The following is a 230,686-nucleotide window of genomic DNA, read 5'->3' as shown; positions in this document are numbered from 1 at the left end:
CGCCGACCCTGTGGATGGGCGGCCGACTGCTCCGGTCGGCGGAGGAGCACAAGGACATCCCGGCCCAGCGCGCCGCGGGCGTCGTTCTGACCGCCGTCGGCGTGACGGGCACCGCGGCCATGCCGAAGAGCGGTTTCCCTACCCTGGTGGGGATCGGCGGCCTCCTGCTGCGCAGGTCGCTGCGCGGCTAAGCCGTTGTGTTTCAGATGCACCCACTGCGATCCAGTCTGAAACTTCCAGGCGATCGCATCGATCACCCTGGTCACGCCACCGGCCACCCCGCTTCGGCATCCGGCCCGGCAATAACGGCTCGATCCGCGCCCACTGAGCATCAGTCAAAGGCACAACCAGCCCAGCGATCAGGTAATCCACACGAGATGGCCTAGTGACGGTTGATCGGGATCTCGTAGACGATCTCGCAGTGAGCGGCGGGCACCACGATGTCCGCCGTTTCCACGGGCCGCCCGTCGTTGCTGTAGTACGTCCGCCGGATGTGCGTCACGAGCGCGGCCTTCTGGATGCCGAGAAGTGACGCCTCCTCGGCGGTCGCCTGCCTCGGCTCCGGCTGCTCCACGGCGTGGCTGACGCTGACGCCGATCGCGGCCATCCGATTCACGACGCCCGCCCCGGCATGCGGCCCTCCCTCGGGGAGGACGACGAGCGTGCCGGCGGTGAGGTCGTACGGCTCCCAACTCGTCGACAGCTGCACCGGCCTGCCGTCGGCCAGGAACTCGTACGTCGTCCGGACGCACAGGTCACCCTCGGCGATGCCGAGCCGCGCCGCGATGTCCGCCGGAGCGGGCACCTTGGCCTCGGTCCGGCTCTCCCAATCCCCTTGCCTGTCCACGGCTTTCATGTCCGCCCGGAACGGTGACACGTCGGGCCGCTCTCGCGCCGACGACCGGACGACCCGGACCCGTTGCCCGGGCTCGGCGACGTCAGTGCCAACCCCAGCGCGTACAGTGCGTCGGGGCGCCTGTTCGTGTTGAACGCCCACTCGCGCAGAGCGGTGCGCACGGCCGCAGGTGCGAACTGGGTGGGCTTGGCCCGCAACAGAGCGATGGTGGTCGCCGTCAGGTCTTGGCACGTGCGGCGGTCGCAGAGGCCGCGCTGCGACAGCGCCGCCCTGTGGTCATGTTGACCTCCGATATTGACGACATGGTCAAGCTCTACGGCGATCGGGTCCGGCTCGTAGGGGTGTGATTTCCGCGGTCGAGGCGACCTCTCTGGCCGGATCGCCGGATCGCCGGATCCGGCTGAGCGGCGGGTTCGCTCGCCGTACGGCCTGCACGCCTGACGCCCACGGCATCCCACGCAGCTCCGAACGCCTGGGCGCAGACGGTGCGAACGTCCTCTCAGTGGCTCTTGGCAGCCTCGCGTTCCTGGTATTCGCGTGGCGAGAGTCCGTGGAAGCGGGAGAAGGCGGCGCTGAACGTGGGGAGGTGGGCGTACCCGATCCGGCGTGCGACGGCGCTGGGCGAGGCGCCCCCGGCGAGCAGGTCGCGGGCGATGCGCATGCGGGCGGCATAGCGCCAGCGGCCGAGTGTCATACCTGTCTCGTCGCGGAAGGCGCGGTGGATCTCGGCACGGACATCCACGTCATGCGTTCCGCCGGGCTCGCCGATACGACGCAAGCACTCCATCGCGACAGCCCGCGCCCGCGGATCGGTGGGCATCGGCACCGACAGCGCTCGCTGCGCGGCGACCTGTTCCGCGAACAGGTCGAGGATGTGGCGGGGGTTGTGGTCGTCGGGACGCAGCCCGGACCGGGCGCTGATCGAGCAGAACATCAAGTAGTCGTCCCACGCGGGCGAGAACCGCACCTGCAGCGGCTCGGTCAGATGGAGGTCGGCGGTACTCGCGTTGCCCAGCGGCAGGGAGACGGAGTTCTCGCGGAGGCCGGTGACATGTTCCATCTCTGCCGGGATCCAGGTCGCCACGCCTCGCTCCCGCTCGTAGCGCCGGCCGCCGATGTCCAGGTACCCGCTGCCTCGATACATCCAGCTGAGGACGTGGATGTCGTTGGTGTGTGACGGTGTGCTGGCCGCGGGCAGCATCTCAGGCGCGGTGGGAGTGTTCACCTCGCGCGTCATCCGGATCAGGTCGTCGGTCTGCCGTGCCGCCGCCGCCCGTTGGGTCAGTCCACCGGCGCCAGGTCGGGCGAAAAGCGCCCGTCCGAACTCGTGGGGGGTCAGCCCGAATCGTCCCTTGAAGGCCCGCGTGAGGCCGTTGCGGCTGGCGAAGCCCACCAGACCAGCCACCTGGTCCACGTCGTAGCCGGCGGCGAGGAACTCCACGGCGGCGCCGAGTCGGCAGTGCAGCCGCCACCGCTCGAACGTGAGCCCGGTGTCGGCGAGGAAGTCACGGCGAAGCGTGCGCGCGCTGGAGAGCACGCGCGATGCCCATTGCTCGACCGTGAGGTCGAGCGCGGGGTCGCGCATCAGTTCGTCGGCGACCGCTCTGGCGCCGCGGGCCCGCGGCATCGCCGGCGAGGCGAACCCCTCCGGGCTCGGATCTCGCCCGGCCACGGCGGGCGCCGGCGAACGCGAGCCGGGACGCCGAAGGAGCTCCGCGATCGCCTCGGGGGAGTACCCGCGGCCGCTGAACGGAGTGACCTGCAGGTTGAAGAGCTGGATCAACCAGTCCTGCCAGCCGCTGGGAACATCGAACCGCGTCAGTTCCGACAACCCCCGAGCCCCGACGCCGGCATGGGGACACAGCGGGAAGGCGACAGTGCCCGGCTCGGTGGTGATCGCCCGCTCCGCCCGCCCGTCCGCGGGAATCCAGGCGCCTTCGCCGGCCCTGAGGCGGAGCACCGGCCCGCTGCCGAGACGCACGTGCGCCGTACCGGTGCGCACCCACAGCAGCAGCGGTCGCACGGGCGCGTCCGCCGGACTCCACCGCGCGCCCGGAATCGGCGGAGGGCAGCCGGAACCCGTGACGAGCGATGAGGGCGAAACCATGTCCTAACCGTACGGCAGTCTGCGCACACCATCCAAGGTAAGGTTCCCCTAACCTTACCGATACGCGCCCTCCCGATGCCGGCGCGCGGCTCCTTCCCTCGAAGCGATGAGAAAGCTCGGTTCCCCGCATGCCCAGAACCTCGCGCCGGCTCACCGTGTACCCGCCGACCCTGCGTGAGGTCGAGGTGGTCCGGACCGTCGACCACACCCCGGGAATGCGGCGGGTCACGCTGAGCGGCGAACAGTTGCGTGCGTTCACCACCGCGGACGGCTTCGTGCGGCCGGCCTTCGAGTCCAAGGGCTTCGACGACGACCTCGCGTTCTACTTCCCGCACCCGGGTCAGCGCGATCCGGTGCTCCCGGTCCAGGGCGAGGCCCAGTTGATCGTGCCCAAGGATCCTCGACCGCTGTCGAGGGCCTACACGGTCCGCCGGTGGGACCCGGAGGCGGGCGAGCTGGACGTGGACTTCGTCAAGCACGGGGTGGGCGTGGGAACGGCGTGGGCCTGTCGCACCCGGCCGGGTGACCGGATCCACGTCAGCGGCCCGCGCACGTCGAAGGAGCTCCCGGTCGGCGCCGACTGGTGGCTCGTGGCAGGCGACGACACCGCACTCCCCGCGATCGGCCGCCTGCTCGACGAACTCCCGTCCGACGCCCGGGCGCAGGTGTTCATCGAGATCGCCGAGGACGCCCACCGCCAGGAGCTGCGCGAGCTGCCCGGGGTGGACGTGACGTGGCTGGTCCGCTCCGGCAGGGCGGCCGGGACCGTGTCGCTGCTCACCGAGGCCGTGCGCGGTACGCAGTGGTGGCCGGGCCAGACGTTCGTGTGGCTGGCCGGCGAGCACACGGCCGTCCGGGACATCCGCCGGCACCTGGTCGAGGACCGTGGCGTGCCCAAGGAGGACATCGACTTCGCCGGCTACTGGCGTCGCTCCGCGGTCGTCGCCCTGGAGACCGACGGGGCGGTACCCGACCCGGAGAGGACGGTCACCCCGTTCCAGAAGCTCCACGACCTGACCGGGCTCGTCGCGCCGATCGCGATCCGCGCCGCCGTCGAGCTGGGCGTTCCCGACCTGATCTCCCGCGGCGTGACCGGCGTGACCGAGCTTGCCGCCAAGGCCGGCGCCGACGAGCGCGCTCTGGGCAAGCTGCTGCGTTACCTGCACACCCTGGACGTGGTGACCGAGACGGAACCATGTCACTACGCCCTGACGCCCGTCGGCGATGTCCTCACTCTCGAGTTCATCGCCGATCGGCTCCACTCCGCCGGGGTGGTCGGCCGCGAGATGCTCGGGATCCACGGACTCACGGAGTCGGTCCGCACCGGTCGGCCCGCCTACGTCTCGGTCACCGGCCGGACCTTCGCCGAGGTGCGGGCCGAGCAGGACTACGAGGACCGCCACCTGGAGCGCCTGGCGAAGTTCCAGCCCGCACTGGCCGGACCGATCGCCACGTCCGACCTGCTCGCCGGAGTCCGGCACCTGGTGATCCACTCCGGTGGTGCCGGCGCTCACGCCCGTGAGTACGTCGCGGCCCACGAGAGCCTTCGCGTGACGATCTGCGCCCTGCCCGCCCAGGCCGACTGGCTGCGCCGCGACCTGCCCGCCACGATTCCCGACGAGCGGCAACGCACGCGGGTCGGCGTGCTGGAGCAGTCCGTCTTCGAGGCCGGCCCGGCAGCCGACGCCGTGCTCATCAGCCGCGCCTTCAAGACCCTGCCCGACGCCGACGCCGCTCACGCACTGCGCCGGGCAGCCGAGAACCTCACCCTCGGTGGACGAGTGCTGCTGATCGAGGAGGTCTTCGACACCGACGACCTCGACGAGCACGACGGCGAGGAAGACCTGATCGGCCTGGTCTGCCACGGCTCCGGCCTCCGTACCGCAGCGGAGCTGGACGCCGTCATCGCCCGGGCCGGCCTCACGCGCAGGTCGGCGCGCACCGTCGGCCTGGGCGTCACCGTCCACGAACTCGTCCGCGCCACCGCTGACTGATCCCCGCCACCCGAGCTCACGCCTCCACCCGGGCAAGAAGAGAAAGAAAAACCACCATGAGCAGCACGCCTGTAACGAGACGCGGCACGGCCCTCGCCGCCGCCCTGTTGAGTACGTCGCTCGTCCTCACCGCCTGCGGCGGTGACGGTGACGACACCGGCGACAAGGCCGCCGCCGAGACCCACAGCGTCAAGGCCGAGAACGGCACCGTCAAGATTCCCGCCGACCCCCGGCGGATCGTCACGATCGGCAACACGAACCTCCCCTTCATCGATCTGGGTGGCAAGCCGGTGGGCGTCACCGAGGTGTCGGACTCCGAACTCGACGTGCTGCCGCAGGAACAGAAGACCGCGTACGAGGCAGCCGAGGTGGTCGGCAGCGACGGGGGCGAGGTGGACCTCGAGAAGCTCGCCGCCCTCAAGCCGGACCTCATCCTGGTCCAGTTCCACTCGAACGACTGGGGCAAGGTCGGCAAGCGACTCGAGTCGATCGCCCCGACCGTGTACTGGGGGCTCGACACCGAGTGGAAGGCTTTCGCCGACGAGATCGGCAAGGCCGGCAACGTCACGGACGAACTCGGCCGGCAGAAGGCGGAGTTCAAGGAGAAGGTCGGCAAGATCAAGGAGACCTACCGCAAGACCATCGCCGACACCTCGTTCGTCGATGTCTCCCGGGGAGACTGGAGCGATCCCGGAACGTTCTACATCGCGGACATCGGCTGCTCCGAGATCGCCCGGGACGACATCGGCCTCGACCTGCCCGAGGCGGCCGAGGGCAAGGAACCCCTGGCCTACGAGTCCCTGCCGTTCGAGCAGATCGGTGAGCTGTCCGAGTACGGCGTGATCACCTACCCCGTCGACGCCGAGGGCCGGCCGACCGAGCCCTTCGTGCCGGTGACCAAGACCAACACGTGGAAGGCGCTGCCCGCCGTGAGCTCCGGTCGCGCGCTCGGACTCTTCTGCCCCGGCAACAACTCCTACGGGCCCGTCCTGCGGTACCTGGACTCGCTCGACCGTGCTCTGGCGACGCTCCCTCCGCAGTAGAACACCCCCGACCATGAAGGAAAACAGAGCAAGGTCCCCGGTCTCGCATCGACGCCGCCGCGTCATCGGGCTGGTCGCAGCCCTCGCCGCGTTGATCGTGCTGATGGTGCTCAGCGTGATGGTCGGCTCCCAAGCGATACCGGTCTCGGTGATCTGGGACGCACTGTCCAACCCGCCTTCCAACCCTGATCAGTTCGCGATCCGCGACTTCCGGCTGCCGCGCACGATCGTGGGTCTGGTGGTCGGCGTCGCACTCGGTCTGTCGGGCGCGCTGATCCAGGCGCTCATCCGCAATCCCCTGGCCGATCCGGGTGTCCTCGGCGTCCATGCCGGTGCGTCCTTCGCGGTGACGGTCGCCGTGGGCCTGCTCGGCGTCCGCACATCGCAGGGCTACATGTGGTTCGCGTTCGCGGGGGCGTTGATCGTCACGCTCCTGGTGCTCGCTCTCGGGTCGACCCGGAAGGGCTCCTCACCGGTGGTCCTGGTGCTCGCCGGGGTCTGCGTCGGCGCCGTGCTCGGCGGCGCCAGGGAGGCGCTCCAGCTGACCGACCCGGACGCCTTCGACGCGATGCGGTACTGGAACGCCGGGTCGATCGCGGGTCGCCCGCTCGAGGTCGTATGGCCGGTCCTGCCGTTCTTCGCGGTGGCACTCGTCCTGGCCTTCGCCGTGTCGGGCCCGCTCAACGCTCTGGCTCTGGGTGACGAGCTGGCGGTCACCCAAGGGGTCCGGTTGGCACGCACCCGTGTGCTCGCGGTGATCGCGCTCACCCTCCTCGCCGGTGGTGCCACCGCGATCACCGGACCCATCGGATTCGTCGGACTCATGGTGCCGCACGTGGCCCGCTGGATCGTCGGCCCGGACCAACGCTGGATCTTCGGGTACAGCGTCCTCCTCGCCCCGAGCCTGCTGCTGGCCTCCGACATCCTCGGACGCGTCGTGATGAGACCCGGTGAGCTCCCCGTGGGGATCGTCACCGCCTTCGTCGGCGCTCCCGTCCTTGTCGCGCTGGCGCGGCGGAAGAAGGCGAGCGGACTGTGAACACGCCCATTCCGCAGGTGGACTTCGGGCGGCGGGTGCTGGTGCTGCGGCGCGGGCGGATCGCGGTGCGGCTCCAATGGCGCCCGGTCGTCGTCTGCACGGTGCTCGCGGTCGCGGTCGCCGGTACGGCGGTGCTCGCGCTGATGACCGGTTCGTACGCGCTGAGTCCCGGGCAGGTGCTCTCCGCACTGACCGGCCGGGAGACCGGCATGGTCCGCGACATCGTGGTCGAGTGGCGGCTGCCCCGGGTGTCCGCGGCGCTGGTGTTCGGCGCTGCTCTGGGAGTGAGCGGGGCCGTCTTCCAGTCACTGTTGCGCAACCCTCTCGCCGACCCCGGCCTCATCGGGTTCTCCCAGGGCTCCTACACCGGGGCGCTGGTCGTGATCCTGGTCGTCAACGGCACCTACGCGCAGCTGGTCGGCGGTGCGTTGCTGGGCGGTACGGCCACCGCCGTGGGCGTGTACGTGCTCGCCCACCGACGAGGAGTGCAGGGGTTCCGGCTGATCGTCGTCGGCATCGGCGTCGCGGCGATGCTCGAGTCGCTCAACACCTGGCTCATCCTCAAGGCCGACCTGGACCAGGCGATGTCCGCGGCCGCGTGGGGTGCCGGGTCGCTCAACGGCGTCTCCTGGGACCGGGTCGTCATCGGCGGCGCCTGCATCGCCGTACTCCTGCTGCTGGCCGGGATGTTGAGCCGGCCGCTGCGGCAGATGCAGCTGGGTGACGACGTGGCCGCCTCGCAAGGGGTACGGGTCTCGCCCGCACGCCTGGGCCTGATCCTGGTGGCAGTGGCGCTGACGGCGACGGTCACGGCAGCGTCGGGGCCGATCGCGTTCATCTCCCTGGTCGCCCCGCAGATCGGACGCCGACTCGCCCGCACCGCGGGGATCACCCTCGCTCCCGCCGCCTTCGTCGGGGCGCTGCTGTGCCTGGCGTCGGACTACCTCGCCCAGCACGCCGCCCCCACCCCGCTGCCGGTCGGCATCATCACCGTCGTGCTCGGCGGCGGCTACCTCGGATACCTGCTGTTCACCGAAGCAAGGAGACGCCTGTGAGCGCAATCCCGCCCGACACCGCGCGCCTGAGTGTGGAGTCGGCGACGATCGGCTACGACAAGCGGATCATCTCCGAGCACCTCTCGGTGGCGATCCCCGACGAGTCGTTCACGGTCGTCGTCGGCCCGAACGCGTGCGGCAAGTCCACCCTGCTGCGCGGCCTGTCCCGACTGCTGAAGCCGTCGGCCGGGCAGATCGTCCTCGACGGTGCCGACATCGGCTCCTACCGGACCAAAGAGGTGGCGCGGCGGGTCGGACTGCTGCCGCAGAGCTCGATCGCCCCGGACGGGATCACCGTCGCCGACCTGGTGGCCCGGGGACGGTACCCCCACCAGGGGTTCATCCGGCAGTGGACCGAGGACGACGAGCGGGCCGTGCTCAGGGCGATGCGCCAGACCTCGGTCACCGACCTGTCCGGGCGCCTGGTGGACGAGCTGTCGGGCGGGCAGCGCCAGCGCGTGTGGGTGGCGATGGCGCTGGCGCAGCACACCGACATCATGCTGCTCGACGAGCCGACCACCTTCCTCGACATCACCCACCAGATCGAGCTGCTCGAGCTGTTCACCGACCTGCACCACGCCGGCCACACCCTGGTCGCCGTACTGCACGACCTCAACCACGCTGCCCGCTACGGCACCCACCTGATCGCCATGAAGGACGGTGCCGTGGTCGTCGAGGGAACTCCGGACGAGGTCGTCACGGCCGAGCTGGTCGAGGAGGTGTTCGGTCTGCGCTGCCTGGTGATGCGTGATCCGGTGTCCGGCAGCCCCCAGGTGGTGCCGCTCGGCCGCGAACGAACCCGGCACAGGTCCGCTGACCACACCGATGCGGAAAGCGCGATACATGTCTGATCCGTCTGTCGAAAAGCTGTCGACCGGTGAGTGGAGCCCGGAGAGGTTCAGACGACATCTCGAGCAGTCGGGTACACCGCTTGTCGAGCGGGTCTGCGCGGACGAGGTGGAGGTGACGTTCGTCGACGAGCCCGGGGACGACACGACGGTCACCCTCTCGGTGGTGATCGGCCCCAGAATCGGCTTCAACCCGATCGGCACGGAGTTCACCTCGGTGGCGGGGACGCCGTTTCGCGTGCTCACCCTGCGGATGCGTTCCGACCTGCGCTTCTCGTACGTGTTCACACGAGGTGGGCCGGCGCGTGAGGGCGAACAGGTCCCGGACCCGTTCAACCCGCCGCCGAGGTTCTCGGAGTGCTCGGTGGAGCGGTTCTCCGGGGCCTCGGTGGCGGTGCTGCCCGACGCGGCGCCGTTGCCCTGGCTCGACCAGGCCGAAGCGCGGCCGGCCCCGGCCATGGATTCCGCCGTGCTGGCGAGTGAGTCGCTGGGAAACGAACGCCGCGTCTGGATCTCGATGCCCCCTGGCGACCTCCCGGACGGGAGCGCACTGCCCTTCGTGATCCACCTGGACGGGACACCGGGTCACAGCGCGCCGAGCGTTCGTGACGCCCTTGTCGAGGCGGGACTGATCCGGCCCTGTGCCGTGATCCTCGTCGAACAGCCCGGATCGCAGCGCGACAAAGAGCTGCTCTGCGATCCGGCCTTCTCCCGGATGCTGGTCGAAGAACTGCTGCCGTGGCTCCACCACCGGTATCCGCTCTCGCGCGACCCCGCCGATGTGGCGCTGGCCGGTGAGAGCTTCGGCGGCTTGTGTGCCGGCTGGACAGCGCTCCACCACCCGACGGCGTTCGGCAACGCCATCCTCCAGTCCCCGTCGTGCGGATACCACCCTGACCTCACGTGGGGCACCGGGGCGGGCGAGCTGCTGCGGCGCGCCCCCGTACCGACGCTGATCGCCGACCACCTCGCCGCGGAAGCGGCACCGGTCCGCATCTTCCACGACGTCGGAGAGCTGGAGGGCTCGAACACCCACAGCCGCTGGCTGGACCACGTGCTCACCGCGAAGGGCTACGACACCCGCTACCGGGAGTTCGCCGGCGGACACGACTACGCGTGGTGGCGGGGACTCTTCGCCGATGCCCTGCTCTGGTGCTTCCCGCTCGGGAACAGCGACCGGAGCCACGCGTGAGCGACTCCTCGCGTTTCTCGGGCGCCGACACCGCGGGACTGGGGCGAGGACCTCTGACCCGCCGGCTGCCCACGCTGCTGCAGTCGCCCCCCGAACCGGACGAGGCTCCGCCGTTCGAAGCCGGAGCGGGTATGACTCCGGGTCGGTTCCTGCTGCGTGTGATCTTCTCGGTGAAGCGGGTCACCGTTCCGGCGATGCTGCTCGCGGTCGTGTGGCAGGTGGGCGAGTCGGCGGTACCTGTGGTGATGGGTGTCGCCATCGACCGGGCGCTGGCGACCGGGAACGCGGGGCAGCTGGTGCTGTGGCTCGGCGTGCTGATGGCCCTGTACGCCGTGTTGACGGTGGCGGCGAAGTTGGCGAATCGGCTGACCTCGTATGCGGTACAGCTGCTGCAGCACCGGCTCCGGAGCACCCTCTCGACCGCCGTGCTGCATCCGGCCGGCGGTGCGGCGCGGGCGCCGGACGGCAGCGTCGTCTCGGTGATGACCAGCGACGTCGCCCGCCTGGCCAACGCGGTGATCCTGCTGATCCTGCCGGTGTCGAGGATCGCGGCCATCGGGTTCATCGCCGTATCGCTGCTGGCGACGCACTGGCTGCTCGGGCTCGTGGTGCTGCTGGGAGCGCCTGCCGCGGTGTGGCTGATGGGCGTGCTCAGCGAGCGGCTCTCCCGGGACACCCGCGCGTACCAGGAGCTCTTGGCCTCCACCGTCGGACGGGCCACGGATCTGGTCGCCGGCTACCGGGTGGTCAAGGGCATACACGCCGAGGCCGAGGCGACAAGGAGGTACCGGCAGGCGAGCCAGGAGACCCTCGTCGGGGCCCAGCGCAACGCGGGACTGCTGGGGAGGTTCCTCGCGGGCTCGGGTGCGGTCAGCAGCGCGTTCGTCGCCGCGGTGATGGGGCTGGCGGGCTGGTTCGCCGTGGACGGGCGGCTGAGCATCGGCGAGCTGATCGCCGCCGTCGGCCTCACCCAGGCACTGCTGCCGCAGATCCAGTCGATCGCGAGCGCCTCCGTCCCCAACCTCGCCGGAGCCCGCGCCGCGTCCGCGCGCGTCGTCGACGTGCTGCACGGCACCGGCAGCGGGAGCCCCGGACAGGACGACGCGCTACGGGCAGAGGTCGCGCCGCTGCCCGTACTGGAGGTGTCCGCGCAGGCTGCGACGATCCGGGTGGACCCCGGAGAGTTCGTGGGAGTGCGCGCCGACGACCGGACCGCCGCCCGCATCGCCCGGGCGCTGCTGGACCCGCGCACCGGCGGCGAGGTGGAGGCGCGCCTCGACGGACTCCCGGCACGGGAGCTGAGCGCGCAGGAGTACCGCTCCCGGGTCACGGTCGCCCCGCACCGGGCCACACTGTTCAGCGGAACGATCCGCGACAACCTCACCGCCGGCGCCGGCGCCGGCGCGCCAGAGCTGATCGATGTCGCGGTGCGAGCTGCGGCCTGCGACGACTTCGCCGCCGATCTCGATCTCCCGGTCGGCGAGGACGGCAACCGCCTCTCCGGCGGCCAGCGCCAGCGGATCGCGCTCGCCCGCGCACTGGCGAGCGATGCGCCGGTGCTCGTGCTGCACGACCCGACCACGGCGGTGGACCCGGTCACCGAGCACGCGATCGCGGTGCGTCTGCGCGGCGTCCGCGCGGGCCGCTCCACGCTGCTGATCGCCTCGTCCCCGGCACTGCTCGGGCGGTGCGACCGCGTCGTCGACCTGTTCGTGGACGCCGGGGACGCACCCCTGCACGGAAGGACGGTGGGATGAGCGTGGCATCCGCTACGACCGGACAGGCGCTGCCCGTCGCGGGCGGCCGGGCGACGGCCGCGGAGGTCCGGCGGCTCAGCCGCGGACACCGGCTCCGGCTCGCCGCCGTCGGCGTGGTCGGGATCGTCAGCACCGCTGTCGACCTGATTCCGCCGGTGGCGATCGGGTACCTCGTCGACCGGGTGCGGGCGGGCACCGCGGATCTCGGCACCGTGCTGACGGTCACGGCCGTCATGGCGCTCTCCGGCGTCCTCGGCGCCGCCGGCACCGCGGTGGCGATCGTGCACGCCACCCGCGTCTACCACGCCGTCCTCGCCGCGCTGCGCGAGCGGCTCGTCAGCCGCGCCATGCTGCTCCCGCAGCACCTCGTAGAGCGCGCCGGTACCGGGGACCTGATATCCCGGTCCAGCGACGACGTCACCGCCGTGGCCGATGCCGCCCCCGCGGTGATCCCCGCGCTCACCGTCAGCGCGTTCACCATCGTCGTGTCGCTGGGCGGGCTCGCGGCGCTGGAATGGCCCTACGCGGCCGCGTTCGCCGTCGTGCTGCCGGTATACGCACTCGCCATGCGGTGGTACCTGCGCACCGGGCCCCGGGTGTACCGAGCCGAGCGTGCGGCGATGAGTGCGCGTGCCCAGCAGATCCTCGAGTCCCAGCGCGGCTACGCCACCGTGCTCGGCTTCGGGCTCGCCGAGCGACGTCATCGCACCGTGCTGACGGATTCCTGGGGCGTCGCGGTGCAGTCGCTGCGGGCACGCACCGTGCTGAGCATGCTCAACGCCCGGCTCAACCTCGGCGAATGCCTGAGCCTGGCCGCCGTGCTCGTCGTCGGATTCGTCCTCGTCGACCACGGATCCTCAACCGTCGGCGGTGCCACCACCGCCATGCTGCTCGTGCTGCGCCTGCTGGGGCCGGTCAACCAGCTGCTGTTCGTCGTCGACACCCTTCAGTCGGCCCTCGCCTCGCTGAGCCGCGTGATCGGAGTCGTCACGATCCCGACGGTGGACGCGGCCGACGCGACGACGACTCCGACAGACCCGATGGACGAGGTGGACCCGACACACGAGGTGGACCCGATGGACCCGGCAGACACAGCCACCGCCGTTCGGCTCCGCGAGGTCGCGTTCCGCTACGCCGACGGTCCACCCGTACTCGATGGCATCGACCTCGATATCCCGGATGGTCAGCACCTCGCGATCGTCGGCCCGTCCGGGGCGGGGAAGACCACGCTCGCCGCAGTGATCGCGGGCGTTCGCCGACCTGACGACGGGACCGTGACCCGTCCCCGCCGCACCGCGGTGATCACCCAGGAAGTACACGTGTTCGCCGGGGCGCTGCGAGAGAACCTCACGCTCGCCGCCCCCGACGCCACCGACCGCGACATCCGCGCCGCGCTCGAAACCACCGGTGCGGCCGATCTGCTGGACCTGTCGGCGGATGCCCTCGACACGGTGGTCGGCACCGGCGGACATCCGCTCACCGATGCACAGGCGCAACAGCTCGCCCTCGCCCGCCTGTTCCTTGCCGACCCCGAGCTGGCGATCCTCGACGAAGCCACCGCCGAGGCCGGTTCCGCCCACGCCGAGCGGCTCGACCGCGCCTCGGAAGCGGTCCTCGCCGGCCGGACCGGCATCGTGATCGCTCACCGGCTCTCCCAAGCGGCTACGTGCGACCGGATCGTGGTCATGGACGCCGGCCGCGTCATCGAGACCGGCACCCATGACGAACTCCTCACCGCCGGCGGCACATACGCCCGGCTGTGGGCGGTGTGGCAAGCCGGGCAGCACATCAGCGCGAACAGATGAGGGTGGAATCGGCCCGCGGTCATTCTCAGCGCCGTGTCGCGAACAGCTCCCGCCTAGACGTCGTGAAGCGGGCGAGGGCGTCCGGCAGCGGGGTGACGCCGATGCCGGGTGACGTGGGGACGGGGAGGTGGCCGTCCTGGAGGACGAACGGTTCCGTGATGTCCTCCGCGAAGTAGCGGCGGGAGGCCGAGGTGTCGCCGGGGAGCGTGCAGCCCGGGAGGGCGGCCAGCGCCAGGTTGGGGGCGCGGCCGATGCCCGTCTCCAGCATGCCGCCGCACCACACCGGCACACCGTGGGCGGCGCACACGTCGTGGATGCGACGCGCTTCGAGGTAGCCGCCGACGCGGGCCGGCTTGACGTTGACGACCCGGCAGGCGTCCATCGCGATCGCGGACGCGGCGTCACGCGCCGAGTGGATCGACTCGTCGAGGCACACCGGGGTGCGCAGGCGCTGCTGGAGCCGGGCGTGGGCATGGAGGTTGTTCTCCTCCAGCGGCTCCTCGATCAGCAGCAGCCCGAAGTCGTCGAGCCGGCGCAGCTGGTCGGCGTCGGCGAGCGTGTAGGCGGTGTTGGCGTCGACCTGGAGCGGCAGCGCGTCGCCGAAGCGGTCGCGTACCGCGCGCACCGGCTCCACGTCCCAGCCCGGCTCTATCTTCAGCTTGATGCGGAGGTAGCCCTCGTCGAGGTAGCGCTCGACGTCGTCCAGCAGTTCGGGCACGGAATTCTTGATGCCGACCGAGACACCCGCAGGTACCCGTTCGTGCACCGAGCCGAGGAACGTCGCCAACGACATCCCGTAGGCGCGCAGTTCCGCGTCCAGGAGGGCGGTCTCCAGGGCCGCCTTGGCCAGCTCGTGGCCCTTGACGGAGGCCATGGCGGGGGCGACGGCCGCCGTCGTCGGCTCGGGGAGGGCGGCCACCCTCGGCAGCAGGAAGTCGCGGATCACCATCTCGGCGCCGGCGACGAACTCCGAGCAGTACAGGGGCTCGGGGTCGGCGGCGAATTCCGACCAGCCCTCGGCCGCGTCGGTCACCACGCGCAGCAGGAAGGTGTCCTTGCTGGTCATCGTCCCGAACGACGTGCGGAACGGGGTGACGAGGGGGATGGCGACGTGGAGCAGTTCCACGCGTTCGAGCTTCATCGCTGCCTTTCGTGAGGCGTCTTGAAGGGCGTCCGGGTCAGCAGGTACCAGCCGTCGCGTGACATGGCCGTCGCGCGCAGGCCCTCGGCGTACGCCTCCGTGAACACCCCGCGTACGGCGTGCCGCCACGCGAGCGCGAGGGCCGGGTCGGCGGCGCGCAGCGCGACGATGTCCTCGGGTACGCGGCACCACAGCCGGTCCGCGTCGCGCAGGGCGAGCGGCCCGTCGTCGGGTGCCCGGGTCACGACGTCGGCCGCGGCGCGGCCCGCGGTGGGCTCGTCCGTACGTGTGGTCCCCGTCGCCAGGTCCCAGGTGATGGTCAGCCGGTCGCTCTCGTCGCCGCCGTTCACACCGTCGTTCATCGGCCCGTAGAAGTCGACCAGGTACTCGCTGCCGACCGCACCCAGTTTGACCAGGTTGAAGCGGGCGTTGCGGCGCACCAGCGGGTCGAACGTCCAGCGCATCGTGGTGGCGCCCCGCTCCAGCGCCCACACCCGCTGCGCCTGCTTGACCGCGAACCCCACCCCCCGGCCCGCCGCGGTCGCCGCCGCGACGAACGAGTACACGTCCCGCTCGGCGGGGGCACCGAACACCGCCACCGCCGCCCCGGCGAGCCGCTCGCCCGACGGTCCGGCCGCGTACGCGGCGTGCACCGCCCCGCCGGCGTGCACCAGGCTGTGCAGCACCTCGGCCGGATACGGCGGGGTGGCCCTGGGCGTCTGCCACACATCGGCGAAGAAACCGGCCACGGCGTGGATACCGGCCACGTCGTGCACGGTACGGACCGTGACCCCGGCGGTGCGGGCCGCGGCGTCGGCGATACCCGCCCAGGCACCGGGCGCTGTCCCCCCGGCCGTGCGGGGTGCTTCCGCCGGCCCGGGCCCGGCGGCGGAGATCGTCACAGGTGTCATGCGGTGAGTCTGCGTCGCCGGAGCCCGGGCGGCCGTTGTCGGCAGGCACAATGAAGGCATCCGCCTCTGTTGCGATCGGCCAAGGCCGGCCGGGATCACCGCCCGATAGAAACCCGCAGACCCCTGCGAACACCACCGTCTGCACACCACCGCCCCAGGAGCCCGACCACCCATGGACGCCCGCACCCTCGAGGAACTGATCGGCACCCTCGGCGAGCCCCTGCTCCGGGTGCTCACCGCCCCGGCGGACGGCCTCGCCAGCCCCGTCTCCGAGATCCTGCTCCACGGCCAAGGGGATCCCTTCCCGCGCGGCGCGCCCGGTGCCCTGGTGCTGACCGTCGGGCTGCCGCCGGGCGGGATCGAGCCGCTGGCGCGCGACGCCGCCGCGGCCGGGGTGGCCGGACTCGTCGTACGGGGCGGGGCCTCGCAGCCCGAGACGGTGGCCGCGGCGAAGGCCCACGGCCTCACACTGCTCGCCGTCGACGAGGACGCCGCCTGGCATCACGTCCATCTGCTGCTGGCCTCGGCGATCGGGTCCCGGCCGGGACCCGGGGACAGCGAAGCGGCGTTCGGGGACCTGTTCTCGCTGGCCAACGCGGTGGCCGCGGCGGTGGGCGGCGCGACCGTCATCGAGGACGCCCGGCAGCGGATCCTGGCGTACTCCACCCTGCCCCGGCAGGCCGTCGACGAGGCCCGGCGACAGGGCATTCTGGGCCGTCAGGTGCCCAGCAGCCCCGAGAACAGCGAGCAGTACCGCGTCCTGTTCGCCGCCCCCGGTCCCGTACGCCTCGCCGCGCTGGACGGCGAGGAGCTGCCGCGGCTCGCCGTGGCGATCCGGGCGGGCGGCGAGACGCTGGGGTCGGTGTGGGTCGTCGACGACGGACAGCTCGGCCCCGACGCCGAGGAGGCGCTCGCCCGGGGCGCGTCCACGGCCGCCCTGCTCCTGCTGCGGGCGCGGGCCGGCGAGGAGCTGTCCCGGCAGCTCACGAGCGACCTGCTGCGCCGTCTCCTCGACGGCAGCGCCGATCCGGCGGGCGCCGCGCACCGCCTCGGCCTCGCCGAGGGAACCCCGGTCCGGGTCGTTTCCTTCGCCCTCGACGGCGCCGGGTCCACGCCCGACGAGGAACAGACCGCGCTGCGGCTGCTCGACCTCGTACGGCTGCACTGCGAGGCGCGCTACGGGCGGCACACATGCGCGCTGGCCGACGGGCGGGTGTACGCGCTGCTGCCGGTGACCGGTGCGGAGCCGAGCGGCTCGGCCGGGCGCGAGGAGCGGCACCGGCGCCTGGCCGAGGACATCGTGCGGCGCGCGGCCCAGGCGCTGCGGACGCGGGTGCGGGCCGGGCTGGGCGAGGCGGTGGCGGAGCCGGCGGCGGTACGCGGCTCACGGGACGACGCCGACCTGGTGCTGCGGGTGCTCGGCCCGGGGGAGGACGTCGCCGTCGTGACGGAGGTACGGGCCCGGGTCACCCTGCTGCGGCTGCGGGAACTCATGGACGGGCAGCGGGCGTTGACGGCCGGGGCCTGGCGGGACGTCCTGGCGTACGACACCGGGCACGGCACCGACTACGCCAGGACCCTGGTGTGCTGGCTGGACGCCGGGGGCGACGTCGCGCGGGCGGCCGGGCTGCTCGCCGTCCACCCCAACACCTGCCGGTACCGCCTCCGTCAGGCGCAGCAGCACCTCGGTGTCGATCTGGACGACCCGGACGAGCGGCTGGTGCTGTGGCTGCAGTTGCGCACACTCGGGGGTCTGCGCGGCACCGGCCCGGTCTGACACCCGGGCAGGGGTGGTCAGCCGCTCAGCCAGGCGGTGAGCCGCCGCTCGCACTCCCGCAGTTGCCCGACGGTCACGTACTCCCCGGCGGTGTGCGCCAGCGTCGGGTCGCCGGGGCCGTAGTTGAGCGCGGGCGTGCCGAGCGCGGTGAAGCGGGCCACGTCCGTCCAGCCCAGCTTGGGGCGGGGAACCGAGCCCAGCGCCTCGACCAGCGAGGCCACCGGCCCCTGGCCGAGCCCGGGCAGGGCCCCCGGCACCACCTCGGTGACCTCCACCTCGTACTCGGGGAACAGCGCGCGCAGATACGCCTCGGCCTGCTCGGGCGAACGGCTCGGCGCGAAACGCAGGTTGACGCTGATCACGCAGGTGTCGGGGACGACGTTGTCGGCGATGCCCGCGCGGACGGCGACCGCGTTCAGCCCCTCGCGGTACTCCAGTCCGTCGATGACGATCCGCTCGGCGCTGTGGTCGTCCAGGCGCCGGAGCACGGCGGCCGCTCGGTGCGCGGCGTTGACGCCCCTCCAGGAGCGGGCGGTGTGGGCGCGCTCGCCGCGCACCGTGACGTCCGCGTTCAGGACGCCCTGGCAGCCCGCCTCGACGCCCGCGTCGGACGGTTCCATGAGGATGGCGAGGTCCGCTTCGAGCAGATCGGGGCGGTCGGCGGCGACGCGCTGCAGGCCGTTGCGGTCACCGGCGACCTCTTCGCACTCGTAGAAGACGTACGTCACGTCACGCACCGGCGCGGCGAGGCCGGACGCGAGCCGCAGGGCGACGGCGACGCCGCCCTTCATGTCGCACGCCCCGAGCCCGTACAGCCGCTCGCCCTCCAGCCGGGAGGGCAGGTTCCCGGCGGCCGGGACGGTGTCCAGATGGCCGGCGATGATCACGCGCTCGGCACGGCCCGCATCGGTGCGGGCCACGACGGAGTTGCCGAGGCGTACGACGGTGAGGTGGGGGTGCGTGCGCAGCGCGGACTCCACGGCGTCGGCGAGGCCGGCCTCCTCGCCGCTCTCGGAAGGGACGTCCACCAGGGCTCTCGTGAGATCCACCAGGTCCACCGGGTTCGTGGCCGGGTCGAGCGGGATCATTCCGTGCTCTCCTTCTCGGGTGCGGGCCGGCCGAGCCGGGAGTGCCGGATGCCGTAGAGCAGGTAGACGGCCAGTCCGACGGCCATCCACAGGCCGAACGCGGTCCAGGTGTCCGCGCCGAGTCCCCACATCACATAGCCGCAGCACAGCGTGCCCAGCGCGCAGGTCAGGGGCGCGAGCGGCACCCGGAAACTGCGCGGCGCGCCGGGGCTGCGCCGGCGCAGGATCAGGACGGCTGCGTTGACCAGCGCGAAGGCGAACAGGGTGCCGATGCTGGTGGCGTCGGCGAGCGCGCCCAGCGGTACCAGGGCGGCGAGCACCATGACGAACGCGGAGACGATGACGATGTTGGCGCGGGGCACGCCGGACCGGGCGTGGACCTTGGCGAACAGCGGTGGGACGAGCCCGTCGCGCGCCATCGAGAACAGGATGCGGGTCTGCCCGTACTGCACGGCGAGCACGACGCTCGTGGTGGCGACGACCGCCCCGACGGACAGCAGGACGGGCCAGAGGGTGCCACCGCCGACCGCGTGGACCAGCACCTCGCTGAGGGTGGCCTCGGTGCCCGCGAACCGCTGCCACGGCATCGCGCCGACCGCGGCGATCGCCACCGCGCAGTACAGCGCGGTGATCAGCCCGAGGGAGAGCAGGATGGCGCGCGGCAGATCGCGCTGCGGGTTCTTCGCCTCCTCACCGGCGGTCGAGGCGGCGTCGAAGCCGATGTACGAGAAGAACAGCGAGGCGGCGCCCGCGCTCACCCCGGCCATGCCGAGCGGGAACAGCGGCCGGAAGTTGCCGGCGCGGAACGCGGTGAACGCGACGGCGCAGAACAGCACGAGGGCCGCCACCTTCACCGCCACCATGACCGCGTTCACCACAGCGCTCTCCCGGGAACCGCGCAGCAGCACCACCATGGAGAGCACGACGATCGCGGCGGCCGGGACGTTCAGCACGCCGCCCGCGCCGGGCGGGGCGGCCAGCGACGCGGGCAGCGTCCACCCGACGGTGAGCTCCAGCAGCTCGTTCACGTACTGGCCCCAGCCGACCGCGACGGCGGCCACCGAGACGCCGTACTCCAGCACCAGACACCAGCCGCAGACCCAGGCGACCAGCTCGCCGAGCGTGGCGTAGGTGTAGCTGTACGAGGACCCGGCACCGGGGATCATGCCGGCCAGCTCGGCGTAGGACAGGGCGGAGAACAGCGCGGTGAGCCCGGCGAGCACGAAGGAGAACACCACGGCCGGGCCCGCCTCGGGCACCGCCTGGCCGAGCACCACGAAGATCCCGGTGCCCAGGGTGGCTCCCACGCTGAGCAGCGTGAGCTGGGTGAGCCCCATGGTCCGGCGGAGCTGACCGCCGTCGGCCTCGGCCACCAGATCGGCGACGTCCCGCCGCCGCGTCAGCCTGCCGCGGACACCGGCCTCGCCCACGGATCTCCGCGGCCCGGTTCGCACACTGTCCACGCGTTCACTCCTCTCACGACTCCCGTTGTGGCCCTTGATGATGCGTAGCGGGGGCGTGGGGAGGGGTGTGCGCGTCGGCCAAGACGGCGGGTGCCGCTTTGGCCTTCCGGCCAATGCCTCGCCCCAGTGACATAGGCCACCCCTGTGCGCGCACATCGGGTGTGTTTGCCGTGGCGGCGGCTGGAAAGGCGCTCTGTGATCACCGGATGCGACAATCCGGTGGACAGTGACCAAAAGGCAAGAAAGAGGAGGCTCGATGTCCTCGAAGCGACGTCGCAAGAAGAAGGCCCGCCGCAAGAACGGCGCGAACCACGGCAGCCGTCCGCAGTCCTGACGCGGTCCTGCGGGCACGCCGACGCAATCGGGTGGGTGGCACATGCCACCCACCCGATTGCGTTCGCGGGCACCGTGCGAGCAGGTTCGCTCAGATCAGCAGCGCCTGAGGCACTCCGTTTCTGCGCACCCACTCCGTCCGGTGCTCCGCCGCCAGGGCCTGCCCCCGGCGCCGGGCCTCGGCCGGGACCGGGAGGCGGCACAGACCGTCGAGGGTGTCCAGCATCGTCCGGGCGAAGCGCTGTCCCAGGGGCGTGAGGCGGCCGGAGGTCAGCAGCACCTCCGTGGCCTCCCGGGCGCCCGTACGCCAGCGGACGAACTGGGCCTCGGCCCGGGCGAGTTCCTCCGGACCCCGCTCCACGGCCCGGCGGCGGTTCCAGAAGTCCGTCACGCCCAGATGCGCGTACGCCCCGTGGAAGAGCCCGAGCAGGGGCCGCGGGTCGGGGCGCCACGGCGCGTAGTAGCGCTCCTCGCCGCCGGACTCGAACAGGTCGAACAGGTGCAGGAGGGCGGCGAACTTGCTGTGCTGCAACTCGTGGGCCATGGACAGGGCGAGACCCCGCCCGGTGCGCGGCCGGGACAGCGCCATGGAGCCGAACGCCTCCGCGCTGCTGCCGCTGAAGCTGCCCGTGCTGTCGAGGGGGACCAGGGTGCGGGGGCCGGCGGCGAGTTCGGCGTAGGTCACCGGGTGGTGGGACCGGAGTGTGTCGCAGGCCTCCCTGGTCGTGGCCTCCCACCAGCGCAGATCGTCGGTCGTCAGGCCCAGGGGCCGCTCCGGGACGCCCGGGAAGCGCAAGGGGTCGATGTCGTCCAGGAGCAGCGGTGCTCCGGTGTCGGGCACCAGGATCCGGTGCGCCGCCCGCCATCGTCCGGCGGGCGCGAACGGCTCCGGTGGCACCTCGACCGGGCCGGGCACCGAACTCCGCCCCGCCACCCCGACGCGCGCCGCACCGTCGGCACCGACCACCACCTCGGCCATGTCACCCGGGCGGGCACCGGGGAAGTCCGCACCACCGAGCGAGGGCAGGAAGACGAGGTCCGCGGTCAGACGCCACCGCACCCGGGCGGGCACACGCGCGCGGACCGCCGCGGCCGCGGCGAGGGCGCTGAAGCGCTGGACCGGCAGCTCACCGGCCGCACCGGCCTCGCCCTCGACGACGCGGTCCAGCCGGGCCAGCAGTCCGATCAGGGCGGTACCCGCCGACGGGTGCGTCAGCACCGCCGACACCGCCCGGGGATCGGCCCGGTGGGCGGCGGCCAAGAGCTCCCAGGCCTGCCCGGCCGTCTCGGCCACACCGCCGCCGATGTCACGGGCGGCCTCGGCGACCGCGTGGGCGCAGGCCAGACGGCGGCTGTACTCGGCGCGGGCGAGCAGCTCCAGGGCCTCGGCCCCGCCGCCGCCCGTCGCGATCGCGGTGAAGAGCCTGCCGGGCATACGGAGCGGCACGGGCCTCATGCGGCTTCCGCCGGGGTGCCGCGCAGCCGGTCCAGGTCTCCGGCCAGCCGCTCCCTGACCCGGTCGATCAGGGCGGTCAGATCGGCGCAGTAGACACTGGGGTTGGCGAACCCGGTGGCCGGCCGGTAGCGGTTGGCGTAGTGGCCGCCCCCGCACACCCGCAGCAGCCGGCAGTCGCGGCACTGCGCGGACAGTCCGTCGGCGCCCCACTGGCGGGCCGCCACACCCGGATGGCGCAGCAGCGCGTCGAAGGAGTCCCGCCCCACGTGCAGGCCCGTCCGCGCGGCGCCGTGATAGGCGGTGCGCAGCGTGTCGTCCTGGGCGAGGGAGCCGTCCGTCTCCACCACGGCGTACCGCACCGGGGCCAGCCCCAGCGCCTCCGTCTCCGGGGCGCCGCCCAGCAGCAGCGCCATCATGTCCTCGAGCAGCCGCACCCGGGTCTCCCGCCGACTGGCCCCGTACCACCGTTCGAACACCCGCCACAGCCAGTCCGCGTACGGCGTGCCGGGCAGGCCGGGCCGCAGTCCCGGCGGGGGAGTGTGCCAGTTGCCCTGCGGCAGCAGGAAGTCCACCGCGGGCGGCCGGTACGTCAGCAGATGCTCGTAGCAGCGCACCGGATCGTTGCGCAGGTCGATGGTGCACAACAGGCCCGCGAACAGCTCGCGGTGCGGCCCGTCGGCCAGCCGGTGCAGGGCGGCGGCGACCCGGGCGTGGCTGCCGCGCCCGTCGGCGCCGCGCCGGTGCCGGTCATGAGCCGCGCGGTCGCCGTCCAGACTGACCGAGACCCGGATGCCGTGCGCCGCGCACAGGTCGAGCCAGCGCTCGGTCAGCCGTACGCCGTTGGTCTGCAGCGCGAGGTGCAGCCGCACCCCGGGGCCGACGGCGGAACGCAGGACCGAGGCGGCGCGGCCGAGCGCGGCCTCCCCGGCGAGCAGGGGCTCGCCCCCGTGCAGCACCACCCCGGCCTCGCGCACGCGGTGCGCCGCCAGATGCCCGGCGATGCGCTCGGCCGTACGGTCGAGGACGTCCGGCGCCATGACCCGCGGCTGCTCGCGCCAACTCGTGTCGTGCGAGCGGTACATGTAGCAGTAGCGGCAGGCGAGGTCGCAGCGGCTGTGCATCTTCAGTACGAAGGAGTGGAACGGGGCGGGCACCCATCCGGCGGCTTCCCTCGCCACGACGTCGTCCGCGACCGGCCACGGCGGCTCCGCATGGCGCAGTCGATTCATACGTACCCCCCGGTTCGCATGCCAGCCGGCCCGGGTGTTCACCTGGCCGGCCACGCCATTTGGCCCAGTATTCGGTGCCGGTGACAGACCGTCAACATCGCAATTCCGTCGTCCCCGCGGCCCCCGCCCGAAAGTAGCCGGTTTCGCGAGCCACCCCGTGGGGACGTCAACACTGGACACGAGCCGCGGAGGATGAGCCATGGCAGAGCTCGAGGAAGCGGGCGCCGAGCGGGGCGAGGACACCCTGGAGTCCGTCGTGCTGGACCTCACCGACGTGCCGCTGGACGACCTCGCCGCACTGCCGCCCTCCGTGCTCGGGGAGACCCTGCGCCGGCTGCGCACCGGGCGCACGGCGGGAGATCCCTTCGTCACCGGGTTCAGCGAGAGCCAGTGACCGGCGCCGCGTGGCGACGCCGCCGTCGCGCGAAACCACCTGATCAGGGGCAACCCGCCCTATAATGACCGTCCCTGACTGTCGTGCACCACCGTCCAGCACCTGCCGTCCGAAGCGGAGTGGCCATGCCCGACACCCACGCAGCCGACCGCTCGGGACGGTTCGCCCTCTTCTGCTCCACCGCGGAGAACCTCGGCGTCAGCACGACCGTACGCAACGTCGCCGACCTGCTGGCGGCGGGCAATCGCAGCGTGCTCATCGTGGACGGCAGGGCCACCGGCGCCCCGGCGGGAGCGCCCGTGCCCGAGCCGGTGCCCGGCCGGATCGCCTCCGTCGCCCGCCCGGACGCGGCGTCCCTCCTCGCCCTCGCCTCGGACCCCGAGGCCCTGCGCCACGACCACGTCCTCGTCGAGGCCCCGCTGCCCGACTCGCCCGGCGCGCCGCCCGAGGGCAGGCTCGGCTCCCTGGCCGACTCGCTGGTCCTCTGCTTCGCCATGACCGCCTGGTCCATCGACGGCGCCGCCGCCCTCGCCGAGCAGCTCAGCGGCGGCCGCGCCGACCGGCCCGTACGGCTGATGGCCCTCGGCCTGAAGAGCAACGTCGAGTCGCACGACCGGCTGCGCGGCGCCCGCGAACGCGTCCGTGGCAAGTTCGGCCCCCTCTCGCGCGGCTCCCGCACCTCCGAGGTCGCCTTCCTGGAGATCCCGTACCACCCGCTCTACCTGGACACCCGGCAACTCGCCGTCGAGAGCGAGCCCGAGGGCTCCGTGACCGGGCTGCGCCCCTACTACGAACGGCTCGCCGACTGGCTCCGCAACCGGCGGCCGGTGCCGCTCGGCCGGGTCACCCTCGTCCACTCCCAGCGCCACGCCCCCTGGGCGGCCTGGCTGGAGGACCAGTTCCGGCGCGGCGGCATCCGCACCGAACTGCGCGCCCAGGACGCCTACTCCGGCGACCGTCCGGCCCCCGGCACGGCGCTGCTGTTCCTCTCCCCGGCGGACATGGACCACGCGGCACTGGCCCAGCTCGCCGCGCTGTCCCACCCCGACGTGCGGATCGTCCTCGCCGACGAGCCCTTCCCGGACGCGGGCGCCGCCCACCACGAGCGCATCGACCTGCGCGGAACCGACGAGGACGAGGCCGTGCGGCGGCTGTACGCCGGCCTCGGTCTCGGCGCCCCGCCCCCGGCGGACGGCCCGCCCGGCGCGCGCTTCCCGCGACTGCCCGCCGTCACCAACGTGGCCCCCCGCTACAGCGGCTTCGTCGGCAGGGACGACGTCCTCGGGAACCTCCTGGAGGAACTGCACACCGCCGGCCGGGACCACACCCCGCTGGTCGTGCACGGCGCGAGCGGCTGGGGCAAGAGCGAGACCGTACGGGAGCTGTGCCACCGCTTCGGCTCCGCCTACGACGTGGTGTGGTGGGTGCGCTCCTGGGAGATCCCCCGCGCCCGCCGCGGACTGAACCGGCTCGCCGGCCGGCTGGACCTGGTCACCACCGGGGACGGCGCCTCCCCGGCGCTCCTCGACCACCTCGCCCGCGCCGACACACAGAGCTGGCTGCTCGTCTACGACGGGGCCGAGTCCCCCGACGGACTGCGGGAGCTGCTGCCCACGCCCCACACCCGCGGGCACGTCCTCATCACCAGCCGCACCGCCCCCGCCGCGGGGGACATGGCGGCCTTCGCGCTGCCGTCCATGTCGCCGGCCGAATGCCGGGCCGTCCTCGGCGAAAGCCTCGCGGAGATCGACGAGGAGCAGGCCCAGCGGGTCGGGCAGGTCCTCGGCTTCGTCCCGCTCGCCGTGCGTATCGCCGCCCTCTGCCTCGCCGAGCGCGCCGCGGCTCACCGGCGCGACGACAGCATGGGCGACCGGACCGCGGCCCGCGCCGCCGTCGCCCACCTCCTCGCCGAGTACCGCACGGCCCAGGCCGCCCTCCTCGAACGGGACGGCGCGGCCCCGCCCGTGACGGTCATGGTGCGCGTCGCCCGGCAGACCGTGCTGCACACCCCGGGCGCCGCCGCCTGGCGCGCCGAGAGCCGCACCAGCGACGCCCTCGGCTGGCTGCTGAACGCGGCCTCGCTGCTCACCGGCCGGGGCATGGGGCTCGAACTGCTCAGGTCGCGACACATCCTCGCCGAACTGGCCCGCGACGACGCGACGGCCCCGGACCCTGGCGCGCACCGCACGCCGGCCGACGCCCGGCTGCCCGACGAGCACATGGTGAGCGTCGCCCTGTGGGCACTGTCCCGGGTCGGCCTGCTGGAGGTCGACTTCGACCGGCCCGACCAGCCCCTCGGACAGCACCACGCCGTACGGGACGCCGTCCGCGACGACATGGAACCGGCCGAGCGCGCCCGCATCGAGCAGGTGCTGCGCGGCACCCTCGCCGAGTTCACCCCGGACGAGAACCGCGGCCTGTCCGCCGACTGGGCACGCGAGGTGTACTCGCTGCGCCTGTGGGAGGACGACCGCCCCCGCGTCCGGCGGTCCATGCTGCGCCATCTCAACGCCCTGAGCCAGCGCGGGGAGACCGCCGACCTGGCCCGGCTGCTCGACATCTCCGAGCGCGCGCGGGAGGCCTGGAGCCCGCAGGGCGACGACCCGTCACCCGAATATCTGCGCCTGCTCAACCTCACCGCCCGCGCCCACCGCCTCGACGGTGCCTACGAACAGGCCCGCCAGCTCTCCGAACAGGCCCTGCGCGGCCACCGCAGACTGCTCGGCCCCCTGCACCCGAGGACACTGCTGTCGGCCGACTCCTACGGCGCCGTGCTGCGCTCCCTCGGCCGGTTCTCCGACGCGCTCTTCCAGGCCCGGCCGGTGCTGGAGGGCCTCACGCTGCTGCTCGGACCGCGGCACCGCGCGACCGTGCAGGCCGAGCACAACCTCGCGTTCACGGAGGCGCTGAGCGGCCGGGCCCCCGACTCGCTGGCCCGGCTCCTCGCCCGGTTCCGCTACCGCCAGGCCATCGGCGGCGAGGACGACCCGGCCGTCTGGCGCTCCGCCGACCTGCTCGCCTGGGTCTACCGCACACTGGGCCGCGACGCGGAGTCCCAGGACCTGCTGCGGCAATGGCTCCACCGGCACGGCGACATCGCGACCGGCACCCGGCTGAGCATCGAACTCGGCCTGGCCGTCAGCGAACGCCGCATCACCTACAACTCCGCCCGCCCGCACGAGCGGGTCTACGGCTACGAGAAGGCCCTGGAGCGCGACCGGCGGGTGCTCGCCGAAGCCACCGGCCGGTTCGGCGCCGACCACCTGGACACCCTGCGCTGCCGCTTCAGCCTGGCCGCCGACCTGCACGCGCTCGGCAAGCACGACGAGGCCGAACACGAGGCCCGCCAGTGCGGCCACGCCCTGGAGAACACCCTCGGCGCCTGGCACCCCTACGCCGGACTGGCCGGGGTCCGGCACGCCGTGTATCTACGGGCCACCGGCGCCGTCGACGAGTCCGAGACCACCGGCAGGGCCGCTCTGCACCTCCTGGAGGACCGGCTCGGCGACAGCCACCCCTGGGTTTCCGCCGCGGAGAACTCCCTCGCCGCCACCCTGGCCGCGGCCGGGCGCCCGTCCGAGGCGGCCGGACTCGCCGAGGGCGCCCTGCGCCGTTTGCGGGACCTGGACATGGGGCATCGCCCCGATGGCCGAAGGGTGAGCGCGCACTTGGCCTGGCTCACCTCCCGCGCCACCGCCCGCACGGCACCCGCCAGGGACTTCGACATCGATCTGGAACTGCCCGGAATCTAGGGAAAGGTGAGCGTACGTGGCAGCAGCCCCGCACCCGGAGACCGAGCTCTTCACCGAGTCCCACTGGTTCCCGGAGGGCCACGGCCGAATAACAGAGCTGTGCCAAGGGGCCTTCGTCGGCGTTCCCGCTCTGCGGTCGGTGGCCCACTACAGCAACGGAATCATCGACTTCCTCGTCCGCAGAACCGACTGCGCCCCGCTGGCCGGCCTGGTCACCGTCGCCGGCGAGGACATCGCCAACGAGGCTTTGCCCGGCAGTCGGCTCCTGCTGTGCACCCAGGACCTGGGCGCGCTGATGCGGCCCCTGGGCACCGGCGAGCTGATGCGCGTCGTGGTCGCAGGCGCGCGCGGCGGACTGTGGGGCGGTCGCGTCAAACCGGGGGAGTACCTGGCAGCGCTCACCGACACGCCCGGCGGGATGCCCGCCGCCGATGAGGCCATGAACACCCTCGTCTCCACCATCCGCACCCAGGTGCACCATCTGCCCGACGAACTGCCCGGCGGCCTGACGGACCCCCCGGACCCCCTGCCGGAACACAAGGGGAAACTGCGCATCGACTTCGGGACGGCGGCCGCCGCCTACGAGAACCTGACCGAGATGCGGCTGCGGGCCCTGTGGGGCGGCCACGTCAACACCCTCGACCTGCACTACGCCGCCTTCTACCAGGACTGGAAACTCGTCTGCGCGGGCGACGTCTTCGAGAACGCCGAACTCGGCCCGCGCTTCCTGGAGACCAGCGTGCGCTCACGCCGCACCGGGTACCGCGACCTCGCCCAGAGCCTGCGCGGCCATCTCGCCCGGCTCACCGACGCGCTGCGGCTGGTGGTGCAGCCGCCCGCCGACCGCCTCGTCCTGGACGTCCAGGAGGGCGCCGTGTACGTGATCTGGCTGTCGCCGCGGGACTACGTCCTCGGGGTGACGCTGGACCAGCGGCAGGTCGCCCACGCGGAGAGCCGGCTCCATCGACTGGCGGACGTCCTGCGCGAGATCACGGAGCCCGCACCGCGCTGACCAGCCCGCCCCAGACCTCGTCGGCGAGCGCCTCCACCGCGCGCGCCGCGGTCGGCCGATGGACCGGGCCGGAAACGCCGAGGGACTGCACGGGCAGCACCTCGACCGCCGTCTCGTACTCCCGGCAGACCCGGCGCAGCCCCGCCCACTGCTCCTCGGACCGCACTCCGGACGAGGCGGCGCGGAACCAGGCGTCGGCGCCCGCGCGGAACCTCTCCGTGAGCTGCCGGACCAAGGTGGCGCAGCCCAGCGCCGCCAGATCGGCCCGACCCGCCCGCAGGGACGGGCTCCCGTCCGGACCGGCCCCGGACGAACCGCCGGCCAGCCGTTCCACGGCCGCGTCGAGGAGGGAGAACACCTCCTCGAACCGGCCCTCGACCGGGTCCGGCAGCGCCGTGCGCGCCGGGCCGGGCGCCGCCGCGACCAGATCACGCCGGGCCAGATCGCTCACCGTCCGGCGCAGCAAGCCCAGTTGGGAACTGTGCTCGCCGAGCGCGCCGCGCAACTCGCTGGTCAGCTCCGCGAGATCGGCCTCCTTGCGGAGTTCCGTGAGCCGGGCGCGCAGCCGGTCCAAGGCCTCGTTCACGGCCTGCTCGAAGTCACCCGGGCGGTACAGCAGGGGCTGCGATCCGAGCGAGCGCGCCAGCCGGTCCCGCATGGTCCGCGACACATGGCCGTTGACCACCAGCAGCACCTCGGCCCGGGCCGGATGGAGTGTGCCGCGCAGCGCCCGGACGCGCGCGGTGATGCGCTCCTGGTCGTCCGCGACCAGCACCGACGAGGTGACCACGATGGCGATGTAGGCGTTCGGGAAGGGCTCCAGCCAGTACGCCACCACCAGCGGCCCGTCGGCGGCGGGCCCCCGCGCCGGGACCGGGTCGACCGAGGCGATGCGCCACTGTCCCACGGCCACCGCGTCGTGGATCGTGGAGAGCACCTGTTCCTCGGAGACGTTGCCGTGCAGAGCGCGCACGGCCCGCAGTACGGTCGCGGGGGTCACCTCCCGGACCGTGCCGCCGCCGTCCCCGCTCAACTGCCAGGCCCGGTGGCAGGTCTTGAGGATCTCCCGGGGCACCCCGCCGGTGAGTTCCTGGAGGATCGCGACCGACTCGGAACCGAAGGGCGCGGGCCACCGCTCGATCGAGCCCGTTCCCTGGACGGCGTCCGGACGGGCACCCGAACCGACGTACTCGGCGACCAGATCCGCCGTCAGCTCCGAGGTGAAGCGGGTCGGCCACAGCTGCACCACCCGCTCGTGCAGGCTCGGGCGGAACGCGTTGAGCCCGCTGGGCGACGTGCAGAACACCAGCAGGCCCCCCTGGCTCACATACACGTTGACCAGGCGCTCGAAGGCATCGACGAACGTACGCCGGGAGTCCTCCGGCCAGTCCAGCACCTTCTCCAGCGAGTCGATCAGCAGAACGTACGGCTTGTCGAACCGGCCGTGCAGGAAGCCCTGGACGGCCAGCGCGTCGAAGACCGGGTCGATGCCGGTGACGGCGTCCTTGATGCCGCGTTCCCTCAGCTGCGGGGCGGGCTCGTCACCGGTCAGCCACGCCCAGACCATCGAACTGAACCGGGGGTCCTGCAGCAGGGCGAACGCGGTGGCGAACCTCCTGTGCTCCGTGACCTCGCTGAGGGTGACCCGCAGATCGGCGTGCATCACCTCGGGGTCGTAGCGCAGGGCGGAGACGACCTTGTCCGGGTCCAGGACGCGGTCGCGCAGCCCGGTGGCGATGTCGTCGAGGGCGATGTCGCCGAGCGGGATGTCGTCCGGCCGGCCCGGCCGTGTATCGGAACTCCGCTCGCCGACCCGGGCCGCCGTCACGTGCGCGTAGTAGTCCCGGACGAGTTCCTCGAACGCGGCCTTGCCCTCCGGGGTGTCCGCCGGGCCGCGCAGCCGGTCGCGGTACATGCGGCCGAAGTCCTGCACGGGTTCGTCGACGATCCACATCGCCGGGCCGTCCGGGCGGGCGAGCGCGTTGCAGACCTCGCGCGCCGCGTGGCTCTTGCCCAGGCCGAACTCTCCCACCACGGCGATCGCCCGGCCGCGCCGGCGGCCTCGGGGCCGGTCCCGGAGGTAGTCGCGCACCAGGTACTCGAGATCCTCGAGGAACGGCGTGGAGACATGGGCGTTGCCCGAGTCGGCGGCCTCGACCGGTGCCTCACCCAGGTCTGCCGACGGGCCGAGCCGCACGACCGGCACCAGCGGGAAGGGGTTGCTGTACCAGGTGTCTGCGCTGTTTGCGGCCACGATGGCACTCCTTGCGGGTCCGGAGAGGCGCGGTCGGGGTGGCGGTGGGCATCAGCCGCCGGGGCGGGGCAGGATCGGCTCACGGAGCAGGGCGTCGCGGCGCGCCCGCCGGCTCTCCCAGTGGGGTCTGAGCGCGTCGGCGTCGATCGCCCAGGGGTGCGGCGCGCTGCGCAGGGCGTTTGCGGCCGAGTGGAAGACCTTGCGCAGTTCGCGCACGTCGGAGGGTTTCCATTCGTCGTGTGCTGCCATCAGGGAACTCCTGTCGGGTTCGACCAGGCTGTGCGGTCCGCCGCCGGCGGCGCGGGCGCTGTGGCTGAACCTCCAGATGTCCTCGGAGTCCAGCTCGCGCAGCGCGAGATGGGTGACGGCCGCCGATCCGGCGAGGGCGGCGGTCACGTCCCTCGGGGTCTCCGCGGCGCCGTGGCTCACTTCGACGAAAAGTACGATCCTGGGGTGCGCGGGGCTCAGACAGGTGCGCAGAAAAGCCGCCCGGAGATGGGCGTCGTTCCACCGGATGTGCGGGATCACGACGAAGAGCAGCGCGTTGTGCTGGATCAGCAGATCGCTCATCTCGCTGTAGGCCTGGAACGGGTCCTCCTCCGAGATGATCGCCTGCACCCGGGGCTCGGGGAACTCGTGCAGCAGCAGCCTCTTGGCGATCTCGCGGCGTATGCGGGCGTTGATCAGCCGGGTCGGCGCGAACGACCGGCCGTCCGGGTCGACACTGATCCGGCGGCCGTCGTTGTCGAGGCCCGCGGTCGGGGCGAACAGCACGAGCGGGTTCCCGGCCGCGGGCGCCGCCGCCGATATCCGCCGGCGTGCCTCGTGGATGCACCGGTGGATGAGCGATGTCTTGCCCATGCCGGGCTGTCCGCTGACGACCACCACCCGGCCGTGCCCGGAGCTCGAGTCGAGGAGTTCGTCGAGGTGGGGCCAGTCCTCCTCGAAGCGGTCCAGTTCGTCACGGGAGTGGTCGACGTCGACCCACTGGTGCATGTGGTCCGGCTGCTTCCACGGCACCAGGGGGTGGTCGGCGCTCAGCGTGGCGGAACCGTTCGCGCCGCTGTCACGGCCGTCGCCGTTGCCCGCGCCGTTCGATCCGTACGGTTTGCGCACTCCGTAGGGGTTCGCCCAGTCGGAGTTGGTCATCCGTGTTGCCCTCCGGAGCTTGTGGGACGGCCGTCGTGCCGTGGCCCGCGCAGCCACCACACGGGGGCGGGGCGCAGCAGATCGCCCACCTCCCGGGTCTGCCGGTCCAGGATGGTGCGCACGGCGTCCGCCTCGTTCTTTCTGTCGTTCGGTCGCAGGAGTTCCCCGTCCCGGCTGCGCGGCAGTCTGTCCGCCAGGGGCAGGGAGTCGGCCAGCAGCCGGGCCGCCGCACGGCGCGGGGCCGGGCCGGGCACCAGGGCGAGGAGGCCGCTGAGCGCCTCCCGGGCCCGTGACACCTCGGCGTGGTCCGTCTCGGCCACCTGTTCGTACTCCGCGAGATACAGCCATGCGATCCTCCGGAATTCCAGCACGGCCGCCGAGAGTTGCCGGCCGTGCGTGCGCCGCTCCGCCGAGATCCGTTCCGTCTTCTGCCCGAGCACGGTGAGCACGGCGCCGGTCGCCAGCAGCAGAGCCCCGTCGGCGAACCCGCCCAGCCCACCGCCGCCCTGGTCCGCGGACGCCCCCGCCGGTTCGCCCGCTGCGGCCATGACCGCCTCGCAGACCCGTGCGAAGTCGCCCGGCCGCTTGTCGGCCCAGTCGTCGAGCGACATCACGCCACCCTTGCCGCCGGGCACCCGTACGGCGTCCGTACCGCCGACCGGACCCGGAACACGCCCCACCACACCGAGCCGCACCGCCGCGTCCCGGAGGTCGCCACGGTGCTCGTCGGCGAGGCAGTACACCAGCCGGACATCGCTCCTGCCCGTGTCGGCGGCGGCCTGTCCGGCGGTCGCGGGGAGCAGCGGCAGCGTGCCGAGCAGCAGGACGGGGCGCCAGCGCGCTCTCCTGCGGGGACGCCTGACACGGCTCCCTCTCCGCTCACCCATCCGGCCTCCCCGTTCCCCTGGCCGCGCCCCGTCCGGGCCGCCGCGCATCATCCGGCTACGCGGAGGACCGCAGTCCGTCGGTCGCCGTCGGTGTCTCGCCCGTCCTGCCCTCGTCGGCCGCCGGATGCCGGGGGAGACGCCGCCGTTCACCCGTGGGTTGCCGGTTCTTCCCGGCCCGGTGGCGGGACCAGCAGCCGAACGCCATGCGCGCCCCGTAGTGCAGCAGATTGACGGTCACCACGGCCGGGGCGACGATGCCGACCGTCTTCGGGAAGTCGCGTTCGAGGGTGAGGGCGAGCAGCACGGCCGTCAGACCGTTCTGCTGGCCGATCCCCAGCAGGATCCGGTCCCTTCGGGACAGGCCGCGCACGAAGAGGGGCATCAGCAGCACGGCCACCACCGCCTGTGCGCCGAACGCCGAGACGCCCAGCAGCACTCCCGGGCCCAGCGACACCCCCTGGGCGGCGAACAGGCCCAGCAGGGCGGTCGCGAGCAGAAAGGCGCTGGTGACCGCCCGCGCGAGCGGACGGGCGAAGGCCCGCGCGCGCAGGAACAGTCCAGCCACGGCCACGGCGAGCATCAGCATGTTCGCCGCCGCGAGCACGAGCACGGCCACGACCAGCAGCGCGCCGAGCGGTGTCACCGGTCGCCGGGGGCGGTCGAGTTCGCCGGGCTCCGCGGACTCCTCACGGGCCCGCCGTGCCGGCCACAGCCTGCCGCCCGCCCACCACAGCGCGAGGGCACCGGCCAGGAGCAGCGCGTTGAACGCCAGTCCGAGGGCGTAGCCGCGGGCCCCGCCGCCCACCACCGACGGTGTGCCCGGGTGCCCCGCGGCCGTGTAGGCGTATCCGGCGACGTACAGCGTCAGCAGGACCGTCATCGGGTCGTCGAAGGAGGCCCACGCCGTGAGCAGCGACCGGGCGCGCCGCGACATGTGCGCGTCCCTGCCGAGGGCGGTCACCGACAGCGGGTCGATCTGCGCGACGACGATGCCGAGGATCAGATACTCCGGGTGCCCCGACGCCCAGACCATGACGCCCGAGACGATCGCCGCCTTGAGGAGGACTCCCAGCGTGACCGCCGCCACCACACCGCGCAGATCACGCCGCAGATCGGCGAGATCGATGCCGTACGTGCTGCCGTACAAGCCCACGGCCAGCAGCAGTCCGGTGGCGAAGACGTACCCGGTGGTGCCGACCAGACGCGACGGATCCGCCGCCAGACCGATCAGAACGCCCAGGACCAGCGCGCCCAGCGCCCACAGCAGGACGGCCGGAACCGCCGCCCGCGGCCTCGGCCGCCGGTCACGGTCGCGTCGGGACGTCTCCACCCGCTCTCCCCCCCCCATCCCCCGGTGTTACGCCGCGAGCGTAGTCGGGCCGCCGGCACCTCGTGCGTCTTCCGGTACGGACGTGCAGCCGCGAGAGCAATCAAGCGTAGGCATCAATACTCGGACGGCGTAACGCCATTGCCAGCCGTTCCCTTGCACGATGCCCCATGTCGGCCGCCGGTGAACGCTCTTCACCCCTGGGGTGGATCCACGACGCCGGGGCCGGTGCGCCCCGCGTCCGCCCCGCCGCCCTCGGCGAGGCCCTCGACGGCACCGCGTCCGTCGGCCGTGCGCCCCCGCCCCGGGCGTGAACCAGGACATGGCGTGGGCGGGGACACGGGGTGGTCGCGGGCACGGGTGGTCCAGGACATGGCGTGGTCGAGGACGTCACCCACCCCCATGGGCGACGTCCTCGACCGCTCCCCCGGTGCCGGACTGTGGCTCAGGTGTCCGCGCGGCGCGTCGGTGCTGTCACCAGCACATCACCGCCGTCTCGCCGGAACCCCACGCGGAGTACAGGCGTACACGGACGTGGTAGCGGCGGCCCTTGACGAGCCGGGCGCTGATCGTGGCGTTGCGCGCCGTCCCTCCGTCGTCCTGCCCGGCGAGGTAACGGGGCTCCCCGTCCCGCTCCTCGAAGGCCACGACGACGGTGTCGCCGTCGCCGAAGGTGCCCAGCGTGTAGGTGCGGGTCTCCGGCGGGTCGATGACGAAGTCGGCCTGCTCGCCCGGGCCGAGACCGAGCGGCGCCGAGCGGAACGGCACCAGTTCGGACGGTCCCGCCGGATGAGCCGGCGGATACCAGCGGAGCACGAACTCCTTGTCGGCGGCGGACAGGGTGCCGGGCGGGTTCAGACCCGCGCGGTACTGCTCCGGCTCCAGCACCAGCCCCGACGAGAACGGGAACTCCATGATCGACTGCGGGTCCCAGACGGAACCGTTGGCCTCGTCCGGGTCGAGCTTGCGCAGAATGTTGTAGTGCGTTTTCTCCCGGCTCCAGTGGTGGGGCGGGCCGGCCAGTTCGGCGTACACCGCCTCGTCGTCGAAGTGGAGACCGGCGAACGGGCTCTGGTGCTCGTGCAGCATGCCGAGCGCGTGCCCGATCTGGTGCAGGGCCGTCCCGCGCTCCCCGGGCGCGGTCAGGTCCCAGCCGAGGTTCATGGTGCGCTCGTGCCGTCCGGCCAGCAGCGCGTCGCGGCCCACGGCCGACCAGGAGCCGTCGCCGAGCTGGAACCCGATGCGCAGTTCGGCCTCCGAGCGGTCGTCGACCTCGGCGAAGGAGATCCCGGTGCCGAGGTCCTGCCACTCCCGGAAGCAGGAGCGCACCACGTCCCGCTGCTCCTCGGCGCCGGCCCACGACACCCGTCGCGTCATCCCCGTCCCCGGCACGGGGATGACGGACGCGTCGCTGTCGCCGTCGAAGAACCAGTAGTGCAGCACTGTGCCGTTGACCCACATACGCCGCCCGCTCGCGAGCGCGCTCAGCCGCTCGGCCGCCGGCCCCGGTGCGGGGGCGGGCGCCGGCGTCTGAGCCAGCGAGCAGTAGCGTGCGGTCATGGCCACAGCCTGCCCCGGGGGCCGTTCCGGGCGCCTGAGTCGGGGGCTACTCAAGTCGCCCTGTATCAGAAGTGAGTAGCCGCGCTCATGCTTGTGTGACGACTTACGAGCGGGACGCGACGCCCCTGGAGCTGCCCTGGCCCTTCGCCGGGCGGGAGGACGAACTGGAGCTGGTCCGCAGGTCCCTGACCGGCGGACGCCGCGGCATCGTGGTGACGGGCCCGGCGGGCTGCGGCAAGACCCGCCTCGTCACCGAGGCGGTCCGCGGCACCGACTGCGCCCGGGCGGCCGGTACGCCCGAGAGCCGCGCCCTCCCCTTCGCCGCGTTCGCCCCTCTGCTGCCCGAGACGGTCACCCTGCACCGCGCGGTCCAGCTCCTGTCCGGCGTACGGACGCTGGTCGTGGACGACGCGCACCTCCTCGACGACGCCTCCGCCGCCCTGGTCCACCAACTCGCCGTGCACGGCCGCACCCGGCTGCTGGTCGTCGCCACGGACGGCACCCCGGTGCCCGGCGCGATCTCCCGGCTGTGGACCGGAGAACTGCTGCCGCGCCTCACTCTGGAGCCGCCCGCGCAGGAGGAGACCGCACAGCTCCTCACGGCCGGCGCCGGCCCCCTCGACCCGCTCACCGTCGGCCGGCTGCACCGCCTGAGCCGGGGCGATCTGCGGCTGCTGCGCGATCTGCTGGGCGCGGTGCGCGGGCGGCTCACCGACGTCCCGGGCACCGAGGAACGCGCGTGGCGGGGCCCGGTGCCGCTGACCACGGCCGTACGGGAGCGCACCGCCCCCGTCCTCGGCCGCACCTGCCCTCGCGAGCGCGAGACCCTGGACCGTCTCGCCTTCGCCGAACCCCTGCCGCTGCGCCCGGACGACGCGGACCTCGGGGCCCTGGAAGCCCTGGAGTCCGACGGCCTGATCCATGTCGACGACGCGGGCACCGTCCGCCTCGCCCACCCCCTGCACGGACCGGTGCTCCGGGCGGCGGCCGGCCGGCTGCGGGCGCGCCGGCTGTCCCGCACACCGGATGAGTACGCCGCCGCCCTCGACGCCGAGTCGGCCGCACTGGCCCACCGCATCGACCGGGACGACGTACGGGCCATGCCCACGCCGGTGGGGGAGTGGCTGGTCGCCGAGGGCGGCACGCTGCCGTGCGGGTACGCCGCCGTACGCGCCCGGTTCGCCCGGCTGCGCGGGGAGTTGCGGGAAGCGGCGGCCTGGGCGAGGGAGGGGCTGCGCGGTACGCCCTCGGACATGTCGTGCCAGGACGAACTCGACCGTGCCGCAGCCCAGTCGGGAGATCCCGCCGCCGACCTTCGGGGCGACCTCGACACCGTCCTCGCGGACCTCGCCGACCCCTACGACGCCGTCCGGCTCGGCGCCCCCGAGAAGGTCATCGACCGGCTCACCGGTGTGTTCGCCCGGCACGCCGACGCCCTGACCCGCGCCGACGGCCCGGCCCTGGACGAGGTCGCCGAGGAGCTGGAGCGGCGCGGCTTCACCCTGTTCGCCGCCGAGGCGCACGCCCAGGCCGTGGGGGCACACCGCGAGCCGCGTGCCGCCCGGCACTCCCGCACCCGGGCCGTGGCACTGGCCCGGCGCTGCCAGGGCGCGCGTACGCCGGCGCTGTCCGGGCTGGTCCTCGGCGAACTCACCGCCCGGCAGCGGCAGATCGTCACCCTCGCGGCGGCGGGCCTGAGCAACCGGCAGATCGCCGAACGCCTCACCTTGTCGATCCGCACCGTCGGCAACCACCTCTACAGCGCCTACGCCCGGCTCGGCGCGAGCGACCGCGGCGCCCTGCCGTGGCTGACCGAGGTACCGGAGGCCCAGCCCGCCTGAGCCGCACCCGAGACCGGCGGCCTGACCCGCACAGGGGACGGGTCAGGCCGCCTTCTTCAGCCCGCCCGCGAGCCCCGGCCCGCGAGCCCCGGCCCGCGAGCCCCGGCCCGCGAGCCCTGGCCCGTGAGCCCTGGCCCGTGAGCCTTGGCCCGTGAGCCTTGGCCCGTGAGCCTTGGCCCGTGAGCCTTGGCCCGTGAGCCTTGGCCCGTGAGCCTTGGCCCGTGAGCCTTGGCCCGTGAGCCTTGGCCCGTGAGCCTTGGCCCGTGAGCCTTGGCCCGTGAGCCTTGGCCCGTGAGCCCCGGCCCGCCAGCGCCGCCCCGGAGCCCCGCCCCGGAGCCCTGCCCCCGAGCCCCGCCCCAAGCCCCGCGCCCTCAGGCCGCCCCGAACGCCGAGAACGCCCACCCCGTCGCCTGGTGCAGCGCGTCGCCCGGCAGGGCGGCCCGGGCGTCGCGCAGCGCCTCCGCCAGGGACAGGCCGGCGTCGAGGCCCTTGTGCAGCGCCAGCATCAGCGGCACCACCGCGGCATCGTTGACGGGCGCGCTGCACGCCACCACCCCGGCCGTGCCCAGCGGCAGCAACGCGGTGACCAGGCCCAGCAGTTCGTCGGCCCCGACGGACGCGAGGCGGGCGGTGTCGCAGCAGGACAGGATGATCCGGTACGGGCTGCGGTCCAGCCGCTCGAAGTCGTGCACGACGATCGGCCCGTCGGCCATCCGCAGGGACGAGAACAGCGGGCTGTCCGCGCGGAACGTGCCGTGCGCGGCGATATGGGCCAGCGCGGCCCCGTCCAGCTCCTCCAGCACCCGAGGCACCCGCGCCTCGCCCTCCTCCAGGACCGTCGCACAGCCGTACCGGCCGGCCAGCTCGGGCACCTCGGCGCCGCCGGTCGCCAGTCCCGGGCCGCGTACCAGCACATGGCAGCCGTCCGGCGGCGGCGCGGTCTCCTTGGCCCGCAGCCAACTGCCCGCCGACGGCGACACGCTGAGCACCCGCTCCCGCAGCGACGGCAGCAGCGCCCACGGCACCCGGTGCAGCCGCCCCGGCGGCACGATCACCACCGGTCCGCCGCCCAGGTGCGCCGCCGCCGGGCCGAGCAGCAGCTCCTCCAGCCGGCGCCCGGCCGCCTCCACCACCGGAAGGCGCGCCTCCGCCCCGGGATGGGCCAGCCGCCGCAGCCCGGCCTGGACGTGCTCGGCCTCCGTCTCCGCCTCGGCCAGCAGCCCGGCCTCGAACCGGCGCACCCGCCCCTGCCCGCACAGCAGCACCTGCACCCGCCCGTCGAGCACGGCGAGTTCCACCAGCCGCACCTCGTCGCCCAGCCGCTCCAGCAGCGTGCCGACCTCGAAGCGGTCCCCGGCCCCGGGCGCCTCGCCCCGCATGTGCAGGGTCCGGGAGCGGATCTCCCGCTCCAGGCGGCGCTGTTCACGCTCCAGCGCCAGGACCGGCCGGCCCTCCATCCGGGCGGCCTCCGCACGGGAGGCGATCTCACGGAACGCCGTCATGCCGCTGAGCAGTTCCGGATCGGCGGGCGGCCGGGTCGGCGCCGTGGACAGCACGGTGGCCCGCCAGCGCTCGCTCCACACCAGCAGCCGCCGCGGCCCGCCCGACACGAGAGACGCCCGCTGGGCGAGCGCGGCCAGCTCCGCGCCCTGCTCGGTGGCGCGCGCCCTGAGCTCCGAGGCGCCCAGCGTCATCCGGTGGTCGTCCAGCACGTCCAGACCCCGCCGGCAGGCCTCCAGCACACCCCGGGCCGACCCGGCGGCCCGGGCCCGCAGCGCCTGCGCCGCCCAGCCCGTCATCCGCGCCAGCGGCGGACCGCCGTGCCTGCTGCGGGCGGCGACGGCCAGATGCCGCTCCGCGTCCGCCGTCCAGCCCAGGCCCAGCGCGATCCGGCCCGCCAGCAGCGACGCCTCCGGCGCGGCCGGAGCCCCGAACGAGGCCAGCTTCTCCGCCACCGCGGCGGCGTCGGCGACCAGCCGTCCCGAACCCCGCCCGGCCGCGTGCCGCGCCTCGATCAGCACCAGCCGGGCGTGCGTCTCCCACCAGGTGCGCCGCTGCCCGGCGAACAGCCGTACCGCGAGGGCGGCACGGGCGATCGCGGTGTGCGGATCCCCGGCCAGCCGGGCGGCCCGCGCGGCGGCGAGCAGCAGCTCCGCCTTGCGTGTGGACTGCCCGCCTATCCCGTCGAGCTTTCTGATCGCCGCGTCCGCCTCGGCCAGCGCCTCGGGCGCGAGCCCGGCCGCCATCAGCACCTCGCAGCGCCGGATGTTCAGCATGAACGTCGGCGTGCCGAGCCGGGCGTACCGCTCCTCCGCCTCGTCGAGCAGTCGCAGCGCCACCGGCACGTCACCGGAGCGGAACGCGGCGAGCCCCCGGCTCTCCACCGCGTCGGCCTTGTCGTGCTCCTGGCCGGTGGTGTCCCACAGCGCCTCGGCCGCGGTGAAGTCCGCCTCGGCCCGCTCCACCGACCCCAGCGCCAGATGCACGGTCGCCCGCAGGGTCAGTGCCCGCGCCGTCCAGATCACGTCCTCCGCCTGCCGCAGCACGGGAACCGCCCGGCGTACGTCCTCCAGCGCCTCGCGATGCCGGCCGAGCACCCACCACACGTACGCCCGCCGGTACAGCACCCGCGCCCGGGTGTGCCCGCCGCCCCGCGCGACCCCCCGCTCGAACGCCGCCAGGCCCTCCCGGGTCCGGCCCGCGTGCACCAGCGCCACGCCCAGCGTGGCCAGCACGTCCGCCTCCCGGTCGGCCGAGTCCGCGCGCGCCGCGAAGTCCCGGGCCCGGCGCAGATGGTTCAGCGCGAGCCGCAGATCGCCGAAGTCCCGCTGCCAGATGCCGATCACCTGATGGGCGACGGAGGCGTGCGACGGGTCGGGATCGGCGTCGAGCAGCGCCCGGGCCCGCGTCAGAGCCTCGCCCGGATCGGCGAACACCATCGGCAGCAGTGCCGCCACCGAGTCGTTTCCCGCTGTCACTCCTCGGATGGTAGTGGCCCCCGACCACACCCCACAGGTCCGGCGCTGTATCAAATGACCGTCCCGCGGCTCATGTCGAGGAGGATCGGCGCGTACCGACGACCGCTCCGCCGCACCGACCGACGCCGTCGCCCAGTGGGAGGACCCGCCATGGCACCTCAGCGATTCCACGAGCAGTTCGAACAGATCCAGCGCTCGATGCCGGACGTCCCCCTCGCGATGGGCCCGGACGACTCGGCCGAGTTCATGTACGAGAAGGGCGTCGTCCTCGTCCGCGACGGCGAGGAGGCCGGCATTGTCGAGGACACCGTACGGGCCCACTTCACGGCGGCCCCCGACCTCGACCAGGACCAGATCCGCCGGGCCGGCCCGCGCACCAACCGCAGCGGCATCACCCGCATCCGCGTCGGCGACCCCGATGAGGGCGGCCGGGAAGCCGACCGCGCCGTCGCCCAGGCGCTGCGCTCCGTGCGCGAACGGGAGGACCGGGCCGGGCACCGGATGGCCGCCCGCAACCATGTCGTCCACATCGCGGTCAACGCCTGCCCCGGCGACGAACCGGTCCCCGTCCCGCTCAGCGAACCGCTCAACCCGGCCGCCGCCGACACGGCGTACGACCCGGACACCGCCGTCGGTGTCCTCGTCGTCGACACCGGGCTGATGAAGGACTACCGCTCCTGCGACCTGCTCTCCCACACCGACGGCGACGCCCAGGTTCAGGAGTGCGACGAGCAGGGCATCCTCCAGCAGTACGTCGGCCACGGCACGTTCATCGCCGGGCTCGTCGCCGCCGTCGCGCCCAACACCGACATCACCGTGCGCGGCAGCCTCAACGACGCGGGCGCCATCCTGGAGTCGGAGTTCGGCGAGAAGCTCTTCGAGGCCGTCGACGCCGGCGGCTGGCCCGACGTCCTCAGCCTCTCCGCCGGCACCTCCAACGGCCGCACCGACGGCCTGCTCGGCGTGGAGAACTTCATGCGGGAACTGCGCGAGCAGCGCACCCTGCTGGTCGCCGCGGCCGGGAACAACGGCAGCGCCACGCCCTTCTGGCCCGCCGCCTACGCCGACCTCCCCGGCTGGGAGGACTCGGTGCTGTCCGTCGGCGCCCTGCGCAGCGACGGCGAGTTCGGCGCCTGCTTCACCAACCACGGCCCCTGGGTGCGGGTCTACGCCCCCGGCGAGCGCCTCACCAGCGCCCTCACCGGCTTCGAGACACCCGTCCCGTACGTGTACCAGCACTCCACGTACGACTCCTGCCGCTACGGCTTCCGCTACGGCTGCACCTGCCGTCACCCCCGCCACACCGGAGTGCTGAGCGACGGGAACGACAAGAACGCGGCCGCGAAGCCGGACCAGGTGATGTTCGAGGGGTACGCGCAGTGGAGCGGCACCTCCTTCGCCACGCCCATGACCGCGGGCATGGTCGCCGCCCATATGACGGCGCACAAGGAGACCGACCCGCGCGCGGCCCGGCAGCAGCTGCTCGCCGCCAACACCGGGCTCGCCGAAGTGCGCGGGGCGCACGTCCCCGCGCTGCGTCCGCCCACGTGGCGCCCGGTCCCGGTCGTGCGCCTGGTCCCCGGCCCGTGAGGGCCGAAGCCGCCCCCTCCACGGCGTACCATGACCTGCCGTACTCGAGGGGTGGGGCTGCTGTGGACCGTACTGATGCCGGCGCGCTCGTCCAGGCGGCCGCCGACGGCGACGCGGCGGCCTGGAAGGCGCTCGTGGAGGGGCTGAGCCCGCTGGTGTGGTCCGTGGTGCGCGCCCACCGGCTCTCCGACGCGGACGCCCACGAGGTGTACCAGACGGCGTGGTTCCGCTTCGCCCAGCACCTCGGGCGCATTCGTGAACCCGGCAAGGCGGGCGCGTGGCTGGCGAGCACGGCGCGCCACGAGTGCCTGAAGGTCATCCGCAGCTCGCAACGGCTGACCCTGACGGACGATCCACAGATCCTGGACCGGGTCAGCGAGGAGGGCACGCCCGAACAGTCGCTGCTCGACTCCGAGGAGGCCGCCGCCCAGAGCGAACGCGTACGGCGGCTGTGGCAGGAGTTCGAGGAACTGGGCGAGCGGTGCAGGCAGTTGCTGCGTGTGCTGATGGCCACGCCGCCGCCCAGCTATCAGGACGTGTCCGCCGCGCTCGGTATCGCGGTGGGCAGCATCGGACCGCTGCGCCAGCGCTGTCTGCGGCGTCTGCGGGCCCGGCTCGAGGCACGGGGGGCGATATGAGCGACATGAACGACGACGGCCTGATCAGCGAAGAGGACTGGACGGACGACGAGTTCGACGCCGGACTGCTGGAGGAGGAACTGCGGCAGGCCGCCGCCGTCCTCGACCCGGTGCCCGCGCAGCTCCAGCAGATCGCCGTCGACGCGTACGCGCTGCACGACCTCGACGCCCGGGTCGCCGAGCTGACCTTCGACTCGCTGGTCGACGCCCTCCCGGTGCGGGGCGACACCGACGCGCCCAGGATGCTGACCTTCCGGGCGGGCGAGGTCACCGTCGACGTCGAGGTCACCCCACAGGGGCTCATGGGACAGGTGCTGCCCCCGCAACCGGCCCGGATCGAGGTCCTGGGCGGCCCCCGCCCCGGCTCCCCGCTCACGGCCGACGACCTGGGCCGCTTCACCGGCGACGCACCGCTCTCCGGCCCGTTCGCGCTACGGCTGCGGACCGGCGGGGATGTCGTGGTGACGGAGTGGCTGCGGGCCTAGCCACCTGGTCGCGGGCGCTCCCGGGTCACCAGGTGCACGGCAGCGTCCGCGGCCCCCGGATCATCGTCCTGCGCCGCCACTCGACCTGGTCGGCCGGGACCGCGAGCCGCAGGTCCGGGAGCCGGTCCAGCAGGGTTGCGAGCAGCAGTTCGGTCTGGAGGCGGGCCAGGACGGCGCCGGTGCAGTAGTGCGGGCCGTTGCCGAGGGCCAGGTGCGGGTTGGGGGCGCGGCCGGGGTCGATCCGGTCCGGCTCGGGGAAGACGTCCGGGTCGCGGTTGGCGGCGAGGTAGGAGACGTACACCGCCTCGCCCGCGCGGATGCGGTGTCCGTGCAGGTCGACGTCCTCCAGGGCGATCCGCGCCAGGCCCACGGAGCTGCGGTGGGGGATGAAGCGCAGCAACTCGTCCAGCAGCGCGTCACGGGCCTCGGGCCGCTCCAGCCACCACTGCCGCAACTCGGGCCGGGTGAGCAGCAGACAGAGCATCTGCCCGCAGTTGTGGGTGACGGCCTCGCCGCCGATCTGCAGCGGACCGGCGAGGCCGATCGCCTCCGGCTCGCTGAGGTCGCCACGCGCCACGGCGGCGCCCAGCAGGGAGTACACGTCCTCGCCGGTGCTGTCGGCGCGGGAGCGGATCGTCTGTGTGATCCATCCGTACAGACCGCTCTTGGCCCGGTCGGCGGCCTCGGCCCCGCCCGAGGTGGAGATGATCTGCCGGGTCCAGGTGTGCACCTGCTCCCGGTCGGCGGCCGGCACCCCCATCACCTCGCTGACCAGGGCGATCGGGAACGGTTCGAGCACCCGCTCGATCAGCTCGGCCGGCGGCCCGTCCCGTACGACCCCGTCCACCAGCTCGTCGAGCATCTCCTGCGCGCGGGGCCGCAACCGCTTCATCGCGCTGACGGTGAAGGCCCCGGCGACCGCCTTGCGCAGCCGGTTGTGGTCGGGCTGGTCGGCGAAGGCCAGTGAACCCGGCCGCGGTTTGAAGTGCGGTGCCATCCGCGTCACTTGACGTGTTGTCACCTCCGCGCGGCTGAACCGCGGATCGTTGGTGATCAGCTTCACGTCGTCGTGGCGGGTGGCCAGCCATGCCCATCCCTCGCCGAACGGCAGCCGGATCCGCGTCAGCGGCCCCTCGCGCATCAGCTCCGCGAGGACCGGGTCGAAGTCCGTCCCGTCCAGGTCGAGGGCGGGCCAGTCCCGTACCGGGGGCGGTTCCTGGCCGGTCAGCGTAGTGGTCTCCTCCGTCATGCACCCACCCTCACCGTGCCCCCGGCCGCTTGTCGCGCGGGAGTGCTCCAGCCGGTGGCGTCCGGCCCCTCAGCGGGACACGGCGTCGACGAGCCGGGCCAGCGCGCCGGCCAGCCGCTCCAGTCCGGCCCCGGCGGGACCGCCCGGCTCGGTCATATAGGTGTCGCGGCGGATCTCCACCATGAGCGCGCCGACCTCGGGCCGCTTCCCGTAGAACTCCAGGGGGACGTAGGCCCCACTGAACGGGCTGTCGAGCCCTGTCTCCCCGAACGCCTCGCGGGCGGCGTCCAGCAGGCCGGGGGAGGTGTGGAACGGGTCGGTGCCGAGACAGACCGCCGGCCGGGGACCGTCCCCGTGCAGTTCGTAGGGCAGCCTCCGGCTCGGGTAGGAGTGCACGTCGATGATCACGGCCCGCCCGGTGGCCGCCAGCCGGTCCGCCACGGCCTGTGTCATCGCCCGCGCGTACGGCCGGAAGTACCGCTCCACGAGCGGCTCGGGGTCGATGCCCTCGGGCCGCAGCGCCTCGCCGTGCGTGGTCCGCGTGTACACCGCCCCCATACCGACGGCCCGCATCTCCTCCCGCTCGTCCGGAAACCGCTCGGGGTCAACGACCAGCCGCGACAGCCGGTTGACGAACCGCCAGGGCGCCACCCCCGCGAGCCCGGCGGCCACCTCGGCGATCTCCGCCGTGTGCCCGTCGGTGATGTGGTCCAGCTCCCGCTCCAGCTCCTCGTCACCCAGCACGATCCCCGCGCGTACGTCTTCGGGTATCTCCCGCGCGGAGTGCGGGACATGCAGGATCACCGGGGAGTCGGAGGCCCCGGCCAGCGGCTCGAAGGAGTGCGGGGCGTCGGTCATGGGGCGGCTCCAGGGGCGTTGTCAGTGGCGTGCGGCAGGATCAAGGTGCCATATCGCCGGATCATCGAGGCCGAGGACGTCATGCCGATCAGCAACCAGCAGGTGAGCGCCCATCCGTTTCTCGGGGGTCTGTACGCGGACGACTACTTCCCCGACCACGTGCTGGACCGGGGCCGCGCGATCCTGCTCGCCCTGTGCGAGCGCATCGAGACGGAGCGCCCGGCCGACCTCGACGCGCTGTACGTCCTGACCCACGCGGCCACGGAGGAGTTCAACGACCTGGAGGCCGAGTTCGAGGCGGCGGACAGCGAGATCGAGACGGTGGCCCGCGAGGAGATAGCCGAGGACTTCGCCCACATCGCACAGGCCTACGGCTTCACCGACGCGGACGTGGAGGAACTGATCGCCCCGCGGGAATGGTGAGAACTCCGCCCCGGCCGGGCAGTGTGCCGGCCGGGGCGGAGTCGGTGGATCTCTGTGAGTCCTGACGTCAGGCGAGGGACGCCAGGGTCTCGTTCCACGTGGTGGACGGGCGCATGGCCGCAGCGGCCTTCGCCGGGTCGGGCTGGTAGTAGCCGCCGATCTCGACCGGCTTGCCCTGGGCGGCGATCAGCTCGTCGACGATCTTCTGCTCGCCCGCCGTGAGAGTCTCGGCGAGCGGGGCGAAGGCCTTCGCCAGGTCCGCGTCGTCGGTCTGCTTGGCCAGCTCCTGCGCCCAGTACAGGGACAGGAAGAAGTGGCTGCCGCGGTTGTCGATGCCGCCGACGCGCCGGGTCGGGGACTTGTCCTCGTTGAGGAAGGTCGCCGTGGCGCGGTCGAGGGTGTCGGCCAGGACCTGGGCGCGGGCGTTGCCCGTGACCTTCGCCAGCTGCTCGAAGGACGGCACCAGGGCGAAGAACTCACCCAGGCTGTCCCAGCGCAGGTAGTTCTCCCGGACCAGCTGCTGGACGTGCTTCGGGGCGGAGCCGCCGGCGCCCGTCTCGAAGAGACCGCCGCCCGCCATCAGCGGGACGACCGACAGCATCTTGGCGCTGGTGCCCAGCTCCAGGATCGGGAACAGGTCGGTGAGGTAGTCGCGCAGGACGTTGCCCGTCACCGAGATGGTGTTCTCGCCGCGGCGGATGCGCTCCACCGACAGCTTCGTCGCCTCGACGGGGGAGAGGATCCGGATGTCCAGGCCCTCGGTGTCGTGCTCCGCGAGGTAGGCGTTGACCTTGGCGATCAGGTTGGCGTCGTGCGCACGGGTCTCGTCCAGCCAGAACACCGCCGGGTCACCGGTGGCGCGGGCGCGCGTGACGGCCAGCTTCACCCAGTCCTTGATCGGCGCGTCCTTGGTCTGGCAGGCGCGGAAGATGTCGCCGGCCGAGACGGTCTGCTCGATGAGCGCGGTGCCGTTCTGGTCGACCAGGCGGACCGTGCCCGTGACCGGGACCTCGAAGGTCTTGTCGTGGCTGCCGTACTCCTCGGCCTTCTGCGCCATCAGACCGACGTTCGGCACCGAGCCCATGGTGGAGGGGTCGTAGGCGCCGTTGGCGCGGCAGTCCTCGAGCACGGCCTGGTAGACGCCCGCGTAGGAGGAGTCCGGCAGGACCGCGAGGGTGTCGGCCTCCTCGCCGTCAGGGCCCCACATGTGGCCGGACGTGCGGATCATGGCCGGCATGGAGGCGTCGACGATGACGTCCGAGGGGACGTGCAGGTTCGAGATGCCCTTGTCGGAGTCGACCATGGCCAGCTCCGGGCCCTCGGCGAGCTCGGCGTCGAAGGAGGCCTTGATCTCGGCGCCCTCGGGCAGGCCCTCCAGGCCCTTGTAGATGCCGCCCAGACCGTCGTTCGGGGTCAGACCGGCCGCGGCGAGCTTGTCGCCGTACTGGGCGAAGGTCTTCGGGAAGAAGGCGCGCACCACGTGGCCGAAGACGATCGGGTCGGAGACCTTCATCATCGTGGCCTTCAGGTGCACCGAGAACAGCACGCCCTGGGCCTTGGCCTCGGCGACCTGCGCGGTCAGGAACTCGCGCAGCGCGGCGACCCGCATCACGGAGGCGTCGACGACCTCACCGGCGAGCACCGGTACGGACTCGCGCAGCACGGTGGTGGAGCCGTCGTCGCCGACGAGCTCGATGCGCAGCGCGCCGTCCTCGGCGATCACCACGGACTTCTCGGTGGAGCGGAAGTCGTTCTGGCCCATCGTCGCCACGTTCGTCTTGGACTCGGAGGTCCAGGCGCCCATGCGGTGCGGGTGCGACTTGGCGTAGTTCTTCACCGAGGCGGGGGCGCGCCGGTCGGAGTTGCCCTCACGCAGGACCGGGTTCACGGCGGAGCCCTTGACCTTGTCGTAGCGGGCGCCGATCTCGCGCTCCTCGTCGGTCTTCGGGTCGTCCGGGTAGTCCGGCAGCGCGTAGCCCTGGCCCTGCAGCTCGGCGATCGCGGCCTTGAGCTGCGGGATGGACGCCGAGATGTTCGGCAGCTTGATGATGTTGGCGGCGGGCGTCTTGGCCAGCTCGCCGAGCTCCGCGAGGGCGTCCGGGATGCGCTGGTCCTCGGTGAGGTACTCCGGGAACACGGCGATGATGCGCCCGGCCAGCGAGATGTCGCGGGTCTCCACGGCGACACCCGCCTGCGCGGCGTACGCCCGGACCACCGGCAGGAAGGAATACGTCGCCAGGGCGGGGGCCTCGTCAGTGTGCGTATAGATGATGGTCGAGTCAGTCACCGGGTGCTCCGCTCCACGTCTGCAACATTGCTCGACATCAAGATATCTCGTGAGCGATCGATCATCGACAGGGGTCCGCCGCCAGTTTCGGGCAACCGATCGGCCCGCTCCTTTGTCAAGGAGAGAGATCACTCACTCCCTGACACGGCCGGACCTGACCACCCGGCCGTCCGAGCGAAAGCGGACCATGAGATATCGCACCAGAGTGACGGCCCCGGCGGCCGCCCTGATCGGCACGGCGGCGGCTCTGACCACGGGGATCCCGGCCCAGGCGACCCCCCGCACCGACCCCTCCCCGGGCCCGGAGACCCTCGGTGACCCCGTCTACCCCGACCTCGGCAACGACGGCTACCGCGTCTCCGCCTACCACCTCGACTTCGCCTACGACGCCACGACCCGGCTCGTCGAGGCCACCGCGACCCTGAGGATCCGCACCACCCAGCCGCTGAGCCGCCTCTCCCTCGACGTGCTCGGCCTGGACATACGCTCCGTCCGCGTGGGCGGCCGCCCCGCCGCCTTCGAGCAGGTGGCCGAAAAGCTGCGGATCACCCCCGCGCGTACGCTCCCGGCGAAAGCCCGGGTCACCGTGTGCGTCGACTACACCGCCGACCCGCGCCGCACGCTGCCGCACACCGGCTGGGTCGCCACCCCGGACGGCTTCGCCGTGTGCTGCCAGCCGAATTCCGCGCACACCGTCTTCCCCTGCAACGACCACCCCTCGGACAAGGCCGACTTCACCTTCCGCCTGACCGTGCCCGGGGGACTGCGGGGCGTCGCGAGCGGCCGGCTCGTGCGCACCGAGCAGCTGGACGGCGACCGGACGGCGTACACGTACCGCTCCCGCTCGCCCATCGCCACCGAGGTGGTGCAGATCACCGTCGGCGACTATGTGATCAAGGACCGGCAGGGCCCGCACGGCCTGCCGCTGCGGGACGTCGTCCCCACCGCCCGCGCCGCCGCCCTGGAACCCGCGCTGGCGCTCACCCCGGCCCTGGTGCAGTGGGTCGAGCAGCGGCTCGGGGCGTACCCCTTCGAGACGTACGGCCTGCTGCCGTGCAACTCGGACGACCCCCAGGCCTTCGACTTCACGGGCCTGGAGACGCAGACCCTCACGATCTACAAGCCGAACTACCTCCTCCAGGAGGAGAGCAAGATCGGCTCGCACATGATGCACGAGCTGGTCCACTCCTACTTCGGCAACAGTGTCAGCCCCGCCACCTGGGCCGACCTGTGGCTGAACGAGGGCCACGCCGACTTCTACGGGCTGCTGTACCGCTACGAGCGCGGCTGGCCCGACTCCAAGGGCATGACCACCATGGAAGCCCGGATGAAGGACACCTACGCCCTCGGCGACCAGTGGCGCCACACCTCGGGGCCGGTCGCCGCCCCGAACGCGGTCAACCTCTTCGACAGCCAGCGCTACCTCGGCGGCGTGCTCGTCCTGTACGCGCTGCGGCAGCAGATCGGCGAGGCGGCCTTCAGCGCCGTCGAGCACGCGTTCCTGGAGCGGTACCGCGACGCCACGGCGTCCACGGAGGACTACATCGCGGTCGCCTCCGAGGTCTCCGGACAGGACCTCACCGGCTTCCTGCGCGACTGGCTGTACGGGACGAAGACGCCCCGGATGCCGGGTCACCCGGACTGGACCGTGACGCCCGTGCAGCCGTCCCTCGCGGCACCGCGCAGCCGGAGGGACAGCCACCACCACGACAACTCCGCGACGCTGTAACGCCTCGGAGAGGCGGCTTCAGTCGAGCCGGGCGATCGTCATGTCGCCCGGCTCGAACTCGCCGGTCCGCTGCTGCGGGATGACGGCCGCGCCCTGCTGGAGCGCCACCGTGCGGGCCGGGGCGGGGATGCGGATGCCCTCCGCGCGGTAGCGCTTGTGCAGGCGCTTGATGAACTCGTGCTTGATCCGGTACTGGTCGCTGAACTCGCCGACCCCCAGGATCACGGTGAAACCGATGCGGGAGTCGCCGAAGGTGTGGAACCGGATGATCGGCTCGTGGTCCGGGACGGCGCCGTCGACCTCCCGCATCGTCTCGCCGATGACCTCGTTGGTCACGCGCTCCACGTGGTCCAGATCGCTGTCGTAGGCCACCCCGACCTGCACCAGGATCGTCAGCTGCTCCTCGGGGCGCATGAAGTTGGTCATGTTCGCCTGCGCGAGCTGGCCGTTGGGGAGCACGATGAGGTTGTTGGACAGGTTGCGGATCGTCGTCTGCCGCCAGTTGATGTCCTCGACGTAGCCCTCCTCGCCGCTGCTCAGCTTGATGTAGTCACCGGGCTGGACGGTCTTGGAGGCGAGGATGTGGATGCCCGCGAAGAGGTTGGCGAGCGTGTCCTGCAGCGCCAGCGCGACCGCCAGACCGCCGACGCCCAGGGCCGTGAGCATCGGGGCTATGGAGATGCCCAGGGTCTGGAGCACCACCAGGAAGCCGATCGCGAGGACCAGGATCCGGGTGATGTTGACGAAGATCGTGGCCGATCCGGCGACACCGGAACGGGACTGGGTGAGGGTGCGCACCAGTCCGGCCACCACCCGGGCCGCCGACACCGTCGCCACGAAGATGAGCAGCACCGTCAGCACCTGGTTGGTGTGGTGCTGCACCGTCCGGGTCAGCGGCAGCACCGCCGCCGCGCCCGCCACGCCGCCCACGACCGCGGCCCACGGCACCACGGCCCGCAGCGCGTGCACGATGACGTCGTCCCCGCTCCAGCGGGTGCGGTCGGCGTGCCCGCCCAGCCAGCGCAGCAGGATGCGCAGCGCGAAGGCCGCCAGCAGGCCCGAGGCCAGGGCGATGCCCGCGAAGACCAGGTCGTCCACCGTGAGGGCCCGGTTCACCGGCCACCTCCGGGGGCGAGAACCGCGGCGAACGCCGTCGTCGACGGCCGGATGTGAAGTCTCGTCACGTAGTCACCTGCTCGTTTTCGGGGATGTCCGATCGCGCCGGACCACCCTGACCCGGGGTCGGCGCAATCGTTCATCCTGCCGCATCCCGTAAGGGGTTTCGTACCGGAGACGGGGGTGAGCGGGTGGTGAGTTACTGCACATGACGCGCCGTCGCGCGCGCCGGATCCGCCTGGCTCGCGGCCACCTCGTTCACAAGTCTGTGAAGGACCCGTGCCGGCCCGCGCCGGAGGCGAAGCGGGCGGCTCCCTCGACGCTCTCGGCCAGCACCCCGGCGCCGTGCCCGAACTCGGCGCGCAGCGCGGACGGCTCGTCCAGGCCCTCCTGGTCGAGGACGGAGGCGCGGTCGGCGCGCAGGCACGCCTGCGGGAACCCGGCGATCACGGCGGCCAGTTCCTCGGCCTCGGCGCGGGCGCGGCCGGCCGGGACGACACGGTTGACGAGTCCGATGTCGTGGGCCTCGGCGGCCGGGACGGCCCGTCCCGTGAGGATCAGGTCCAGGGCGCGGCCGGTGCCGATCAGCCGGGGGAGCCGTACGGTGCCACCGTCGATCAGCGGCACGCCCCAGCGGCGGCAGAACACACCGAACACGGCGTCCTCCTCGGCGACCCGCAGATCGCACCAGAGGGCCAGTTCCAGTCCTCCGGCCACGGCATGCCCGGCGACCGCGGCGATCACCGGCTTGGACAGCCGCATCCGGGTCGGCCCCATCGGGCCGTCGCCGTCCGGCTCGGCCCGGTTGCCGCGGTCGGTGCCCAGCGCCTTGAGGTCGGCGCCCGCGCAGAACGTGCCGCCCTCGCCCCAGAGCACCGCCACCCGCGCTTCCTCGTCGGCCTCGAACTCCCGGAACGCGGCGGCGAGTTCGACGGCGGTCGGGCCGTCCACGGCGTTGCGCGCCTCCGGACGGGAGAGGACGACCGTGCTCACATGTCCCTGACGCTCGATCCGCACCGGCATGGTGAAGTCCCTTCTGCGTGACGGAATCGGCACGCTACCCGGGTCAGATCACCTTCAGCCGCACCAGCGCCCCCAGCGTCACCGCGCCCGGCAGCAGCGGCAGCCAGACGGTGATGACCCGGAAGGCCAGGACCACGGCCGTGGCCACCGCGGCCGGGCCGCCCGCCGCCACCAGCGCCACGACCAGCGCCGCCTCCACCGAGCCGATCCCGCCCGGGGTGGGCACCAGGGCGACGGCGACCGTGGCCGCCAGATAGGCCACCGCCATGTGCGCGGCCGGCACGTCAAGACCGAGCGACTGCCCCACCAGCACCAGCACCGAGGCCTGCAGCGCCGGGAAGGCGAAGGACCCGCCCCACAGGGCCAGGGCCCGGGCCGGACGGGTGTGCACCGAGCGCGCCTCGCCGAGTGCCGTACGCAGGAAGGAGACCAGCGTCGAGCGCACCCGCCCGACGAGGGCGACCACGGCCGCCGCGATCACGAGCACCACCGCGGCGCCCGCGAGCAGCGGGCCGAACGCCGTCTCCGGAACCAGGGTGCTCAGCCGCAGCGCGTCGGGGAACGCGAGGAACAGGGCGCCCAGCAGGGCCACCCGGCCGATGCTCTCCGCCAGCAGATACAGCGCCAGGGCGGCCGAGGAGCGGGCGAGCGGCAGACCGCACACCGTCATGAACCGCAGATTGACCGCGCTCGCGCCGAGCCCGGTCGGCAGCAGATGGTTGGCCGCGCCCGCGGCGAACTGGGTCGCGAGCAGGCGCCGTTTGGGCAGCGGTTCGACGACCGCGCCCTGTCGGGTGCAGGAGGCGGCGACCCAGGTCAGACAGGTCGCGCCGACCGCGGCCAGCAGCCACGGCCACTCGGCGGTGCCCAGATGCGCGAAGCCCTCGGCCAGCACCGACCGGTGCCGCACCGCGACCACGGTGACGAGCAGGAGCGGCAGCAGACACAGGATCTGACGCAGGCGGCGGACCGGGACGCGACGGGGGAGTCGTCCCGGGCGGATGTCGGGGAGTTGTACCGCTGTCACATCAGCAGAGGCTTCCCATGCCGTGCCAACGGCGGGTTGCGGAAGCGGGGACTGCGGATTGCGTGCGGGGAGCGGCTCGGAGGAGATCGTCATAGGGGCCTTCGCGCGGGGAGCGTGCGGGGGACGGGAAGAGGGGGATCGGGCTGATTGTGCGGGATGTCGGGGGCGATGCGCGAGCGCCTTGACCTCAACAAAACTTGAGGTTCTACGTTTCGTGCCATGAGCATGGAGACCACAGCGTGGACACAGCTGCACAGCGTCCTGACCGCTGAACAGGAACGCCGCCCCTTCGCCCTGGCGACCCTGCGCCGCATCGGCGCGTTCGCCCGCCCGCACCGGCGCCGCATCGCCCTCTTCGTCCTGCTCGGCGTGGGGAGCGCCCTGCTCGCCGTGGCGACCCCCGTCCTGGCCGGGAGGGTCGTGGACGTGATCGTCTCGTCCGGCGACGAGGGCACCGTCGTACGCCTGGCGCTGCTCATCGCGCTGATCGCGGTGGCGGAGGCGGCGCTGGGCATCCTCGGCCGGAGGCTGTCGGCGAGGCTCGGCGAGCACCTCATCCTCGATCTGCGCACCGCCGTCTTCGACCATGTGCAGCGGATGCCGGTGGCGTTCTTCACACGCACTCGTACGGGCGCCCTCGTCTCCCGGCTCAACAACGACGTCATCGGCGCCCAGCGCGCCTTCAGCAACACCCTGTCGGGCGTGGTCGGCAACCTCGTCACGCTCGTGCTCACCCTCGCCGTGATGCTGACCCTGTCCTGGCGGATCACCCTGCTGGCGCTGGTGCTGCTGCCGGTGTTCGTGCTCCCGGCCCGGCGCATGGGCAGCCGTATGGCGCGGATGCAGCGGGAGGCGGCGACACTGAACGCGGCGATGGGCACGCGTATGACCGAGCGCTTCTCCGCGCCCGGCGCCACCCTGGTCAAGCTCTTCGGCAGGCCCGAGGAGGAGTCGGAGGAGTTCGCCGAACGCGCCCGCCGTGTCGCGGACATCGGCGTCCGCACGGCCACCGCCCAGGCCGCCTTCATCACCGCCCTCACCCTGGTCTCCGCCCTCGCCCTGGCCCTCGTCTACGGCCTCGGCGGCTGGTTCGCCCTGCGCGGCGCCCTGGAACCGGGCGCGGTCGTCTCGCTGGCGCTGCTCCTGACCCGGCTGTACGCGCCGCTGACCGCGCTGGCCGGGGCCCGCGTCGAGGTGATGAGCGCGCTGGTCAGCTTCGAGCGGGTCTTCGAAGTGCTCGACCTGCGGCCGCTCATCGAGGAGAAGCCGGACGCGCGCGGGGTGCCCGAGGGGCCCGTGGCGGTCGAGTTCGAGCAGGTCCGCTTCGGCTACCCCGCCGCCGACAAGGTCTCCCTCGCCTCCCTGGAGGAGGTCGCGACCCTGGACCGACGCGGCGGCGACGAGGTCCTGCACGGCATCTCCTTCCGCGCCGAACCGGGCCAGACCGTGGCGCTCGTCGGATCCTCCGGCGCCGGCAAGTCGACCGTCGCTCAGCTGCTGCCCCGCCTGTACGACGCCGACGAGGGCGCCGTACGCGTCGGCGGCGTCGACGTCCGCGATCTGAGCGCCCGGGCCCTGCGGGAGACCCTCGGCATGGTCACCCAGGACGGGCACCTCTTCCACGACACCGTCCGCGCCAACCTCCTGCTGGCCCGCCCCGCGGCGACGGAGGAGGAGGTGTGGGACGCCCTGCGCCGGGCCCGCCTCGACGACCTCGTACGGTCCCTGCCCGACGGCCTCGACACCGTGGTCGGCGAACGCGGCTACCGGCTCTCCGGCGGCGAACGCCAGCGCATGACCATCGCCCGGCTGCTGCTGGCCCGCCAGCGCGTCGTCATCCTCGACGAGGCCACCGCCCACCTCGACAACACCTCCGAGGCCGCCGTCCAGGAGGCACTCACCGAAGCCCTCGACGGCCGGACGGCGGTCGTGATCGCCCACCGGCTGTCCACCGTCCGCTCGGCGGACCAGATCCTGGTCGTCGAGGCAGGCCGGATCGTGGAACGGGGCACCCACGAGGAACTGCTGGCGGCGGGCGAACGCTACGCGGAGCTGTACCGCACCCAGTTCGGCGAGACGGAGCGCACGGTCTGCGTGTGAACGCCCCCGGGCGCGCATCCGTACCCCCTCTTCGAGTACTCCCTCCTGCCCACCAGGGCAGAACAGCGCGCATCCGGAGAGGCGACGTGTCCCAGCAGCAACCGCACGCACCGAACAATCGCCGGACCCCGTCCCCCGCCCACCGGCTGCGCGCCGCCGCGGCGGTGGGCGCCCTGGTCGTGCTCCCCCTGGTCAGCGCCTGCGGCGGCGGCGACGACAAGGAGCCGGCCGGCAGCGACAAGGCGGCGACGCCCACCGGGGCGGCCGCTCCCGCCGCCGGTGTCGTCGCCCCGGCGAAGGTCGAGGTCATCGCCGGGCTGGCCGGCTGCAAGGCGAAGATCCGCACCGAGGCGGACGAGCTGCGCGAGGGCGTGTGCCACACCGAGAAGGGCGACTTCCTCATCACCACCTTCCCCGAGGAGAAACTCAAGGAGACCTGGCTGGACTCGGCCCGCGTGTACGGCGGCAAGTACCTCGTCGGCATGCGCTGGGTGGTCAGCGCCAAACCCGGCATGTACGAGCACCTGCGCGCCAAACTCGGCGGCACCGTCCAGGAGATGCAAGGCATCGGCCCCTCCGCGAACCCCAACTGACGTCACCCCGCAGCCGCAAGAGGGCGGCACGGTGGGTGGCGGCCCGCTTACCATTCGTACAGGCATGGGTGGCAGTGGCAGTGGCAGTGGCTCGTGGCGAGGGGGAGCGCGTTGGGGGTTCGCGATCACTTGGTCGTCGTCCTGCCGGGACTGGGGGGAACGGTCCTCGCCGTCCCCGGCCGACGCGGGCGCCCGAGCGGGGAGTCGGTCTGGGGCACCCTCCGGAAGGACCTCGATCTGCTGCGGGACCCGGAGCGGCTGAGTGTCGACAGGTACCCGAGGCTCGCCCCCGCGGGACTCGTCCGGGCCACCAGGGCGTTCGGGCTGTGGACCGTGGTTCCCGGCTACGACCGGCTCCTCGCCCGGCTGGGGAAGCGAGCCGGGGCCGTCGTCGACGACGGGACCGCGCCGGAACCCGACCTCGACGCCGGCGTCGTCGCCGTCGGCTACGACTTCCGCCTCGGAGTCGCCGATGCCGCGCGGACACTGGACGCCCAACTGCTGCCTCGGCTGGAGCACCTCTGGCCGGACGAGGCGGACCGCGAGGCCCGAGTCGTCATCGTCGCCCACTCCATGGGCGGCCTGGTGGCCCGCTATTGGGCCGCCGTACTCGGCGGTGCCCGCTGGTGCCGCGGCATCATCACCCTCGGCACTCCCCACAGGGGCGCACCCAAGGCCCTGGAGGTGATGGCGCACGGACTGCCCGTCGGCCCCTTCCGCATCACACGGCCCGTCGAGGTCGTGCGCGGCTGGCAGGGACTCGCGGACCTGCTGCCGCGCTACCCCGCCGTCGACGACCGAAGCGCCCCCGACGCCCCGCGCCCCTCCGGTGGCGACGGTCCTCCGCATCCGCCGCGCCTGCTCCGGCCGCACCAACTGCCCGTGCCCTGGCTGCGCGAGCCCGCCGAACGGGCCCACACCATGCACCGGGAGATCGAACAGGGCTGGCAGAACCTCCTCGTCCCGCCGGCGGTCATGCCCCGCATCGGATTCGGCCACGCCACCCTGCGCTCCTGCTCCTGGGACGGCAGCGAGGTGACCGTCACCAAGGACGTCCCGCCGGGCCCCGGGCTCGGCGGCTGGAGCGCGGGGCTCGGCGACGGCACCGTCCCCGCGTACTGCGGGCTGCCCGTGGAGATGGACAACTACCCCCGTACCCACCTGCACGTACACCGACGGCACGGCCCCATCGCGGACCTGGGGGAGACCGCGGACCTGCTCGACGCCTTCCGCAGCGACGCGGCTCTCTCCGCGTACCGGGCCCGGCAGGACAGCCCGGTCACCCTCGGCATGGACCTGGACGAACTCCACCTGCGCGACCGGCCGATCACCCTCGCCGTCACCCCCCTGACCCTCGCCGGAGAACGGGTCGACGCCGCACGGGCCACGGTGTGGGCCGGAGCGGAACCGGTGACGGAGGACGGCCGGCCGCCCTGGCCCCGCGTCGACGTCCGGCTTGAGTGGGACGCCGGTCGGTGCGCCTTCCTCGGCCGGCTGCCCGGACTGCCGCCCGGCCTGGTGAAGATGAGGGTCGTCGCCCGGGATCTGACCGACGCGACCGCCGTACAGACGGTGCAGGTGCTCGATGACACCGGCCTCGAGTGACGACCGGACCGCGTGGCCGCCCTGGTCGGCCGACGCGGCCCCCGCCGACCTGGCCCGCTACGTCGTGCCCCACGCCGTACGCATGCACGCGCGGATCCCCGGGCCCTCGGACGCCCCGGTCCTGCAACGGGTGCGGGTCGTCTGGGACCGGCTGCGGCAGGCCGGGATCGGCTACGCCCACGAGCCGCTCGACAGCGGGCCGGACGGCCAGTGGATCAGACCCCCGGCCGAGATGCTCGTGGCGCCCCGCAACGGCACCTGTCTCGACCTCGCCGTCCTGCTCGCCGGTGCCTTCCGGCACGCGGGGCTGCGCACGGCGGTCGTGGTCCTGGACGCGGCCGAACCGGGCCGGCCCGGACACGCCCTGGTCGCGGTCGCCCTGACCCGCACCTGGCCCGCCGGCCTGCCGAACGACGGCGTATGGCCCGATCCTCCGCTGGAGTTGCCTGACGAGGTACAGGCCGGACTGGACGGCCCGCCGCGCGGCATGCTGGTGCTGGACCCGAACGGGATCTCCCACCCCCTGGGCGTGGCCGGACCCGGGACGGACACCGACCTCGCCACCGCCGCCGCGACGGGACACGCCCAGCTCACCTCGACCGCGTACCGCTGGCGGGTCGGTGTGCCGGCGGACCCGGACGTGACCCCCTACACCCCCGCTGAGTTGCCCGCGGTGCTGCCGCTGCGCGACCCCTACCGCGAACCGGGCACGGCCGAGTCGGCACTGCGCCTGCTGAGGGCCGAGTTCCAGGTCACGCCCTTCCAGAGCCGGGACGAACTGACCGTGCTGTCGGCGCTGTGCGAGGACGGTGCCCGCGCACCGCACACCACGCTCGCCGTCATCACCGGCCGCGGCGGCTCCGGGAAGACCCGGCTCGGTCTGGAACTGGTCGACCGGATGGCCCGAGCCGGCTGGTACACGGGCGTCCTGCGGGAGCGGGCCGGGACCGACCGGTCGTGGGAGTGGCTGGCCGAGGTCACCGCACCCCTGCTCGTCCTCGTCGACTACGCCGACGCCCGGGCAGGCTCCACGATCGACCTGCTGCGCGTGGTGGCGCGCCGACCCCGCCCGGCCGTCGTCGTGCTCACCGCGAGGGAACGCGAAGGGGAGTGGCTGACCCGGATCACCGACGCGCTCGAGTCCGACGCCCACCCCCACCGGCTGGAGCACATCGAACTGCCGGACGCCCACCCCCGGCCCGAGGATCTCTTCCTGCGGACGTGCGCCGCGGTCCGCCAAGGCCCCCACGACAGCCCGCCCCGTCTGCCGGACCCGGACCCAGGGACCCGCTGGACCAGTCTGGACCTGGTGCTGCTCGGCTGGCTCGCGGCCCGCGGCAGGGATCCGCTCCCGGTCACCTCCGCCGCCCTGTACGACGAGGTACTGCGCCACGAACGCCGCTACTGGAACACCACCTTCGAGCACCGCACCGGTACGCCCCTGCGGTACACCGGCCTCATCGCCGAGGCCGCGGCATGCCTGACCCTTCTCACCCCCGCCCCGCACCGGGCCGCCGAAGCCCTCACGGCCGTGGCCCGGCTCGCCGAGGCCCACGACCTCCGGGAGCAGATCGCCGACACCCTCGTCACCTGCATGGACCCCGGGCCGGGGGAGTACGTCGCGATCCGGCCCGATCCCGTGGGCGACCACCATCTGCTGACCACCCTCGAACACCGTCCGGACCTCCTGGAGCGCTGCCTCCACATCGGCACCCTGCTCGACGAGAACGACCTGGGAGAGGGGCTGCGCGGCGCCCTCACCGTGCTGACCCGCGCCGGACGCAACGACGAACCGGCCGCCGCCGCCCACATCGAGGCGCTCCTGCGGTCCGAGCCGGGGCGCTGGCCACTGGCCGCCGCCGTGGCCGCCGCGCTGGGAGGCGCCGCGCGGAACGTCCTCGAAGAACTAGCCGCCGCCTCCGACACCCCTCTCCCTCTGGACGACATCTCAGCGGCCCTTCCGTTCGGGGCCGCCAGCCTGTGGCGCCTCGCCCTGATCGTCGACGAACGCAGGCTGGAGGAGGGCCGGGCCGGCGGCGCGGAGCCGGACGAGCTGGGTGAACTGCTGTTCCTGGCGAGCAGACGCCGTGACGACGCCGGGGACCGGTCGGGTGCGCTGGAGGCGATCGAGGAGGCCGTCCCCCTCTACAGCGACCTCGCTCTCTCTGACCCCGGCCTCCATCTCCCCAACCTCGCGGGCGCGTTCAACGACCTGGCGACCCACCGGGGTGCCACGGGCGATCGGTACGGTGCCGTGGACGCGGCCGAGAGTGCCGTGCGGTTGCAGCGGAGGCTCGTGGCCGAACCGGGACCGGAACACCAGGAGTCCCTGGCGAGGTCGCTGAACACCCTGGCGACCAGCAGGGCCGCGACCGACGACCGGGCCGGTGCGCTGTCCGCCGCCGACGAGGCCGTGCGGATCCACCGGGACCTCGTGCGCGCTGCCTCCTCGAACGACCTGCGCGACGCGTACGTGTCCGATCTGGCCGTGTCCCTCGGCAACCTCTCCCATTGCCGGTCGGCGATGGAGGACCGGGAGGGAGCACGCGCCGCGGGGGAGGAGGCGGTCGCCCTGCGGCGCCGGCTGCTGTCCGGAGAGACCGACGACACCGCCGCCGACCTGGCGCACGCGTTGAACAATGTGAGCGGCCACCGTTCCGGCGCCGGTGACGACGACGCCGCACTGGAGGCGGCCTTCGAGTCCACCGCCCTGTACCGGCACCTCGTGGTCGTCAACCGCGCGGTCTTCACCGAGGAGTTGGCGGCGTCCCTGAACAACCTGTCGGTGTGCCGCTCCCGCACAGGCGATTTCCCAGCTGCCCTGTCCGACGCCGAGGAATCCACCGCGCTGTACCGCGCCCTGGCCGCGGACGACACGGACGTGTTCGCCGCCGACCTGGCGATGTCGCTGAACACACTGGGCAACCGGCGTGCCGAGACCGGCGACCGCCGGGGTGCGGTGGCGGCGGCCGGCGAGGCGGTGGACCTGTACCGGGGCCTGTTCGACGAGGACCAGGACGTGTACGTCCTCGACCTCGCCGGGGCGCTCGGCAACCTGTCCGCCGGCCGCGCGGCCGACGGAGACGTCGGTGGTGCGCTGGAGGCGGCGGAGGAGGCCGCCCGGCTGTGCCGGCACGCGTCGGACACAAAAGGCGGCGCGTACGCCGCCGAAACGGCCCGGGCGCTGAACACGCTGTCCCTCCGGCGCTCGGACGCGGGCGATCGGACCGGTGCGCTCGCCGTCGCCCGGGAAGCGGTGGCCCTGCGACGCCGGCTGGCATCGGCCGAACCCGCCGCCTTCACCCGAGAACTGGCGATCTCGCTCAACAACCTCGCCCACCGCCTCTGGCTGGTGGGCGATCGCCCCGGGGCGGCCAAGGCGGGAGAGGAGGCTCTCGCGCTGTACCGCCGTCTGGCGGCGGTCAACAGGGCGGCCGTGCTGCCGGATCTGGCCGCCGCGGTGAACAACCTCTCGGTTCTGGTCGGTGACGTGGGCGGTCGCGAGCGTGCCCTGCTCCTCGACGAGGAGGCGGTCGGTCTCTTCCGCGAGCTGGCCGGTATCAACGGGGACGCCTGGAATCCCCAGCTCGCCGGTGCGCTCAACAACCGGTCCGTGAAGCTGACCGAGACCGGTGACCACGAACGGGCGTCGGAGGCCGCCGAGGCGAGCGTCGCCCTCTACCGCGCACTCGCCACGGCCGACCGCGAGGGATTCCTCCCCGACCTCGCCATGGCGGTGAACAACCTGGCCCGGTGCCGCTACGAGTCGGAGAACCTCCCCGATGCCCTGTCCGCGGCTCAGGAGGCGGTCGGTCTGTACCGGGAGGCCGTGACGGAGAGAGGCGACGCGTTCACCGCCGATCTGGCCAGGGCGTTGAACAACCTGTCCGCTGTCCGGTCGGACACCGAGGACCACCAGGGGGCGCTCGACTCGGCGGAGGAAGCGGTGCTTCTGTATCGCGCGTCGATGGCGGCCCACCCGACGGCCGTCGTGCCGGACCTGTGCAAGGCGCTGAACAACGTCTCCTCCGCCCGGCTGGCCCTGCGGGACCGACGCGGGGCGCTGGAGGCGGTCCGGGAGGCGGCGGACCTGCTGCGCGCACTGGTGCTGGCCGAACCCGCCTTCACCTCCGACCTGGCCGGCACCCTGAACGCCCTCGCCTCGGCCCTCTACCTCACCCAGGACTTCGAGGGAGCGCTGGCGGCCGGCCAGGAGGGCGTGGAGCTTCTTCGCGACCTCGCGGGCGACGACCCGGCGGCGTTCACTCCGGAACTGGCCGTGTCCACCTGGGCCTTGGCCGACCTGCTCACGATCCGCTCGCCTGCCGAGGCGTCCGCCGCCTGGGAGGCCTCGGCGGACGCCCTCCCCGAGGGCCACGGACGCGCGGAAGTCCGGGCGGGCGCGGCCGACTGGTACGCGAGCCGGGGCGACGGGCCCGCGGCCGCCGACGCCCTGGTCCGGGCCGCGAACGCCGCCCAGGGCGATGACGCGCGCTCCCCCGCGTATCTGACCCGCCGGGTCCGGCAGCGGATCCGCGCCGTCGCGCTGTCGCTGGATCCTCCACCGTCGGGACTGCCCGAGTGGGCGGTGAGCCCGGTCCCCGAGGCCGACCTCGAACTGATCCGCTCGTGGCGGGCCGCCGGGAACTGGCCCGACGCGGAAGCCGTGCTGCGCGCCCGGGCCGATGCGGTCACCGGCTCCACCCTCGCCGCAGGGGTGGACCTGCACATCATGCTGCGCCCGGACGACGACAGCCTGACGCAGCTCCGGCAGCTCCTGTCCGCCGTCGAACGCCGCGGCCTCGAAGCCGTACTCGCCGAACGCCGCGAGCGGTACGCCGTCGAGGAACTCGTACGCGCCTGGATGGACCAGCCCACCCGGGAGCAGTGGCTCGCCTACCTCGAAACGCACCGCGAGGAACTGTGCGCCGACGCGGCGGCCGAGGTCCTCGCCGCCTCGAGCGCCCCGGCCGCGGGAGAACACGCGGCGGTGGTCGCGCTGGCCAGGACGGTGCCCATGGAGACGGTGGCCAGGCTCGTCACCCATGCGGCGACCGCCGCGGACCATGCCCTGGAGGCGCTGGAGCGGGCGGATACGACGCGGCTGAGGCTGCTCACCGACGCCAACCCGGCCGCCCTGGACGAGCCGGGCGCCGGCTTCGTGCTGCGGGCGGTCCTGGATCTGGAGCGAGGGGAGAACGAGCAGGCCCTGCGGGGGATGCGGGCCGGTGCCGCCGTGGCCACGCCGATCCAGCGACGCGCGCGGGCCGTGAACCTGGCCCGTTGGGCGGCGCGGGCGGACCCGGACCGCGCGCCCGCGATCAGGGCCCTCATCGACGTGCTGGACGACCCGTCCGGCCAGGAGTGAACGCACCCACCGACGCCACGGCGCCCAGCCGGTCAGCCAAGGAGTGGAGTTGTCCGACCGTCTGCACGTTCTCACCGCCATCTACCAGTCGGACCGCTCCGACCGCTCCACCGCTCTCACCGTGAGCCTCGCCACCGTCGCCGCCGCCGTCACCTACCTCATCGGCACCATCGCGTTCTACGACAAACTCGATCTCCTGGGGTGGATCATCTGCCTCCTGCCGTCCCCGCTCTTCTGCGTCGCCGCCTTCCAGGCCCACCTGGTCAATCTCGCCGCCGTCCGGGCCCGTTCCATCCTCGTCCTCGAACGGACCCTCCTCGACGCGGTCGAACCGCCCGGCAGCACGCTGGACCGTGACGTCATCGGTGTCGCGGCGAGTGAACGAGCCTCCAACCTCCACACCGCCACGACCCCGCAGCGCGCGGTGATCCTCCTGGCCTACGCGGGCGTGGGCCTCATATACCTCGCCTACACGGCCCTGCTGCTCGTCAAGGCGACCCGGCACATGGACGCATGGATCACCGTCCCCGCCGTCTGCTACGCCGCGCTGCTGGTGTTGCTCGTCCTGGCGTGGCGCGACTGCGTAAGGAGCCTCGCCCTCTGACCCGTGACCCGTGGGAAGGGGGGAACACGCGATCGCCGCCGCACGGACCGGAGTCCGCGCGGCGGCGATGTGCGGCCGGCCCCGGGACTGTACCGGGGCCGACACGTCAGGGGCGGTTGGTGAGGTAGCCGCCCATGGAGGTGAAGTACTCGGCGGCGGGCAGTTCCCGGCCGTCCTCGGTGCGTACGCGGGTGATGGCGAGGCCCTGGTTGCGGCCGTTGCGGGCGTCGGCACCGGCGACGATCACCACACCGTCGCCCTCGCGGTAGAAGATGCGGCCGGGGGTGCCGCCGTAGCGGCCCTCGGACACGAACGCGGCCAGGATGTCGAGCCGCTTGCCGCGGTGGAAGGTGTAGGCGCTGGGGTACGGCTCGGACTGGGCGCGGACCAGGCGCTCCAGGTCCGCCGCAGGCCAGGTCCAGTCGATGCGGCTGTCCTCGTCGGCGCGCTTGTGGAAGAAGGACGCCTGGGAGCGGTCCTGCTTGGTGAACTCGGTCTGCCCGGAGGCGATGAGGCCGAGCGCGCCGATGGTGACCGGGGCGATGAGATCGACGGTCTTGTGGAAGAGGTCGGTGGCGGTGTCCGTGGGTCCGACCGCGACCGCCTCCTGCCGGACGATGTCACCGGCGTCGAGCTCGTCGTTCATCATGTGCGCCGTGACGCCCACCTCGGGCTCGCCGTTGATGAGCGCCCAGATCAGCGGGGAGAATCCGGCGTACTTCGGCAGCAGCGAGTCGTGAACGTTCAGCGTGCCGTGGCGCGGGAGGTCGAAGATGCGCGGGGGGATCCACGTGCGCCAGTTGTTGGCGACGATGATGTCCGCGTCGGCCTCCTTGAGCCGGTCGAACAGCTCGTCGTCGTCCGGGCGGTTGCGGATCAGCACGGGCACACCGTGCTCCTCGGCGAGGTCGGCGACCGAGTCGCTCCAGATTTTCTCGTAGGCGTGCTCGCTCTTGGGGTGGGTCACGACCAGCACGACGTCGTGCTCGGACTCCAGGAGGGCTTGCAGGGTGCGATGCCCCCAGGTCTGGTAACCGAACATGACGACCCGCATGGGGGTTCCTCCTCAGAGCAAGGGCTTGGCCGAGGTAAGTAAAGCAAGGCTTACCTTAGTCCGCAACGGGGGCCCATGATGCCCCAGTTGTGGAGCCCCGTCCGGCGGGCGTCCGTTTTGTCCTGTCGACACCTTCGTCGGTTTAGCTTAGGCTCACCTAAGTTCCGTGGCGTGCCGCTCCGTTGGCATGCCCGCCTTTCGTTCCTTCCACACCTGAAACGCGGCTGCCCCGCACGATGGGAGTGACATGTCGCAGGTTCTTCCTGGTGACGCCCAACCGGTCCACGACCTCATTGGCATCGGCTTCGGACCGTCCAATGTGGCCATGGCTATCGCGCTTCGCGAGCACAACGCGCGCGTCGGCAGGCAGGAGGCAGTGACCGCTCACTTCTTCGAGCAGCAGCCCCGCTTCGGCTGGCACCGCGGGATGCTCATCGACGACGCCACCATGCAGGTCTCCTTCCTCAAAGACCTGGTGACGCTGCGCAACCCGTCGAGCGAGTACAGCTTCCTCTGCTACCTGCAGAGCAAGGGCCGGCTGATCGACTTCATCAACCACAAGAACCTCTTCCCGCTGCGCGTGGAGTTCCACGACTACTTCGAGTGGGCCGCCTCCCAGGTCGACGACATGGTCTCCTACGGCCACGAGGTCGTCGGCGTCGCGCCCGTGACCCGCGACGGCGTCGTGGAGTACCTCGACGTGACCGTCCGCTCGGGCGAGGGGCTCGAGGTCCACCGGGCCCGCAACCTCGTCATCGGCACCGGGCTGCGCCCCCTCATGCCCGAGGGCGTGGAGCGCGGCGACCGGGTCTGGCACAACTCCGAACTGCTGGCCAAGGTCGACGAGCTGGAGGGCACGTCGCCCTCCCGGTTCGTCGTCGTGGGCGCCGGACAGAGCGCCGCCGAGAACGTCGCCTATCTGCACCGGCGCTTCCCCGAGGCCGAGGTCTGCGCGGTCTTCTCCCGCTACGGCTACAGCCCCGCCGACGACAGCGCCTTCGCCAACCGGATCTTCGACCCCCAGGCGGTCGACGAGTACTTCTCGGCCCCCGAGGACGTCAAGCGCCGGCTGATGGACTACCACGGCAACACCAACTACTCCGTGGTGGACATCGACCTCATCGACGACCTCTACCGGCAGTCCTACCAGGAGAAAGTCCTCGGCACCGAGCGCCTGCGCTTCCTCAACATCTCCCGGCTCACCGGCGTCAAGGAGACGGAGGCCGGCGCCCGGGCCACCGTGACCTCCCTCGTCACCGGCGAGGAGACCGATCTGGACGCCGACGTCGTGGTCTTCGCCACCGGCTACAGCCAGGCCGACCCCACCGGCCTGCTCGGCGAGGTCGCGGATCGCTGCGCCCGCGACGACCAGGGCCGTGTGCGCGTCGAGCGCGACTACCGCATCGCGACCGACCCGGACCTGCGCTGCGGCATCTACCTCCAGGGCGGCACCGAGCACACGCACGGCATCACATCGTCCCTGCTCTCCAACACGGCCATCAGGGTGGGCGAGATACTCGATTCGCTCCTCGGCCGGGGCGCCGGACCCGCCGCCGAGGACGCCCGGACGCTCGCCGACGACAAGGGCAGCGCGGCCCGTTAGCGAGCGGATGGTTCCACTTCCTGCCGTTGTGCGCCGCCCGGGGTTCGCCCCGGGCGGCGCACGACGGTCCGGGTCAAGTCCCCCACCGCACAAGGGATAACGTACGTCGACATGGGCCAGACTGCTGTGGTTGAGCGCCCCGCGCCCAGGGGCTCGTCGAAGGCCCGTCGGCGGCGGGTCGTGGGTTTGGGCACCCTGCTGGCGCTCCTGGTGATCGCCACGGTGCTGTCGTTGGCCGTCGGCGCACGCGCGTTGAGCCCCACCGAGGTGTGGCACGGGCTGTTCGCGGCACCGGAGTCCGACCAGCGGCTCACCGAGATCCGGCTCATCGTGCGGACCGTGCGGGTGCCCCGGACGGTCCTCGGCATCGTGGCGGGCATCGCCCTGGGCGTAGGCGGGGCCTTGATCCAGGGCTACACGCGCAACCCGATCGCCGACACGGGCCTGCTGGGCGTGAACTCCGGAGCCTCGTTCGCCGTCGTGGTGGCGATCTCCGTGTTCGGGTTCGGCAACCCCTTCCAGTACGTCTGGTTCGCCTTCCTGGGGGCGGGCATCGCCGGTGTCGTGGTGTTCGGGCTGGCGAGCATCGGCCGGGGGGCGGGCAACCCGCTGACGCTCGCCCTGGCCGGACAAGGGGTCACGGTGTTCCTGGCGGCGATGACCACGGCGGTCGCGCTCTCGGACCAGCAGGCCCTGAACGCCCTGCGGTTCTGGAACTCGGGCTCCCTGAACGGGGTCGGATTCGACGTCATCTGGCCGGTCAGCGCCTTCATCGCGGCCGGTCTCGTGCTGGCCCTGACCACGCTGCCCTCCCTCAATCTGCTGAACCTGGGTGACGACGTGGCGCGCGGTCTGGGCGTGAACATCGCGCTGAGCCGGACCGTCGGCATCGCGTCCATCACCCTGCTGGCCGGCGCGGCGACGGCCGCCTGCGGACCCATCGCGTTCCTCGGGCTCATGGTCGCCCACGTGGCCCGGTATCTGACCGGGCCGGACTACCGCTGGCTGGTGCCCTACGCCGGTCTGCTCGGGGCCGTCGTCCTGCTGGTCTGCGACATCGTCGGCCGACTGGTCGTGCGGCCGGGCGAGTTGGACGCGGGTGTCCTGGTGGCGCTCCTCGGCGCCCCGTTCTTCGCGGTGCTGGTCTGGCGCGGAAAGTTCAGGAAAGCATGAACGTGACAGATGTGAAGCCGTCGGTGCTGCCGGGCGTACGGCTCGGCCGTATGTCGTTCTTCTGGCGGCCCTGGGTCCTGTGCGTGACGCTGCTGCTGGCGGTGGCGACCTTCCTGGTGTTCTGTCTGTCCATCGGCGTCGGGGACTTCCCCATCAGCCTGTCGCGGGTGATCGCGACGATCCTCGGGCGGGGCGAGCAGGTCGACCAGTTCGTGATCATGGACCTGCGGATGCCGCGTGCCCTGGCCGGACTGGTCGTGGGCATCGCGCTGGGGGTGTCCGGGGCGCTCACCCAGTCCATCGCCCGCAATCCCCTGGCCAGCCCGGACGTTCTCGGCATCACCTCGGGCGCCAGCGCGGTCGCGGTGTTCCTGGTGACCGTGTCGGGCGGCACCGCCGCCGCGATCGTCGACTCCGTGGGCCTGTCGGCGGCGGCGCTCGCGGGCGGGCTCGGCACGGGCCTGCTGGTGTACTTCCTGGCCTGGCGGCGCGGGATCGACGGCTTCCGGCTCATCCTCATCGGCATCTCCGTGAGCGCCGTGATGCAGGCGATCACGACCTGGCTGCTCGTCACGGCCGACATCAGGGACGTGGCCAAGGCCCAGGCGTGGCTCGTCGGTTCGCTGGAGGACCGCGCGTGGAGCGAGGTCTGGATCGCGCTCTGGTGCTCGCTCGCCCTCCTTGTCGTGGTGTCCTTCGTCGCGTTCCAGTTCAAGCCGATGCACTTCGGCGACGAGGTCGCCGCCGGCCTGGGCGTCCGGTACGCGGCGGTACGGGCGGTCCTGCTGCTGTGCGCCGTACTGCTGGCCGGTGTGGCGGTGAGCGCGGCCGGCCCGGTCCCCTTCGTCGCGCTGGTGGCACCGCAGGTGGCGATGCGTCTGGCGAGGTGCCCGACACCGCCGCTGGTGGCCTCGGGTCTGGCGGGCGCGTTGCTGCTGATCGGCTCGGACCTGCTCGCGCGTACGGCGCTGCCGGTCTCGCTCCCGGTCGGTGTGGTCACCGCCGCGATCGGCGGCCCCTTCCTCGTCTATCTGCTGGTGCGGGCGAACCTCAGATAGGTGTACAAGAGTCAGGCATACCTAAGTAAGGGGGGCTTGTGGTCGCACAGTCCATCAACCGGACGAAGGCCGGGGTCGACGACGCCTCGCGGCTCGCAGCCAAGGGCGTCACGGTCGGGTACGGCGGCCGGGTCGTCATCGACGAACTCGACGTCGCGATACCGCCCGGGGTGGTCACCACGATCATCGGCCCCAACGGCTGCGGCAAGTCGACCCTGTTGAAGACGCTGTCCCGGCTACTCAAGCCGACCGGGGGAAGCGTCGTCCTGGACGGCGAGGACATCGGCAGGCTCCGGACCCGGGACGTGGCGAAGAAGCTCGGCCTGCTGCCGCAGGCGCCGGTCGCGCCGGAGGGGCTGACGGTGGCCGACCTGGTCGCCAGGGGCCGCCATCCGCACCAGAGCTGGCTGCGGCAGTGGTCCTCGGACGACGCCGAGGTGGTGGAACGTGCACTCGCCATGACCGGCGTGTCCGACCTGGCGGACCGCCCGGTCGACGCGCTGTCCGGCGGGCAGCGCCAGCGCGTCTGGATCTCCATGACGCTGGCCCAGGGCACCGATCTGCTGCTGCTGGACGAGCCGACGACCTATCTCGACCTGGCGCACGCGATCGACGTCCTGGACCTGGTGGACGACCTGCACGAGTCGGGCTGCACCGTCGTCATGGTGCTGCACGACCTCAACCTGGCCACGCGCTACAGCGACAACCTCGTGGTGATGAGGGAGGGGGCGATCCTGGCGCAGGGCCACCCGCGCGACGTGATCACCGCCGAGCTGCTGCACGAGGCGTTCGGGCTGCGTGCTCAGGTCATCGACGACCCGGTGGGGGACCGGCCGCTCATCGTCCCGATCGGTCGCACACACGTCCAGTTGGACACATCCTGATAAAGACGGAGAAGTAAGGCTAGGCTAACCTCACTCACTCACGGTAAGGTTTGCCTGCCCTTAGGCGAGGGTGCAGCGAACTAGCGCGAAAGCAAGGGGTTTTGGATGCTCCTCCATCGAACGACGCTCAGAAGGCCCTGGCGGCGCATGGCGGCGATACTGACCGCCGCCACCCTCGGCGTCGGTCTCCTCGCGGGATGCGGTTCCGACTCGGCGGACAAGACGGACCAGCAGAACGACGGTACGCAGGCCGCGTCCGCCGGCGCCTTCCCGGTGACCGTGGAGCACGCCTTCGGATCCACGACGGTCGACAAGGCGCCCAAGCGGGTCGTCTCCGTCGGCTACACCGACGACCAGACCATCCTGGCCTTCGGCATCAAGCCCGTCGGCATGGTCGACCAGTACCCCAACCCCCCGGGCAAGAGCCCTGACATCAACACCCAGTGGCCCTGGGTGAAGGACAAGTGGGGCGACACCAAGCCCGAGGTCGTCATGAAGAACGGCGACTCCGGCCCCAACTACGAGAAGATCGCCGCCCTGCGCCCGGACCTGATCGTCGCGGTCTACTCCGAGATCGACAAGGCCGCGTACGACAAGCTGTCCAAGATCGCCCCGACGGTGGCGCGCACCAAGGCCGAGAAGGAGCCCTTCAGCGCTCCCTGGCAGGACAACGCGCTCCACATCGCCAAGGCCCTCGGCAAGGCCAAGGAGGGCGAGAAGATGGTCCAGGACATCCAGGGCCAGCTCGACGCCGCCAAGAAGGCCCACCCCGAGCTCGGCAAGGAAAAGGCCGTCGCGCTGTCCTGGTACAAGAACTCGGTGGCGCCGTTCACCTCCACCGACGTGCGCGGACGCCTCGTCACCGGCATCGGCTACAAGTATCAGACCGAGATCGACAAGATCGCCGGCGGCAGCTTCTACACCACGCTCTCGCCGGAGCGCGTCGACCTCGTCGACGTCGACCACATCTTCGTCATCAACGACAAGGCCGACACCGAGGCGCTGAAGAAGTTCAAGCTCTTCGCCAACCTGGACGCCGTGAAGAAGGGCAACGTGTCGTATCTGCTCGACAGTGAGGGACCCGCGGTCGGCGCGGCCATCTCCCAGGGCACCCTGCTGTCCATGCCGTACGCGATCGACGAGCTCGTCAAGTCGGTCGATCAGTAAGTGAGCACCACCGAAACGCATGCCGCCCCGGCGACCCTGCGCACGACGACCGGCCGCGAAGCCACCCGATGGGTCACGGCGCACTGCCGTGAGATGCCCTGGCTGACGGCCGCCACCGTGCTCACCACGGTCGCGGGGGCGGCGCTTCAGGTGCTCCCGGTGCTCCTGCTCGGCCGTGTGGTCGACGGGGTCGTCGGGGGCGAGGAACCATCGATCCTGGTCACGATCGGGGTGCTGATCGCCGCCGCCGCGCTGCTCGGCGCGGCGGCCACCGCGGTCTCGACCTATCTCATCGGACGGCTGGGCGCGGATCTGCTCGCCCGGCTGCGCGAAGGCGCCGTCCGGGCCGTGCTCGGAATGCCGAGCGCCCGGATCGAGCAAGTGGGCCGGGGAGACGTGCTCTCCCGGGTCGGTGACGATGTGGCCGTGCTGTCCAAGGGCATCCGCACGGCCGTGCCCACCGTGTTCTCGGCGGGCGTGCTGGTCGTCATCGCCACCCTCGGCATGTTCGGTCTCGACTGGCGGCTCGGCCTCGCCGGCGCCGGCGCGCTGCCCGCGTACGCCCTGGCCCTGCGCTGGTACCTGCCCCGCTCCGCCCCGCTCTACCGGAAGCAGCGGGTGGCGCAGGCCGACCGGGCGCAGGCGTTCATCAGCGGTCTGAACGGCATCGACACGGTCCGCGCGTACCGCCTCGAGGGCGACTTTCGCGAGAAGGTCACCAGCGAGTCGTGGCGGGTGCGCGACCTCGGCATCGAGGTGTTCCGGTTCTTCGGCCGGTTCGTCGGCCGGGAGAACCGCGCCGAGTTCATCGGTCTCGTCCTGATCCTCGTCGTGGGGTACGCCCTGCTGGAGGCCGACGCGGCGAGTATCGGCGAGGTGTCGGCGGCTCCGCTGCTGTTCCACCGGCTGTTCACCCCGCTGGGCGCCATCATGTTCACCTTCGACGAGGCGCAGAAGTCGGGCGCGAGCCTGACCCGTCTGGTCGGAGTGCTGGGGGAGGCCGCCGAGGAGCGCCTGGTGGGCGACGAGTCCGTCCCGGCGGCCGAGGCCGGTGCGTACCCGGTGGTGGTGCGGGGGCTGACGTTCCGTTATCCCGGCTCCGAGGATCCGGTGCTGCGGGACGTCGACCTGACCATTCCCGCCGGTGGTTCGCTCGCCCTGGTGGGGGCGACGGGCGCGGGCAAGACGACCCTGGCCGCGCTGATCGCCGGCATAGGGACCCCGGAAGCCGGTTCCGTGCGGGTCGGGCCGACCGATCTCGCCGACCTGGACGAGGCCGGGGCGCGGGCCCTGGTGAGCATCCTGACGCAGGAGACGCATGTGTTCTCCGGTCCGCTCGCCGAGGATCTGCGGCTGGCCGCGCCGGAGGCGACCGACGCCGAACTGACGGACGCCCTGCGCACCGTCGGCGCCGACGGCTGGGTCGACGCGCTGCCCGAGGGGCTGAACACCCCGGTCGGCGAGGGCGGTGAGCGCCTGGACGTCACCAAGGTCGCCCAGATCGCGCTGGCCCGGCTGGTGCTGGGCCGGGCGCCGGTGGTGGTGCTCGACGAGTCGACCGCGGAGGCCGGCAGCGAGGGCGCCGCCGAGCTGGAGCGGGCCGTACTGGCCGCCTGCGCGGGCCGGACGACGCTGTTCGTGGCGCACCGGCTGACCCAGGCGATGGCCGCCGACCGGATCGCCGTGCTGGACGCGGGACGCGTCGTGGAACAGGGCACGCACGAGGAGCTCGTGGCTCTGGGCGGCAGGTACGCGCGACTGTGGCGGGCCTGGCGAGAGGGTAGTTAGGCAACCCTTATTTAGGTTAGCCTAACTCCACATTCTGGAAGGGACGCTGAGTCTTCGATGATGGAACCGCGCGCTCGTGTCGCACTGCTTTCTCCCACCCGCCTGGCAGATGTCCGCCGGCGCACAGGTGACTACCCGGACAGGACCATCGCCGAAGCGTGCGCCATCGGTCTGTCGTACTGGGCGACGGGGCAGAGCCCCGACGGGATCGACCTCGCGCCCGGCACACTCTTCGCCGACGTCCTCGGCTGGGTCGACAACGGCGGGACGGCGCCCGCCGGCTGGGACGTCGGCGCGGACGGCCTGAGCATCACCGTCCCGGAAGTCGTCACGCCGGCCGACGCGCAGCTCGCGCTGGACGACCTGGCCGACTTCCCGGACCGGCCGCTCGGCACCGTCGGCCCGTCCAGCGTTGCCGCCCGGCTGCGGACCCTGGCCGAGTGGAACGACAACCAGGCCGACCGGGTCCGCCCGACCGTCGTCGAGATGTTCCGGGAGCAGGCGCGGACCAGACCGGACGCCGTCGCCATCGTCGACGAGCACCGCTCGCTGACCTACCGCCAGGCGGCCGAGCTCTCCAGTCAGCTCGCCCACCACCTCATCGCCCGCGGACTGGGCCACGAGCAGGTCGTCGGCATCTCCCTGGCCCGCTCCGCCGACATGGTGATCGGGCTGCTCGCCGCGCTCCAGGCCGGATGCGCGTTCGTGCCGCTCGACCCGCAGTGGCCCGCCGCGCGCCGGGCCGTCGTCATCGAGGACGCCCGGGTCGTCCTCCAGCTCAACGCCTCGGGCGAGCACGACCCGGCCGAACCGGAGGCCGTGGCCGTCGACCTCGGCGACTGGGGTTACGCCTCCCACCCTGCCGAGGGCACCGGCGTCACCGTCCTCGGCGACGCCCTGGCCTATGTCATCTTCACGTCCGGTTCCACCGGGCGGCCCAAGGGCGCGATGATCCGGCACGAGGCGATCAGCGAGCGCCTGCTGTGGCAGGTCAACGAGATCCTGGGCTTCGGACACGACGACGCCTCGCTCTTCAAAGCCCCGCTGTCCTTCGACATATCCATCAACGAGATCTTCCTGCCCCTGGTCTCCGGCGGCAGGCTGGTGGTCCTGCGCACCGGCGGCGAACGCGACCCGCACCATCTGCTGAGCGTCATCGCCGAACAGCGCGTCACCTTCACCTACCTGGTGTCGTCCATGCTGGACGTGCTGCTGGAGATGGCGGGCGACACCGGCCGCCTGGACAGCCTGCGCCACGTGTGGTGCGGCGGCGAGGTGCTCACCCCCGAGCTGTACGAGCGGTTCCGCACCAAGCTCGACATCCCCATGTACCACGGCTACGGCCCCGCCGAGACGACCATCGGCGTCTCCCACGTCATCTACCGGGGCGCCGCCGAACGCCTGTCGACGTCCATCGGCAAGGCCAACCCCAACACCCAGCTGTACGTCCTGGACGAAGAACTGCGCCCCGTCCCGGTCGGCGTCGGCGGCGAACTCTACGTGGGCGGCTTCCTCCTGGGCCGCGGCTACGTCAACGCCCCCGGCCTGACCGCCTCCCGGTTCGTGGCCAACCCCTTCGCCGCCGACGGCTCCCGCCTCTACCGCACCGGCGACCTCGCGCGCTTCGCCCCCGACGGATCCCTGGACTTCCTCGGCCGCGCCGACAACCAGATCAAGATCCGCGGCATGCGGCTGGAGATAGAGGACGTCGAGGCCGGCCTCGCCGAACACCCCCGGGTCCGGCACACCTGCGTCGTCGCCAAGAAGAACTCGGCGGGCGGCACCTACCTCGTCGGCTACGTCATCCCGGCCGCCGGCGGCGAGGACCTCCGGGCGGACGAGGTCAAGGCCTGGGCGACCGAGCACATGGTCGAGTACATGGTGCCGACCCACCTCGTCGTGATGGACGCGTTCCCGCTCACCGCCAACGGCAAGCTCGACCGCAACGCCCTGCCCGAGCCCACGATCGACACGGGCTCCCTCGTCCGCCCCACCACCGACGACGAGCGCGCCGTGTGCGCCGCGGTCGCGCAGGTGCTGCGGCTCGACGAGGTCGGCGTCGACCAGGACTTCTTCCAGCTCGGCGGCGACAGCATCCTGGCCATCTCCCTGCTGAGCGCCCTGCGCGACGAGGGCCTGCACGTCACCGCACGACAGATCTTCACCCACAGCACCGTGGGCGCCCTGGCCGCGGTCGCGAGCCGCGAGGACGTCTCCGCCACGGACCACGCCGACGTCGCCACCGGAACCGTCGTGGGATCGCCCATCGTGCAGTGGCTCGGCGAGACCACCGACGCCGTCGACGGCTTCGTCCAGTCCGTCGTGCTCAACACCCCGGCGGACCTGACCGCAGACGCCCTCGACGCGACCCTCTCGGCCCTCGTCCGGCACCACGACATGCTGCGCGCCAAGCTGGTGCGCGGCGAGGACTGGAGCTTCTACATCCCGGAGGCGGACGGGGCGTCCGTGACCTGGCAGGAGAGCGATCTGCCGGTCGAGGAGTGCGCCGCGCTCGCCACCGAGGGACTGGACCCGGACGCCGGCGCGATGCTGCGTGCCGTCTGGCGCCGTGAGGCACGGCAACTGGTCCTGGTCGCCCACCACGTGGTGATCGACGGCGTGTCCTGGCGCGTCCTGATGGAGGACCTGGCCACCGCCTGGCGGCAGTTCACCTCGGGCACGCCGATCGAGCTGCCCCCGGTCGGCACGTCCTTCCGGCGCTGGACCCAGCTGCTGGAGCGCGCCGCGTTCGACGCGGACAGCGCCTCCTACCGGCGCCCCCTGCCCGGCGAGGACCAGCCGATCGGCAGGCGCGCCCTGTCCGAGACCGACACCGTCGCGCACGAGCGGCTGCGGACCGTCTCGGTCGGCCCCGAGATCACGGCCGCCCTGCTGGGCGAGATCCCGGCGAAGTTCCACGCGGGCGTCAACGACGTCCTGCTGACCGCGCTCTCCGTCGCCCTCGCCCGCCGGCGCCGCGACCTCGGCCAGGACCAGACGTTCGCCCACATCGAACTCGAAGGCCACGGCCGCGAAGGACAGTTCGTCGCGGGCTCCGCCGGCTTCGAACCGGAACTGTCCCGGACCGTCGGCTGGTTCACCACCCTCTTCCCGGTGACCGTCGACCCCGGCACGGCGGCCGACCTCACCACCCCCGCGTATCTGACCGCCGCCCTCAAGGCCGTCAAGGAAGACCTCGCCCGGGTCCCGGACAACGGCGTCTCCTACGGCGCCCTGCGCTACCTCACCGGCAGCGAGTTCGACGCCCCCGCACCCCAGGTCCTCTTCAACTACCTGGGCCGCTTCGCCGCGGGCGCCCCCGGCGACTGGCAACTCGCGGGCACCACCGGCCAGCTGGGCGAGAAGCGCGACCCGGAGATGCGCCTGCCGCGCGCCCTGGAGTTCAACGCGATCGCCGAACCCGCCGCCTCCACCGGCGACTACGAGCTGGTCACCACCATCTCCTGGCCCGACGGCATGTTCACCGACGCGGACATCACCGCCATCGGCGACTACTACCGGCTGGCCCTGGCCGGACTCGCCGCCCTCGACCAAGGCGGCCACACACCCAGCGACTTCCCCCTGGTGCCCCTCACCCAGACCGATGTCGACGCCCTCGACGGCCCCGCCCTGCGGGACATCCTGCCGCTCACCCCGCTGCAGGAGGGCCTGTACTTCCACTCCGTGTTCGACGACGACTCCGCGGGCGCCTACGTCGAACAGCAACTCCTCACCCTCGACGGTGAGGTGGACGCGGACCGGCTGGCGACGGCGGCCTCCCGCCTGCTCACCCTCTTCCCGAACCTGGCCGCCCGGTTCACGGCCCTCGCCGACGGCCGCGTGGTCTCCGTACTGGAAGGCGGCGTCGAAGCACCCTTCACCACACTCGACCGGCCCGGCATCACCGACGAGGAGATACGCGACCTCGCCGAGCGGGACCGCCGCGAAGGCTTCGACCTGGCCACCGGCCCGCTGATGCGGTACTCCCTCGTCCGCGCGGGCTCCGGCCGGAACGTCCTGGTCCAGACGGTGCACCACATCATCGCCGACGGCTGGTCGGTGCCGCCGATGCTCCGTGCGCTGCTCGCCGAGTACCACGCCCCGGGGACCGTCTACCCGATCGGCGGCTTCGCCGACTACGTGCACTGGCTCGCCGGACGCGACGACGACGAGAGCGACCGCGTCTGGCACGCCGAACTCGCCGACCTGCCCGGCCCCTCACTGGTCGCCGAGGACCACACACACTCCGACCGCTTCGCCGACACCGCCGTGGAGCCCGAGGGCGACCTCGACGCCGCCGTCCGCGAGGCCGGTGTGCCGCTGAGCGTGGCCGTGCACAGCGCCTGGGCCGTGACGCTCGGCGGCATCCTGCACGGCAGCGACGTGGTGTTCGGCTCCACCGTCTCCGGCCGCGACGCCGACGTGCCCGGCATCGGGGACATGGTGGGTCTCTTCATCAACACCATCCCCGTACGCGCCCGTTGGTCCGATGACACCACCTCCGGAGACCTGCTCGCCTCGGTCCGGGAGCACCAGAGCGCGGTCCTGCCGCACCAGCACGTCTCCCTGGCGAGGATCGGCCGCCAGGCCGGCGCCGGTTCCCTGTTCGACACCCTCGTGGTCTTCGACGTGGCGACCGATGTCGCCGCCCTGCGCCGACCCGACGACACGCTGGTCGTCTCCGACCTCGTCAACGAGGGCGCCCCGCACTACCCGCTCACGCTGGTGGTCGAGCGCGCACTCGACGGACGCCCGCGCTTCAACCTGATCTACGACGGCGAACTGCTGCGGGAGACGACCGCCCAGTCGATCCTGCACACGTTCACCCACACCCTCACGGGCCTGCTCACCCGCCCGGACGCCCTGGTCACCGACCTGGCCCCCGGGAGCGAGCGCCGTCCCGCCCCCATCACCCCGACGACGCTGGGCGATCTGTTCGACACCGCCGCGCGCCGCGACCCCGCCGCCACCGCCGTCACCCAGTGCGGCCTCGACGGCGGCACCCGCTCCCTGACCTACGGCGAACTGGCCGACACCAAGGACGAGTTGGCCTCCGCCCTGCGCGCGGCCGGGGTCGGCCCCGGCAAGCGCGTCGCGGTCGCCGTCCCGCGCTCCCTGGAGCAGGTCGTGGCCCTGGTCGCGATCGTCAGCGCCGGCGGCGCGTACGTCCCGCTCGACCTCGCCTACCCGGACGACCGGCTGGAGTACATCCTCGCCGACGCCGCACCCCAGGTCGTCCTGGTGGACCGCGAGCAGCGCGACCGCTTCACCCAGCTCCTGGCCAGGGCGGACGTACCGGCCCGGGTACTCGTCCAGGGCGACGAACTGCCGGTCGGGGACGCCGCAGCCACCGAGCCCGAGGTGAGCTGGCACAACCCCGCCTACGTCATCTACACGTCCGGCTCGACCGGCAGGCCCAAGGGCGTCGCCGTCCCGCACTCCAGCGTGGTCACGCTCCTCGCCAACACCCAGCCCGACATGGACTTCGGCCCCCGGGACGTGTGGGTCCAGTTCCACTCCTTCTCCTTCGACTTCGCGGTCTGGGAGCTGTGGGGCGCGCTGGCGTACGGCGGTGAGCTGCTGGTGCCCGAGTACGGCCTGACGCGCTCCCCGGTCGACTTCCACCGCCTCGTCCGCGAGCGCGGAGTCACTGTTCTCAACCAGACCCCGTCGGCGTTCTACCAGTTCATCGAGGCCGACCGGCTCGCCGCCGAACCTCTCCCCGCACTGCGCCGGATCATCTTCGGCGGCGAGGCCCTGGACCTCGGACGCCTGCGCGGCTGGACCGAACGGCACGGCACGGACACGCCCGAGCTGGTCAACATGTACGGCATCACCGAGACGACCGTCCATGTCACCCACCGGGTCCTCACGGACGCGGACTTCGGCCCGGACGACTCCGTCAGCCCGATCGGCGGCCCCATCCCCGGTCTGACCACCTACCTCCTCGACGACCGGCTCCGCCCGGTGCCGCCCGGCAAGGTCGGTGCCATCTACGTCGCCGGCGACCAGGTGTCGCTCGGCTACCTCGGCAGGCCCGGCCTCACCGCCGGCCGCTTCGTCGCGAACCCCTTCGCGGACGACGGCTCCCGCATGTACCACACGGGCGACCTGGCCATCCGCACCCTCGACGGCGAACTGCAGTTCACCGGCCGCGCCGACGACCAGGTACAGCTCAAGGGCTTCCGCATCGAACTGGGCGAGGTGGAGTCCGCCGTACGCGATCTAGACGGTGTGGTGGATGTGGCCGTCACGGTCGCGGACAGTGGTGACTACCTGGTCGCGCATGTGGTGGGCAGTGTGCCCGCCGACTTCCACACCTTGCTGTCCGAGAAGCTGCCCGCGCACATGGTCCCGGGCCAAGTCCTCACGCTCGACGCACTACCGCTCACGGTAAACGGCAAGCTGGATCGAAAGGCCTTGGCTGAACGTACCTCTAGGGGCGCGGGGAACTGCGCGACCAGCCCCCACACACCAGCAGACAAAAACTCAGCAGTCACCACCTTCATCGAGATCTTCACCCAGACCCTGCCCGGCTCGGACATAGCCGCCGACACCGACTTCTTCCACGCCGGAGGCGACAGCATCGTCGCCATCACGCTCGTGAACCGGGCCCGAACCCTCGGCCTGCAGATCTCCCCCCGGGACGTCTTCCTCCTCAAGACCCCCCGCGCACTCGCCGACAACCTGGCGACGAGCACACCGCAGACAACGGCTCCCACCCTCACCCCCACCCGCCGTGAGGACGGCCCCCTCACCCCCACCCCGATCATCCTGCGCCAACGCGAACTCGGCGGCTCCCTCACCCGATTCGCCCAGGCCAGGACAGTCCAGGCCCCCGAGGGCACAGGGCTCGCCGACGTCCGGCGCGCCGCGAACGCCCTGGTCGCCGCCCACCCCACCCTGCGACTGCACCTCCGCACCGACCACGGCGTATGGGCCCTGCGCACCGAACCGGCCCATGAGGTCACCGTCGTACGCCCGGACACCACCGACGCCACGGCCGTGGCGAACGAGGCCGCCGCACGGCTCGACCCCGAGTCCGGCAACGTCATCGCCTTCGCCTGGCTGGAAGCCACCCGCACCCTCGTCGTCACGGTGCACCACCTCGCCGTCGACGCGGTGTCCTGGCTGATCCTGCTGGAGGACCTGACCACAGCGCTGCGCGGCGAGCCCCTGGCCCCGCCGACCACGTCGTACGCCGAGTACGCCGAGGCCCTGACGCTCCACTCCACCCACGCACACGACGACCTCGGCCACTGGATCACCACGCTCCAGGCGCCCGAACTGCTGCCCACCATCGGCGAACTGCGCGAGACCACCGTCGTGCTCGACCCCGACGTGAGCGACCGCCTCACCCGCACCGCACCCGCCGCCCTCGGCGTCGGTCTCACCGAACTGCTGTGCGGCGCGCTGCGCACCGCGCTGACCCGCGTCCAGCCCTCGCCCACCGATCTCGCGATCGAACTGGAGCGGCACGGCCGGGTCCCGGTCCTCGAACAGCACGACTACACCCGTACGGTCGGCTGGTTCACCGCCATCGCACCCGTACGGCTCACCGCGCACACCGACCCGGTCGCCGCGGCCCGCGAGGTCGCCGAACGCCAGCCGGACGAGCGCGCCCATGTCGGCTACGGGCAGCTCAGGTACCTCGACCCGCAGACGGCCCCGCTGCTCACCGCCCGCCCGCAGGTGCTGTTCAACTACCTCGGCCGGGGCAGCGAGTCCCAGGCGCTGCACCTCACCGCCGGCGACCAGGGCAGCCCGTACGCCGTCGAGGTCAACGCCTGGACCGACGAGGCGACCGGCAGCCTGCTCGCCGAGTTCACCCTCGCCGAGGGCATACCCGACGAGATCACCGAGCACTGGCGCCGCTCGCTGGAGCACATCGCCGACGCCGCCACCACGGCCGAGCGCACCGCACCGGTCACCCCGCTCCAGCGCGGCCTGTTCTTCCAGGCCCAGATGGCGGGCACGGCCGGACACTACGTCGCGCAGAGCTGGTTCACCTTCGACCGGCGCCTGGACACCGACGCGCTGGCCGAGGCGATGGCGTACGTGATCGCACGGCACCCGGTCGTGGGCGCAGGCTTCAGTACGGACGACGACGGAAACCCCGTCCAGGTCCTCAAGGCCGGCCGGCGGGTCGACGTCCGTACGGTCGCCCTCGCGACGGACGCGGAGGTCGACGCCCTGCGCGCCCGGGACCGCGACACCGGGTTCGACCCGGGTGAGCCGCCGCTGATCCGGCTGACCGTCGTACGACTGCCCGACGACCGCGACGGCCTGCTGCTGAGCTACCACCTGCTGCTGTGGGACGGCTGGTCGCGCGAGATCGTCCTGCGGGACCTGTTCGACGCCTACCGGGCCGTCCTCGCGGGCGAGCCGCTCGACCCGACGCCGGCCACGCCGAGCTTCGAGGAGTACGCCCGGGCGCTCGACGCCAAGGACCCCGCCGTATCGGAGCGCTTCTGGGCGGAGCACCTGGCGGCCCTGCCCGGCCCGACGCTGCTCGCCGGACCGGCGCCGACGCTCTCGGACGACCTGCCGAGCGCACTCGTGCACACGCTGTCCGCCGAGCAGTCGGACCTGCTGCGGGACGCGGCCAGGGAGCACGGCGTCACCCTGAACTCGGTGCTGACCGGCGCCTTCGGCCTGCTGCTCGGCGCACACACCGGCCGCAGCGACGCCGTGTTCGGCGTGACCGTCTCCGGCCGCGACGGCGAAGGCCTGGACGACATCGTCGGCGTGCTGCTCAACACCGTGCCCACCTGGACGCGGGCCCGGCCGGAGCAGTCCGTCCGGGAGTACCTGTCGGCCGTACAGACGGCACGGGTCGAGGCGATGGAGCACGAGCACCTCGGACTCGGCGAGATCCAGCGGGCCAGCGGGCACGACACCCTGTTCGACAACCTGTTCGTGCTGCAGAACTTCCTGGACATGGACGCGTTCGCCGAGATGAACGCCCGGCACGGCATCACCTCGGTCAAGGCGGACGACTCCACGCACTACCCGTTCACCTGGGTCGTCACCCCCGGCGACCGGCTCACGGTCAAGCTGGAGTACCGCGACGGCGACACCGCGGGCGCCCGCGGGCTGCTCGACGACTACCTGAGCGTGCTCGAAGACCTGGCCCGCTCGACCGGGCCCGTGGGCGCGCTGCGGGGGCTCGGTCCCGAGCCCGTGCGGGAGGAGCGTACGGACGTCGGCACGGACACCGTCGTCGACCGCTTCGACCAGGCCGCCGACCGCGACCCGCAGCGGGTGGCGCTCGTCGCCCACGGCGCGACGATGACGTTCGCCGAACTCCAAGGCCGCAGCCGCGCGGTCGCGGGAGTGCTCGCGGCGCGCGGCATCGGCCCCGAGACGACCGTGGGTCTCGCGATCCCGCGCTCCCTCGACTGGATCGCGGCCCTGTTCGCCGTGCTGCGGGTCGGCGCCGCGTACGTACCGCTGGAGCTGGACCACCCGGACGAGCGGATCGCCGCGATCGTCGACGACGCCCGCCCGGACGTGATCCTCACCGTGAGTGCCGTCGCGCCCCGGCTCACCGGCGACCTCATCGAACTGGACCGGCCCCTCCCCGAGGCCGAGCCGTACGTGACGTTCGCGCCGGACGACCCGGACCGGCTGCGGCACCCCGCGTACACGATCTACACCTCCGGTTCGACCGGAAAGCCCAAGGGCGTGGTGACCGAGTACGCCGGGCTCACCAACATGCTGATCAACCATCAGCGCCGGATCTTCGAGCCGGTGCTGGCGGAACACGGCCACCGGATCTTCCGGATCGCGCACACCGTGTCGTTCGCGTTCGACATGTCGTGGGAGGAGCTGCTGTGGCTCGCCGACGGCCATGAGGTGCACATCTGCGACGAGGAGCTGCGCCGCGACGCGCCCGCCCTGGTGGAGTACTGCCTGGAGCACGGGATCGACGTCATCAACGTGACCCCGACCTACGCGCAGCAGCTGGTGGCCGAGGGCCTGCTGGACAACCCGGACCGCCGGCCCGCGCTGGTGCTGCTGGGCGGCGAGGCCGTCACCCCGACCCTGTGGCAGCGGCTCGCGGAGACCGAGGGCACGGTCGGCTACAACCTGTACGGACCCACCGAGTACACCATCAACACCCTGGGCGTCGGCACCTTCGAGTGCGAGGATCCGGTGGTGGGCGTCGCGATCGACAACACCGACGTGTACGTGCTCGACCCCTGGCTGCGGCCCCTGCCCGACGGCGTTCCCGGCGAGCTGTACGTGTCCGGCATCGGCATCGCGCGCGGCTATCTCGGACAGCCCGCCCAGAGCGCGCACCGCTTCGTCGCCTGCCCGTTCGGCGAGCCCGGGGAGCGCATGTACCGCACCGGTGACCTGGTCGTCCGCCGGCCCGACGGCAACCTGATGTACCTGGGCCGCACCGACCAGCAGGTCAAGATCCGGGGCCACCGCGTCGAACTCGGCGAGGTCGAGGCCGTGTTCGCCGCGCACCCCGCGGTCCGGTTCGTCGCCGCCGTCGCCCAGCCCGACCCACAGGTCGACGGCGCCTACCGGCTGGCCGCCTACCTCGTGCTGGACGGCGCCGACCTGGCCGCTGTCGCCGCCGACGTCGGCGCCGGGCTGCCGGACTTCCTGCGCCCGACGCACTACGCCCAGGTCGACAGCATCCCGCTGACGGTGAACGGGAAGGCTGACACCAAGGCGCTCCCCGAGGCCAAGCCACTGGGCGCGCTGACCACGGTGGGGGAGCGGGGCCCGCAGACCGAGACCGAGACCGTGGTCTGCGAGTACTTCGCCGAGGCACTGGACCTGGACGACGACGAGGTGAGCGCGGTGAGCGATTTCGTGTCCCTCGGCGGACACTCCATGCTGGCGGTACGCCTGGTCGGGCTGCTCCGCCGCGAGTTCGGCCCAGTGATCACCATCCGAGACCTGTTCACCCTGCGAACCCCCGAAGCGATTGCCCGCCACCTCGATGACAACTGACACGCAGCGGCCCCGCCCCGGGGCCGCCATCCTCCGCACGGCCCTGCGCCGCAACATCGGCGCCATGGCCGCCGGCACCTTCCTCATGGGGCTCTACCAGGCCGGTGAGACGGCCTTCCCCATCGCGCTCGGCATGATCGTCGAGCACACGATGCAGGGGGAGCGGAGCCTCGGCGCGCTCGCCCTGTCGATCGCGGCCCTGGCCGTGATCATCACGACCGTGTCGCTGTCCTGGCGGTTCGGCATGCGGATCCTGCAGAAGGCCAACACGACCGAGGCGCACCGCTGGCGCGTGAAGGTCGCCGCCTGCGGCCTGCAACCGGTGGCCAGGGACGTCGACCTCAAGTCCGGCGAGGTCCTGACCATCGCCACCGAGGACGCCGACCAGACCGCCGACATCGTCGAAGTGGTACCGATGCTGATCAGCTCGATGGTCGCGGTGGTCGTCGCGGCCGTCGCGCTGGGCATGGCCGACATCCGGCTCGGCCTGCTGGTGATCGTCGGCACTGTCGCGATCCTGTCGATCCTCAGCGTGATGTCCCGGCGGATCGGCAGCAGCACCCAGGAACAGCAGGCCCGGGTGGCGCGGGCCGGTGCGAAGGTCGCCGACCTGATCACCGGCCTGCGCCCGCTGCACGGATTCGGCGGCAACCACGCGGCCTTCGGCTCCTACCGCAAGGTCAGCACCGAGGCGAGGCACCAGTCGATCGTCGTCGCCAAGGTGAACGGCGTGTACGCCGGCACCGCGCTGGCCCTCAACGCGGTCCTGGCCGGAGCCGTGACCCTGACGGCGGGCTGGCTGGCGTTCGACGGCCGGATCACCATCGGGGAACTCGTCATGGCCGTGGGCCTGGCGCAGTTCATCATGGAACCGCTCCGGCTGTTCTCGGAGATGCCGAAGTACGTGATGATCGCGCGGGCCTCGGCCGAGCGGATGGCGCTGGTCCTGTCGGCGCCGCCGGTCACCACGCCGGGGTCCGGGCGACCGGCCCCGGGCGCGGACCTGGAGATCGACTGCGTCCGCCATGGCTCCCTGAACAAGGTGCGCTTCCAGGTGGCGGCCGGCGAGTTCGTCGCCATCGCCGCCTACCAGCCGCGCGCCGCCGCCGACCTGGCGGCCGTCCTGGCCGTGAACGTCCCGCCCGACGCGTACGAGGGAGTCGTCCGGGTCGGCGGGCAGGAGCTGGCGGACCTGTCGGTCGAGGCGGTCCGCGAGCACCTCCTCGTGAACCCCTACGACGGGGAGATCTTCGCGGGCACCCTGCGCACCAACATCGACCCCTCGGGCACCAGCGGTTCGGTCCCCGAGGCCGTCGAGGCGTCCATGCTGACCGACGTGGTCGCCCTGCACCGCGACGGCCTCGACTACGGCGTCCGCGACCGCGGCGCGAACCTCTCCGGAGGCCAGCGCCAACGCCTCTCCCTGGCCCGCGCCCTGGCGGCCGACACCGAGGTCCTCGTCCTGCACGACCCGACGACGGCGGTCGACGCGGTCACCGAACAACTGGTCGCCCGCAACGTGGCGAAACTACGCCGAGGCCGCACGACCATCGTCATCACCAGCAGCCCGGCCTTCCTGGACGCGGCCGACCGGGTGCTGGTCCTGGACGAGGGCGTGGTCACGGCGGAGGACACCCACCGGAACCTCTTGGCCAACGACAAGGCGTACTGCCTGGCGGTCGCACGGTGACTCTCTGAGGGGCCCGGGGGGGCCTGGCTTTTAGGGGCGCGGGGAACTGCGCGACCAGCCCCCACCGCCCCGCGGACAACTACTCACCGAGGGCCCAGCCCACATCCCGAAGCAGGGCATGACGCCACCCGGCCCGGTCATGCCCGGAAGCCGCCCGCGAAACCCGCACACTCGCACCACCCTGCTCAACCAAGGCCTCGACCAGCTCACAGTGCGGCAGCATCCGCTCCTCATGCTCCCCGACATCGAACGCCACCCGCAGCCCCGACAGATCACCACCCGCCCGCAACCGCTCGGCGATCACACCCCCCACCGGCCCTCCCAACGGATCAGCCGCCCCCATCGCACCCGGCTGCCACCAGAACGACCCCGACTGACAGGCAACCCGCGACACAAGACCGGGAAACTCCAGCGCCGCATACACCGCGCTCAGCCCGCTGAGGCTCTGCCCGGCAACCACCAGCCGGTCAAGATCGGCCGGCACACCCGACTCCGCCACCAGCGGCAGCAGTTCGTCCCGCACCGCCTCCCACAACCCGGCCCGGCACGTGAACTCCTCGGCCCGGTCCTTGGCCGGCAGAAAGACCAGCGTCACCGGCGGCAGCTCACCCGCGGCCACGGCCGATTCGAACGCGGTCGTGGCCGGATGCAGATACAGCCAGTCGTCCCCGTCGAGCAGCAGGACCACGGGCCCACCGCCCCCCACCGGATGGACCCGCACGGTCCGCCGCCCCCCGAGCCGTTCACTGGCCCAGCGGATCCGCGTACGCGGCAGGGGCAGCACCTCGTCGGCACCGACGACCGGCCAGTGCGGCTGCTCCGGCGCGTCCGGCGTCGCCACGATGGACCGCTCACCGCCCGCACCGGCCGGGTTGAGCGGGTCGGCGTACGCCGCGTCGTCCACCAGGAACTGATACGTCACCCGCAGCCGCTCGGGCATGCGCACCTCGGCGTACCAGCAGTCCGAGTCGGCCCAGCGGCGCAGGGGCACCGGATCCGACCAGCTCTCGAAACCGACCCGCGCCTGAGCCCCACGCCACAGGAAGAGGGTCACCCAGCCACCGTCCTCGGCCGGTTTCACGGCGGGCGCCCCCGCCGCGGCCCAGAACTCGTCGGTGCCGGGGACGCCGGGCAGCCCGAATCCGGTGAAGGCGTCGGCTTCCTCCATGTCGGCCGCGACCAGGCGCATGAGTGTCTCCTTGTGAGAGGGAAGGGACAAAGGCTAAGCTCCAATCAATTAGGCGAGCCTAACCTAATCTTGGCCTTCCAAGGAGGCATCGAGCATGAGCACCAACCCCTTCGACGACAACGAGGGCCGCTTCCTGGTCCTGGTGAACGACGAGGGCCAGCACTCACTCTGGCCGTCGTTCGCCGAGGTACCCGGGGGCTGGACGATCGCCTTCGAGGAGAACACCCGGGAAGCGTGCCTGGAGTACGTCGAGACCCACTGGACGGACCTGCGCCCGAGGTCCCTCGCCGCGACGATGGACGTCTGACCTCACCGATGCTGTGCACCAGGCTGACCAACGCCCGTTTCCTCACCATGGACCCGGACCATCCGGTCGCCCATGACGTGGGCATCTGGCAGGGCCGGATCGCGGGCCTCGACGCGGCCGTGACCTCCCTGCCCGCCCGTGAGGTGATCGACCTCCAGGGGGCCACCGTGCTCCCCGGGTTCATCGACGCCCATGTGCACCTCGCCTGGACCGGGTTCAAACAGAACACCCCGAGCATCGCCGGCCGCACCCGGATCGACGACGTCCTCGCGCTCGTCGCGGAAGCCGTCGCCCGCACCCGCGCGCCCGGCGACTGGGTGAGCATCGCCGGCTACGACCAGCGGGCCCTGGGCCGCCATCTGACCGCCGCCGAGCTCGACAAGGTCAGCGACGGACGCAAGATCTTCCTGCTGCACGACTCCGGCCACGGCTGCGTCGTCAACACGGCGGTTCTGGATCTGCTGCCCGCCGACATCCCGCACGAGAACGGCTTCCTCGCCGAGCAGGCCATGGGCGCCGCCCGCGCCCTGCGTCTGCCGCACTCCCAGCAGGACCTGGCCGAGGCGATCGGCCGGGCCGCCCGCACCTGCCTCACCGAGGGCATCACCGCCTGCGCCGAAGCGGGCATCGGCGGCAAGCTCTTCGGCCACAGCCCCGTCGAACTCGGCGCCTACCAGCTAGCCCAGGACAACGGCCTGCTGCCCCTGCGCGTGCAGCTCATGGTGTCCGGGGACCGGCTGAGCCCGGTCTCCGCACACGAGACCGACGGCATCCCCAGGGCCCTCGATCTCGGCCTGCGCACCGGGTTCGGCGACGACCGGCTCTCCGTGGGCGCGCTGAAGATCTACACCGACGGCGGCATGATGGCCCGTACGGCCGCGCTGACCAGCCCGTACGAAGGGCTCGACCACACCGGGCAGTTGCAGGACGACCCGGAGGCGCTCACGGACCTCATCGTGGACGGCCACCTCGCCGGCTGGCAGCTCGCCGTGCACGCGATCGGCGACCGCGCGGCCGACATCGCCCTGGACGCCCTCGACCGCGCCCAGCGCCTGCGGCCCCGGCCCGAGGCCCGCCACCGCATCGAACACGCCGGGCTGATCCGGCCCGACCAGCTCCCGCGCTTCGCGCGCCTCGGCGTCAGCGCGGTGATCCAGCCCAACTTCCTCAGGTACTTCGGCGACGACTACGCGTCGATCATGGGCGAGGAACGTGCGCCGTGGATGTACCGGGGCCGGGCGTTCCTGGACCACGGCATCCCGCTGGTGGGCAGCTCGGACCGCCCCGTCGCCGACGGATCGCCCCTGCGCGCCGTCCAGTTCATGGTCGAGCGCGCCTCCACCTCGGGACAGCTCATCGGCCCGGACGAGGCCGTCACGGTCGACGAGGCCCTGCACGCGTACACCGTCGCCGGCGCCCATGCCTGCCACTGGGAGAACAGCCTGGGGAGCCTGACCCCCGGCAAACGCGCCGACCTGGTCGTCCTCGGCGACGACCCTCGACGCGTCGACCCCTCCCGCATAGGCGACATCGAGGTCGTCGAGACGTACGTCGACGGCCGCCCGAGCCGTCCGCGCGTTTGATCCGGGCCCCCGCCCGGTACCGAGGAAGGAATCCCTTGACCACGGCTACGCCGCGCCCCGCCGCGCCGCCGCACGCTCTTCTCACGCCCTCGTTCTCGGTGCGCACCGCCCGCCCCGACGAGGCCACCGCGCTCGCCGCCCTGTCCCTCCCCTTCGTGGCCTCGGGTGCGCTGCGCGAACGCCCCGTCTCCCTCTACGCCGACCGTGCCGCGGACTTCCTGGTACTGGAGGCATCGGACGGCACCCTGGAAGGCTGCGTGGGCATGCGGGCGTATCGCGACGGGGATCCCGACGGGGGAGCAGACGCCGGACTCGCAGGCGTCGTCTACAACTTCTGCGTGGCGGAGCACCAGCAGGGGAGCGGAGCGGGAGCAGGGCTGCTGCGCGCGGTCCTGACCATGGCCCGAGCCCGATCACTCGACGCCCTGTTCACGGCGACCACCGGCAGCGGCGGACTGTTCCTGCGCTACGGCTTCACACCCACGACCGCCGACCTGGCGCCGCGGGCCTGGGCGGAGTCCCTGGACCCACGGCGCAACGCCCGTGTCCTGGTCAGGACTTGGTGACCACGCCGGAAACCGCGCCGGAAACCGAGCCGGAAACCGAGCCGGAGACCGCGCCGGAATCGGCGTCGGGAACCACGGTCGTGCCCGGGCTGGTCTCGGCGAGCACGCCGCGCAGCACCGCGTGCGGCACACGCCCGTCCAGCACATGCGCCTTGCGCACGCCGCCCTGGACGGCACGCAGACAGCCCTCCATCTTCGGCAGCATCCCGCTCGCCAGCCCGGGCAGCAGCCCCTCCAGCGCACCGGCCGTCAGGCGTCCGATCACCTCGGTGCTGTGCGGCCAGTCCGCGTACAGCCCCTCGACATCGGTGAGCATCACCAGCCGCTCGGCGTCGAGGGCGACGGCGAGGGCCGACGCCGCGAGATCGGCGTTGACGTTGTAGACCTGCCCGTCCGCACCGCGCGCCACGGGGGAGACGACGGGGATGTGCCCCTGCTCCAGCAGCCCGCGCACCATCGCCGGGTTCACGTCCACGACATCGCCGACGAGACCGATGTCCACCGTCCTGCCGTCCACCCGGGCCGGCCGCCGCACCGCCGTCATCGTGTGCGCGTCCTCGCCGGTCAGGCCGACCGCGAAGGGCCCATGGGCGTTGATGTGGCCGACCAGCTCCCGCTGGACGCGGCCGGTGAGCACCATGCGCACCACGTCCATGGTCTCCGGGGTGGTGACCCTGAGGCCCGCCTCGAAACGGGTCTCCAGGCCCAGACGGTCGAGCATCGAGCTGATCTGCGGCCCGCCGCCGTGCACGACGACCGGGCGCAGCCCCGCGTGCCACAGCTCCACCATGTCCTGGGCGAAGGCCCGTTGCAGACTCGCGTCCACCATGGCGTTGCCGCCGAACTTGACGACGACCGCGCTGCCCAGCAGCTCACCCGGCGGCTGGGCAAGGGACGGGAGGCGGGTCGCGACCGGGTCGGCCTGGGTCACGCTCACGGAGTCACTCCAATTCGAGGATGTGTCGTCGAGGAAGGCACCGGTGCTCCGCGCCGAGAGCGTCACGCGTTTCTCCGCTCCCGGTGCAGGAGCAGGGCGCGCAGCAGACCGTCCGTCGTACAGACCACTCCGGTACGCGCGGCCCACCGGAGCGCCAGGCTGTGCTCCTCGGCGGAGAAGTCGGCGACCGCGTCGGCGACGACGAACGGCTGGATGTCGTTCATGAAGGCGTCCGCGGCGGTCAGCAGGACACCGAGATGCGCGTGCACCCCGCAGATGATCAGCTGGTCCCGGTTCTGGGAGCGCAGCAGCCTGCCGAGATGGCTGCGCAGAAAGGCGTTGTGGCGCACGTTCGCCAGCAGATGCTCGCCCGGCCGGGGAGTGAGCGGCGCGATGATCGCCGCGGCGTCAGGCTCGTCCCCGATGCCGGGCCCCCACATGTCACCGACCAACCCCCGCTGCGCGGGCGGCTGCCCGGCCGGCTCCGCACTGAACACCACCGGCATGTCCAGGGTGTCGGCGAGCTCCCTGAGCGCCGCGATGTTGTCCACGAGCTCCACCACGGGGGCACGCCCGGCGGGAAAGGCCCGCACGAAGTGGTTCTGCATGTCATGAACCAGGAGCGCGGCCCGTGCCGGATCGATCCGCCAGGAGACCTGCGACCGGGGGATCGCCGAGCGCTCCGGCATGGGATAGGAGCCGATGGCCGGCAAGCCCATGGTGATTCTCTCCCCCCCGATCACGCGACGCGGTCCGGACCCAACGAGAAATTTAGCTTAGCCTAACCTAAATTGAGCTCCGTGGGGCTGGAGTTGACACAGCACAACCCGCCCTTCCGGATGTGGCGATGGTCACGCACCTCACCGAACTCCCTTGCGTAGGCTGACGTCGGCCCTTCGCAAGGCGACCAGTAGCCCTTGACCTGCGAGAGCGCGGGCAGGGAGCGTCATAGTGGGAGTGCACCGATGTTGCGAACCATGTTCAAATCAAAGATCCACCGAGCCACCGTCACCCAGGCCGACCTGCACTACGTGGGATCGGTGACCATCGACGCCGATCTGCTCGACGCCGCCGATCTGCTGCCCGGCGAGCTCGTGCACATCGTGGACGTCACCAACGGCGCCCGGCTGGAGACGTATGTCATCGAGGGCGAGCGCGGATCCGGGGTGATCGGGATCAACGGGGCCGCCGCGCACCTCGTGCAGCCCGGGGACCTAGTGATCATCATCAGCTACGCACAGGTGACGGACGCCGAGGCGCGGGCACTCACCCCCAGGGTCGTGCACGTGGACCGCGACAACCGGATCGTGGCCCTGGGCGCCGACCCGTCCGAGCCGGTGCCGGGCTCGGACCAGCAGCGCAGCCCGCAGGCCGTCGGGGCCTGACCGGGACCGCAGGGGAACAGGAGCAAGTCCATATGAAGGACCTGGAGATCCGCGACGACCGGGAGGCCGGCCGTCTGGAGGCGCTGACCGGCGGTGAAGTCGTCGGCCGCATCGAGTACTTCGTCCTCGAGAGCCCCGAGCGCGCGCTCGTGCCCGTGCACACGATCGTCGAACCGGCCCACGAGGGCCAGGGCATCGCCGGTTCGCTCGCGCGTGAGCTGTACGCCATCGCCGGACGCGAGCACAGCCCGGTCGCCTCGCTGTGTCCCTACGTCACCCGATGGGCCGAGCGCCATCCCGACGAGGCCCGCCCGGCCGATCCGGACCTGCTGACGGCGGCCAAGGACTGGCTGTCCGCCCACCCCGGCCGTTTCTGACCCACCTGGACCCTTCCCCGTCCCGCGCCGGAGTGACTGGGGAAGCGGGTGCCGGGTAGGCGGGGGATAGTCCAGAGCCGGAGTCGATCCACTGGCTGGAGGGCCTCATGACGAATCCGTTTCCCGACCCCGTGCATCCGGGGCCGACACCGGGCCCGGATCCCCAGCACCCGGAGCCGCGCCCCGACCCGGTGCCCGATCCGCAGCCACCGCCGGGCCCGGAGCCGACTCCGCCGCCCCCGTCCCCGACCCCGCCCCCGGGGCCGGACCCCGTGCCGGGTCCCGACCCGTCACCCATTCCGCCGGGCCCGGAACCCGTACCCAGCCCCGAGCCGGGCCCGCCGCTCACCTGAACGACACCGTAAACGAGAACGAGAAGGGGCCGGTGGACAGCCACGCGAGCTGTCCACCGGCCCCTCGTCTCTGCCTCAGCGGCGAGCGCCTACGCGGAGACCTCCGAGCGGTCCCCGCCCCACAGCGTGTGGAACGAACCGTCCCGGTCCACCCTGCGGTAGGTGTGCGCACCGAAGTAGTCCCGCTGCCCCTGCGTCAGCGCCGCCGGCAGCCGCTCCGCGCGCAGGGCGTCGTAGTAGGCGAGGGCCGCGGCGAAGCCGGGGGTCGGCACGCCCTCGCGGGTCGCGGCGATCAGCACCTCGCGCCAGTCGTCCTGGGCGTCCGCGATCTCCTGCGCGAACGTCGCGTCCGACAGCAGGCTCGGCAGGTCCGGGCGGGTGTCGTAGGCGGAGCGGATCCGGTCCAGGAAGGCCGCGCGGATGATGCAGCCGCCACGCCACAGCGCGGAGACCGCACCGAGGTCGATGTCCCAGCCGTACTCGTCGCGGGCCGCGTCGATCTCGTGGAAGCCCTGCGTGTACGACACGATCTTCGACGCGTACAGAGCCTGCTCCACCCGGTCGGCGAAGGCCCGCGCCTCCGACTCGCTGAGCGCCTTGGCCGTCGGGCCGGCCAGACCGCGCGAGGCCTCCCGCAGGGCCGCGTGACCGGACAGGGAGCGGGCGAAGACGGCCTCCGCGATACCGGAAACCGGAACGCCCAGGTCGAGGGCGATCTGGACCGTCCAGCGGCCGGTGCCCTTCTGCTCCGCCTGGTCCACCACGACGTCCACGAACGGCTTGCCCGTCTCCGCGTCGACGTGCGACAGCACCTCGGCCGTGATCTCGATCAGGTAGGAGTCGAGGCGGCCCTGGTTCCAGGTGCGGAAGATCTCCGCGATCTGCGCGGGGGAGTAGCCGGCGACATCGCGCAGCAGCTGGTAGGCCTCGCCGATGAGCTGCATGTCCGCGTACTCGATGCCGTTGTGCACCATCTTCACGAAGTGACCGGCACCGTCCGGACCGACGTGGGAGACACACGGAGAGCCGTCGGCCGCCTTCGCCGAGATCTTCTCCAGCATCGGGCCCAGCGAGTCGTACGACTCCTTCGGGCCGCCGGGCATGATGCTCGGCCCGTTCAGCGCGCCCTCCTCGCCGCCGGAGACGCCCATGCCGACGAAGTGGATGCCCTGCTCGCGCAGCTCGCGCTCCCGGCGCCGGGTGTCGGCGAAGTGCGCGTTGCCGCCGTCGATGATCATGTCGCCGGGCTCCAGCAGCGGGGCGAACTCCTGGATCACCGCGTCCGTCGGCTCACCGGCCTTCACCATCACGACCAGGCGCCGCGGGCGCTCCAGCGCCGCCACGAACTCCTTCGCGCTCTCGCAGGCGACGAACTCCCCCTCGCCGCCGAACTCCTCGACCAGGGCGCGCGTGCGCGCGGGCGTCCGGTTGTGCACCGCCACCGCGTAGCCGTTGCGGGCGAAGTTGCGGGCGAGGTTGCGGCCCATGACCGCGAGACCCGTGACGCCGATCTGCGCTGTACTGCTCATTCGGTTGGCTCCTAAAGACCTCGGTATCGGTGCTGCCGGTGGTGTCCACCAGCATGCCCCCGTCGACCATCCTGACGTGCCGCTACTCCGTCCGCACGCGCGGGTCGTACGACGTCGCGCAGCGTGATACGCACGAAAGCCCCGTCGCACTCAGTCGATGTAAGCGTCCCCGCGCACGTCGCACCCGCGCACCGGGTGGCTCACGCGATGCACCGCCGTGGCGCACGTCGCGCAACAGGGGCCTCATACCGGCCATTTGGGCGCCCGGGCGGCTGATAGCCGTCTTGTTCTGGCCGGTTCGCAGCGCTTACTTTTGCCCCTCCTGACGCATGTCTAGGGGGGCACTCGATGGCCGTACGCGGCCGGCACCGCCGGTATCAGCCGAACAGGATCAACCGGGCCTCACTCACCGTCACGGCGGGTGGCGCGGGCATGGCACTGCCGTTCATGGGCACCGGCGTCGCCCAGGCGGCGGACGTGGACACCTGGAACAAGGTCGCCGCCTGCGAGTCCACCAGCAACTGGAGCATCAACACCGGCAACGGGTTCTACGGCGGTCTGCAGTTCACCCAGTCCACCTGGGAGGCGTACGGCGGCCGGACCTACGCGGCCCGCGCGGACCTGGCCACCAAGGACCAGCAGATCGCCGTCGCCGAGAAGGTGCTCGACGGGCAGGGCCCGGGCGCCTGGCCGGTCTGCTCGAAGCGCGCCGGACTGACCCGGGGCGGAGGCGAGCCCGACATCCGGCCGGCCTCCGAGAGCACGAAGAAGGACGTGCGCAAGAAGCCCAGGACGTCCATCGAGGACGTACGGCCGCAGTCCACACCGCAGTCCCGGGCGGGCAACGCCGAGATGTACACCGTGGTCCGGGGCGACACCCTCTCCGGGATCGCGTCCGACCAGGAGGTCCGGGGCGGCTGGCGGGGTCTGTACGCCGCCAACCGCTCGGCCATAGGAGCCGACCCCGACCTGATCGTGCCCGGTCAGCGGCTCGCGCTGCGGGGTGAGGGCGCCGCCACGAAGACGCGTCCCGCGACCGAGCCGGGCCCCGCGGCCAAGCCGTCGCCGAAGAAGCCGGACCGTGCGAAGGAACGCGCGAAGGAGCCGTCCAAGGAGCGCGCCAAGGACGAGAGCAAGGACCGCGCCGGACGGTCGACCGCCCGGCAGGGCCTCGTCGCTCCCGTCAGCGGCTCCCTGGGAACGCCCTACCGCAAGGCGGGCTCGTCCTGGTCGAAGGGCTACCACACCGGCGTCGACTTCCCCGTGCCCACGGGCACGTCCATCAGGTCGGTCGCCGCGGGCAGCGTCGTCAGCGCGGGCTGGGGCGGCTCCTTCGGCTACCAGGTCGTGGTCCGGCACGCCGACGGCCGCTACAGCCAGTACGCCCACCTGTCGGCGATCTCCGTGCGGGACGGGCAGTCGGTGACCGCGGGCCAGCGCCTCGGCCGCTCCGGCTCCACCGGCAACAGCTCGGGCCCGCATCTGCACTTCGAGGTGCGGACGGGGCCCGGTTTCGGTACGGACGTCGACCCGGTGGCCTATCTCCGGGCCGGCGGCGTCACGATCTGATGCGGGTGCGGTGCCGGTCGACCGTGGGCAGCGGGACGTACGGGATGCCGTAGAAGGGCACGTAGGAGAGCGGGCGGCGGTCGCCGGGGCCTGAGGACACCGGCATGTCCCCGCTCTCGTACGGGATGTCCGGGGCGGCCTCGGGCTCCTCGGAGGCAAGGGACCGGGGCACGGGCACCGACTCGTCCCCGGACCGTCCGCGACCGGCCCCGCCACGGTCGCCCGTCCCCGCGCTCGACGCTCCTCCGACGCCGAACGTCTCGGGGAGCACGCCCCTGGCTACGGGCAGCACCCCCACGGCTACGGGCGGCGCGCCCACGGTCTCGGCCAGGACGCCGACCCCGGGCGGGGTGCTCCGGGCCTCCGGCGAGGCGTTCACCGCCCCGGCGGCCCCGGCGGCCCCGGCAGCCCCGACGCCCAGCGTCTCGGGCCGCACATTCACGGCCGCGGGCGTCGCGCCCAAGATCACCGGCGAGGCGCTCACCGCCCCGACGCCCAGCGTCTCGGGCCGCGCATTCACGGCCGCGGGCGGTGTACCCACGATCGCCGGCTGGGCGTTCCCGGGCTCCGGCGAGGCAGCGTTCACGGCCCCGGCCAAGCTGCCCACCGTGGCAGGCGACGCCCTCTCCGTCTCGGACACGACGCCGATCCCGGGGATCTCCGGCGAGGCGTCGACCACCCCGGCCAGGCTGCCCACGCCGACAGGCGACGCCCTCACCGTCTCGCGCAGCGCACTCCCGCTCCCGGCCCGGCTGCCGACCGTCTCGGCCGAATCAACCGTGCCCTGTGACGCAGACCCTGCACCCACCGGCTCCGGCCGACCCCGTCCGCTCCCGGCGGGCTCGGGCACCGTCCCCGTCGTGCTCCCCGTCCTGCTCTCCTCCGGCCGATCCTGCGCCAGCCGCTCCGTCGTCAGCAGAATCAGCCCACCCGCCGCGACCACACCACAGCTCAGCGCGAGCGCCGTGCCCGTCGTGCCATAGCGGAAGGTTTCTCCGAACATCGTGATGCCGACCGCGGCCGCCACCACCGGGTTCACCACGGTCAGCGTGGCCAGCGGGGCCGTGAGGCCCGCGCCCCGGTACGCGGCCTGCGAGAGCAGCATGCCGGCCGTTGCGAGGACGCCGATCACGGCGAGGGAGGGCACATCGGCCGCCGACACGCCGCCGGTCCAGTCGACCGCGACGGTCTTGGTGAACACCGAGGACATGCCGAACGCGATACCCGCGGCCGTCGCCAGCAGCATGCTGCGGACCGCCGGGTGCCGGTGCGCGGCCCGGGCGGCGATCATCAGCGTCACGACCGCGCCGGCGGTGAAGACGGCCACGGCCACCCGCTGAGCCGTGTCCAGCGACCGCGCGTCGGCCGCGGCGACCAGGGACAGCAGACCGGCGAGCCCGACCGTCGCCATGATCGCGCCCCGCCAGGCCGTGGCACCCGCCTTGCGGCCGACGAACAGTGCCGCCATCGGCAGGGCCACCACGATGGTCAGCGCGCCCAGCGGCTGCACCAGGCTCAGCGGACCGTACGCCAGCGCCACCACGTGCAGCACTCCGCCGAGACCGTTGAGTCCGACCGCCGCCCACCAGCCCGGCCGGCGCAGCGGAGCGTACTGCTCGCCCGGCGAGGACTCCGCCACCCGCTCCTGCACGATCGCCCCGCCCGCGTAAGCGACGGCGGACACGAGCGACAGCAGGACGGACAACGCGAGGGCGCTCATCGGCTGCTCCTCTGCGTCAGGCGGGGGCAATCAGCCCGGCGCGGCGAAAGGTCGGCTTTCATGACCAACACCCTGCCGTGTCCAGGTCTTCCCGTCGTCGTCCCTGAGCACTCATTGGGTCCTACTGCCGATGGAGTACGAGGGGAGCACCATCATCCCCAGGGTGGGCGACCATGGGCGGGGTCACCGGGTCGCGTCCCCTAGGGGCCTTGGTACTACTGGTCTTCGTGGACCTCGACCCCGACCTCGCCGCACTCCGCCCGCTCGGCGGCTTCTTCGCGCTGCGCACGGAAGGAGCGGCGGCCAGGCCTCTTCCCACTCTCGCACAGGCCTACGGCGAAACGTCACCGGATGTGTACGGAAATCCCCTGATTTTTCGCATCCGCAAGGTAGCCGGCGCCCTGCACGCCCCGGAGTCGCGCATCGCCGCGTCCGTGGCCCACCTCGGCCTCGCGGCCCGCCTGTGGTCCGTCGCGCTCGGCTGCGCGGTCCTCTACGGCAGCGTCCCCGACCTCGACGCCCGGCTGCTGCGCTGGGACGCCGACGGTAGTGCCCCCGACGACCTGTGGCTCACGGACGTACGGCCGCTCCCCGGGGCGGACGCGGCGACGCTCGCGGACACCGTCCTCGACGGCCACCTCGAACCCCTGGCGGCGGCCCTGCGCGCCCACCACCGCCTCGCCCCCGGCCTGCTGCGCGGCAACGCCGCCTCCGCGCTGGCGGGCGCCGCCCGCGAACTCGACCGCTGGGCCCGGCGGCACGACCGTACGGACACCGCCGCCCGGGCCCGCTCCCTGGCCGCGGAACTCCTCGCGCACCCCCTGCTCACAGGCACCGGAACCCTCACCGGCACCGCCTTCCGGCGCCGCAGCTGCTGTCTGTACTACCGGGTGCCCGGCGGGGGCGTCTGCGGCGACTGTTGCTTCACGACGCCGCCCCGCTCTTCCCCACACGCCCCATCTGGGTGACCATGAAAGGGAACGGCCGCTGAGAGCAGGGAGTTGCGGGTGCGAGTGGGACTGCTGACCCGGGAGTACCCGCCGGATGTGTACGGCGGTGCGGGCGTCCATGTGGAGTTCCTCGCCCGGGAGCTCAGAGACCTGGTCGACCTGGACGTGCACTGCTGGGGCGAGGGCCGCGCCTACGGCGTGCGGCGCCACCGGCCCTGGTCCGCGCTCGACGGCGCCAACGACGCGCTGCGCACCTTCTCCGTGGACCTCGCCATGACCGCCGCCCTGGAGGGCCGCGAGCTGGTCCACTCCCACACCTGGTACGCCAACCTCGGCGGCCACCTCGCCAAGCTGCTCTACGGCATCCCGCACGTGATGACCGCCCACTCCCTGGAGCCGCTGCGCCCCTGGAAGGCCGAGCAGCTCGGCGGCGGTTACGAGCTGTCCGGCTGGGCCGAACGCACCGCGATCGAGGCCGCCGACGCGGTGATCGCGGTGTCCGGGGCGATGCGCGAGGACATCCTCGGCTGCTACCCGGCCCTGGACCCGGAGAAGGTCCATGTCGTGCACAACGGCATCGACACCAGCCTCTACCGGCCCGACCACGGCACGGACGCCCTGGACCGGATCGGGATCGACCGCTCCCGTCCGTATGTGCTGTTCGTCGGGCGTATCACCCGGCAGAAGGGTGTACCCCACCTGCTGCGCGCGGTGCGGGACATCGACCCGGCCGCGCAGGTCGTGCTGTGCGCGGGCGCACCGGACACGCCGGAGATCGACCAGGAGTTCCGCGAGCTGTTCGGGGAGCTGAGCCGGGTCCGCGACGGCGTGTTCTGGATCCCGCGGATGCTGCCGCGCCCGGAGGTGATCCAGCTCCTCACGCACGCCGCGCTGTTCGTCTGCCCCTCGGTGTACGAGCCGCTCGGCATCGTGAACCTGGAGGCGATGGCCTGCGGTACGCCCGTGGTGGCCTCGGCGGTCGGCGGCATCCCCGAGGTCGTCGACGACGGCGCGACCGGCCTGCTCGTCCCGCCGGGCGACGACTTCGAGGCGGGTCTCGCCCGGGCCATGGACACCGTCCTGGGCGATCCGGAGACCGCCGGGCGGATGGGCGTGGCCGGGCGGGAGCGGGCGGTCGGCGAGTTCGGCTGGGACGCGGTGGCCCGCCGCACGGTCCGGCTCTACGAGGAGATCCTGAAACAGGCATAGCGCGTCCCGCACAGGGGCAGGCATCGGGAAATCGGCGTGAGGGGAGCGGCCATGCGTCGTGGTGGTCCTTCGGTCCTGGGAATCGTGCTGGCCGGCGGCGAGGGCAAACGCCTGATGCCGCTGACCGCGGACCGTGCCAAACCCGCGGTCACCTTCGGCGGGACCTACCGCCTGGTCGACTTCGTGCTGTCCAACCTCGTCAACGGCGACATCCTGCGCATCTGCGTCCTGACGCAGTACAAGTCGCACTCGCTGGACCGGCACATCACCACCACCTGGCGGATGTCCAACCTGCTCGGCAACTACGTCACGCCCGTGCCCGCCCAGCAGCGCCTCGGCCCGCGCTGGTACCTGGGCAGCGCCGACGCGATCCTGCAGTCGCTGAACCTGATCTACGACGAGCGCCCCGAGTACGTCGCCGTCTTCGGCGCCGACCACGTCTACCGCATGGACCCCCGCCAGATGCTCGCCCAGCACATCGACAGCGGCGCGGGCGTGACGGTGGCCGGGATCCGGGTGCCGCGCACCGAGTCCTCGTCGTTCGGCGTGATCACGCCGGGCTCGGACGGCCAGACGGTGGAGCGCTTCCTGGAGAAGCCGACGGATCCGCCCGGTCTGCCGGACGACCCGGACATGGTCTTCGCCTCCATGGGCAACTACATCTTCACCACCAAGGCCCTCATCGAGGCGCTCCGGCGGGACGCGGAGGACGAGGCCTCCGTGCACGACATGGGCGGCTCGATCCTGCCCCAGCTCACCGACCGGGGCGAGGCCGCGCTGTACGACTTCAGCGCCAACCACGTGCCCGGAGAGACCACCCGCGACCAGGGCTACTGGCGGGACGTCGGCACACTGGACGCCTACTACGAGGCCCATATGGACCTGATCGCCGAGCGCCCGGCGTTCAATCTGTACAACCGCAGCTGGCCGATCTACACGCACTCGTACCAGCTCTCGCCGGCCCGCTTCAACGCCGGCGGCATCGCCAGCGAGTCCATCATCAGCGCGGGCTGCCTGGTGCGCGGCCAGGTCACGCGGTCCGTGCTGTCGCCGGGTGTCGTGGTGGACCCGGGGGCCGTCGTACAGGGCTCCGTGCTGCACGACAACGTGCACATCGGCCGGGGCGCGGTGGTCCGGGGCGCCGTCCTCGACAAGAACGTCGAGGTGCCGCCGGGCGCGACGATCGGCGTCAACCCGGAGCGGGACGCCGAGCTGTACACGGTGTCCAAGGGCGGCGTCATCGCCCTCGGGAAGGGCCAGTTGGTCACCTGACGGGTCCCCGCCCGGGGACTTTGTCCTGCCTCTGGACGAAGAGCGGAATCCGTGTTGTCATGCCCTCGCCCGGAAATGACATCGTTGTAAACGGAGGTTCCGTGCGTACCGGACCCCACAGAAACCGGCTCGCGTTACTGCTCGCCGCGCTCCTCGCCCTCACCGGCCTGACCGCGGCCCCCGCCCTGGCGGACGACCCCGCCGAGATCCACGGCCTCAAGGGCGAGTACTTCACCCACTCCGCCCCCGGCGCCTTCGACTTCCACACCCTCAAGGCGACGACCTTCGACCAGGACCTCTACTTCGACAACCTGGAGCCGCGCCTGAACTTCACCACCGGCCGATCGGACGACGTCAGCGTCCGCTGGACCGGAAAGATCGTCCCGGAGAAGACCGGCCCCCACACCTTCTCGGTCATCGGCGACAACGGCTTCCGCCTCTGGATCGACGGAAAGCCCCTCATCGACCACTGGGTGGACGACTGGGACCGCGAACAGACGGCCCAGCCCATAGACCTGACCGCGGGCAAGGCCTACGACATCAAGGTCGAGTACTTCGAGCACTACGGCGGCTCCAACCTCCACCTCCGCTGGACCCCGCCGGGCGCCGGCAAGGAGCCGGTCCCGCAGTCGGCCTTCCGCCTCCCCGACGGCTTCGACTACGACGGAGCCCTCGCGGCCACGGTCCAGTCCACCGGCCGCACGCTCAAGCTGGACTTCGCCCAGCCCCTGGCCGCACCCCCGGCGGGCTTCACCGACCACCTCAAGGCGGTGATCGGCGGCGCCGAATGGCCCCTGGGCGCGGCGCGACCGGACCCGTCCGATCCCACCTCCCTCCTGGTCGCCCTCGACGAGCCGGTCGTCGGCAACAAGACCGGCACGGCCCGGGGCACCGCCGACATCCGCTACGACGGCCAGGGCGGCCTCTCCGACACCGACGGCAACGTTGTCAAGGAGTTCTGGAGCAGCGGCCCCAACCGCTCCACGCACCAGCTCAGCACCCGCTGGGCCGACGAGGTCGGGCCCGGCAACGCCCACCCCGAGTACCCGCGCCCGCAGCTCACCCGGGACGCCTGGCAGAACCTCAACGGCCGCTGGCAGTTCGCCGCCGCCGAGCCCGGCGAGCAGCCGCCCGTCGGCAAGAACCTGAAGGAGCGCATCCTCGTCCCGTACCCGGTGGAGTCCCAGCTCTCCGGCATCGAACGGCACGAGGACCGCATGTGGTACCGCCGCACCTTCACGGTCCCGCGCGACTGGGACATCGGCTCCGGCAAGCGGCTCGAGCTCAACTTCGGCGCCGTCGACTGGCGCTCGGAGGTCTACGTCAACGGCACCAAGGTGGCCGAGCACGAAGGGGGCTACGACAAGTTCAGCGCCGACATCACCGACGCGCTGAAGCCCGGCCGCACCCAGGAACTCATCGTCGGCGTCTACGACCCCACCGACGCGGCATCCGGCGAGAACCCGCCGCTCGGCAAGCAGCGCCTGGACCCCAGCGGCATCTGGTACACCCCGTCCTCCGGCATCTGGCAGACGGTCTGGATGGAGCCGGTGGCCCGCGACCACACGGACTCCCTCGAGCTCACCCCGGACGTGGCCGGCGAGAAGCTGACCGTTGAGGCCCGGGGCGTCCGGGACGGCGTACCGATCACCGCGACGGCGTACGACGGGAAGCGCGAGGTCGCCACGGCGAGCGGCCGCACCGGCAGTGCGCTGACCCTGACCGTGCGCGACCCGCACCTGTGGTCCCCCGACGACCCCTTCCTCTACAAGCTCAAGGTGAAGGTCGGCGCCGACCGGGTCGGCAGCTACTTCGGGATGCGCTCCATCGCCGTCGAGAAGGTGAACGGAGTGCCGCGCACGGTCCTCAACGGCGAGCCGGTCTTCATGATGGCCACCCTCGACCAGGGCTTCTGGCCGGACGGCCTGCACACCGCGCCCACCGACGAGGCCCTCGCCTACGACCTGAAGGCGCACAAGCGGCTCGGCTTCAACTCCGTCCGCAAGCACATCAAGGTCGAGCCGGACCGCTGGTTCTACTGGGCCGACCGGCTCGGGCTGCTGGTGTGGCAGGACATGCCCGCGATGACGGCCGGGGTGAACCCGAGCGACTCCTCCCGCGCCCGCTACGAGCGGGAGATGAAGGAGATGATCGACGAGCACATCAGCAGCCCGTCGGTCGTCATGTGGGTGACCTTCAACGAGGGCTGGGGCCAGTACGACGTGGGCCGGGTCGCCGAGCAGGCCAAGGCGTGGGACCCCACGCGGCTGGTCAACGGCCAGTCCGGGCTGAACCTCGGCGCCGACGGCGGCACCGGTGACCTCATGGACGAGCACGGCTATCCCAGCCCGGCCCTGCCGCCGCGCCCGGACGGCGAGCGTGCCCTGGTCAGCGGCGAGTACGGCGGCCTGGGCCTCGCGGTGCCCGGCCACGCCTGGTCGGTGCAGCAGTCGTACGTCGACGTCGACCCGGCCACGTACACCGAGGACTATCTGACCAAGCTCGACGAGGTCAGGGCCCTGGTCTGCCGGGGCAGCAACGGTGCCGTATACACCCAGATCGCGGACGTCGAGGGTGAGCTGAACGGCTTCCTCACCTACGACCGGGCCGTCCTGAAACCGGACACGGCCCGGCTCAAGGCGGCGCACCAGGCGCTGATCCGTGACGCCTCCCGGGTGACTCCCACCGGGTGCCCGGCGCCGCAACCTGTGCTGAACTGACGGCACATGCACCATAAGTCCCGCCCCTCTTCGTCGGGGCGGGACTTAATCTGCTGTTAACTGTACGTAGCGTGATCGTACTTGACCGTAATCGGCTGAGGGCGGTTGACTACTGACTCACCCGTCGTCGACGCGAGGCAAGCCCTTGACTGCTGACCTGCTCGCTCCACTCGACCTGGCGTTCTGGAACCTCGAGTCCGCCGAGCACCCCATGCACCTCGGGGCGCTCGGGATCTTCCCCGCCCACTCGCCGGCCGCGGGCGCCCGCGCCGCGGACCTGCTCGCGGCCCGCGCCGCCGACGTCCCCGGACTGCGCATGCGCATCCGCGACGTGTGGCAGCCGCTGCCCGCGGCGCTGCGCCGGCCGCACGCCTTCGGCGGTGCGGCCCGGGAGGAGGACCCGGACTTCGACTCCCAGCACCATGTCCGGCTGCACGCCCCGACCGCCGACTTCCACGCCACGGCGGGCCGGCTCATGGGGCGTCCGCTGGAGCGCGGCCGGCCGCCCTGGGAGGCCCATGTGCTGCCCGGCGAGGACGGCGGCTCCTTCGCGGTGCTCTTCAAGTTCCACCACGCCCTGGCCGACGGGCTCCGGGCACTCACCCTCGCCGCGGGCCTCATGGACCCGATGGACATGCCGGCGCCCCGGCCCCGCCCCGCCGCGCCCCCGCGCCCTCTGCTGCCGGACGTGCGCGACCTGCCCGGGATGGTGCGCGGCGCCCTGTCCGACGTGAGCCGGGCCCTGGACATCGGAGCCTCCGTCGCCCGCTCCTCCCTCGACGTGCGCTCCACCCCCGCGCTCACCTGCGAGCCGAGCGGCACCCGCCGCACCGCCGGAGTGGTGCTCGACCTCGACGATGTGCACCGCGTCCGCAAGACCGTCGGCGGCACCGTCAACGACGTGCTGATCGCCGTCGTCGCTGGCGCCCTGCGCCGCTGGCTCGACGAGCGCGGCGACGGCAGCGAGGGCGTGGCGCCGCGCGCCCTGATCCCCGTCTCCAAGCGCCGCCCGCGCACCGCCTACCCACAGGGCAACCGGCTCTCCGGTTACCTGATACGGCTTCCGGTGGACGACGAGGACCCGCTGGCGCGCCTCGCCTCGGTCCGCACCGCCATGGACCGCAACAAGGACGCCGGCCCCAACCGGGGCGCGGGCGCCGTCGCCCTGCTCGCCGACCACGTCCCCGCCCTCGCCCACCGGCTCGGCGGCCCCCTGGTCGGCCAGGCGGCACGGCTCTGGTTCGACATCCTGGTGACCAGCGTGCCCCTGCCCAGCCTCGGCCTGAAACTCGGCGGCCACCCGCTCACCGCCGTGTTCCCCTTCGCCCCGCTGCCCCCCGGCCACTCCCTGGCGGTGGCGGTCTCGACGTACCGGGGCAGCGTCCACTACGGCCTCGTCGCCGACGCCGAAGCCGTCCCCGACCTCGACCGATTCGCCGCCGCCGTCACCGAGGAGGTGCGGACGCTGATCATGGCCTGCGAGTCCTGATCAGGGGCGGGTTTGGAGGTCCGGCCCGGCGCTCCGTAAAATTCGCCCTTCGAATGCGGGCGCGACCGGCGCGCCGCCAGGACCACAGCAGGGAACGACAGCGGCGATGACGGTGACAGAGGACGGCCCGCAGGCCATGGACGAGGCGAGCGGGCTCTCGTACGGACCCGGCATCGACCCCGAGCGTCTGGCCGTCTGCCTCAGCGTGCTCGAGGAACTCGACAAGCTGGAGGTCGACCACCCGGACGCCGTCGCCGTGCGCCGGGCCACCGCGGGCGTCTACCGCACGGTCAAGCAGCGCCGCCGCCAGGAGCGCCGGGCCGCCAAGACCGCCCACGACAAGGCGGTCACGGAGGCCACGGCGACCGGCTCCGCCCAGCGCATCGACGACGAGACCGAGGGTCTGCTGCCCTCCTCGAACACCGAGGAGGGCAGGATCGCGGGGATACTCCAGCGCCCGCGCTCCTGCTACACCTGCAAGGCCCGGTACGTGGAAGTCGACTACTTCTACCACCAGCTCTGTCCCGACTGCGCCCGCGTGAACCGCGAGAAGCGCGACGTCCGCGCCGACCTCACCGGCAAGCGCGCCCTGCTCACCGGCGGCCGCGCCAAGATCGGCATGTACATCGCGCTCCGGCTGCTGCGCGACGGGGCGCACACCACGATCACCACGCGCTTCCCGAAGGACGCCATCCGCCGCTTCAAGGCGATGGACGACTCCGCGGACTGGATCCACCGCCTGGAGGTCGTCGGCATCGACCTGCGCGACCCGGCGCAGGCCGTGGCCCTCGCCGAGCAGGTCGCCGACGCCGGTCCCCTCGACATCCTCGTCAACAACGCGACGCAGACCGTGCGCCGGCTGCCCTCCGCCTACGCCGCCCTGGTCGACGGCGAGAGCGCCCCGCTGCCCGCCGGGGAACTCCCCGCCCACCACGTCATCGGCGCCTTCAACTCCGGCGCGGTCGACGGCATCGCCGCGCTGCCAATCGGCACCAGCGGCCTCGACGCGCAGAAGGTCGCCGACCTCGCCCTGGTCGCGGGCAACGCCAGCGTCGAGCGGCACCTCGACGGCACCGCGATCGACGCGGGCGGCCTGGTCCCCGACGTCGTCGACTCCAACACCTGGGTGCAGACGATCGATCAGATCTCCCCGGTGGAGCTGCTGGAGACCCAGCTCTGCAACTACACGTCGCCGTTCATCCTGATCAGCGCCTTGCGCCCCGCGATGGCCGAGGCCGCGAAGAAGGCGGCGAGCGGGCGGGCGTACGTCGTGAACGTCTCCGCGATGGAGGGGGTCTTCGGGCGCGGCTACAAGGGCGCGGGGCACCCGAACACCAACGCCGCCAAGGCCGCGATGAACATGGTGACGCGGACCAGTGCCCAGGAGATGTTCCAGGCCGACGGGATTCTGATGACCTCGGTCGACACGGGATGGATCACGGACGAGCGGCCCCACTACGACAAGCTGCGGCTCGCCGAGGCCGGTTTCCACGCGCCGCTGGATCTGGTCGACGGCGCGGCCCGTGTGTACGACCCGATCGTGCGGGGCGAGGCGGGGGAGGACCTGTACGGGATCTTCCTGAAGGACTACGCGCCGGGCAAGTGGTAGGCCGGGACCCGGGCGAGCGTCTGCGGGGTGTGGCGGGCCGTCCCCCGCGCCCCTGACGGCCGCTGTCCGTCAATCGACCGCCCCGAGGCGGGAGTTGCGTGCCGCCAAGAGGTGCAGCACCGTCCGCCAGTCCTCCAGGACCCCGGCGTCGAACCCGGCCGTGCGGCCCTCCTCGATCGCCTGGCGGAGGGTGAGGAGGTCGTCGTCGACGGCGGCGTCCCGGCGGGGGCACCGGCGGACGAGGCGGGAGACCCGCTCGCCGAGCAGCGCGCGCACCGCGTGGGCCGCCTGGTCGGCGCGGGCGGCGGGATCGCCGGGCCACAGCAGCCCTCCGACCGGCTGCACCAGCCCCGCCACTTGGAGCTCCTTGTCGGCCGGGCGGCCGCGGCGCAGCAGCGCGGCGGTCCGCAGCGCGTGATCGTGGAGATCGACCGGCGGGCGGTCGCGGTCCGGGGCGTCCCTGGTGCCCCGGCAGGTGTACAGCAGATCCATCAGCTCCTCGACGCTGCGCAGCTCCATGCGTCAGTCCTCCCGCGAGACAGCCGTTGCCGTGCGGCAGCAGACCATGGCGAGCTTTCGACTCAGCCAACGGCACTTGAACTGCGCAACCGTGTCGAAAACGCCTACGCATCTGTACGCCGTTCGGGTGGTGCTCAAATCGCCCGTCAGTGAACAAATCGGCGCCTAAACCTGAGTTGAACACCGGATGACGCGCGATTGTTACCGGCCGTTTTCAGCCCCATCGAGCGGGGGCCCGCTCATTTGGTTAATCTGTTCCGGACGGACAGCAGTACGGGGTCCTACCCACACCCACGGTCCGTCATGGGACAGCCGGTTCACCACGGCCTCTCCCGTGAGTCGACCGGCGCCACCGCGTCCGAACTGCTTTTGACATCAGACCCATACGGGGCGTCAGGCGCAGCAGGACCAGCGCGTGCGTCCCGAGGGTGACCGACACATAAGGAGTGCGCGGTGACACCGGAGAAGACGAATCGAGATCAGCGCCCCAAGGAACGCGGCGAGCGCGCCGGCCGGCGGGCCGACGAGCTCGGCAGCCTTGACGTGTGGGCCCGGTCGGCCCCGATCCGCCTCGCGGGCTACGAGGACGACCTCGCAGAGCCCCACATCCTGCCCAGCGTCGACTGACCGAGGGCGCACCCCCTCCACCTTCGCCGAGCGCATGGGCGTGCCAGACTCGCGCCCATGCTGATCAGGGAAGCAACGGCTGACGACTGGCCGCGTATCTGGCCGTTCTGGCACCACATCGTCGCCGCGGGCGAGACCTACGCATGGGACCCGGGTACCTCCGAGGAGGAGGCCCGGGTCCTGTGGATGAGTCCCGCGAAACGGGTCTACGTCGTCGAGGACGACAGCGGCACTGTCGTCGCCTCCGCGTATCTCACCCCCAACTACGGTGGCCCCGCTGCCCGTATCGCGGGCGCCGGCTTCATGGTCGACCCCGGCCAGGGCGGCCGTGGCCACGGCCGTGCCCTCGCCGAACACCTCCTGACCGAGGCCAGGGCCGCCGGTTACCGGGGCATGGTGTTCAACGCCGTCGTCGAGACCAACCCGGCCGTGAAGCTGTGGACCTCCCTGGGCTTCACGATCCTCGGCACGGTGCCGGAAGCGTTCGACCACCCCCGGGACGGCCGGGTGGGGCTGCACATCATGTACCGCGCGCTCTAGGCGTGCGCCGAGGTCATCGGCACTCCGGGGCGACCGTCAGGGACGGACGTACGGCCGGGTCATGATCTCCATGTTGTGGCCGCTCGGGTCGTCGAAGTAGGCGCCGCGTCCGCCGAAGAGGTCGTTGACGCGGCCGGGTTCGGTGTGGCTCGGGTCGGCGTAGTAGGTGACCCCGAGCGCCTCCAGGCGGCCGATCATGGCGTCGAACCGCTCCTCGGGCACGAGGAACGCGTAGTGCTGGGACTGGATCGGCTCGTCGCGCTTCTCGTAGTAGTCGAGGGTCACGCCGTTGCCCAGGTCGACCGGCAGGAACGGCCCGAAGGGGGCGCCCACCTCCAGACCCAGGACGGCCGCCAGGAACTCCGCCGACAACTGGCGGTCCGAGGCGAAGACGGCGGTGTGGTCGAGGTGGGCGACAGTCGTCGGCAGGGCGGGCGGCGTGTGCTGTGCGTGGGACATGAGTGGGTTCGTCTCCGGGTTTCGTTGATCCGTGGTGAAGCGCCGCAGCGGCGCGGGGAACGGGAAAACGGAGACGAGAGGCGGGGCTCGTGCCCTCTCCGGCTCTCGGGCGGGCCCGGGCGGGGTCACCCCCGCCGCGCTCACTCCGAGGCCGGGCGCCTCACTCGTGCATGGCCTACGGCCGACCCGGCAGTCACCCGGCCGACCCTAGTTCACCGGCGCCGTACGCCGCCACGGGATTTTCTCCTCCAACTGCTCGGCCAGGGACAGGAGCCGGGACTCCGTGCCCGGGCGTCCCACCAGCTGCACGGCACAGGGGGCGCCGGAGGGGAGGGTTCCGCAGGGGACGGACATGGCGGGCCAGCCGGTCAGGTTCCATGCGGGCGTGAGTGGTGAGTAGTTCGTGTTCGCCAGCACATTGCGCAGCCAGCCCCGCTCGTGCCAGGGCGCGGCCTGCGGGGAGCGGCGGGCGAGCGCGGGGGTGAGCAGCACGTCGTGGTCGGCGAAGAAGGGCTCCAGCCGCCGGCGCAGTTGCTCCCGGCTCGCCCCGGCGCGCGCTGGGGCCACGAAGGGCCGGCCGAGCGTGGCGTGGACCCGGGTGCGGCGGGTGAGCAGACGCCGGTCGAGCTGCTGGGCGTCCGCGGCCGTGCCCGCCGTCCAGTGCATCAGCGAGGTCAGGGGGAGCGACATCGGGTAGGGCGGGTCGGCGCGCCGGACCTGATGGCCCGCCTTCATCAGAGCCTCGGCCGCCTCCCGGGCGGCCGTCGCGTACGGCCGGCTGATGGTGACCCCGGCCAACGGGCTGCGCAGCGACACGGCGACCCGCAGGGCGCCCGGCTCGCACCGGGGCCCGGGCTCCGTGCCGGTGAGGACCGAGAGCATCAGACGGGTGTCCTCGACGGTCGTGGCGAGGGGCCCGTTCTCCGACAGGCCGAACCAGTCGCTGTTCCCGGTGCCCGTCGGGACCACCCCGTGCCCCGGCTTGATGGTGACGAGACCGCAGTTGGCGGCCGGTATGCGCAGCGAACCCATGCCGTCGTTGCCGAGGGCGATCGGCACCATCCCGGCGGCGACCGCGGCGGCACTGCCGCCCGAGGAACCACCCGCCGAGCGCGTCGGGTCCCAGGGGTTGCGGGAGGTGCCCAGCACGCCGTCCGTCGTGCCGAAGACACACAGTTCCGGGACGTTCGTCAGCCCCACCACCACCGCGCCCGCCGCCCGCAGCCGGGCCACCGTCACATGGTCCTCTTCTGCGGGGGTGTGGGGTGTGGCGGCCGAGCCGACGCGCCGGGACTCGCCGCGCACCGAGAGGTTGTCCTTGACGGCCACGGGCACCCCGGCCAGGGGCAGATCGGCGAAGTCGCCGCGCGCGGCCACCTCCTCGGCCTCGGCCAGTGCCGCCTCGGCACGCACCGTGCGAAAGGCCCCGACACGGCCGTCGAACCGCTCGATCCGTGCGAGGTGCTCGGCGACCACCTCGCGCGGGGTGACCCGCTTCTCGCGGACGGCGGCGGATATCTCGGCGGCGGTGCGGCCGGCCCAACTGGTCACGGAGAACTCCTCGGAGGGGATCGGAAGGGAGCGGACGGGCTTACTGGCGAGTACGTAGGGAGAACTGTGCACCGGCAGGGGGCGTACGTCGAGGTCACCGGCCGGACAGCGCCCCTCGGTACGCCCCATGCGCCCCCGGACATCCGATCAATGGCTCAACTTTCGTGCGGACGCGCCCCATTGACAGCCGTCGGCGTCAGCTCAATCATCAGACGTCCGATGAATGGGGAGCCGTATGACTGAGCGCAGAAGACGGCGGATGTGGTGGCCCGGACTCCTGGCGGCGCTGGCGCTGCTCGTCACGGCGGCACCCGCGGCACCGGCCGCACCCGCGGTCGCGGAGGAGCCGCGGACTCCGGTGACGGTGCCCGCCCTCACCGACTGGTCCCCGGAACCCGGCAGTTACACCTACGGCCGGGGCACCCGCCTGGTCGCCGGCACCGGCACCGGCGCCGAGCGCCGGGTCGCCGGCACCCTTGCCGCCGACCTCCGGACGGCCGGACACGGCACGGTCCCCGTCGTAGGGGGAGCCGCCCGGGCCGGTGACATCGTTATCGACATCCGGCCCGGCCGATCCTCGCTCGGCACGGAGGGCTACGAACTCCACGCGGGCCGACGGCTGTCGGTGACCGGCGCGACCGAGACCGGCGCCTTCTACGGCACCCGGACCCTCCTCCAGCTCCTCGCCCAGGGCGACCGGGTCCCCGCCGGACGCACCGTCGACGTGCCGCGCTACAGGGAACGGGGCGTCGGCGTCTGCGCCTGCTACGTCCATGTCTCGCTGCCCTGGCTGGAGAACCTGGTGCGCGAGATGGCGTACCACAAGCTCAACCAGCTGCTCCTCGAACTGAAGGTGAAGAGCGACGCCCACCCCGAGGCCAACACCTGGGGCTACTACACCAAGGACGAGATCCGCCGACTGGTCGCGCTCGGCGAGAAGTACCACGTCGAGATCATTCCCGAGATCAACTCCCCGGGCCATATGGACCCGTGGATAGAGAACCGCCCCGATCTCCAGCTCACCGACACGGACGGCACCAAGCAGCCCTCCGGGCTGGACATCACCCGGCCCGAGGCCTTCGCCTACTACAAGAGCCTGATGGACGAGTACGCCGAGGTCTTTCCCGGGCGGGACTGGCACATGGGCGCCGACGAGTACATGCTCGGCTCCGACTTCGCCAAGTACCCGCAGGTCCTGAAGTACGCGCGGGAGAAGTACGGCCCCCACGCCACACCCCAGGACGCGTTCGTCGACTTCGTCAACCGCGTCCACGCCTACGCGGACTCCCGGGGCAAGCGGCTGCGCATCTGGAACGACGGGCTCACCGGCGCCAACACCGTGCCGGTCGCGGCCGGTACGACGGTCGAGCACTGGCTGAACGTGGCGGTCAAGCCGAGCGAACTCATCGCCCAGGGCTATCCGTTGATGAACGCGGCCTACGCGCTCTACCTCGTCCGCGGCGGCTTCCACACCGACACCGAGGCGCTGTACGACCAGTCCTGGGACCCGCGCAGCTTCGAGGGCGAGAAGCTGACCTCCAGCGAAGGCATCACCGGAGCGAAGATCAGCCTCTGGCCCGACAACGGCCGCGGGGAGACCGAGAACGAGGTCGCCGTCGCCCTGTGGCCGGCCCTGCGGCACATCGCGCAGGCCACCTGGGGCGATCCGCATCCCGACGCCACGTACGCCGGGTTCACCGCCCGCGGTACGGCCGTGGGTCACGCGCCCGGCTTCCGGGATCTGACCCGGGTGGCGGTCGCGGACGGGACGTACACGTTCCGGACAGCCGGCCGGTCGTTCACCGCCTCCCTCCGGCGCACGGCCGACGGCTACGTCACCCTGCGGACCCAGGACGGCTGTCTGGAGGTGCGGGGCGGGAAGCTCACGCTCAACGTGCCCCTCCAGCCGGGCGTCGAGGTGACGCCGCAGATCTGCGATCCCGCCGCCACCCTCCAGCGCTGGGAGCTGGAGCCGGCCGGCGGTGGCGGCCACCGGCTCGTCAACGCCATCACCCGGATGACGGTGAGCGTGACGGACGACGGCCGGCTCGCGCAGTACCCGCCCGATCAGCGCACCCCCGCCGTCTGGCATCTGACCTGAGGAGTCGTCGCCATGGCCGTGTCCCGACGCGTGTTCGTCGCATCAGCCGCCGTCCTCGCCGCGACCGCCGGCATGACGGCACCCGCACTCGCGGCTCCGCCTGACCCCCGTCGCAGCCGTATCCCCGTCGGCCCCGACGACAGCCCGGAGGATTTGGTCCGCAAGGCCTCCCAAGTGCGCCCCACCGCAGGGCAGATCGCCTGGCAGCGCCTGGAGCGCACCGCCTTCCTGCACTTCGGCGTGAACACCTTCACCGGCCTCGAATGGGGCACCGGCGACGAGGACCCGGACGTCTTCCAGCCGTCCGGCCTCGACACCGACCAGTGGGCCCGCGCCCTGCGCGACGGCGGCTTCAAGCTGGCCATCCTCACCGTCAAGCACCACGACGGCTTCGTGCTCTATCCCTCCCGCTACACCGGCCACACGGTGGCGTCGAGCACGTGGCGCGACGGCCGGGGCGACGTCCTGCGCGACTTCGCCGACTCCATGCGGCGGCACGGCCTCAAGGTCGGTGTCTACATCTCGCCCGCCGACGAGAACCAGTACCTGCACGGCGTGTACGCCAACGGCAGCGCCCGCGCCCCACGCACCATCCCCACCCTCGTCGACGGCGACGACCGCACCCCGCCCCGCTCGTACACGCTCCCCGCCACCGACTACGGCGCCCATATGCTCAACCAGCTCTACGAGGTGCTCACCGAGTACGGCCCGGTCGACGAGGTGTGGTTCGACGGGGCCCAGGGGCACATCCCGCCGGACAAGGTCGAGAAGTACGACTGGGACAGCTGGTACAGCCTCGTGCGGTCCCTCGCCCCGGACGCCGTCGTCGCCGTGACCGGGCCGGACGTCCGCTGGGTCGGCAACGAGGGCGGGCTGGCCCGGGAGGACGAGTGGAGCGTCGTCCCCGTCCAGGAGAAGGACTACGGGCGGACCGACTACGCCCTCTCCTACGACGCCCCCGACATGGGCAGCCGGGACGCCCTGGTCGCGGCGCGGCCGGTCGCCGACTATCTCCAGTGGTGGCCCGCCGAGTGCGATGTGTCGATCCGGGACGGTTGGTTCTACCACGCGGACCAGCGGCCCAAGAGCGTCGAGCAGTTGACGGACATCTACTTCCGCTCCGTCGGCCGGAACTCGGTGCTGCTCCTCAACATCCCGCCCGACACCCGGGGGTTGCTGCCGGCCGCCGATGTCACGCGCCTGCGGGAGTTTCGCGAGCGGATCGACCGCGAACTGCCCGAGGATCTTGCGGACGGCGCCCGGACCAGTACCTCACCGGGCCGGGTCACCGTCGACCTCGGCCGGGAGCGGGAGGTGGACCGGGTCCGCCTGGCGGAGGACATCCGGTACGGCCAGCAGGTGGAGGGCTTCGTGGTGGAGGCGTACCGCGACGGCGGCTGGGCGGAGGTGGCCCGGGCGGGGGTCGCCGGAGCGAGCCGGATCCTGCTGCTGCCCGGCGCCGTGCGGGCCCGGCGGTGGCGGGTACGGGTGACCGGGGCGCGAGGGGCCGTACGGATCGCGGAGTTCGGGCTGTACCGGTCCCGGGTGTGACCGGGTCAGCGCAGATGGCGTGCGAAGAAGGCCTCGGTGACGTCCATCTCGGCTGCCCACCGGGGCCCGAATGTGTGCCCCTCACCGTCGACGGTGCGCAGCTCGACGTCCTTGCCGGCCTCCTCGAAGGTGGCGGAGACCTCCCGTGACCAGGCGAGGGGGCAGGTGTCGTCGGCCGTGCCGTGCTGGATCAGCAGGGGTTCGCTCACACGGTCGGCGTAGGTGAGGGGCGAGACACCGCGCCAGAAGTCCGGGTCCTCCTCGGGGGTGCCGTGCTTCTCCTCGATCTCGGCCACGAGCGGGTCGCCGTCGGGCCGCTGGAAGTGGTCGATGTTCTCCTGCGGGCGGGCACTCACCGGCGCGTACGCCACGGCCGCGTCGAACAGACCGGGCGCCACGACCAGCGTGTTGTACACGACCCCGCCGCCCATCGACCGGCCGAACAGGCCGAGACGGTCGCCGTCGATCTCCGGGCGGCCCGAGTCGCGCAGGGCCAGGGCGGCGCCGATGACGTCCTCGGTGTAGCCGAGCCGCAGGTTCACGTCGTTGTCGGGGTCCTTGTCGGAGCGGGCGTGGTTGCGGTAGTCGGTGTGCAGGACGACATAGCCGCTGCGGGCCAGACGGTCCTGCTCGCGTGGCATGCCCTGGCCGCTGAAGTAGTCGTCCGGGTCGATGTACCCGTGCGCCAGCACCAGCGCCGGGAAGGGACCCTCGCCCCCCGGGATGTTCATGATCCCCGAGACCGTCAGGCCGTTCGCCTCGTACGTCACGGCGTACCGGGTGTAGGCGGAGGTCCGGTCGAGCACGGCCCCGAGACGCAGTCCGGAGCCGGTGTGCTCGCGCCGCATCAGGGCGGGGAGGGAGACGGGGTCGGCCGGGGAGGGTGTGGGGGAGGACGTGGCGCGAGGCTTCTCGGTCGTGGCGGGGGCCGATGCCGGAGTTGCCTCGGGCGCGCCCTCGTCCCCACCGCCGGTGCAGCCGACCGCGACAGCCAGCAGCAGTCCGGCAGAGGCCCAGGCGGTGCGCCGCACTCGCATACCGTCCATTGTGGCCCTCCCGGTCCGGGAGCGGCAGGCCCGCACCGTGGGCGTTCCGCAGCCGGCGCGAGGGGCGGGGGTGCGTACCGATGGTGCGACGGGCCCGCGGTGCGTGTTCTGCCCGGGCCGCTCCGCGCCGCACCGGGGTCCCCGCGCAGCGTGAGTGCCGGCACAGGGCTCGGTGGGACCTGGCCGGGTGCCACAGCCCGAAGCTCGTGGTGCGTGTGCCGTCCGGCCGGGCCGTTCCGCGCCGGGCCAGGAGCCCCACACGAGTGCGTGCCGGCATCGGTCCCGGGGAGTCCTCGCCCTCACGTGGCCTGCCGCAGCCCGGTGTTCACACCCCCCGCACCACCCCCGTACTGTCCCGCTCGATCAGCCGCGGCACCGGCACCCGTACCGCCCGGGCCGGGCCGCCGTCGAGGAGGGTGGTCAGTTCGCGGGCCGCCGTGCGGCCGAACTCGACGCTGTCGCGGGAGAGCGCGGACAGCCACGGCTTGACCAGGCGGCACAGGGCGGAGTCCTCCCAGGCCACCACCGACACGTCGGCCGGCACCGCGTAGCCGAGCTCGGTGGCGGCGGCGACCCCGGCGACGGCCATCACGTCGTTGTCGTAGATCAGGGCCGTCGGGGCGGCGGGGCCGTCCAGGACCCGGCGGGTGACGGCCGCGCCCGCCTCGTCGGAGTAGTCGGTCGGCACCGACTGCACCTCCGACAGGCCCCGGCGCTCGGCCTCGGCGCGCAGGGTGCGGATGCGGCGCTCGGTGTGGGCCAGCCCGGGCAGTCCGGCGATGTGCGCGATCCGGCGATGGCCGAGCGCGTACAGCCCGTCCACCACCGCGGCCATCGCGCCCGCGTCGTCGGCCCACACCGTCGAAAGACCCGGGTGCCGTTCGTCCGGGGCGCCGCCGATCACCACGGCAGGCAGCCCGAGTTCGTCGAGGAGGCCGGGCCGGGGGTCGTCGGTGCGCGGGTCGACCACCAGCACACCGTCCACCCGGTGTTCGGCCCACCACCGCCGGTACACCGCGCACTCGTCGTCGATGTCCTCGGCGATCTGGAACAGCAGACCGAGATGACGCTCGGCCAGCACCTCCTGGATGCCGGAGACCAGTTGCAGGAAGAACGAGTCCACGCCCAGCGTGCCCGCCGGACGGGCCAGGACGAAACCGACCGTCGCCGCGCCCTCCCCGGACAGGGCGCGCGCCGCCGTGCTGGGCCGCCAGCCCAACTGCTCGGAGACCCTGCGCACCCGGTCCCGGGTCACCTCGGAGACCCCGGGCCTGCCGTTGAGCGCGAAGGAGACCGCGCTCTCGGAGACCCCGGCCCGCCGGGCGATGTCCTTCATCGTCGGCCGGCGCGCCGGTGAGCGCTTTCCCGTCACGCTTGCTTCTCCATTCGACGAGCGCTGTGCACTAATGCGCTTGAGTGTCCTCACCCTAAAGCGCATTAGTGATCCATCGCAAGAAGTCGTATGATCCTGCGCTGACCTGCGTTTATGTCCAACTAAAGACTTTAGCTGAGCAGAATCCATTGACTTCCCCGAAGAGAACGATGCAAGGTCTGGCCCGGCGCCCTTTCCGCCGCCCAATCCCGCCCTGCCTTCGAAGGAGCCGGTCACCGTGCGCATCTCCCGCAGAGCCTTCGCCGCCGCTGCCGTCGCTGTCCTGCTGCCCTTGAGCGCCTGCGGTTCCGGGGGAGGCGGAGGCGGTTCCAGCGACGCCTCGGGCAAGGTCGAGGGTGACATCACCTTCCAGACGTGGAATCTGCGCGCCAACTTCAAGCCGTACTTCGAGGGCCTCATCGCCGAGTTCGAGAAGAAGCACCCTGGCACGAAGGTGAAGTGGGTCGACCAGCCCGCCGAGGGCTACGCCGACAAGATCAGCGCCGACGCGGCCGGCGGCACCCTGCCCGACGTCGTCAACGTCTCCCCGGACCTCGTCGCCCCGCTCGCCAAGGCCGGACTCGCCCTCGACCTGGACAAGGCCGCCCCGCAGTACGAGAAGGAGTATCTGCCGGGCGCCTGGGCGGGCCATCGGATACCGGGGATGACCGGCACGTACGCCTTCCCCTGGTACCTCAACACCGGCCCGCTCTTCTACAACAAGACCCTGTTCAAGGAGGCCGGGCTCGACCCCGAGCAGCCTCCGAAGACATACGACGAACTCTTCTCCGCGGGCCTGAAGATGGCGGAGAAGAGCGGCGGCAAGGTCGCCACCCTCGCCAACGTGCCCACCATCGAGGACTTCGGCCGCTACGGCGTGCAGCTGATGAACAAGCAGGGCACCGCCTTCTCCTTCAACGACGACAAGGGTGTGCGACTCCTCGCCAAGTACAAGGAGCTGTACGACGCGAAGGCCCTCGATCCGCAGGCGCTGACCGCCACCCCGGAGTCGTCCGGCAAGAAGTTCCTCACCGGAGCCGTCGCCATGAACCCCGGCAGCGCGCTCGACCTCGGCAACTTCAAGAAGCAGGCGCCGAGCCTGTACAAGAACATCGGCATCACCGACCAGGTCACCAGCACCGGGCACGTCAACATGTACGTGATGGGCGTGATGGTCAACTCCCAGTCGAAGCGGAAGCCCGCGGCCGTCGCCTTCGCGCACTTCGTCACCGACGCGGCGCACCAGATGTCGTTCGCCAAGAAGGTCGCCATCTTCCCGAGCACCGCGGGCTCGCTGGACGACCCGTACTTCACCAAGGAGGACGGGAGCGACGAGACCCGCGTACGGGTGGCCGCCGCCAAGTCCCTGAAGACGGCGGTCAACTACACGCCCGTACTGTTCAGCGAGCAGATGAAGATCGCGCTGCGCAACGAGGTCGCCAAGGCCCTGCAGGGCAAGCAGAGCCCCAAGGAAGCTCTCGACAACGCTGTCAAGGAGTGCGACCGGCTCCTGCAGCAGCAGGGCTGAGCTCCGATGGCTCTCTCCGGCATCTCCCGGGTGCGGCGCCAACTGCCCACCAGCCCCTGGCTGTTCGCCGCACCCGGCCTCCTCGTCACCGGCGCCTTCGTCCTGTACCCGTTCCTCTCCACGCTGGTCAACGCCTTCACCGACCGCCGCACCCTGATCCCCGGGCAGTTCGTGGGGCTCGCCAACTTCCGGGAACTGCTCCAGGACGACATGTTCTGGACCGGCCTGCGCAACAGCACGCTCTACGTCCTCGGCGTCGTGCCCCCGCTCGTCGTCCTGCCCCTGCTGCTCGCCCTGCTCGTGCAGAAGAACATCCCCGGCATCACCTTCTTCCGGTCCGCCTTCTACACCCCGGTCGTCGCCTCGATCGTCGTGGTCGGGCTGATCTGGGTGTGGCTGCTGGACGACCGCGGACTGGTCAACTCGCTGCTGGAGACGGTCGGCGCCGACCGGGTCGGCTTCCTCAGCGACCAGTGGCTGCTCCTGCTGAGCGCCATGGCCGTCACGGTGTGGAAGGGCCTCGGCTACTACATGATCATCTATCTGGCGGCGCTCGGGAACGTGCCGCGCGAGCTGCACGAGGCCGCCGCCGTCGACGGGGCGGGCGCGGTACGCCGTTTCATGACCGTCACCGTGCCCGCCGTCCGCTCCACCATGGTGCTCGTCGGCGCGCTTTCCTCCGTCGCCGCGTTCAAGGTGTTCTCCGAGGTGTATCTGCTGGCGGGCCCGAGCGGTGGTCCGGCGGGCGAGGACACCACCCTCGTCATGCTCGTCCAGCGCACCGGCACCGGCCTGACCGGCCGCGTCGGCTACGCCTCCGCGATTGCCGTCGTCGTCTTCGTGGTCACCGTCGTCCTGATGCTGCTGGTGCTGCGCGCCGACCGGAAGGAGGAGTCATGAGCGTCCTCGAGAAGACACCTCCTCGGGAGAAGGTGCCCGCCGCCGTCCGCGAACCCCGGATCACCGACGAGCACGGCCGCCGCGTCCGGGTGTGGGAACTCGCCCTGCGCTACGTCCTGCTGCTCGCCGTACTGGCTCTGACCATCGGCCCGTTCCTGTGGCAGCTCTCCACCTCCCTCAAGGGTCCCACCGAGGACATCTACAGCTCCCCGCCGACGTTCCTGCCGGGCGATCCGACCCTGCACAACTACGAGCGGGTCGCCGACACCATCCCCGTCTGGGACTACGCCCTCAACTCCCTGAAGGTCGCCACCGCCAACGTCGTCACCAACTGCGTCGGCGCCGCCCTCGCCGGATACGCCCTGGCCCGACTCCGCTACCGCGGCCGCCGGGTCGCCACCCTGGCCTTCATCCTGGCGATGCTCGTGCCCGTGGAGGGCATTATCATCGCCCAGTTCACCACCATGCGGGAGCTCGGCCTCAACAACACCCTGATCGGCGTGGTCCTGCCGGGCTGCATCGGCGCGATGAACGTCCTGCTGATGCGCAACGCCTTCCTCAACCTGCCCTACGAGATCGAGGAAGCGGCCTTCGTCGACGGCGCCAACGTCTGGCAGCGGTTCCTGCGCATCGCCCTGCCGTCGGTGAAGGGCACCCTCGCCGTCGTCGCGATCTTCGCCTTCATGGGCGCCTGGGACGACTTCCTGTGGCCGCTCATCGTGCTGAGCGACCCGTCCAGGTTCACGCTGACCATCGGCCTCAACTATCTGCACGGCACCTTCGCCAACGACGAGCGCCTCGTCGCCGCCGGCACGATCATCGCCGTCGCACCGCTGATCGCCCTCTTCGCCTGTCTCCAGCGGTACTTCTTCCGCGGTGTGGGCGAGGGCGCGGTGAAGGGCTGAACCTCCCCCCGAACGCAAGGACCGGACCCCCATGCCTTCTGCCGTGCGCTTCGGCGTCAACTACACCCCCAGCGAAGGGTGGTTCCACCACTGGCTCGACTTCGACCTCGACTCCGTCCGCGCCGACCTGGACTCGATCGCCGCGCTCGGCGTCGACCACATCCGCGTCTTCCCGCTGTGGCCGTACTTCCAGCCCAACCGCACGCTGATCCGCCCCCGGGCCGTCGAACAGCTCGTCGCGCTGGCCGACGCCGCCGCCGAACGCGGCCTCGACGTCAACGTGGACGGCCTCCAGGGGCACTTGAGCAGCTTCGACTTCCTGCCCGCCTGGACCCGGACCTGGCACCGGCGCAACCTCTTCACCGACCCGGACGTGCTCGACGGCCAGGAGAAGCTGCTGCGCACCCTCGCCGCCGCCCTCGCCGACCGGCCCAACTTCATCGGCATGACCCTCGGCAACGAGGTCAACCAGTTCTCCTCCGGCCCCCATCCGGACCCCGACCGGGCCACCTCCGACGAGATCGACACCTGGCTCGCGCGTATGCTCGCCGCCTGCGAGGAGGGCGCCCCGGGCCGGCTGCATCTGCACGCCGAGTACGACGCCACCTGGTACCAGGACGACCAGCCCTTCACCCCGGGCCAGGCCGCCCGGCACGGTGCCGTCACGGCCGTGCACTCCTGGGTCTTCAACGGCACCGCCCAGCGCCACGGCCGTACCTCCGTCCCCGCCGAGCACCACGCCGCCTACCTCGTCGAGCTGAGCAAGGCCTGGGCCGACGACCCGCACCGGCCGGTCTGGCTCCAGGAGGTCGGCGCCCCCGCACCCCTGGTCCCGGCCGAGCACGCCGCCGCCTTCACCGAGGCCACCGTGGCGAACGCCCTGGACTGCCCCGGACTGTGGGGCATCACCTGGTGGTGCTCCCACGACGTCTCCCGCGACCTGGCCGACTTCCCGGAACTGGAGTACGGACTCGGCCTGCTGACCAACGACCGTAAACCGAAGGACATGGCCAGGGTGCTGGAACGGGCGGCGCGCGAGCCGTCGCAGGCGCCCCCGGCTCGTACGACGGCGCTGGTCGTCCCGGCCGACCCCGCCGTCCGTTCGCTCTGCGCCCCCGGCGGTCCCGTATTCGACGCCTTCTTCCGGCTGGTCGCCGACGGAGCCCGCCCCACCACCGTCCTCGACACGCTCGCCGCCGACCGGGAACACCTGGCCGCGCGCGGCATCACCGAGGTCGTCACTCCCGACCAGGTACTTCCCCACCCACCAGGAGGCACCCGCTCGTGACACCCACCAGACGCACCGTCCTGCTCGCCGGCGCCGCGGCCGCCCTGTTCCCCTCACCGCAGGCCACGGCAGCCCCGAAAGCCGCCGCGACCCAGCCGTACGCCTCCTACTGGTACCCGGACTCCCTCCCGTCCGGCACTCCGGGCCCCGGCATCACCTGGCGCGGCCTGAAGTCCTGGCGCGCCGACACCGACCCGGACCTCGCCTTCAACGCCGCGTCCGTGCCCCTGGCCGCCCGCTTCACCCCGGCCCCCGCCAACCCGACCGCCCGCGCCGGCCAGGCCCGCATCCAGTCCCTGGTCTCCTTCGGGCCCACCGCGAGCAACCCCTCCCAGGGCTCGGCCACCGCCGACTACTACGCCCTCACCCACTGGGCCTACATCGACGAGCTGGTCTTCTGGGGCGGCTCCTCGGGCGAGGGCCTGATCCTCGCCCCGAACGCGCCGATCGTCGACGCCGCCCACCGGCACGGCGTGCCCGTCCTCGGCAATGTCTTCCTGCCGCCCGTCGCCTACGGCGGACAACTGCGCTGGACCCGCGACCTGGTGCAGAAGGACACCGCCGGGCGTCATCCGCTCGCCGCGCGGCTGGTCGAGGTCGCCGAGGCGTACGGGTTCGACGGCTGGTTCGTCAACGCCGAGACCGGGGGCGGGGACGCCGCCCTCGGCGCGGACATGCTGAGCTTCATGCGGGAGCTGAAGTCACTCGCGGCGGCCAAGGGGCAGCGGGTCACCTGGTACGACGCGATGACCGTGAACGGCACGGTGAGCTGGCAGGGGGCGCTCAACGGGCAGAACGAGCCGTTCTTCCGGACCGCGGACGACATGTTCGTCGACTTCCGCTGGTCGGCGAGCAGCCTGGTCTCCTCGGGGCGGCGGGCCGAGCAACTGGGGCGCAGCCGCCATGAGTTGTGGGCGGGCGTCGACGTGGAGGCCAACGGCTGGAACTCCTCCGTGCGGTGGGACGCGATCGTGCCGAAGGACAAGGCGCACATCGCGTCGATCGGCCTCTACCGGCCCGAGTGGACGCGCAACCATCTGCCCGCCGACCAGCGCGGTCCGGCCGCCTTCCACGCCGCCGACGACCGGTTCTGGACCGGCCGCTCCCTCGACCCGTCCCGGCCCGACGGCACGGACAGCTGGCGGGCACCCGCCGTGTCCGTCGCCGACCGCTCCACGGTCACGTCGGTTCCGTTCGCGAGCGTGTTCAACACCGGGCACGGGCTGCGGTGGTACGAGGACGGTGCCGTGACCTCGGACGCGCCCTGGAACCACCTCGGCCTCCAGGACCGGCTGCCGTCCCGGCGGTGGGTGGTGCGCACGGAGGGGCGACGCCCCGCTGTCGGCTTCGACTTCGCGGACGCGTGGCGCGGTGGGAGCAGCGTGCTGGTGGACGGTGAACTGGACGCGCCCACGGTGGTGGAGGTGTATGAGACGCGGCTGCCGATCGGTGGCGACACGGTGGTCGAGCTGACGCATCGGACCGACGCGGGCGCCGTGCGGATCGAACTGGCGGTGGCGACCGGTGAGCCGGGCTCGTATACGTATCTGCCCGTGGACTCGGGCCAGGCGTGGCAGACGTCGACCGTACGACTCACCGGCCTGACCGGGACCGTCCACTCACTCGGCGTGCGGCTCACCGCGACCGACGGGCCCGTGACATGGCGGCTGGGCGGCATCGCGGTCCGGGACGCAATCCGCAGACCCGTCTCGCCGACCGGGTTCCGCGTGACGGCCGCGTCCGGCGGCGACCTGCGCCTCGCCTGGGACCCTGCCCCCGGCGAGGTACGCCACCACACCCTGCACCGCGTTCTCCCGGACGGCACCCGGCGCTTCCTCGGCGGCACCTGCCAGCGCGCGTTCTTCGTCGCCGGACTGAAGCCCGAACAGGGCGAGCGGGCGGCACGGTTCGAACTGCGTGCCGTGGGGGAGCTCTACACCTCGTCGGCGCCCGTTTCCCTGACCCACCCCTGGTAACGACCCCCTAGGGAGCATTCCGCATGCATGACGACCGCAGCCTGGTCGAAGCCCGCCTCAAGCGCGTCCTCGACGAGCGTGTCCGCCCCGCCGTGTACCCCGAGTCCGTGCCGCTGGAGGTGGCGGTGTGGCACGCGCCCGGCGAACCGGTGCCGGTCGCCGAGGGACTCGCGGCCGAGCCCGAGTCCATCGAGGCGGGCGCCCGCTGGGGTGCTCCCTGGGGCACCAGCTGGTTCCGCGTCACCGGCACCGTCCCCGAGGAGTGGGCCGGGAAGACCGTCGAGGCGATCCTCGACCTGGGCTTCGACGAGAACATGCCCGGCTTCCAGTGCGAGGGCCTCGTCTACCGGCCCGACGGCACCCCGGTGAAGGGCCTCAACCCGCGCAACCAGTGGGTGCGCATCGGCGCCCCCGTCGAGGGCGGCGAGCAGGTGCGCCTGCACATCGAGGCCGCCTCCAACCCCGTCATCCTCGACTACCACCCCTTCCTGCCCACGCAACTGGGCGACAAGGAGACCGCGGGCAGCGAACCGCAGTACACCCTCGCCCGCATGGACCTGGCCGTTCTCGACGAGACGGTGTGGCAGCTCGTGATCGATCTGGAGGTGCTCGGCGAGCTGATGGCCGAGCTGCCGGTGGAGTCGGCCCGCCGCTGGGAGATCCTCCGGGCGGTCGACTCGGCCCTCGACGCCCTCGACCTCCAGGACATCGGCGGCACGGCGGACCGGGCCCGTTCCCGCCTCACCGACGTGCTCGCCGCGCCCGCCGCGCCCTCCGCCCACCGCATCAGCGCCGTCGGCCACGCCCACATCGACTCGGCGTGGCTGTGGCCGCTGCGCGAGACCGTGCGCAAGGTGGCCCGGACGACGTCCAACATGACCGCCCTGCTCGACGACGAGCCGGAGTTCGTCTTCGCCATGTCGCAGGCGCAGCAGTGGGCGTGGGTGAAGGAACACCGGCCCGAGGTGTGGGCCCGGGTGAAGAAGTCCGTGGCCGACGGACGGTTCGTACCGGCCGGCGGTATGTGGGTGGAGTCGGACACCAACATGCCGGGCTCGGAGGCGATGGCCCGGCAGTTCGTGCACGGCAAGCGGTTCTTCCTCGACGAGTTCGGCATCGAGAACGACGAGGCCTGGCTGCCCGACACCTTCGGCTTCGCCGCCGGACTGCCGCAGATCATCAAGGCGGCGGGCTCCAAGTACCTGCTGACGCAGAAGATCAGCTGGTCCCAGACGAACAAGTTCCCGCACCATACTTTCCGGTGGGAGGGCATCGACGGCACCCGGATCTTCACGCACTTCCCGCCCGTCGACACCTACAACTGCTCCATGAAGGGCAGCGAGATCGCCCACGCCGCCCGCAACTTCAAGGACAAGGGCGTCGCCCGTCACTCCCTCGCGCCCACCGGCTGGGGCGACGGAGGCGGCGGCACGACCCGTGAGATGGTCGCCAAGGCGGCCCGGCTGCGGGACCTCGAGGGCGCGGCGACGGTGACCTGGGAGACCCCGGCGGAGTTCTTCGCGAAGGCCGCGGCCGAGTATCCCGAACCGCCCGTCTGGGTCGGCGAGCTCTACCTCGAACTCCACCGCGCCACCCTCACCAGCCAGGCCAAGACCAAGCAGGGCAACCGCCGCAGCGAGCACCTGCTCCGGGACGCCGAACTGTGGGCGGCCACGGCGGCCGTACGCACCGGCTTCCCCTACCCCTACGAGGACCTGGACCGCATCTGGAAGACGGTGCTGCTGCACCAGTTCCACGACATCCTGCCCGGCTCGTCCATCGCCTGGGTGCACCGCGAGGCCCGGCGGACCTACGAGAGGGTCGCCGAGGAGCTGTCCGGCATCATCGACGCCGCTCAGCGGGCCCTCGCGGGGGACGGGACGCTCGACCTCGTTTTCAACTCGGCACCCCACAGCCGGGCCGGGATCCCCGCCGGCGGTGCCGGTGCCGAGCTTCCGCCCAGCCCGGCGGAGCTGTCCCCGCGCGCCGAGGGCGGATTCGTCCTGGGCAACGGCCTGCTCCGCGTCGAGATCGACGCCCGAGGGCTCGTGACGTCCGTGTACGACATCGAAGCCGACCGCGAGACCGTCGCCCCGGGCCGGGCCGCGAACCTCCTCCAGCTCCACCCCGACTTCCCGAACATGTGGGACGCCTGGGACGTCGACGAGTTCTACCGCAACACGGTCACGGACCTCACCGACGCGGACGAGGTCGCCCCGGACGGGGACGGGGTCCGGGTCGTACGGACCTTCGGCGCCTCCCGCGTCACCCAGCTGCTGTCCCTCGCGCCGGGGGAGCGGCGGCTGACGGTGGACACGGAGGTCGACTGGCACGAGACGGAGAAGTTCCTCAAGCTCGCCTTCCCGCTCGATGTGCACGCCGAACGGTACGCGTCCGAGACCCAGTTCGGGCACTTCCACCGGCCCACCCACACCAACACCTCCTGGGAGGCCGCCAAGTTCGAGGCGTGCAACCACCGCTTCCTCCATCTGGAGGAACCCGGCTGGGGCGTCGCCCTCGTCAACGACTCGACGTACGGCCACGACGTGACCCGCACGGTCCGCACCGACGGCGACGGCGGTACGACCACCACCGTCCGTGTCTCTCTGCTGCGCGCCCCGCGTTTCCCCGACCCCGAGACCGACCAGGGCGTCCACCGCTTCCGGCACGCGCTGGTGCCGGGCGCGGGCATCGCCGACGCGGTGCGCGAGGGCTGGCGGATCAACGTGCCGGAGCGGCGGCTCACCGGTGCCGGAGAGGTGGCGCCGCTGGTGACGGCCGACCAGGACGCGGTGGTCGTCACGGCGGTGAAGCTCGCCGACGACGGCAGCGGGGACGTCGTCGTCCGGTTCCACGAGGCATTCGGCGGCCGGGTGCGGGCCACGCTCACGGCCGGCTTCGAGGTCGCGGGTGTCGCGGTGACGGACCTGCTGGAGCGTCCGCTGGCGGATGCGACGGCACCGGAGGTCCGGGACGGGCGGATCGCGGTGCGGCTGCGCCCGTTCGAGCTGGTGACGCTGCGGCTGCGACGCGGATAGTCGGTGACGCAGGTCACAACTGTCGATGTCACATCGTGGTGAGCCGCCGACTCATAGGGGTGTACGCGAAACGACAACGACAGAGGAGCTCACCATGAGCGCGCGTCTGGACGTCTTCGCCCTCCCGAGTGCGGGCAAGGTCATCAAGCAGTTCACCGCCCTGGGGCGGCTGGTCGTGGAGTCCCCGCTGCCGGCCGCCACCCGGGAGCTGGTCTCGCTCCGTGTGAGCCAGATCAACGGCTGCGCGGTCTGCATCGACATGCACACCAAGGAGGCGACTGCCGCGGGCGAGAGCTCCGTACGACTCCATCTGGTCGCGGCCTGGCGTGAGGCCACCGTGTTCACCGAGGCCGAGCGGGCCGCGCTGGAACTGGCGGAGCAGGGGACCCGTATCGCGGACGGGGCGGGCGGTGTCCCGGACGCCGTCTGGGAGCGGGCCGCCAAGCACTACGACGAGGAGCAACTCGCCGCCCTCGTGACCCTGATCGGCTTCATGAACACCGCGAACCGGCTGAACGTCATGCTGGAGCAGCCGGCGGGCGACTACCGGCCCGGCCAGTTCAAGTAGCGGCGGACACGGCTCAAGACCCGAGCTGCGTCCGCAGCCACTCCTCCACCTCGCCCACGTGCGCGGCCGCCGCCGCGCGGGCCGCCTCCGGGTCGTGGGCGGCCAGGGCGCGGTGGATCGCGGCGTGTTCGCGGCGGGTGCGTTCGAAGGCGCCCTCCTCCTGGTAGCCGCGCCAGACGCGGGCGCGGAACGTCCGTGAGGACAGGCCCTCCAGGATCGCGGCCATGGTCTCGTTGCCCGCCGCCGCCGCGATCTCCCGGTGGAAAGCCAGGTCGTGGGCGAGGATCTCCTCCGGATCGTCCGTGGCGTTCATCGCCGCGAGGTGCTTCTCGACCTCGGCCAGCTGGTCGTCGCTGATCCGGGCGGCGGCCAGTGCGGTCGCCGTCGACTCCAGGATCCGCCGGATCTCCAGCAGCTCCACCAGACGCGGGCCGCGCGAGAGGTCCGCCACGACACCGAACGTCTCCAGCAGGTCCCCGGCCTCCAGCTGGGTGACGTAGATGCCCGACCCGTGCCGGGCCTCCAGCACGCCCAGCACCGTGAGCGCGCGGATCGCCTCCCGCATCGAGCTGCGGGACATGCCCAGCTGGGCGGCCAGATCGCGCTCGGTCGGCAGCCGCTGGCCCGGCTCCAGCCGGCCCTCGCCGATCATCGCCTTGATCCGCTCGATGGCGCGCTGCGTCACGGTGCCCTTCTGCGGGGCCGTCTCGTCGTCCACGCCGTTCCTCCGATCACAGGCTCCGGCGCAGTCTAACCAGCGAGGTGGTCGGACCACTATGAGCCCGGAGCGCGAAAATGTGCCTCCGCAGGGTGTTCCGACGGGGGAGTGGTCTGATAAGTATGCGGGCATCTGCTCGAACACCGGTCGATGGGAGCCCCCTCAGATGCCCGGAAGCACAGTGCGGAAGCGGAACAGGTCCCGGATCGTCGGCGCGGTGGCGCTGGCCGCCGGCGCCTCCCTGGTGCTCGCCGCGTGCGGCAGTACCAAGGACACCGGCGCCTCGGGTGCCGGCGGCGGCGACGGCAGCGGCAAGGTCGGGGTCGTCCTGCCCCTGCTGACTTCGCCGTTCTGGCAGTCGTACAACGACTACGTGCCCAGGATGGCGAAGGCCGAGGGCGTGGACGCGATGAAGACCGTCAACTCCAACAGCGACCCCTCGCAGCAGATCACCGACATCAACAACCAGCTCAACCAGGGCGTCGAGGGCCTGGTCGTCGCCCCGCTGGACAGCGCCGCCATCGAGGCGGGCCTCGACCAGGCCGAGCGCAAGGGCGTGCCGGTCGTCGCCGTGGACGTGGCGCCCGACAAGGGCAAGGTCGCGATGGTGGTCCGCGCGAACAACGTGGCGTACGGCGAGAAGGCCTGCCAGTACCTCGGCGAGCACATCACCTCGGGCAAGGTCGTGCAGATCATGGGCGACCTCGCCTCGGTCAACGGCCGCGACCGCTCCGAGGCGTTCCGCGCCTGCGTGAAGAAGAACTTCCCCGAGCTCAAGGTCCTGGAGATCCCCGCCAAGTGGGAGTCCGACGCGGCGGCCTCGAAGCTCGACACCCTCCTCAACGCCAACCCCGACATCAAGGGCATCTATATGCAGGCGGGCGGCGTCTACCTCGCGCCCACCCTCCAGACCCTCAAGTCCAAGGGCATGCTGAAGAAGGCCGGGCAGTCGGGCCACATCACCATCGTCTCGAACGACGGCATCCCGCAGGAGTTCGACGCGATCCGCAAGGGCGAGATCGACGCGACCGTCTCCCAGCCCGCCGACGCCTACGCCAAGTACGGCATGTACTACATCAAGGCGGCGATGCAGGGAAAGACGTTCAAGCCCGGCCCGACCGACCACGACTCGACGATCGTGAAGCTGCCCAGCGGCATCCTGGAGGACCAGCTGCCCGCGCCGCTGGTCACGAAGGACAACGTCGACGACCCCGAGCTCTGGGGCAACACGGTCGAATGAGCAGCCCACTGGTTGAAGCGTGGGGCATCGTCAAACGGTACGGCCCCACCACCGCCCTCGCCGACGGCAAGCTCTCCGTCCTGCCGGGCGAGTCCCACGCCCTCGTCGGACGCAACGGCGCCGGCAAGTCCACGCTGGTCAGGATCCTCACCGGCCTGGAAGCCCCCGACGAGGGCACCGTCCGCTTCGACGGCGACCCCGCGCCCCCGCTCACGGACCGGGACGCCTGGCGCCGCAAGGTCGCCTGCGTCTACCAGCACCCGACGGTCGTCCCCGAACTGACCGTCGCCGAGAACCTGTTCATCAACCGGCAGCCGCTCCGGCGCGGCTTCATCAGCTGGCGTCGCCTGAAGTCCGAGGCGGCCGCACTTCTCGACACCTGGGACGTGCGCGTCGACCCGGACGCGCGCACGGCCGATCTCAAGGTCGAGGACCGGCAGATGGTGGAGATCGCCCGGGCGCTGAGCTTCGGCGCCCGCTTCATCATCCTCGACGAACCCACCGCGCAGCTCGACAACCGGGAGATCGAGCGGCTGTTCACGCGTATGCGGGCCTTGCAGGAGTCGGGCGTCACCTTCCTGTTCATCTCGCACCACCTCCAGGAGGTGTACGAGGTCTGCCAGACCGTCACGGTCCTGCGCGACGCCCGCTGGATCACCACGGCACCGGTCGCCGACCTGCCCCGACAGGCCCTGGTGGAAGCCATGGCCGGAGAGACCATCGCCGAACAGGTCGAGCGGCAAAGGACCCAGGGAGCATCGGGCCCCGTTCTGCTCGACGTCAGCGGCCTCACCTCCACCGCCTATGAGAGCGTCGACCTCACTGTCCGGCGGGGCGAGGTCGTAGGACTGGCCGGATCGAGCGCGAGCGGCAAGATAGAGCTCGCCGAGTCCTTCACGGGACTGCACACCCCCACGAGCGGAACGGCCCGGCTGGACGGGCGGCCGCTGCCGTTCGGCGACGTCCGCAAGGCATTGGAGGCCGGCGTCGGCTTCGTGCCCCGGGACCGGCACGAGCAGGGCCTGGTCTTCGGCATGTCCATCGGCGACAACGCCACCCTCAGCGTCCTGGACCGGCTCGGCCGCTACGGCTTCGTCGGCACCGACAGAAGGCGCGATGTCGCCACCGCGCTGATCGAACGCCTCGACATCCACGCGGCGGGCCCCGAACAGCCCGTCTCCGACCTGTCCGGGGGCAACGCGCAGAAGGTCGTCATGGCCCGGGCCCTCGCCTCGGACCCGCGGCTCCTGGTCCTCGTCAACCCGACCGCGGGCGTCGACGTGAAGTCCAAGGAATCCCTGCTCGCCCGTGTCGACACCGCCCGCGAGGACGGCACCGCCGTGCTCGTCGTCTCCGACGAACTCGACGACCTCAGGCGCTGCGACCGGGTCCTCGTCCTCTTCCACGGCCGTGTCGTCGCCGAGCACCCGGCGGGCTGGCGCGACCACGAGCTCATCGCCTCCATCGAAGGAGTGGACCATGGCTGACACCAAGGCGGCCCCGCCGCTCGCGCCCGCGCGAGCCACCGACCCGCGCGCCGCCAAGGCCGTCCTCCTCCGCCGGGCCCGCGAACTCGCCCTTGTCCCCGCCCTGTTGCTGCTCCTCGTGCTCGGCGCCGTCGTCAACGACTCCTTCCTCACCGAGCGCAACATCGTCTCCATCCTCGGTGCCTCCGCCGCCCTCGCGATGGTCGTGCTCGCCGAGTCGCTCGTCCTGATCACCGGCAAGTTCGACCTGTCCCTGGAATCGGTCGTCGGGATCGCGCCCGCCGTGGGCGCGCTGCTCGTGCTGCCCGCGGCGCAGTCCGGCTGGGGCGCCGAACTCCCCGCCGCCCTCGCCTTGGTGGCGGTCCTCGTCGCGGGCGCGGCCGTCGGCGCCTTCAACGGCGTCCTGGTCGTGAAGTTCAAGCTCAACGCGTTCATCGTGACGCTGGCGATGCTGATCGTGCTGCGCGGCCTGCTGGTCGGCGCGACCAAGGGCAAGACGCTGTTCGGGATGCCCGACAGCTTCTACTCGCTGGCGACGACCACCTTCCTCGGCGTCCCTCTCTCGGTGTGGCTCGCAGCGAGCGCCTTCGCGGCGGCCGGGCTGGTGCTGAAGTACCACCGGGTCGGGCGCGCCCTGTACGCCATCGGCGGCAACGCGGACGCGGCTCGGGCGGCGGGCATCCGGGTGGAGCGCGTGATGCTCGGCGTGTTCGTCGTCGCGGGTGTCCTCGCCGCGGTCGGCGGCATCATGCAGACCGGATACGTCGGCGCGATCAGCGCCAACCAGGGCCAGAACATGATCTTCACCGTGTTCGCGGCCGCGGTGATCGGCGGCATCGCCCTCGACGGCGGCAAGGGCACCATGTTCGGCGCCCTGACCGGCGTACTCCTTCTGGGTGTCGTACAGAACCTGCTCACCCTCGCCCAGGTGCCGTCGTTCTGGATCCAGGCCATCTACGGCGGGATCATCCTGGTCGCCCTCATGATCGCCCGGGTCACCACTGGCCGGGCCCAGGACTGACACCCCGCCCCTGCAACCGAAAGGCCCCCCGTGTCCCCGACGCCCGCCCGCATCATCGCGGTCGACACCCACGACATCCGCTTCCCCACCTCGCGCGAGCTCGACGGCTCCGACGCGATGAACCCGGACCCCGACTACTCGGCGGCCTATGTCGTCCTGCGCACCGACGCGGCCGACGGGCACGAGGGCCACGGATTCGCCTTCACCATCGGGCGGGGCAACGAGGTGCAGGTCGCCGCGATCGACGCGCTGCGCGGACACCTCATCGGCCGCTCGGCCGACGACCTGTGCGCCGACCCCTCCCTCCTGAACCGCGACCTGATCGGCGACAGCCAGCTGCGCTGGCTCGGACCCGAAAAGGGCGTGATGCACATGGCGATCGGCGCGGTCGTCAACGCCGTGTGGGACCTGGCCGCCAAGCGCGCGGGACTGCCGCTGTGGCGGCTGCTCGCCGAGGCCGACCCCGCGTGGCTGGTGCGCCAGATCGACTTCCGCTACCTCACCGACGCCCTCACCCCCGAGGAGGCCCTGACCCTGCTGCGCCGAGGCCGGGAGGGCGCCGAGGAGCGCACGGCCCGGCTGCTGGAGCGCGGCTATCCCGCCTACACCACCTCACCCGGCTGGCTCGGCTACGACGACGAGAAACTCACCCGGCTCGCGGCCCGGGCCGTCGCCGACGGCTTCCGGCAGATCAAGCTCAAGGTCGGCGCCGACCTCGACGACGACATCCGCCGCTGCCGCGTCGCCCGGTCCGTCATCGGCCCGGACGTCCGCATGGCCGTCGACGCCAACCAGCGCTGGGACGTCGACGAGGCGATCCGCTGGACCAAGGCCCTCGCCGAGTTCGACCCGTACTGGATCGAGGAGCCCACCAGCCCCGACGACATCCTCGGCCACGCGGCGGTCCGCCGGGCCGTCGCCCCCGTGAAGGTCGCCACCGGCGAACACGTGCACAACCGGATCGTCTTCAAGCAGCTCCTCCAGGCCGGCGCGCTCGACGTCGTCCAGATCGACGCGGCCCGCGTCGGCGGCGTCCCCGAGAACCTCGCGATCCTGCTGCTCGCGGCCAAATTCGGCGTGCCGGTATGCCCGCACGCGGGCGGCGTCGGCCTGTGCGAACTCGTCCAGCACCTGTCGATGTTCGACTACGTGGCCCTCTCGGGCACCACCGAGGACCGCGTCATCGAGTACGTCGACCATCTGCACGACCACTTCCTCGACCCGGTGGTGATCCACGAGGCTCACTACAGGGCACCCACCGCGCCGGGCTTCTCGGCCGCCATGCGGCCCGAGTCACTGGCGCGATTCACCTACCCGGGCGGCGCGTTCTGGGCCGCCGACCTCGACGAGCGGAAGAAGGGTCAGGCCGTATGAGCGACTTCGAGGGCATCACAGCCCTGGTGACGGGCGGCGCCTCCGGCATCGGCCGGGCCACCGCCGACCTGCTGGCCGAGCGCGGCGCCCGGGTCGCCGTCCTCGACCTGGACCCGTCGCCGGTCGACAAGCCGCTGCTCGCCTACCGCGCGGACGTCACCGACGACGCCTCCGTGCGCGAGGCCGTGGCGGCCGCCGTCGCCGACCTCGGCGGGCTCGACGTCCTGGTCAACAACGCGGGCATCGGAGCCCAGGGCACCGTCGAGGACAACCCCGACGACGAATGGCACCGCGTCTACGACGTCAACGTCCTCGGCATGGTCCGCACCGCCCGCGCCTGCCTGCCCCATCTGCGCGCCTCCGCGCACGCCGCGATCGTCAACACCTGCTCCATCGCCGCCACCGCGGGCCTGCCGCAGCGCGCCCTGTACAGCGCCACCAAGGGCGCCGTGTACTCGCTCACCCTCGCCATGGCCGCCGACCACGTCCGCGAGGGCATCCGCGTCAACTGCGTCAACCCGGGCACGGTCGACACACCCTGGGTCGGCCGCCTCCTCGACGCCGCGCCCGAACCGGCCGCCGAACGCGCCGCACTGGAGGCCCGCCAGCCCACCGGCCGTCTCGTCTCGGCGGCCGAGGTCGCCGGCGCCGTCGCCTATCTGGCCGGACCCCTCTCCGGCGCCACCACGGGCACCGCCCTCGCCGTCGACGGCGGCATGCAGGGCCTGCGGCTGCGCCCGGCGGCCCGGTGAACCGGCTCGGCGGCAGCCGCGTCGAGGTCAGCGCCCTGTCCTTCGGCGCCGCCGCGATCGCCAACCTGTACTCCGAAGTCGGCGAGGCACAGGCGCACGACGCCGTGGAGGCCGCCTGGCAGCGGGGCATCCGCTACTTCGACACCGCCCCGCACTACGGCCTCGGCCTCTCCGAACGCCGCCTCGGCGCCGCCCTGCGCGACCGCCCCCGAGGCCAGTACACGATCTCCACCAAGGTGGGCCGCCGCCTGGAGCCCTCCGACGGCACCGGCGACGACCTGGCCCACGGCTTCGCCGTACCCGCCACCCACCGCCGCGTGTGGGACTTCAGCGCCGACGGCGTACGACGCACCCTGGAGGCCAGCCTGGAACGGCTCGGCCTCGACCGCGTCGACGTCGTCTACCTCCACGACCCCGACGAACACGCCGAAGAGGCCTTCCGGGAGGGCTATCCCGCCCTGGAGAAGCTCCGCGGCGAGGGCGTGGTCGGTGCGATCGGCGCCGGAATGAACCAGGCGGAGATGCTCACCCGCTTCGTCCGCGACACCGACGTCGACGTGGTGCTCTGCGCAGGCCGCTACACCCTGCTCGACCAGAGCGCCCTCACCGACCTGCTGCCCGCGGCCCGGGAACGCGGCAGGTCCGTCGTCATCGGCGGCGCCTTCAACTCCGGCCTGCTGGCGAACCCGCGGCCGGGCGCCACGTACAACTACACCGTCGCCCCCTCCGAGCTGGTCGAACGCGCCCTGCGGCTGAAGTCCGTCGCCGACCGCCACGGCACCACGCTGCGCGCCGCCGCCCTGGCCTTCTGCGCCGCCCACCCGGCCGTCGCCAGCGTCCTCGTCGGGGCCCGCTCGGCGCACGAGGTCCGCGACTGCGCCCACCAGTTCGCCGCGCGCGTGCCCGGTGCGTTCTGGCACGACCTGCGCACCGAGGGACTGCTGCCCGCCGACGCCCCCGTCCCCACCGAGGAACCGTCATGAGAGTCGCCCTGCACACCAAGGTCCGCGCCGACCGCGTCGCCGCGTACGAGGCCGCCCACCGCGAGGTCCCCGAGGAACTCACCGACGCCATCCGGGCCGCCGGCGCCACCTCCTGGACCATCTGGCGCAGCGGTACCGACCTCTTCCACGTCCTGGAGTGCGAGGACTACGCCCGTCTGCTCGCCGAACTGGAGAAGCTGCCGGTCAACGTCGCCTGGCAGGCCCGCATGGCCGAGCTGCTGGACGTCGTGCACGACTACTCAGGCGAGGGCGCCGACGCCGGTCTGCCGGTCGTCTGGGAGCTGCCGTCATGACCGTCGTCGACGCCCACCACCATGTGTGGGACCTGTCCGTACGGGACCAGGACTGGATCACCGGTCCCGAACTCGCGCCCCTGCGCCGCGACTTCACGATGAAGGACCTCGAACCCGAGGCGAGGGCGGCCGGAGTGGGCCGTACGGTCCTCGTCCAGACGGTCATCGTGCCCGAGGAGACCCCGGAGTTCCTTGCCCTGGCCGACGAGCACGACCTGATCGCCGGCGTCGTCGGCTGGACCGACCTCACCCGCCCCGACGTCGCCGAGGAACTCGCCCGGCTGCGGGAACTCCCCGGCGGCCGCCACCTCAAGGGCATCCGCCACCAGGTCCAGGGCGAACCCGACCCGGAATGGCTGCTGCGCCCGGACGTACGCCGGGGACTGGGCGCACTCGCCGACGCCGGGCTGGTCTACGACCTCGTGGTCCTGCCCCATCAGCTCCCGGCCTGCGCACGGGCCGCCGCCGACCTGCCCGGCCTCACCTTCGTCCTCGACCACCTGGGCAAACCGCCCATCGCCTCCGGCGCCCTCGAACCCTGGGCGTCCGGCCTCCGCGCCCTCGCCGCCCGGCCCAACACGGTCGCGAAGCTGTCCGGCCTGGTCACCGAGGCCGACCTCGCCTCCTGGACCGTCGAGGACCTGCGCCCGTATGCCGACGTGGCCCTGGAGGCCTTCGGGCCGGGCCGATTGATGTACGGCTCGGACTGGCCGGTGTGCACGCTCGCCACCTCCTACGGCGGCACCCTCGACCCCGTACGCCGCCTGACCTCCGAGCAGGACCACGAGCAGATCCTCGCGACCACCGCCACCCGCGTCTACGGCCTCTGAGCGCTCTCCGCCAGCCGCGTCGGCGGCAGGTACTCCCGTACGTACGTCCGCTCCCAGCACGCGCCCGTCTCCCGCAGCTCGCGCCAGGTCGTGTAGCGGTAGCGGAACAGTCGGGCGCGTACGTACCGAGGGGGCGCGTCCGGCGGGAACGGCGAGCGGCGCAGCAGCTTCAGCGTGGCCCGGTCGTTCTCCAGCAGCCGCTCCACCAGCGTGCCGAACCAGGAACCGGCGTAGGCGGGGGAGAGGGCCGCGAACCACATCATCCAGTCCAGCCGCAGATGGTAGGGCGCGAACTGGCGCGGCCAGCGCCGGGGATCGCCCGGCTTGCCCTTGAACTCGTACTCCCGCCAGTCCGAGTCCTCGCGCGGCACCTCGTCCGCGGTGCCCTCGACGACCACCTCGTAGCGGATCCGGCTCACACTGCCGAACGCCCCGTAGGTGTTGACCAGATGGACCGGGTCGAAGGAGCGGTTCATCACCTGGCGGCGGGAGACCATGTTGCGGACCGGCTGGTAGCTGAGAACCACGAGCAGCGCCGCCACCGCCAGCACCACGACCACGTACCAGAGCGGGGCCTCGGGCCTGTCCGGTGGATCGGCCGGGAACCGTACCGCCGACAGGGCCAGCACGATCGTGATCCAGTTCAGCCAGGAGAAGTTGCCCGACAGCACCAGCCAGAGCTGGGTGGCGATCATCAGCGCGGCGGCGGCCGTCGCGACCGGCTGCGGGGTGAACAGCAGGAACGGCACCACGAGTTGGGTGACATGGTTCGCGGCCACCTCGACCCGGTGCAGGGGCCTGGGCAGACGGTGGAAGAACCAGCTCAGCGGGCCCGGCATCGGCTGGGTCTCGTGATGGTGGTCCAGACACGTCAGCTTCCGCCAGCATGCGTCGCCGCGCATCTTGATCAGCCCCGCGCCGAACTCCACCCGGAACAGGATCCACCGCAGCAGGAACAGCACGACGAGCGGCGGCGCCACCTCGTCGTTGCCGAGGAACACGGCGAGGAAGCCGACCTCCAGCAGCAGCGACTCCCAGCCGAACGAGTACCAGGTCTGCCCGACGTTGACGATCGACAGGTACAGCAGCCATGGCACCAGCCACAGCAGCATGCCGCCCCACAGCGGCAGCAGCGAGTCGAGCCCTGCCAGCAGCGCCGCCGACACCGCGCAGCCCGCCCAGGCGCAGAGCGCGAAGAAGCGGTCCGAGTAGTGCACCTGGAACAGGCTCGGCGCCCGCTTGAACGGCACCCGTTCGACGAACTCCGGCACCGGCAGCATGCCGCGCCGCCCGATCAGCGCGCGGAACTGGAGCGCGGCCGTCAGGAACGCGACCAGATACACGGCGGCCAGCGCCCGCTGGAAGACCAGCCGGCTCAGCCAGTAGTCGGATGCGGTGAACCAGTCCACGGCCGTGCGCTCCTCCCGATGCCGTGCCGGACCCCAGTGTCACGCTCCGTGTGGCGCCGCTCCGGTTGCGTAACCCAAGAGAGTGAAGCAAACAATAGGGACGAATCGCTGGAAATGAAGCAGGAGGACTGGGTGCGGACACACACCGGGGCCTTCGCCATGGCCTGTGTGCTCTCGACGGCGCTCCTCCTCTCGGGCTGCGGCACCGACAGCGAAGGCGACGGTGACGGCGCGGACGCCGGCGCGGAGCTCTTCCTCCAGCCGGCCGCGGCCCGGGGCCCCGACCCCTTCACGGACTCCACGGCCCTCACGACGGCTACCCCGTCCCCCGCCCCTCGAACGCCGGGGGCGTCCGGCCCGGCCGGCGCGGCCCGGGTCCCGGTCGGCCCGCGCTCGCTCTCCGGCGGGACACCCGGCCTGTACGGCGGCATCGAGCGGACCGGCAGTTGCGACATCGCGCGGCAGATCGGCCACCTCACCCGCGACCGGGCCAGGATGCACGCCTTCGCCGGGGTCGCGGGCGTCTCCCCGGCCTCCGTCCCCGACCACGTGCGCCGGCTGACCCCGGTGGTGCTGCGCGCCGACACCCGCATCACCAACCACGGCTTCCGGGCCGGACGGGCGGGCGGCTACCAGTCCGTCCTCCAGGCGGGCACCGCCGTCCTGGTCGACGACCGGGGCGTGCCGCGCGTCCGCTGCGCCTGCGGCAACCCGCTCCGTCCGCCGGTGGCGACGCCGGGCACGCCGCGCGGCCGGGGCACCCCCTGGCCCGGCTACCGGCCCGGCCGGGTGATCGTCGTGACCCCGTCCCCGCAGGTGATCACCGACTTCACGATCATCGACGTCGCCTCCCGCACCTGGATCGTGCGGCCCACCGGCCACGACGTACGCCACGACCGGGCCCTGCCGCCACCGCTGTGGGCGCAGCGGTCCGCGACGTCCCCCACACCTTCGCCCCTGTCCCCGGGCGTGGGCAGCGCGGCTCCCCGGGACGAGAGCAGCCCGGCAGCCGTGGATTCACCGCCGGGCGACGCGTTCGTACCACCGCCGGACGCGACCGGCCCACTCCCCGACGCGACCGGCCCACCCCCAGATGAGATCGGCCTATCCCCAGAAGAGATCGGCCCGGCTCCGGAAGCCCCCGCCGGCCCCGACACCGTGCCGGACAGCCCCGACCTGCCCGACGGAGCCGGTCTGATCCCCGATGGCGACTGAGAACCGGTCCGGCCGGGAGGCCCGTACGCCCGGCACATCGGTCGAAGAATCGGATGATTCCTGGCAAGGTGGGCCCATGGCTGATCGGGGAGGGAGCGCCCTGTCACTCCCGGACGACTGGCCCGCCCACCCGGATCCGATCCTCGCGCTCAACCGGATGGGCAGTTTCGACTGGGATCTGGACACCGGCCTGATGCAGATGGACGCCCAGGCCCACGAGGTCTTCGACGTGCGCCTCGACGAGTACGACGGCCACCCCGAGACGCTCGCCAAGCGGGTCCCGCCCGGCGAGGCACGGCGCCTGGACACCGCGGTCTCCCAGGCCCTGAAGGACGGCAGCGAGAACTACGGCGCCTACTTCCGCATGCGCCGCCGCGACGGCACCCTGCGCTGGACCCACACCCAGGGCTACATCCGGCGCGACGACACGGGGCGGCCCCGCCGCATCATCGGCATCGTCCGGGACGCCACCCAGGAACTCGGCGAGAGCGAGGCCCGCCTCGACCAGGCCGCCCGCGACGAGGCCCGCCGGGAGCAGACCAGCGTCGTCGAACTCACCACGGCCGCCCTCGCCCACGCCCGCACCGTCCAGGACGTCATCGACGTCCTGAAGGACACCCACGGCCTCACCCACCTGGGCGCCACCAGCCTGGTCATGGGCCTGGTCGAGGCCGGGCGCATCCGCCTGGTCGCCGAGGGGCCCTCGGACAGCTTCGTGCCCGGCACCCGCGTCACCCGCATCGACGAGCCCTACCCGATGAGCGAGGCCGTACGGACCCTCGGCCCCCGCTTCATCGAGTCGCCGGAGGAGTTCGCCGAGCGCTACCCGATCCTGTGGCCGCACATCACCGACCTGAACATCACCTCGGCCGCCTATCTGCCGCTCATCGTCCAGGCCCGGCCCATCGGCGCGATGGGCCTGCTCTACAGCGACCGGCGCGGCTTCACCCCCGAGGAGCGCAACATCCTCGTCGCCCTCGGCAGCAGCATCGCGCAGAGCCTGCAGCGGGCCATGTTCTACGAGCAGGAGATGGACCTCGCCCAGGGCCTCCAGCAGGCCATGCTGCCCCGCACCATCCCGAGCGTGCCCGGGGCCGACGTCGCCGTCCGCTACCGCGCCGCCACCATCGGCGGCTCCGTCGGCCGGGACATCGGCGGCGACTGGTACGACCTCATCCCGCTGCCCGGCGGCCGGGTCGGCGCCGTCATCGGAGACGTCCAGGGCCATGACACGCACGCGGCCGCCGTCATGGGCCAGCTGCGCATCGTGCTGCGCGCCTACGCCGCCGAGGGGCACACCCCGGCCACCGTGATGGCCCGGGCCTCCGTCTTCCTGCACGAACTGGACACCGACCGCTCCGCGACCTGCCTCTACGCCGAGGCCGACCTGTCGACCGGCGTGCTCCAGATGGTCCGGGCCGGCCACATCGACCCGCTCGTGCGCCGACCCGACGGCTCCTGCCGCCGCGTCACCGTCCAGGGCGGACTGCCGCTCGGCCTGTCCGCCGAGTTCGGCCGCCTCGACTACCCGGTGGCCACCGTGGAACTCGACCCCGGCGACACCCTGCTGCTGTGCACCGACGGCCTCGTGGAGCAGCCCGGCGCCGACCTCGACGACGGCATGCGCACCCTCACCGCGCTCGTCGCCACCGGCCCCGACGACGTACGCGACCTCGCCGACCGGCTCATCGACGTGGCCGCCGAGCGCTGCGGCGACGACGACGTGGCGCTGCTCCTGCTGCGCCGGCGCGGCCCCGACGGCCCGCAGTCCGGCCGCCGGCTCCAGCGGCACGTGGCCCCCGGCGACCCGGCGGCCCTGACCGAGGCCCGGCACATGATCCGCACCGCCGTCGGCGGCTGGGGAGCCCGGGACCGCGCCGACGAGATCGAACTCGTCGCCGACGAGCTGATCACCAACGCCCTGATGCACACCGAGGGCTCCGCGATCGTCACCCTGCGGGCCCTCACCGGCTCCGGCCGCCGGCTGCGCGTCGAGGTCGAGGACTCCTCCAGCGCCCTGCCGCGCCGCCGCGAGGCCGGCGAGTCGGGCGTCTCCGGACGGGGCCTGCTGCTGGTCGACCTGCTCACCGACGCGTGGGGCGTGGAGGCACGCGGCGGCGGCAAGGCCGTGTGGTGCGAGTTCCAGATGCCCGACCAGGACTGACCCCGCATGGCACTCTGGACTCATGCCGGAACTCCCCGAGGTCGAGGCGCTCAAGGACTTCCTGGCCGAGCACCTCGTCGGCCATGAGATCGTCCGGGTGCTGCCCGTGGCGATCAGCGTCCTGAAGACGTACGACCCGCCCCTGTCCGCGCTGGAGGGGCACGAGGTCGTCGCCGTGCGCCGGTACGGCAAGTTCCTCGACCTCGCGACCGAGGGCGGCCCGCACTTCGTGACGCACCTGGCCCGCGCGGGCTGGCTGCACTGGAAGGATCGCCTGCCCGACGGCCCGCCCCGCCCCGGCAAGGGGCCCCTCGCGCTGCGCGTGGCCCTGGAGACCGGCTCCGGCTTCGACCTGACCGAGGCCGGCACCCAGAAGCGGCTCGCCGTGTACGTCGTGGGGGACCCGCAGGAGGTCCCGGGCGTCGCCCGACTCGGCCCGGACCCCCTCGCCGACGACTTCGACGAGGAACGCTTCGCGGAACTCCTGGCCGGTGAACGGCGGCAGCTCAAGGGCGCCTTGCGCGACCAGAGCCTCATCGCGGGCGTGGGCAACGCCTACAGCGACGAGATCCTGCATGCGGCGCGGATGTCGCCGTTCAAGCTGGCCGCGTCCCTGAGCGCGGAGGAGACCCGCCGGCTGTACGAGGCCCTGCGCGACACGCTCACCGAGGCCGTAGAACGCTCCCGGGGCGTGGCGGCCGGGCGGCTGAAGGCCGAGAAGAAGAGCGGCCTGCGCGTCCACGGCCGCACCGGCGAGCCCTGCCCGGTGTGCGGCGACACCGTCCGGGAGGTGTCCTTCAGCGACTCCTCGCTGCAGTACTGCCCGACCTGCCAGACGGGCGGCAAACCGCTGGCGGACCGCAGGATGTCCCGGCTGCTGAAGTGACCCGCCGTCACCGGGACGGGGGCGACCACTCGAACATGAGGATGGTCGCGTCGTCCCGCAGCCGGCTGCCGGACGAGTCGAGGATGGAGTGGATGAGCCGCCGCAGCGTCTCGGGCGCCAGCTCGCCCGAGGCCGTCGCCCGGATGATGTAGTCGGCGAACTGCTCCAGACCGAACTCCGCGCCGTCGACGGCCCTCGCCTCGGTGACCCCGTCGCTGTACATCAGCACCCGGTCCCCGGGCTGCAGAGCGATCTCGTGGGTGCGCCGCTTCACCCCGGCCAGCCGGGACGGCAGCCCCATCGGCGGTTCCGGCTCGCGCCGCATCGCGTCGACGTCCGGCCGTCTGTCACGGATGAGCAGCGGGGTCGGATGCCCGCAGTTGCACCAGCGCAGCACCCCGGTGGCCAGATCCAGCTGGGCCAGGACCCCCGTGCAGAACTGGTCGGGCAGCCACTGCGCCAGCGCGTCGTCCACGCTCTGCACCAGGTCGGGCAGGTCCGCCCCGATCCGCCGGGCATTGCGGCACGCGGCCAGGGACACGGCCGTGGTGAGCCCGGAGGCCAGGTTGTGTCCCATCGCGTCGAGGACCGTGGCGTGCAGGGCCGTCTCGGTGAGGGAGTGGTCGAAGGCGTCGCCGCCGAGCTCGTAGGCCGGCTCCAGCACGGCCGTGGACACGACGTGCGCGGTGCCGATCGTGCGGGGCGGCAGAAAGGCCCGCAGCATCTCGGCGGGCAGCCGCATCGGTTTGGTGCGCGTCCGCCGGACGAAGGAGTCCTGGTATGCCCGGGCGGACGTGATCATCATGGCGAGGAGCGTGGCGAGGGCCTTGCCCCGGCGCAGCACGGCCGGGGTCAGCGAGGCCGAGTGCACGGCGAGGACACCGACACGTTCCGCGCCGTCCACGAGGGGGATCCAGGCCGTCATGCCACCCGACTCGGACTCCTCCACGCGCAGGGACTGGGTGCGGTAGGTCCAGCCGGCGAGCGAGTCGTCGACGGGCAGGGGCGAGGCCACGTCGGTGAGCGGTACGAGCCGGCGCTGCTGGATGTCGACGAGGTACACCGCGGAGTGCTGGAGCCCCAGGGCCTCGGAGCAGAGGGCCGCGGCGGTGGTCAGGTCCAGCGCCCTGTTCCCGGGGTCGGCGAGGTACTCCTCCAGGCGGCCGTCGCCGTCCTCTGACGCCGCCACCTCGTCTCCCCTCGTCGTCGGCCGCGGACACCCGGCTGCCTCCCGGGTGCGCCAACCAGCAGTCTCACACCGGGCCACGCGGGGTGCCCGGCGACAGGGGCGGACGGACGACGGCCGCTAACGCGGCTGAAGCTTCACCAGGACCTCCCCGGACGCCGCGCGGACCTCGTAGCGGGCGGTCTCGTCCGGGTGCTTGGAGGAGCTGGCCATCATCGTGTTGGGGTGGGTGTCGTGGCCGGGGCCGTGCCAGCTCGTCGCGGTCTCCTCGGTGCCGTCCCGGCCCACGATGACCAGGTGGCAGGAGCGGGGACCGGCCGCGTCCTTGACCTTGAGCTCGACCTGGCTGCCCGAGGCCTTGTCCTCGACCGTGACCTGGGCCCAGACGCCCGAGCGCGCGTCGGTCGCCGCGACCGTCACGGGCCCCGCCTCCTCGCCGCCGCCCTCGGCCATCATCGCGACGGCCGGTACGGACACCGCGAACACCACCGAGGCGGCCAGCGCGAACAGCAGGCGTCTGCGTCCGGCCCGGCGCTTCGTCGCCACCTCGGCCAGCAGCCGGTCCAGCATGCGCGGCCCGGGCTGCGCCATCGGGTGCACGAACCGCGGTGTCGCCCGCCGGTACAGCATCAACTGCCGTGTCGTCACACCGAATTCCGTCACCTCTGCAGCGCACCGAGGGCACTCCATGAGGTGGTCCTCGAAGCGGAAGGCCTCCGCCTCGTCGAGCACGCCGAGCGCGTAGGCGCCGACGTCGCGATGCCGTTCCAGGGACCTCATGCCGAATCCTCGTGCCGTTGGGTGCGGGTGGGGTTACTCCTTGCTCCCACCGGTACGGACCAGGCAGCGGAATCACTCAAGCCGGTGACACAATCGCAACCTATGGATTCGGAGCCCTCCGCGCGGCGGATTGGTCCGAGGCACGGAAATCTAAAAAAGATGGATCGCGAGGTGTCCCAGCGGCAGTCCGAGCTGCCACGCGGGCGTCCAGACCTTCGGCCCCTCGTCCTCCCCGACCACCGGAGCCCCGCCCGGCACCGCGTTCAGATCGGGCGCGAGCAGCTCCGTCTCCTGCAGCCAGCGCCAGGCCTCGTCCGCCAGGTCCAGGTCCGGCGCGGGCCGCCCCGCCTCCGCGGCCGCGCAGGCCAGCTCGGCCAGTCGCTCGCGCACCCACTCCTGCCACGGCTGGTCGTACGCGGTCAGTGACAGCCACGTCTCCAGCTGGGTGACGACCCGGATGCCGGACAGCTCCCCGTCGGTGTCGGAGAGGAAGACGGTCAGCGCCAGGGCGTCCCGCCCCGCCCGGAACTCGAAGGACGTCGGCGGCATCAGATCGCCGGTCCGCAGCAGCTCGTCGGCGATGTACTCGGCGTACAACCACGCCATGGGAACGGTCAGTTCACCGTCGGAACCGTCCGTGCTCTCTTCACCTCTGTGCAGCATCCCTTCCTGCCTTCCTCCGGTACGTGCGCGCAGCCCGACACCGGGCCCCGGGGGGCGCTGTCGGCCCTCTTCCGGAACACGGATGAGAACAGCCGATTACTCAACCGGGGTGTTCAGCAAGGCGCTTTACGGAGGCTTGACCCGAGCGTCGGTTTCAGCGCAGGTCGGCGGCGTATCCGGGAAGCACCCGGCGCAGGGCGCGCAGCGCGTAGTACGCGCGGGACTTCACGGTACCGGGCGGGATCCCGAGGGTCGCCGCGGCTTCCGCCACACTCGCCCCCTGGAAGTACACGAGCACCAGGACTTCACGGTGCTCCGGAGTGAGTGTCTTCACAGCCTGGCGGACGTCGAGCATCGCCGCGGCCCGCTCGGCGTGGTCGGAGCTGACCCGCGCGTTCTCCAGCACCGCGTCGCCGACCTCGGCCGGACGCGCCTGCCGGGCCCGCCGGGCGTCGATCGCGAGCCGCCGCCCGACGGTCATCAGCCAGGGCCGTACGGACTCGAAGTCGTCGGCGCGCAGGGCCTCGGGGTGCTGCCAGGCGCGTACGAGCGTCTCCTGCACCAGGTCCTCCGCGCGCTGCCGGTCGCCGTCGCAGAGCCGGAGCAGGAGCGCGAAGAGGGGCCGGCCGTGCTCCCGCTGCAGTGCGGCGAGCTCGTGCTCGGCGGTCGTCCCGTTCGTGAGAGTGGATCCGGCCGTCATGGCCGTATGCCACAGCAGGGGGCGGCCGGGGGACAGGGCACGTACCCGCCCGTGCGACGGACGGTCGATCGCGTCGACGAACGGTTCGACGAACGGTCACCTCGCCCGGACCGGTGCGTTCCGGACGGGCTAATGAGCGTGTCGGAGCCGCGTGGGACGCCCAGAGCCTTCTTTCCTGATGGTGCGTAAATACGACCACAACGCCCACAGTGGGGTGAATGGCATGATCGCACGCAGTCGACAGGTGGCCCTGGCCCTGACGGTCGTCCTCGCCGCGGGTGCGGCCTGCCAGGCCCGCGGCAGCCACGAACCGCGCGGCCCGGGACGCCCGGCACCGTCCGCCGCGCCCCGCGGCTTCACCCTGGTCGCCTCCGGTGACGTCCTCCCGCACAGCTCGATCATCGACCGGGCCCGCTTCGACGCCGGAGGCACCGGCTACGACTTTAGGCCGATGCTCTCGGGGATCCGCTCCGTCGTCTCCCGCGCGGACGTGGCCCTGTGCCACATGGAGACCGTCTACGGCGAGAACGGCGCCTACACCGGCTACCCCACCTTCAAGTCCCCGCCGGAGGTGGCCGAGGCCCTCGCCGCCACCGGCTACGACGGCTGCTCCACCGCCTCCAACCACACCCTGGACGACGGCGCCGACGGCATCCGGCGCACCCTCGACGCCCTCGACCGCGCGGGCGTACGGCACGCCGGCTCGGCACGCGCCGAGGAGGAGGCGGGCACGGTCACGGTTCTCCAGGCGGGCTCCGCGAAGATCGCCCACCTCGCCTACACCTACGACACCAACGGCATCCCGCTCCCGGCCGGACAGCCCTGGGCCGTCAACCTCATCGACGAGGGCACGATCCTTGCGGACGCCAGGGCCGCACGCCGGGCGGGCGCCGACGTGGTCGTCGTCTCCCTGCACTGGGGCACCGAGTGGCAGGACGCGCCCGACGACCGGCAGCTCACCCTGTCCCGGAACCTCACGGCCGCGCGCAGCGGGGGACGCCCCGACATCGACCTGATCCTCGGCACCCACGCGCACGTCCCGCAGGCCTACGAGAAGGTCAACGGCACCTGGGTGATCTACGGCATGGGCGACCAGATCGCCGGCGAGATGACCAACCACCGGGGCGCCAAGGACCCGCGCGGCAACCAGTCCACCCTCGGCCGCTTCACCTTCGCCCCGCCCGCACGCCCGGGCGGCCGTTGGGAAGTGACGAAGGCCGAGTTCGTCCCCCAGCTCTTCGACGTCGACGCCGGCCGCGTCGTGAACCTCAACCGGTCGATCGCCCAGGGCGCCGACGGCCAGGCCGTCCGCGACCGGATCCGGAAGATCGTGCTGGGCAGGGGCGCGGCCGGAGACGGACTGGTGATGGGGGAGTAGACCGCGAGCACCGCGCTCCTGGCCGGCAGGCCCCTACGGCACCACCGTCACCGGCCACCGCCCGGCCTTCACCAGCCGTACCGCGACCGAGCCGACGATCCGGTGGCCGGCCTGCTCGGAGGCGCCCACGACCACGGCGTCCGCCTTGAGTTCGTCGGCCGCCTGGACCAGGCCGTTGTACGGGTCGCCGGGGAACGTGTGGAACTCCCAGCGGACCTCGAAGATCCCCTTCAGGCGCTCGGCCGCCTCCCGGATCTGCGCGACAAGGTCCTCGGCTATCTCGTCGGTCGTCTCCGCCACCGGCGCCCCGAGCGCCGCCCCCGCCGCCAGCACCGGCTGCACGTACACCACGGCGAGCAGCGCGTGCTGCCGCCGGGCCAGGCCGGAGGCGTAGGCCGCGGCCCGCAGGGAGGAGTCGGAGCCGTCCACTCCGACGAGGATCACCTTCGGCCCGTCCGTGCCCCGCTCGAACTGATGGGCGTGCTGTTCCGTCACGCCGCGAGGCTATCGGAGCCCTCCGCCCCACCCGCCGGCCGGGAGCGCTCGACGGGCGAGAAGGGGCGGGTGTTCCTAGAGTCGAAAGCATGAGTGCCATCGCGGACACCGGGACGGCCGAGAAGGACACGGGGGGCCCGATACGGCCGCCCCGCGGCCGGGCCCACGGCCTCCTGGGCCGGGTACCCGAGGGCTTCGCGGTCTTCTTCGGCGTTCTCGGCGTGCTCTGCGCCCTGCTCGCGCTCATCCCGCCGCTGCGCACCGGACTGCGCCCGCTCGTCTCCTTCCTGGACCTGTTGCTCGTCCCCGTCAGCGCCAACCTCGCCTACGCGGTCTTCCTGTTCCTGCTCGCCGCCGCCACCGGCGCCCGCAAGAAGATCGCCTGGTGGCTGGTGGTCGTCTACCTGGGCCTGCTGGTCCTGTCCGACATCGTCGGCATGGCCGTCGGCCAGTTCGCCGAGTCCGTCCCGTCCTTCGTGGTGTGCGGCCTCGCCCTGGCCCTGCTGATCGTCGCCCGCGGGGAGTTCTACGCCGCCTCGCGCCGCGCCGCCGTGCGCCGCGCCCTCGCCGTCCTGGTGGCCGGGCTGGTCGTGGCGATCCTGGCCGGCTGGGCCCTGGTCGCCGCCTTCCCCGGCACCCTGCCCGGCAACCAGCGCCTCGCCTGGGCCGCGAACCGGGTCCTGGGCGGCCTGGTGCCCGCGGGCAGCTTCGACGGCCGCCCGCCGCACGCCCTGTACTTCCTGCTCGGCCTGTTCGGCGCGCTCGCCCTGCTGAACGCCGCCGCCACCCTCTTCCGCTCCCAGCGCCTCGAAGCCGCCCTGCACGACGACGAGGAGGCCCGCATCCGCGCCCTCCTCGGCCGCTACGGCGACCAGGACTCCCTCGGCTACTTCGCCACCCGCCGCGACAAGGCCGTCGTCTTCTCACCCAGCGGCACGGCCGCCGTCACCTACCGTGTCGAGGCCGGGGTGTGCCTGGCCAGCGGCGACCCGGTCGGCGACCGGGAGGCCTGGCCGCACGCGATCGCCGTCTGGCAGGACGTGGCCCGCCGCTACGCCTGGATACCGGCCGTGATGGGAGCCTCCGAAGAGGGCGCCCGGGCCTTCGTGCGCGCCGGACTCGGCGCGTTGCAGCTCGGCGACGAGGCGATCCTGCACGTCCTCGACTTCGACCTCGACGGCCGCGACATGCGCGTCACCCGCCAGGCCGTCAACCGCGTCCGCCGCACCGGCGCCGGTTGCCGCGTCCGCCGCCACTCCACCCTGAGCGAGGAGGAGATGCGCCAGCTCGTCGAACGGGCCGACGCCTGGCGCGACACCGAGACCGAACGGGGCTTCTCCATGGCCCTGGACCGGCTCGGCGACCCGGCCGACGGCGACTGTCTCCTCGTCGAGGCCCACGACAAGGACGGCCGGCTCCTCGCGATCCAGTCCTTCGTGCCCTGGGGCAAGGACGGCGTCTCCCTGGACCTGATGCGCCGTGACCGCGCCGCCCCCAACGGCGTCATGGAGTTCATGGTCGCCGAACTGTGCCACGCCGCCCCCAAACTGGGCGTGCGCAAGGTCTCGCTGAACTTCGCCGTGTTCCGCTCCGTGTTCGAGGAGGGCGCCCGCATCGGCGCCGGACCGGTCCTGCGCCTCTGGCGCCGCCTGCTGCTGTTCTTCTCCAAGTGGTGGCAACTGGAGGCCCTGTACCGGTCCAACGCCAAGTACCGCCCCGAGTGGTACCCCCGCTTCCTCTGCTACGCGGAGGCCGCCTCCCTCGCCAAGGTCGGTCTCGCCTCCGGCATCGCCGAGGGCTTCGTCTCCGTACCGTCGATGCGCAAGTTGTGGGGAAGAGGGCACCCGAAGGGCGGACAGCGGCCCGTGACCACGGAGGGGCTGCCGTCCTTGGCGGAGCTCGGCCTCGCCGGAGGGGACGGGACCGAGCCCGCCGACCCTCTCTCCGGCCTGTCCGACCAGGTCCGGGTCCGGCACGGCAAGCTCGACCGGCTGCGCGCCGCCGGCACCGACCCCTACCCGGTGGGCATCCCGGCCCGCACCCACACCCTCGCCGAGGTCGCGAACGGCGAACAGGTCACCGTCGCCGGTCGCGTCATGCTGGTCCGCGACTTCGGCGGCATCGTCTTCGTCGTCCTGCGCGACTGGTCGGGCGACCACCAGCTCGCCCTCACCCGCGACCGCTCCGGCGACGCCCTCGACCGCTTCACCGCCGACACCGACATCGGCGACCACATCACCGCCACCGGCCGGGCGGGCGTCAGCGACCGGGGCGAGCCCACCGTGTTCGTCACCGACTGGCAGCTCACCGGCAAGTGCCTGCGCCCCCTGCCCGACAAACGCCGGGGCCTCGCCGACCCCGAGGCCAAGGTCCGCCGCCGCTACCTCGACCTCGTCGCGAGCCCCGACGCCCGCGAGGTGATCCGCGCCCGCTCCACCGCCGTCCAGGCCCTGCGCCAGGGCCTGCTGGACCGCGGCTACCTCGAGGTCGAGACGCCGATGCTCCAGCAGATCCACGGCGGCGCCAACGCCCGCCCCTTCACCACCCACATCAACGCCTACGACCTCGACCTCTATCTGCGCATCGCCCCCGAGCTGTACCTGAAGCGGCTGTGCGTCGGCGGCATGGAGAAGGTCTTCGAACTGGGCCGCACCTTCCGCAACGAGGGCGTCTCCTACAAGCACAACCCCGAGTTCACGATGCTGGAGGCCTACCAGGCCTTCGCCGACTACGACGTGATGCTCGACCTCGTCCGCGAACTCGTCCAGGGCGCCGCGACCGCCGCCTTCGGCACCCCCGTCGCCCACAAGGACGGCACGGAGTACGACATCTCCGGGCAGTGGCCCGTCAAGACCGTCCACGGCGCCATCAGCGAGGCCCTCGGCGAGGAGATCCACCCCGGCAGCGACCTGCCCGAGCTGCTCCGGCTGTGCGACCGCGTCGGCGTGCCGTACACCGCCGACGACGGACCCGGCGACGTCGTCCTGGAGATGTACGAGCGGCTCGTCGAGGAGAAGACCCGGCTGCCCACCTTCTACAAGGACTTCCCGACCGACGTCTCCCCGCTCACCCGGCAGCACCGCACCGACCCGCGCCTCGCCGAACGCTGGGACCTCGTCGCCTTCGGCACCGAACTGGGCACCGCCTACTCGGAGCTGACCGACCCCGTAGAGCAGCGCCGCCGCCTCACCGCCCAGTCCCTGCTCGCCGCCGGCGGCGACCCCGAGGCGATGGAACTCGACGAGGACTTCCTCGACGCCCTCGAATACGCCATGCCCCCCACCGGCGGCCTCGGCATCGGCGTCGACCGGCTGGTCATGTTCCTCACCGGACTGACGATCCGGGAGACCCTGCCCTTCCCCCTGGTGCGCCGCCGCTGACCCGTCTGCGTGCGCCGACCGGGTGAAACCGCGCCGCCGCACCGGTGTTGCTCAGGTGCGCCGGTCTCCCGCCGGGCGACTCATGAGTCATGAAGAAGGATCAGTTGCTCACCCGCCGCCGGGTGTTGCTCGCCGGCGCCGGCGCGGCGGGCGCCGCCGCCACGGCCGGTGTGTTCGCGGCGGTCACCGGAGGCGGCCCCACCGGGACCGTCCCGGCAGCCGGGCCCCAGGTCCGCCGCCCGCTCAACTCCTCCGCGTACCGGCTCCAGCCCCTGACCGGATACGGCCCGCCGCATGCCGCGCCCCGCCGCACCCTGGTCCGGCGCGCACCCCTGCTGCGCTTCTCCGGCCGCGGCCGCCACATGGTGCTGACCTTCGACGACGGCCCCGACCCGCGCTACACCCCGGCCGTCCTTGACACCCTCGCCAAGTACGACGTGCGCGCGATGTTCTTCGTGTGCGGCGGCATGGTCGCCGACAACAGGGAACTGCTGGCGCGCATGGCCGAAGAGGGCCATGTCGTCGGGAACCACACCTGGTCCCACCCGCTGCTCACCCGCCTCACCCGCAGGGGGATCCGCTCCGAGATGGAACGCACCTGCGACGTCATCGAGGATGCCTACGGGGAGCGCCCCGAATGGTTCCGCGCCCCCTACGGCGCCTGGAACCGCACCGCGTTCCGGCTCGGCGCCGAACTCGGCATGGAATCCCTCGCCTGGACGGTCGACACCCTCGACTGGACCACCCCCGGCACCCGGTCCATCGTGCGCCGGGTGGAGAACGGCGCCGCCCCCGGCGTCGTGGTGCTCTCCCACGACGCCGGGGGCGACCGCTCGCAGAGTGTGCGGGCCCTGCGGCGCTATCTGCCCGAATTGCTGGACGCCGGATACCACGTCAGCGTCCCCCGGCGGCATTACGAGTGAAAGGCACCGTCAGGCCTTCGCCCGCAGAGCCGGAAAGCTCAGCGCACCTCGACCGCGCGGGCGAAGGCCACGACATTGCCCGCATAGCCGTTCTGCTGGGAGAAACCGCCGCCGCAGGTGATGACCCGCAGTTCCGCCGCGCCCTTGGACGCGTACACACGGTCGCCCGGGAAATTGTTCTTCTCGAACACCTCGACGCCGTAGATCTCGAACACGACGGTCTTTCCGTCCTGCCGGGCGACCTCGACGCGGTTTCCCTTCTTCAAAGCGCCGAGTGCGTAGAACACGGCGGGACCCAACTGGTTGTCGACATGGCCGACGACGACCGCGGTGCCCTTCTCGCCGGGGGTGACGGCCCCGGTGAACCAGCCGGCCAGGTTCGGGTCCTCGGGAGGGGGCGCGCCGACCCAGCCGTCGGCGTCCAGGCCCACGGGGATGATCGGCGTGTCGACCTGGATCGCCGGGATCCTGACCCGGTCCGGGAGGGAGTAGGGCAGGGGCTGCACGGTCCCGGCGAAGGTGGCGCCGGGCACCCGGCTGTCCCTCGCCGCCGCCGTCGCCGGTTGCGGCGGACCCTCGTCGAACTCCCCCGAACCGTTCCGGATGAGGGCGAGGCCGGTCAGCAGAACCAGCGCTATCACACCCCACGGCGCGCGCTTCCTCGGCCGCGCCTCCTCTTCGGCCTGGGCCAGCTCGGACGCAGACATTCGCCATCCCCTCTCGACGCGGCCGTCGCCGTGTCTTTCGCGCATATCAGCACGCTAAGTGCCGCGCGTGAAACCGGCGACGGGGCGGCGGCGAACGGGTGGCCCACGGCCGCGACGGGCGGCCCGGGTATTTTCAGGTGCGCCATCCGAGTTGCCGCCGCGAGGAAATTTCTGACGGTCCGTGACCTGCGGCGATATCCCCTTGTGTGGATTTCCCGCGGTATCCGCTCTCACCAGGACGGACCATTCCCGACATGCGGGTCCGGGCACGGCAACTGACTGTCTTTCTGGGAGGCGCTTTCTCGCCGATCGACCGGGGACGGGTCCCGGGGCGTCTTCCGCGGAGGATCACATGCGTAACACTCGTGCTCTGGCGGTCGCGGGCGCCGCGGTCGCCGCCCTCGGGCTCTCCGCCCCCGCGGCCGTCGCGTGGGACAGACCGAGCAACGTCGTCGCCCTGCCCAGCGTGATCGCCCGCGGCGGCCAGCTGACCATCACGGTCGACGGCTGCCCCCGCGGCGGCACGGCGACCTCCAGTGCGTTCACGATGCCGGCGACGCTCTCGCCCATCCGCGGCACCAACGAGACAGCGAGGGGCACCGCCACTATCAGGAACAACGCTCGCCCGGGTCCCTACGACATCACCGTCAGGTGCAACAACAGGACCCTGACCAAGCCGCAGGCCTTCTCCGTCATCGGCGGTGTCCGCGGCGGTATCGGCGGCAGCAGCACCACCGGTGCGACACCGACCGACATGGCCATCGGCGGCGGCCTCGTCACGGCGGCGGCCGTCGGCGGTGGCTTGTTCTGGATGCGGCGCAGGGCCGAGCGGCACGTCTGACGCCCTGCCCTCTCCGCTCCTGAACGGTGAACGGTCTTCGCCCCGGGTCCTCCATGGATCCGGGGCGAAGACCGGATCCGTCGGCGGCACGCGCGCCGGGCCGGTCAGCCGGTTTCCTCGTCGGTGCGCCGGCGCGCGAGGTGGTAGGTCGTCCCCAGTGCACCGGCGATGAGCGCGGCGCCGAGACCGATCTCCTTGAGGTCGAAGCCCGCGAGGGTGCCGCCCTCTCCGGCGTGCGCGCCCTTCGACGGGTGGCCGTGGTGGTCCCCCGGGTGGTGCGGGGAGTGGTGCGTCGGCTGCTGCGTGGGGTGGTGCGTCGGACGGCCGCCCGCGATGGTCAGTCGCGCGGTGCCGCTCGACTCGTCACAGACGAACTCCACGTCGTACACGGCTCCGGGCTTGGCGTCCCAGTCGACCACGGCCCGGGCCGAGGACTCCCGGGGCGGGATGGCGACCAGGTCGAAGACCGGTGAGGACACCACCGCCTCTCCCCGGCACGCCGCGTTGCGGACCACCCGCAGCGTGACCCTTTCGCCCGCCGCGACGGTGGAGGGCTCGACACTGAAGCCGAAATCGGTCCGTACCGCCGCGTAGGCGGTCGGCATGCAGGAGGCGAGGGCGCCGGCGCCCAGCAGTACGGCCGAAGCGACGCGTATCGCGCGCATGGTGACCTCCGGGTCCCCGAGGAGCAGCCGCGGACCTGTTCCGCTCACGTGCACCTCGTTGCCCGAAACGCTAGGAACGGGTGCGCCGCGGCGCGATCGCAGTAGCGCGAATGGGGCACACGTGTGCTCCGCCCGGGGGAACTCCGCTACCGCGGCCGGGGGAGGCGACGGCGTGTCGCGCGCTCCCCGGCCCGGATCCGTGGTGCGGGCGCCGTCAGTCCCCGGCGCCCGGGAAGAGATTGAGGAACGGGTCCGCCGACGCGGTCACGCCTCTGCTGTACGGCGAGTCGAAGTCCCAGATCAGGAACAGCAGGAAGGCGATCAGCGCCGAGAACAGCCCGGCGAGGACCATTTCCCGGGTCGTTCTGCGGATCTGCAGGGCGAAGATCATCCCGATGGTGACGACGGCTCCGGCGATCAGCCCGAACCACACCACGCCCGGCATGGTCTCCCCGGTCGACTCCGCCCGGGCGATCCGGGCCTGGTTGGCCGCGGTCACCTGGTCGAGGAGCGGCTGGTAGGCCTGGGCCTGGAAGTCCGTCTTCGGCTCGTAGTCGGTGACGTCCTGCCGGACGCGCTCGAAGAGTCGGTGACCCCGCTCGGTGACACGGCCCTCGTCGGCCATGGTGTCCCACTCGGTGGTGACGACGTAGCCCACATAGGCCTCGATGTCGTCCCGGATCCGGTCGCGGGCGTCGGCCGGGTAGACCCGGACCCGCTCCGAGACCTCGTGCAGCGCGGTGGCCTCGGCCTGCACGTGGTCCTGGGCGGCGCTGCGCCCCTCCCAGACACCGGCGATCGCCAGGCCCAGGACGATGGCGTACACGACGCCGATCCACATCGTCATGTACTCGATGACGTCCGGGGTCTCGCTGGGGTCCTCGTCGTCGGACGCCGTGCGGTGGCGTACGAGGGTGATGATGACCACCACGGCGCAGGCGGCCAGCATCGCGAGGGTGAGAACAAGCCATTCCGGCAAGAGGTACCTCCAGGGCTTTCAGGGATCAGCGCGCGCGCAGCGCGGCGACGGCGACCACCGCGGGCACCGTGACGAGCAGGACGAAGGTGAGCGGCGACATCGTGCTGCTCGTCCGCCGTGGCCGCGGCGCGGCGCGATAGCGCGGGTAGTGCACGGGTGAGGCGGACGGACGCGGCTTCGGAGTCGCCGACGGCTCGGGCGCCGGAGCCGGGGGAGGGGGCGGCGGTGGCGGTGGCACGGGCCTGAGGGTCGGCTCGGGACGGGGCGCCGCCGGGCGGGGAGCGGGTGGCGGTGGCGGCTCGGGCCGGGCCGTGGGCTTCGGAGGCGGTGGCGTCGGGTCCGGAGACGGGCTCGGCGTCGGCGACGGCTTCGGCGGCGGGGGCGTCGGGGTCGGTGTGGGAGTGGGCGTGGGCGTCGGTGTGGGTGTCGGGCACGGCGGCTTGGTCGGCCAGGTCTTGCTCCCGGCGTACGCCACCGCCTTCGTGCCGTCCGGCCCCGTCGAGGCGTACGCGCAGGCGGTGGCCACCGCCACCGAACCCGGTGCGCCGACGAGCGCCCAGGTCAGCGCCGCCACCGCCAAGGCCCTTACGGCGACGGCGGGTTGAATCGGAAGGGGTCCATACACGACGAAGATCATGAGCCTTGTTCCGCCGGGACGTGCCGGAGCGCAAGGGGATTGCCCCGAAAGAGGGATTTCCGGGTGCTGCCGGTTTGACCGGAGGTCGCCCGCAGGGTGCTCGGCGCGCATGTCTGTGCGACGAACGGCGGCCCCCGTCACAGGTCGCGGGCGGCACTCCTCACAGGTTCCGGAAAGAAATTTGGCCGGTCGTTGAACACAATCGCTGCTCCCGTGCGTACTCATGGCCGTGCGGCGGCGCAGCAGGGCGCTGCAACACCCTTGCGATTATGGGGAGTTGACGATGAAGACCTCCTGGCGGAGCGCCTCACTCGTGGCGAGCGCCGCGGCGGTCCTGGCGCTGACGACGGCGTGCGGTCAGGACAGCCCTCCGGCGGCCAGCCAGAACGTGGGCGCCACGGCGGCGCCCGGGGATTACGGAAACATCGGCTCCGGGACGGCCGGTGCGGGCGGCACCGCGAGCAGCCCGGCTGCCACGCCGAGTGCTTCCAGCCCGTCCAACCCCGCGGGCAAGCTGTCGGTCTCCACCGCGGACGAGATCGGCAAGGTGGTGACCGACAGCCTCGGTCTCACCCTGTACCGGTTCGACCAGGACACCGAGCAGCCGCCCAAGTCGAACTGCGACGGCGACTGCGCCAAGACCTGGCCGCCGGTCCCCGCGGACGACGCCGAGGCCGGCGAGGGCATCGACAAGGCGCTGCTCGGCTCGGTCACCCGGGCCGACGGCACCAAGCAGCTCACCGTGGGCGGCTGGCCGGCCTACCGCTACGCCAAGGACGTCAACGCGGGCGACGTCAAGGGCCAGGGTGTGGGCGGCAAGTGGTACGCGCTGGCCCCCGACGGCAAGAAGGCGCAGGAGGGCGGTGCGGGCGCCGCCGACGGCGGCGGAGCCGAGGCGGAGGCCGGTCTCTCCACCCGTGAGGACCCCAAGCTCGGCGAGATCGTCGTCGACAAGAACGGCATGACCGTCTACCGGTTCAAGAAGGACAAGGCCTGGCCCAAGCCGGTCTCCAACTGCACCGGCGAGTGCCTGAAGAAGTGGCCGCTCGTGGAGCCCGTCGACTTCGCCGACACCAAGGGCATCCAGGAGAAGGGCTACATGATCTTCGACCGGACCGACGGCAAGGGCAAGCAGCAGACGATCAACTGCTCGCCGATCTACACCTTCGCCGGTGACAAGGCTCCGGGCGACACCAACGGCCAGGGCGTGGGCGGCACTTGGTACGCCGTGCGCCCCGACGGAAAGCTGGTCGGCGCGTCGGAATAGCAGAGAAACCTCCCCAGGGTTGACCCTCGCGTCACCCGACGGAGCCGACCCGGTCCGCCCCTCCGTGACTCACGGAGGGGCGGACCGTTTTGCCGTGCTTCACCTGAACTCATCGAATTCTCAACACTCTTCCCCTTCCGAACCGGAACTCTCCGGAATGCCCCGAACACTGTTCGTCATATGTTCGAAGGGTGGGCGGACGGGTATCAATTCGGCACGTGCCGCAGGCAGTGACCGGGAACGGATGGTCAATTTCCGTTTCGGGTCGCTCCATTGGCGGGCGATCAGTAGCCTCTGCTCGAACACCGGATCGCCTACGCCTTGGAGAGATAGATGGAGCGTCCCGTCTGGGCCCCACGGAGCATCGACATCTCGGTGCCCAGCGTTTCCCGGATGTACGACTTCTATCTGGGCGGATCGCATAACTTCGAGGTCGACCGGGAAGCGGCCCGCAGGGCCATGGAGTTCCTGCCGGGACTCCCCAAGATCATGCAGGCGAACCGGGCGTTCATGCGCCGCGCCGTGCGCTGGGCGGCAGACCAGGGCATCACCCAGTTCCTGGACATCGGCTCCGGGATCCCCACCTTCGGCAATGTGCACGAGGTGGCCCAGGCAGCCAGCCCCGGCGCGCGCGTGGTGTACGTCGACCACGACCCGGTGGCCGTGGCGCACAGCCAGGCGGTCCTGGCGGGCAACGACGGCGCGGGCGTCGTCGCCGCGGATCTCCGCAAGCCCCAGGACATCCTGAACAGCCCCGAGGTGGAGCGGCTGATCGACCTGAATCAGCCAGTGGCCCTGCTTCTCGTTGCCATACTTCACTTCGTGGAAGACGAGGACGACCCGTACGGGGCGGTGGCCGAGCTGCGCCAGGCGCTCGCGCCCGGCAGCCTGCTCGTGCTCACCCATGCCTCCTACGAGGGGATCCCGCTTCCGCCGGAGCGGGCCGGGGGCGCGGTGGACGTGTACGAGGAGATCCGCAACCCGCTGATCATGCGCTCGCGCGAGGACATCGCGCGGTTCTTCGAGGGGTACGACATGGTGGAACCCGGACTGGTGGCGATGCCACGCTGGCGGCCCGACACCGCGCCGGAGGACGAGGATCCCTATGCGTTCTCCGGTTTCGCGGGCGTGGGGCGTACGGCGTGATCGCGGAACCGGACGGGCCGGAGGACAGACTGCGCAGATTCGCGACGATCTGGAGCCGGGCGGTCTTCCCGGTGACCTCGACGTCGTCGACCCGCGCGGAGTTCGAGGAGCAACTGCTGCCGCTGGCCCGGCGGCTGAGCGAGGCACTGCGGGCCCGGGCCTTCGACTCCGACGCGGGCCGGGCCGTGGGCGCCGCCCTCGTCGACGCGCACTGCACCGACCCCGAGGCACTCAGCCACACGCTGGACTGCGTGGACGCCTATCTGGTCCTGTACTGCGGCGGCGACGGCGACCAGGAGACCCTGCGGGCGCGCTGCGCGCGACTGCAGCACGCGATGTCCGCCGGCTTCGCCCGGGCGCTGCGCGAGCGGACGCTGGCCGAGCAGGAGGCCATCGCCGAGGCCGCCCTCCAGGCGCAGGGCGTGGTGGCCCAGGCCCTGCACGCGAGCGAGGCCCGCTTCCGGGCCGTCTTCGAGGGCGCGGCCATAGGCATCGGCATGGCCGACCTCGAGGGCAACATCCTCCAGGTCAACGGCGCGCTGCTGCGCATGTTCGGCATCACCGAGCACGCCTTGCGCTGCCGCAACGTCCGGGAGTGGACCCACCCCGACGACGCGCCGCAGACCTGGCGGCTCTACGACGAGCTCGTCCGCGGCGACCGGGAGCACTACCACCTGGAGAAGGCGTTCTACCGCCCCGACGGGACGGTCCTGTGGACCAATCTGACGGTCTCCCTGCTGCGCGACGCCGACGGCGAGCCGCAGTACCAGCTCGCCCTCATGGAGGACACCACCGAGCGGCGGCTGCTCAACCTGAGGCTGCGCTACGAGGCCACGCACGACGCGCTGACCGGACTGCCGAACCGCACCTTCTTCTTCGAGCGCCTGGAGAAGGCACTGGGCGCCGGGGAAGGCCAGCGGTTCGGGCTGTGCTACCTCGACCTCGACGGCTTCAAGACCATCAACGACAGCCTGGGCCACGCGGCCGGCGACCGGCTGCTGGTGGAGGTCGCCGACCGGCTGCAGTCCTGCGCCACCGCGCCCGGCGAGATGGTCGCCCGGCTCGGCGGCGACGAGTTCGTCGCGCTGACCACGGGCCCCGACACCCAGCACGAGGTCGACGAGCTCGCCGGCCGCATCATGAACGCGCTGCTCGCGCCGATCAGCGTCGACGGCCGGGATCTGACCGTGCGCGGCAGCATCGGCATCGTCGAGGGCCCGGCGGGGGAGCGCAGCCCGGCGGAGGTGCTGCGCAGCGCGGACATCACCATGTACCGGGCCAAGTCGGCGGGCGGCAACCGCTTCGAACTCGCCGACGCCGAGGCCGACGCCCGCGCCATCACCCGGCACGGACTGACCACCGCCCTGCCCACCGCGCTGGAGCGGGGCGAGTTCTTCATCGAGTACCAGCCGCTGGTCCATCTCGGCGACGGCAGTGTCCGGGGAGCCGAGGCCCTGGTGCGCTGGCTGCACCCGCAGCACGGCGTGCTCGGCCCGGACCGCTTCATCCCGCTCGCCGAGCACACCGGGCTGATCGTGCCGCTGGGCCGCTGGGTCCTGGAGCAGTCCGTACGGCAGGCCCGCGAGTGGCGGGAACTGCACGGCGGCGCGGAGGCCGTGGGCCCGCTGCGGATCAACGTCAATCTCTCGCCCTGCCAGCTGACCCACCCCGGCCTGGTCCAGGACACCGTCGACATCCTGGAACGCACCGGCATCGAGCCGAACGCGCTCTGCCTGGAGGTCACCGAGTCGGCGCTGATCGGCGCGGACGACGACCTGCTCAAGCCGCTGCGCCGGCTGGCCGAGATGGGCGTCGACATCGCCCTGGACGACTTCGGCACGGGCTACTCCAACCTCGCCAACCTGCGCCGCCTCCCGGTCAGCATCCTGAAGCTGGACCGCTCCTTCACCCAGAGCATGCAGCAGTTCCCGGCCGACCCCGTCGACCTCAAGATCGTCGAGGGAATCGTCTCCCTGGCCCACAGCCTGGACCTCGCGGTCACGGTCGAGGGCGTGGAAACAGGCGCCCAGGCCGAACAGTTGCGCATGATGGGCTGCGACACGGCCCAGGGCTGGTACTACGCCCGCCCGGGCCCCCCGGAGCGCCTGCACGAACTGGCACTTGTGGACGCCACTGGCTGAATAGGGTCTCTTGGGGGGCGCGGGGAACTGCGCGAGCAACCACAAACAACCCGCACCCCCGAACGGCGCTCACACACAACGGCGCTCCCGAATCGGCCTCACCGCTCAAGCAACATCCGCTGCAACTCCCGAGCGGCCCGAGTCGGAGCCACATCACTACGGTGCGCCAAGGCAATCGTGCGATGCAGCCCGGGCCGCGCAAGCGGCGTCACCCGCAACCCCCGCCCCGACCTCGCCGCCACCATCCGCGGCACCACAGCGACCCCCAACCCCGCCCGCACAAACCCCAACACCGCATCCATCTCCCCACCCTCCACCGCGAAGTCCGGTTCGAACCCCTCGGCCCGACACGCGGCAACGGTCAGCTCCCGCAGGTCGTACCCGTGCCGGAACATCACCATCCGCTCCCCCTCCAGATCGGCGACCCGCACGGTACGCGAGCCCCGGCCCGGCTTCGCCGCATCGGGTGAGGACACCACCACAAGATCCTCCCGCAGCAGCTCCACCGTGGTCAGCGCCGGCGACGGCGTCGGCAGCGGCAGCACGACCAGCGCCAGATCCAGCGCCCCACGCGCCAGCTCCCGCACCAGATCATGGGAGCCGCCCTCCTCGATCAGCAGCCGGATCCCCGGGTAGCGATCATGGAACGCCCGCAGCACATCCGGCAGCAGCCCCGTGCACACACTCGGCGTCGCCCCCAGCCGCACCCGCCCCTGCCGCAGCTGCGCCAGCTCCTGCACCTCCTGCCGGGCGGTGTCCGCGTCGGCCAGGATCCGCCGGGCCAGCGGCAGCAGCGCCTCCCCGGCGTCCGTGAGCGTGATGTTGCCGCGGGCACGCCGGAACAGATCCGCGCCCAGCTCCCGCTCCAGCGCCTTGATCTGCTGTGACAACGACGGCTGCGCGACATGGACCAGATCGGCGGCCCGGGTGAAGTGCCGGGTCTCGGCGACGGCCACGAAGTACTGGAGCTGTTGGAACTGCATCCTCGTACGATAGTCCCAGCCTATGGAATCAAGCCGGACCATGTCTTGGACCGATCGCCGGCGCGTCCGTAGCGTGCTGGACATGGCTCTGGCAACGAGGACGGACCGACGGCCGTCCATGGCACGCACCGTGTGGGACTCCACCCTCGGCAAGAAGACCGTGATGGCGGTCAGCGGGCTGATCATGCTGCTGTACCTGGTCGCCCACATGATCGGGAACCTGAAGATCTACTTCGGCGCGGGCGAGTTCAACGCCTACGGCCACTGGCTGCGCACCGTCGGTGAGCCGTTCATGCACTACGAGTGGACGCTCTGGCTGATCCGCGTCGTGCTCGTCGCCGCCGTCGTCGCCCACGCCACCGCCGCGTACCAGCTCAGCCGCCGCGACATCAGGGCGCGCCCGAGCAAGTACGTGCACAAGAAGCCGCGGGCCTCCTACGCCACGCGCACCATGCGCTGGGGCGGGATCATCCTCGGGCTGTTCATCGTCTGGCACATCCTGGACCTGACGACCGGTACCGCGCACCCCGGCGGCTTCCAGGAGGGCCGTCCGTACCAGAACGTCGTGGACACCTTCTCCACCTGGTACGGCAACGTCGTCTACATCGTCGCGATGCTCGCGCTCGGCCTGCACATCCGGCACGGCTTCTGGAGCGCCGCCCAGACCCTCGGCGCCGGCAGCCGCAGCCGCGACCGCGCCCTGAAGACCGTCGCCAACGTTCTCGCGCTGCTGCTCACGGCCGGTTTCATCGCCGTACCCGTGGGCGTCATGACCGGAGTGGTGAGCTGAAGATGACTTCCTACGCCGACTACGCGACCGGTGAGCCGGTCGTCGACACCAAGGCCCCGTCCGGGCCGGTCAACGAGCGCTGGGACAAGCGCCGCTTCGAAGCGAAACTCGTCAACCCCGCCAACCGGCGCAAACACACCGTCATCGTCGTCGGGACCGGCCTCGCCGGCGGCTCGGCCGGTGCCACCCTCGCCGAACAGGGCTACCACGTCGTCCAGTTCTGCTACCAGGACTCCCCGCGCCGCGCCCACTCCATCGCCGCGCAAGGAGGCATCAACGCCGCGAAGAACTACCGCAACGACGGCGACTCCGTCCACCGGCTGTTCTACGACACCGTCAAGGGCGGCGACTTCCGGGCCCGCGAGTCCAACGTCCACCGGCTGGCGCAGATCTCCGTCGAGATCATCGACCAGTGCGTGGCCCAGGGCGTGCCGTTCGCCCGTGAGTACGGCGGGCTGCTCGACACCCGCTCCTTCGGCGGCGTGCAGGTCTCGCGCACCTTCTACGCCCGAGGCCAGACGGGCCAGCAGCTCCTCCTCGGCGCCTACCAGGCCCTCAGCCGGCAGATCGCCGCCGGGAACATCGAGATGCATCCGCGCACCGAGATGCTCGACCTGATCGTGATCGACGGGCGGGCGCGCGGGATCGTCGCCCGGGACCTGATCACCGGCAGGATCGACACGTACTTCGCGGACGCCGTCGTGCTCGCCTCCGGCGGCTACGGCAACGTCTTCTACCTGTCGACGAACGCCATGAACTCCAACGCCACCGCGATCTGGCGGGCCCACCGGCGCGGCGCCCTCTTCGCCAACCCCTGCTTCACCCAGATCCACCCCACCTGCATCCCGCGCACCGGCGACCACCAGTCCAAGCTGACGCTGATGAGCGAGTCGCTGCGCAATGACGGGCGTATCTGGGTGCCGAAGGCGAAGGGGGACCAGCGGCCCCCGGCCGAGATCCCCGAGGACGAGCGCGACTACTACCTGGAGCGCATCTACCCGTCCTTCGGCAACCTCGTGCCGCGTGACATCGCCTCCCGCGCCGCGAAGAACGTGTGCGACGAGGGCCGGGGCGTCGGTCCCGGCGGCCAGGGCGTGTACCTGGACTTCGCCGACGCGATTCGGCGGATGGGCCGTAAGGCCGTCGAGGCCAAGTACGGCAACCTCTTCGACATGTACCAGCGGATCACCGACGAGGATCCGTACCGGGTGCCGATGCGGATCTACCCCGCCGTGCACTACACGATGGGCGGCCTGTGGGTCGACTACGACCTCCAGACCACCGTCCCCGGGCTGTTCGCGATCGGCGAGGCCAACTTCTCCGACCACGGCGCCAACCGGCTCGGCGCCTCCGCGCTGATGCAGGGCCTGGCCGACGGCTACTTCGTCCTCCCGGCCACCATCAACGACTACCTGGCCCGCAACCCGCACCACGACGCGGTCACCGACGAACACCCCGTCGTCCAGGAGGTGCTGGCCGAGACCCAGGACCGGCTCCACCTGCTGCTGTCCGTCGACGGCGACCGCACCCCCGACTCCTTCCACCGCGAGGTCGGCGAACTCATGTGGGAGTTCTGCGGCATGGCCCGCTCCGACGCGGGCCTGCGCAAGGCACTGGAGCGCATCCCGCAGATCCGCGAGGAGTTCTGGAGGCGCATCAAGGTGCCCGGCAGCGGCGAGGAGTTCAACCAGTCGCTGGAGAAGGCCAACCGCGTCGTCGACTATCTGGAGCTGGCCGAGCTGATGTGCCTCGACGCGCTGCACCGCGCCGAGTCCTGCGGCGGCCACTTCCGCGAGGAGTCCCAGACGCCCGACGGCGAGGCCGCCCGCAAGGACGAGGAGTTCGCCTACGCGGCCGCCTGGGAGTTCACCGGCACCGGCGAGGCCCCGGCCCTGCACAGGGAAGACCTGGCCTTCGAGTACGTCCACCCCACTCAGCGGAGCTACGCATGAAGCTCACCCTGCGCGTCTGGCGGCAGCGCAACGCAGACGCCGACGGCACGATGTCCACCTACGAGGTGGACGACATCTCGCCCGACATGTCCTTCCTGGAGATGCTCGACACGCTCAACGAGGAGCTCACCCTGCGCGGTGAGGACCCCGTGGCCTTCGACCACGACTGCCGCGAGGGCATCTGCGGTGCCTGTTCCCTGGTGATCAACGGGGATGCGCACGGGCCGGAACGCACCACGACCTGCCAGTTGCACATGCGGTCCTTCGAGGACGGCGACACGATCGACATCGAGCCGTGGCGGGCCTCCGCTTTCCCGGTCATCAAGGATCTGGTCGTGGACCGGTCCGCCTTCGACCGGATCATCCAGGCCGGCGGCTACATCACCGCACCGACGGGCGCGGCTCCCGAAGCGCATGCCACCCCGGTGCCGAAACCCGACGCCGAGCTCGCCTTCGAGCACGCGGAGTGCATCGGCTGCGGGGCCTGTGTGGCCGCCTGTCCCAACGGGGCCGCGATGCTGTTCACGTCCGCCAAGGTCAACCATCTCAATGTGCTGCCGCAGGGGGCGCCCGAGCGGGAGACGCGCGTGCTGGACATGGTGGAGCAGATGGACGAGGAGGGCTTCGGCGGCTGCACCCTAGCCGGGGAGTGCGCCACCGCCTGTCCCAAGGGAATTCCCCTCATGTCCATCACCAGCATGAACAAGGAGTGGCTGCGGGCCACGCGGAAGGTCGCCAAGCAGTAGTTCAACAGGCGCACACCCGCGCTCCTGGCACTCGTCACGCGCAGGACAGGCGGCATGGGCACAACAGGGGGCGGCGGCACCGCTCGCCGCCTCCGGCCCGTGACCAGGAGAGAGCCATGACCGGCGTACTGACCGTCGACCGTCCCGCGCAGCCCACGGCCCCCACCCGCTACACCGTCTCCCTCGCCCGCAACGAGGACGACGTGCGTGCCGCGCAGCGGCTGCGCCACGACGTCTTCGCCGGGGAACTGGGCGCCCTGCTGACCGGCCCGCAGCCGGGCCTCGACGTCGACTCGTTCGACGCGTACTGCGACCACCTGCTCGTCCGCGAGGAGACGACCGGCCAGGTCGTCGGCACCTACCGGCTGCTGCCGCCGGAGCGCGCGGCGGTCGCCGGGCGGCTGTACTCCGAGAGCGAGTTCGATCTGACCGCCCTCGGCGGGATCCGGCCGGAACTCGTCGAGGTCGGCCGCTCCTGCGTGCACCCCGACCACCGCGACGGCGCGGTCATCAGCCTCATCTGGGCCGGTATCGCCCGCTACATGGTCGACCGCGGCCACGAGTGGCTCGCCGGCTGCTGCTCCATCCCGCTCGCCGACGGCGGCGCTCTCGCCTCCGCCACCTGGGACCGGGTGAGCGACAAGCATCTGTCGCCGCGGGAGTTCCGCGTCCAGCCGCTGCTGCCGTGGATCCCGGGCCCCGCGCCCGCCGCCCGCGTCGAACTGCCCGCCCTGCTCCGCGGCTATCTGCGCCTCGGCGCCTGGGTGTGCGGCGAACCGGCCCACGACCCGGACTTCGGCGTCGCCGACCTGTATGTGCTGCTGCCGATGAGCCGGGTCAACTCGCGCTACCTGCGGCACTTCCTCTCCCTCGTGCCGGCGTGATGAGCGCCTGGCTGCCCCTCGCGCCCTGTACGCCCCGGGCCTGTGTCGAGCCGGTGACGAGGGCCGTGCCGTGGGCCGTGCTGCGGCTCACCGCCGTCGTCCTGCTCCTCCTCGCCGGGATCGCGCTGACGCCGTTCGGCGCGCGCATGCCGGCGTCCCTGGTCCGGCGGTGGTGCCGGTGGATCGTGCGGGCCGCAGGGGTCCAGGTCCGCATCACCGGCGCCGCCGCCCCCACCGGCCCCCTGCTGCTGGTCGCCAACCACATCTCCTGGCTGGACATACCGCTGCTCGCCGCCGTACGTCCCGCCCGGATGCTGGCCAAGACCGAGGTGCGGCGGTGGCCCGTCGCCGGGCCGCTGGTCGCGCGCGGCGGCGTCCTGTTCATCGACCGGGACCGGCTGCGGGCCCTGCCGGGCACCGTCGCCCGCATCGCCGAGGTGCTGCGCGAGGGCCGCGCCGTCGGGGTCTTCCCCGAGGGCAGCACCTGGTGCGGCCGCTCCCAGGGGGTGTTCCGCCGGGCCGTCTTCCAGGCCGCGCTGGACGCGGGGGCCGCCGTCCAGCCGGTGCACTTGCGGTACCGGATCGCCGACGGGCCCACCAGCACCGCGCCCGCCTTCGTCGGCGACGACACGCTGCCGGCCTCGGTCTGGCGCGTGGTGTCGGCACGCGGACTGGTGGCCCACGTGGACGTCCAGGACGTCATACCCCCGGGCGCCCACCCCGACCGGCGCTCGCTCGCCCGGGCCGCGCAGCCGACGGAGCCCGCCGAGCCGGCCTGGACGCATGCCGCGCTGGTGACCCGGCCGTACGGCGGCACGAAAAAGCCCGCGACGGTTCCGGCGCCCGCTGTTACCGTCGGATCCATGGAGGTCATCAAGCGCACCGACGCAGCAGCCGCGCGAGCGACCAGCTCACCGGCTGCCGACGCCTGACCTCGTCAATCCCTTCCCGGCGGCCGGAAACGGACCGCCAGGACCCCCGTACTCTCCGGCTTCCCTCGCGCGGTTCGTTCCGGTCCCCTGACCTCAAGGAGACCGCCATGGACACGGAGCGGACCGTACAGACGTTCAACGACTTCTTCCGTGAGCGCGGACACCGGCTGATCACCGGCAGCACGCTGCTGCCCCCGCCCTCGGACCCGGTGCTGTTCACCACGGCCGGAATGCAGCCCCTCACGCCCTATCTGCTGGGCCGCCCGCACCCCCAGGGGCGGCGGCTGGTCAACCTCCAGCGCTGTCTGCGCACCACCGACCTGGACGAGATCGGCGACACCACGCACCTGACGGTGTTCCAGATGCTCGGCTCCTGGTCACTGGGCGACTACGACCACGCCCAGTCGCTCCGCTGGGGGTACGAGCTGCTGCGGGACGGGTTCGGCATCCCGCGAGAACGCCTGCACGTCACGGTCTTCGGCGGATCGGACCAGGTCGGCCCCGACACCGAATCACTGCGCGTCTGGGAGGAGCTGGGGCTGCCGGTGGAGCGGGCCGGGCAGGAGAACTGGTGGTCCAACGGCCCGGTCGGCCCCTGCGGCCCCGACTCGGAGATCTTCGTCTGGACCGGCGAGCCCGGCACCCCGCCTGAGGGCAGCCCCGACACCGACCCCCGCTGGACGGAACTCTGGAACCACGTCCACATGCGCTACGAGCGCCACACCGACGGCACTCTCGTCCCCCTGCGGCAGCCCGGCGTCGACACGGGCATGGGACTGGAACGCCTCGTCGCCGTCCTGCAAGGACACCGGTCGGTCTACGACACGGACCTCTTCGAACCGTGGATGCGGACCGTGCCCTCGCTGTGGGGCCTGGACGGCCCGTCGACCCGCCTGGTCAGCGATCACCTGCGCGCCGCCGTCGCCGTGCTCGGCGACGGCGTACGGCCGTCCAACACCGGCCGCGGCTACGTCCTGCGCCGGCTGATCCGCCGACTCCTCACCACGCTCGGGCGCGACGATTCCTCCCGTACCCTCGCCGACCTGCCCCCGGAGCTGATCGAGCACACCCTCGACCACTTCCGCCAGTCCGTCGGCCCCGACCTCGTCCGGGAGATCCTCCTCGACGAGGAGCGGCGGTTCCGCAAACTCATCGAACGGGGACGCCGTCTGCTGTCCCGGCCCCAGTACCGGAGGCCGCTCAGCGAAGAGGACTACGGCTACCTCCACGACACCCACGGCCTGCCCCGGGACCTCGTCGCCGGACTGCTCGCCACCCGCTGACGGGCTACCCCTGTCGCTCCCGGCCGAGCGCCCGGCCCAGATAGCGGGCTGTGGCGCTCGGCTCTGCCGCCGCCACCTCCGCGGGCGGACCGGCCGCCACGATCCGGCCGCCCGCGTCGCCGCCGCCCGGGCCGAGGTCGATCACCCAGTCCGCGCGGGCGACGACGGACATGTCGTGCTCGACGACGATCACCGTGTGCCCGGCGTCGACCAGGCCGTGCAACTGGCGCATCAGCACATCCACGTCGGCCGGGTGGAGACCGGTGGTCGGCTCGTCGAGGAGGTAGAGCGTGTGGCCGCGACGGCCGCGCTGCAGCTCGCTCGCCAGCTTGATGCGCTGCGCCTCGCCGCCGGACAGCTCCGTCGCGGGCTGGCCGAGGCGCAGATAGCCGAGGCCCACGTCCAGCAGGGTGCCGAGGCTGCGGGCCACGGCCGGGGTGTCCGCGAAGAACTCCGCCGCGCTCTCCACCGTCAGATCCAGCACCTGCGCGATGTCCCGCCCCCGGTACGTCACTTCCCGCGTCTCGGTGTTGTACCGGGCCCCGCCGCAGTCCGGGCAGGGCGCGTACGTGCTCGGCAGGAACAGCAGCTCCACACTGACGAACCCCTCGCCCTGGCAGGTCTCACAGCGCCCGCCCACCACGTTGAAGGAGAACCGGCCGACCCCGAAGCCCCGTTGACGCGCCCCGTCGGTGGCCGCGAACACCCTGCGCACCACGTCGAAGAGACCGGTGTACGTCGCGAGGTTCGAGCGCGGGGTGCGCCCGATGGGCTTCTGGTCGACCGAGACCAGCCGGCCCACCCCCGCCGTGCCCGCCGCGTCCTCGGTGATCTCGCCGATGAGCGTGGACTTGCCGGAGCCCGACACCCCGGTGACCGCGGTGAACACGCCGAGCGGGAAGTCTGCGGTCACCCCGCGCAGGTTGTGCCGGGTGACCGGGCCGGTCGTCAGCCACCCGCCCGGTTCACGGACCTCCCGGGCCGGAGCGGGGGAGCGGTCGAACAGGTAGCGGGCCGTCGCCGACTCCTCGACCGCGGCCAGGTCCGCCACCGGGCCGCTGTGCAGCACCCGCCCGCCGTGCTCGCCCGCCTGCGGACCCACGTCCACCAGCCAGTCTGCGCCGCGCACGACATCGAGGTGGTGCTCCACCACGAACACCGAGTTCCCGGCCGACTTCAGCCGCTCCAGCACCGTGAGCAGTGCCTCGGTGTCCGCCGGGTGCAGCCCGGCCGACGGCTCGTCGAGGACGTAGACGACGCCGAACAGGCCCGAGCGCAGCTGGGTGGCGAGGCGCAGGCGTTGCAGTTCGCCGGCGGAGAGGGTGGGGGTGGGCCGGTCGAGGCTGAGGTAGCCGAGGCCCAGCTCGAGGACCGGTGCGATCCGGGACGTCAGGTCGGCGGTGAGGACCCGGGCGGTCTCCGATGTCCCGTCGAGACCGGAGGCCAGCTCCACCAGCGGCCGGGCGGCCAGCTCGGCGATGGTCCGGCCGCCGAACGTCACGGCGAGTGCCTCGGGGCGCAGCCGGCTTCCGCCGCAGGCCGGGCAGGGCGCACTGGCCAGGAACCGTTCGGCCTTCGTCCGCAGGGTCGGGCTCTTGGAGTCCGAGAAGGTCTTCATCACGTACCGCCGGGCGCTCATGTAGGTGCCCTGGTACGGCCGCTGGATGCGGTCCGCGTCCCGCACCGGGTGCACGGTGACGACCGGCTGCTCGTCCGTGAAGAGAATCCACTCCCGGGCCGTCGCGGGCAGTTCCCGCCACGGCCGGTCCACGTCGTGGCCGAGCGCGTCGAGGATGTCCCGCAGGTTCTTGCCCTGCCAGGCGCCCGGCCACGCGGCGACGGCCCCCTCGCGGATCGACAGCGACGGGTCGGGGACCAGCAACTCCTCGCTCGTACGGTGCACTTGCCCGAGCCCGTGGCACTCCGGGCAGGCCCCGGCCGCCGTGTTGGGCGAGAACGCGTCGGAGTCGAGGCGCTCGGCGCCGGGCGGATAGGTGCCGGCCCGGGAGAACAGCATGCGCAGCGAGTTGGAGAGGTTGGTGACGGTGCCGACGGAGGAGCGTGAGGTGGGGGCGGCGCGGCGCTGCTGGAGCGAGACGGCCGGCGGCAGACCGGTGATCTCCCCGACCTTCGGCGCGCCGACCTGGTGGATCAGCCGGCGTGCGTACGGTGCGACCGATTCGAAGTAGCGCCGCTGGGCCTCCGCGTAGATCGTGCCGAACGCCAGGGACGACTTGCCCGAGCCGGACACGCCGGTGAACACGGCCAGCACGTCCCGGGGGATGTCGACGTCGATGCCCTGAAGGTTGTGCTCGCGGGCGCCGCGGACGCGGACGTAGGGGTCGTGGGGGGTGTGGGGGTCGTGCATGGGCAGGACTCTAACCGGAGGTGATCGCGGCCAGCCGCCGGTAGGAGTCCAGCAGGGCCTCGCGGTCGTAGGTGCTGGTGGTGACGAGGACCTCCTGCGCCCCGGTCTCCTTCAGGACCGTCTCCAGCTCGTCGGCGACCTGCTCCTCGGTGCCGGCGATGTGGCCGGTGAGCCCGGACTCGTGGAAGCCGCGCTCCTTGCCCGTCATGGTGAGCGCCTCGACGTGCTCGGCGGGCGCCAGGGGAGGGAAGGTGCCGTGGGTACGGGAGTACGCCATCGCCCAGGCCTCCGGGACGAGCAGCCGCCGGGCCCCCTCGGGCGTGGACGCCACGGCGATCGTCCCCGAGATGACGACGTACGGTTCCGGCGCCCATTCGGAGGGGCGGAAGTGCTCGCGGTAGTGGTCGATGCCGCGCCGCATCTTCTCCCGGTTGCGGAGATCACCGATGACCATGGGCAGCCCCGCGCGGGCGGCGATCCCGGCGCCCTCGCCCATGGCCAGCACGAACGGCGGCACGCTCAGCCCCTCGGCGGGGCGGGCACGCACCCCGGTGGGGGAGGTGCCCCGGAACCAGCCGAGCAGCTCCCGCAGCTGGGCCTCGAAGTCCTCGGCGTCGCCCTTGTCGCGGCCCAGGGCCCTGCGGACCCCGTCGGTGAACCCGACGGACCGGCCCAGGCCCATGTCGATCCGCCCGGGGAACAGTGACTCCAGCACCCCGAACTGCTCGGCCACGACCAGCGGCCGGTGATTGGGCAGCATCACCCCGCCGGTGCCGACCCGGATCGTCCTGGTCGCGGCGGCGACGGCGGCGGCCAGCACGGTCGGCGCGGAACCGGCGACCCCGGGAACGCCGTGATGCTCCGACACCCACACCCGGTGATACCCGAGCCGCTCCAGCTCCCCCGCCAGCCGCACGGTGTCCCGCAGCGCCTCGGGGTGGGTGTGCCCCTCGCGGGTGCGGGAGCGGTCGAGGACGGACAGGCGCACTGGTTCCATACGAGGTTCTACGCCGCACAGGGGCGCCGGTATTCCGCCGTCGCCGCACCGGGACCACCGCCGGAAAACCGGGTGACCGCGTCCTGGCAGGTCAGGACAATGGCCCGGTATCCCGTAGTGAAAGGCGGCCGACCATGACCGTCCCCAACGTCCTGCTCTCCGGCATCGTCGGATCGACCGCGTACGGACTCGCCCACGAGGGGTCCGACATCGACCGCCTCGGCCTGTTCGCGGCGCCCACCGAAGAGCTGCACGGTCTGCGCCGGCCGAAGGAGTCCCACGTCGGCAAGGCGCCGGACAGCACACTGCACGAGGCCGCCAAGTGGTGCCGGCTGGCCCTGGGCGGCAACCCGACCGCCATGGAGCTGGTGTGGCTCCCGGACGAGCTGTACGAGGTGCGGACCCCGCTCGGCGACGAGCTCATCGGCATCCGCTCCTCCTTCCTGTGCGCCCGGCGCGTCAGGGACGCCTACCTGGGCTACGCCACCCAGCAGTTCCGGCGGCTGGAGAGCCGCAGCGACCGCTCGTCCTCCGCGGACACCCGCGGGCGCGCGGCGAAGCACGCCCGGCATCTCAAGCGGCTGTGCGGGCAGGGCCTGGAGCTGTACACCACCGGGCGGCTGACGATCCGCGTGGAGAACCCGGAGGAGTACCACGCCTTCGGGGAGCGGGTCGCCGCCGACCCCTCCGCCGCGCGGCCCCTGCTGGGACACTACGAGGCCGCCTTCGACACCGGCCGCACGGCGCTGCCGGACGAGCCCGACGAGGCGCCGGTCGAGGCATGGCTGCGGCGGGTCCGCGCGCACTTCTACCCGGAGGCAGCGGCCTCAGCCGTCCGGGCGTAGCAGCCCGCGCTCGTAGGCCCTGACCAGGTTCTGCGGTACGAGGTGGCGGACGCCGTCGACGGTGACCGGGACCAGCGTCGGGGTGGCCGCCTTCCACTGGGCGCGGCGGTGACGGGTGTTGCTGCGGGACATCTTCCGCTTCGGGACAGCCATGGGACTCCTCCTCGGTGGACGGGCACCGAGGACGCTACATGAAAATGGATCCCATTAACAATGAGTGTCCCCGCTGCCCGGCCGTCGATGCCCCAGCTGTGGGTCAGTCGTCGGCGCCCACCAGCATCCGCACCTCGAACTCCTCGTGCGCGGAGCTGTCCTCGGCCGGGCCCTTGTCCAGCACCGTGCCGAGCCAGCCCAGCAGGAAGCCCGCGGGGATGGAGACGATGCCCGGGTTCTGGAGCGGGAACCAGGCGAAGTCGACGTCGGGATAGAAGGAGGCCGGGGCGGAGGAGACGACGGGGGAGAACACGGCGAGCAGGACCGAGCAGGCCAGGCCGCCGTAGAGGCTGAGCAGCGCCCCCTTCGCGGTGAAGCGCCGCCAGAAGAGGGTGTAGATGATCGTCGGCAGGATCGCGGACGCCGCGATGGCGAAGGCGAGGAACGCGAGCGTCGCGGTGTTCGCCCCCCAGGCGACGAGGGCCAGCAGGATGCCGAGGACGCCGATGACCGCTCCGGACAGCCGGGCCACGGTCAGCTCCTCCGCCTCGGTGGCCTGGCCCTTGCGGATCACCTCGCTGTACAGGTCGTGCGCGAGGGACGAGGCCGCGGCCAGGGTGAGGCCCACCGCCACGGCGAGCAGGGTCAGATAGGCCAGACACGTCAGCAGCGCGGTGAGCACACTGCCACCCAACTCGTGCGCGAGCAGCAGGACGGAGGCGTTGCCGGTGCGGTCCGTGTTCTCGATGGTGTCCCGGCCGAGCAGCGCGGTGGCGCCGAGGCCGAGGATGCCGGCCCCGAAGCAGACCGCGCCGACCAGGCCGACGGCCCACAGGACGGAGGAGCGCAGCACACCGCTCTTGCGCGGGGCGAGCAGCCGCATCAGCACGTGCGGGAGGGCGGCGAGGCCGAGGACGATGGCCAGTTCGAGGCTGAAGAAGTCCAGCTTGTTGCTGACGGTCCCGCCGTAGCGCAGCCCGGGTTCGAGGAACTGCGGTCCGGCGCCGCTGCGTTCGGCCGCCCTCTCCAGCAGCGCGTCGGGGTTCCAGTCGAAGTGGTGCAGCACCAAGCCCGCCGTGAACAGCACGCCCGCCACCAGCATCACGGCCTTGATGATCTGGATGACCGTGGCGCCGGGCATGCCGCCGAGGGAGGCGTACAGGATCACGAACGTTCCGATCACCGCCACGCACAGGGTGCGGGTGGTGGCGCTGGGTGCTCCGGTGAACTGGGTCAACAGCGCCACACTGCCGACGAGTTGGGCCACCAGATAGAGCGTCGCGATGGCCAGGATGCAGACCGCGAGGGCGACCCGCACCGGCCGCTGCTGCCGGGGCAGGCGCAGCGCCACCGTGTCGCCGAGCGTGAACTTCCCCGTGCGGTGCAGGGGTTCGGCGATCAGCAGCAGCACCATCATCCAGGCGACGGTGGTGCCGCCCAGGTACATCAGTCCGTCGTAGCCGGTCAGGGCGACCAGGCCGGTGCTGCCCAGCAGGGTGGCGGCGGACAGGTAGTCGCCGCACATGGCCAGGCCGTTGCGCAACGGCGACATGGTGCGGTTGCCGAGGTAGAACTCGCTGATCTCGTCGCGCTGAGGGGCCGTCAGCAGCGCCGTGAACAGGGTGATCACGACCACGGTCAGAAACAGGACGAACGTCAGCTGCAGGCTGCTGTCGTCAATGGCGGCGGCGGTCGTCACCACGTGCGGAACCCCCTCGTGCCGTGCCGCAGGGGCTGCCCGGCGCCCTGGGGCGCCGCGGCCGGACGGGCGTGGCGGTTGTCGTTCTCGTGCTGCCGGGCGGACCTGAGGCCGCGGGCGAGCGGATCGACCCGGTCACGCATGTGCCGGACATGGCACCAGGCGGTCACGCCCATGATGACGAACTGCCCGAGGCCGAGAGTGAGCCCGATCGTGAGATGGCCGAACAGCGGCTGATTCATCACCGCGGGAACAAAACTCGACAGCAGTACATACAGCAGAAATCCGCCGGCGGACAGGATCGTCGCCCGGATCCCGAACCGACGCTGCGCGCGACGCAGCGAGAGGAATTCGGGATGGTCGGATATACGAGACGGCGGTGTGTGTTCGATGTGCGGAAGCGGAAATGTGGGAGTGTCTTCCCGCCTCGGTGGGAATTCGGGCACAGGCGCACCTTCTTCGCTGCATCGTGCCCCGCACTCGACCCTGTCGGGGAGGTGTCGCGTCCGGCTTTCGAGCAGGGTGGAGGGGCGCCGGACACGGTGAGGGGGTGCGGGCTCTGTGGGGGGGGCTCGTGAAACCGGAAAAGTCGCAGTCCGGAATCGCGGGGACGGCCACGGGGAGTATGTCAGTGCTGTGCTTGAGCTATCAACTGTGATGGTCAATTGATCTGTGGTCATCGCTCGTTCACATCCCCGGCGAATAGTCCGGACCATTTATCCGGCCAGGCTGTCTCAAATGAGCCGGATCAGAAACGGGCGCCGACGGCGGTGCCGTTGCGGGGGACGAGGAACGCCGGCGCCTTCGGCAGTGAGCCGTCCGCCGCCCGGGGGCCGGTGAGCGGACCCGGGTCGGTGCTCAGCACCGAGGAGGCGTTCCATGTGCCGCCGATGTTCCAGGAGTTGCCGTCGGCGACCGTCTTCGCCCCGACGGCCGCCGCGCGCTGGTCCGCGACGGAGAGGTTGCCGGTGAGCCGGGCGGTTCCGCCCGAGACGTCGGCGTCGAAACCCGTACCGGTGTTGCCGTACGTGGAGTTGCGGCTCAGGGCGAGGGAGCCGGGGTTGCCGTTGTCGGTGAGGCCGTGCTTCGCGTTCTTGAAGGAGACGCTGTCGCGCACGGTGTGGGCCACCGCAGGGGCCGGGCTGCCGCCGCCGAGCTTGAAGCCGTTGCCGTCGCCCGCGAAGTCGGGGAAGTTCCAGCGGTTGAATCCGTTGCCGTACGCCACCGTGTTCTCGATCGTCACCGGGGAGGCGAACTCCCAGGCGTCGAAGCCGTCGTCGACGTTGTTCCACAGCCGGGCGCCGCGCACCACGTTGCCCGTGCCGGAGCCCTCCTTGACGGCCAGGCCGTCGGCGCTCTCCCCGTTCTTGCGCGGGTCGCGGTTGCCGTAACTGTCCAGGTTCAGAATCTGGTTGTCGCTGGAGTCGCCCTGGAGCTGGAAGCCGGACTCGTAGTTGTCGTGCGTGCTCAGGCGCGAGAAGACATTGCCGTCGCAGCCGTCGCAGTACACCCCGTACGGGCCGTTGACGATCTCCAGATCCGAGATCCGCCAGTGCGACGCCTCCATGTGGACCGCCCCGCGCTCGGCACGCGGGATGCCGCCGCCGACCGGGGTGTGGCTCGCGGGCAGTCGCTCGCCGTCGACGACCACCCGCTCGCCCGGGTGGGCGGTGAGGGTGATGGGCTGGGACGCGGTCCCCGACCCGGCGATGGTGATGTTGTCCGTGAGGGCGTACGTCCCGCCGCGCACACTGATGCTGTCGCCGGGCTTCGCCAGGTCCACCGCCCGCTGGATGGTCTTCAGCGGCCGGGCGAGCGTACCGGGGGCGGAGTCGTCCCCGTTCGGCGCCACGACCAGGGTCGTGCCCGCGGCGACGGCCGGCCCCGCCGGGCCGCCCAGCACCAGGGCCAGCGCCGTCCCCGTCATCATCGCCGCCGACCAGATCCTCGTGTTGCGCATACGGCCTCCCGCCTCTGCCTGCTGGGTGTCGCAGAGCAGTGGCCGCCCGGCGCGCGAAGGTTGCCGGGCGGACACGGGAAGCGCCGGGCGGACACGGCCTAGGGTGGGAGCGTGAGTGATGATCGCAGCAAGGCGCCGCTGGCCGTGTTCGACCTGGACAACACCCTCGCCGACACCGCGCATCGGCAGAAGTTCCTGGAGCGCAGGCCGCGGGACTGGGACGGGTTCTTCGCGGCGGCGCCGCAGGACCCGCCGCTCCCGGAAGGCATCGCGCTGGTTCAGGAGAGCGAGCGGGAGTGCGAGATCGTGTATCTCACCGGCCGGCCCGAGCGCTGCCGCCGCGACACACTCGACTGGCTGGCCGCGCAGGGACTGCCCGAAGGACGCGTCCACATGCGGCCGAACGGCGACCGCAGGCCCGCCCGGGTCACCAAGCTGGAGATCCTGCGCCGGCTCGCCCGCACGCGTGAGGTCCGCGTCCTCGTGGACGACGACGAACTGGTCTGCGAGGACGCCCGGCGCGCGGGCTTCACGGTCGTCCGGGCCGACTGGGCCGCCCGGTCCGCCGAGCTGAAGGAAGCGCAGGAGCGGGAAGGACGGACCTGAGCGCGAACGCTCCCGGCTACTCGCCCTCCTCCAGCCGGAAGCCCACCTTGAGCCCCACCTGCCAGTGCGCGATCTGCCCGTCCTCGAGCTGGCCGCGCACCTGGGTCACCTCGAACCAGTCCAGGTTGCGCAGCGTCTGCGAGGCCCGGCCGATGCCGTTGCGGATGGCCGCGTCGACGCCCTCGGGCGAGGTCCCGACGATCTCCGTGACCCGGTAGGTGTGGTTCGACATGCCGCTGCTCCTCTTCTGCTGCATTCCAGTCACTCCACCGTGCCCCACACGGCGGCGAAGCGCGAGACGTCGCCGCCCGCTCCGCCGCCGTCCCGGGGCTCGAGGGAGGTCAGCGCGCCACGCTCAGCGACAGCGCGAACCGGCCCGCGCCGTCCGTCCACCAGTGCGCCAGGTCCAGCCCCGCCGCCGACAGTTCGCTCCGCACACCCTCCTGCCGGAACTTCGCCGACACCTCGGTGCGCAGCTCCTCGCCCGCCGCGAAGTCGACGGCGAGGTCGAGGGCCGGCACCTTGACCGTCTGCGCCGTACGGGAGCGCAGCCGCATCTCGATCCACTCGTGCTCGGCGTCCCAGACGGCCACATGGTCGAAGGCGACGGGCTCGAAATCGCCGCCGAGCTCACGGTTGATCACGGTCAGCACGTTCTTGTTGAACGCGGCCGTCACCCCGGCCGCGTCGTCGTACGCCCGGACCAGTACCTCCTCGTCCTTGACCAGGTCCGTGCCCATCAGCAGGGCGTCGCCCGGGGCGAGCATGCTACGCACGGTGGCCAGGAACGCGGCACGCTCGGCGGGCAGCAGATTGCCGATCGTGCCGCCGAGGAACGCCACCAGCCGCGGCCCCGGCGTGTCCGGCAGCGTCAGCTCCGCCGTGAAGTCGGCGATCAGCGCGTGCACGTCGAGCCCCGGCCGCTCGGCGGCGAGCGCCTGCCCGGCCTGGGTGAGGGCGCTGCCGCTGACGTCGACGGGGACGTAGGTGTGCAGCTCCGTGAGGGCGTCGAGCAGATGCCGCGTCTTCTCGGAGGAACCGGAGCCGAGCTCTACCAGGGTGCGGGCCCGGGTCGCCGCGGCGATGTCGCCGGAGCGCGCGAGCAGGATCTCCCGCTCGGCGCGCGTCGGGTAGTACTCGGGCAGTTCGGTGATCTTCTCGAACAGGTCGCTGCCGTGCGCGTCGTAGAACCACTTCGGCGGCAGTGTCTTGGGGGTGCCGGTCAGGCCCCGGTGGACATCGGCGCGCAGCGCGGCGTCCGTGGCGTCCTCGGGCAGATGGCGGGTGAGGCGGAACGGGCTCACGTACGGGGCTCCTTCGGGGATGCGGGGACGAGGGCGTCGGCCGGCTCCTTCAACGGGGTGAGCAGCACGTCCGTGCCGCTCGCCGCGAGGAGGGTGCGGTCGGGGACCTCCTGCCAGTGCGGATCGTCGTCGTAGGGCTCGGAGGCCACGACCGTGCCGCCGCCCGGCCGGGTGAGGTACCAGAGGGTGTCGCCCCAGGCGGTCGCGGTGATGGTGTCGCCGTTGTGCATCAGGAGGTTGAGCCGGGAGCCGGGGGCCGCGGCGGCGACCTCCAGGACCGTGTCGGCCAGCGCCTGGCCCTCCTCGTCACCGCCGCGCAGCCGGGCCAGCACCAGCGCCCACACGAGCGCCGAGTCGTTGCGGGCCTCCAGCGACAGCAGGTCCTCGGGCGGCAGGCTCCGGGACACCGGCGCGAGCGAACCGGGCCAGCCCTTGACCGCGCCGTTGTGGCTGAACAGCCAGGTCCCCGCGGCGAACGGCGCCGCCGCGGCCTCCGCGTCCGCGCCCGACAGGGTCGCGTCCCGCACCGCCGCGAGCAGCGCGTTAGTCGTCACCACCCGGGCGAGATCGGCGAAGGACAGGTCCGCCCAGATCGGCCCGGCCCGGCGGTAGCGGGCCGGCACCGGATCGCCCTCGGCGTACCAGCCGACGCCGAAACCGTCGGCGTTGACCGTCCCGTACCGCTGCCGCCGGGGCGCCCAGGACTGCCGGTACAGGCCGTGCGAAGGATCCACCAGGAGCCGCCCGAGCGGCTCACGCGGCCCCACGTACGCCACATGGCGGCACATCAGACCTCCTCCGAGCGGGCCGTGCGGAACCCGGAGAAGATCTGCCGCCGGATCGGATGGTCCCAGTTGCGGAACGTGCCCCGGCAGGCCACCGCGTCCACCGCGAAGGCACCGCCGCGCAGCACCTTGTAGCCGGACCCGAAGAAGACCTCCGAGTACTCCTTGTACGGGAACGCCTTGAACCCCGGGTAGGGCAGGAACTCGCTCGACGTCCACTCCCACACATCGCCGATCAACTGCCGTACGCCGAGCGGGGACTCGCCGGCCGGATAGCTCCCGGCCGGTGCCGGACGCAGATGCCGCTGCCCGAGGTTGGCGTGCTCGGGCCCCGGGTCGGCGTCGCCCCACGGGTAGCGCATGGAACGGTCACCGGCCGGGTCGTACCGGGCCGCCTTCTCCCACTCGGCCTCTGTGGGCAGCCGGCGTCCGGCCCAGCGGGCGTAGGCGTCGGCCTCGTACCAGCACACGTGCAGCACCGGCTCGTCGCGCGGTACGACCTCGGTGAGGCCGAAGCGCCGGCGCAGCCACTGCCTGCCGTCCCGCCGCCAGTACAGCGGGTGGGCGATGGAGTTCCGGCGGATGTGGGTCCAGCCGTCCGCGGTCCACCAGCGCTGGTCGTCGTAGCCGCCGTCCTCGATGAACGCCTGGTACGCGCCGTTCGTCACCGGCGTGGTGTCGATGTGGAACGGCGCGACCTCGCGCCGGTGCGCCGGGCGTTCGTTGTCCAGGGCCCACGGCTCGCCGGAGGTGCCCATCGTGAACGGGCCGCCCGGGACCAGGACTTCGGACGGGCCGGTGAACAGTGGCGCCGGCTCCGGGTCGGGCGCGGTCAGGGCCTGCGGGCCCCTGCGCAGCTGATGTGTGATCAGCATGGTCTCGTCGTGCTGCTGTTCGTGCTGCGCGATCATCCCGAAGGCGAACCCGGCCTCCGTCAGCCGCGTCCCGTGGAACGCGGCCCCCTCCAGCACGTCCAGGGCCCGGCCCCGGACGTCGGCCGCGTAGGTGCGCGCCTCCCCGGGCGACAGCAGGGGCAGCTTCGGCCGCTCGGCCCGCGGGTGCTCGAAGGCGTCGTAGAGGCTGTCTATCTCGGGGCGTATCGCGTCCTGCCCGGCGACGGCCCGCAGCAGCCACTGCTCCTCCTGGTTGCCGATGTGCGCCAGGTCCCACACCAGCGGCGACATCAGCGGCGAGTGCTGCGCGGTCAGGTCGGGCTCCTCGACACAGCTCGTCAGCAGCGTGGTGCGCTCGCGGGCGACCACCAGCGAGGCGACCGCGCGCTCGCGGAGCATCTCGGGGTCGACGGTGTCGATGTCGACGGCGGGATCGGTGTCGGTCATGGGCGGAAGTCCTTCCCGTGGGCGCGACCGTCGGTGGCGCGCTGTCGGTCGAGCAGGTCGTCGGCGGGGCAGCGGCCCCGGACGACATAGCGGTCCAGATGGGCCGAGACGGCCTCCATGACCTCGGGCGCGGCGCCGAGCCGGGGCAGGGCGTCCAGCGCGGTCGTGAAGCACGTGACGGCCACCTCGCGCAGTTCGGCGTCGGCCAGCCCGCTGCGGGCCGCGTCGAGCCACAGCGGGTTGTGCGGCGCGGGCAGTCCCAGCGTCCGCTCGGCCAGCGGCTTCACGGCCCGGTAGGCGGTCTCCGCGGCCTCCGGGTCGTCGAACAGCGCCGCGGTCACGGCGAGCGGCACGATCCAGCCGTCGTCCCCCGGCTGCGCGTCGATCATGCGCAGTTCCAGGTGGCCGCGCGGCCTGACCGGCGGGAACAGCGTCGTGACGTGGTAGTCGAGGTCCTCACGCGTGGGCGGTCTCGGCACCCCCGTCCGGATCCACTCCCGGAAGGTGAGCCCCTCGGGGACGTCCCAGGGCCCGCCGTTCTGCCGGACGCACATCACGGGGGAGTCCAGCACATGCCGGGCCCAGGCGCCGCGCGGGTCGGTGTCCAGCGGCGGTGCTCCCGCCCGGCCGGCGCCGATCCGCGTCCACAGCAGCTGCCGGGTGGACATCCAGCCGGTCGGCCGGTGAACGGCGAGCGGGGAACTGGCGAACGCGGCCACCAGGACCGGGCCCAGATGATGGGCCAGCCACCAGCGCCGCACCAGGCCGAGCGGGCCGGGCTCCTCATGACCGGCGTCGAGGCACACCTGTACGGAGGCGGAGGTGCACATCATGGCGCGGCCGGAGGGGCCCGTGCGGTCCAGGCAGCGCTCCATGGCGTCGTAGCGCGGTTCGCGCAGGAACCGGCGGGGTTCGTGCCAGGGATCGTGGCCGAGGCCGACGAGGGCGAGGTCCTCCTCGCGCAGGACCGTGCGGACGGCGTCGAGGTCGGCGGAGACTGTACCGATGCACTCCGTCAGCGAGTCGGCGGGGGGCGAGCTCAGCTCCAGCTGGCCGCCGGGCTCCACGGTGAGCGCCGACCTCAGAGGCAGGTTCCGCACTGCGGCGTAGGCCGCTTCGAGTCGTTCGGGTGTGACGGGGAGCTGCGGTGCGCGCAGCTCGTGGACGAGCCATTCCACCTCGACCCCGAGGCGGCGTGGCGGGCCGGTCTTGAAGCAGATGCCGCGCACCAAGGCCTCGACGTCTGCGGCGGACAGTGCGGTGGGTGGCTCGGTACAGCCACTCGCCGATGCACTAGGGGAATCGGACATGTCGGGATCCTCCTGAGATTCCACCATGCCATCGGTCCGGGCTCTCGGCGGCCCGGGCCGGGGATCACTCGTCCCAGCCAAGACCTTCACGTCGCTCGGCACAAGGGGGCAAAACAGGGCGTTCCGGGCCGGTCGTCGGGGTCAACCGGACGTTTCCCCGGGCTTTCCCCGGCGTTCCCCGGCGACGGAAACTCCGTTGCGCCACGGAGCGGGCATCACGCACGATGCCTGCGTGAGCACGACAAAGAAGACCGCGGGACGCGCGGTCACGGCGCGTACGGGGGTGGCGCCGTGAGCGCGCGCCTGCGCGGTATCGCGCGGCAGACCGAGCAGATCGTGGAGGCGGGCGTCTATCGGGCGCCGAACGGCCGCGAGGTGTCCATCGCCGGGGAACTGCGGGCCGCGCGCGAGGGCACACGCCTGTACGGGCCGGAACCGGTGCCGGTGCCCTCCGTTCGGGTGAGCCGGACGCAGACGAAGACGCTGATCGAGGTCACCGGCGAGAGCAGCCTGGAGGCCGCCCGCAGGCTCGGCGGGGAGGTGGCCGTGCTGAACTTCGCCTCCGCCCGCAATCCCGGCGGCGGCTACCTGAACGGCGCCCAGGCCCAGGAAGAGGCCCTGTGCCGGGCGTCCGCGCTGTACACCTGCCTGCTCCGGGCCCGTGCCTACTACGACCATCACCGCGCCCACCGCGACCCGTTCTACACGGACCGTGTCATCCACTCACCGGCCGTGCCCGTCTTCCGTGACGACCGGGGCGAGCTGCTGGACGAGCCCTACACCGCGGGCTTCCTGACCTCGCCCGCGCCCAACGCGGGCGTGGTGCTGCGCACGGCACCCGAGCGGGCCCCCGAACTGCCGCGGGCCCTGGCCGTCCGGGCCGAACGGGTCCTGGAGACGGCCGCCGCCCACGGCTACCGCCGGCTGGTGCTGGGCGCCTGGGGCTGCGGGGTGTTCCGCAACGACCCGGCCCAGGTGGCGGGGGCGTTCCGGGCGCTGCTGGAGCCCGGCGGACGGTTCGCGGAGACCTTCGAGCACGTGGCGTTCGGGATCCTGGACCGGACCCGGGAGCGCGCGGTGCTGGGCGCCTTCGAGAAGACCTTTCAGGTCTCACCGGGTGTGTTCCCGCGGTAAGGCCTCTCAGGTCCAGCCGTAGCGTTCCTGCAGCCGGCGCCTGACCCGGTTGAACCGCATTCGGTCCACCGCGCAGGCCTCCCGGCGCATCCCGTCCTCGTGCAGGCGCAGCACCCGGTCCACGCCGACCCACGAGAACCGGCCCGACCGGTCCCACGGCCCGCTGCCTATCGGCACCCACTCCCGGTCGCCGTCGTGCTCCCGGCTGGACAACTGCACGGCGAGGAAGGTGCCGCCGGCCTCGCGGGCGACGACGAGCACCGGGCGGTCCTTGCCGCGCCCGTCGTTCTCCTCGAAGGGCACCCACGTCCAGACGATCTCCCCGGGGTCCGGGTCGCCGTCGTGCGCGGGGGAGTACTCCGTGCGGACCCGGCCCACCTCGCGCGGGTCGGCCTGGACGGTGGCGGAGGGGCCGTGGCGGCCCGGGGCGTTCTCATCGGTAAACAGGGTCACGGGGGCACCCTAGAGGCTGCCCCCCGTGGTCACACCCGGCGGGTCACTTGTCGTCCACCGGTACTTTCTGGGCCTGCCCGTTGAGGGGTGAGGTGCCCTGTGGCGCCTGCCCGTTCCGGTCCATCGACGCGAGCAACTGGCGGGCCAGGCCAAGACCCGTGCCGCCCATGGTGAGGGCCTTGGCGAGCATGTCCGCCATGCCGTCGGCGCCGTTGAGGACCACCATGTTGTCGACGTTGCCGAACGCGGACGCGCCCGCCTTGACGATCTCCGGCCAGTTCTCGGCGAGTTGCTGGGCGACGACGGCCTCCTGGTTCTCGGCGAGGGCGGCGGCACGGGCCTTGATGGCCTGGGCCTCCGCGAGCCCCTTCGCCTTGGCGGCCTCGGCCGCGGCCAGCCCCCTGGCCTGCGCGGCCGCCGCCTCGGCCTCACCGGTCGCCCGGGTGGCCTGCGCGGCCGCCTCGCCCCGCGCCTTGGTCGCCTCGGCCTCGGCACCCGCGGCCGTCTTGACCCGGGTCGCCTCGGCGGCGGCCGCCAGCTCCGTCTCCTTCGCCTGGGCCTCGGCCCCCGAGATCCGCGCGTCGCGCTCCGCCTCGGCCAGGGTGCGTGTCTCGTAGGCCGCCGCGTCGGCGGGCTTGCGGACATCGGCCTGGAGCTGCTGCTCGCGGCGGTGCGCCTCCAGCTCCGCCACCCGTGTCTCCTGGACGACGACCTCCTGCCTCGCCCCGGCCTCGGCGAGCGGACCTGCCTGCCGGGCCTTGGCGGCGGCCTTGTCGCGCTCGGCCTGGTAGCCGGCCTGGAGGATCTCGCTGTCCCGGGTGGCTTCCGCCATCCGGGCGAACGACTGCTGCTCGGCCTCGGTGGCCAGCCGGTTCGCCTCCGCCTGCGCGATCCGGGCGTCCCGCTGCACGGCCGCCGCGTGCGGCATGGCCAGATTCCGGATGTACCCGGTCGGGTCCTCGATCTCGTGGATCTGCAGTGAGTCCACGATCAGCCCCAGCTTCTCCATCTCCGTGCCGCACGCGGCCCGCGTCTGACCGGTGAGCTTCTCCCGGTCCCGGATCATGTCCTCGACCGTCAACCCGCCCACGATGGACCGCAGATGACCGGCGAACACGTTGTGCACCCGCTCCGACATCAGCTTCTGCTGGTCGAGGAAGCGGCGGGCCGCGTTCGCGATCGACACGAAGTCGTCGCCCACCTTGAAGATGACCACGCCCCGCACCTTGAGCGGGATGCCCTGGTGGGTCACGCAGTCCACCTGGAGTTCCGTCTCGTTCAGGTCCAGCGAGAGCTTGCGCACCGCCTGCACCCCGGGCATCACGAGCGTGCCGCGCCCGGTGACGATGCGGAACCCCATCCCCTCCTCGATGCCCTCCGTACGGTGCTTGGACCCCGAGATGATCAGTGCCTCGTTGGGTTCGGCGACCCGCCACATGAGCTTGAACAGACCGATCAGAACGGCGACAGCGACAACCGCCGCCCCCGCCACGACGCCGACGACCATCGGCATTCGCCCCCTCTGCATGGTGCCCTCTCGGCACCGAACGAAGGGGAGTGTGCTCCTGCGCGGGCCCCGGGTACAGACGCCCGCACATCCTTGTCCAAAGCTTGACGCGTACGGCTCTCACCTGCGTCGCAGCGGGCTCAACTGTCGTACGCCGCCGCGACGTAGACGGTTCTCGGCGGCAGGTACTCGACCACCGTCACGACCGTGCCCGGCTCGATGCGGTCCGCCGGAGAGACGGGGTGGGCGAGGAAGTGCTCGGCGCCGCCGCGCACCCGGACGATCACCTCGCCGACCAGCCCGGGCCCGATCGTTCCGGTGACCCGCCCCATGAGCCCGACCATCGACGCGTCCGCCATGCCAGACAGCGTACGGTCGCTCAGGCGGCAGCGGAACGTGCCGTGACCGGCGGCGAGGGCCACTTCTCGTACCAGCGCAGCTCCGCCTCCAACTGGGCCGCCACCTGCAGCAGCAGCGGCTCGCTGTCGGCCGGCCCCAGCAACTGCGCCCCGACGGGCAGGCCGTCGGGCGTGAACCCGGCGGGCACATTGACGCCCGGCCAGCCCAGCACGTTCCACGGCCAGGCGTACGGACAGGCGGCGATCATCGCGCGGTCGGTGGCGAATCCGCTGAGTTCGAGCAGGGCGCCGATCCGGGGCGGGGGAGCGGCGGTCGTCGGCGCGAGGACCACGTCGTACGAGGTGAAGAACCCTCCGATACGGCGGTGCAGGACGGTCTCCGCCCGCCGGGCCGCCCGCAGCGGGGCCCCGCCCAGCAGCCGGCCCAGCCTGGCCGCGTCCCGGGTGCGCCGGTCCAGCAGCGCCGGGAAGGGCGCCTCGCCCACCCGCTCGGCGATCCCGGCCGTCGCGCGCGGCACGAAGGTCAGCCCGATCTGCCCGTACGGCGGGTCCGCCTCCTCGACCGTGTGCCCCAACGCGGCGAGTCGCTCCGCGAGTTCGACGATCCGGGTCCGCACCTCGGGCAGCAGCCGGGCGGGCACCGCCGTGAACGGCGGCTTGAGCGAGAGCGCGATCCGCAGCCGCCCGGGGTCGCGGCCGACGGCCGCCGACGCGTCGACGGGCCGTGGCCGGTGCGGGTCCAGCGCGTGATTGCCGCTCGCCGCGTCCAGCAGCAGGGCCGCGTCGGCGACCGTGCGGGCCAGGGTGCCGTTGACGGTGATGCCCTGGAAGGACTCACCGCGCGGCCAGGTGGAGACCCGGCCGCGCTGCGGCTTGATGCCGACCAGATGGGTCCACGCGGCCGGGATCCGCACCGAGCCGGCGCCGTCCGAGCCGAGCGCGGCGGGTACCAGCCCGGCGGCGACCGCGGCGGCCGATCCCCCGGACGATCCGCCGGGCGTGTGCTCCGTGCTCCACGGGTTGCGGGTCGCGCCGAAGGCGGGCCCCTCGGTGAAGGGCCACTGCCCGAACTCGCAGGTGTTGGTCTTGCCGACGATCACGGCCCCGGCCGCGCGCAGCCGCCGTACGGCCTCACCGTCCTCGGCGACCGGCGGGAACTCCCCGCAGCAGCCGAAGGCGGTCGGCTCGCCGGCCACGTCCATGTCGTCCTTCACCGCCACCGGGACGCCCAGCAGCGGCTTGCGCGCTCCCGAGGCCAGCTCCCGGTCGGCGGCCTCCGCCTCGGCGAGCGCGGCCTCGGCCCGGACGATCCGGAAGGCGTTGAGGCTGCCCTGTGTCGCCTCGATCCGCGCCAGTGTGAGTTCCACCAGGGCGCGGGACGTCACCTCCCCGGCGGCCAGCGCGCGGGCGGTCTCCGCCAGGCCTGCGGCGCGGTCGAGCGTCATGCGGACACCTCCGGGAGCGAGCGGTCTACCGAACGGTAACGTCCGATGGCCGGTGACGGAACGGGGGCGAGGGAAGTGGATGTTCACCGATCCCTTCGGGGCTCAGCGGCTCTCGTACAAAACCATTGACGCACTTCTGCCTCAGCTCTACCTTCTGACCGACTTTCCGAACCCTGTTCGGTATTTCGACCCCCTGCGTCGAGAGCGAGCCGCACATGACTCCCCGTCCCGCCGCCCCGTCCCGCCGTACCCTGCTGCGCGCCGCGGCCGCCCTGCCCGCCTCGGCGCTGCTGCTCGGCGAGACCCCCGGACTGCTCGGCAGCGCCCTGGCCGCCGCACCCCCGAACGGCTCGGCCACCCGCTACACGATCGTGCCGTTCCTCAACAGCGATGACGGCACGGTCAACGTCTACCAGTCGGACGACGCCACCGACTTCCGGCTGCTGCGCTCCTCCGCCTACACACCACCGGCGGGCCGGATCCGCGACGCGAGCGTCCTCAGACACACCGACGGCTTCTACTACGTCACCTACACCACGCGAACTTGGCAGGACACCAGCACCACCATCGGCTTCGCCCGCAGCTCCGACCGCGCCAACTGGACGTTCCTGTACGACTACACGGTCCCCGTCGCGAACCTCTCCCGCGCCTGGGCGCCCGAGTGGTTCGTCGACAGCGACGGCAGCGTCAACGTCATCGTGTCCTGCTCCACCACGAACGACGAGTGGATCTTCACGCCGTACCGGCTGAGGGCCACGAACTCCGCCCTCACGGCGTGGAGTTCACCGGTGGCGCTCTCCGGCATCGGTGCCAACCACATCGACACGTTCATCGTGAAGATCGGCTCGACCTACCACGCCTTCCCGAAGAACGAGACGACGAAGTACATCGAGTACGCCACCGCCACGAACCTCACCGGCCCCTACACGATCCGCCGGACCGGCGACTGGGCGGGCTGGGGCAGCTACCGCGAGGGCCCCGCGCTGGTGCAACTGGACAACGGAGGCTGGCGGATCTTCTTCGACGGCTACGGCGACGGCACCTACTACTACAGCGACAGCCACGACACCTTCGCCACCTGGTCGGCACCGGCCGCACTGCCCGCGATCTCCGGAACCGCACGGCACTTCACCGTGGTCAAGGAGACGGTCGCGGGCGGCCCGACACTGGCCCGGAACGTCACCCGCTCCTTCCGGTCGGCCAACTACTCCACCCGCTACTGGCAGCAGCAGTCGGCGCTCCTCAACCTCCCCGTGGTCAGCGGCTCCAGCACCACCGCCGAGAAGCAGGCCGCCACCTTCACGGTCGTCGCGGGCCTCGCCGACGCGAACGGCTGCTCCTTCCGCGACGCGGCCGGCAACTACCTGCGCCACTGGGACTTCCGCGCCCGCTTCGACCCGAACGACGGCACGAGCACCTTCGCCAAGGACGCCACGTTCGTCCTGCGGACCGGCACGGCGTCGGGCTCCGTCCGCTTCGAGTCGTACAACTACCCGGGGCACTACCTGCGCCACTACGCCTACCAGCTCCGCGTGGAACGCTCGAACGGAACAGACCAGTTCCGGCAGGACAGTTCGTTCGTGCCGGTGGCCTCCTGGGTCTGACCCGCACCCCTCCGGACTACTCCGGGTCCCGCTCCGTGGCCTGGGTGGCGGCTCGTACGAGGTTCTGCTCCAGGCGCTCCAGGGTGGCGAGGGCGTCGGTGCACTCGTCGCCCGAGAGCCCCGCGGTGGAGATGTCCTCGAGCCGGCTCCAGACCCGCTCCACCTCCCGGCGCAGGGCGTGGCTGGCCGCTGTCGGTTCGATGAGCGAGGCGCGCTTGTCGGTGGGTGAGGGGCGGCGGCGCACGAAGCCGGCCTGTTCGAGGCGGCGGACGGTGCGGGTCATGGTGGCGGCGTCGGAGTCCATCAGGCGCACCAGGTCGATCTGACGCTGGGGGCCGAGCTCCCAGAGGTGCATCATGACCAGCTCCTGGCCCGGGTGCAGGCCGATCCGCCGCAGCAGGTGTCCCGCGAGCATGCGGTGCAGCCGGGCCAGCCGGAAGATCGCGTGGCTGATCGGTCCGCCGCTGGCCGCGCCGGGGACCGGCACGGTCGCTTCCTGTTCCGTCACCCCGGAAACCGGCCCGGCGTCAGGTGTGGACTCCGCCATCTCTCCCTCACTCTCCTGTTTGAACAGGATGGATTCTAACTTCCGCCGGGGTGCCCGCCGGAGCTTCGTCTGTCGAGTCGCACATACGCCCAGCTAGATGGGTGTTATCCACCTCACTTCCGATCCCCGGGGGACGGGCCGAGGGAATTTCCTGTTCGGACAAGTGATTTACTTGTTCAGACAGGAAACGGCTGGCGACGCGCCACGGCGCGTCCAGCCCGCACAGCACACCCATCCCGAGGGAACGACCCATGACCACTGCTTTCGACCCGATCGACCTGGGCGGCACGCGCCTGACGAACCGCGTCGTGATGGCGCCCATGACCCGCAGCCGCGCCTACGGCCCCGGCGCCGAGCCGACCGAGCTGATGGCGACCTACTACGCGCAGCGCGCCGCCGCCGGGCTGATCGTCACCGAGGGCGTCCAGCCCTCGGCGGTCGGCCAGGGCTACCCCGACACCCCCGGTCTGCACACCCCCGGACAGGTACGGGCCTGGCGGACGGTGACCGACGCCGTACACCGCGAGGGCGGCGTGATCTTCGCCCAGCTCATGCACACCGGCCGCATCGGTCACCCGAGCCTGCTGCCCGACGGCCTGACGCCGATGGGGCCCTCGGCGGTCGCCGCCCAGGGGCGCGTCTACACCCACCAGGGGCCGCAGGACTTCGTCACGCCGAAGGAGCTGAGCGAAGACGAGATCCTGCAGACCGTCGCCGACTTCGCGCACGCGGCTCGCAACGCCGTCGAGGCCGGTTTCGACGGTGTGGAGATCCACGGTGCCAACGGGTACCTGATCCACCAGTTCCTCGCGGACAACACCAACCTGCGCACCGACGCCTGGGGCGGCGGCGCCGAGGGCCGGATCCGGTTCGCCGTCGAGGTCGTCACGGCCGTCGCCGAGGCGATCGGCGGGCGGCGAGTCGGTCTGCGGATCTCGCCCGGCAACCGGTACAACGACATCGCCGAGGACAACCCGGGCGAGGTCTACGGGGCCCTGCTGGACCGGATCTCCGGTCTGGACCTTGCCTATCTGCACCTGATGGAGGGCCCTGACTCCGAGCTGACCTCGCGGCTGCGCAAGACCTGGACCGGCACGTTCGTCCTCAACCCGTTCACCTACCCCGACACCACCGGCCCCGAGGCGCTGAAGCTGATCGAGGACGGCAGCGCGGACATGGTGGCCTACGGGGCGCTGTTCCTCGCCAACCCCGACCTGCCCCGGCGTCTCGCCGCCGGCGGTCCGTTCAACGACCCGGACAAGTCCAGCTTCTACGGCGGCGACCACCGCGGCTACACCGACTACCCCACCCTCACCGCCTGAGCGGCGGCCCCGCCGACTCCGCCCCTACCTGGGAGTTTCTGATGTCCAAAGCGATCACCATCTCCGAGTACGGCGCGCCCGAGGTGCTGCGTCTGTCGGAGGTCACCGTGCCCGAGCCCGGCCCGGGCCAGGTCCGGATCCGGACGCGAGCCGCCTCCGTGAACCCGCTCGACATGAAGATCCGCTCCGGCCTGATGGCCGGCGCCGGCCCAGCGCCCTTCCCCGTGATCCTCGGGCTGGACGCGGCCGGTGTCGTCGACGCGGTCGGCGAGGGAGCCGACGCGGCGGTCGGCGATGAGGTCCTGGGCGCCACCGCGGGCGGCGGCTACAGCGAGTACGCGCTGCTGGAGCGGCCGGTCGCCAAGCCCGCGGCGCTGTCCTGGGAGGTCGCCGCATCGCTGGTGACTGTCGGCCGGACCGCGTCCCGTGTCCTCGGCCAACTGGGCGTGGGCGAGGGACAGACTCTGCTGGTCCACGGGGCCGGCGGCAGCGTGGGCGTGATCGCGGTGCAATTGGCCGTCGCCCGCGGCGTCACCGTCATCGCGACGGCCGGCGAGCACGACATCGAGCGGGTCACCGCGCTCGGAGCCACCGCCGTGCGCTACGGCGACGGCTGGGTACAGCGGGTGGAAGCCGCCGCGCCCCAAGGGGTCGACTACGTCTTCGACGCCTCCGGCGCCGGCGTCCTCGCCGACTCCGTCGCCCTGACCGGCGACAGCGCGCACGTCATCACCATCGCCGACATGTCCGCCGCGCAGCACGGCGTCCGCTTCAGCGCCGGCGGCGCCGACCAGGCGGAGGACGCTCTGCCGCAGCTGGTCCGGTCGGCCGCCGCCGGCACGCTCACCCTGCCCGTCTGGCGGACCTACCCGCTCGAGCAGGCGGCCACCGCGCACGCCGACCTGGAAGCCCACCGCAACCGGGGCAAGGCCGTCCTGCTGCCCTGACCTCCCGGTGCCGCCTCGCCCTGCTCACACGGGCGAGGCGGCCGCGAGGGCGCAGCCGGTCCTCCGGGCGGACCGGGCCCTCACCGGCACGAACGCCGAGGGCCGGTGGTGAGCCGGGTCGCGAGGCGGTAGGTGACCGTGACGTCCTGGTAGTCCTGGCCGGGGGTGACCGGGTCAGGCAGGTGGGTGCGGTCGCTGTGGCTCGTCGACCTCCGCTCGCCGGTGCCGGGGAAGCGGACGGCTGTCCTGGGCTCCTCGGTGAAGCGGAGCCGTTCGGCGTGGACCGTCGACCGGAACGCGATGTCTCCCTCCGGGCTCCCGGTTCCCGCTCCCGGCGTTCAGGGCGGCTCCTCGGACTTCCGGGCGGACCGGCGGCGACTGGGCCGCGCGGGCAGCTTCCCGTCCTCTCCGCGTACCCGGCGCGTGCGGGTGCCTTCTTGGCTCCGGTCGGCCTTGCGCGCCGCGCGCGGCTCGGCCGGCTCGTCGCCCCCGGCGGCGGCGTTCGCCGTCTCCGCAGCGCCTCGGGCGGCCCGGCCGCCGTCCCGTACGGTGTCGCCCGCCGCTTCGGTCACACCCGCGGCCTGTCCGGCCACGCTTTCGGCGGTGCCGCTCACCACCTCGCCGGCGTTTCCGACGGCCCGGCTCGTCTCCTGGCCGACGTCCTCCACCGCGCGCCCGGCACCAGCCCCCACGTCCTGAACGGCCTTACCGGCCCCCTGTCCGACGTCCTGAGCCACGGAGCCGACGCCCTGCCCCACGTCCTGAACGGCAGCTCCGGCGCCGCGCCCCACGTCTTGGACGGCGGCTCCGGCGCCCTGACCCACCTCCTGGACGGCGCCACCTGCGCCCTGCCCGACCTCCCGCACGGCCGTCCCGGCGCCCTGGCCCACCTCCCGCACAGCGGACCCGACCCCACGCGCCAGCTCGTGCAGGAGCTCCGGGTTGCGGTCGAGCGTGGTGAGCACCCGGTCGATGATCTTCGCGACGTTGTGGAGCCGCACCTTGAGCTGGGCCTGGGCCTCGACGCCCGAGATGCCCAGGTGCACCCGGCCGAGGGCGACGTCGGCGCCGACGTTGAGTTTGAGTAGATCCAGCACCTCGGCCTGGAGCGAGACATGCGCCCGCAGGTCCTCGACATCCAGGTCGATCTCGTCGACCTTCAGGACCGGAACGTCGAGGTAGACATCGGGGCTCTCCCCGGCGGCGTCCTCCTCGTCGTAGGCCTCGGCATCGGCGTACTCGTCACCGTCCCCGGCGTCGAGTCCGTCACCGTGCTCGTCGTCGTACTCCTCGTATTCCTCGTAGTCGTCGACGGAGCCCTCGTCGTTCTCGGCGTTTCCGCGCATCGCCACGCCTCCGCGGATCGGCGTATCTTTCGACCATTCTGGTCCGATATCGGAATCGATGCGCGGTCAGTGCCGTCCGTCCAGGCGAGGGTGAGGGCCGCCGCGCCGGTCAGAACGGCATGCGGCCACGGGCCCGTCGGCCGGCCGCACCGCTGCGGCCGACAGCCTTGGAACTGCTGCGGAAGGGCTTGCTGAGAGCGCGGCCCAGGATGCCGGGGGCCTTCCCGCCGGCCCGTGACCCGGCTCCGAGCGTGCGCTGGGTGCCGCGCTGCGGATGGTGGGACAGGCGCGGCACGAGGAACGCGAGAACCGCGAGAACGACGCACACGGCGACGATGCCGACGATCATCATGCTGAACTCCTCACTGTGAGACGTGTCTGCCGATTGCCCCAGGGCGGCGGGGCCATGCGCGAACCCGCCGACGGAAGAGGCGGGCATGCGCGACGACGAACAGGGCAACCGGAGCTACGTCGGCGCGCGCCGACGGGCACAGGGGCGGGTTCGCCGGGAGGGAAGAGGGCATGACGAGTGTCCAGGAGGGGCCGCCGGTCTCGACCGCCGAGCCGGCGGGCGCCGGACCCGCGAAGGAGCGTGCCGAGCGGATACGGCGACGTCTGGAGCGTCTGATCGGCGTCGCGGCGACCGAGGGCAACGCGCTGCTCCCCCTGCGCAACGGGGACGAGATCTTCCCGGCCATGCTCGACGCCATCCGCTCCGCCGAGCACACGGTGGACATGATGACGTTCGTGTACTGGAAGGGCGACATCGCCCGCGACTTCGCGCACGCCCTGGCGGAGCGAGCCCGGGCCGGGGTGCGGGTGCGGCTGCTGCTGGACGGCTTCGGCAGCCGGCTCATCGACAGCGAACTGCTGGCGGAGATGGAGCGGGTGGGCGTCCAGGTGGCGTGGTTCCGCAAGCCCGCGCATCTGTCGCCGCTCAAGCAGAACCACCGCTGCCACCGCAAGGTGCTGGTCGTGGACGAGCAGGTGGCCTTCACCGGTGGCGTGGGCATCGCCGAGGAATGGTGCGGCGACGCCCGCAACCCGCGGGAATGGCGGGACACCCACGTCCAGGTGCGGGGACCCGCCGTGGACGGCGTCGCGGCGGCGTTCGCACAGAACTGGGCCGAGTGCCACGACGAACTCTTCGACGACCGCGACCGGTTCACCGGCCACCGCCCCCAGGGCGACGCGGTGGTGCAGGTGGTGCGCGGCTCCGCCAGCTTCGGCTGGCAGGACATGCAGACCCTGATCCGGGTCATGATCGAATCCGCCGAGGAGCGTTTCCGGCTGGCCACCGCCTACTTCTCCCCGGACGCCTACTTCATCGAACTCCTGTGCGCGGCGGCACGGCGTGGTGTGGAGGTGGAGATCCTGCTGCCCGGGCCGCACACCGACAAGCGCGTCTGCCAGTTGGCCGGACAGCACTACTACGACGACCTGCTCGCCTGCGGGGTGCGCATCTACCAGTACCAACCGACGATGATGCACGCCAAGGTCATCACCGTGGACCGCACGGCGGCCCTCATCGGGTCGACCAACTTCAACCGGCGCTCCCTCGACCACGACGAGGAGGTCATGCTCGCCGTCCTGGACGCGGAGTTCACCGCGACCCTGGACGCGCACTTCGAGGCCGACAGGGCGGTCGCCGAGGCGATCCGGAGGGGTCGCTGGAAGCGGCGTTCCCTTCTCCAGCGCGCCCGCGAGGCCGCCGTCCAGCCCCTTCGCCGGTTCCTGTGACAGCCCGCTGACGGCCACTTCGTCCGCCGCGCACAGGTCGGTGGGCTTCCACCGCCCGGCGGTGCCGGGCGGTGGAAGCCCACCGTGGGGCCTGATCCCTCAGGCTTTGGCCTGCATGCCGCTCCGTGCGGGATTGCCCTGGTCGGCGGCTTTGGGGTCCTTCTCGTCCGCCTTCGCGCGCACACCCTGCTCGATGCGGTCGCCGAGGGTCTTGTCGATCTTCGACCAGTACTCGAAGGCCCGCTTGAGGACGGGTTCCGAGACGCCGTTGAGGAGGTGGCCGACGACGTTGTCGACCAGCCGGTCGCGCGCGGCGTCGTCCAGGACCTCGCGCACCATGGTGCCGGGCTGGCCCCAGTCGTCGTCCTCGGGATGGTTGACGTAGGCCGCGCGGGTGATGGAGCCGTCGGCCTCCCAGCTGGGCGGGGAGTAGCGCGCGGTGGCGGCCGCGGGGCCGCCCTTGGAGTTGGGGGCGTACACCGGGTCGGTGGTGTTGCGGTACGCCATCGCCCCGTCCTTGGAGTAGGTGTGGACGTCCACGACGGGGGCGTTCACCGGAAGCTGCTGGTAGTTGCCGCCGATCCGGTGGCGGTGCGCGTCCGCGTAGGAGAACAGCCGGGCCAGCAGCATGCGGTCCGGGCTGGGGCCGATGCCGGGGACGAGGTTGTTGGGCTGGAAGGCCGCCTGCTCGATCTGCGCGTGATTGTCGGTCGGGTTGCGGTCGAGCGTCATACGGCCGACCGGGATCAGCGGGTAGTCGCTGTGCGGCCACACCTTGGTGAGGTCGAAGGGGTTGAAGCGGTAGCTCGCGGCCTCCTCGTACGGCATCACCTGCACATGCAGGGTCCAGCTCGGGAAGTCGCCGTCGCGGATGTGCTCGAACAGATCACGCGTGTGGTAGTCCGTGTCGGCCGCCGCCATCTGGTCGGCCTCGTGCTGGGTGAAGAACTCGATGCCCTGGTCGGTCTTGAAGTGGTACTTCACCCAGAAGCGCTCGCCGGCGGCGTTGATCCACATGTAGGTGTGGGAGGTGTAGCCGTTCATGTGGCGCCAGGTCCGCGGGATGCCGCGGTCGCCCATCAGCCAGGTGACCTGGTGGGCGGACTCGGGCGAAAGCGTCCAGAAGTCCCACTGCATGTCGTGGTCGCGCAGGTTGTTGTCGGCGCGGCGCTTCTGGGAGCGGATGAAGTGCTGGAACTTCATCGGGTCCTTCACGAAGAACACCGGCGTGTTGTTGCCGACCATGTCGTAGTTGCCTTCGCTGGTGTAGAACTTCACCGCGAAGCCGCGCGGGTCGCGCCAGGTGTCCGGGCTGCCGCGCTCACCGGCGACGGTCGAGAAGCGGGTGACCAGGTCGGTGCGTGTCCCCGGCTGGAAGACCGCGGCCTTGGTGTAGGCGCTGACGTCGTGGGTCACCTCGAAGTGGCCGAAAGCGCCGCTTCCCTTGGCGTGCGGCTGGCGCTCGGGGATCCGCTCCCGGTTGAACTGCGCCATCTGCTCGATCAGATAGGCGTCCTGGAGCAGGATCGGACCGGCGGGGCCCACGGTGAGCGAATGCTCGTCGCTCTCCACCGGGGCGCCGGAATCGGTCGTGGTGAAAGGTGGGGTCTCCGTCATGAGTCTGCCTTTCGTCGTACGGAGCAGCGGCGCACCAGGCACGCTGCCCGCGCCCGGAGCCTGTCGGTCCCGTCCAGGCCAGGTGACCTTCATCGGCCGCCACAAACATCGCTTTCGCGACCGATGCGCGGAACTTCCGCAGCTATGAATGCCGTGCCGCTGACCGGCTTGCGCGACGCGGCCGAAGAAGCCCCCTCCTGCGGACACCTTCTCGCCCGGATGGGTGCGGATCCCGACCGTCAGGCGTCGAAGTCCTGGTCGCGAGTCTCCGGAAGGGCCAGCAGACACAGCAGGCTGAGGAGGCAGAGGGCGCCGGTGTAGAAGCCCAGGACGAGCGGGGAATCCCACCGGCTGTTCAGCCAGGTGGCGACCAGCGGGGCGAAGCCGCCGCCGAGGGTGTTGGCGAGGATGAAGGCCGCGGAGGCTCCGCTGTAGCGCAGCCGGGCGGGGAACAGTTCGGGGAGGAACGCGGCCACCGGGGAGAACATGAGCGCGAGCAGCATGAGGCCGACCGTGTAGGCGCCGGTGATCACCCAGGCGTCGCGCGAGCTCAGGGAGGCGTACATGGGCACCGCCCACAGCACGCAGCCGACGGCGCCGGTCAGCATCACCGGGCGGCGGCCGATCCGGTCGGAGAGCCTGGCGGCCGGGAGGGTGATGGCGATGCCGGCCGCGGCGCCGATGCTCGCGGCGGTCAGCATCGTGTTCTGGGGGATGCCCAGTTCCTTCGGGCCGTACGAGAGGCTGTAGACGATCGTCAGGTAGTAGACGGCGGAACCGCCGATCGCCGCGCCCGTGCCGAGCAGCAGCCGTCCGGGGTACCGCTTGAGGAGCGTGGCCAGCGGGAAGCGGGACGTGGGGACCGAGCCCCCGACCGGTGCTGTGCGATGGGCCGTCTCGCGGAAGACGGGTGATTCGGAGACCGTCGTACGGACCCACAGGCCGATCACGACGAGCACGGTGCTGAGCAGGAACGGGATGCGCCAGGCCCAGTCGCCGAAGCCGTCCCGGCCCGCGAGGTGGAGCGTGGGCAGGATGACGGCGCTGGACAGCAGGAAGCCGAGCGAGGGGCCGGCCTGGGGGACGGACGCGTACAGCGCGCGGCGGCCGGGCGGCGCGTGCTCGGCGGCGAGCAGCACGGCCCCTCCCCACTCGCCGCCCATGCTGAGGCCCTGGAGCAGACGGAGTGTCACCAGCAGGACGGGAGCGAGGAGTCCCGCGGTCTCGTACGTGGGGAGCAGTCCGACGCCGACCGTGGCGACGCCCATGAGTAAGAGGGAGGCGACCAGGGCCTGTCTTCGGCCGAGCCGGTCACCGATCGTCCCGAACAGGACGACGCCGAGGGGACGGGACAGGAACGCCGCGGCGAAGGTGAGGAACGCGGCGAGTGAGGAGACGGTGGGGTTGCCGGACGGGAAGAAGGCGGGACCGAGGACCAGCGCGGAGGCCGTGCCGTACACGGCGAAGTCGTAGTACTCGATCGTGGTGCCGACGAGGCTCGCGAACGCGACCCTCGGGGCCTCGGTCCGTGCCGTGGCTTTCTCCGTCGATGGTGGGGACGCGGCCGCTCTCGGTGATTCGGGCATGGGACGTCACCCTAGAGCCGGAAATTCGAATTCGACAAGGAACCGTCCGGGAGAGTGCCGGAGAAATCCGGTCGTCCGAATTGTCGAACAAGGCGACGGGAGTGGCGGAAGAATTGTCGGCCGTTTACACGTGGCATCCGCAACAAAATGCAACGAACAGCACCTCAGGCGGGCGTCAATCCTGCTGCACCTGTCACGTTGCTGTCAATATTAATTCCGAGGCTCGCATAAAAATTGACCGGTGATCGCACCTTGCCAACCGGATGCCGGGCGGTAAATGCTCACTGCGGCGCAACTTGAAAGTTCTACGACCATCGTTTTTCGGACTTTATGCGACCACCGGCTGGGAGGCGTATTACCCATGCTGAAAACCGGCAAGTTATTACGCTTGAGAAGACTTTCGCCGGCGGGTGACGGCCGGCATCTGCTCGTTCCTCTCGATCACAGCGTTTCGGACGGCCCGATCGTCCCCGCCGGCCAGTGGGACGGCCTGCTGCGAGCGCTGGTGGACGGCGGGGCCGACGGGATCATCGTCCACAAGGGGCGTGCCCGCGCCGTCGCGCCGGACATCCTCAAGAACTGCGCGCTGGTGGTGCATCTGAGCGCCAGTACGGCCTGCTCCGCCGACGTCCATGCCAAGGTGCTGGTCGCCGATGTCGAGGAGGCCCTGCGGCTCGGCGCGGACGCGGTCAGCGTCCATGTGAACATCGGCTCGGACACCGAGGCGCGGCAGCTCTCCGACCTCGGGGCGGTGGCCCGTTCCTGCGACGCGTGGGGCATGCCGCTGATCGCGATGGTCTACCCCCGCGGCCCCCGGATCGAGGACCCGCGTGATCCCGCCCTGCTCGCGCACCTGGCCAACGTCGCCGCGGACCTGGGCGCGGACATGGTGAAGACCTCCGTCGCCCTGCCGGTGGAGCGGATGGCGGAGGTGGTGGCGGGCAGTCCCATCCCCGTCCTCGCGGCGGGAGGTCCGCCGGACGGCACCGACCTCGTCGAGTACGGCACCGCCGTGATGGCCACCGGCTGCCGGGGGCTGGCCGTCGGCCGCCGGATCTTCTCGGCCCCCTCACCCGCCTCGCTGGTGGCGCGTCTCGCCGCGGTCGTGCACGGCGACGGTGCCCCGCATGCCCCGCATGACATGAGCATGACCACCCCCTCGACGTTCGTGGCAGGAGTCGCATGAGGTTCGCATGGATCGATCTGCGGGAAGTCCCCGGCCGGCAGCTCCAGGCCGTGGTGGACGCGGCCGTCCACGCCCGGATGGCCGGGGTGGTGGCCGCCGACGCCGAGCTGCTCGCGACCCTGCCCCCGACCGTCACCCGGGTACTGGCGCCCGAGGGTCAGAGCCCGACCGCCACCAAGAAGCCCGGCGCCAAGGAGGAGAAGGGCACGGGCACGGCCGGGAAGGCTCCCGGTGCCAAGGAGGGGAAGGGCGCCCCCGACGCCGGGTCCCCGTCCGGCCCCGGAAGCTCCCCGACCGAGTCCGCACGCTCTGCGCCCGGCACCGGAATCGACGTTCTGCTGCGGAGGTTCGGCACCGAGGACGAACTGGATGCCCTCGCCGTCGGCAACCGCGCCACTGGGGGCACACCCGCCGCCGGCATCGTCGACGTACGGGACGACCGCACGCTTCAGCTCTCGTGCGCGGGCGCCATGAAACTGCCGTACACCGTCATCCACTTCGCCGACCCGACCAAGATCCCGCTGGAGATCGTGCTCGCCGCGGCCGAGTCCGCCGACGGCAAGCTGGTGACCGTCGTCGACGGCCTGGAGGAGGCGGCGATCGTCTTCGACGTCCTCGAACGCGGCTCGGACGGCATCCTCTTCACGCCCCGCAGCGCCGACGAGGTGTTCGCACTGGCCCGGCTGCTGCAGGCCGGCACGCTCCAACTGGAGCTGTCCACGCTGACCGTGGAGAGCATCCGGCACGTCGGACTCGGCGACCGGGTGTGCGTGGACACCTGCTCCCACTTCGAGGAGGACGAGGGCATCCTCGTCGGCTCGTACTCCTCCGGCTTCGTCCTGTGCTGCAGCGAGACCCACCCGCTGCCGTACATGCCGACCCGGCCGTTCCGGGTCAACGCCGGGGCCCTGCACTCGTACACGCTCGGACCGGACAACCGCACCAACTACCTCAGCGAGGTGGGCTCCGGCAGCGTCCTGCTGGCGGTCGGCGCCGACGGCCGTACCCGGCGGGTCGTGGTCGGCCGCGCCAAGCTGGAGTCCCGGCCGCTGCTGGAGATCCGCACCCACGCCGAGGACGGACGGCTGGTCAGCCTGACCGTGCAGGACGACTGGCACGTACGGGTGCTCGGCCCGGGCGGGAAGGTCCTCAATGTCACCGAACTGCGCACCGGTGACGAACTGCTCGGCTATCTGGCCACGGACAAGCGCCATGTCGGCCTGCCCATCGGCGAGTTCTGCAAGGAGGTCTGAGGCCTCATGGGCGAACGCGCGACAGACCCGCCCGACTCGATGGGCTCCCTCGTCCAGCGGCTGTTCGACGCCCGGGACGACGGGCTCCCATTCCTGACGCACCGACAGAACACAATCAACCGCGCGGAGTTACGTGAGCGGGTGGCCAAACAGGCCGCCGTGTTCGCCGGATACGGCATCGGCCCGGCCAGCACCGTGGGCCTGCGGACACCGCCCAGCTTCACCCAGGTGGAGGTGCTGCTCGCGCTGTGGCGCCTGGGCGCGCAGGTGCTCCTCCTCGACTTCCGGCTCAAACCGGCCGAGGTGGAGGCCCTCTGCGCGGTCTGCCGGCCGCAGTTCCTGGTCGGCGCCGGCTCCAACGTCCGGGCGGCGTTCGGCTTCCGGCCCGAGTACGAGATCACCACCGAGTGCCGCAGGACCGGCCGCCCGGCAGCCACCGGGCACCGGCTGGTGCAGTTCAGCTCGGGCTCCACGGGACGGCCCAAGGTGATCGGCCGAACCGTCCGGTCGCTCGCCGCCGAGGTGGACGCGTTCGCCACGGTCCCCGGTATGCCGAGGGAGGGCGACCGGCTGCTGCTGCTCAGTTCGACAGCCCACAGCTTCGGGCTGATCGGCGGGCTGCTGTACGCGCTGGCGGCCGGTGTCTCCGTGGTGTTCGCGCCCCGCGTCTCCGCCCGCGACATCCTGCGGACCGCGGTGGACCACCGGATCACCGCCCTGTTCGGAGTGCCGATGCACTTCGAACTCCTCGCGTCCGCCCTCGATCCGCCCGCCCTGCCCGAGCTGCGCATCGCCGTGTCGGGCGGCGAGCTGATGCCTCCACGGGTGGCCGAGCGGTTCACGGAACGGTACGGCGTCCCGGTCGGCGAGGCCTACGGCACCACCGAGACCGGCATCGTCGCCATCGACGTCGGCGGCGCGGTGCGACCCTCGGTCGGCCGGGCCGCGCCGGGCGTGGTGGTACGGCAGTACCGGGGCGAGCTGGACGTGGCGCTGGCCGAGTCCCCGTATCTCTTCGACTCGGGCGGTACGCAGTACGCGGACGGCTGGCTGCACACCCGGGACCGGGCCACCGTGGACGACACAGGGGCGGTCAGCGTGCACGGCCGGGCCGACTCGCTCGTCGTGATCGGCGGTCTGAAAGTGGACCTCACCGAGGTCGAGCAGGTGCTCCGCGAGCACCCGGCGGTCGAGCAGGCGGTCCTGGTCCACGAGGGCGTGACCGAGGCGTATGTCGCCGTGGCCGCCGGTGCCGAGCCCCCGTCCGCCGAGGAACTGCTGCGGTGGTGCCGGGAGCGGCTGGCCGACTACAAGCTGCCGCGGGTGATCCGGCTGCTGGAGACCCTGCCGCGTACGTCCAACGGGAAGCTGCTGCGCCAGGCGGCGGCGTTGCAGGCGGCGGCGAGCGGTACGCCGTAGGCCGCCCGGGCCGCCCGAACATCTTCCGCGCGATTCCCCCCCCCCGATTCCCCCACCGGTACCTCTCACTGGAGTTCTGTCGACCATGAGCACATCGACCCTGGAAGACGAGATCCGCGAGTTCGTCCTGACCGCGGTGATCGACGAGATGAACATCCTGACCAGCCGTGAGGGCATCACCGACGAGAGCCCGGTGACCGTCGGCGGGCTGGACGTCGACTCACTCAGCCTGATCGAGCTCACGATGCGGCTGGAGTCCCGGTTCGGCGTGGAGATCCCGGACACCGACATCGAGCCGCTGGCCTCCCTCACGCTCGGCGGACTCGTCGCCGAGGTCGTCCGACGCGGTGCGCGGGCATGAGCACGGAAGCCTCGACGCCCCCCATCACCACCGACAGCGTCCGGCAGTTGCTGTCGGACCGCAAGGTCTTCCCCGGGCTGCCCGACGACCTCGGCGAGGACGCCGAACTGGTGCTGGACTCCCTCGGGCTGGTGTGGCTGCTCCACGTCGTGGAGGAGCGGTACGGCCTGGTCGTCGAGCCCACCGACGAGGACATCGCCGGGCTGACCTCACTGCGGCGGCTCACCGGCTATCTGCGCGCGGCACAGACCGGCCGGGCGGAAGGGGGAGGCCGGGATGAGCGGTGATGTGACGATCACCGGCTTCGGTGTACGCACCGCGTTCGGAACGGGGGCCGATGCCCTGCGGAGCGGGGTCTTCGCGGGGATCCCCGCGTTCCGTCCCACCACACGGTTCGACACCGGCCCGTACCGGACGCCGATGGCCGCCGCCGCCCCGGACGGACCCGACGCGGTCGAGGACTGGGCGCTGCGCCACGCACTCGCCTCCTGCGGGACCGAAGCCCTCGACATGGCCGGTCTCGGCCCGGGCACGGATGCGGCGACCCTGCTCGGCGTCGCCGGCGACCATACGAGTGTCACGCGGTACTGGCGGGGCCGGGCGGAGGAGGTCGCGTCGGGGCCTGGGCCGGGAACGGACGCGGGCCGGAACGGGGGCGTTGTCCGGAACGGTGCTGCCGGTGAGGGCGTGGGCCGGAAGGTGGATGGGGCGCTGAACGGCGCCGGGGGCGCGGGCGTCCTGCTCGCGGGCGACCCCGGTGCCGAGCCCGAGGGAGTCGCGGCGCGGTTCGCCGACGCCGTTCCCGCACGGCTCGCCGAGTTGCTGGCCGGGCATCTCGGCCTGACCGGGCCCCGGCTCACCTTCACCAACGCCTGTGTCGCCTCCGCCGCCGCGATCATCCACGCCTGCCGACTGATCTCCTCCGGCCGGATCGACGTGGCGGTCTGCGCGGGCGGATACCTCGTGGAGGAGGAGACCTTCGGCAAGTTCGACTCCGGCCGGGCCCTGTCCCGCGACGGCATGGTGCGCCCGTTCAGCGCCGACCGCAGCGGGCTGCTGCTCGGCGACGGAGTCGCGGCCGTCGTACTGGAGTCCGCCGGGCACGCCCGACGGCGCGGGGCCCGGCCGCTGGCGTCGGTGCCGGGCTGGGGCGCGGCGACGGACGCCCACCACATCGCCCAGCCGCACCCGGAGGGGGCCGGCCTCGCCCAGGCCACACGGCAGGCGCTGCGGCTGGCCGGCGACCCGGACGGAGCGGCCCTCGGCTATGTCAACGCCCACGGCACCGGCACCAAGTACAACGACGGCGCCGAGACCCGGGGGCTGCGAACCGCCCTCGCGGAGCGGGCGGAGTCGATCCCGGTGAGCTCGACCAAGAGCACCACCGGGCACCTCCTGGAGGCGGCGGGCATCGTGGAGTTCGTCATCACGATGCTGGCGTTGACGGACGGTGTGCTGCCGCCGACCGCCGGGTTCACCCGGCCCGACCCGGACTGCGACCTCGACTACGTGCCGAACCGGCCGCGCCGGGCCGACCCGCGCCGGGCCCTCACCATCAACGCCGCCTTCGGGGGCGCCAACACCGCACTCGTGCTGGAGCGGCCGTGACGACGGACAAGCCCGTACCGCGAACCCACCTCGGCGTCCTCGCGAGCGCCACCGCGACGTACGGCACCGGGCACCCGGACGACATCGCGCTGCCGAGGCTGCCCGGCTTCGTGGAGTCGGCGTTCAGCCCGCTGGCCTACGAGGTCGCCGGGCGGTGCCTGGCCGAACCGCCCGGGGGCGGCGGCCCCCGCACCGCCGTGGCGCTGGCCGCCCTGCTGGGCGACACGACCACCGCGGATCTGGCCAGCAGCCGGATGGTCGCCGGGCGGGTCCACAACCCGCTCTTGTTCATGCAGGCCACCCCCAACTCCGTACTGGGCCATCTGAGCCGGGAGTTCGGGATCACCGGGCAGATGTTCAGCCTCTCCACCCTCGACGACGCGCTGACCGAACTGCTGGCCATGGCGGATCTCCTGCTGGAGGACCCGGAGCTGGACCGGGTGCTGGTGCTGGGTGTGGAGCTGGGTGGTGGTGAGCGGACGGCCGCCGTGTACCGGGAACTGGCCGTCGGCGAGCATCCGTTGGCGGGCCGCCCCGCGAACGCCGGCAGGGCAGCGGCGCTGCTGCTCACCCGTCCCGGCGCCGGGGTTCCCGTCCCGGTTCGGGCGGACGAGATGCCCGACTCGGCTACCGGACCCGCCGCCTGCCCCGGAAGCATCCAGGGCCTCTTCGATCTGGCGGCCACCCACTCCGAGGCAAGGAAGGAGGCACGGACCCATGCTCATCAGTAGGCAGGAGCGCGCCCGGATCTGCTCCGACACCGAACTGGGCGCCGGCAACATCCTGGAGCGGCTGACGGCGTACGGCCGCCCGCTCGACGAGCCGGTGCTGCGGACGGACGGCACCTGGCAGGCACCGGACGGCAGCCGCCCGCGGGTGCTGACGCTCGGGCAGTTGATCGAGGCCGCCGAGACCTACGCGGGCTGGTACGCCGCCCGGGGAGTGCGGCCCCGCGACCCGGTCGCCGTGCACTCCCACTCCAGCACCGAGTTCGCGGTGAACTTCCTGGCGCTGACCTCCCTCGGCGCGATCCCCTCGTTCGTCAACGGCAACCTGGCCCCGGAGACCGCCCGGGAGTACGTACGCGGACAGGGGTCGGTGGGCGCTTTCACGGACCCGGAGCACCACGCGGTGCTGTCGGGATCGGGGCTCGGATTCTGCGTCACCGCCGCCGACATCCGGCCCGGGGACCGCGCGTCCCTGCCGTCGTCGTACCCGTACCGGCACGACCCCACCGACCCGGTGCTCATCTCGCACTCGTCCGGAACCACCGGCATGCCCAAGGGCGTTCCGCACACCCACCGGACGCTGATGTACGCGCAGTTGCACCGGCTGCGCTACTCCACCGGGACCGACATGGAGCGCACCCTGGTGGGGCTGCCGGGCGCGCACAACGCCATGGTGGCGACCCTGCTGTACTGCCTGTTGCTCCGCACGGACATCAAGCTGCTCTCCAGTCGACGCGGCACCGATGTCCTGGACGCCATCGAGGAGTTCCGGCCGACCACCGTGCTGGCCTTCGCCGGGACCTTCGGCGAGATGGCCGTACAAGATCTGTCGATCCGTCAACTGAACAGTGTCCAGGTGTGGTTCAACACCGGAGACGCGGCCCACGAGGCGCACATCCGGGCCCTGGTGCGGTACGGCGGCCACGTGAGGATCGGGCACGATCTGCGGCGTACGAGGGTCGAGGGCTCCGTCTTCGTGGACGGGCTCGGCTCGTCCGAAGCGGGCTACTCCGTCTTCCACAACCGGCACACCAAGGACACCACGGCCTACTCGCGCTGCGTCGGCAAGCCGATCAGTTTCGCCGAGGCCGCCGTGCTCGCCGAGGACGGCACCCCGCTGCCGCCGGGGCGGATCGGCCGCCTCGGCCTGAAGTCGCCGACGCTGACGCCCGGTTACTGGAACGACTCGCTGACCTGGAACCGGCTGCGGCTGGGCGGCTACTGGCTCACCGGGGACCTCGCTCACCAGGACGAGGACGGCAACTTCTACCACCTCGACCGGGCACCGGACGCGATCCGGACCCGCGAGGGGATCCTGTTCAGCACCCGGACCGAGGAACTGCTCCTGCGGGAGCTGCCCGAACTGGCCGACTGCACGATCGTCGGGGTCGCCCCCGAGGGCGTCCGGGCCGACTGGGACGGCGGGGGAGAAGCCGAGGCGTACGCGCTGCTCCAGCTCGCGGACGACGACGCCCCGGCCGGCGACGGCGAGGTATGGACCGAGCGGGTCAACGCGGTCCTGTCGGCCGCCGGGTTCCCCCTGGTGGCCCGGGCCCTGCGGATGGAACCCGACGAGGTGCCCAAGGGCGCCACGGGCAAGGTCCTCAAACGCGTGATGCGCGACCGGTTCGCCACCAGGGGGCAGGAGTGAGGGACGAGGGGACCAACCACCGCGCGCAGACCGTGGACGCGTACCGGCTGTGGTGGCAGCACGACGCCCACTGGTACCAGGGCGTGGCCGGGCGCTTCGGGCAGGAGGCCGCGAACGAGATCAACGCGGAGGCGATGCGCAAGGTGGCCGTGCACGTCGGGCAGCGCGTCGCCCGCCGGTCGGGCCCGCTGCCCGACAGCGGCGACACCGGAAAGGACCTGGAGGAACTGCGCCGCCGCTACGACGAGTGCGGTGACCGCATGTTCCCGCCGGAACTGCGCAACGCCTCCACGGAGGTCGAGGAGGACGACCTGATCGTGCTCACCCTGCGGCGGAACTTCGCCATCACCATGGTGCGGATGGCCGGTTCGCTGGAGGGCTACCGGTGCCCCTGCACCGACATCCACGCGGGCTGGTCCGAAGGGCTCGGCGTGACCCTGACCGAGAACCGGGCCGAGAGCTGTCTGCGCGACGGAGACAAGGCGTGCCGCCTGCTGATGCGGGTCGCCCCGGGTACGGAGGGCTGAGCGGTGCGGGTACTGGTAGCTGGTGCTTCCGGAGTGATCGGACATCCGCTGGTGGGCGCGCTGCGGGCGCGGGGACACCAGGTGAGCGCGCTGGTACGGGACACTTCCCGGGCCCCGGACGCGGACGAGACGGTGGTCGCCGACGCCCTCGACCGCGTGTCCCTGCTGACGGCGGTCGAGGCCGCCCGGCCCGACGTGGTCGTGCACCAGATGACCGCGCTGCGGCTGCTGCGCGACGATCCCGCGGGCGCCTTCGCGCGGACCGCGCGGCTGCGCACCGAGGGCACCGCCCACCTGGTCGAGGCGGCCCGGGCGGCCGGTGCCCGACGGCTGGTCGCGCAGTCCATCGCCTTCGCCGCGGCCCCGGCCGGGGACCCGGTCCTCGACGAGGACGCACCCTTGTACGTGGACGCCCCGGACCCCGGCTGGGCCGCCACCGTACGGGCCGTCGCCGAGCTGGAACGGCAGGTGTCGAGCGCTGCGGGCCTGAGCGGCCTGGTCCTCAGGTACGGCACCCTGTACGGCCCCGGCACCGCGTACGCCCAGACCGGCGGGACGGGGCAGCGGGTGCTGGCCGGGAAACTCCCGCTGCCCGAGGGCGGGTCGGGGATCACCTCGTTCCTGCACGTGGAGGACGCCGTGACAGCGACCGTGGCGGCCGTCGAGTCGGAGGCCACCGGGGTCCTCCACATCACGGACGACGAACCGGCCCCGGCCGCCGACTGGCTGCCGCACTACGCCCGCGCGCTGGGCGCCCCCGCCCCGCGCACGGTTCCGGCGGCGATGGCGCCCCGGCTGCTCGGCTGGTTCACGGCCCATCAACTCACCGCGGCGCGCGGCGCGTCCAACGACCGGGCGCGTACGACGCTGGGCTGGAAGCCGCTGCGGCCGAGCTGGCGCGACGGACTGGGGACGCGATGACCGGGCCCGGCGAGTCGGCGGGTGCCCCGTCGCGACCGGGGGCCGTCCTCCTGGTCGTGGTCTGCGCCCAGATGCTGATCTGGCTGGACACCTCGATCCTCAACGTCGCCGTCACCACCCTGGCCGACCCGGCCGAGGGCCTGGGCGCGACGCCCGCCGAACTGGAGTGGGTGGCGAGCGCCTACACCCTGGTCTTCGCCGGGGGCCTTTTCGCGGGCGGCGCGCTGGCCGACCGGTTCGGCCCCCGCGCCACCCTCCTCGCCGGACTCGCGCTGTTCGGCACGGCCTCCGCCGCCGGGGCGTTCGCGGGGAGCCCTGCGTGGCTGGTCGTGGCACGCGCGTTCATGGGCGCCGGCAGTGCGCTGCTGATGCCGGCGACCCTGTCGGTGATCGTGCAGAGCACCCCGGAGGCGAAACGCACCCGGGCGATCGCGATCTGGAGCTCCTCCAGCGGCCTGGGCGTGGCCGTCGGCCCGGTGGTGGGCGGAGCGCTGCTCAGCAACTTCTGGTGGGGGTCGGTGTTCCTGGTCAACGTGCCGATCGTCGCCCTGTGCCTGGCCGGAGTCGCGGCCGTCGTACCCGAGTTGAAGAGTCCCCGGCGCAGACCGCTCGACCTCCCGGGGCTCGCCCTGTCGGTGCTCGGGCTCGGCGGCGTGGTCTACGGGATCATCGAAGCCGGCGACGGACAGGCCTGGTACGGGCCGCACGTCCTCCTCCCGCTGGCCCTGGGCGGCGCCCTGCTCTGCGCTTTCGTGGCCGGTCAGCGCAGGTCCCCGGCGCCCAGCCTGGACCTGCGGCTCTTCCGGCAGCCCGGGTTCACGGCCGGGAGCGTGGTGCTGCTGATCGCGTTCATGGCACTGGCCGGGCACCTGTTCTACGCGGCCTTCTACCTCCAGGGGCCCCGAGGGCTGACCCCCGCCGAGGCCGGCACCGTGATGATCGCCGCCGCGGTCGGTATCGTCCTGGGCAGCCAGGCGTCCCCCGGGCTGAGCAGGCTGCTGTCGGCGCGTTGGACGGTCGCGGCCGGTGTCCTGGCCACGGCCGCCACCTACCTCGCCTACGCCTGGCTCGACGGGCGGACCCCGATCGGAGTCGTCGTCGCGCTGCTGTGGATCCAGGGCTTCGGGATGGGCCTGGTCGGGACGCCGGTCACGGCCGCGATGATGAGCGGGGTGCCCCCGCATCTCGCGGGCGCCGGCTCGGCCGTCAACAGCGTCACCCGGCAGGTCGGCGGCACGCTCGGGGTGGCGATGGCCGGTTCGATCCTCTCCGGCGTGTACCGGCAGCGGATGGCGGACGCCGAACTGCCCGGCATCGCACAGGGGTTGTCCCCGGCCGCCGAGGAACAGGCCAGGGCCTCCGCCGAGGCGGCCCGCTCACTGGCCGGTTCCCTGCGTCTGCCCGAACTGGCGGCCACGGCGGACCGGGCCTTCCTCGACGCGATGTACGCCGCCACCCTCGCCGTCGCCGCATTGGCCTTCGTCGGATGCGCGGTGGCCGTCGTGGGTCTGCGGACCAGGGCGCCGCGACCGGGCGATGCCCCGGAACGAGAGGCACGGGACGAACCGGTGGAGTCCACGTGAGCGACCACGGCACGGGAGCAGGACAGGAGAGGGACGCCATGCCCGCTCAGGCAACGACCCGTTCGGTCTTCGTCACCGGGGGAAACAGGGGGATCGGACTGGCCATAGCCCGCCGCTTCGCGGCGGCGGGAGACCGGGTGGCGGTGACCTACAGAGGCGCGGAGCCGCCCGCTTCGGAGGGCTTCCTCGCCGTACGGTGCGATGTGACGGACAGCCAACAGGTGGACCGCGCCTTCACGGAGGCCGAGGCGGCCCACGGGCCGGTCACCGTCCTGGTCGCGGGCGCGGGCGTCGCCAACGACCGTCTGCTGGTGCGGATGAGCGACGCCGACTTCACCTCCGTCATCGACACCAACCTCACGGGGGCCTTCCGGGCCGCCCGGCGAGCCGTGCGCGGCATGCTCCGCGAGGGCCACGGCCGTATCGTGCTGGTCTCCTCCACGGCCGCGCTGCACGGCGCCCCCGGGCAGACCAACTACGCGGCGGCCAAGGCCGGGCTGGTCGGATTCGCCCGGTCGCTGACGCACGAACTCGGCCCCCGGGACATCACCTGCAATGTGGTGGCGCCCGGCCTCACCGAGTCGGACATGAGCCGCGCCCTCACCGACCGGCAGCGCGAGGACCTGCTGCGCCGGACCCCGGCCGGGCGCCTCGCACGCCCCGAAGAGGTCGCCGACGCGGTGGCGTTCCTGGCCGGTGCCGGATATGTGCGCGGCGCCGTCGTCCCGGTCGACGGAGGCGCCGGGCTGGGGCACTGAGGCAGGCGGGATCAGCCCGTGCCGTACAGCGTCGTGAGCAGTTCGAGCGCGGCCTGGGCGGCGGGATGCGGCTCGTCCCGCCACCAGGCGAGGCGCACCGCGATCGGCTCGGCGTCGCGCACCGGCCGGTAGACGATGCCGGGGCGCGGGTACTGGTGCGCGGTCGACTCGGCCGTCATGCCCACACAGCGGCCCAGCGAGATCGAGGTCAGCCAGTCGTCGACGTCGTGGGTGGCCTGGGTCGCCGGACGGGAGTCCGCCGGCCAGAGCTGGGTCGTGGTGGTGCCGGTCCGCCGGTCGATCAGCAGCGTGCGTCCGCCGATGTCGGCGAGCCGCACGGAGCGGCGCCGGGCCAAGGGGTCGTCGGACGCCATCGCGCACAGGCGCCGCTCCAGGCCCACGATGGCGGAGTCGAAGCGGCGGTCCTCCAGCGGTCTGCGGACCACGGCCAGGTCGCAGGCCCCCTCCGCGAGCCCGGCGGTGGCGGAGTTGACGCGGATGAGCCGCAGCTCCGTCTCCGGGCGGGTCTCGGCCCAGCGGCGCTGAAAGGCCAGCGTGTGGCGGCCCAGGGCCGACCAGGCGTAGCCGACCCGCAGGGTGGCATGGCCCGAGGTGGCCTCCTGGACCAGATCGTCCACCTCGGCGAGCACCCGCCGGGCATGCCCGAGCACGCGCAGCCCCGCTCCGGTCGGACTCACCTCACGGGAGGTCCGCCGCAACAGCCTTACCCCGAGGGCGCGTTCGAGGGAGGCCAGCGTGCGGGACACAGCCGCCTGGGAGACCCCGAGCGCGATGGCGGCGTCGGTGAAACTGCCCTCGTCGACGATCGCGACGAGACAGCGCAACTGCCGCAGCTCCACATCCATGACTCCAGCGTATAGATGCGGTCGCGGATGCATTTTGCGCAAGCCCCGTGCCGTCTCAGGATCGGGCCATGGACGCAGCCTCCGCACCGACGCCGGCCCCCGCGCAGGAAACTCTCGCGGCCCCCTCCACCCCGGACCTCGGCGCCCCGCACCCCGCCGGACAACGCCTGGCCGGTGTGGTGACCATGGTCGGCAGCGGTCTGTCCAATCAGACCGGCGCCGCGATCGGGTCCCTGGCCTTCCCCGTCCTCGGACCGATCGGTGTCGTCGCCGTACGCCAGTACGTCGCCGCGATCGTCCTGCTGGCCGTGGGCCGCCCCCGGCTGCGCTCCTTCACCAAGCGGCAGTGGTGGCCGGTGCTGCTGCTGGCCCTGGTGTTCGGGACGATGAACCTGTCCCTGTACAGCGCCATCGACCGCATCGGCCTCGGCCTCGCGGTGACGCTGGAGTTCCTCGGGCCCCTGAGCATCGCCCTCGCCGCCTCGCGGCGCCGCGTGGACGCGTGCTGCGCGCTGATCGCGGCGGCCGGAGTCGTCACCCTGATGCGTCCGCAGCCCTCCACCGACTACCTGGGCATGGGCCTCGGGCTGCTGGCCGCCGTCTGCTGGGCGTCGTACATCCTGCTCAACCGCACCGTCGGCCGGCGCACCCCCGGAGTGCAGGGATCGGCCGCGGCGGCCGGGGTCTCCGCCCTGATGTTCCTGCCGGTCGGGATCGTCCTCGTCGCCCACCGTCCGCCGACCGCGGGATCCGTCGCCTACGCCCTGGTGGCCGGAGTCCTGTCCTCGGCCGTCCCGTACCTGGCGGACCTCCTGACCCTGCGCCGCGTCCCGGCCCAGGTCTTCGGGCTCTTCATGAGCGTCAACCCCGTGCTGGCCGCCGTGGTCGGCTGGATCGTCCTCGGCCAGAACCTGGGCTGGACCGAGGCGGCGGCCATCGCGGCCATCGTGGTCGCCAACGTGCTCAGCATCCTCACGTCCCGCGCCTGAGCCCGCTGGGCCCCACGCGAAGAACCGGGCCACCACGGTCCCCCGCGCACGCGCGCGGCAGGGGAGTGGTGACCCGGCTGGAGGGGGGTCAGCGGGTGAAGGTGGTCCGGTGTTCCTTCAGGGAGCCGCAGTTGGAGCCGACCACCTGGACGTACACGTTGGAGATGCTGCCGCCCCAGTCGACGCAGTGACCCTTGCCGCGGACGTAGGACGGTCCGGCGTACGACTTGAAGAGCCCCGCGTCCGAGTCGCCTTCCTCGGTGTCGGGGACCCAGACGTACGCGGACATGTCCACGGCCGTCCCCGGGTTGTTGCGGATGGTCGTGACGCAGTTGTGCCCGTTGGACGCGTTGTACGTGAGGTAGATCGTGCCGAGCGAGCCGACGGGCGCCGAGTTCACGGTCTTGTAGCCGCTGCCGCAGACCTTCTGCGGGGTGGTGTTGGGCGCGGCGGAGGCGGGCGACGCCAGGGCGGTCATGGTCCCCATCGACAGCGCCGCGACCGCGGACACGGCCAGGACGGAACGGGTGAATCTCATATTTCCCCCTTGCAACTCTTCGAGGTGGTTGCTCCTGCATGGTGTGACCCGCAGGCCGTCCAAAGGGTTGTGCGCCAACTCGCGGGAAAACAAGGCGAGACGGCGGGGTGCCGCAGTGTGCCCAGCCTCATCCGGCTTTACTCACGGGTCACTTATGGCACACGCGAAGTGCAGAGGATCTGTGCAGGGGTGTCACACAGGCTGCACACGGCCCTTTCAAAGTCTCGTTAGCGTTACGGCTCGATCCCACGTGCGAACGTGACCAGGCTGCGGCCGGCGCGCACGCCGACCCAGCCAGCCAGATCGGGAAGACCACACATGGACTACTGCTCCTCGTGCCGTCGGCACCTCAACGGCGCCCTGGTCTGCCCGGGGTGCGGTGCCTACGCCCCGGACATCGACCCCTCCGCGCCCTCCGCGTGGCGTGACGGGAACGTGTGGGACGACCGGACCGTGTGGGACGAGAACCGCGCCGGCGCACGGGAGCTCCACCTCGCGTACCCCGGGCCGTTCGCAGGCCGCGAGACCCCGGCCGCGGCCCCGGTCACGGACCCTGCCGGTGGCCACGAGACCCCGGACACGGCGCCGTCCGACGGTCACGGGAGCGCGGACACCGCCCCGGCCGACGACTACCAGGCCCCCCAGCAGGGGCGGGCGGCCCGGCGGCGTCAGCTGGCCCGCTGGAAGAAGAACCAGCGCCGGGCCGTGGTGGCGACCGCCGTCGCGCTCGTCGGAGGCGGTCTGACCGTCGCCGCCATGAAGGGGGACGCCAAGCCCGGCGTCCAGGCGGCCACGGCGCCGGAGGACACGACCATGGGCGGCGCCGGGGGAGAGGCCTCGGCGTACACCGAACCGACGTCGACCCAGCGCGACACCCCGCGTTCCACGCCCACGGGGCCGGAGACCCGCAAGACCCCGCACCGCGAGCAGCCCCGGACCACGGAGCCCCGCACCACACGGGCGGACCCCCGGACGGACGCGGCCGCCACGCCCCGCGAGCTGCCGCTGACGACCCCGCAGCAGCGGACCAGCGTCCCGAGCACCGTCGACACGGTCACCGGCACCGCCGGTGCGGCCACGTCGGAGGCCACCGAGCGGACGACACCGCCCGCGTCCGGCACCGGTGCGGACACCCAGCAGCCCGCGGACCCCACGACACCCCCGCCTTCGGCGAGCCCCACGCCGACCGCTCCCTCGGACTCCGGATCCGGCTCGAACTCCGACTCCGACTCGAAGCCGAAGGAACTCTGCCTGCTCGTCATCTGCCTGGGCTGAGTGGCGACAGGGCGGTCGCCGAAATCCGGTGGCCGCCCGAGGCCCGCTCTCCGTACCTTCGGGCGCATGGCTGACGAGTGCTTCCGGCATCCGCGGCTCGCCGCGGTCTACGACCCGCTCGACCCCGACCGCGGCGACCTCGACCCGTATCTGCGCATGACGGAGGAGTTCGGGGCGCGTCAGGTGCTCGACATCGGCTGCGGGACAGGCGTGTTCGCGCTGCTGCTGGCCGCACGCGGCATCCGGGTCGTCGGAGTCGATCCCGCCGGGGCGTCCCTGGACGTGGCCCGCGGCAAACCGGGCGGCGAGCGGGTGCGGTGGATCCACGGCGATGCGACGACCCTCCCGCCTCTGGCCGCCGACCTCGCCACGATGACGGGCAACGCCGCCCAGGAGATCACCGACCCCGAGGACTGGCGCGCGTTCCTGCGCGGGGCCTGGTCGGCTCTGCGGCCGGGCAGACGTCTGGTCTTCGAGACCCGGATCCCGGCCCGCCGCGCCTGGGAGGAGTGGAACCGCGAGGCCACGTACGCCGTGACGGACGTCCCCGGTGCCGGCACCGTCGAGCACTGGATCGAACTGCTCGACGTGTCAGGCCCGTTGGTGACCTTCCGATCGGTCTACGCCTTCGCCGCCGACGGACAGGTGCTGACCTCGGAATCGACGCTGCGCTTCCGCGAGCGGCGGGAGGTCGAGACCGAACTCGCCGCGCAGGGCTTCGTGGTGGAGGACGTACGCGACGCGCCCGACCGGCCGGGCAGGGAGTTCGTGTTCGTCGCACGACGTCCGGAATCCGCCCACTGAGTCGGCCCCGCCGGCTCTGCGCAACCGGAATCCGCCCGTACAATCCTCGCGACCAAATCGGGGGCCGTCAGCATCGGGGGACATCCTGTTGTGGAAACGATCATCGTGCAGTTGCCCGGTCCCGCACAGTGGGGTGCGGACGAGACGGGCAGTCCCGAACTGATCCACCTGGGCCCCGGGGACATCGCCGACTTCGGACGCGGCACGCCCGGCGGCACAGACGTGCGCATCACCCTGACCGACCCCGGCGTCTCCCGCCGCGCCGGGCAGCTCGAGGCGGCCGGGGACTACTGGCGACTGTCCAACTTCAGCCGCAGCGTGTCCTACGTCGTGGAGAACCTGGAGGGAGCCGGCGAGTACCTCACCGTCGCCCCCGGGCGCCTCGGCGCGCCCGTGCCCTTCGAGTTCTCCCGGGTGGTGCTCCCGGCCCTGTCCGGGAACGCGGCCTTCAAGGTGTTCGCACCCCAGCACGCCTACCTGGGCGAGCGGTCTTCGCCGGGCGGCGGTGAACAGACCGTGCACCCCTTCGCCCTGGACCCCACCTCGAAGTACTTCCTCGTCCTGGTGGCCCTGTGCGAGCCCCGGCTGCGCGACCCCGCCGACTCGGCGCTGCCCGGCGTCGGACAGATCGTGGAGCGGCTGCGTCCGCTGGAGTCCTGCCGGGACCTGACCCGCTCGGCCGTCAACTACCACATCGACTATCTCGCCTTCGCCAAACTGCGCCTGGACCTGGGCGAGGAGACCGCGGCCGGAGCCGACGGCGGCCGCACCGGCGCCAAGCGCACCCGCCTCGCCTCGGTCGCCCTGCGCTTCGGCCTGGTGCGCGAGGAGCACCTCGGTCTGCTGCCGCCCCGTAGCGCCGGCCGCCTCACCCCGCAGGAGGCCGGAGCATGACGACACCCGACGCACAGGATCCCCGAGATCCCCGAGATTCCCGAGACACCCGGGATTCCCAGGACCCCCAAGCTCTCCGGGATCTCCGGGACGACGACATGGAGGCGCCTCGCCCCCGCCTCCCCGAGGGGTTCCGGATCGAGGGCTGGGAGATCGGCCCGGTCATCGGCTCCGGCGGCTGGGGGACCGTGTACGAGGCCCGTACGGTCGCCGACGGCACACCCCTGGCGGTGAAGGTGCTGCCGACCGGTGCCCTGGGCCCCGGCCAGCGCGCCGCGCTCGGTGAACTCGTGGCCCGCGAGGTCCGCTTCAGCGCGGAGGCCGACCACCCCCACCTCGTGCGGACCCACGCCGTGTGCACGGTCGAGGCCCCGGAGCTGCCCGCCCTGGACGGTGCGATCGCGCTGGTGATGGACCGTGCCGAGGCGAGCCTGAGGGACGTACTGGACGCCGCCGCGAACGGCCGGCCCATCGACGGCGCCGATCGCGTCCTGCGCGGAGTGGCGGCCGGACTGGCCCATATGCACGACGCCGGCTGGGTGCACGGCGACCTCAAACCCGCCAACGTCCTGCTGGGCCCCGGCGGTCAGGTGTGGCTGGCCGACTTCGGGCTGGCCACCGAACTCGACGGCACCCACGCCCATCTGCCGCCGCTCGGCACCCTCGACCATCTGCCGCCCGAGTGGTGGTCCCAGCGCACCGGCACCCAGGGCGCCGTCGTCCGGCCCACCGCCGACATCTGGGCCTTCGGCGTCCTCGCCCACCAGGTGCTCACCGGCGGACTCCACCCCTTCGCGGGCGCGACGGCCCGGGCCCGCTCGCTCGCCGCCCAGACCTACGCGCGCGGCACCGCGCCCCTGCGGCTCGACGCCGGTCTCGGCGACGACCTGCGCCGGCTGATCGCCGACTGCCTGGCACCGGACCACACCGCCCGCCTCCCGCACACCGCGTCCGGCATCGCCGCCCGCATCGAGGACATCACCGGCCGTCCACGCCGACTCCGCCGGCGGCGCCTGGTGCCGGCCCTCGCGGCCGGGCTCGTCGTCCTGACCGCCGGGGCGGTCGCCGGGGTGGCCCTGCTCGGCGGAGGCGCCGGCACCCGGGACGAGGATCGTGACAACGGTGTCTCCGCCACCGTCACCGACGCGCGAAGACCGGTGCCGGGCGAGATACCCGCGGACTCCGACGTACCGGAGGCGCTGCGCCCCGTCATCGCCCGCGCCGCCCACCGCTGCACCGACGAGGAGATCACGCCCGTCCTGCTCGCCGCGCTGATCAAGGCGGAGAGCGGCTTCGACACCACCGCGTCCCGCCCGGAGAGCGAGGAGTACGGCATCGCCATGTGGACCCCGTCGGTGTTCCGCGCCTGGGCCGTGGACGGGGACGGCGACGGCGACAAGGACCACATGTCGCCGCCGGACGCGATCGCCACGATGAGCCTGTACGTGTGCTGGCTCGACCAGCGCTTCAAACAGGCCGGGCTGCCGAAGAAGGACCTCCCCGCGCTGGTCGCCGCCGGCTACCGCACCAGCGACCGCACCGTCATCGAGGAGGGCGGCGTCCCGGCCCGGGTACGGCCGCACGTGGACAAGGTGCTGCGCTACCTCGCCGAGTACGAGCGCTGACCCCCGCGCATGCGCGAGCGGTGGGCCGGACCCGTCCGGGCCCCGCCCACCGCTCGTCCCCCGTTCCCGTCACGACCGCGCCGGGCCGCACTCCGGGACGTTCGGCAGCCGGTTGTCCGGCGAGCTGATGTAGATGTTGGAGATGTAGCCCCCGTACTGGGGCAGATAGGCCCACCACTCGTTGGTGTAGGGCGGCACGCTGACCACCTGGCCCCGGACCTGACAGCCCACCAGCACCTCGACCCCGGCCGGGAGTTGCGTGACCCGGGCATCGCCGGTGGCCGGGCCCCTGCGGACGTTCACGAACTCGCCCCAGGTGCCGAACCAGGTCCCGGAGGGCCGCACCCCGCCCGGCACGTTCAGCGAGCGGGTCAGCCGGCCGAGGTCGGTGTAGGCCTTCCCGTACGACGTCCCGGCCGGATGCAGCGTCAGCACGGCCACGATCGTCCGGTCGTCCGCGCCCACCGTGCCCGTGGTGTGCAGCGCGGGACGGGTGAGATCCACGGCCGCGGCGCCCTTCGCTCCTGGTGCGGCGGCCGGCTCTGCCGCTGCCGTCGTCCCCGAGGCGCCGCACGTCCCCTTCGCGTACTTCCCGGACCAGCCCTGCTTCACCGCCCAGGGACGGTCGAACGACCCGGCGATGCCGAAATGCTGGTCGAAGCGGTCCGAGGCGCAGCGCGTGGAGCGGCGCAGATTGTCCATGACGAAGTCACGGACGGGCGCGGGTGCCTCGTCCAGCAGATAGCGGTAGATCGCCACGGTGTCGCGGGCCGACAGGGCGGTGTAGCCCCAGTAGCCCTCGTACCCGGCGGGCGGCGGCGCGGTGTCGCGCAGACCGAGCCGGTCGGACATCCGGTCGACGATCGCCGGGCCGCCGCGATTCGACCAGTAGTGGTCCGCCGCATCGTCCCAACTGCTGCGCAGCATCGGCTCCAGCCGGGCCCGGTCGGCCTCGGGGACGGTGTAGTCGGGTCCCCGGTCCCACAGGAAGTCCAGGGCCAGCAGCAGTTTCACGACCGACGCGGACCGGAACCGCGCGCTCTCGTCGACCTGTTCGGTGAAGGTGCCGGTGCGGCGGTCGAAGACCGCGACCCCGGCGGTGACTCCGTCCGGGATCCGGACGGCCTCGGCGCTCCGGTCGGCCTGAACGGCCGTGGCCGGCCGGGGAACCGCCGTCGCGCCGCCCGGAAGCGACACGATCGTGACGACGGTCGCGAGCGCGGCGGCGCCGCGCAGGAGAGTGCGCATGGTTGCCCTTCATGGTCGCCCGACTGTCCGGCGGGACCTGCCCCCGCGCCGCCACCTTAGGAGCAGGTGGGGCGCGGGCGGTCCTGACGTATGTCAGGGAGCCCCCGGAACGGGACGACCTGGGGGTTCGACCCTGATAAGTGTCAGGTGTCGGGGATGTGGTGACGGCCCTTACGGTCACGACCGGACCACCCGTCGACAACGAAAGAGAGCTCATGAGCCGCCGATCGATCAGGACACTGCTCGCCGCCGGGAGCGCCGCCGCGGTGATGGCGCTCCTCCCCACCTCCGCCCAGGCCGCTCCGTACTCGGGCGGCAACTACGGGGCCTACGGGATGGAGGGGCAGTACCCCACCACCTCCTTCTGCTCGGGCTCGTTCCGGCAGATCGGGGCCACCAAGTACGCCGAAGGCATGGCCCTGAAGTACTTCTACTCCGACAAGTGCGGTTCCTTCGCCCGCATCGAGAGTTCCCGGCCCGGCTGCGCGGCCGTGCTGCAGCGATCCAACAGCGGCGCGGCACGGGTCGACGGATGGGTCTCCGAGACCGTCGACTCCGGCATCAACTACGCCTACACGCAGATGGGCAACAACCTCAACGGCCGTGTCTCGCGCGCGCTGCTCTCGTGTGACGGCCACGACCTGACCTCGACCGGCTGGTACTGAGCCGGCTGGTTCTGAGCCGCACCCCCACCCCACAGGACGACAAGAAGGAGTCAGTCATGCGCAGACACATCCGGCGCGCCGCATGTCTCGCCCTGGCCGGCGCGGCCTTGGTGCTGTCGCCCGTCACCGCCCACGCCCAGGAACAGGCGCCCGACTCGGGCACGTCCACGCAGCAGGTGCAGTCCCGGGGCGGCTACTTCCTCGGTGACGGCGTCAACATCCGCAGCAGGCCGGTGGACGGCACGATCCACGGCCAGGGCTACTTCCGCGAGACGTTCACCGCGCACTGCTGGAACGGCGACGGCCACTGGATCTACCTCACCGCTCACCGGGGCAATGTCACCGGGTGGGTCAAGGTCGACTACGTCTACTACACGGACATGGGCCCGATGGGCTACTGCTGACGGACAAGAGCCTGCGGCGGGTCACCGATCACTCGGTGACCCGCCGCAGGCGTGTGGAGCGGAGGGTGCCTCAGCAGTCCGGGACTCCGGCGATCTTCTCGCCGCCCCGGATGTACAGGTTGTTCACCCAGGCGATGTCGCTGCCCGAGAACTCCATGACCGCGGTCCACCAGTTGTTGGTGCCCACGGCCGGGTCGTGCACCCGCTGGCCCTGCGTCTGGCACACGGCGTCCCCCCACCACTTCGAACGGACCGCGAGACGCGGGGAGTCGGTGGTCGGCTGCTGGCGCAGGTTGACGTTGGTCGCCCAGATGTAGACGTCGGTGAGGGTCGGGTCGCCGCTGTTCGCCGCGGCGGCCGGGGCCGCGTGGGCGGTGCCGGCGAGCGCGCCGACGGTGAGCGCGACGGCCGCGAGGCCCATGGTGGTACGGCTGATCATTCGCTTCATGTGTCTGTCCCCCGTGAGACGTTGATGTGGTCGGGAGTGGTCATGGTCCGGGTCAGCAGCGCGCCGAGGACGGCAGGTCGCCGTACTCGTTGCCCTTGAGGTACACGGCGCTGACGTAGCCCTCCAGGAGCTTCACCCAGACGTCGTTGCTGTAGCCGTTGTCGGTGATGCGCTCGCCACGGGTCCAGCAGTAGGCGCCGAGAGGCTGGCCCGCCGGGCTCGTGGTGATCTTGCCGTAGGAAGTGCCCGGCCCGTAGCGGACGTTGACGTTCTCGTACGGCACGACCGCGTAGGGTGCCGCCTTGACGCGGGCGACGCCCTCCTGGCCGGCGGCCGACGCCGCGGCGGTTCCCGCGGTGAGCGGGCCGAGCAGCGCGAGCGCCCCGGCGCCGACGAGCGCGGCCCTGGCGAAGATGCGAGTGGACATGTCGATTTCCCCCTGAACTGATGTTCGGCGGTGCGGCTCGTGGCCGACGCTCAGTAATGTAGGGAGACCCGGGGCGACACGGTCCCTGACAATTGTCAGGGTCGTCCGGGACGGCAGGGACTCGGCGGGATCGGGGGCGTTCGGCCACCCTGCCGGACGCGGCCGAAAACCGCTCGACGCCCCCGGCCGCCTCCGCCTACGATCCACGGCGCGGCTTCGCGTGCCGGTCACCGGCCGGGTGAGGCATGGAGGCGCCGCGGAGATGCCCGTGGAGGCATTGACCAGTGTCAGTCGAGTTCAATCACACCATCGTTCTGTCCCGGGACCGGGAGAAGTCCGCTCGTTTTCTCGCGGAGATCCTGGGACTCGAGGTCGGGGCTCCGGCCGGAGTGTTCCTGCCGGTGACGACCGCCAACGGCGTCACGCTGGACTTTCTCACCATCGACGCCGACATTCCCATGCAGCACTACGCGTTCCTCGTCTCCGAGGAAGAGTTCGACGAGGCCCTCGCCCGGCTCGTCGAGGCCCGGATCCCCATCCAGGCCGACCCGCACGGCAACCAGCCGCGCCGCATCAACCGCCACGACGGGGGCCGAGGCGTCTACTTCCTCGACCCGGCCGGCCACGGCCTGGAAATCATCACCCGCCCCTACGGCGCCGACCCGGCGTCCCCGCTGAACGGCGTCACGGAGGACGTGCCCGGGGCGGTCTGATCCTGCCCTTGGGCGAGGGCCGTTGTCAGTGGTGGCTGGCAGCATCGCGGTCATGACGGATGCGATGTTCGACTGGCGGCCCTTCCTCGTCCGGTGGAGCGAGGAGTGGGGGGACGCGTTAGGCCCCGACGACTCGCGCGGCGAGCCGGACGAGGAAGCCCGGCGGGCGGGATGGCTGGGCTTCGCTCCGGCGCCGGATGCCCGGATCGCGGCCCTGGAGGAGCGGCTGGGTCTCCGACTGCCGCCGTCCTACCGGGCGTTCCTCCAGGTGACCGACGGGTGGCGGCACGCGGGCGGGTTCGTCTGGCGGCTCGCCGGCACCGAGGACCTCCGCCGGCACGAGGACGCGTCCGGCCTCGCCGAGTGGTTGCGGGAGGAGCTGGACGAGGACTCCACGCCGGAGGAGGTGCTGCTCGCCGGGATGGGGGAGCGCGCCCTGCAACTGGACGTGGAGTCCGATGCCACGTACGTCCTGATGGACCCGGGAGACGTGGGTGACGACGGCGAATGGGCCGTGTACGAGCACGCCACCTGGAGCGGCGACTTCCACCCCCGACGGCACGCGTCCTTCCGGGCGTTCATGGAGGCGATGCACCGCCAGTTCCACATGCTGAGGGCGAGCCGCCTGGGCGAGGAGTTCACCAACAGCACGACACAGGCCCTGGACAGGGCGGTCGACAACGCCCGGCTGGACGCGCTGCGCGGGCACCACGAGCAGGCGGACACGGCTCTGGCGGAGGCGGAGGAGTACGGCAGACCGCGCGCCAAGGCGCTGCGCGACCAGATACGCCGGATGCTGGGGGACTCCCACCTCGTCGACTTCGGCCCGCTCAAGGCCGATCCGCTGTACGCGCCGGAGGTGCTGCCCGTTCTCGCGCCCCAGCACGTGCGCGATGGCGCGGGGTGGAAGTCCCACGTGCGGACGGTTCCGAAGGCGGCGCGCGCGACGGCTGACGAGATCCTGCGGCAGGTGCTGCAGGGCACCTTCCGCTACACGGTCGACGGGCCCTTCGGCCGAGCCGTGGACGAGGCCCGCGAGCAGGCACGGTGGGGCGAGACGGACGCCGCGTGGCGCACCCTGCGGGCCGCGCTCCCGAGCTGGCGGCCCCTCGGCCCGGATCACCTCGCCCCGGTCGGCCTGCTCGCCGATCCGCTCCTGGGCCCGCTGCTCACCGCCGACCGGGGACGAGAGCTGCTGGCGACGCCCAGGGGCGGGGAGACGGGCACCGCGCCGGCGCCCACGGCCGATGCCGATCCGCCGGGCCTGGCGTGGCTGGCGGAGGGGGAACCGACCGGACGCGGGTACCGGTTCGTGCTCGTGGAGGGTGTGGAACCGGCCGAGTTGCCCGACCGGCTCGCCGACGACACGGCCGGCCTGAACGAGCCGATGGAGCTGTGGCGGGCACGTCAGGGCCGGAGCGGGAACGGCCTGTCCGCCACACCGTGGGAGGACCGTGCCCTGGCTGCCGTGGGGCGGGCCGGACCCGGCTGGAGCTTCGCCTTCGACGTGGAGCCGTGGCACTTCCACGAGCGGACGTTCCGCTCCCCGGCGGGCCCGGCGTCCCGCGGCAGCCGCGCGGTGGTCGTCTGGGGCGACCTCTCCGGACTGTTCCACCTGTCCGTGGGCGAGGACGGTGCGGAGAAGTACGCCTTCACCGTCCAGGGCACCGCGACCCGCCGCAGAGGAGCGGTACCGCCCGCGCTTGACCCCGACCGCTTCTTCGGACCGCCCGCGGACGCGTCCCCGGGCGAGGCCCGCCCCTGGCAGGAGGCCGAGCGCGAGGCCCTGTCGGCCGTCGCGGCCGAGTTCGGCGTACGGCTCCCGCGCTTCGCGCTCACCTGCGGACGGCTGCACACCTTCACGACGCTGTCCTGGACCCGGCCACCGGAGCCCGGGGCGGTGTATCAGTTCGGGACCTTCACCGTGCATCCGCTGCCCGGTCCCGACGAGGGAGGAGGAACGGGGTGGTGAGCACGAGGGTGCCGGCCAGGGCGATGGCTGCGCGGGGGCCGGTCAGGGCCGCCAGGAGGCCCCACAGGGCGGTCACGGCTGCGAGGGCGGCCTTGCCGGTGGCCGACCAGGCGGCCAGGGTCCGCGTGACCCGGCTCGAGGGGGTCCGCTCAAGGCGGTAGGTGGCGAACACCGGGTTGAACACGGCGCAGCAGGTGATCAGCCCGAACTCGACCACCATGACGAGCGCCAGCCCGGCCGCGCCGGGGCCGACGAAGGCCAGTCCGAGCGGCCAGCCCGCCCGCAGCACCCCGGCCGTGAACAGCACCCGGTGCCGGCCGAACCGGGCGACGAGCCGTGGCGCCAGCCGGGAGCCGAGCAGGCCGCCGGTACAGGGCACCGAGAAGGCGAGGGCGTACTGCCAGGGGGCGAAGCGCAGGTCGTCGACCATCAGGACCAGGAGCGGTGGCGAGGCCGCCAGGACCAGGGCGTTGAACAGGACCGTGTGGAAGAACAGCGGGCGCAGGCCCGGATCGGCCAGGATGTACCGCCAGCCGTCGAGCAGGTCGCCCGCCCGGGGCCGGGCCGCGGCGGACAGGGACCGGACAGGAGGTTTCTCGCCGCCGCCGATCGCCCCGATCCCGCACGCCGAGAGCAGGTAGCTCACCGCGTTCGCCACCACGCTCGTCACCGGCCCGAACAGCCCGATCGCGGCCCCGCCCAGCGGCGGCCCGACCATGCTCGCGGTCCAGTTCGTCGCCTCGAACCGCCCGTTCGCGACGAGCAGGTCCCCCGGGGGCACCAAGTCCTTCAGGAACGCCCCGGCCGCCGCGTTGAAGGTGATGTCGGACGCCGCGACGGCCACCGACACCAGCAGCAACTGACCGAAGCTCAGCCGGTCCAGCGCGAACGCCACGGGGATGCTCAGCAGCACCGCGCACCGGACCAGGTCGGTCGCGATCATCACCGGCCGTTTGCGGCGTACCTCCGCCCACGGCCCGAGCGGCACCGACACCACCGCGCCGACCGCCGGTCCCACCGCGGCCAGCAGCGCCACCTGCGCCGCCCCGGCGTGCAGCACGAGGACCGCGATCAGGGCGAACGCGTCGAACGCGAGCCAGGTACCGGCCGTGCTGACCGCGTACGCACTCCACAGCCACCCGAACCGCCGCCCCAGCGATCGTCTGCCCGCCATGCCCGGCGCACACCCCCGGCTCCCACGGACAACCTGGTGTTGTCCGGGAGCCATCCAAGCGAGGGCCGGACGCGGCCAGCAAACAACCATCCGGTACCCGAGCCACAACCAACCGTTGTGCCTCGGCCGTGCGGATGGAGCCTGGCCTCCGCGTCAGCGCTGGTACAGCCCCACCAGCGTCCCGTCCGCCAGCCGGCGCCGCTCGACCTCCTCGTGCACCTGGTCCGCTCCGGGCGCGTCGGGCAGGACGCACGGTTCGGACAGGGCGTAGAGCCGGAAGAAGTAGTGATGGGCGTCGTCACCCGGCGGGGGATGCGGCCCGCCCCAGCCCTGCTGCCCGTAGCTGTTGACAAGCTCCGTGCCGCCCGGCGGACAGTGCCCGGCCTCGACGCCGGCGCTGTGCGGGTCGATGCCGACCACGACCCAGTGCGCGAAGGTGCCCGACGGGGCGTCGGGGTCCTCGCAGAGCAGGAGCAGCTCCGCCGCGTCGTCCGGTACGCCGCTCCAGGCGAGCGGCGGGGAGACGTTCGGTCCCTCGTAGGAGTACCGGCGCGCGAGGAAGGAATGGTCGTTGAACGCGTTGCTGCTGAGTTCGATGCCGGTCATGTGGCCCGGAGTACCCCTACGGGACCCGGACATGCGGCGCGGGCGCGGGGCGGCGGGACCGATCGCCGGGCCGGCTGAGCGGCCCCGGTTCATCCGCCCGCCAGCGCCAGCGATCCGTCGGGTGCCGGCGTCACACCCACCCCGCCGCTGATCCGGTCGAGCGTCGCCCGCAGCCAGGCACGGTCCGCCCCGGACGCCGGCTCCAGCCGCATCCGCCGCGCCCGCAACGGCACCATGCGCAGCCCGGCCAGCCGTCCGCTGTCCCCCTCGACCGAGACGAGGAACGCGAGCCGCAGATCGTCGCGGTACTCCTCGTAGCCGGAGATCCCCTCGTAGTCGTCGACGAAGTCGCCGCAGCCGTAGAGGATCAGCCGGTCCCGGTACACCTCCAGCGGGCGGGGGTGGTGCGAGGAATGGCCGTGGACGACGTCGACACCGCCGTCCACCAGGGCGCGCGCGAAACGGACCTGCTCGCGGGGGACGCGGAAGCCCCAGTTCGAGCCCCAGTGCACGGACACGACGGTGAGATCACCGGGCCGTACGACCCGCCGGACGTGCCGCACCACGGCGTCGGCCGCGGTCGGCGAGAGCGCCGGCACGTACGCGACCCCCGGCAGCTCTCCCGTCGCCGCCCAGCCGGACGGGATCCCGCTGGAGCGCGCCCCGAGGGCGAACACCAGCAGGCGGCGGCCGCCGGGGAGAGGGACCGCGGCGGGTGCGTACGCCGCTGCGGCGACGCGCCCCGCACCCGCCGTCCGCAGACCGGCCCGGGCCAGCGCGTCCAGCGTCTCCAGCAGGCCGGGGCGGCCGAAGTCCAGGACGTGGTTGTTGGCGAGGACGGTCACATCGGGCCGGGCCACGGCCAGGGCCGGCAGGTTGGCCGGGTGCATCCGGTAGTGGATCTCCTTGTCCGGCGCGAACGTGTCGCCGCTCGTCACCGACGTCTCCAGATTCACGATCCGGGCGTCCGGCGCCGACTCGTCCAGCACGCGCAGCGCCTCGCCCCACGGCCAGGAGGGCGGGACGGGAACGGGCACCGGGCCGTGCGCCGACTCCGTCAGCCGGACGTAGGCGCGCGCGTCATCGACGTACGCCTCCCGCAGTGCCGGATCGCAGGGATGCGCCAGGATCTGGTCCACGCCGCGCCCGAGCATCACGTCACCGCACAGGAACAGCGTCACGATGCCGCCGCCCACACCTCCACGGTAGGACCACCGCGCGGCCATCCAGGACGCTCAGGCCTTGCGGGTCTCAGGCGTCGACCCTCACCGCACACGACCACCCGTACGGATCCGGCCCGATCCGCAGTTCCTCCCACGCCACCGCCGTCGGGACCGAACCGGTGATCGCCACGTCCGCGAGCCCGATGACCGCCAGTCGCACGTCCAGGCCGCCGTCGGCCTCGTCCGCCTCCACGTCCACGGGCACCTGGCCGTACTCCTCCCACCGGAAGATGACCTCGTCCAGCAGCGTGGCCAGCAGATCGTCGTCGCTGGCCTCGGCCAGCCGCACCCGGTCCACGGCGGTGGCCCGCACCCCGGAGACGTCCGCGAAACACTCCACCAACGCCAGGACGGCTTCCGCCAGACAGTGCTCCCGGCACGCCGCCCACGCCTCGATCCGGACGTCACCTGGATGCGGCACCGTCCGGTGCCCGCACTCGCCCGGCTGCCGTCCCTGCCCGCCGTCGCCCGTGTCACCGCCCATGAACTGCGCTTGCCCGACAGCGGCCCACCCATGCAGCGCCGGTCGCCGCAGCCGTCAGAGGGGCTCGTCCGCGAGGTACGGCGGAGCCGGGTCGTACTGGATGTAGCGGCGCACGGCCCGCGCGTGATCCCGCCCGTGCAGCCGGCCGACGAGCCACAGCGCGCTGTCGATGCCGGCCGAGACGCCCTGGCTGGTGACCAGGTTGCCGTCCACGACGTAGCGGACGTCCCGGACGACCGTCACATCGCCCCGCGCCTCCAGGGCGTCCTCCTGACCCCAATGCGTGGCCACCCGGCGACCGCGCGCGGGACCGGCCGCGTGCAGCAGGAAGGTGCCGGTGCACACGCCGTGCACCCAGGAGGCCCGCTGAGCCGTCCTTCCGATCCAGTCGGTGAGCACCGGGTTGTGGAGCTGGACCTCACGCGCGCCTCGCCCGCCCGGCACATGCAGCACGTCCAGGGGCGGATGGTCGTCCAGGGTGTGGTCGGGCAGCACGCGCAGGCCCTTGTTGCAGCGCACCGGGCCGGGATGCTCGGAGACGAGCACGGCCGTGTCGGCGCCGTCGCGCAGCCGGGCGGAGACGGTGAAGACCTCCCAGGGCCCCACGAAGTCGAGCTCCTCGGCTTCCTCGAAGACCAGCAGTCCGTAGGTCGTCATACGTTTTCTCCTTCTTCTGAGGCGTCTTCTTCTGAGGAGTCGTGGACGCCGGTGAGGCCCGTGGTGGAGCGGAACCGGGCGCGATAGTCCGACGGCGCGACGCCGAGCCGGCGGTGGAACGTGCGGCGCAGGGTCTCCGCCGTGGCGAAGCCGCAGTGGCGGGCGATCGCCTCGACCGGTTCGTCCCCCTCGGTCAGCGCGCGCCGGGCGGCCTCGACACGCACCCGCTCGACATACGCGGCGGGTGGCACGCCCAGTTCGGCGGTGAAGCGGCGCTGGAGGTGACGCGGGCTCAGCCCGGCGTGGGTCGCGAGGGCGGCGATGTCGTGGCGGGCCCCCGGATCGGCGTGGATCGCGCCGACGGCGGCCCGCACCGGGTCCGTCGCCGGCTGCCGCGACCAGAGCGCCACGCTGAACTGCGACTGGCCGCCCGGACGGCGCAGGAACAGCACCAGCCGGCGGGCCACCGCGTGCGCGACGTCCCGGCCCAGGTCGTCCTCCACCAGGGCGAGCGCCAGATCCATGCCCGAGGTCACCCCGGCCGAGGTCCACACCCGCCCGTCCCGGACGAAGATCGGGTCGCAGTCCACCCGCGCCTCGGGATGCTCCCGGGCCAGCTGCTCCTCCCGGGCCCAGTGCGTGGTGACCCGCCGCCCGTCCAGCAGCCCCGCCGCCGCCAGCAGGAACACCCCGCTGCACACCGAGGCGACCCGTCGGGCACCGGCCGCGGCGGCGGCGATCCAGGCGACCAGCGCCGCGTCCTCCCGGGCGTGGTCGACACCCCGGCCGCCGACCACCACCAGGGTGTCCGTCCCGGCCGGGTCCAGGTCCGCCACGCCGTGCACTGCGTGCACGAGCAGCCCGCTGACCGACCTGACCGGTCCGGCCCGGGTCGCCACGATCTCGCAGACGTAGTCGCCCGCACTGTGGAACACCTCGTGCGGGCCGGTGAGATCGAGCGGCTGGAAGCCGTCGAAAACGACGAAGACGATACGACGTGGAGTCACTCGCGCAGTCACCCTTCCACGCTCCGTCCGCCCGGGTCATGGCGTCAACGACACGCATCCCACAGATCGCGCCACGCCACACGCGGGACGTCCGTCGCCGCGTGGGTAGGCGGACGGCGGAACCCGCCAGTGGACCGGGGAGAGGAGGCCTCCGATGATCACCCAGACCGTCACCGTGCCCGCGGGCGGCGCCGCGCTCACCGGTGATCTGGACCTGCCGCCGGACGCCCGCGCGGTCGTGCTGTTCGCGCACGGCAGCGGCAGCTCCCGGCACAGCCCCCGCAACCGAGAGGTCGCCGCCGGCCTGCGCACCGCCGGACTCGGCACCCTGCTGATCGACCTGCTCACCGAGGAGGAGGAACGGCGGGACCTGCGCACTGCCGAACTCCGCTTCGACATCCCCCTGCTGGGACGCCGGCTGGTGGCCGCCGTCGACTGGCTGGAGCAGTGGTACGCCACCCAGAGCCTGCCCGTCGTCCTGTTCGGCGCCAGCACCGGCGCGGGCGCGGCCCTGGTCGCCGCCGCCGAACGGCCCGGCCGGGTGACGGCGGTCGTCTCGCGCGGTGGCCGGCCCGACCTGGCGGGCGACGCCCTGGACGCCGTACGGGCCCCGGTGCTGCTCATCGTGGGAGGCAGGGACCAGCACGTGCTGCGCCTCAACGAGGAAGCGGCCCGGCGGCTGCACGCCCCGCACACCCTCCACGTGGTGCCCGGCGCCACCCATCTGTTCGAGGAGCCCGGCACGCTGGACCGCGTCACCGAGGCCGCCCGGCAGTGGTGCGACGAACGGCTGAGCACCACGGCGGGCTGACACCGCCCGGAACCGGCCGCCGGTGCGTCGTCCGCCGGGCAGGGGGTACGCGGAGCCCGGGCCGGCCGGGGCCCTCTCCGTGCGGGAAGCAGAGGTGACCGTCATGCGGTTCCGCGATCGCCGGCAGGCAGGCCGGGAACTGGCCGAGAAGCTGCGCGCCCGGCAGGACGCGGGCGCGCTGCCCCGTCCGCTCGTCCTCGCCCTGCCCCGCGGCGGCGTCGCCGTGGCGAGCGAGGTCGCGGCGGCGCTGGACGCCCCGCTCGACGTGCTCGTCGTACGGAAGATCGGGGCGCCCTACCAGGAGGAGTACGGCGTCGGCGCGATGGCCGGGGACGAGGTGCCGCTCCTCGACGAGGAAGCCCTGCGTCATCTGGGCCTCGGCGTGGCCGACCTCGCCCCCGTCATCGAGCGGGAGCGCGCGGAACTGCGCCGCCGCGAGCGGCTGTACCGGCAGGGCCGCCCCGCGCCCGACCTGCGCGGACGGACGGTGATCGTCGTCGACGACGGCCTGGCGACCGGTTCCACGGCCCGCGCCGCCCTGCGCTCCGTACGCCGTCAGGAGCCCGCACGGGTGGTGCTGGCCGCGCCGGTGTGCTCGCCGGAGGCGGCGGAGCTGATGCGCGCCGAGGCCGACGAGGTGCTCTGCCTCCACCAGCCGGCCGCGTTCATGGCCGTGGGCCTCTGGTACGAGAACTTCGACCAACTGACGGATCACGACGTCCTGGAGGCGCTCCACGTGCAGCTGTGACCATTTGTTCACCTTGCAGGACTGGCGGAAATCGGCCAAGACAGACAACTATGTGCCATCCCCACACCTGCACCAGGAGTAACAAGTGAACGTCTCGCTGTCCGTGTGGCTGCTGACGGTGGCAGCCCTGTGCGTGCTCGTCGCCGTCGACTTCTTCGTCGGCCGCAAGCCCCACGACGTGTCCATCAAGGAAGCCGGGACATGGACGGTGGTGTGGATCGTCCTGGCCGTGCTGTTCGGTCTGGGGCTCTGGTACTTCGGTGGGAGCGGGCCCACCGGTGAGTTCTTCGCCGGGTACATCACCGAGAAGTCGCTGAGCGTGGACAACCTCTTCGTGTTCGTCCTGATCATGGGGAAGTTCGCGGTGCCCTCGCAGTACCAGCAGCGGGTGCTGATGGTCGGCGTGCTGATGGCCCTGGTGCTGCGAGCGATCTTCATCGCGGCCGGCGCGGCGATCATCTCCGCCTTCTCCTGGGTGTTCTACATCTTCGGCGCCTTCCTGATCTGGACCGCGTGGAAGCTGGTCCAGGACGCGCGCAAGGACCAGCACGAGGAGGAGTACCAGGAGAACAAGCTGCTGAAGATGGCGGAGGAGCGCTTCGGCGTGGCCGACCGCTACCACGGCACGAAGCTGTTCATCACCGAGAACGGCAAGCGGATCATGACCCCGATGCTGGTCGTGATGCTCGCGATCGGCTCCACCGACGTGCTGTTCGCCCTCGACTCCATCCCCGCGATCTACGGCCTCACCCAGGACCCGTACATCGTGTTCACCGCGAATGCCTTCGCCCTGATGGGCCTGCGCCAGCTCTACTTCCTGATCGGCGGCCTGCTGAAGAAGCTGGTCCACCTCTCCTACGGCCTGTCGATCATCCTGGGCTTCATCGGCGTGAAGCTGGTGCTGCACGCGCTGCACGAGTCGGGCGTGCACGTCCCCGAGATCAGCATCCCCTTCTCGCTCGGGTTCATCCTGCTGGTCCTGACGGTCACGACGATCACCAGCCTGCGGGCCTCGAAGAAGCAGGAGGCCGAGGAGGCGGAGGAGCGCGCGGCCGACTCCCGATAGGCCCCGCCCGGGGCGTGTGTCAGACGACCCCGTCCGCGCGCAGTGCCGCCACCTCCTCGTCGGTGCGGCCCAGTTCGGTGAGGATCGCCCCGGTGTGCTCGCCGACCGCCGGTACGGGGTCCATGCGCGCGGGCACGCCCGCGAGGTCGGCCGGTGGAAGCAGGGCCTCGACGGTGGCGCCCGGCACCGCGACCTCGGTCCAGCGGCCGCGGCCGGCCAGCACCGGGTGGTCCAGGAACGCGGCGACGTCGTTGACCCCGGCGCAGGCGATGCCGATGCGCTCCAGGTCCTTGAGGATCTCGTCGGAGCCGGAGCGGGCGATACGGCCGGCGACGACGGTGTTGAGCTCCTCGCGGTGGGCGACGCGGTCGGAGGCGGTGGCGAAGCGCGGATCGTCGACCAGCTCCGGCCGGCCGAGGAACTCCGCGCACAGGGCCGCCCATTCCCGCTCGTTCTGGATGGAGAACAGCACCTCCTTGCCGTCGGCGGCCGGGTACGTCCCGTACGGCGCGATGGTGGCGTGCTGGGTGCCGAGCCGCGGGGGCTGGATGCCGCCGTGCCGGGTGTAGTAGGCGGGCTGGCCCATCCACTCCGCGAGCGCCTCGAACAGGGACACCTCCACGGGGTGGGCCTCGCCGGTGGTGGCGCGGGTGTACAGGGCGGTGAGGACGCCGCTGTAGGCGTACATCCCGGCGGCGATGTCGGCCACGGAGATCCCGGTCCGCGCCGTCCCCTCCGGGGTTCCCGTCAGGGACACCAGCCCGGTCTGGCACTGCACGAGCAGGTCGTAGGCCTTGCGGTCGGCCCAGGGTCCTGTCGTGCCGTAGCCCGAGATCGTGCAGGGGATCAGGCCGGGGCGGTGGCTCATGACGGTCTCCGCGTCCAGGCCGAGCCGGGCGGCGGCGCCTGGGGCGAGGTTCTGCACGAAGACATCGGCGCCGTCGAGGAGGTCGTGCAGGATCTCACGGCCGCGCGGGGCCTTGAGGTCCAGCGTGAGGGACTCCTTGGAGCGGTTGAGCCACACGAAATAGCTGGAGTGGCCGTGCACGGTCGTGTCGTAACGGCGGGCGAAGTCGCCGCCGCCCGGCCGCTCCACCTTGATCACACGCGCACCGAGATCGGCGAGCTGCCGGGTGGCGTACGGCGCGGCCACGGCCTGCTCCACACTGACCACCGTGACCCCGGACAGGGGATAGCGCTGCACGCTCATGCCTCATGCTCCTGAACCTCGTACGGACGGCGCCCGGACAGTCTCTCCCGGGCGGCGGGCCGTGGCACGGGCCGAGGGCGCGATCTGGATCACGACGGGCCGTATCACAACGGGGTCCTCGCCGCACGCGGCCGGTCGGCTACGGACGGGCCAGGTGCCGCATGGCCAGGGCCAGTTGGAGCCGGAGTCGGCCCTGTGGGGTGCGCAGCGGCCAGCCGAGCAGGTGCTCCGCGTGGGTCAGCCGGTCCTGGAGGGTGGAGTGGTGGACGTTGATCCCGGCGGCGGCCGCCCGCAGGCTCGTCGTGGACGCCACCGCGTGCAGGGTGGCCGACAGCCAGGGCGTGGTCGCCGCGGCCGCCTCCAGGGCACGGACGTCGGGCGGCGGCTCGGCGCCCGGTACGACGAGATCGGCGAGCAGGGCGATCCCGCCCAGCTCATCGGCGTGCACGACCCGTGGTCCGGGGTCCTGCGGGGTGCCCTCGGCGGTGAAGCGCAGGGCGGTACGGGCCGCCGTCCAGGAGCGGGGCAGGTCGAGCACCGGCACGGCGGGGCCGACCCCGAGTCGGGCCTCCGGAGGAGCCGGGCGGGACCCCGCGACCCCCGCGACCCCCGCCCCGGCGGGTACGACCCGGGGTCGGTCGCCCAGCGGGGCGAGAACCCGCGCCGGTGCCGTGAGATCCAGACCGAGGCGACGCGCGGCGTACAGGCGGGCCTGCTCTGGGGCCGTGGCATCGAGGAGCGTCTCCACCAGCGCCGGATCATCGGCCGGGGCCCGACCGCGCGTCCGGTCGAGAACGAGCCGCAGGGCAGCGGCGGCACGTTCGAGTATCACGGCGTCGACGACGCTGAGGGAGTGCGCGGCGGGTTCCGAGTCGGCCGCGCCGGGTTGGGTTCCGGCTCGCGCTGCGACGACCTGGCTGGGTGCTGGCCCGGGCTGCTTGGTGGTGACCCGGCCAGGTGCTGCTTCGGCCTGCTGGGAGGCGACCCGGCTTGGCGTGGCCCCGCCATGCCCGGCGGTGGCCATGCCGGGTCCGGCCGCGGTGGGCATTGCGATGACCCGGCCGGGTGCGGCCTCCTCCTGCTCCGCGTCGACCCGGTCGGGTGCGGCCCCGGCGTCCTCCGCGACGACCCCACCGGGTTCTGCCCCGCCCTGCTCCTCATCGGCCCGGCTTGGCGTCGCCCCATCCTGCTCTGTGATGGCCACGCCGGACCCGGACCCGGCCGCCCCCTCCGAAGCGCCCCCGCCCCGCTCCAGCCACAGCAATGCCGGTCCGTTCGGGCTCAGTCGGGCCGAGGGCCAGGTGGGGTCCGGTGGCGTCTCGGTGTCCTGGCGGGCGCCGTCGGGCTGTACGCGGACATGGACGCGGCGCTCGGGGTCCACCAGCCGGGCCGGACAGCCGGACAGCACGGCGGCGCCGCGTACGAGTGCCTCGACACCGGCCCGGGACTCGGCGAGGCGGTCGAAGTAGGCGATGACCCGGACCGCCGCACCGGCATCCGGGTCGAGCGCGGTCAGGCGTCCGGCCAGCTCTTTCATGGGCCTATGGTGCGCCATGCGGCTGCCAGGTCAGGAGAGAAGCCCGCCGTCACCCGTTCAGAAGCCTCCGCAGCCAGTCCACGTGCGCCGCCCTGGCCGACTGGGACAGCGCGGCCTGCGGTGCGAAACCGTCGAAGCCGTGGAAGCCACCCGGCCAGACGTGGAGTTCGGCCACGCCACCGGCCTGCCAGATGCGCGAGGCGTAGGCGACGACCTCGTCGCGGAAGGTCTCCGCCGAGCCGACGTCAAGGAAGGCCGGGGGCAACCCGGTCAGATCCTCGGCCCGGGCCGGCGCCGCGTACGCCGGTACGTCGGGCCCGCCGCGCCGCGAGCCCAGCAGCGCGCTCCAGCCGGTCTCGTTGGCGGTGCGGTCCCACACTCCGAGGCCCGCCATCTGGTACGTGGACGGCGTGTCGTTGCGGTCGTCGAGCATCGGGCACATCAGGACCTGCCCGATCAGCCGTGGCCCCTTGCGGTCCCGGGTGAGCAGGGCGAGGGCCGCGCACAGCCCGCCGCCCGCACTCGCCCCCGCGACGACGATCCGCTCGGGGTCGGCGCCCAGCTCGGCGGCATGCTCGGCCGTCCACAGCAGCCCGGCGTACACGTCCTCGACCGGCGCGGGATGCGGATGCTCAGGCGCCAGCCGGTACTCCACGGACACCACGACCGCGTCCAGCGCCCGCGCCCATGCCAGCGGGACGTCGACCCCGACCCGGTTGTTCCCGATCACCATGCCGCCGCCGTGCACGTGGTAGATGACGGGCCGCGCCCCGGCTGCCGCCGGAAGGGCCGGGCGGCAGATCAGCAGCGAGATGTCGGGCTCGCCCTGCGGACCGGGCACCTGCCGGTCCTCCACCACGAACGTCCCGCCCATGGTCAGGTCCAGCTCGGCCAGCAGCTCGATGCCCGGGCCCTGACGCACCTCGGCGATCTGGTCCGGCGTCAGCCCCGGGCTGATCATGTCCTTGATCAGCTCCAGGGCACCGGCGAGTTCGGGATCGAAGGGCGGCGGCACATGCGTCATGGCGTCTCCTCACGCGAGGTCACGGCGGCTCGTGCTGCCATGTTCGTCCCCACCGCCCCGGCCCCGGGCGCCGCCGAGCGGCGGAACCTGCCCGCCGTACGGCGGGTGGCGCCCGAATGACGGGTGAGGGCGGCCGCCGCGGACGCGGCGACCGGCACGCACCCCTTGAGCTTCAACCATCAACCGACGGCGCCACCAACATACGCGCAGGTCATGTACGCGATTCCCGTACGCGGTGAGCCCGCAGATCCGGCGGAGCCCGAGCGCTCAGCGGCTCGCCGTGTCCGACCGCGCCGGAGCGGAGCCGGAGGCCGGTCCGCTGCGGGAGACGACGCGGGTCCCGCGGGCGTCGACGACCCGGACCTGCAGCGAGCCGCAGCCGCA

The 230,686-nt window shown here is 72.2% G+C and carries 191 protein-coding genes and 3 pseudogenes (2 of these 194 running past the window's edge); 114 read left to right on the top strand and 80 right to left on the bottom strand.

The genetic code is table 11. From position 1 onward, the window contains the following. Positions 1 to 191, top strand: partial view of a DUF6463 family protein gene (locus NNW99_RS03790; RefSeq protein WP_215117165.1) — the 3' portion only. It extends 169 nt beyond the left edge of the window; only the last 191 of its 360 coding nucleotides appear in the window; its start codon lies off the left edge, out of view; the stop codon is at positions 189 to 191. 191 nt (positions 192 to 382) lie between these two features. Here the strand turns inward: NNW99_RS03790 and NNW99_RS03785 are convergent, their stop codons facing one another. Then, positions 383 to 1,102, bottom strand: coding sequence for a UTRA domain-containing protein (locus NNW99_RS03785; RefSeq protein WP_370869192.1), 720 nt, complete (start codon positions 1,100 to 1,102; stop codon positions 383 to 385). Here NNW99_RS03785 and NNW99_RS03780 point away from each other — a divergent pair. Beyond that, positions 1,090 to 1,203, top strand: a pseudogene (locus tag NNW99_RS03780) (DNA-binding protein); the annotation flags it as partial. The gene NNW99_RS03785 and the pseudogene NNW99_RS03780 overlap by 13 nt on opposite strands. Positions 1,204 to 1,355: 152 nt before the next feature. Here the strand turns inward: NNW99_RS03780 and NNW99_RS03775 are convergent. After that, complete coding sequence (locus NNW99_RS03775; protein WP_251057697.1) at positions 1,356 to 2,963, bottom strand: helix-turn-helix domain-containing protein; 1,608 nt, start codon at positions 2,961 to 2,963, stop codon at positions 1,356 to 1,358. Between the two features lie 128 nt (positions 2,964 to 3,091). Between NNW99_RS03775 and NNW99_RS03770 the strand changes: the two genes are divergently transcribed. The 8 genes from NNW99_RS03770 to NNW99_RS03735 are packed head-to-tail and all read left to right on the top strand — an operon-like array spanning position 3,092 to position 13,696. Then, positions 3,092 to 4,957 (top strand): siderophore-interacting protein, encoded by a 1,866-nt coding sequence (locus NNW99_RS03770; RefSeq protein WP_215117164.1) that lies wholly within the window; start codon positions 3,092 to 3,094, stop codon positions 4,955 to 4,957. 56 nt (positions 4,958 to 5,013) lie between these two features. Beyond that, complete coding sequence (locus NNW99_RS03765) at positions 5,014 to 6,000, top strand: ABC transporter substrate-binding protein (protein ID WP_215117163.1); 987 nt, start codon at positions 5,014 to 5,016, stop codon at positions 5,998 to 6,000. Positions 6,001 to 6,013: 13 nt separating this feature from the next. Next, positions 6,014 to 7,039, top strand: a complete 1,026-nt coding sequence (locus NNW99_RS03760; protein WP_215117161.1) for an iron ABC transporter permease — start codon at positions 6,014 to 6,016, stop codon at positions 7,037 to 7,039. A 17-nt stretch (positions 7,040 to 7,056) separates the two neighbouring features. Continuing rightward, positions 7,057 to 8,094, top strand: a complete 1,038-nt coding sequence (locus tag NNW99_RS03755) for an iron chelate uptake ABC transporter family permease subunit (RefSeq protein WP_215124135.1) — start codon at positions 7,057 to 7,059, stop codon at positions 8,092 to 8,094. Beyond that, positions 8,091 to 8,945, top strand: a complete 855-nt coding sequence (locus NNW99_RS03750; RefSeq protein ID WP_251057696.1) for an ABC transporter ATP-binding protein — start codon at positions 8,091 to 8,093, stop codon at positions 8,943 to 8,945. The genes NNW99_RS03755 and NNW99_RS03750 overlap by 4 nt, the downstream gene beginning before the upstream one ends. Beyond that, a complete protein-coding gene (locus NNW99_RS03745; RefSeq protein WP_215117160.1) occupies positions 8,938 to 10,134 on the top strand; it encodes an esterase family protein in 1,197 nt (398 codons plus the stop codon). The genes NNW99_RS03750 and NNW99_RS03745 overlap by 8 nt, the downstream gene beginning before the upstream one ends. Then, entirely contained in the window at positions 10,131 to 11,891 is a 1,761-nt protein-coding gene (locus tag NNW99_RS03740; protein WP_251057695.1) for an ABC transporter ATP-binding protein, read from the top strand. The genes NNW99_RS03745 and NNW99_RS03740 overlap by 4 nt, the downstream gene beginning before the upstream one ends. Then, positions 11,888 to 13,696 carry an ABC transporter ATP-binding protein gene (locus tag NNW99_RS03735; protein ID WP_215117159.1) on the top strand — a complete coding sequence of 603 codons (1,809 nt, stop codon included), beginning with the start codon at positions 11,888 to 11,890 and terminating at the stop codon, positions 13,694 to 13,696. Before NNW99_RS03740 ends, NNW99_RS03735 begins: the two co-directional genes overlap by 4 nt. 25 nt (positions 13,697 to 13,721) lie before the next feature. On the opposite strand, the gene menC is transcribed toward NNW99_RS03735, so the two are convergent. After that, the gene (gene menC / locus NNW99_RS03730) at positions 13,722 to 14,837 is read right to left on the bottom strand and encodes an o-succinylbenzoate synthase (RefSeq protein WP_215117158.1); all 1,116 of its coding nucleotides are present in this window, start codon (positions 14,835 to 14,837) and stop codon (positions 13,722 to 13,724) included. Then, a complete protein-coding gene (locus NNW99_RS03725; protein ID WP_251057694.1) occupies positions 14,834 to 15,748 on the bottom strand; it encodes a chorismate synthase in 915 nt (304 codons plus the stop codon). The genes menC and NNW99_RS03725 overlap by 4 nt, the downstream gene beginning before the upstream one ends. Positions 15,749 to 15,920: 172 nt before the next feature. Between NNW99_RS03725 and NNW99_RS03720 the strand changes: the two genes are divergently transcribed. Further along, positions 15,921 to 17,525, top strand: coding sequence for a CdaR family transcriptional regulator (locus NNW99_RS03720; RefSeq protein WP_215117157.1), 1,605 nt, complete (start codon positions 15,921 to 15,923; stop codon positions 17,523 to 17,525). Between the two features lie 17 nt (positions 17,526 to 17,542). On the opposite strand, the gene dapE is transcribed toward NNW99_RS03720, so the two are convergent. Then, positions 17,543 to 18,613 carry a succinyl-diaminopimelate desuccinylase gene (gene dapE, locus NNW99_RS03715; protein WP_215117156.1) on the bottom strand — a complete coding sequence of 357 codons (1,071 nt, stop codon included), beginning with the start codon at positions 18,611 to 18,613 and terminating at the stop codon, positions 17,543 to 17,545. Next, positions 18,610 to 20,076 carry an amino acid permease gene (locus tag NNW99_RS03710; RefSeq protein WP_215117155.1) on the bottom strand — a complete coding sequence of 489 codons (1,467 nt, stop codon included), beginning with the start codon at positions 20,074 to 20,076 and terminating at the stop codon, positions 18,610 to 18,612. Before NNW99_RS03710 ends, dapE begins: the two co-directional genes overlap by 4 nt. Positions 20,077 to 20,332: 256 nt before the next feature. Here NNW99_RS03710 and NNW99_RS39070 point away from each other — a divergent pair, with 256 nt between their 5' ends. Further along, the gene (locus tag NNW99_RS39070; protein ID WP_370443954.1) at positions 20,333 to 20,410 is read left to right on the top strand and encodes a 50S ribosomal protein bL37; all 78 of its coding nucleotides are present in this window, start codon (positions 20,333 to 20,335) and stop codon (positions 20,408 to 20,410) included. Between the two features lie 90 nt (positions 20,411 to 20,500). Here NNW99_RS39070 and NNW99_RS03705 read toward each other — a convergent pair whose 3' ends face one another. Both NNW99_RS03705 and NNW99_RS03700 read right to left on the bottom strand, forming a co-directional pair. Next, positions 20,501 to 21,865 carry an HEXXH motif-containing putative peptide modification protein gene (locus NNW99_RS03705; RefSeq protein WP_215117154.1) on the bottom strand — a complete coding sequence of 455 codons (1,365 nt, stop codon included), beginning with the start codon at positions 21,863 to 21,865 and terminating at the stop codon, positions 20,501 to 20,503. Further along, positions 21,862 to 23,094 carry an FxsB family cyclophane-forming radical SAM/SPASM peptide maturase gene (locus NNW99_RS03700; protein ID WP_215117153.1) on the bottom strand — a complete coding sequence of 411 codons (1,233 nt, stop codon included), beginning with the start codon at positions 23,092 to 23,094 and terminating at the stop codon, positions 21,862 to 21,864. Before NNW99_RS03700 ends, NNW99_RS03705 begins: the two co-directional genes overlap by 4 nt. 199 nt (positions 23,095 to 23,293) lie before the next feature. Here NNW99_RS03700 and fxsA point away from each other — a divergent pair, with 199 nt between their 5' ends. The 3 genes from fxsA to NNW99_RS03685 all read left to right on the top strand — a co-directional run bounded on the left by fxsA (position 23,294) and on the right by NNW99_RS03685 (position 28,252). Beyond that, on the top strand, positions 23,294 to 23,488 hold the full coding sequence (fxsA, locus tag NNW99_RS03695; RefSeq protein WP_215117152.1) for an FxSxx-COOH cyclophane-containing RiPP peptide: 195 nt from the start codon (positions 23,294 to 23,296) through the stop codon (positions 23,486 to 23,488). 125 nt (positions 23,489 to 23,613) lie between these two features. Further along, positions 23,614 to 27,240, top strand: a complete 3,627-nt coding sequence (gene fxsT / locus NNW99_RS03690) for an FxSxx-COOH system tetratricopeptide repeat protein (RefSeq protein ID WP_215117151.1) — start codon at positions 23,614 to 23,616, stop codon at positions 27,238 to 27,240. 139 nt (positions 27,241 to 27,379) lie between these two features. Next, positions 27,380 to 28,252 carry a hypothetical protein gene (locus tag NNW99_RS03685; RefSeq protein WP_251057693.1) on the top strand — a complete coding sequence of 291 codons (873 nt, stop codon included), beginning with the start codon at positions 27,380 to 27,382 and terminating at the stop codon, positions 28,250 to 28,252. On the opposite strand, the gene NNW99_RS38970 is transcribed toward NNW99_RS03685, so the two are convergent. From NNW99_RS38970 to NNW99_RS03655, 6 genes are all read right to left on the bottom strand, one after another. Next, positions 28,230 to 30,506, bottom strand: a complete 2,277-nt coding sequence (locus NNW99_RS38970; RefSeq protein WP_215117149.1) for an apolipoprotein A1/A4/E family protein — start codon at positions 30,504 to 30,506, stop codon at positions 28,230 to 28,232. The genes NNW99_RS03685 and NNW99_RS38970 overlap by 23 nt on opposite strands. A 51-nt stretch (positions 30,507 to 30,557) precedes the next feature. Further along, the gene (locus tag NNW99_RS03675; protein ID WP_215117148.1) at positions 30,558 to 31,655 is read right to left on the bottom strand and encodes an ATP-binding protein; all 1,098 of its coding nucleotides are present in this window, start codon (positions 31,653 to 31,655) and stop codon (positions 30,558 to 30,560) included. Beyond that, entirely contained in the window at positions 31,652 to 32,542 is an 891-nt protein-coding gene (locus NNW99_RS03670; RefSeq protein WP_215117147.1) for a hypothetical protein, read from the bottom strand. Before NNW99_RS03670 ends, NNW99_RS03675 begins: the two co-directional genes overlap by 4 nt. 55 nt (positions 32,543 to 32,597) lie before the next feature. Next, a complete protein-coding gene (locus tag NNW99_RS03665) occupies positions 32,598 to 33,872 on the bottom strand; it encodes a cation:proton antiporter (RefSeq protein ID WP_215117146.1) in 1,275 nt (424 codons plus the stop codon). Between the two features lie 191 nt (positions 33,873 to 34,063). Continuing rightward, entirely contained in the window at positions 34,064 to 34,273 is a 210-nt protein-coding gene (locus NNW99_RS03660) for a hypothetical protein (protein ID WP_215117145.1), read from the bottom strand. A 70-nt stretch (positions 34,274 to 34,343) separates the two neighbouring features. Beyond that, positions 34,344 to 35,429 carry a M12 family metallopeptidase gene (locus tag NNW99_RS03655; protein WP_215117144.1) on the bottom strand — a complete coding sequence of 362 codons (1,086 nt, stop codon included), beginning with the start codon at positions 35,427 to 35,429 and terminating at the stop codon, positions 34,344 to 34,346. A gap of 95 nt (positions 35,430 to 35,524) precedes the next feature. On the opposite strand from NNW99_RS03655, the gene NNW99_RS03650 reads away from it, so the two are divergent. Next, positions 35,525 to 37,270, top strand: a complete 1,746-nt coding sequence (locus NNW99_RS03650) for a LuxR family transcriptional regulator (protein ID WP_215117143.1) — start codon at positions 35,525 to 35,527, stop codon at positions 37,268 to 37,270. Between the two features lie 371 nt (positions 37,271 to 37,641). Here NNW99_RS03650 and NNW99_RS03645 read toward each other — a convergent pair whose 3' ends face one another. After that, positions 37,642 to 40,209 carry a CHAT domain-containing protein gene (locus tag NNW99_RS03645; RefSeq protein WP_251058069.1) on the bottom strand — a complete coding sequence of 856 codons (2,568 nt, stop codon included), beginning with the start codon at positions 40,207 to 40,209 and terminating at the stop codon, positions 37,642 to 37,644. Positions 40,210 to 40,398: 189 nt separating this feature from the next. Between NNW99_RS03645 and NNW99_RS03640 the strand changes: the two genes are divergently transcribed. The 3 genes from NNW99_RS03640 (at position 40,399) to NNW99_RS03630 (ending at position 42,961) form a co-directional block, all read left to right on the top strand. Beyond that, positions 40,399 to 41,838, top strand: coding sequence for a S8/S53 family peptidase (locus NNW99_RS03640; protein ID WP_215117141.1), 1,440 nt, complete (start codon positions 40,399 to 40,401; stop codon positions 41,836 to 41,838). Between the two features lie 62 nt (positions 41,839 to 41,900). Next, positions 41,901 to 42,476: an RNA polymerase sigma factor gene (locus NNW99_RS03635; RefSeq protein WP_215117140.1), complete on the top strand. Its 576-nt coding sequence runs from the start codon at positions 41,901 to 41,903 to the stop codon at positions 42,474 to 42,476. 5 nt (positions 42,477 to 42,481) lie between these two features. After that, positions 42,482 to 42,961, top strand: a complete 480-nt coding sequence (locus NNW99_RS03630) for a hypothetical protein (protein WP_215124131.1) — start codon at positions 42,482 to 42,484, stop codon at positions 42,959 to 42,961. Between the two features lie 25 nt (positions 42,962 to 42,986). On the opposite strand, the gene NNW99_RS03625 is transcribed toward NNW99_RS03630, so the two are convergent. Both NNW99_RS03625 and NNW99_RS03620 read right to left on the bottom strand, forming a co-directional pair. Next, positions 42,987 to 44,210: a cytochrome P450 gene (locus NNW99_RS03625; RefSeq protein WP_215117139.1), complete on the bottom strand. Its 1,224-nt coding sequence runs from the start codon at positions 44,208 to 44,210 to the stop codon at positions 42,987 to 42,989. Positions 44,211 to 44,279: 69 nt separating this feature from the next. Further along, the gene (locus NNW99_RS03620) at positions 44,280 to 45,068 is read right to left on the bottom strand and encodes an N-formylglutamate amidohydrolase (RefSeq protein WP_215117138.1); all 789 of its coding nucleotides are present in this window, start codon (positions 45,066 to 45,068) and stop codon (positions 44,280 to 44,282) included. An 81-nt stretch (positions 45,069 to 45,149) separates the two neighbouring features. Between NNW99_RS03620 and NNW99_RS03615 the strand changes: the two genes are divergently transcribed. Further along, the gene (locus NNW99_RS03615; protein WP_215124130.1) at positions 45,150 to 45,491 is read left to right on the top strand and encodes a DUF5713 family protein; all 342 of its coding nucleotides are present in this window, start codon (positions 45,150 to 45,152) and stop codon (positions 45,489 to 45,491) included. 67 nt (positions 45,492 to 45,558) lie between these two features. On the opposite strand, the gene NNW99_RS03610 is transcribed toward NNW99_RS03615, so the two are convergent. After that, complete coding sequence (locus NNW99_RS03610) at positions 45,559 to 47,778, bottom strand: NADP-dependent isocitrate dehydrogenase (RefSeq protein ID WP_215117137.1); 2,220 nt, start codon at positions 47,776 to 47,778, stop codon at positions 45,559 to 45,561. Between the two features lie 187 nt (positions 47,779 to 47,965). On the opposite strand from NNW99_RS03610, the gene NNW99_RS03605 reads away from it, so the two are divergent. Next, on the top strand, positions 47,966 to 49,507 hold the full coding sequence (locus NNW99_RS03605; RefSeq protein ID WP_215117136.1) for a M1 family metallopeptidase: 1,542 nt from the start codon (positions 47,966 to 47,968) through the stop codon (positions 49,505 to 49,507). 18 nt (positions 49,508 to 49,525) lie between these two features. On the opposite strand, the gene NNW99_RS03600 is transcribed toward NNW99_RS03605, so the two are convergent. The 3 genes from NNW99_RS03600 to NNW99_RS03590 form a co-directional block, all read right to left on the bottom strand. Further along, the gene (locus tag NNW99_RS03600; RefSeq protein ID WP_215117135.1) at positions 49,526 to 50,623 is read right to left on the bottom strand and encodes a mechanosensitive ion channel family protein; all 1,098 of its coding nucleotides are present in this window, start codon (positions 50,621 to 50,623) and stop codon (positions 49,526 to 49,528) included. A gap of 258 nt (positions 50,624 to 50,881) precedes the next feature. Continuing rightward, positions 50,882 to 51,646 (bottom strand): crotonase/enoyl-CoA hydratase family protein, encoded by a 765-nt coding sequence (locus tag NNW99_RS03595; protein ID WP_215117134.1) that lies wholly within the window; start codon positions 51,644 to 51,646, stop codon positions 50,882 to 50,884. A gap of 43 nt (positions 51,647 to 51,689) precedes the next feature. Further along, positions 51,690 to 52,673, bottom strand: coding sequence for a YbhN family protein (locus NNW99_RS03590; RefSeq protein WP_370869113.1), 984 nt, complete (start codon positions 52,671 to 52,673; stop codon positions 51,690 to 51,692). Positions 52,674 to 52,898: 225 nt separating this feature from the next. Here NNW99_RS03590 and NNW99_RS03585 point away from each other — a divergent pair, with 225 nt between their 5' ends. The 5 genes from NNW99_RS03585 to NNW99_RS03565 all read left to right on the top strand — a co-directional run bounded on the left by NNW99_RS03585 (position 52,899) and on the right by NNW99_RS03565 (position 62,943). Next, positions 52,899 to 54,773 carry an ABC transporter ATP-binding protein gene (locus tag NNW99_RS03585; RefSeq protein ID WP_215124128.1) on the top strand — a complete coding sequence of 625 codons (1,875 nt, stop codon included), beginning with the start codon at positions 52,899 to 52,901 and terminating at the stop codon, positions 54,771 to 54,773. 86 nt (positions 54,774 to 54,859) lie between these two features. Next, the gene (locus tag NNW99_RS03580; protein WP_215117133.1) at positions 54,860 to 55,366 is read left to right on the top strand and encodes a hypothetical protein; all 507 of its coding nucleotides are present in this window, start codon (positions 54,860 to 54,862) and stop codon (positions 55,364 to 55,366) included. Positions 55,367 to 55,477: 111 nt separating this feature from the next. Further along, complete coding sequence (locus tag NNW99_RS03575) at positions 55,478 to 56,971, top strand: hypothetical protein (RefSeq protein ID WP_215117132.1); 1,494 nt, start codon at positions 55,478 to 55,480, stop codon at positions 56,969 to 56,971. Beyond that, positions 56,952 to 62,339 (top strand): tetratricopeptide repeat protein, encoded by a 5,388-nt coding sequence (locus NNW99_RS03570; protein WP_215117131.1) that lies wholly within the window; start codon positions 56,952 to 56,954, stop codon positions 62,337 to 62,339. The genes NNW99_RS03575 and NNW99_RS03570 overlap by 20 nt, the downstream gene beginning before the upstream one ends. Positions 62,340 to 62,388: 49 nt before the next feature. Further along, positions 62,389 to 62,943: a hypothetical protein gene (locus tag NNW99_RS03565; RefSeq protein ID WP_215117130.1), complete on the top strand. Its 555-nt coding sequence runs from the start codon at positions 62,389 to 62,391 to the stop codon at positions 62,941 to 62,943. Between the two features lie 106 nt (positions 62,944 to 63,049). Here the strand turns inward: NNW99_RS03565 and NNW99_RS03560 are convergent, their stop codons facing one another. Then, positions 63,050 to 63,997 (bottom strand): methionyl-tRNA formyltransferase, encoded by a 948-nt coding sequence (locus NNW99_RS03560; protein WP_215117129.1) that lies wholly within the window; start codon positions 63,995 to 63,997, stop codon positions 63,050 to 63,052. Between the two features lie 247 nt (positions 63,998 to 64,244). Here NNW99_RS03560 and NNW99_RS03555 point away from each other — a divergent pair, with 247 nt between their 5' ends. The 8 genes from NNW99_RS03555 to NNW99_RS03520 all read left to right on the top strand — a co-directional run bounded on the left by NNW99_RS03555 (position 64,245) and on the right by NNW99_RS03520 (position 84,334). After that, entirely contained in the window at positions 64,245 to 65,600 is a 1,356-nt protein-coding gene (locus NNW99_RS03555; RefSeq protein ID WP_215117128.1) for a lysine N(6)-hydroxylase/L-ornithine N(5)-oxygenase family protein, read from the top strand. 111 nt (positions 65,601 to 65,711) lie between these two features. Next, positions 65,712 to 66,773 carry an iron ABC transporter permease gene (locus tag NNW99_RS03550; RefSeq protein ID WP_215117127.1) on the top strand — a complete coding sequence of 354 codons (1,062 nt, stop codon included), beginning with the start codon at positions 65,712 to 65,714 and terminating at the stop codon, positions 66,771 to 66,773. Then, positions 66,770 to 67,831: an iron chelate uptake ABC transporter family permease subunit gene (locus NNW99_RS03545; protein WP_215117126.1), complete on the top strand. Its 1,062-nt coding sequence runs from the start codon at positions 66,770 to 66,772 to the stop codon at positions 67,829 to 67,831. The genes NNW99_RS03550 and NNW99_RS03545 overlap by 4 nt, the downstream gene beginning before the upstream one ends. 38 nt (positions 67,832 to 67,869) lie before the next feature. Next, positions 67,870 to 68,715: an ABC transporter ATP-binding protein gene (locus NNW99_RS03540; protein ID WP_215117125.1), complete on the top strand. Its 846-nt coding sequence runs from the start codon at positions 67,870 to 67,872 to the stop codon at positions 68,713 to 68,715. A gap of 105 nt (positions 68,716 to 68,820) precedes the next feature. Beyond that, positions 68,821 to 69,882: an iron-siderophore ABC transporter substrate-binding protein gene (locus tag NNW99_RS03535; RefSeq protein WP_215117124.1), complete on the top strand. Its 1,062-nt coding sequence runs from the start codon at positions 68,821 to 68,823 to the stop codon at positions 69,880 to 69,882. Next, positions 69,883 to 71,670, top strand: a complete 1,788-nt coding sequence (locus tag NNW99_RS03530; protein WP_215117123.1) for an ABC transporter ATP-binding protein — start codon at positions 69,883 to 69,885, stop codon at positions 71,668 to 71,670. Between the two features lie 57 nt (positions 71,671 to 71,727). Next, the gene (locus NNW99_RS03525; protein ID WP_215117122.1) at positions 71,728 to 82,644 is read left to right on the top strand and encodes a non-ribosomal peptide synthetase; all 10,917 of its coding nucleotides are present in this window, start codon (positions 71,728 to 71,730) and stop codon (positions 82,642 to 82,644) included. After that, on the top strand, positions 82,634 to 84,334 hold the full coding sequence (locus NNW99_RS03520; protein WP_215117121.1) for an ABC transporter ATP-binding protein: 1,701 nt from the start codon (positions 82,634 to 82,636) through the stop codon (positions 84,332 to 84,334). Before NNW99_RS03525 ends, NNW99_RS03520 begins: the two co-directional genes overlap by 11 nt. A gap of 79 nt (positions 84,335 to 84,413) precedes the next feature. On the opposite strand, the gene NNW99_RS03515 is transcribed toward NNW99_RS03520, so the two are convergent. After that, positions 84,414 to 85,523, bottom strand: a complete 1,110-nt coding sequence (locus tag NNW99_RS03515) for an alpha/beta hydrolase-fold protein (RefSeq protein WP_215117120.1) — start codon at positions 85,521 to 85,523, stop codon at positions 84,414 to 84,416. Between the two features lie 94 nt (positions 85,524 to 85,617). On the opposite strand from NNW99_RS03515, the gene NNW99_RS03510 reads away from it, so the two are divergent. Genes NNW99_RS03510 through NNW99_RS03500 form a run of 3 tightly spaced genes read left to right on the top strand, consistent with a single transcriptional unit; the run spans position 85,618 to position 87,979 of the window. Next, positions 85,618 to 85,830 carry an MbtH family protein gene (locus tag NNW99_RS03510; protein WP_215117119.1) on the top strand — a complete coding sequence of 71 codons (213 nt, stop codon included), beginning with the start codon at positions 85,618 to 85,620 and terminating at the stop codon, positions 85,828 to 85,830. An 8-nt stretch (positions 85,831 to 85,838) separates the two neighbouring features. Beyond that, positions 85,839 to 87,413, top strand: coding sequence for an amidohydrolase (locus NNW99_RS03505; protein ID WP_215117118.1), 1,575 nt, complete (start codon positions 85,839 to 85,841; stop codon positions 87,411 to 87,413). A 35-nt stretch (positions 87,414 to 87,448) separates the two neighbouring features. Next, positions 87,449 to 87,979 (top strand): GNAT family N-acetyltransferase, encoded by a 531-nt coding sequence (locus NNW99_RS03500; protein ID WP_215117117.1) that lies wholly within the window; start codon positions 87,449 to 87,451, stop codon positions 87,977 to 87,979. Here the strand turns inward: NNW99_RS03500 and argB are convergent. Both argB and NNW99_RS03490 read right to left on the bottom strand, forming a co-directional pair. After that, positions 87,966 to 88,850, bottom strand: coding sequence for an acetylglutamate kinase (argB, locus tag NNW99_RS03495; RefSeq protein WP_285439964.1), 885 nt, complete (start codon positions 88,848 to 88,850; stop codon positions 87,966 to 87,968). The genes NNW99_RS03500 and argB overlap by 14 nt on opposite strands. Positions 88,851 to 88,978: 128 nt before the next feature. Continuing rightward, positions 88,979 to 89,635, bottom strand: a complete 657-nt coding sequence (locus NNW99_RS03490; RefSeq protein ID WP_215117116.1) for an isochorismatase family protein — start codon at positions 89,633 to 89,635, stop codon at positions 88,979 to 88,981. Positions 89,636 to 89,881: 246 nt separating this feature from the next. Here NNW99_RS03490 and panD point away from each other — a divergent pair, with 246 nt between their 5' ends. Together panD and NNW99_RS03480 are read left to right on the top strand one after the other, a co-directional pair. Further along, positions 89,882 to 90,301 (top strand): aspartate 1-decarboxylase, encoded by a 420-nt coding sequence (gene panD, locus NNW99_RS03485; RefSeq protein WP_215117115.1) that lies wholly within the window; start codon positions 89,882 to 89,884, stop codon positions 90,299 to 90,301. Positions 90,302 to 90,333: 32 nt separating this feature from the next. Continuing rightward, positions 90,334 to 90,678 (top strand): GNAT family N-acetyltransferase, encoded by a 345-nt coding sequence (locus NNW99_RS03480; RefSeq protein WP_215117114.1) that lies wholly within the window; start codon positions 90,334 to 90,336, stop codon positions 90,676 to 90,678. A gap of 442 nt (positions 90,679 to 91,120) precedes the next feature. On the opposite strand, the gene gndA is transcribed toward NNW99_RS03480, so the two are convergent. After that, positions 91,121 to 92,560, bottom strand: a complete 1,440-nt coding sequence (gene gndA / locus NNW99_RS03475; RefSeq protein WP_215117113.1) for an NADP-dependent phosphogluconate dehydrogenase — start codon at positions 92,558 to 92,560, stop codon at positions 91,121 to 91,123. Between the two features lie 348 nt (positions 92,561 to 92,908). Between gndA and NNW99_RS03470 the strand changes: the two genes are divergently transcribed. Further along, on the top strand, positions 92,909 to 94,129 hold the full coding sequence (locus NNW99_RS03470; RefSeq protein WP_215117112.1) for a transglycosylase family protein: 1,221 nt from the start codon (positions 92,909 to 92,911) through the stop codon (positions 94,127 to 94,129). An 894-nt stretch (positions 94,130 to 95,023) separates the two neighbouring features. Here the strand turns inward: NNW99_RS03470 and NNW99_RS39065 are convergent. Next, positions 95,024 to 95,849 (bottom strand): annotated as a pseudogene (locus NNW99_RS39065) (DMT family transporter); the annotation flags it as partial. Positions 95,850 to 96,058: 209 nt separating this feature from the next. On the opposite strand from NNW99_RS39065, the gene NNW99_RS03460 reads away from it, so the two are divergent. The 6 genes from NNW99_RS03460 (at position 96,059) to NNW99_RS03435 (ending at position 105,098) form a co-directional block, all read left to right on the top strand. After that, positions 96,059 to 96,817, top strand: coding sequence for a (2Fe-2S)-binding protein (locus NNW99_RS03460; RefSeq protein ID WP_251057692.1), 759 nt, complete (start codon positions 96,059 to 96,061; stop codon positions 96,815 to 96,817). A 39-nt stretch (positions 96,818 to 96,856) separates the two neighbouring features. Next, complete coding sequence (gene glgA, locus NNW99_RS03455) at positions 96,857 to 98,008, top strand: glycogen synthase (RefSeq protein ID WP_215117110.1); 1,152 nt, start codon at positions 96,857 to 96,859, stop codon at positions 98,006 to 98,008. 51 nt (positions 98,009 to 98,059) lie between these two features. Continuing rightward, a complete protein-coding gene (gene glgC / locus NNW99_RS03450; protein ID WP_215117109.1) occupies positions 98,060 to 99,280 on the top strand; it encodes a glucose-1-phosphate adenylyltransferase in 1,221 nt (406 codons plus the stop codon). A 101-nt stretch (positions 99,281 to 99,381) separates the two neighbouring features. Next, positions 99,382 to 102,000 (top strand): PA14 domain-containing protein, encoded by a 2,619-nt coding sequence (locus NNW99_RS03445; RefSeq protein WP_215117108.1) that lies wholly within the window; start codon positions 99,382 to 99,384, stop codon positions 101,998 to 102,000. Positions 102,001 to 102,145: 145 nt separating this feature from the next. Then, positions 102,146 to 103,489, top strand: coding sequence for a wax ester/triacylglycerol synthase family O-acyltransferase (locus NNW99_RS03440; protein WP_215117107.1), 1,344 nt, complete (start codon positions 102,146 to 102,148; stop codon positions 103,487 to 103,489). A 106-nt stretch (positions 103,490 to 103,595) separates the two neighbouring features. Next, on the top strand, positions 103,596 to 105,098 hold the full coding sequence (locus tag NNW99_RS03435; protein ID WP_215117106.1) for an SDR family NAD(P)-dependent oxidoreductase: 1,503 nt from the start codon (positions 103,596 to 103,598) through the stop codon (positions 105,096 to 105,098). 69 nt (positions 105,099 to 105,167) lie between these two features. On the opposite strand, the gene NNW99_RS03430 is transcribed toward NNW99_RS03435, so the two are convergent. After that, complete coding sequence (locus NNW99_RS03430) at positions 105,168 to 105,617, bottom strand: hypothetical protein (RefSeq protein WP_215117105.1); 450 nt, start codon at positions 105,615 to 105,617, stop codon at positions 105,168 to 105,170. Between the two features lie 453 nt (positions 105,618 to 106,070). Here NNW99_RS03430 and NNW99_RS03425 point away from each other — a divergent pair, with 453 nt between their 5' ends. Continuing rightward, positions 106,071 to 106,244 (top strand): hypothetical protein, encoded by a 174-nt coding sequence (locus NNW99_RS03425; protein ID WP_167526749.1) that lies wholly within the window; start codon positions 106,071 to 106,073, stop codon positions 106,242 to 106,244. A gap of 57 nt (positions 106,245 to 106,301) precedes the next feature. Further along, positions 106,302 to 106,784, top strand: a complete 483-nt coding sequence (locus NNW99_RS03420) for a GNAT family N-acetyltransferase (RefSeq protein WP_215117104.1) — start codon at positions 106,302 to 106,304, stop codon at positions 106,782 to 106,784. Between the two features lie 36 nt (positions 106,785 to 106,820). Here the strand turns inward: NNW99_RS03420 and NNW99_RS03415 are convergent, their stop codons facing one another. Together NNW99_RS03415 and NNW99_RS03410 are read right to left on the bottom strand one after the other, a co-directional pair. Continuing rightward, positions 106,821 to 107,243: a VOC family protein gene (locus NNW99_RS03415; protein WP_215117103.1), complete on the bottom strand. Its 423-nt coding sequence runs from the start codon at positions 107,241 to 107,243 to the stop codon at positions 106,821 to 106,823. A gap of 207 nt (positions 107,244 to 107,450) precedes the next feature. After that, positions 107,451 to 108,794 carry an amidase gene (locus tag NNW99_RS03410; RefSeq protein WP_215117102.1) on the bottom strand — a complete coding sequence of 448 codons (1,344 nt, stop codon included), beginning with the start codon at positions 108,792 to 108,794 and terminating at the stop codon, positions 107,451 to 107,453. Positions 108,795 to 109,029: 235 nt separating this feature from the next. Here NNW99_RS03410 and NNW99_RS03405 point away from each other — a divergent pair, with 235 nt between their 5' ends. Both NNW99_RS03405 and NNW99_RS03400 read left to right on the top strand, forming a co-directional pair. After that, the gene (locus NNW99_RS03405) at positions 109,030 to 110,895 is read left to right on the top strand and encodes a family 20 glycosylhydrolase (protein ID WP_215117101.1); all 1,866 of its coding nucleotides are present in this window, start codon (positions 109,030 to 109,032) and stop codon (positions 110,893 to 110,895) included. 12 nt (positions 110,896 to 110,907) lie between these two features. After that, positions 110,908 to 112,446 carry an alpha-L-fucosidase gene (locus tag NNW99_RS03400; protein WP_215117100.1) on the top strand — a complete coding sequence of 513 codons (1,539 nt, stop codon included), beginning with the start codon at positions 110,908 to 110,910 and terminating at the stop codon, positions 112,444 to 112,446. Positions 112,447 to 112,451: 5 nt separating this feature from the next. Here the strand turns inward: NNW99_RS03400 and NNW99_RS03395 are convergent, their stop codons facing one another. Continuing rightward, the gene (locus NNW99_RS03395) at positions 112,452 to 113,492 is read right to left on the bottom strand and encodes a S9 family peptidase (protein ID WP_251057691.1); all 1,041 of its coding nucleotides are present in this window, start codon (positions 113,490 to 113,492) and stop codon (positions 112,452 to 112,454) included. Between the two features lie 325 nt (positions 113,493 to 113,817). After that, positions 113,818 to 114,828, bottom strand: a complete 1,011-nt coding sequence (locus tag NNW99_RS03390) for a LacI family DNA-binding transcriptional regulator (RefSeq protein ID WP_215124124.1) — start codon at positions 114,826 to 114,828, stop codon at positions 113,818 to 113,820. 274 nt (positions 114,829 to 115,102) lie between these two features. Here NNW99_RS03390 and NNW99_RS03385 point away from each other — a divergent pair, with 274 nt between their 5' ends. The 7 genes from NNW99_RS03385 to NNW99_RS03355 all read left to right on the top strand — a co-directional run bounded on the left by NNW99_RS03385 (position 115,103) and on the right by NNW99_RS03355 (position 125,067). After that, entirely contained in the window at positions 115,103 to 116,392 is a 1,290-nt protein-coding gene (locus NNW99_RS03385) for an ABC transporter substrate-binding protein (protein WP_215117099.1), read from the top strand. A 6-nt stretch (positions 116,393 to 116,398) separates the two neighbouring features. Further along, on the top strand, positions 116,399 to 117,292 hold the full coding sequence (locus tag NNW99_RS03380; protein WP_215117098.1) for a carbohydrate ABC transporter permease: 894 nt from the start codon (positions 116,399 to 116,401) through the stop codon (positions 117,290 to 117,292). Continuing rightward, positions 117,289 to 118,197: a carbohydrate ABC transporter permease gene (locus tag NNW99_RS03375; protein WP_215117097.1), complete on the top strand. Its 909-nt coding sequence runs from the start codon at positions 117,289 to 117,291 to the stop codon at positions 118,195 to 118,197. The genes NNW99_RS03380 and NNW99_RS03375 overlap by 4 nt, the downstream gene beginning before the upstream one ends. A gap of 31 nt (positions 118,198 to 118,228) precedes the next feature. After that, positions 118,229 to 119,485, top strand: a complete 1,257-nt coding sequence (locus NNW99_RS03370; RefSeq protein WP_215117096.1) for a glycosyl hydrolase — start codon at positions 118,229 to 118,231, stop codon at positions 119,483 to 119,485. Continuing rightward, positions 119,482 to 121,461: an endo-beta-N-acetylglucosaminidase gene (locus NNW99_RS03365; RefSeq protein ID WP_215117095.1), complete on the top strand. Its 1,980-nt coding sequence runs from the start codon at positions 119,482 to 119,484 to the stop codon at positions 121,459 to 121,461. The genes NNW99_RS03370 and NNW99_RS03365 overlap by 4 nt, the downstream gene beginning before the upstream one ends. Positions 121,462 to 121,484: 23 nt before the next feature. Then, positions 121,485 to 124,499, top strand: coding sequence for a glycoside hydrolase family 38 C-terminal domain-containing protein (locus NNW99_RS03360; protein ID WP_215117094.1), 3,015 nt, complete (start codon positions 121,485 to 121,487; stop codon positions 124,497 to 124,499). Between the two features lie 94 nt (positions 124,500 to 124,593). Then, positions 124,594 to 125,067, top strand: a complete 474-nt coding sequence (locus NNW99_RS03355) for a carboxymuconolactone decarboxylase family protein (protein ID WP_215117093.1) — start codon at positions 124,594 to 124,596, stop codon at positions 125,065 to 125,067. Positions 125,068 to 125,080: 13 nt separating this feature from the next. Here NNW99_RS03355 and NNW99_RS03350 read toward each other — a convergent pair whose 3' ends face one another. Then, the gene (locus NNW99_RS03350) at positions 125,081 to 125,785 is read right to left on the bottom strand and encodes a FadR/GntR family transcriptional regulator (protein WP_215117092.1); all 705 of its coding nucleotides are present in this window, start codon (positions 125,783 to 125,785) and stop codon (positions 125,081 to 125,083) included. A 166-nt stretch (positions 125,786 to 125,951) separates the two neighbouring features. On the opposite strand from NNW99_RS03350, the gene NNW99_RS03345 reads away from it, so the two are divergent. Genes NNW99_RS03345 through NNW99_RS03310 form a run of 8 tightly spaced genes read left to right on the top strand, consistent with a single transcriptional unit; the run spans position 125,952 to position 133,786 of the window. Beyond that, entirely contained in the window at positions 125,952 to 127,025 is a 1,074-nt protein-coding gene (locus NNW99_RS03345; RefSeq protein ID WP_215117091.1) for a sugar ABC transporter substrate-binding protein, read from the top strand. Beyond that, positions 127,022 to 128,512 carry a sugar ABC transporter ATP-binding protein gene (locus NNW99_RS03340; protein ID WP_215117090.1) on the top strand — a complete coding sequence of 497 codons (1,491 nt, stop codon included), beginning with the start codon at positions 127,022 to 127,024 and terminating at the stop codon, positions 128,510 to 128,512. Before NNW99_RS03345 ends, NNW99_RS03340 begins: the two co-directional genes overlap by 4 nt. Beyond that, positions 128,505 to 129,533: an ABC transporter permease gene (locus NNW99_RS03335; RefSeq protein ID WP_215117089.1), complete on the top strand. Its 1,029-nt coding sequence runs from the start codon at positions 128,505 to 128,507 to the stop codon at positions 129,531 to 129,533. Before NNW99_RS03340 ends, NNW99_RS03335 begins: the two co-directional genes overlap by 8 nt. Before the next feature lie 30 nt (positions 129,534 to 129,563). Beyond that, a complete protein-coding gene (locus NNW99_RS03330) occupies positions 129,564 to 130,907 on the top strand; it encodes an L-fuconate dehydratase (protein WP_215117088.1) in 1,344 nt (447 codons plus the stop codon). Continuing rightward, on the top strand, positions 130,904 to 131,659 hold the full coding sequence (locus NNW99_RS03325; protein WP_215117087.1) for an SDR family NAD(P)-dependent oxidoreductase: 756 nt from the start codon (positions 130,904 to 130,906) through the stop codon (positions 131,657 to 131,659). Before NNW99_RS03330 ends, NNW99_RS03325 begins: the two co-directional genes overlap by 4 nt. Beyond that, complete coding sequence (locus tag NNW99_RS03320) at positions 131,656 to 132,642, top strand: aldo/keto reductase (protein ID WP_215117086.1); 987 nt, start codon at positions 131,656 to 131,658, stop codon at positions 132,640 to 132,642. Before NNW99_RS03325 ends, NNW99_RS03320 begins: the two co-directional genes overlap by 4 nt. Next, the gene (locus tag NNW99_RS03315; RefSeq protein ID WP_215117085.1) at positions 132,639 to 132,956 is read left to right on the top strand and encodes an L-rhamnose mutarotase; all 318 of its coding nucleotides are present in this window, start codon (positions 132,639 to 132,641) and stop codon (positions 132,954 to 132,956) included. The genes NNW99_RS03320 and NNW99_RS03315 overlap by 4 nt, the downstream gene beginning before the upstream one ends. After that, positions 132,953 to 133,786, top strand: coding sequence for an amidohydrolase (locus tag NNW99_RS03310; protein ID WP_215117084.1), 834 nt, complete (start codon positions 132,953 to 132,955; stop codon positions 133,784 to 133,786). The genes NNW99_RS03315 and NNW99_RS03310 overlap by 4 nt, the downstream gene beginning before the upstream one ends. Here the strand turns inward: NNW99_RS03310 and NNW99_RS03305 are convergent. Further along, positions 133,774 to 135,195, bottom strand: coding sequence for a lipase maturation factor family protein (locus NNW99_RS03305; protein ID WP_215117083.1), 1,422 nt, complete (start codon positions 135,193 to 135,195; stop codon positions 133,774 to 133,776). The two genes, NNW99_RS03310 and NNW99_RS03305, sit on opposite strands and share 13 nt — an antisense overlap. Positions 135,196 to 135,327: 132 nt before the next feature. Between NNW99_RS03305 and NNW99_RS03300 the strand changes: the two genes are divergently transcribed. The 3 genes from NNW99_RS03300 (at position 135,328) to NNW99_RS03290 (ending at position 139,460) form a co-directional block, all read left to right on the top strand. Next, positions 135,328 to 136,410, top strand: a complete 1,083-nt coding sequence (locus NNW99_RS03300) for a DUF6777 domain-containing protein (protein ID WP_215117082.1) — start codon at positions 135,328 to 135,330, stop codon at positions 136,408 to 136,410. 76 nt (positions 136,411 to 136,486) lie between these two features. Further along, the gene (locus NNW99_RS03295) at positions 136,487 to 138,574 is read left to right on the top strand and encodes a SpoIIE family protein phosphatase (RefSeq protein WP_215117081.1); all 2,088 of its coding nucleotides are present in this window, start codon (positions 136,487 to 136,489) and stop codon (positions 138,572 to 138,574) included. Positions 138,575 to 138,596: 22 nt separating this feature from the next. Further along, a complete protein-coding gene (locus NNW99_RS03290; protein ID WP_215117080.1) occupies positions 138,597 to 139,460 on the top strand; it encodes an Fpg/Nei family DNA glycosylase in 864 nt (287 codons plus the stop codon). Between the two features lie 7 nt (positions 139,461 to 139,467). Here the strand turns inward: NNW99_RS03290 and NNW99_RS03285 are convergent, their stop codons facing one another. The 4 genes from NNW99_RS03285 to NNW99_RS03270 form a co-directional block, all read right to left on the bottom strand. Then, positions 139,468 to 140,649, bottom strand: coding sequence for a PP2C family protein-serine/threonine phosphatase (locus NNW99_RS03285; RefSeq protein WP_215117079.1), 1,182 nt, complete (start codon positions 140,647 to 140,649; stop codon positions 139,468 to 139,470). Positions 140,650 to 140,766: 117 nt separating this feature from the next. Further along, entirely contained in the window at positions 140,767 to 141,426 is a 660-nt protein-coding gene (locus NNW99_RS03280; RefSeq protein WP_215117078.1) for a zf-HC2 domain-containing protein, read from the bottom strand. A gap of 150 nt (positions 141,427 to 141,576) precedes the next feature. After that, positions 141,577 to 142,089 (bottom strand): hypothetical protein, encoded by a 513-nt coding sequence (locus tag NNW99_RS03275; protein WP_215117077.1) that lies wholly within the window; start codon positions 142,087 to 142,089, stop codon positions 141,577 to 141,579. A gap of 154 nt (positions 142,090 to 142,243) precedes the next feature. Then, entirely contained in the window at positions 142,244 to 142,789 is a 546-nt protein-coding gene (locus NNW99_RS03270) for a sigma-70 family RNA polymerase sigma factor (protein ID WP_215117076.1), read from the bottom strand. Positions 142,790 to 143,012: 223 nt separating this feature from the next. Here NNW99_RS03270 and NNW99_RS03265 point away from each other — a divergent pair, with 223 nt between their 5' ends. Next, on the top strand, positions 143,013 to 144,167 hold the full coding sequence (locus tag NNW99_RS03265) for a CapA family protein (RefSeq protein WP_215117075.1): 1,155 nt from the start codon (positions 143,013 to 143,015) through the stop codon (positions 144,165 to 144,167). A 33-nt stretch (positions 144,168 to 144,200) separates the two neighbouring features. Here NNW99_RS03265 and NNW99_RS03260 read toward each other — a convergent pair whose 3' ends face one another. Continuing rightward, on the bottom strand, positions 144,201 to 144,662 hold the full coding sequence (locus tag NNW99_RS03260; RefSeq protein WP_215117074.1) for a universal stress protein: 462 nt from the start codon (positions 144,660 to 144,662) through the stop codon (positions 144,201 to 144,203). 89 nt (positions 144,663 to 144,751) lie between these two features. On the opposite strand from NNW99_RS03260, the gene lysX reads away from it, so the two are divergent. Together lysX and NNW99_RS03250 are read left to right on the top strand one after the other, a co-directional pair. After that, a complete protein-coding gene (gene lysX / locus NNW99_RS03255; protein ID WP_215117073.1) occupies positions 144,752 to 148,042 on the top strand; it encodes a bifunctional lysylphosphatidylglycerol synthetase/lysine--tRNA ligase LysX in 3,291 nt (1,096 codons plus the stop codon). An 89-nt stretch (positions 148,043 to 148,131) separates the two neighbouring features. Beyond that, a complete protein-coding gene (locus NNW99_RS03250; RefSeq protein WP_215117072.1) occupies positions 148,132 to 148,965 on the top strand; it encodes a polysaccharide deacetylase family protein in 834 nt (277 codons plus the stop codon). Between the two features lie 38 nt (positions 148,966 to 149,003). Here NNW99_RS03250 and NNW99_RS03245 read toward each other — a convergent pair whose 3' ends face one another. After that, positions 149,004 to 149,672, bottom strand: a complete 669-nt coding sequence (locus tag NNW99_RS03245) for a class F sortase (RefSeq protein ID WP_215117071.1) — start codon at positions 149,670 to 149,672, stop codon at positions 149,004 to 149,006. A gap of 352 nt (positions 149,673 to 150,024) precedes the next feature. Between NNW99_RS03245 and NNW99_RS03240 the strand changes: the two genes are divergently transcribed. Next, positions 150,025 to 150,513 carry a hypothetical protein gene (locus NNW99_RS03240; protein ID WP_215117070.1) on the top strand — a complete coding sequence of 163 codons (489 nt, stop codon included), beginning with the start codon at positions 150,025 to 150,027 and terminating at the stop codon, positions 150,511 to 150,513. A gap of 104 nt (positions 150,514 to 150,617) precedes the next feature. Here NNW99_RS03240 and NNW99_RS03235 read toward each other — a convergent pair whose 3' ends face one another. The 3 genes from NNW99_RS03235 to NNW99_RS03225 all read right to left on the bottom strand — a co-directional run bounded on the left by NNW99_RS03235 (position 150,618) and on the right by NNW99_RS03225 (position 152,395). Continuing rightward, entirely contained in the window at positions 150,618 to 151,178 is a 561-nt protein-coding gene (locus tag NNW99_RS03235) for a hypothetical protein (protein WP_215124123.1), read from the bottom strand. A 214-nt stretch (positions 151,179 to 151,392) separates the two neighbouring features. Further along, positions 151,393 to 152,127 (bottom strand): DUF4239 domain-containing protein, encoded by a 735-nt coding sequence (locus NNW99_RS03230; RefSeq protein ID WP_215124122.1) that lies wholly within the window; start codon positions 152,125 to 152,127, stop codon positions 151,393 to 151,395. Between the two features lie 55 nt (positions 152,128 to 152,182). After that, on the bottom strand, positions 152,183 to 152,395 hold the full coding sequence (locus NNW99_RS03225; RefSeq protein ID WP_251057690.1) for a hypothetical protein: 213 nt from the start codon (positions 152,393 to 152,395) through the stop codon (positions 152,183 to 152,185). A gap of 73 nt (positions 152,396 to 152,468) precedes the next feature. Between NNW99_RS03225 and NNW99_RS03220 the strand changes: the two genes are divergently transcribed. The 4 genes from NNW99_RS03220 (at position 152,469) to NNW99_RS03205 (ending at position 157,348) form a co-directional block, all read left to right on the top strand. Further along, entirely contained in the window at positions 152,469 to 152,762 is a 294-nt protein-coding gene (locus NNW99_RS03220) for a hypothetical protein (protein WP_251057689.1), read from the top strand. Between the two features lie 315 nt (positions 152,763 to 153,077). Then, complete coding sequence (locus tag NNW99_RS03215; protein ID WP_215117068.1) at positions 153,078 to 154,061, top strand: SCO0930 family lipoprotein; 984 nt, start codon at positions 153,078 to 153,080, stop codon at positions 154,059 to 154,061. Positions 154,062 to 154,394: 333 nt separating this feature from the next. Further along, positions 154,395 to 155,207, top strand: coding sequence for an SAM-dependent methyltransferase (locus tag NNW99_RS03210; protein ID WP_215117067.1), 813 nt, complete (start codon positions 154,395 to 154,397; stop codon positions 155,205 to 155,207). After that, positions 155,204 to 157,348: a bifunctional diguanylate cyclase/phosphodiesterase gene (locus NNW99_RS03205; protein ID WP_215117066.1), complete on the top strand. Its 2,145-nt coding sequence runs from the start codon at positions 155,204 to 155,206 to the stop codon at positions 157,346 to 157,348. Before NNW99_RS03210 ends, NNW99_RS03205 begins: the two co-directional genes overlap by 4 nt. A gap of 98 nt (positions 157,349 to 157,446) precedes the next feature. On the opposite strand, the gene NNW99_RS03200 is transcribed toward NNW99_RS03205, so the two are convergent. Further along, positions 157,447 to 158,331, bottom strand: a complete 885-nt coding sequence (locus NNW99_RS03200; protein WP_215117065.1) for a LysR family transcriptional regulator — start codon at positions 158,329 to 158,331, stop codon at positions 157,447 to 157,449. A 118-nt stretch (positions 158,332 to 158,449) separates the two neighbouring features. On the opposite strand from NNW99_RS03200, the gene NNW99_RS03195 reads away from it, so the two are divergent. The 6 genes from NNW99_RS03195 (at position 158,450) to NNW99_RS03170 (ending at position 164,918) form a co-directional block, all read left to right on the top strand. Further along, positions 158,450 to 159,121 carry a succinate dehydrogenase gene (locus tag NNW99_RS03195; protein WP_215117064.1) on the top strand — a complete coding sequence of 224 codons (672 nt, stop codon included), beginning with the start codon at positions 158,450 to 158,452 and terminating at the stop codon, positions 159,119 to 159,121. 2 nt (positions 159,122 to 159,123) lie between these two features. Beyond that, on the top strand, positions 159,124 to 161,073 hold the full coding sequence (locus NNW99_RS03190) for a fumarate reductase/succinate dehydrogenase flavoprotein subunit (RefSeq protein WP_215117063.1): 1,950 nt from the start codon (positions 159,124 to 159,126) through the stop codon (positions 161,071 to 161,073). Next, a complete protein-coding gene (locus NNW99_RS03185; RefSeq protein WP_215117062.1) occupies positions 161,070 to 161,819 on the top strand; it encodes a succinate dehydrogenase/fumarate reductase iron-sulfur subunit in 750 nt (249 codons plus the stop codon). The genes NNW99_RS03190 and NNW99_RS03185 overlap by 4 nt, the downstream gene beginning before the upstream one ends. A gap of 116 nt (positions 161,820 to 161,935) precedes the next feature. Beyond that, complete coding sequence (locus NNW99_RS03180) at positions 161,936 to 162,703, top strand: GNAT family N-acetyltransferase (RefSeq protein ID WP_215117061.1); 768 nt, start codon at positions 161,936 to 161,938, stop codon at positions 162,701 to 162,703. After that, the gene (locus NNW99_RS03175; RefSeq protein WP_215124121.1) at positions 162,703 to 163,635 is read left to right on the top strand and encodes a 1-acyl-sn-glycerol-3-phosphate acyltransferase; all 933 of its coding nucleotides are present in this window, start codon (positions 162,703 to 162,705) and stop codon (positions 163,633 to 163,635) included. The genes NNW99_RS03180 and NNW99_RS03175 overlap by 1 nt, the downstream gene beginning before the upstream one ends. A gap of 107 nt (positions 163,636 to 163,742) precedes the next feature. After that, positions 163,743 to 164,918 (top strand): alanine--tRNA ligase-related protein, encoded by a 1,176-nt coding sequence (locus tag NNW99_RS03170; RefSeq protein ID WP_215117060.1) that lies wholly within the window; start codon positions 163,743 to 163,745, stop codon positions 164,916 to 164,918. A gap of 4 nt (positions 164,919 to 164,922) precedes the next feature. On the opposite strand, the gene NNW99_RS03165 is transcribed toward NNW99_RS03170, so the two are convergent. Continuing rightward, complete coding sequence (locus NNW99_RS03165; protein ID WP_215117059.1) at positions 164,923 to 167,286, bottom strand: excinuclease ABC subunit UvrA; 2,364 nt, start codon at positions 167,284 to 167,286, stop codon at positions 164,923 to 164,925. Positions 167,287 to 167,296: 10 nt separating this feature from the next. Then, on the bottom strand, positions 167,297 to 168,283 hold the full coding sequence (locus NNW99_RS03160; protein ID WP_215117058.1) for an LLM class flavin-dependent oxidoreductase: 987 nt from the start codon (positions 168,281 to 168,283) through the stop codon (positions 167,297 to 167,299). Between the two features lie 134 nt (positions 168,284 to 168,417). Here NNW99_RS03160 and NNW99_RS03155 point away from each other — a divergent pair, with 134 nt between their 5' ends. After that, on the top strand, positions 168,418 to 169,128 hold the full coding sequence (locus NNW99_RS03155) for a DNA polymerase beta superfamily protein (RefSeq protein ID WP_215117057.1): 711 nt from the start codon (positions 168,418 to 168,420) through the stop codon (positions 169,126 to 169,128). Here NNW99_RS03155 and rpmF read toward each other — a convergent pair. The 4 genes from rpmF to NNW99_RS03135 form a co-directional block, all read right to left on the bottom strand. Further along, positions 169,111 to 169,281, bottom strand: coding sequence for a 50S ribosomal protein L32 (rpmF, locus tag NNW99_RS03150; protein WP_031108795.1), 171 nt, complete (start codon positions 169,279 to 169,281; stop codon positions 169,111 to 169,113). The genes NNW99_RS03155 and rpmF overlap by 18 nt on opposite strands. Positions 169,282 to 169,384: 103 nt before the next feature. Then, positions 169,385 to 170,980 carry a cation acetate symporter gene (locus NNW99_RS03145; RefSeq protein ID WP_215124120.1) on the bottom strand — a complete coding sequence of 532 codons (1,596 nt, stop codon included), beginning with the start codon at positions 170,978 to 170,980 and terminating at the stop codon, positions 169,385 to 169,387. Continuing rightward, positions 170,977 to 171,426 (bottom strand): DUF485 domain-containing protein, encoded by a 450-nt coding sequence (locus tag NNW99_RS03140; RefSeq protein WP_215117056.1) that lies wholly within the window; start codon positions 171,424 to 171,426, stop codon positions 170,977 to 170,979. The genes NNW99_RS03145 and NNW99_RS03140 overlap by 4 nt, the downstream gene beginning before the upstream one ends. Positions 171,427 to 171,728: 302 nt before the next feature. Then, positions 171,729 to 172,940, bottom strand: coding sequence for a right-handed parallel beta-helix repeat-containing protein (locus NNW99_RS03135; protein WP_215117055.1), 1,212 nt, complete (start codon positions 172,938 to 172,940; stop codon positions 171,729 to 171,731). Between the two features lie 111 nt (positions 172,941 to 173,051). Between NNW99_RS03135 and NNW99_RS03130 the strand changes: the two genes are divergently transcribed. Then, entirely contained in the window at positions 173,052 to 173,546 is a 495-nt protein-coding gene (locus NNW99_RS03130) for a hypothetical protein (protein WP_215117054.1), read from the top strand. Positions 173,547 to 173,562: 16 nt separating this feature from the next. Here the strand turns inward: NNW99_RS03130 and NNW99_RS03125 are convergent, their stop codons facing one another. The 5 genes from NNW99_RS03125 to egtA form a co-directional block, all read right to left on the bottom strand. Next, entirely contained in the window at positions 173,563 to 173,778 is a 216-nt protein-coding gene (locus tag NNW99_RS03125) for a dodecin (RefSeq protein WP_193477460.1), read from the bottom strand. A gap of 109 nt (positions 173,779 to 173,887) precedes the next feature. Beyond that, positions 173,888 to 174,850, bottom strand: a complete 963-nt coding sequence (gene egtD / locus NNW99_RS03120; RefSeq protein ID WP_215117053.1) for an L-histidine N(alpha)-methyltransferase — start codon at positions 174,848 to 174,850, stop codon at positions 173,888 to 173,890. Then, the gene (egtC, locus tag NNW99_RS03115; RefSeq protein WP_215117052.1) at positions 174,847 to 175,638 is read right to left on the bottom strand and encodes an ergothioneine biosynthesis protein EgtC; all 792 of its coding nucleotides are present in this window, start codon (positions 175,636 to 175,638) and stop codon (positions 174,847 to 174,849) included. The genes egtD and egtC overlap by 4 nt, the downstream gene beginning before the upstream one ends. Continuing rightward, the gene (gene egtB, locus NNW99_RS03110) at positions 175,638 to 176,975 is read right to left on the bottom strand and encodes an ergothioneine biosynthesis protein EgtB (RefSeq protein ID WP_215117051.1); all 1,338 of its coding nucleotides are present in this window, start codon (positions 176,973 to 176,975) and stop codon (positions 175,638 to 175,640) included. Before egtB ends, egtC begins: the two co-directional genes overlap by 1 nt. Then, positions 176,972 to 178,285, bottom strand: a complete 1,314-nt coding sequence (egtA, locus tag NNW99_RS03105) for an ergothioneine biosynthesis glutamate--cysteine ligase EgtA (RefSeq protein WP_215117050.1) — start codon at positions 178,283 to 178,285, stop codon at positions 176,972 to 176,974. The genes egtB and egtA overlap by 4 nt, the downstream gene beginning before the upstream one ends. Positions 178,286 to 178,576: 291 nt before the next feature. On the opposite strand from egtA, the gene NNW99_RS03100 reads away from it, so the two are divergent. After that, entirely contained in the window at positions 178,577 to 179,419 is an 843-nt protein-coding gene (locus tag NNW99_RS03100) for a TIGR02452 family protein (protein ID WP_215117049.1), read from the top strand. 6 nt (positions 179,420 to 179,425) lie between these two features. Here NNW99_RS03100 and NNW99_RS03095 read toward each other — a convergent pair whose 3' ends face one another. From NNW99_RS03095 to NNW99_RS03080, 4 genes are all read right to left on the bottom strand, one after another. Next, entirely contained in the window at positions 179,426 to 179,872 is a 447-nt protein-coding gene (locus NNW99_RS03095; protein WP_215117048.1) for a type II toxin-antitoxin system PemK/MazF family toxin, read from the bottom strand. A gap of 43 nt (positions 179,873 to 179,915) precedes the next feature. Continuing rightward, positions 179,916 to 181,385 carry a flotillin family protein gene (locus NNW99_RS03090; protein ID WP_215124119.1) on the bottom strand — a complete coding sequence of 490 codons (1,470 nt, stop codon included), beginning with the start codon at positions 181,383 to 181,385 and terminating at the stop codon, positions 179,916 to 179,918. Positions 181,386 to 181,519: 134 nt separating this feature from the next. Further along, positions 181,520 to 181,738: a hypothetical protein gene (locus NNW99_RS03085; RefSeq protein ID WP_215117047.1), complete on the bottom strand. Its 219-nt coding sequence runs from the start codon at positions 181,736 to 181,738 to the stop codon at positions 181,520 to 181,522. Positions 181,739 to 181,758: 20 nt separating this feature from the next. Beyond that, positions 181,759 to 183,183 carry an amidase gene (locus tag NNW99_RS03080; RefSeq protein WP_215117046.1) on the bottom strand — a complete coding sequence of 475 codons (1,425 nt, stop codon included), beginning with the start codon at positions 183,181 to 183,183 and terminating at the stop codon, positions 181,759 to 181,761. Positions 183,184 to 183,398: 215 nt separating this feature from the next. On the opposite strand from NNW99_RS03080, the gene NNW99_RS03075 reads away from it, so the two are divergent. Beyond that, positions 183,399 to 184,787 (top strand): glycoside hydrolase family 43 protein, encoded by a 1,389-nt coding sequence (locus tag NNW99_RS03075; RefSeq protein ID WP_215117045.1) that lies wholly within the window; start codon positions 183,399 to 183,401, stop codon positions 184,785 to 184,787. A 16-nt stretch (positions 184,788 to 184,803) separates the two neighbouring features. Here NNW99_RS03075 and NNW99_RS03070 read toward each other — a convergent pair whose 3' ends face one another. Further along, positions 184,804 to 185,334: a MarR family winged helix-turn-helix transcriptional regulator gene (locus tag NNW99_RS03070; RefSeq protein ID WP_215117044.1), complete on the bottom strand. Its 531-nt coding sequence runs from the start codon at positions 185,332 to 185,334 to the stop codon at positions 184,804 to 184,806. Between the two features lie 251 nt (positions 185,335 to 185,585). On the opposite strand from NNW99_RS03070, the gene NNW99_RS03065 reads away from it, so the two are divergent. Together NNW99_RS03065 and NNW99_RS03060 are read left to right on the top strand one after the other, a co-directional pair. Beyond that, positions 185,586 to 186,656, top strand: a complete 1,071-nt coding sequence (locus NNW99_RS03065; protein WP_215117043.1) for an alkene reductase — start codon at positions 185,586 to 185,588, stop codon at positions 186,654 to 186,656. Positions 186,657 to 186,697: 41 nt separating this feature from the next. Next, the gene (locus NNW99_RS03060) at positions 186,698 to 187,603 is read left to right on the top strand and encodes an NADP-dependent oxidoreductase (protein ID WP_215117042.1); all 906 of its coding nucleotides are present in this window, start codon (positions 186,698 to 186,700) and stop codon (positions 187,601 to 187,603) included. A 338-nt stretch (positions 187,604 to 187,941) separates the two neighbouring features. Here the strand turns inward: NNW99_RS03060 and NNW99_RS03055 are convergent, their stop codons facing one another. Together NNW99_RS03055 and NNW99_RS03050 are read right to left on the bottom strand one after the other, a co-directional pair. Beyond that, positions 187,942 to 188,949: a hypothetical protein gene (locus NNW99_RS03055; protein ID WP_215117041.1), complete on the bottom strand. Its 1,008-nt coding sequence runs from the start codon at positions 188,947 to 188,949 to the stop codon at positions 187,942 to 187,944. A gap of 109 nt (positions 188,950 to 189,058) precedes the next feature. Continuing rightward, entirely contained in the window at positions 189,059 to 189,301 is a 243-nt protein-coding gene (locus tag NNW99_RS03050; RefSeq protein ID WP_215117040.1) for a DUF6411 family protein, read from the bottom strand. 170 nt (positions 189,302 to 189,471) lie between these two features. Here NNW99_RS03050 and NNW99_RS03045 point away from each other — a divergent pair, with 170 nt between their 5' ends. Continuing rightward, complete coding sequence (locus tag NNW99_RS03045; protein ID WP_215117039.1) at positions 189,472 to 190,689, top strand: phosphatidylserine/phosphatidylglycerophosphate/cardiolipin synthase family protein; 1,218 nt, start codon at positions 189,472 to 189,474, stop codon at positions 190,687 to 190,689. Positions 190,690 to 190,788: 99 nt separating this feature from the next. On the opposite strand, the gene NNW99_RS03040 is transcribed toward NNW99_RS03045, so the two are convergent. After that, positions 190,789 to 192,306, bottom strand: coding sequence for a catalase (locus NNW99_RS03040; protein WP_215117038.1), 1,518 nt, complete (start codon positions 192,304 to 192,306; stop codon positions 190,789 to 190,791). Between the two features lie 239 nt (positions 192,307 to 192,545). Further along, positions 192,546 to 193,892, bottom strand: coding sequence for an MFS transporter (locus NNW99_RS03035; protein ID WP_215117037.1), 1,347 nt, complete (start codon positions 193,890 to 193,892; stop codon positions 192,546 to 192,548). A 361-nt stretch (positions 193,893 to 194,253) separates the two neighbouring features. Between NNW99_RS03035 and NNW99_RS03030 the strand changes: the two genes are divergently transcribed. The 12 genes from NNW99_RS03030 (at position 194,254) to fabG (ending at position 205,887) form a co-directional block, all read left to right on the top strand. Then, the gene (locus NNW99_RS03030) at positions 194,254 to 195,078 is read left to right on the top strand and encodes a 2-amino-3,7-dideoxy-D-threo-hept-6-ulosonate synthase (protein ID WP_215117036.1); all 825 of its coding nucleotides are present in this window, start codon (positions 194,254 to 194,256) and stop codon (positions 195,076 to 195,078) included. Further along, positions 195,075 to 196,331 (top strand): 3-dehydroquinate synthase II family protein, encoded by a 1,257-nt coding sequence (locus NNW99_RS03025; RefSeq protein WP_215117035.1) that lies wholly within the window; start codon positions 195,075 to 195,077, stop codon positions 196,329 to 196,331. Before NNW99_RS03030 ends, NNW99_RS03025 begins: the two co-directional genes overlap by 4 nt. A 6-nt stretch (positions 196,332 to 196,337) precedes the next feature. Next, positions 196,338 to 197,750 (top strand): class I adenylate-forming enzyme family protein, encoded by a 1,413-nt coding sequence (locus NNW99_RS03020; RefSeq protein ID WP_215117034.1) that lies wholly within the window; start codon positions 196,338 to 196,340, stop codon positions 197,748 to 197,750. 85 nt (positions 197,751 to 197,835) lie between these two features. Continuing rightward, the gene (locus NNW99_RS03015) at positions 197,836 to 198,111 is read left to right on the top strand and encodes an acyl carrier protein (protein WP_215117033.1); all 276 of its coding nucleotides are present in this window, start codon (positions 197,836 to 197,838) and stop codon (positions 198,109 to 198,111) included. Next, on the top strand, positions 198,108 to 198,398 hold the full coding sequence (locus tag NNW99_RS03010) for an acyl carrier protein (protein WP_215117032.1): 291 nt from the start codon (positions 198,108 to 198,110) through the stop codon (positions 198,396 to 198,398). Before NNW99_RS03015 ends, NNW99_RS03010 begins: the two co-directional genes overlap by 4 nt. Continuing rightward, positions 198,388 to 199,719, top strand: a complete 1,332-nt coding sequence (locus NNW99_RS03005) for a beta-ketoacyl synthase (protein ID WP_215117031.1) — start codon at positions 198,388 to 198,390, stop codon at positions 199,717 to 199,719. Before NNW99_RS03010 ends, NNW99_RS03005 begins: the two co-directional genes overlap by 11 nt. Beyond that, the gene (locus NNW99_RS03000; RefSeq protein ID WP_215117030.1) at positions 199,716 to 200,450 is read left to right on the top strand and encodes a hypothetical protein; all 735 of its coding nucleotides are present in this window, start codon (positions 199,716 to 199,718) and stop codon (positions 200,448 to 200,450) included. The genes NNW99_RS03005 and NNW99_RS03000 overlap by 4 nt, the downstream gene beginning before the upstream one ends. Next, entirely contained in the window at positions 200,437 to 202,098 is a 1,662-nt protein-coding gene (locus tag NNW99_RS02995) for a class I adenylate-forming enzyme family protein (protein WP_215117029.1), read from the top strand. Before NNW99_RS03000 ends, NNW99_RS02995 begins: the two co-directional genes overlap by 14 nt. Then, positions 202,095 to 202,625 (top strand): hypothetical protein, encoded by a 531-nt coding sequence (locus NNW99_RS02990; RefSeq protein ID WP_215117028.1) that lies wholly within the window; start codon positions 202,095 to 202,097, stop codon positions 202,623 to 202,625. Before NNW99_RS02995 ends, NNW99_RS02990 begins: the two co-directional genes overlap by 4 nt. Positions 202,626 to 202,628: 3 nt before the next feature. After that, positions 202,629 to 203,546: an NAD(P)-dependent oxidoreductase gene (locus tag NNW99_RS02985; protein WP_215117027.1), complete on the top strand. Its 918-nt coding sequence runs from the start codon at positions 202,629 to 202,631 to the stop codon at positions 203,544 to 203,546. Further along, on the top strand, positions 203,543 to 205,129 hold the full coding sequence (locus tag NNW99_RS02980) for an MFS transporter (protein ID WP_215117026.1): 1,587 nt from the start codon (positions 203,543 to 203,545) through the stop codon (positions 205,127 to 205,129). Before NNW99_RS02985 ends, NNW99_RS02980 begins: the two co-directional genes overlap by 4 nt. A 38-nt stretch (positions 205,130 to 205,167) precedes the next feature. Then, on the top strand, positions 205,168 to 205,887 hold the full coding sequence (fabG, locus tag NNW99_RS02975) for a 3-oxoacyl-ACP reductase FabG (RefSeq protein ID WP_215117025.1): 720 nt from the start codon (positions 205,168 to 205,170) through the stop codon (positions 205,885 to 205,887). Positions 205,888 to 205,898: 11 nt separating this feature from the next. On the opposite strand, the gene NNW99_RS02970 is transcribed toward fabG, so the two are convergent. Next, positions 205,899 to 206,753, bottom strand: coding sequence for a LysR family transcriptional regulator (locus tag NNW99_RS02970; protein ID WP_215117024.1), 855 nt, complete (start codon positions 206,751 to 206,753; stop codon positions 205,899 to 205,901). A 68-nt stretch (positions 206,754 to 206,821) separates the two neighbouring features. On the opposite strand from NNW99_RS02970, the gene NNW99_RS02965 reads away from it, so the two are divergent. Beyond that, positions 206,822 to 207,742, top strand: a complete 921-nt coding sequence (locus NNW99_RS02965) for a DMT family transporter (protein WP_215117023.1) — start codon at positions 206,822 to 206,824, stop codon at positions 207,740 to 207,742. An 88-nt stretch (positions 207,743 to 207,830) separates the two neighbouring features. Here the strand turns inward: NNW99_RS02965 and NNW99_RS02960 are convergent, their stop codons facing one another. Next, the gene (locus NNW99_RS02960) at positions 207,831 to 208,280 is read right to left on the bottom strand and encodes a spore-associated protein (protein WP_215117022.1); all 450 of its coding nucleotides are present in this window, start codon (positions 208,278 to 208,280) and stop codon (positions 207,831 to 207,833) included. Between the two features lie 318 nt (positions 208,281 to 208,598). On the opposite strand from NNW99_RS02960, the gene NNW99_RS02955 reads away from it, so the two are divergent. The 4 genes from NNW99_RS02955 to NNW99_RS02940 all read left to right on the top strand — a co-directional run bounded on the left by NNW99_RS02955 (position 208,599) and on the right by NNW99_RS02940 (position 212,878). Further along, positions 208,599 to 209,555: a hypothetical protein gene (locus NNW99_RS02955; RefSeq protein WP_215117021.1), complete on the top strand. Its 957-nt coding sequence runs from the start codon at positions 208,599 to 208,601 to the stop codon at positions 209,553 to 209,555. 66 nt (positions 209,556 to 209,621) lie between these two features. Beyond that, positions 209,622 to 210,359 (top strand): bifunctional 2-polyprenyl-6-hydroxyphenol methylase/3-demethylubiquinol 3-O-methyltransferase UbiG, encoded by a 738-nt coding sequence (locus tag NNW99_RS02950; RefSeq protein WP_215117020.1) that lies wholly within the window; start codon positions 209,622 to 209,624, stop codon positions 210,357 to 210,359. A gap of 90 nt (positions 210,360 to 210,449) precedes the next feature. Next, positions 210,450 to 211,253, top strand: a complete 804-nt coding sequence (locus tag NNW99_RS02945) for a serine/threonine protein kinase (protein WP_215117019.1) — start codon at positions 210,450 to 210,452, stop codon at positions 211,251 to 211,253. A 98-nt stretch (positions 211,254 to 211,351) separates the two neighbouring features. Then, positions 211,352 to 212,878, top strand: coding sequence for a serine/threonine-protein kinase (locus tag NNW99_RS02940; RefSeq protein WP_215117018.1), 1,527 nt, complete (start codon positions 211,352 to 211,354; stop codon positions 212,876 to 212,878). 69 nt (positions 212,879 to 212,947) lie between these two features. On the opposite strand, the gene NNW99_RS02935 is transcribed toward NNW99_RS02940, so the two are convergent. Continuing rightward, complete coding sequence (locus tag NNW99_RS02935) at positions 212,948 to 214,126, bottom strand: hypothetical protein (protein ID WP_215117017.1); 1,179 nt, start codon at positions 214,124 to 214,126, stop codon at positions 212,948 to 212,950. 215 nt (positions 214,127 to 214,341) lie between these two features. Between NNW99_RS02935 and NNW99_RS02930 the strand changes: the two genes are divergently transcribed. Both NNW99_RS02930 and NNW99_RS02925 read left to right on the top strand, forming a co-directional pair. After that, positions 214,342 to 214,791 (top strand): hypothetical protein, encoded by a 450-nt coding sequence (locus tag NNW99_RS02930; protein WP_215117016.1) that lies wholly within the window; start codon positions 214,342 to 214,344, stop codon positions 214,789 to 214,791. Positions 214,792 to 214,847: 56 nt separating this feature from the next. Continuing rightward, complete coding sequence (locus NNW99_RS02925) at positions 214,848 to 215,195, top strand: hypothetical protein (RefSeq protein ID WP_215117015.1); 348 nt, start codon at positions 214,848 to 214,850, stop codon at positions 215,193 to 215,195. A gap of 70 nt (positions 215,196 to 215,265) precedes the next feature. On the opposite strand, the gene NNW99_RS02920 is transcribed toward NNW99_RS02925, so the two are convergent. Together NNW99_RS02920 and NNW99_RS02915 are read right to left on the bottom strand one after the other, a co-directional pair. Then, entirely contained in the window at positions 215,266 to 215,643 is a 378-nt protein-coding gene (locus NNW99_RS02920; protein ID WP_215117014.1) for a peptidase M23, read from the bottom strand. Between the two features lie 52 nt (positions 215,644 to 215,695). Continuing rightward, on the bottom strand, positions 215,696 to 216,070 hold the full coding sequence (locus NNW99_RS02915) for an SH3 domain-containing protein (protein ID WP_189722426.1): 375 nt from the start codon (positions 216,068 to 216,070) through the stop codon (positions 215,696 to 215,698). Between the two features lie 284 nt (positions 216,071 to 216,354). Between NNW99_RS02915 and NNW99_RS02910 the strand changes: the two genes are divergently transcribed. Together NNW99_RS02910 and NNW99_RS02905 are read left to right on the top strand one after the other, a co-directional pair. Continuing rightward, positions 216,355 to 216,783: a VOC family protein gene (locus NNW99_RS02910; protein WP_215117013.1), complete on the top strand. Its 429-nt coding sequence runs from the start codon at positions 216,355 to 216,357 to the stop codon at positions 216,781 to 216,783. 52 nt (positions 216,784 to 216,835) lie between these two features. Further along, positions 216,836 to 218,755: an SMI1/KNR4 family protein gene (locus NNW99_RS02905; RefSeq protein WP_215117012.1), complete on the top strand. Its 1,920-nt coding sequence runs from the start codon at positions 216,836 to 216,838 to the stop codon at positions 218,753 to 218,755. On the opposite strand, the gene NNW99_RS02900 is transcribed toward NNW99_RS02905, so the two are convergent. From NNW99_RS02900 to NNW99_RS02875, 6 genes are all read right to left on the bottom strand, one after another. After that, positions 218,703 to 219,929: an MFS transporter gene (locus tag NNW99_RS02900; protein WP_215117011.1), complete on the bottom strand. Its 1,227-nt coding sequence runs from the start codon at positions 219,927 to 219,929 to the stop codon at positions 218,703 to 218,705. The genes NNW99_RS02905 and NNW99_RS02900 overlap by 53 nt on opposite strands. A gap of 153 nt (positions 219,930 to 220,082) precedes the next feature. Then, a complete protein-coding gene (locus NNW99_RS02895) occupies positions 220,083 to 220,535 on the bottom strand; it encodes a YbhB/YbcL family Raf kinase inhibitor-like protein (RefSeq protein ID WP_215117010.1) in 453 nt (150 codons plus the stop codon). An 89-nt stretch (positions 220,536 to 220,624) separates the two neighbouring features. Further along, positions 220,625 to 221,731, bottom strand: a complete 1,107-nt coding sequence (locus NNW99_RS02890; RefSeq protein WP_215117009.1) for a CapA family protein — start codon at positions 221,729 to 221,731, stop codon at positions 220,625 to 220,627. Between the two features lie 55 nt (positions 221,732 to 221,786). Continuing rightward, positions 221,787 to 222,242 carry an archease gene (locus NNW99_RS02885; RefSeq protein WP_215117008.1) on the bottom strand — a complete coding sequence of 152 codons (456 nt, stop codon included), beginning with the start codon at positions 222,240 to 222,242 and terminating at the stop codon, positions 221,787 to 221,789. 54 nt (positions 222,243 to 222,296) lie between these two features. Next, on the bottom strand, positions 222,297 to 222,899 hold the full coding sequence (locus NNW99_RS02880) for a DJ-1/PfpI family protein (protein WP_215117007.1): 603 nt from the start codon (positions 222,897 to 222,899) through the stop codon (positions 222,297 to 222,299). Beyond that, a complete protein-coding gene (locus NNW99_RS02875; protein ID WP_215117006.1) occupies positions 222,896 to 223,906 on the bottom strand; it encodes a GlxA family transcriptional regulator in 1,011 nt (336 codons plus the stop codon). Before NNW99_RS02875 ends, NNW99_RS02880 begins: the two co-directional genes overlap by 4 nt. A 154-nt stretch (positions 223,907 to 224,060) precedes the next feature. Here NNW99_RS02875 and NNW99_RS02870 point away from each other — a divergent pair, with 154 nt between their 5' ends. The 3 genes from NNW99_RS02870 (at position 224,061) to NNW99_RS02860 (ending at position 226,531) form a co-directional block, all read left to right on the top strand. After that, entirely contained in the window at positions 224,061 to 224,717 is a 657-nt protein-coding gene (locus NNW99_RS02870; RefSeq protein ID WP_215117005.1) for a dienelactone hydrolase family protein, read from the top strand. A gap of 103 nt (positions 224,718 to 224,820) precedes the next feature. Next, a complete protein-coding gene (locus NNW99_RS02865; protein WP_215117004.1) occupies positions 224,821 to 225,465 on the top strand; it encodes a phosphoribosyltransferase in 645 nt (214 codons plus the stop codon). An 85-nt stretch (positions 225,466 to 225,550) separates the two neighbouring features. Next, a complete protein-coding gene (locus tag NNW99_RS02860; protein ID WP_215117003.1) occupies positions 225,551 to 226,531 on the top strand; it encodes a TerC family protein in 981 nt (326 codons plus the stop codon). A 19-nt stretch (positions 226,532 to 226,550) separates the two neighbouring features. On the opposite strand, the gene NNW99_RS02855 is transcribed toward NNW99_RS02860, so the two are convergent. The 4 genes and pseudogenes from NNW99_RS02855 to NNW99_RS02845 form a co-directional block, all read right to left on the bottom strand. After that, on the bottom strand, positions 226,551 to 227,741 hold the full coding sequence (locus tag NNW99_RS02855; protein ID WP_215117002.1) for a CaiB/BaiF CoA-transferase family protein: 1,191 nt from the start codon (positions 227,739 to 227,741) through the stop codon (positions 226,551 to 226,553). A gap of 139 nt (positions 227,742 to 227,880) precedes the next feature. Continuing rightward, complete coding sequence (locus NNW99_RS02850) at positions 227,881 to 228,945, bottom strand: helix-turn-helix domain-containing protein (RefSeq protein ID WP_370869191.1); 1,065 nt, start codon at positions 228,943 to 228,945, stop codon at positions 227,881 to 227,883. 42 nt (positions 228,946 to 228,987) lie between these two features. Then, positions 228,988 to 229,278 (bottom strand): annotated as a pseudogene (locus tag NNW99_RS39060) (hypothetical protein); the annotation flags it as partial. A gap of 49 nt (positions 229,279 to 229,327) precedes the next feature. Beyond that, entirely contained in the window at positions 229,328 to 230,302 is a 975-nt protein-coding gene (locus NNW99_RS02845) for an alpha/beta hydrolase (protein ID WP_215117000.1), read from the bottom strand. Between NNW99_RS02845 and NNW99_RS02840 the strand changes: the two genes are divergently transcribed. Then, positions 230,294 to 230,422 carry a hypothetical protein gene (locus NNW99_RS02840; protein ID WP_255961272.1) on the top strand — a complete coding sequence of 43 codons (129 nt, stop codon included), beginning with the start codon at positions 230,294 to 230,296 and terminating at the stop codon, positions 230,420 to 230,422. The two genes, NNW99_RS02845 and NNW99_RS02840, sit on opposite strands and share 9 nt — an antisense overlap. 147 nt (positions 230,423 to 230,569) lie before the next feature. Here NNW99_RS02840 and NNW99_RS02835 read toward each other — a convergent pair whose 3' ends face one another. After that, positions 230,570 to 230,686 carry the 3' portion of a hypothetical protein gene (locus tag NNW99_RS02835; protein ID WP_215116999.1) on the bottom strand. The gene runs 114 nt beyond the window's last position, so only the last 117 of its 231 coding nucleotides appear in the window; its start codon lies beyond the right edge, outside the window; the stop codon is at positions 230,570 to 230,572.

It is taken from the genome of Streptomyces sp. CRCS-T-1, assembly GCF_024442335.1.
Classification (GTDB): domain Bacteria; phylum Actinomycetota; class Actinomycetes; order Streptomycetales; family Streptomycetaceae; genus Streptomyces; species Streptomyces koelreuteriae.
The sequence above is the reverse complement of the archived record's forward strand: the minus strand, read 5'-3'. Positions and strand labels throughout refer to the sequence as shown.

Bases quoted from the DNA above. Each gene is read 5' to 3' on its own strand.
- NNW99_RS03775 (WP_251057697.1), bottom strand. From the start codon at position 2,963: ATGGTTTCGCCCTCATCGCTCGTCACGGGTTCCGGCTGCCCTCCGCCG.
- NNW99_RS03770 (WP_215117164.1), top strand. From the start codon at position 3,092: ATGCCCAGAACCTCGCGCCGGCTCACCGTGTACCCGCCGACCCTGCGT.
- NNW99_RS03765 (WP_215117163.1), top strand. From the start codon at position 5,014: ATGAGCAGCACGCCTGTAACGAGACGCGGCACGGCCCTCGCCGCCGCC.
- NNW99_RS03760 (WP_215117161.1), top strand. From the start codon at position 6,014: ATGAAGGAAAACAGAGCAAGGTCCCCGGTCTCGCATCGACGCCGCCGC.
- NNW99_RS03745 (WP_215117160.1), top strand. From the start codon at position 8,938: ATGTCTGATCCGTCTGTCGAAAAGCTGTCGACCGGTGAGTGGAGCCCG.
- NNW99_RS03735 (WP_215117159.1), top strand. From the start codon at position 11,888: ATGAGCGTGGCATCCGCTACGACCGGACAGGCGCTGCCCGTCGCGGGC.
- menC (WP_215117158.1), bottom strand. From the start codon at position 14,837: ATGAAGCTCGAACGCGTGGAACTGCTCCACGTCGCCATCCCCCTCGTC.
- NNW99_RS03725 (WP_251057694.1), bottom strand. From the start codon at position 15,748: ATGACACCTGTGACGATCTCCGCCGCCGGGCCCGGGCCGGCGGAAGCA.
- NNW99_RS03720 (WP_215117157.1), top strand. From the start codon at position 15,921: ATGGACGCCCGCACCCTCGAGGAACTGATCGGCACCCTCGGCGAGCCC.
- dapE (WP_215117156.1), bottom strand. From the start codon at position 18,613: ATGATCCCGCTCGACCCGGCCACGAACCCGGTGGACCTGGTGGATCTC.
- NNW99_RS39070 (WP_370443954.1), top strand. From the start codon at position 20,333: ATGTCCTCGAAGCGACGTCGCAAGAAGAAGGCCCGCCGCAAGAACGGC.
- NNW99_RS03705 (WP_215117154.1), bottom strand. From the start codon at position 21,865: ATGAGGCCCGTGCCGCTCCGTATGCCCGGCAGGCTCTTCACCGCGATC.
- NNW99_RS03700 (WP_215117153.1), bottom strand. From the start codon at position 23,094: ATGAATCGACTGCGCCATGCGGAGCCGCCGTGGCCGGTCGCGGACGAC.
- fxsA (WP_215117152.1), top strand. From the start codon at position 23,294: ATGGCAGAGCTCGAGGAAGCGGGCGCCGAGCGGGGCGAGGACACCCTG.
- fxsT (WP_215117151.1), top strand. From the start codon at position 23,614: ATGCCCGACACCCACGCAGCCGACCGCTCGGGACGGTTCGCCCTCTTC.
- NNW99_RS03675 (WP_215117148.1), bottom strand. From the start codon at position 31,655: ATGACCAACTCCGACTGGGCGAACCCCTACGGAGTGCGCAAACCGTAC.
- NNW99_RS03670 (WP_215117147.1), bottom strand. From the start codon at position 32,542: ATGGGTGAGCGGAGAGGGAGCCGTGTCAGGCGTCCCCGCAGGAGAGCG.
- NNW99_RS03660 (WP_215117145.1), bottom strand. From the start codon at position 34,273: ATGGGGGTGGGTGACGTCCTCGACCACGCCATGTCCTGGACCACCCGT.
- NNW99_RS03655 (WP_215117144.1), bottom strand. From the start codon at position 35,429: ATGACCGCACGCTACTGCTCGCTGGCTCAGACGCCGGCGCCCGCCCCC.
- NNW99_RS03645 (WP_251058069.1), bottom strand. From the start codon at position 40,209: ATGGTGTTCGCCGATCCGGGCGAGGCTCTGACGCGGGCCCGGGCGCTG.
- NNW99_RS03640 (WP_215117141.1), top strand. From the start codon at position 40,399: ATGGCACCTCAGCGATTCCACGAGCAGTTCGAACAGATCCAGCGCTCG.
- NNW99_RS03630 (WP_215124131.1), top strand. From the start codon at position 42,482: ATGAACGACGACGGCCTGATCAGCGAAGAGGACTGGACGGACGACGAG.
- NNW99_RS03625 (WP_215117139.1), bottom strand. From the start codon at position 44,210: ATGACGGAGGAGACCACTACGCTGACCGGCCAGGAACCGCCCCCGGTA.
- NNW99_RS03620 (WP_215117138.1), bottom strand. From the start codon at position 45,068: ATGACCGACGCCCCGCACTCCTTCGAGCCGCTGGCCGGGGCCTCCGAC.
- NNW99_RS03615 (WP_215124130.1), top strand. From the start codon at position 45,150: ATGCCGATCAGCAACCAGCAGGTGAGCGCCCATCCGTTTCTCGGGGGT.
- NNW99_RS03605 (WP_215117136.1), top strand. From the start codon at position 47,966: ATGAGATATCGCACCAGAGTGACGGCCCCGGCGGCCGCCCTGATCGGC.
- NNW99_RS03595 (WP_215117134.1), bottom strand. From the start codon at position 51,646: ATGCCGGTGCGGATCGAGCGTCAGGGACATGTGAGCACGGTCGTCCTC.
- NNW99_RS03585 (WP_215124128.1), top strand. From the start codon at position 52,899: ATGGAGACCACAGCGTGGACACAGCTGCACAGCGTCCTGACCGCTGAA.
- NNW99_RS03570 (WP_215117131.1), top strand. From the start codon at position 56,952: ATGACACCGGCCTCGAGTGACGACCGGACCGCGTGGCCGCCCTGGTCG.
- NNW99_RS03560 (WP_215117129.1), bottom strand. From the start codon at position 63,997: ATGCGGGTCGTCATGTTCGGTTACCAGACCTGGGGGCATCGCACCCTG.
- NNW99_RS03555 (WP_215117128.1), top strand. From the start codon at position 64,245: ATGTCGCAGGTTCTTCCTGGTGACGCCCAACCGGTCCACGACCTCATT.
- NNW99_RS03550 (WP_215117127.1), top strand. From the start codon at position 65,712: ATGGGCCAGACTGCTGTGGTTGAGCGCCCCGCGCCCAGGGGCTCGTCG.
- NNW99_RS03545 (WP_215117126.1), top strand. From the start codon at position 66,770: ATGAACGTGACAGATGTGAAGCCGTCGGTGCTGCCGGGCGTACGGCTC.
- NNW99_RS03535 (WP_215117124.1), top strand. From the start codon at position 68,821: ATGCTCCTCCATCGAACGACGCTCAGAAGGCCCTGGCGGCGCATGGCG.
- NNW99_RS03525 (WP_215117122.1), top strand. From the start codon at position 71,728: ATGATGGAACCGCGCGCTCGTGTCGCACTGCTTTCTCCCACCCGCCTG.
- NNW99_RS03520 (WP_215117121.1), top strand. From the start codon at position 82,634: ATGACAACTGACACGCAGCGGCCCCGCCCCGGGGCCGCCATCCTCCGC.
- NNW99_RS03515 (WP_215117120.1), bottom strand. From the start codon at position 85,523: ATGCGCCTGGTCGCGGCCGACATGGAGGAAGCCGACGCCTTCACCGGA.
- NNW99_RS03510 (WP_215117119.1), top strand. From the start codon at position 85,618: ATGAGCACCAACCCCTTCGACGACAACGAGGGCCGCTTCCTGGTCCTG.
- NNW99_RS03505 (WP_215117118.1), top strand. From the start codon at position 85,839: ATGCTGTGCACCAGGCTGACCAACGCCCGTTTCCTCACCATGGACCCG.
- NNW99_RS03490 (WP_215117116.1), bottom strand. From the start codon at position 89,635: ATGGGCTTGCCGGCCATCGGCTCCTATCCCATGCCGGAGCGCTCGGCG.
- panD (WP_215117115.1), top strand. From the start codon at position 89,882: ATGTTGCGAACCATGTTCAAATCAAAGATCCACCGAGCCACCGTCACC.
- NNW99_RS03480 (WP_215117114.1), top strand. From the start codon at position 90,334: ATGAAGGACCTGGAGATCCGCGACGACCGGGAGGCCGGCCGTCTGGAG.
- gndA (WP_215117113.1), bottom strand. From the start codon at position 92,560: ATGAGCAGTACAGCGCAGATCGGCGTCACGGGTCTCGCGGTCATGGGC.
- NNW99_RS03470 (WP_215117112.1), top strand. From the start codon at position 92,909: ATGGCCGTACGCGGCCGGCACCGCCGGTATCAGCCGAACAGGATCAAC.
- glgC (WP_215117109.1), top strand. From the start codon at position 98,060: ATGCGTCGTGGTGGTCCTTCGGTCCTGGGAATCGTGCTGGCCGGCGGC.
- NNW99_RS03435 (WP_215117106.1), top strand. From the start codon at position 103,596: ATGACGGTGACAGAGGACGGCCCGCAGGCCATGGACGAGGCGAGCGGG.
- NNW99_RS03430 (WP_215117105.1), bottom strand. From the start codon at position 105,617: ATGGAGCTGCGCAGCGTCGAGGAGCTGATGGATCTGCTGTACACCTGC.
- NNW99_RS03420 (WP_215117104.1), top strand. From the start codon at position 106,302: ATGCTGATCAGGGAAGCAACGGCTGACGACTGGCCGCGTATCTGGCCG.
- NNW99_RS03415 (WP_215117103.1), bottom strand. From the start codon at position 107,243: ATGTCCCACGCACAGCACACGCCGCCCGCCCTGCCGACGACTGTCGCC.
- NNW99_RS03405 (WP_215117101.1), top strand. From the start codon at position 109,030: ATGACTGAGCGCAGAAGACGGCGGATGTGGTGGCCCGGACTCCTGGCG.
- NNW99_RS03400 (WP_215117100.1), top strand. From the start codon at position 110,908: ATGGCCGTGTCCCGACGCGTGTTCGTCGCATCAGCCGCCGTCCTCGCC.
- NNW99_RS03395 (WP_251057691.1), bottom strand. From the start codon at position 113,492: ATGGACGGTATGCGAGTGCGGCGCACCGCCTGGGCCTCTGCCGGACTG.
- NNW99_RS03390 (WP_215124124.1), bottom strand. From the start codon at position 114,828: ATGAAGGACATCGCCCGGCGGGCCGGGGTCTCCGAGAGCGCGGTCTCC.
- NNW99_RS03380 (WP_215117098.1), top strand. From the start codon at position 116,399: ATGGCTCTCTCCGGCATCTCCCGGGTGCGGCGCCAACTGCCCACCAGC.
- NNW99_RS03375 (WP_215117097.1), top strand. From the start codon at position 117,289: ATGAGCGTCCTCGAGAAGACACCTCCTCGGGAGAAGGTGCCCGCCGCC.
- NNW99_RS03370 (WP_215117096.1), top strand. From the start codon at position 118,229: ATGCCTTCTGCCGTGCGCTTCGGCGTCAACTACACCCCCAGCGAAGGG.
- NNW99_RS03360 (WP_215117094.1), top strand. From the start codon at position 121,485: ATGCATGACGACCGCAGCCTGGTCGAAGCCCGCCTCAAGCGCGTCCTC.
- NNW99_RS03355 (WP_215117093.1), top strand. From the start codon at position 124,594: ATGAGCGCGCGTCTGGACGTCTTCGCCCTCCCGAGTGCGGGCAAGGTC.
- NNW99_RS03345 (WP_215117091.1), top strand. From the start codon at position 125,952: ATGCCCGGAAGCACAGTGCGGAAGCGGAACAGGTCCCGGATCGTCGGC.
- NNW99_RS03340 (WP_215117090.1), top strand. From the start codon at position 127,022: ATGAGCAGCCCACTGGTTGAAGCGTGGGGCATCGTCAAACGGTACGGC.
- NNW99_RS03335 (WP_215117089.1), top strand. From the start codon at position 128,505: ATGGCTGACACCAAGGCGGCCCCGCCGCTCGCGCCCGCGCGAGCCACC.
- NNW99_RS03325 (WP_215117087.1), top strand. From the start codon at position 130,904: ATGAGCGACTTCGAGGGCATCACAGCCCTGGTGACGGGCGGCGCCTCC.
- NNW99_RS03315 (WP_215117085.1), top strand. From the start codon at position 132,639: ATGAGAGTCGCCCTGCACACCAAGGTCCGCGCCGACCGCGTCGCCGCG.
- NNW99_RS03310 (WP_215117084.1), top strand. From the start codon at position 132,953: ATGACCGTCGTCGACGCCCACCACCATGTGTGGGACCTGTCCGTACGG.
- NNW99_RS03295 (WP_215117081.1), top strand. From the start codon at position 136,487: ATGGCTGATCGGGGAGGGAGCGCCCTGTCACTCCCGGACGACTGGCCC.
- NNW99_RS03290 (WP_215117080.1), top strand. From the start codon at position 138,597: ATGCCGGAACTCCCCGAGGTCGAGGCGCTCAAGGACTTCCTGGCCGAG.
- NNW99_RS03280 (WP_215117078.1), bottom strand. From the start codon at position 141,426: ATGAGGTCCCTGGAACGGCATCGCGACGTCGGCGCCTACGCGCTCGGC.
- NNW99_RS03275 (WP_215117077.1), bottom strand. From the start codon at position 142,089: ATGCTGCACAGAGGTGAAGAGAGCACGGACGGTTCCGACGGTGAACTG.
- NNW99_RS03270 (WP_215117076.1), bottom strand. From the start codon at position 142,789: ATGACGGCCGGATCCACTCTCACGAACGGGACGACCGCCGAGCACGAG.
- NNW99_RS03265 (WP_215117075.1), top strand. From the start codon at position 143,013: ATGATCGCACGCAGTCGACAGGTGGCCCTGGCCCTGACGGTCGTCCTC.
- lysX (WP_215117073.1), top strand. From the start codon at position 144,752: ATGAGTGCCATCGCGGACACCGGGACGGCCGAGAAGGACACGGGGGGC.
- NNW99_RS03250 (WP_215117072.1), top strand. From the start codon at position 148,132: ATGAAGAAGGATCAGTTGCTCACCCGCCGCCGGGTGTTGCTCGCCGGC.
- NNW99_RS03245 (WP_215117071.1), bottom strand. From the start codon at position 149,672: ATGTCTGCGTCCGAGCTGGCCCAGGCCGAAGAGGAGGCGCGGCCGAGG.
- NNW99_RS03240 (WP_215117070.1), top strand. From the start codon at position 150,025: ATGCGTAACACTCGTGCTCTGGCGGTCGCGGGCGCCGCGGTCGCCGCC.
- NNW99_RS03235 (WP_215124123.1), bottom strand. From the start codon at position 151,178: ATGCGCGCGATACGCGTCGCTTCGGCCGTACTGCTGGGCGCCGGCGCC.
- NNW99_RS03230 (WP_215124122.1), bottom strand. From the start codon at position 152,127: ATGCTGGCCGCCTGCGCCGTGGTGGTCATCATCACCCTCGTACGCCAC.
- NNW99_RS03215 (WP_215117068.1), top strand. From the start codon at position 153,078: ATGAAGACCTCCTGGCGGAGCGCCTCACTCGTGGCGAGCGCCGCGGCG.
- NNW99_RS03210 (WP_215117067.1), top strand. From the start codon at position 154,395: ATGGAGCGTCCCGTCTGGGCCCCACGGAGCATCGACATCTCGGTGCCC.
- NNW99_RS03200 (WP_215117065.1), bottom strand. From the start codon at position 158,331: ATGCAGTTCCAACAGCTCCAGTACTTCGTGGCCGTCGCCGAGACCCGG.
- NNW99_RS03195 (WP_215117064.1), top strand. From the start codon at position 158,450: ATGGCACGCACCGTGTGGGACTCCACCCTCGGCAAGAAGACCGTGATG.
- NNW99_RS03190 (WP_215117063.1), top strand. From the start codon at position 159,124: ATGACTTCCTACGCCGACTACGCGACCGGTGAGCCGGTCGTCGACACC.
- NNW99_RS03185 (WP_215117062.1), top strand. From the start codon at position 161,070: ATGAAGCTCACCCTGCGCGTCTGGCGGCAGCGCAACGCAGACGCCGAC.
- NNW99_RS03180 (WP_215117061.1), top strand. From the start codon at position 161,936: ATGACCGGCGTACTGACCGTCGACCGTCCCGCGCAGCCCACGGCCCCC.
- NNW99_RS03175 (WP_215124121.1), top strand. From the start codon at position 162,703: ATGAGCGCCTGGCTGCCCCTCGCGCCCTGTACGCCCCGGGCCTGTGTC.
- NNW99_RS03170 (WP_215117060.1), top strand. From the start codon at position 163,743: ATGGACACGGAGCGGACCGTACAGACGTTCAACGACTTCTTCCGTGAG.
- NNW99_RS03165 (WP_215117059.1), bottom strand. From the start codon at position 167,286: ATGCACGACCCCCACACCCCCCACGACCCCTACGTCCGCGTCCGCGGC.
- NNW99_RS03160 (WP_215117058.1), bottom strand. From the start codon at position 168,283: ATGGAACCAGTGCGCCTGTCCGTCCTCGACCGCTCCCGCACCCGCGAG.
- NNW99_RS03155 (WP_215117057.1), top strand. From the start codon at position 168,418: ATGACCGTCCCCAACGTCCTGCTCTCCGGCATCGTCGGATCGACCGCG.
- rpmF (WP_031108795.1), bottom strand. From the start codon at position 169,281: ATGGCTGTCCCGAAGCGGAAGATGTCCCGCAGCAACACCCGTCACCGC.
- NNW99_RS03135 (WP_215117055.1), bottom strand. From the start codon at position 172,940: ATGCGCAACACGAGGATCTGGTCGGCGGCGATGATGACGGGGACGGCG.
- NNW99_RS03125 (WP_193477460.1), bottom strand. From the start codon at position 173,778: ATGTCGAACCACACCTACCGGGTCACGGAGATCGTCGGGACCTCGCCC.
- egtC (WP_215117052.1), bottom strand. From the start codon at position 175,638: ATGTGCCGCCATGTGGCGTACGTGGGGCCGCGTGAGCCGCTCGGGCGG.
- egtB (WP_215117051.1), bottom strand. From the start codon at position 176,975: ATGACCGACACCGATCCCGCCGTCGACATCGACACCGTCGACCCCGAG.
- egtA (WP_215117050.1), bottom strand. From the start codon at position 178,285: ATGTCCGATTCCCCTAGTGCATCGGCGAGTGGCTGTACCGAGCCACCC.
- NNW99_RS03090 (WP_215124119.1), bottom strand. From the start codon at position 181,385: ATGCCGATGGTCGTCGGCGTCGTGGCGGGGGCGGCGGTTGTCGCTGTC.
- NNW99_RS03085 (WP_215117047.1), bottom strand. From the start codon at position 181,738: ATGGCGGACGCGTCGATGGTCGGGCTCATGGGGCGGGTCACCGGAACG.
- NNW99_RS03080 (WP_215117046.1), bottom strand. From the start codon at position 183,183: ATGACGCTCGACCGCGCCGCAGGCCTGGCGGAGACCGCCCGCGCGCTG.
- NNW99_RS03075 (WP_215117045.1), top strand. From the start codon at position 183,399: ATGACTCCCCGTCCCGCCGCCCCGTCCCGCCGTACCCTGCTGCGCGCC.
- NNW99_RS03070 (WP_215117044.1), bottom strand. From the start codon at position 185,334: ATGGCGGAGTCCACACCTGACGCCGGGCCGGTTTCCGGGGTGACGGAA.
- NNW99_RS03065 (WP_215117043.1), top strand. From the start codon at position 185,586: ATGACCACTGCTTTCGACCCGATCGACCTGGGCGGCACGCGCCTGACG.
- NNW99_RS03060 (WP_215117042.1), top strand. From the start codon at position 186,698: ATGTCCAAAGCGATCACCATCTCCGAGTACGGCGCGCCCGAGGTGCTG.
- NNW99_RS03055 (WP_215117041.1), bottom strand. From the start codon at position 188,949: ATGCGCGGAAACGCCGAGAACGACGAGGGCTCCGTCGACGACTACGAG.
- NNW99_RS03050 (WP_215117040.1), bottom strand. From the start codon at position 189,301: ATGATGATCGTCGGCATCGTCGCCGTGTGCGTCGTTCTCGCGGTTCTC.
- NNW99_RS03045 (WP_215117039.1), top strand. From the start codon at position 189,472: ATGACGAGTGTCCAGGAGGGGCCGCCGGTCTCGACCGCCGAGCCGGCG.
- NNW99_RS03040 (WP_215117038.1), bottom strand. From the start codon at position 192,306: ATGACGGAGACCCCACCTTTCACCACGACCGATTCCGGCGCCCCGGTG.
- NNW99_RS03035 (WP_215117037.1), bottom strand. From the start codon at position 193,892: ATGCCCGAATCACCGAGAGCGGCCGCGTCCCCACCATCGACGGAGAAA.
- NNW99_RS03030 (WP_215117036.1), top strand. From the start codon at position 194,254: ATGCTGAAAACCGGCAAGTTATTACGCTTGAGAAGACTTTCGCCGGCG.
- NNW99_RS03025 (WP_215117035.1), top strand. From the start codon at position 195,075: ATGAGGTTCGCATGGATCGATCTGCGGGAAGTCCCCGGCCGGCAGCTC.
- NNW99_RS03020 (WP_215117034.1), top strand. From the start codon at position 196,338: ATGGGCGAACGCGCGACAGACCCGCCCGACTCGATGGGCTCCCTCGTC.
- NNW99_RS03015 (WP_215117033.1), top strand. From the start codon at position 197,836: ATGAGCACATCGACCCTGGAAGACGAGATCCGCGAGTTCGTCCTGACC.
- NNW99_RS03010 (WP_215117032.1), top strand. From the start codon at position 198,108: ATGAGCACGGAAGCCTCGACGCCCCCCATCACCACCGACAGCGTCCGG.
- NNW99_RS03005 (WP_215117031.1), top strand. From the start codon at position 198,388: ATGAGCGGTGATGTGACGATCACCGGCTTCGGTGTACGCACCGCGTTC.
- NNW99_RS02995 (WP_215117029.1), top strand. From the start codon at position 200,437: ATGCTCATCAGTAGGCAGGAGCGCGCCCGGATCTGCTCCGACACCGAA.
- NNW99_RS02980 (WP_215117026.1), top strand. From the start codon at position 203,543: ATGACCGGGCCCGGCGAGTCGGCGGGTGCCCCGTCGCGACCGGGGGCC.
- fabG (WP_215117025.1), top strand. From the start codon at position 205,168: ATGCCCGCTCAGGCAACGACCCGTTCGGTCTTCGTCACCGGGGGAAAC.
- NNW99_RS02970 (WP_215117024.1), bottom strand. From the start codon at position 206,753: ATGGATGTGGAGCTGCGGCAGTTGCGCTGTCTCGTCGCGATCGTCGAC.
- NNW99_RS02965 (WP_215117023.1), top strand. From the start codon at position 206,822: ATGGACGCAGCCTCCGCACCGACGCCGGCCCCCGCGCAGGAAACTCTC.
- NNW99_RS02960 (WP_215117022.1), bottom strand. From the start codon at position 208,280: ATGAGATTCACCCGTTCCGTCCTGGCCGTGTCCGCGGTCGCGGCGCTG.
- NNW99_RS02955 (WP_215117021.1), top strand. From the start codon at position 208,599: ATGGACTACTGCTCCTCGTGCCGTCGGCACCTCAACGGCGCCCTGGTC.
- NNW99_RS02950 (WP_215117020.1), top strand. From the start codon at position 209,622: ATGGCTGACGAGTGCTTCCGGCATCCGCGGCTCGCCGCGGTCTACGAC.
- NNW99_RS02940 (WP_215117018.1), top strand. From the start codon at position 211,352: ATGGAGGCGCCTCGCCCCCGCCTCCCCGAGGGGTTCCGGATCGAGGGC.
- NNW99_RS02935 (WP_215117017.1), bottom strand. From the start codon at position 214,126: ATGCGCACTCTCCTGCGCGGCGCCGCCGCGCTCGCGACCGTCGTCACG.
- NNW99_RS02930 (WP_215117016.1), top strand. From the start codon at position 214,342: ATGAGCCGCCGATCGATCAGGACACTGCTCGCCGCCGGGAGCGCCGCC.
- NNW99_RS02925 (WP_215117015.1), top strand. From the start codon at position 214,848: ATGCGCAGACACATCCGGCGCGCCGCATGTCTCGCCCTGGCCGGCGCG.
- NNW99_RS02920 (WP_215117014.1), bottom strand. From the start codon at position 215,643: ATGAAGCGAATGATCAGCCGTACCACCATGGGCCTCGCGGCCGTCGCG.
- NNW99_RS02915 (WP_189722426.1), bottom strand. From the start codon at position 216,070: ATGTCCACTCGCATCTTCGCCAGGGCCGCGCTCGTCGGCGCCGGGGCG.
- NNW99_RS02905 (WP_215117012.1), top strand. From the start codon at position 216,836: ATGACGGATGCGATGTTCGACTGGCGGCCCTTCCTCGTCCGGTGGAGC.
- NNW99_RS02900 (WP_215117011.1), bottom strand. From the start codon at position 219,929: ATGGCGGGCAGACGATCGCTGGGGCGGCGGTTCGGGTGGCTGTGGAGT.
- NNW99_RS02895 (WP_215117010.1), bottom strand. From the start codon at position 220,535: ATGACCGGCATCGAACTCAGCAGCAACGCGTTCAACGACCATTCCTTC.
- NNW99_RS02885 (WP_215117008.1), bottom strand. From the start codon at position 222,242: ATGGGCGGTGACACGGGCGACGGCGGGCAGGGACGGCAGCCGGGCGAG.
- NNW99_RS02880 (WP_215117007.1), bottom strand. From the start codon at position 222,899: ATGACGACCTACGGACTGCTGGTCTTCGAGGAAGCCGAGGAGCTCGAC.
- NNW99_RS02870 (WP_215117005.1), top strand. From the start codon at position 224,061: ATGATCACCCAGACCGTCACCGTGCCCGCGGGCGGCGCCGCGCTCACC.
- NNW99_RS02865 (WP_215117004.1), top strand. From the start codon at position 224,821: ATGCGGTTCCGCGATCGCCGGCAGGCAGGCCGGGAACTGGCCGAGAAG.
- NNW99_RS02855 (WP_215117002.1), bottom strand. From the start codon at position 227,741: ATGAGCGTGCAGCGCTATCCCCTGTCCGGGGTCACGGTGGTCAGTGTG.
- NNW99_RS02840 (WP_255961272.1), top strand. From the start codon at position 230,294: ATGCGTCATGGCGTCTCCTCACGCGAGGTCACGGCGGCTCGTGCTGCC.
- NNW99_RS02845 (WP_215117000.1), bottom strand. From the start codon at position 230,302: ATGACGCATGTGCCGCCGCCCTTCGATCCCGAACTCGCCGGTGCCCTG.